The sequence below is a fragment of the Lentzea nigeriaca genome, assembly GCF_016907955.1.
Taxonomy (GTDB): domain Bacteria; phylum Actinomycetota; class Actinomycetes; order Mycobacteriales; family Pseudonocardiaceae; genus Lentzea; species Lentzea nigeriaca.
Genome location: NZ_JAFBCX010000005.1, coordinates 1 through 226,475 on the forward strand (window position 1 = coordinate 1; position 226,475 = coordinate 226,475).

229 protein-coding genes, 1 tRNA gene and 2 riboswitches (1 of these 232 running past the window's edge) are annotated in these 226,475 nt (G+C 69.1%); of the genes, 73 read left to right on the plus strand and 157 right to left on the minus strand.

Going from position 1 to position 226,475, the window contains the following annotated elements; genetic code table 11:
• Positions 1-118 precede the first annotated feature (118 nt).
• The 6 genes from JOD27_RS18005 to JOD27_RS18030 form a co-directional block, all read right to left on the minus strand.
• The gene (locus tag JOD27_RS18005) at positions 119-679 is read right to left on the minus strand and encodes a Uma2 family endonuclease (RefSeq protein ID WP_204763397.1); all 561 of its coding nucleotides are present in this window, start codon (positions 677-679) and stop codon (positions 119-121) included.
• Positions 680-912: 233 nt separating this feature from the next.
• The gene (gene trpA, locus JOD27_RS18010; protein WP_204763398.1) at positions 913-1,704 is read right to left on the minus strand and encodes a tryptophan synthase subunit alpha; all 792 of its coding nucleotides are present in this window, start codon (positions 1,702-1,704) and stop codon (positions 913-915) included.
• Positions 1,704-2,924 carry a tryptophan synthase subunit beta gene (gene trpB / locus JOD27_RS18015; protein WP_204763399.1) on the minus strand — a complete coding sequence of 407 codons (1,221 nt, stop codon included), beginning with the start codon at positions 2,922-2,924 and terminating at the stop codon, positions 1,704-1,706. The genes trpA and trpB overlap by 1 nt, the downstream gene beginning before the upstream one ends.
• 21 nt (positions 2,925-2,945) lie before the next feature.
• Positions 2,946-3,755 (minus strand): indole-3-glycerol phosphate synthase TrpC, encoded by an 810-nt coding sequence (gene trpC, locus JOD27_RS18020; protein WP_204763400.1) that lies wholly within the window; start codon positions 3,753-3,755, stop codon positions 2,946-2,948.
• A 131-nt stretch (positions 3,756-3,886) separates the two neighbouring features.
• Positions 3,887-4,288, minus strand: a complete 402-nt coding sequence (locus JOD27_RS18025; RefSeq protein ID WP_239567633.1) for a Trp biosynthesis-associated membrane protein — start codon at positions 4,286-4,288, stop codon at positions 3,887-3,889.
• Complete coding sequence (locus JOD27_RS18030; RefSeq protein ID WP_204763401.1) at positions 4,278-5,816, minus strand: anthranilate synthase component I; 1,539 nt, start codon at positions 5,814-5,816, stop codon at positions 4,278-4,280. Before JOD27_RS18030 ends, JOD27_RS18025 begins: the two co-directional genes overlap by 11 nt.
• Before the next feature lie 38 nt (positions 5,817-5,854).
• On the opposite strand from JOD27_RS18030, the gene JOD27_RS18035 reads away from it, so the two are divergent.
• Positions 5,855-6,466 (plus strand): TetR/AcrR family transcriptional regulator, encoded by a 612-nt coding sequence (locus JOD27_RS18035; RefSeq protein ID WP_204763402.1) that lies wholly within the window; start codon positions 5,855-5,857, stop codon positions 6,464-6,466.
• A 172-nt stretch (positions 6,467-6,638) separates the two neighbouring features.
• On the opposite strand, the gene hisI is transcribed toward JOD27_RS18035, so the two are convergent.
• The 3 genes from hisI to hisF are packed head-to-tail and all read right to left on the minus strand — an operon-like array spanning position 6,639 to position 8,100.
• The gene (gene hisI / locus JOD27_RS18040) at positions 6,639-6,989 is read right to left on the minus strand and encodes a phosphoribosyl-AMP cyclohydrolase (RefSeq protein ID WP_204763403.1); all 351 of its coding nucleotides are present in this window, start codon (positions 6,987-6,989) and stop codon (positions 6,639-6,641) included.
• Positions 6,986-7,345: a hypothetical protein gene (locus JOD27_RS18045; protein WP_204763404.1), complete on the minus strand. Its 360-nt coding sequence runs from the start codon at positions 7,343-7,345 to the stop codon at positions 6,986-6,988. Before JOD27_RS18045 ends, hisI begins: the two co-directional genes overlap by 4 nt.
• Positions 7,342-8,100 carry an imidazole glycerol phosphate synthase subunit HisF gene (gene hisF / locus JOD27_RS18050; RefSeq protein ID WP_204763405.1) on the minus strand — a complete coding sequence of 253 codons (759 nt, stop codon included), beginning with the start codon at positions 8,098-8,100 and terminating at the stop codon, positions 7,342-7,344. The genes JOD27_RS18045 and hisF overlap by 4 nt, the downstream gene beginning before the upstream one ends.
• 46 nt (positions 8,101-8,146) lie before the next feature.
• Between hisF and JOD27_RS18055 the strand changes: the two genes are divergently transcribed.
• Both JOD27_RS18055 and JOD27_RS18060 read left to right on the plus strand, forming a co-directional pair.
• Positions 8,147-8,530 (plus strand): PPOX class F420-dependent oxidoreductase, encoded by a 384-nt coding sequence (locus JOD27_RS18055; RefSeq protein ID WP_204763406.1) that lies wholly within the window; start codon positions 8,147-8,149, stop codon positions 8,528-8,530.
• Between the two features lie 38 nt (positions 8,531-8,568).
• Positions 8,569-9,270, plus strand: coding sequence for a Clp protease N-terminal domain-containing protein (locus JOD27_RS18060; RefSeq protein ID WP_307830190.1), 702 nt, complete (start codon positions 8,569-8,571; stop codon positions 9,268-9,270).
• On the opposite strand, the gene priA is transcribed toward JOD27_RS18060, so the two are convergent.
• From priA to JOD27_RS18090, 6 genes are all read right to left on the minus strand, one after another.
• Positions 9,236-9,967 (minus strand): bifunctional 1-(5-phosphoribosyl)-5-((5-phosphoribosylamino)methylideneamino)imidazole-4-carboxamide isomerase/phosphoribosylanthranilate isomerase PriA, encoded by a 732-nt coding sequence (gene priA, locus JOD27_RS18065; RefSeq protein WP_204763407.1) that lies wholly within the window; start codon positions 9,965-9,967, stop codon positions 9,236-9,238. The two genes, JOD27_RS18060 and priA, sit on opposite strands and share 35 nt — an antisense overlap.
• Positions 9,964-10,221, minus strand: coding sequence for a hypothetical protein (locus JOD27_RS18070; protein ID WP_204763408.1), 258 nt, complete (start codon positions 10,219-10,221; stop codon positions 9,964-9,966). Before JOD27_RS18070 ends, priA begins: the two co-directional genes overlap by 4 nt.
• 386 nt (positions 10,222-10,607) lie before the next feature.
• Complete coding sequence (hisH, locus tag JOD27_RS18075; RefSeq protein ID WP_204763409.1) at positions 10,608-11,240, minus strand: imidazole glycerol phosphate synthase subunit HisH; 633 nt, start codon at positions 11,238-11,240, stop codon at positions 10,608-10,610.
• Positions 11,241-11,250: 10 nt separating this feature from the next.
• Complete coding sequence (locus tag JOD27_RS18080; RefSeq protein WP_204763410.1) at positions 11,251-12,063, minus strand: hypothetical protein; 813 nt, start codon at positions 12,061-12,063, stop codon at positions 11,251-11,253.
• 163 nt (positions 12,064-12,226) lie between these two features.
• Positions 12,227-13,120, minus strand: a complete 894-nt coding sequence (locus JOD27_RS18085; RefSeq protein ID WP_204763411.1) for a transketolase family protein — start codon at positions 13,118-13,120, stop codon at positions 12,227-12,229.
• The gene (locus JOD27_RS18090) at positions 13,120-13,782 is read right to left on the minus strand and encodes a thiamine pyrophosphate-binding protein (protein ID WP_239567635.1); all 663 of its coding nucleotides are present in this window, start codon (positions 13,780-13,782) and stop codon (positions 13,120-13,122) included. The genes JOD27_RS18085 and JOD27_RS18090 overlap by 1 nt, the downstream gene beginning before the upstream one ends.
• A 73-nt stretch (positions 13,783-13,855) precedes the next feature.
• Between JOD27_RS18090 and soxR the strand changes: the two genes are divergently transcribed.
• Positions 13,856-14,302 carry a redox-sensitive transcriptional activator SoxR gene (gene soxR / locus JOD27_RS18095; protein WP_204763978.1) on the plus strand — a complete coding sequence of 149 codons (447 nt, stop codon included), beginning with the start codon at positions 13,856-13,858 and terminating at the stop codon, positions 14,300-14,302.
• Here the strand turns inward: soxR and JOD27_RS18100 are convergent.
• Entirely contained in the window at positions 14,299-15,129 is an 831-nt protein-coding gene (locus JOD27_RS18100) for an alpha/beta fold hydrolase (RefSeq protein WP_204763412.1), read from the minus strand. The two genes, soxR and JOD27_RS18100, sit on opposite strands and share 4 nt — an antisense overlap.
• Positions 15,122-16,054, minus strand: coding sequence for a hypothetical protein (locus tag JOD27_RS18105; RefSeq protein WP_204763413.1), 933 nt, complete (start codon positions 16,052-16,054; stop codon positions 15,122-15,124). Before JOD27_RS18105 ends, JOD27_RS18100 begins: the two co-directional genes overlap by 8 nt.
• Positions 16,055-16,106: 52 nt before the next feature.
• Between JOD27_RS18105 and JOD27_RS18110 the strand changes: the two genes are divergently transcribed.
• Both JOD27_RS18110 and JOD27_RS18115 read left to right on the plus strand, forming a co-directional pair.
• Positions 16,107-16,631: an RNA 2'-phosphotransferase gene (locus tag JOD27_RS18110; RefSeq protein ID WP_204763414.1), complete on the plus strand. Its 525-nt coding sequence runs from the start codon at positions 16,107-16,109 to the stop codon at positions 16,629-16,631.
• Positions 16,628-17,275, plus strand: coding sequence for a class I SAM-dependent methyltransferase (locus JOD27_RS18115; RefSeq protein ID WP_204763415.1), 648 nt, complete (start codon positions 16,628-16,630; stop codon positions 17,273-17,275). The genes JOD27_RS18110 and JOD27_RS18115 overlap by 4 nt, the downstream gene beginning before the upstream one ends.
• On the opposite strand, the gene JOD27_RS18120 is transcribed toward JOD27_RS18115, so the two are convergent.
• Genes JOD27_RS18120 through hisD form a run of 4 tightly spaced genes read right to left on the minus strand, consistent with a single transcriptional unit; the run spans position 17,217 to position 20,387 of the window.
• Positions 17,217-17,372, minus strand: coding sequence for a CG2302 family histidine operon protein (locus JOD27_RS18120; RefSeq protein WP_204763416.1), 156 nt, complete (start codon positions 17,370-17,372; stop codon positions 17,217-17,219). The two genes, JOD27_RS18115 and JOD27_RS18120, sit on opposite strands and share 59 nt — an antisense overlap.
• A complete protein-coding gene (gene hisB, locus JOD27_RS18125) occupies positions 17,372-17,971 on the minus strand; it encodes an imidazoleglycerol-phosphate dehydratase HisB (protein ID WP_112273084.1) in 600 nt (199 codons plus the stop codon). The genes JOD27_RS18120 and hisB overlap by 1 nt, the downstream gene beginning before the upstream one ends.
• Positions 17,968-19,074 carry a histidinol-phosphate transaminase gene (locus JOD27_RS18130; RefSeq protein ID WP_204763417.1) on the minus strand — a complete coding sequence of 369 codons (1,107 nt, stop codon included), beginning with the start codon at positions 19,072-19,074 and terminating at the stop codon, positions 17,968-17,970. Before JOD27_RS18130 ends, hisB begins: the two co-directional genes overlap by 4 nt.
• Positions 19,071-20,387, minus strand: a complete 1,317-nt coding sequence (gene hisD / locus JOD27_RS18135) for a histidinol dehydrogenase (RefSeq protein ID WP_204763418.1) — start codon at positions 20,385-20,387, stop codon at positions 19,071-19,073. Before hisD ends, JOD27_RS18130 begins: the two co-directional genes overlap by 4 nt.
• 133 nt (positions 20,388-20,520) lie before the next feature.
• Here hisD and JOD27_RS18140 point away from each other — a divergent pair, with 133 nt between their 5' ends.
• Positions 20,521-21,819 carry a M14 family metallopeptidase gene (locus JOD27_RS18140; protein WP_204763419.1) on the plus strand — a complete coding sequence of 433 codons (1,299 nt, stop codon included), beginning with the start codon at positions 20,521-20,523 and terminating at the stop codon, positions 21,817-21,819.
• 157 nt (positions 21,820-21,976) lie between these two features.
• Here the strand turns inward: JOD27_RS18140 and JOD27_RS18145 are convergent, their stop codons facing one another.
• Positions 21,977-23,101 carry an aminotransferase class V-fold PLP-dependent enzyme gene (locus JOD27_RS18145; RefSeq protein ID WP_307830192.1) on the minus strand — a complete coding sequence of 375 codons (1,125 nt, stop codon included), beginning with the start codon at positions 23,099-23,101 and terminating at the stop codon, positions 21,977-21,979.
• 27 nt (positions 23,102-23,128) lie between these two features.
• Here JOD27_RS18145 and JOD27_RS45030 point away from each other — a divergent pair, with 27 nt between their 5' ends.
• On the plus strand, positions 23,129-23,617 hold the full coding sequence (locus tag JOD27_RS45030) for a hypothetical protein (RefSeq protein ID WP_239567637.1): 489 nt from the start codon (positions 23,129-23,131) through the stop codon (positions 23,615-23,617).
• Between the two features lie 10 nt (positions 23,618-23,627).
• The gene (locus tag JOD27_RS18150) at positions 23,628-24,119 is read left to right on the plus strand and encodes a hypothetical protein (RefSeq protein ID WP_204763421.1); all 492 of its coding nucleotides are present in this window, start codon (positions 23,628-23,630) and stop codon (positions 24,117-24,119) included.
• Here the strand turns inward: JOD27_RS18150 and JOD27_RS18155 are convergent.
• Complete coding sequence (locus JOD27_RS18155; RefSeq protein WP_307830193.1) at positions 24,112-25,611, minus strand: ABC transporter substrate-binding protein; 1,500 nt, start codon at positions 25,609-25,611, stop codon at positions 24,112-24,114. The two genes, JOD27_RS18150 and JOD27_RS18155, sit on opposite strands and share 8 nt — an antisense overlap.
• Before the next feature lie 25 nt (positions 25,612-25,636).
• On the opposite strand from JOD27_RS18155, the gene JOD27_RS18160 reads away from it, so the two are divergent.
• From JOD27_RS18160 to JOD27_RS18170, 3 genes are read left to right on the plus strand one after another with little or no spacing between them, the layout of a single operon-like run.
• Complete coding sequence (locus JOD27_RS18160) at positions 25,637-26,413, plus strand: carbon-nitrogen hydrolase family protein (protein ID WP_204763423.1); 777 nt, start codon at positions 25,637-25,639, stop codon at positions 26,411-26,413.
• A gap of 4 nt (positions 26,414-26,417) precedes the next feature.
• Positions 26,418-26,825 carry a cupin domain-containing protein gene (locus JOD27_RS18165; protein ID WP_204763424.1) on the plus strand — a complete coding sequence of 136 codons (408 nt, stop codon included), beginning with the start codon at positions 26,418-26,420 and terminating at the stop codon, positions 26,823-26,825.
• A gap of 40 nt (positions 26,826-26,865) precedes the next feature.
• Complete coding sequence (locus JOD27_RS18170; protein ID WP_204763425.1) at positions 26,866-27,357, plus strand: antibiotic biosynthesis monooxygenase; 492 nt, start codon at positions 26,866-26,868, stop codon at positions 27,355-27,357.
• Here JOD27_RS18170 and nadC read toward each other — a convergent pair.
• Genes nadC through nadA form a run of 3 tightly spaced genes read right to left on the minus strand, consistent with a single transcriptional unit; the run spans position 27,328 to position 30,808 of the window.
• Positions 27,328-28,179, minus strand: a complete 852-nt coding sequence (gene nadC, locus JOD27_RS18175) for a carboxylating nicotinate-nucleotide diphosphorylase (protein ID WP_204763426.1) — start codon at positions 28,177-28,179, stop codon at positions 27,328-27,330. The genes JOD27_RS18170 and nadC overlap by 30 nt on opposite strands.
• Positions 28,176-29,789: an L-aspartate oxidase gene (locus tag JOD27_RS18180; protein ID WP_204763427.1), complete on the minus strand. Its 1,614-nt coding sequence runs from the start codon at positions 29,787-29,789 to the stop codon at positions 28,176-28,178. The genes nadC and JOD27_RS18180 overlap by 4 nt, the downstream gene beginning before the upstream one ends.
• Positions 29,789-30,808, minus strand: a complete 1,020-nt coding sequence (gene nadA, locus JOD27_RS18185) for a quinolinate synthase NadA (protein WP_204763428.1) — start codon at positions 30,806-30,808, stop codon at positions 29,789-29,791. The genes JOD27_RS18180 and nadA overlap by 1 nt, the downstream gene beginning before the upstream one ends.
• A 99-nt stretch (positions 30,809-30,907) precedes the next feature.
• Between nadA and JOD27_RS18190 the strand changes: the two genes are divergently transcribed.
• The 4 genes from JOD27_RS18190 (at position 30,908) to JOD27_RS18205 (ending at position 34,535) form a co-directional block, all read left to right on the plus strand.
• Positions 30,908-31,576 (plus strand): NUDIX hydrolase, encoded by a 669-nt coding sequence (locus JOD27_RS18190; protein ID WP_204763979.1) that lies wholly within the window; start codon positions 30,908-30,910, stop codon positions 31,574-31,576.
• 9 nt (positions 31,577-31,585) lie between these two features.
• Complete coding sequence (locus tag JOD27_RS18195; RefSeq protein WP_204763429.1) at positions 31,586-32,266, plus strand: LON peptidase substrate-binding domain-containing protein; 681 nt, start codon at positions 31,586-31,588, stop codon at positions 32,264-32,266.
• Positions 32,267-32,571: 305 nt separating this feature from the next.
• On the plus strand, positions 32,572-33,816 hold the full coding sequence (locus tag JOD27_RS18200; RefSeq protein WP_204763430.1) for an MFS transporter: 1,245 nt from the start codon (positions 32,572-32,574) through the stop codon (positions 33,814-33,816).
• Positions 33,813-34,535: a putative hydro-lyase gene (locus JOD27_RS18205; RefSeq protein WP_204763431.1), complete on the plus strand. Its 723-nt coding sequence runs from the start codon at positions 33,813-33,815 to the stop codon at positions 34,533-34,535. Before JOD27_RS18200 ends, JOD27_RS18205 begins: the two co-directional genes overlap by 4 nt.
• 60 nt (positions 34,536-34,595) lie before the next feature.
• Here the strand turns inward: JOD27_RS18205 and JOD27_RS18210 are convergent, their stop codons facing one another.
• From JOD27_RS18210 to bioD, 4 genes are all read right to left on the minus strand, one after another.
• Complete coding sequence (locus JOD27_RS18210) at positions 34,596-35,186, minus strand: DUF2567 domain-containing protein (protein ID WP_204763432.1); 591 nt, start codon at positions 35,184-35,186, stop codon at positions 34,596-34,598.
• A gap of 13 nt (positions 35,187-35,199) precedes the next feature.
• Positions 35,200-35,388 (minus strand): biotin synthase auxiliary protein BsaP, encoded by a 189-nt coding sequence (bsaP, locus tag JOD27_RS18215; protein ID WP_204763433.1) that lies wholly within the window; start codon positions 35,386-35,388, stop codon positions 35,200-35,202.
• Positions 35,388-36,404, minus strand: a complete 1,017-nt coding sequence (gene bioB, locus JOD27_RS18220; protein ID WP_204763434.1) for a biotin synthase BioB — start codon at positions 36,402-36,404, stop codon at positions 35,388-35,390. The genes bsaP and bioB overlap by 1 nt, the downstream gene beginning before the upstream one ends.
• Before the next feature lie 70 nt (positions 36,405-36,474).
• Positions 36,475-37,194 carry a dethiobiotin synthase gene (gene bioD, locus JOD27_RS18225; protein ID WP_204763435.1) on the minus strand — a complete coding sequence of 240 codons (720 nt, stop codon included), beginning with the start codon at positions 37,192-37,194 and terminating at the stop codon, positions 36,475-36,477.
• A gap of 36 nt (positions 37,195-37,230) precedes the next feature.
• Here bioD and JOD27_RS18230 point away from each other — a divergent pair, with 36 nt between their 5' ends.
• A complete protein-coding gene (locus tag JOD27_RS18230) occupies positions 37,231-37,479 on the plus strand; it encodes a glutaredoxin family protein (protein WP_204763436.1) in 249 nt (82 codons plus the stop codon).
• Here the strand turns inward: JOD27_RS18230 and JOD27_RS18235 are convergent.
• Genes JOD27_RS18235 through dnaE form a run of 5 tightly spaced genes read right to left on the minus strand, consistent with a single transcriptional unit; the run spans position 37,463 to position 44,582 of the window.
• Entirely contained in the window at positions 37,463-37,993 is a 531-nt protein-coding gene (locus JOD27_RS18235; RefSeq protein WP_204763437.1) for an RICIN domain-containing protein, read from the minus strand. The two genes, JOD27_RS18230 and JOD27_RS18235, sit on opposite strands and share 17 nt — an antisense overlap.
• Positions 37,990-38,493, minus strand: a complete 504-nt coding sequence (locus JOD27_RS18240) for an RICIN domain-containing protein (RefSeq protein ID WP_204763438.1) — start codon at positions 38,491-38,493, stop codon at positions 37,990-37,992. Before JOD27_RS18240 ends, JOD27_RS18235 begins: the two co-directional genes overlap by 4 nt.
• Before the next feature lie 11 nt (positions 38,494-38,504).
• Entirely contained in the window at positions 38,505-39,761 is a 1,257-nt protein-coding gene (locus tag JOD27_RS18245) for an adenosylmethionine--8-amino-7-oxononanoate transaminase (RefSeq protein WP_204763439.1), read from the minus strand.
• A 10-nt stretch (positions 39,762-39,771) separates the two neighbouring features.
• Entirely contained in the window at positions 39,772-40,977 is a 1,206-nt protein-coding gene (locus tag JOD27_RS18250; protein WP_307830194.1) for a cytochrome P450 family protein, read from the minus strand.
• Between the two features lie 59 nt (positions 40,978-41,036).
• A complete protein-coding gene (dnaE, locus tag JOD27_RS18255; RefSeq protein ID WP_204763440.1) occupies positions 41,037-44,582 on the minus strand; it encodes a DNA polymerase III subunit alpha in 3,546 nt (1,181 codons plus the stop codon).
• A gap of 288 nt (positions 44,583-44,870) precedes the next feature.
• On the opposite strand from dnaE, the gene JOD27_RS18260 reads away from it, so the two are divergent.
• Entirely contained in the window at positions 44,871-45,779 is a 909-nt protein-coding gene (locus tag JOD27_RS18260) for a DUF559 domain-containing protein (RefSeq protein ID WP_204763441.1), read from the plus strand.
• Between the two features lie 116 nt (positions 45,780-45,895).
• On the plus strand, positions 45,896-46,747 hold the full coding sequence (locus tag JOD27_RS18265) for an Lrp/AsnC family transcriptional regulator (RefSeq protein WP_204763442.1): 852 nt from the start codon (positions 45,896-45,898) through the stop codon (positions 46,745-46,747).
• A 166-nt stretch (positions 46,748-46,913) separates the two neighbouring features.
• Here JOD27_RS18265 and JOD27_RS18270 read toward each other — a convergent pair whose 3' ends face one another.
• From JOD27_RS18270 to JOD27_RS18285, 4 genes are all read right to left on the minus strand, one after another.
• Positions 46,914-47,798, minus strand: a complete 885-nt coding sequence (locus JOD27_RS18270; protein ID WP_204763981.1) for an RluA family pseudouridine synthase — start codon at positions 47,796-47,798, stop codon at positions 46,914-46,916.
• A 101-nt stretch (positions 47,799-47,899) separates the two neighbouring features.
• The gene (gene lspA / locus JOD27_RS18275) at positions 47,900-48,577 is read right to left on the minus strand and encodes a signal peptidase II (protein WP_307830195.1); all 678 of its coding nucleotides are present in this window, start codon (positions 48,575-48,577) and stop codon (positions 47,900-47,902) included.
• Between the two features lie 23 nt (positions 48,578-48,600).
• Entirely contained in the window at positions 48,601-49,953 is a 1,353-nt protein-coding gene (locus JOD27_RS18280) for an aminotransferase class V-fold PLP-dependent enzyme (protein ID WP_204763444.1), read from the minus strand.
• 37 nt (positions 49,954-49,990) lie between these two features.
• A riboswitch (SAM riboswitch) is annotated at positions 49,991-50,105 on the minus strand.
• A gap of 73 nt (positions 50,106-50,178) precedes the next feature.
• Positions 50,179-51,657, minus strand: coding sequence for a potassium/proton antiporter (locus tag JOD27_RS18285; protein WP_204763445.1), 1,479 nt, complete (start codon positions 51,655-51,657; stop codon positions 50,179-50,181).
• A gap of 139 nt (positions 51,658-51,796) precedes the next feature.
• Here JOD27_RS18285 and JOD27_RS18290 point away from each other — a divergent pair, with 139 nt between their 5' ends.
• Positions 51,797-52,735, plus strand: a complete 939-nt coding sequence (locus JOD27_RS18290; protein WP_204763446.1) for a M28 family metallopeptidase — start codon at positions 51,797-51,799, stop codon at positions 52,733-52,735.
• On the opposite strand, the gene JOD27_RS18295 is transcribed toward JOD27_RS18290, so the two are convergent.
• The gene (locus JOD27_RS18295; protein WP_307830196.1) at positions 52,732-53,271 is read right to left on the minus strand and encodes a TetR/AcrR family transcriptional regulator; all 540 of its coding nucleotides are present in this window, start codon (positions 53,269-53,271) and stop codon (positions 52,732-52,734) included. The two genes, JOD27_RS18290 and JOD27_RS18295, sit on opposite strands and share 4 nt — an antisense overlap.
• 59 nt (positions 53,272-53,330) lie before the next feature.
• On the opposite strand from JOD27_RS18295, the gene JOD27_RS18300 reads away from it, so the two are divergent.
• Complete coding sequence (locus JOD27_RS18300) at positions 53,331-53,789, plus strand: SRPBCC family protein (RefSeq protein WP_204763448.1); 459 nt, start codon at positions 53,331-53,333, stop codon at positions 53,787-53,789.
• Here JOD27_RS18300 and JOD27_RS18305 read toward each other — a convergent pair whose 3' ends face one another.
• Together JOD27_RS18305 and ileS are read right to left on the minus strand one after the other, a co-directional pair.
• Complete coding sequence (locus tag JOD27_RS18305) at positions 53,790-54,416, minus strand: class I SAM-dependent methyltransferase (RefSeq protein ID WP_204763449.1); 627 nt, start codon at positions 54,414-54,416, stop codon at positions 53,790-53,792.
• 74 nt (positions 54,417-54,490) lie between these two features.
• Entirely contained in the window at positions 54,491-57,595 is a 3,105-nt protein-coding gene (gene ileS / locus JOD27_RS18310) for an isoleucine--tRNA ligase (protein ID WP_204763450.1), read from the minus strand.
• 260 nt (positions 57,596-57,855) lie between these two features.
• On the opposite strand from ileS, the gene JOD27_RS18315 reads away from it, so the two are divergent.
• Complete coding sequence (locus tag JOD27_RS18315) at positions 57,856-58,200, plus strand: DoxX family protein (protein ID WP_204763451.1); 345 nt, start codon at positions 57,856-57,858, stop codon at positions 58,198-58,200.
• Positions 58,197-59,378, plus strand: a complete 1,182-nt coding sequence (locus JOD27_RS18320) for an AfsR/SARP family transcriptional regulator (RefSeq protein WP_204763452.1) — start codon at positions 58,197-58,199, stop codon at positions 59,376-59,378. Before JOD27_RS18315 ends, JOD27_RS18320 begins: the two co-directional genes overlap by 4 nt.
• A 110-nt stretch (positions 59,379-59,488) precedes the next feature.
• Here JOD27_RS18320 and JOD27_RS18325 read toward each other — a convergent pair whose 3' ends face one another.
• From JOD27_RS18325 to crtI, 9 genes are all read right to left on the minus strand, one after another.
• A complete protein-coding gene (locus tag JOD27_RS18325; RefSeq protein ID WP_204763453.1) occupies positions 59,489-59,917 on the minus strand; it encodes an ester cyclase in 429 nt (142 codons plus the stop codon).
• Entirely contained in the window at positions 59,904-60,416 is a 513-nt protein-coding gene (locus JOD27_RS18330) for a hypothetical protein (RefSeq protein ID WP_204763454.1), read from the minus strand. The genes JOD27_RS18325 and JOD27_RS18330 overlap by 14 nt, the downstream gene beginning before the upstream one ends.
• 15 nt (positions 60,417-60,431) lie before the next feature.
• On the minus strand, positions 60,432-61,247 hold the full coding sequence (gene wag31 / locus JOD27_RS18335; protein WP_204763455.1) for a DivIVA-like cell division protein Wag31: 816 nt from the start codon (positions 61,245-61,247) through the stop codon (positions 60,432-60,434).
• A 47-nt stretch (positions 61,248-61,294) separates the two neighbouring features.
• Positions 61,295-61,570, minus strand: coding sequence for a YggT family protein (locus JOD27_RS18340; RefSeq protein WP_372441712.1), 276 nt, complete (start codon positions 61,568-61,570; stop codon positions 61,295-61,297).
• Positions 61,571-61,589: 19 nt separating this feature from the next.
• Positions 61,590-62,243, minus strand: a complete 654-nt coding sequence (locus JOD27_RS18345) for a cell division protein SepF (protein WP_204763457.1) — start codon at positions 62,241-62,243, stop codon at positions 61,590-61,592.
• A 67-nt stretch (positions 62,244-62,310) separates the two neighbouring features.
• Positions 62,311-63,009, minus strand: a complete 699-nt coding sequence (locus JOD27_RS18350) for a YggS family pyridoxal phosphate-dependent enzyme (RefSeq protein ID WP_204763458.1) — start codon at positions 63,007-63,009, stop codon at positions 62,311-62,313.
• The gene (gene pgeF / locus JOD27_RS18355) at positions 63,006-63,710 is read right to left on the minus strand and encodes a peptidoglycan editing factor PgeF (RefSeq protein WP_204763459.1); all 705 of its coding nucleotides are present in this window, start codon (positions 63,708-63,710) and stop codon (positions 63,006-63,008) included. Before pgeF ends, JOD27_RS18350 begins: the two co-directional genes overlap by 4 nt.
• Positions 63,711-63,781: 71 nt before the next feature.
• Positions 63,782-65,089: a cell division protein FtsZ gene (gene ftsZ, locus JOD27_RS18360; protein ID WP_204763460.1), complete on the minus strand. Its 1,308-nt coding sequence runs from the start codon at positions 65,087-65,089 to the stop codon at positions 63,782-63,784.
• Between the two features lie 1,245 nt (positions 65,090-66,334).
• The gene (crtI, locus tag JOD27_RS18365; protein WP_204763461.1) at positions 66,335-67,750 is read right to left on the minus strand and encodes a phytoene desaturase family protein; all 1,416 of its coding nucleotides are present in this window, start codon (positions 67,748-67,750) and stop codon (positions 66,335-66,337) included.
• Positions 67,751-67,844: 94 nt separating this feature from the next.
• Here crtI and JOD27_RS46085 point away from each other — a divergent pair, with 94 nt between their 5' ends.
• Positions 67,845-67,967 carry a hypothetical protein gene (locus tag JOD27_RS46085; protein ID WP_275591726.1) on the plus strand — a complete coding sequence of 41 codons (123 nt, stop codon included), beginning with the start codon at positions 67,845-67,847 and terminating at the stop codon, positions 67,965-67,967.
• A 408-nt stretch (positions 67,968-68,375) separates the two neighbouring features.
• Here JOD27_RS46085 and JOD27_RS18370 read toward each other — a convergent pair whose 3' ends face one another.
• From JOD27_RS18370 to JOD27_RS18405, 8 genes are read right to left on the minus strand one after another with little or no spacing between them, the layout of a single operon-like run.
• Positions 68,376-69,128: a cell division protein FtsQ/DivIB gene (locus JOD27_RS18370; protein WP_204763462.1), complete on the minus strand. Its 753-nt coding sequence runs from the start codon at positions 69,126-69,128 to the stop codon at positions 68,376-68,378.
• On the minus strand, positions 69,125-70,507 hold the full coding sequence (murC, locus tag JOD27_RS18375; protein ID WP_307830198.1) for a UDP-N-acetylmuramate--L-alanine ligase: 1,383 nt from the start codon (positions 70,505-70,507) through the stop codon (positions 69,125-69,127). The genes JOD27_RS18370 and murC overlap by 4 nt, the downstream gene beginning before the upstream one ends.
• Complete coding sequence (gene murG, locus JOD27_RS18380; protein ID WP_204763983.1) at positions 70,504-71,622, minus strand: undecaprenyldiphospho-muramoylpentapeptide beta-N-acetylglucosaminyltransferase; 1,119 nt, start codon at positions 71,620-71,622, stop codon at positions 70,504-70,506. The genes murC and murG overlap by 4 nt, the downstream gene beginning before the upstream one ends.
• A gap of 20 nt (positions 71,623-71,642) precedes the next feature.
• Positions 71,643-73,109 (minus strand): putative lipid II flippase FtsW, encoded by a 1,467-nt coding sequence (gene ftsW / locus JOD27_RS18385; protein WP_204763463.1) that lies wholly within the window; start codon positions 73,107-73,109, stop codon positions 71,643-71,645.
• On the minus strand, positions 73,106-74,473 hold the full coding sequence (gene murD, locus JOD27_RS18390; RefSeq protein ID WP_204763464.1) for a UDP-N-acetylmuramoyl-L-alanine--D-glutamate ligase: 1,368 nt from the start codon (positions 74,471-74,473) through the stop codon (positions 73,106-73,108). The genes ftsW and murD overlap by 4 nt, the downstream gene beginning before the upstream one ends.
• 4 nt (positions 74,474-74,477) lie before the next feature.
• Positions 74,478-75,563 (minus strand): phospho-N-acetylmuramoyl-pentapeptide-transferase, encoded by a 1,086-nt coding sequence (gene mraY, locus JOD27_RS18395; RefSeq protein ID WP_204763465.1) that lies wholly within the window; start codon positions 75,561-75,563, stop codon positions 74,478-74,480.
• Positions 75,560-77,020 (minus strand): UDP-N-acetylmuramoyl-tripeptide--D-alanyl-D-alanine ligase, encoded by a 1,461-nt coding sequence (locus JOD27_RS18400; RefSeq protein WP_204763466.1) that lies wholly within the window; start codon positions 77,018-77,020, stop codon positions 75,560-75,562. The genes mraY and JOD27_RS18400 overlap by 4 nt, the downstream gene beginning before the upstream one ends.
• Positions 77,017-78,543: a UDP-N-acetylmuramoyl-L-alanyl-D-glutamate--2,6-diaminopimelate ligase gene (locus JOD27_RS18405; RefSeq protein WP_204763467.1), complete on the minus strand. Its 1,527-nt coding sequence runs from the start codon at positions 78,541-78,543 to the stop codon at positions 77,017-77,019. Before JOD27_RS18405 ends, JOD27_RS18400 begins: the two co-directional genes overlap by 4 nt.
• 365 nt (positions 78,544-78,908) lie before the next feature.
• Here JOD27_RS18405 and JOD27_RS18410 point away from each other — a divergent pair, with 365 nt between their 5' ends.
• Positions 78,909-79,568, plus strand: coding sequence for a universal stress protein (locus JOD27_RS18410; RefSeq protein WP_204763468.1), 660 nt, complete (start codon positions 78,909-78,911; stop codon positions 79,566-79,568).
• A gap of 27 nt (positions 79,569-79,595) precedes the next feature.
• Here the strand turns inward: JOD27_RS18410 and JOD27_RS18415 are convergent, their stop codons facing one another.
• The 5 genes from JOD27_RS18415 to mraZ all read right to left on the minus strand — a co-directional run bounded on the left by JOD27_RS18415 (position 79,596) and on the right by mraZ (position 85,030).
• Positions 79,596-80,852, minus strand: a complete 1,257-nt coding sequence (locus JOD27_RS18415) for a putative glycoside hydrolase (protein WP_204763469.1) — start codon at positions 80,850-80,852, stop codon at positions 79,596-79,598.
• Between the two features lie 144 nt (positions 80,853-80,996).
• Complete coding sequence (locus tag JOD27_RS18420; protein ID WP_204763470.1) at positions 80,997-82,907, minus strand: peptidoglycan D,D-transpeptidase FtsI family protein; 1,911 nt, start codon at positions 82,905-82,907, stop codon at positions 80,997-80,999.
• Complete coding sequence (gene ftsL, locus JOD27_RS18425) at positions 82,907-83,482, minus strand: cell division protein FtsL (protein ID WP_204763471.1); 576 nt, start codon at positions 83,480-83,482, stop codon at positions 82,907-82,909. The genes JOD27_RS18420 and ftsL overlap by 1 nt, the downstream gene beginning before the upstream one ends.
• Positions 83,479-84,432 carry a 16S rRNA (cytosine(1402)-N(4))-methyltransferase RsmH gene (gene rsmH, locus JOD27_RS18430; RefSeq protein WP_204763472.1) on the minus strand — a complete coding sequence of 318 codons (954 nt, stop codon included), beginning with the start codon at positions 84,430-84,432 and terminating at the stop codon, positions 83,479-83,481. Before rsmH ends, ftsL begins: the two co-directional genes overlap by 4 nt.
• A gap of 166 nt (positions 84,433-84,598) precedes the next feature.
• Complete coding sequence (mraZ, locus tag JOD27_RS18435; protein WP_204763473.1) at positions 84,599-85,030, minus strand: division/cell wall cluster transcriptional repressor MraZ; 432 nt, start codon at positions 85,028-85,030, stop codon at positions 84,599-84,601.
• Between the two features lie 371 nt (positions 85,031-85,401).
• Between mraZ and JOD27_RS18440 the strand changes: the two genes are divergently transcribed.
• The 4 genes from JOD27_RS18440 to JOD27_RS18455 all read left to right on the plus strand — a co-directional run bounded on the left by JOD27_RS18440 (position 85,402) and on the right by JOD27_RS18455 (position 91,048).
• Positions 85,402-86,139, plus strand: a complete 738-nt coding sequence (locus JOD27_RS18440; RefSeq protein ID WP_204763474.1) for an RNA-guided endonuclease TnpB family protein — start codon at positions 85,402-85,404, stop codon at positions 86,137-86,139.
• 112 nt (positions 86,140-86,251) lie between these two features.
• Positions 86,252-87,304, plus strand: coding sequence for an AAA family ATPase (locus JOD27_RS18445; protein WP_372441707.1), 1,053 nt, complete (start codon positions 86,252-86,254; stop codon positions 87,302-87,304).
• A 2-nt stretch (positions 87,305-87,306) separates the two neighbouring features.
• Complete coding sequence (locus tag JOD27_RS18450; protein WP_204763476.1) at positions 87,307-88,572, plus strand: DUF58 domain-containing protein; 1,266 nt, start codon at positions 87,307-87,309, stop codon at positions 88,570-88,572.
• Position 88,573: 1 nt separating this feature from the next.
• Positions 88,574-91,048 (plus strand): transglutaminase TgpA family protein, encoded by a 2,475-nt coding sequence (locus tag JOD27_RS18455; protein WP_204763477.1) that lies wholly within the window; start codon positions 88,574-88,576, stop codon positions 91,046-91,048.
• 63 nt (positions 91,049-91,111) lie between these two features.
• Here the strand turns inward: JOD27_RS18455 and JOD27_RS18460 are convergent, their stop codons facing one another.
• Both JOD27_RS18460 and JOD27_RS18465 read right to left on the minus strand, forming a co-directional pair.
• Positions 91,112-91,507, minus strand: coding sequence for an SCO2097 family morphological protein (locus JOD27_RS18460; RefSeq protein WP_204763478.1), 396 nt, complete (start codon positions 91,505-91,507; stop codon positions 91,112-91,114).
• Between the two features lie 395 nt (positions 91,508-91,902).
• On the minus strand, positions 91,903-95,055 hold the full coding sequence (locus JOD27_RS18465) for a S8 family serine peptidase (protein ID WP_204763479.1): 3,153 nt from the start codon (positions 95,053-95,055) through the stop codon (positions 91,903-91,905).
• Between the two features lie 242 nt (positions 95,056-95,297).
• Between JOD27_RS18465 and JOD27_RS18470 the strand changes: the two genes are divergently transcribed.
• The gene (locus tag JOD27_RS18470; protein WP_204763480.1) at positions 95,298-96,803 is read left to right on the plus strand and encodes a M48 family metalloprotease; all 1,506 of its coding nucleotides are present in this window, start codon (positions 95,298-95,300) and stop codon (positions 96,801-96,803) included.
• A gap of 31 nt (positions 96,804-96,834) precedes the next feature.
• Positions 96,835-97,932: a DUF4034 domain-containing protein gene (locus tag JOD27_RS18475; RefSeq protein ID WP_204763481.1), complete on the plus strand. Its 1,098-nt coding sequence runs from the start codon at positions 96,835-96,837 to the stop codon at positions 97,930-97,932.
• 542 nt (positions 97,933-98,474) lie between these two features.
• Here the strand turns inward: JOD27_RS18475 and JOD27_RS18480 are convergent.
• The 3 genes from JOD27_RS18480 to JOD27_RS18490 all read right to left on the minus strand — a co-directional run bounded on the left by JOD27_RS18480 (position 98,475) and on the right by JOD27_RS18490 (position 101,636).
• Entirely contained in the window at positions 98,475-99,134 is a 660-nt protein-coding gene (locus JOD27_RS18480) for a hypothetical protein (RefSeq protein ID WP_204763482.1), read from the minus strand.
• Between the two features lie 85 nt (positions 99,135-99,219).
• Entirely contained in the window at positions 99,220-100,494 is a 1,275-nt protein-coding gene (locus JOD27_RS18485; RefSeq protein ID WP_204763483.1) for a DNA polymerase IV, read from the minus strand.
• Between the two features lie 35 nt (positions 100,495-100,529).
• Positions 100,530-101,636 carry an amidohydrolase family protein gene (locus JOD27_RS18490; protein WP_204763484.1) on the minus strand — a complete coding sequence of 369 codons (1,107 nt, stop codon included), beginning with the start codon at positions 101,634-101,636 and terminating at the stop codon, positions 100,530-100,532.
• A gap of 12 nt (positions 101,637-101,648) precedes the next feature.
• Between JOD27_RS18490 and JOD27_RS18495 the strand changes: the two genes are divergently transcribed.
• Positions 101,649-102,959: a type I glutamate--ammonia ligase gene (locus JOD27_RS18495; RefSeq protein WP_307830199.1), complete on the plus strand. Its 1,311-nt coding sequence runs from the start codon at positions 101,649-101,651 to the stop codon at positions 102,957-102,959.
• Here JOD27_RS18495 and JOD27_RS18500 read toward each other — a convergent pair.
• From JOD27_RS18500 to JOD27_RS18525, 6 genes are all read right to left on the minus strand, one after another.
• Positions 102,940-103,452, minus strand: a complete 513-nt coding sequence (locus JOD27_RS18500) for a sigma-70 family RNA polymerase sigma factor (RefSeq protein WP_307830241.1) — start codon at positions 103,450-103,452, stop codon at positions 102,940-102,942. The two genes, JOD27_RS18495 and JOD27_RS18500, sit on opposite strands and share 20 nt — an antisense overlap.
• Before the next feature lie 215 nt (positions 103,453-103,667).
• Positions 103,668-104,345 carry an RNA polymerase sigma factor gene (locus JOD27_RS18505; RefSeq protein ID WP_204763486.1) on the minus strand — a complete coding sequence of 226 codons (678 nt, stop codon included), beginning with the start codon at positions 104,343-104,345 and terminating at the stop codon, positions 103,668-103,670.
• Positions 104,346-104,397: 52 nt separating this feature from the next.
• On the minus strand, positions 104,398-104,964 hold the full coding sequence (locus JOD27_RS18510; RefSeq protein WP_239567653.1) for a sigma-70 family RNA polymerase sigma factor: 567 nt from the start codon (positions 104,962-104,964) through the stop codon (positions 104,398-104,400).
• 83 nt (positions 104,965-105,047) lie between these two features.
• A complete protein-coding gene (locus JOD27_RS18515) occupies positions 105,048-105,764 on the minus strand; it encodes a class I SAM-dependent methyltransferase (RefSeq protein ID WP_204763488.1) in 717 nt (238 codons plus the stop codon).
• A complete protein-coding gene (locus JOD27_RS18520) occupies positions 105,761-106,330 on the minus strand; it encodes a sigma-70 family RNA polymerase sigma factor (RefSeq protein ID WP_204763489.1) in 570 nt (189 codons plus the stop codon). The genes JOD27_RS18515 and JOD27_RS18520 overlap by 4 nt, the downstream gene beginning before the upstream one ends.
• Before the next feature lie 99 nt (positions 106,331-106,429).
• Positions 106,430-107,149 carry a class I SAM-dependent methyltransferase gene (locus JOD27_RS18525; RefSeq protein WP_204763490.1) on the minus strand — a complete coding sequence of 240 codons (720 nt, stop codon included), beginning with the start codon at positions 107,147-107,149 and terminating at the stop codon, positions 106,430-106,432.
• Positions 107,150-107,182: 33 nt separating this feature from the next.
• On the opposite strand from JOD27_RS18525, the gene JOD27_RS18530 reads away from it, so the two are divergent.
• From JOD27_RS18530 to JOD27_RS18555, 6 genes are read left to right on the plus strand one after another with little or no spacing between them, the layout of a single operon-like run.
• Complete coding sequence (locus tag JOD27_RS18530; protein WP_204763491.1) at positions 107,183-108,028, plus strand: ParA family protein; 846 nt, start codon at positions 107,183-107,185, stop codon at positions 108,026-108,028.
• Entirely contained in the window at positions 108,021-108,782 is a 762-nt protein-coding gene (locus JOD27_RS18535) for an Fpg/Nei family DNA glycosylase (RefSeq protein WP_204763492.1), read from the plus strand. The genes JOD27_RS18530 and JOD27_RS18535 overlap by 8 nt, the downstream gene beginning before the upstream one ends.
• On the plus strand, positions 108,767-110,053 hold the full coding sequence (locus JOD27_RS18540) for a cytochrome P450 family protein (protein WP_204763493.1): 1,287 nt from the start codon (positions 108,767-108,769) through the stop codon (positions 110,051-110,053). Before JOD27_RS18535 ends, JOD27_RS18540 begins: the two co-directional genes overlap by 16 nt.
• Before the next feature lie 42 nt (positions 110,054-110,095).
• A complete protein-coding gene (locus JOD27_RS18545) occupies positions 110,096-110,629 on the plus strand; it encodes an RNA polymerase sigma factor (protein ID WP_204763494.1) in 534 nt (177 codons plus the stop codon).
• A complete protein-coding gene (locus JOD27_RS18550) occupies positions 110,626-111,150 on the plus strand; it encodes a hypothetical protein (protein ID WP_204763495.1) in 525 nt (174 codons plus the stop codon). Before JOD27_RS18545 ends, JOD27_RS18550 begins: the two co-directional genes overlap by 4 nt.
• Before the next feature lie 42 nt (positions 111,151-111,192).
• Positions 111,193-112,170, plus strand: a complete 978-nt coding sequence (locus JOD27_RS18555; protein ID WP_204763496.1) for a quinone-dependent dihydroorotate dehydrogenase — start codon at positions 111,193-111,195, stop codon at positions 112,168-112,170.
• Here JOD27_RS18555 and JOD27_RS18560 read toward each other — a convergent pair whose 3' ends face one another.
• The 9 genes from JOD27_RS18560 to JOD27_RS18600 form a co-directional block, all read right to left on the minus strand.
• A complete protein-coding gene (locus JOD27_RS18560; RefSeq protein ID WP_307830200.1) occupies positions 112,171-113,355 on the minus strand; it encodes a uracil-xanthine permease family protein in 1,185 nt (394 codons plus the stop codon).
• Positions 113,356-113,590: 235 nt separating this feature from the next.
• Positions 113,591-114,412, minus strand: a complete 822-nt coding sequence (gene pspM / locus JOD27_RS18565; protein WP_204763498.1) for a phage shock envelope stress response protein PspM — start codon at positions 114,410-114,412, stop codon at positions 113,591-113,593.
• A gap of 37 nt (positions 114,413-114,449) precedes the next feature.
• Positions 114,450-115,301, minus strand: coding sequence for a PspA/IM30 family protein (locus JOD27_RS18570; RefSeq protein ID WP_204763499.1), 852 nt, complete (start codon positions 115,299-115,301; stop codon positions 114,450-114,452).
• Between the two features lie 406 nt (positions 115,302-115,707).
• Positions 115,708-116,130, minus strand: a complete 423-nt coding sequence (locus JOD27_RS18575; RefSeq protein WP_204763500.1) for a helix-turn-helix domain-containing protein — start codon at positions 116,128-116,130, stop codon at positions 115,708-115,710.
• A 102-nt stretch (positions 116,131-116,232) separates the two neighbouring features.
• On the minus strand, positions 116,233-116,712 hold the full coding sequence (locus JOD27_RS18580) for a CinA family protein (protein WP_204763501.1): 480 nt from the start codon (positions 116,710-116,712) through the stop codon (positions 116,233-116,235).
• Positions 116,709-117,287: a CDP-diacylglycerol--glycerol-3-phosphate 3-phosphatidyltransferase gene (pgsA, locus tag JOD27_RS18585; RefSeq protein WP_204763502.1), complete on the minus strand. Its 579-nt coding sequence runs from the start codon at positions 117,285-117,287 to the stop codon at positions 116,709-116,711. Before pgsA ends, JOD27_RS18580 begins: the two co-directional genes overlap by 4 nt.
• Positions 117,284-118,708, minus strand: coding sequence for a 30S ribosomal protein S12 methylthiotransferase RimO (gene rimO / locus JOD27_RS18590; RefSeq protein ID WP_204763503.1), 1,425 nt, complete (start codon positions 118,706-118,708; stop codon positions 117,284-117,286). The genes pgsA and rimO overlap by 4 nt, the downstream gene beginning before the upstream one ends.
• Before the next feature lie 39 nt (positions 118,709-118,747).
• On the minus strand, positions 118,748-119,302 hold the full coding sequence (locus JOD27_RS18595) for an RloB family protein (protein WP_204763504.1): 555 nt from the start codon (positions 119,300-119,302) through the stop codon (positions 118,748-118,750).
• Positions 119,289-120,512, minus strand: a complete 1,224-nt coding sequence (locus tag JOD27_RS18600) for an AAA family ATPase (protein ID WP_239567655.1) — start codon at positions 120,510-120,512, stop codon at positions 119,289-119,291. The genes JOD27_RS18595 and JOD27_RS18600 overlap by 14 nt, the downstream gene beginning before the upstream one ends.
• Positions 120,513-120,721: 209 nt before the next feature.
• Between JOD27_RS18600 and JOD27_RS18605 the strand changes: the two genes are divergently transcribed.
• The 8 genes from JOD27_RS18605 to JOD27_RS18640 all read left to right on the plus strand — a co-directional run bounded on the left by JOD27_RS18605 (position 120,722) and on the right by JOD27_RS18640 (position 126,431).
• On the plus strand, positions 120,722-121,222 hold the full coding sequence (locus JOD27_RS18605) for an amino-acid N-acetyltransferase (protein ID WP_307830201.1): 501 nt from the start codon (positions 120,722-120,724) through the stop codon (positions 121,220-121,222).
• A 61-nt stretch (positions 121,223-121,283) separates the two neighbouring features.
• Entirely contained in the window at positions 121,284-122,135 is an 852-nt protein-coding gene (locus JOD27_RS18610; protein WP_204763507.1) for a MerR family transcriptional regulator, read from the plus strand.
• Positions 122,119-122,907 (plus strand): hypothetical protein, encoded by a 789-nt coding sequence (locus JOD27_RS18615; RefSeq protein WP_204763508.1) that lies wholly within the window; start codon positions 122,119-122,121, stop codon positions 122,905-122,907. Before JOD27_RS18610 ends, JOD27_RS18615 begins: the two co-directional genes overlap by 17 nt.
• Positions 122,908-123,001: 94 nt before the next feature.
• Entirely contained in the window at positions 123,002-123,406 is a 405-nt protein-coding gene (locus JOD27_RS46665; protein ID WP_204763509.1) for a hypothetical protein, read from the plus strand.
• Positions 123,403-124,557, plus strand: coding sequence for a YcaO-like family protein (locus tag JOD27_RS46090; protein WP_204763510.1), 1,155 nt, complete (start codon positions 123,403-123,405; stop codon positions 124,555-124,557). Before JOD27_RS46665 ends, JOD27_RS46090 begins: the two co-directional genes overlap by 4 nt.
• Before the next feature lie 4 nt (positions 124,558-124,561).
• A complete protein-coding gene (locus JOD27_RS18630) occupies positions 124,562-125,215 on the plus strand; it encodes a nitroreductase family protein (protein ID WP_204763511.1) in 654 nt (217 codons plus the stop codon).
• Between the two features lie 84 nt (positions 125,216-125,299).
• Positions 125,300-125,767 carry a phospholipase gene (locus JOD27_RS18635; RefSeq protein ID WP_204763512.1) on the plus strand — a complete coding sequence of 156 codons (468 nt, stop codon included), beginning with the start codon at positions 125,300-125,302 and terminating at the stop codon, positions 125,765-125,767.
• Positions 125,768-125,858: 91 nt separating this feature from the next.
• Positions 125,859-126,431 (plus strand): GNAT family N-acetyltransferase, encoded by a 573-nt coding sequence (locus JOD27_RS18640; RefSeq protein ID WP_204763513.1) that lies wholly within the window; start codon positions 125,859-125,861, stop codon positions 126,429-126,431.
• On the opposite strand, the gene JOD27_RS18645 is transcribed toward JOD27_RS18640, so the two are convergent.
• Positions 126,389-128,761 (minus strand): FtsK/SpoIIIE family DNA translocase, encoded by a 2,373-nt coding sequence (locus JOD27_RS18645; RefSeq protein WP_204763514.1) that lies wholly within the window; start codon positions 128,759-128,761, stop codon positions 126,389-126,391. The two genes, JOD27_RS18640 and JOD27_RS18645, sit on opposite strands and share 43 nt — an antisense overlap.
• Before the next feature lie 148 nt (positions 128,762-128,909).
• Here JOD27_RS18645 and JOD27_RS18650 point away from each other — a divergent pair, with 148 nt between their 5' ends.
• Positions 128,910-129,653 (plus strand): lysophospholipid acyltransferase family protein, encoded by a 744-nt coding sequence (locus JOD27_RS18650; RefSeq protein WP_239567806.1) that lies wholly within the window; start codon positions 128,910-128,912, stop codon positions 129,651-129,653.
• On the opposite strand, the gene JOD27_RS18655 is transcribed toward JOD27_RS18650, so the two are convergent.
• Genes JOD27_RS18655 through JOD27_RS18665 form a run of 3 tightly spaced genes read right to left on the minus strand, consistent with a single transcriptional unit; the run spans position 129,550 to position 133,831 of the window.
• Positions 129,550-130,230: a hypothetical protein gene (locus JOD27_RS18655; protein ID WP_204763515.1), complete on the minus strand. Its 681-nt coding sequence runs from the start codon at positions 130,228-130,230 to the stop codon at positions 129,550-129,552. The two genes, JOD27_RS18650 and JOD27_RS18655, sit on opposite strands and share 104 nt — an antisense overlap.
• Before the next feature lie 49 nt (positions 130,231-130,279).
• On the minus strand, positions 130,280-131,050 hold the full coding sequence (locus JOD27_RS18660; protein WP_204763516.1) for an alpha/beta fold hydrolase: 771 nt from the start codon (positions 131,048-131,050) through the stop codon (positions 130,280-130,282).
• Between the two features lie 9 nt (positions 131,051-131,059).
• Positions 131,060-133,831 (minus strand): AfsR/SARP family transcriptional regulator, encoded by a 2,772-nt coding sequence (locus JOD27_RS18665; RefSeq protein WP_204763517.1) that lies wholly within the window; start codon positions 133,829-133,831, stop codon positions 131,060-131,062.
• A 134-nt stretch (positions 133,832-133,965) separates the two neighbouring features.
• Between JOD27_RS18665 and JOD27_RS18670 the strand changes: the two genes are divergently transcribed.
• Complete coding sequence (locus JOD27_RS18670) at positions 133,966-134,580, plus strand: class I SAM-dependent methyltransferase (protein WP_204763518.1); 615 nt, start codon at positions 133,966-133,968, stop codon at positions 134,578-134,580.
• 150 nt (positions 134,581-134,730) lie between these two features.
• On the opposite strand, the gene JOD27_RS18675 is transcribed toward JOD27_RS18670, so the two are convergent.
• The 8 genes from JOD27_RS18675 to thyX form a co-directional block, all read right to left on the minus strand.
• Complete coding sequence (locus tag JOD27_RS18675; protein WP_204763519.1) at positions 134,731-135,531, minus strand: F0F1 ATP synthase subunit A; 801 nt, start codon at positions 135,529-135,531, stop codon at positions 134,731-134,733.
• Positions 135,532-135,607: 76 nt separating this feature from the next.
• Positions 135,608-137,287 carry a ribonuclease J gene (locus JOD27_RS18680; RefSeq protein WP_204763520.1) on the minus strand — a complete coding sequence of 560 codons (1,680 nt, stop codon included), beginning with the start codon at positions 137,285-137,287 and terminating at the stop codon, positions 135,608-135,610.
• Positions 137,284-138,180 (minus strand): 4-hydroxy-tetrahydrodipicolinate synthase, encoded by an 897-nt coding sequence (gene dapA, locus JOD27_RS18685; protein WP_204763521.1) that lies wholly within the window; start codon positions 138,178-138,180, stop codon positions 137,284-137,286. Before dapA ends, JOD27_RS18680 begins: the two co-directional genes overlap by 4 nt.
• Positions 138,181-138,199: 19 nt before the next feature.
• Positions 138,200-138,811 (minus strand): TIGR03085 family metal-binding protein, encoded by a 612-nt coding sequence (locus tag JOD27_RS18690; RefSeq protein ID WP_204763522.1) that lies wholly within the window; start codon positions 138,809-138,811, stop codon positions 138,200-138,202.
• Between the two features lie 8 nt (positions 138,812-138,819).
• Positions 138,820-139,233, minus strand: a complete 414-nt coding sequence (locus JOD27_RS18695; protein ID WP_204763523.1) for a hypothetical protein — start codon at positions 139,231-139,233, stop codon at positions 138,820-138,822.
• Positions 139,234-139,235: 2 nt separating this feature from the next.
• Positions 139,236-140,678, minus strand: coding sequence for a serine/threonine-protein kinase (locus tag JOD27_RS18700; RefSeq protein WP_204763524.1), 1,443 nt, complete (start codon positions 140,676-140,678; stop codon positions 139,236-139,238).
• Between the two features lie 69 nt (positions 140,679-140,747).
• Positions 140,748-141,167, minus strand: a complete 420-nt coding sequence (locus JOD27_RS18705) for an ACT domain-containing protein (RefSeq protein ID WP_204763525.1) — start codon at positions 141,165-141,167, stop codon at positions 140,748-140,750.
• 4 nt (positions 141,168-141,171) lie between these two features.
• Positions 141,172-141,891, minus strand: coding sequence for an FAD-dependent thymidylate synthase (thyX, locus tag JOD27_RS18710; protein WP_372441713.1), 720 nt, complete (start codon positions 141,889-141,891; stop codon positions 141,172-141,174).
• A gap of 42 nt (positions 141,892-141,933) precedes the next feature.
• Here thyX and JOD27_RS18715 point away from each other — a divergent pair, with 42 nt between their 5' ends.
• Positions 141,934-142,437: a toxin-antitoxin system HicB family antitoxin gene (locus tag JOD27_RS18715; RefSeq protein ID WP_204763527.1), complete on the plus strand. Its 504-nt coding sequence runs from the start codon at positions 141,934-141,936 to the stop codon at positions 142,435-142,437.
• 5 nt (positions 142,438-142,442) lie between these two features.
• Entirely contained in the window at positions 142,443-143,342 is a 900-nt protein-coding gene (locus JOD27_RS18720) for a DUF4097 family beta strand repeat-containing protein (RefSeq protein WP_307830202.1), read from the plus strand.
• Positions 143,343-143,429: 87 nt separating this feature from the next.
• Here the strand turns inward: JOD27_RS18720 and JOD27_RS18725 are convergent, their stop codons facing one another.
• The 3 genes from JOD27_RS18725 to JOD27_RS18735 are packed head-to-tail and all read right to left on the minus strand — an operon-like array spanning position 143,430 to position 145,539.
• On the minus strand, positions 143,430-143,924 hold the full coding sequence (locus JOD27_RS18725) for a hypothetical protein (protein WP_204763529.1): 495 nt from the start codon (positions 143,922-143,924) through the stop codon (positions 143,430-143,432).
• A gap of 18 nt (positions 143,925-143,942) precedes the next feature.
• A complete protein-coding gene (locus tag JOD27_RS18730; protein ID WP_204763530.1) occupies positions 143,943-144,551 on the minus strand; it encodes a TetR/AcrR family transcriptional regulator in 609 nt (202 codons plus the stop codon).
• A 4-nt stretch (positions 144,552-144,555) separates the two neighbouring features.
• Positions 144,556-145,539, minus strand: a complete 984-nt coding sequence (locus JOD27_RS18735; protein WP_204763531.1) for an aldo/keto reductase — start codon at positions 145,537-145,539, stop codon at positions 144,556-144,558.
• A 127-nt stretch (positions 145,540-145,666) separates the two neighbouring features.
• Between JOD27_RS18735 and JOD27_RS18740 the strand changes: the two genes are divergently transcribed.
• Positions 145,667-146,209, plus strand: coding sequence for an ArsR/SmtB family transcription factor (locus JOD27_RS18740; RefSeq protein ID WP_204763532.1), 543 nt, complete (start codon positions 145,667-145,669; stop codon positions 146,207-146,209).
• Positions 146,206-147,072, plus strand: coding sequence for an SRPBCC family protein (locus JOD27_RS18745; RefSeq protein WP_204763533.1), 867 nt, complete (start codon positions 146,206-146,208; stop codon positions 147,070-147,072). The genes JOD27_RS18740 and JOD27_RS18745 overlap by 4 nt, the downstream gene beginning before the upstream one ends.
• Positions 147,073-147,142: 70 nt before the next feature.
• On the opposite strand, the gene JOD27_RS18750 is transcribed toward JOD27_RS18745, so the two are convergent.
• Together JOD27_RS18750 and JOD27_RS18755 are read right to left on the minus strand one after the other, a co-directional pair.
• On the minus strand, positions 147,143-147,649 hold the full coding sequence (locus JOD27_RS18750; protein WP_372441708.1) for a hypothetical protein: 507 nt from the start codon (positions 147,647-147,649) through the stop codon (positions 147,143-147,145).
• A 21-nt stretch (positions 147,650-147,670) separates the two neighbouring features.
• Positions 147,671-148,213, minus strand: a complete 543-nt coding sequence (locus JOD27_RS18755) for a GNAT family N-acetyltransferase (RefSeq protein WP_204763534.1) — start codon at positions 148,211-148,213, stop codon at positions 147,671-147,673.
• A 70-nt stretch (positions 148,214-148,283) separates the two neighbouring features.
• Between JOD27_RS18755 and JOD27_RS18760 the strand changes: the two genes are divergently transcribed.
• Positions 148,284-149,489, plus strand: coding sequence for a winged helix-turn-helix domain-containing protein (locus JOD27_RS18760; protein ID WP_204763987.1), 1,206 nt, complete (start codon positions 148,284-148,286; stop codon positions 149,487-149,489).
• A 4-nt stretch (positions 149,490-149,493) separates the two neighbouring features.
• On the opposite strand, the gene JOD27_RS18765 is transcribed toward JOD27_RS18760, so the two are convergent.
• From JOD27_RS18765 to rimP, 21 genes are all read right to left on the minus strand, one after another.
• Entirely contained in the window at positions 149,494-150,039 is a 546-nt protein-coding gene (locus JOD27_RS18765) for a GrpB family protein (protein ID WP_204763535.1), read from the minus strand.
• The gene (locus JOD27_RS18770) at positions 150,036-150,473 is read right to left on the minus strand and encodes a tetratricopeptide repeat protein (protein ID WP_204763536.1); all 438 of its coding nucleotides are present in this window, start codon (positions 150,471-150,473) and stop codon (positions 150,036-150,038) included. Before JOD27_RS18770 ends, JOD27_RS18765 begins: the two co-directional genes overlap by 4 nt.
• Positions 150,470-151,207 carry a 4-hydroxy-tetrahydrodipicolinate reductase gene (gene dapB, locus JOD27_RS18775; RefSeq protein ID WP_204763537.1) on the minus strand — a complete coding sequence of 246 codons (738 nt, stop codon included), beginning with the start codon at positions 151,205-151,207 and terminating at the stop codon, positions 150,470-150,472. The genes JOD27_RS18770 and dapB overlap by 4 nt, the downstream gene beginning before the upstream one ends.
• Entirely contained in the window at positions 151,204-152,496 is a 1,293-nt protein-coding gene (locus JOD27_RS18780) for a M16 family metallopeptidase (protein WP_204763988.1), read from the minus strand. Before JOD27_RS18780 ends, dapB begins: the two co-directional genes overlap by 4 nt.
• 104 nt (positions 152,497-152,600) lie before the next feature.
• Positions 152,601-154,850 (minus strand): polyribonucleotide nucleotidyltransferase, encoded by a 2,250-nt coding sequence (locus JOD27_RS18785; RefSeq protein ID WP_204763538.1) that lies wholly within the window; start codon positions 154,848-154,850, stop codon positions 152,601-152,603.
• Positions 154,851-155,098: 248 nt separating this feature from the next.
• A complete protein-coding gene (gene rpsO / locus JOD27_RS18790; protein WP_204763539.1) occupies positions 155,099-155,368 on the minus strand; it encodes a 30S ribosomal protein S15 in 270 nt (89 codons plus the stop codon).
• 127 nt (positions 155,369-155,495) lie between these two features.
• Entirely contained in the window at positions 155,496-155,942 is a 447-nt protein-coding gene (locus JOD27_RS18795) for a 2'-5' RNA ligase family protein (protein ID WP_204763540.1), read from the minus strand.
• A 109-nt stretch (positions 155,943-156,051) separates the two neighbouring features.
• Positions 156,052-156,531 carry a helix-turn-helix domain-containing protein gene (locus tag JOD27_RS18800; RefSeq protein ID WP_189254465.1) on the minus strand — a complete coding sequence of 160 codons (480 nt, stop codon included), beginning with the start codon at positions 156,529-156,531 and terminating at the stop codon, positions 156,052-156,054.
• A gap of 86 nt (positions 156,532-156,617) precedes the next feature.
• Positions 156,618-157,550, minus strand: coding sequence for a bifunctional riboflavin kinase/FAD synthetase (locus tag JOD27_RS18805; RefSeq protein ID WP_204763541.1), 933 nt, complete (start codon positions 157,548-157,550; stop codon positions 156,618-156,620).
• A gap of 43 nt (positions 157,551-157,593) precedes the next feature.
• A complete protein-coding gene (locus JOD27_RS18810) occupies positions 157,594-157,926 on the minus strand; it encodes a hypothetical protein (protein WP_204763542.1) in 333 nt (110 codons plus the stop codon).
• A gap of 19 nt (positions 157,927-157,945) precedes the next feature.
• The gene (truB, locus tag JOD27_RS18815; RefSeq protein WP_307830203.1) at positions 157,946-158,833 is read right to left on the minus strand and encodes a tRNA pseudouridine(55) synthase TruB; all 888 of its coding nucleotides are present in this window, start codon (positions 158,831-158,833) and stop codon (positions 157,946-157,948) included.
• A gap of 11 nt (positions 158,834-158,844) precedes the next feature.
• Positions 158,845-160,170 (minus strand): MFS transporter, encoded by a 1,326-nt coding sequence (locus JOD27_RS18820; protein ID WP_239567657.1) that lies wholly within the window; start codon positions 160,168-160,170, stop codon positions 158,845-158,847.
• Positions 160,171-160,358: 188 nt separating this feature from the next.
• Positions 160,359-161,660 (minus strand): MATE family efflux transporter, encoded by a 1,302-nt coding sequence (locus JOD27_RS18825; protein WP_204763544.1) that lies wholly within the window; start codon positions 161,658-161,660, stop codon positions 160,359-160,361.
• A gap of 254 nt (positions 161,661-161,914) precedes the next feature.
• A complete protein-coding gene (locus JOD27_RS18830; RefSeq protein WP_204763545.1) occupies positions 161,915-163,048 on the minus strand; it encodes an ROK family transcriptional regulator in 1,134 nt (377 codons plus the stop codon).
• Positions 163,045-164,031, minus strand: coding sequence for a DHH family phosphoesterase (locus tag JOD27_RS18835; RefSeq protein ID WP_204763546.1), 987 nt, complete (start codon positions 164,029-164,031; stop codon positions 163,045-163,047). The genes JOD27_RS18830 and JOD27_RS18835 overlap by 4 nt, the downstream gene beginning before the upstream one ends.
• Positions 164,032-164,133: 102 nt before the next feature.
• A complete protein-coding gene (gene rbfA / locus JOD27_RS18840; RefSeq protein WP_204763547.1) occupies positions 164,134-164,583 on the minus strand; it encodes a 30S ribosome-binding factor RbfA in 450 nt (149 codons plus the stop codon).
• Between the two features lie 13 nt (positions 164,584-164,596).
• Positions 164,597-164,893 carry a DUF503 domain-containing protein gene (locus JOD27_RS18845; protein WP_109633814.1) on the minus strand — a complete coding sequence of 99 codons (297 nt, stop codon included), beginning with the start codon at positions 164,891-164,893 and terminating at the stop codon, positions 164,597-164,599.
• Positions 164,894-164,963: 70 nt separating this feature from the next.
• Positions 164,964-168,137: a translation initiation factor IF-2 gene (infB, locus tag JOD27_RS18850; protein WP_204763548.1), complete on the minus strand. Its 3,174-nt coding sequence runs from the start codon at positions 168,135-168,137 to the stop codon at positions 164,964-164,966.
• Between the two features lie 87 nt (positions 168,138-168,224).
• The gene (locus JOD27_RS18855; protein ID WP_204763990.1) at positions 168,225-168,572 is read right to left on the minus strand and encodes a YlxR family protein; all 348 of its coding nucleotides are present in this window, start codon (positions 168,570-168,572) and stop codon (positions 168,225-168,227) included.
• Positions 168,573-168,590: 18 nt separating this feature from the next.
• Positions 168,591-169,604, minus strand: coding sequence for a transcription termination factor NusA (gene nusA, locus JOD27_RS18860; protein ID WP_204763549.1), 1,014 nt, complete (start codon positions 169,602-169,604; stop codon positions 168,591-168,593).
• Complete coding sequence (gene rimP / locus JOD27_RS18865; protein WP_189254477.1) at positions 169,601-170,125, minus strand: ribosome maturation factor RimP; 525 nt, start codon at positions 170,123-170,125, stop codon at positions 169,601-169,603. The genes nusA and rimP overlap by 4 nt, the downstream gene beginning before the upstream one ends.
• Positions 170,126-170,253: 128 nt before the next feature.
• On the opposite strand from rimP, the gene JOD27_RS18870 reads away from it, so the two are divergent.
• On the plus strand, positions 170,254-170,697 hold the full coding sequence (locus JOD27_RS18870) for a hypothetical protein (protein ID WP_307830204.1): 444 nt from the start codon (positions 170,254-170,256) through the stop codon (positions 170,695-170,697).
• Entirely contained in the window at positions 170,694-171,122 is a 429-nt protein-coding gene (locus JOD27_RS18875) for a ferritin-like domain-containing protein (RefSeq protein WP_204763550.1), read from the plus strand. Before JOD27_RS18870 ends, JOD27_RS18875 begins: the two co-directional genes overlap by 4 nt.
• A gap of 77 nt (positions 171,123-171,199) precedes the next feature.
• Here the strand turns inward: JOD27_RS18875 and JOD27_RS18880 are convergent, their stop codons facing one another.
• The 4 genes from JOD27_RS18880 to JOD27_RS18895 are packed head-to-tail and all read right to left on the minus strand — an operon-like array spanning position 171,200 to position 174,311.
• The gene (locus tag JOD27_RS18880) at positions 171,200-171,925 is read right to left on the minus strand and encodes a hypothetical protein (RefSeq protein WP_204763551.1); all 726 of its coding nucleotides are present in this window, start codon (positions 171,923-171,925) and stop codon (positions 171,200-171,202) included.
• Between the two features lie 55 nt (positions 171,926-171,980).
• Entirely contained in the window at positions 171,981-172,934 is a 954-nt protein-coding gene (locus JOD27_RS18885) for an aminotransferase class V-fold PLP-dependent enzyme (RefSeq protein WP_204763552.1), read from the minus strand.
• Positions 172,927-173,391 carry a DUF4442 domain-containing protein gene (locus JOD27_RS18890; protein WP_204763553.1) on the minus strand — a complete coding sequence of 155 codons (465 nt, stop codon included), beginning with the start codon at positions 173,389-173,391 and terminating at the stop codon, positions 172,927-172,929. Before JOD27_RS18890 ends, JOD27_RS18885 begins: the two co-directional genes overlap by 8 nt.
• Before the next feature lie 11 nt (positions 173,392-173,402).
• A complete protein-coding gene (locus JOD27_RS18895; RefSeq protein WP_204763554.1) occupies positions 173,403-174,311 on the minus strand; it encodes a glycosyltransferase in 909 nt (302 codons plus the stop codon).
• A gap of 37 nt (positions 174,312-174,348) precedes the next feature.
• Here JOD27_RS18895 and JOD27_RS18900 point away from each other — a divergent pair, with 37 nt between their 5' ends.
• Complete coding sequence (locus JOD27_RS18900; protein ID WP_204763555.1) at positions 174,349-174,756, plus strand: YjbQ family protein; 408 nt, start codon at positions 174,349-174,351, stop codon at positions 174,754-174,756.
• Here the strand turns inward: JOD27_RS18900 and JOD27_RS18905 are convergent.
• Positions 174,652-175,611: a YhgE/Pip domain-containing protein gene (locus JOD27_RS18905; RefSeq protein ID WP_239567661.1), complete on the minus strand. Its 960-nt coding sequence runs from the start codon at positions 175,609-175,611 to the stop codon at positions 174,652-174,654. The two genes, JOD27_RS18900 and JOD27_RS18905, sit on opposite strands and share 105 nt — an antisense overlap.
• A gap of 118 nt (positions 175,612-175,729) precedes the next feature.
• Here JOD27_RS18905 and JOD27_RS18910 point away from each other — a divergent pair, with 118 nt between their 5' ends.
• Positions 175,730-176,644 carry a DUF8017 domain-containing protein gene (locus tag JOD27_RS18910; RefSeq protein WP_204763556.1) on the plus strand — a complete coding sequence of 305 codons (915 nt, stop codon included), beginning with the start codon at positions 175,730-175,732 and terminating at the stop codon, positions 176,642-176,644.
• 3 nt (positions 176,645-176,647) lie between these two features.
• Here JOD27_RS18910 and JOD27_RS18915 read toward each other — a convergent pair whose 3' ends face one another.
• The gene (locus JOD27_RS18915) at positions 176,648-179,635 is read right to left on the minus strand and encodes an AfsR/SARP family transcriptional regulator (protein ID WP_239567669.1); all 2,988 of its coding nucleotides are present in this window, start codon (positions 179,633-179,635) and stop codon (positions 176,648-176,650) included.
• A 763-nt stretch (positions 179,636-180,398) separates the two neighbouring features.
• On the opposite strand from JOD27_RS18915, the gene JOD27_RS18920 reads away from it, so the two are divergent.
• Together JOD27_RS18920 and JOD27_RS18925 are read left to right on the plus strand one after the other, a co-directional pair.
• Positions 180,399-180,644 carry a hypothetical protein gene (locus tag JOD27_RS18920; protein WP_204763557.1) on the plus strand — a complete coding sequence of 82 codons (246 nt, stop codon included), beginning with the start codon at positions 180,399-180,401 and terminating at the stop codon, positions 180,642-180,644.
• 43 nt (positions 180,645-180,687) lie between these two features.
• Positions 180,688-183,225 (plus strand): ATP-binding protein, encoded by a 2,538-nt coding sequence (locus JOD27_RS18925; protein ID WP_204763558.1) that lies wholly within the window; start codon positions 180,688-180,690, stop codon positions 183,223-183,225.
• Positions 183,226-183,296: 71 nt separating this feature from the next.
• Here JOD27_RS18925 and JOD27_RS18930 read toward each other — a convergent pair whose 3' ends face one another.
• The 3 genes from JOD27_RS18930 to yaaA form a co-directional block, all read right to left on the minus strand.
• The gene (locus JOD27_RS18930) at positions 183,297-184,832 is read right to left on the minus strand and encodes a DEAD/DEAH box helicase (RefSeq protein ID WP_204763559.1); all 1,536 of its coding nucleotides are present in this window, start codon (positions 184,830-184,832) and stop codon (positions 183,297-183,299) included.
• Positions 184,833-185,065: 233 nt separating this feature from the next.
• Positions 185,066-186,031 (minus strand): serine protein kinase RIO, encoded by a 966-nt coding sequence (locus JOD27_RS18935; RefSeq protein ID WP_372441709.1) that lies wholly within the window; start codon positions 186,029-186,031, stop codon positions 185,066-185,068.
• A gap of 203 nt (positions 186,032-186,234) precedes the next feature.
• Positions 186,235-186,963 (minus strand): peroxide stress protein YaaA, encoded by a 729-nt coding sequence (gene yaaA / locus JOD27_RS18940; RefSeq protein ID WP_204763560.1) that lies wholly within the window; start codon positions 186,961-186,963, stop codon positions 186,235-186,237.
• 205 nt (positions 186,964-187,168) lie between these two features.
• Here yaaA and JOD27_RS18945 point away from each other — a divergent pair.
• Positions 187,169-187,245, plus strand: a tRNA-OTHER gene (locus JOD27_RS18945).
• 194 nt (positions 187,246-187,439) lie between these two features.
• Here the strand turns inward: JOD27_RS18945 and JOD27_RS18950 are convergent.
• Together JOD27_RS18950 and JOD27_RS18955 are read right to left on the minus strand one after the other, a co-directional pair.
• A complete protein-coding gene (locus JOD27_RS18950; protein WP_204763561.1) occupies positions 187,440-187,586 on the minus strand; it encodes a hypothetical protein in 147 nt (48 codons plus the stop codon).
• Positions 187,587-187,608: 22 nt separating this feature from the next.
• Positions 187,609-188,364: an SAM-dependent methyltransferase gene (locus JOD27_RS18955; RefSeq protein WP_204763562.1), complete on the minus strand. Its 756-nt coding sequence runs from the start codon at positions 188,362-188,364 to the stop codon at positions 187,609-187,611.
• 87 nt (positions 188,365-188,451) lie between these two features.
• On the opposite strand from JOD27_RS18955, the gene JOD27_RS18960 reads away from it, so the two are divergent.
• Positions 188,452-189,423 (plus strand): GNAT family N-acetyltransferase, encoded by a 972-nt coding sequence (locus JOD27_RS18960; RefSeq protein WP_204763563.1) that lies wholly within the window; start codon positions 188,452-188,454, stop codon positions 189,421-189,423.
• Here the strand turns inward: JOD27_RS18960 and JOD27_RS18965 are convergent.
• Positions 189,384-189,761, minus strand: a complete 378-nt coding sequence (locus JOD27_RS18965) for a VOC family protein (protein ID WP_204763564.1) — start codon at positions 189,759-189,761, stop codon at positions 189,384-189,386. The two genes, JOD27_RS18960 and JOD27_RS18965, sit on opposite strands and share 40 nt — an antisense overlap.
• A 135-nt stretch (positions 189,762-189,896) precedes the next feature.
• Between JOD27_RS18965 and JOD27_RS18970 the strand changes: the two genes are divergently transcribed.
• Positions 189,897-191,639: a proline--tRNA ligase gene (locus JOD27_RS18970; RefSeq protein ID WP_204763565.1), complete on the plus strand. Its 1,743-nt coding sequence runs from the start codon at positions 189,897-189,899 to the stop codon at positions 191,637-191,639.
• A 56-nt stretch (positions 191,640-191,695) separates the two neighbouring features.
• Here the strand turns inward: JOD27_RS18970 and JOD27_RS18975 are convergent, their stop codons facing one another.
• The 13 genes from JOD27_RS18975 to JOD27_RS19035 all read right to left on the minus strand — a co-directional run bounded on the left by JOD27_RS18975 (position 191,696) and on the right by JOD27_RS19035 (position 205,816).
• Positions 191,696-192,601, minus strand: a complete 906-nt coding sequence (locus JOD27_RS18975) for a ricin-type beta-trefoil lectin domain protein (protein WP_204763566.1) — start codon at positions 192,599-192,601, stop codon at positions 191,696-191,698.
• An 82-nt stretch (positions 192,602-192,683) separates the two neighbouring features.
• Entirely contained in the window at positions 192,684-193,892 is a 1,209-nt protein-coding gene (gene cobA, locus JOD27_RS18980) for a uroporphyrinogen-III C-methyltransferase (protein WP_204763567.1), read from the minus strand.
• Positions 193,893-193,943: 51 nt separating this feature from the next.
• Complete coding sequence (locus tag JOD27_RS18985; RefSeq protein ID WP_204763568.1) at positions 193,944-194,657, minus strand: PIG-L deacetylase family protein; 714 nt, start codon at positions 194,655-194,657, stop codon at positions 193,944-193,946.
• Between the two features lie 61 nt (positions 194,658-194,718).
• Complete coding sequence (locus JOD27_RS18990) at positions 194,719-195,495, minus strand: S1 family peptidase (RefSeq protein ID WP_204763569.1); 777 nt, start codon at positions 195,493-195,495, stop codon at positions 194,719-194,721.
• A gap of 122 nt (positions 195,496-195,617) precedes the next feature.
• Positions 195,618-196,991 (minus strand): M4 family metallopeptidase, encoded by a 1,374-nt coding sequence (locus tag JOD27_RS18995; RefSeq protein WP_204763570.1) that lies wholly within the window; start codon positions 196,989-196,991, stop codon positions 195,618-195,620.
• A 98-nt stretch (positions 196,992-197,089) separates the two neighbouring features.
• Positions 197,090-198,346, minus strand: a complete 1,257-nt coding sequence (locus JOD27_RS19000; protein ID WP_204763571.1) for a cobalamin biosynthesis protein — start codon at positions 198,344-198,346, stop codon at positions 197,090-197,092.
• Positions 198,343-199,158: a hypothetical protein gene (locus JOD27_RS19005; RefSeq protein WP_204763572.1), complete on the minus strand. Its 816-nt coding sequence runs from the start codon at positions 199,156-199,158 to the stop codon at positions 198,343-198,345. The genes JOD27_RS19000 and JOD27_RS19005 overlap by 4 nt, the downstream gene beginning before the upstream one ends.
• A gap of 5 nt (positions 199,159-199,163) precedes the next feature.
• On the minus strand, positions 199,164-200,198 hold the full coding sequence (locus JOD27_RS19010) for a cobalt-precorrin-4/precorrin-4 C(11)-methyltransferase (RefSeq protein WP_204763573.1): 1,035 nt from the start codon (positions 200,196-200,198) through the stop codon (positions 199,164-199,166).
• 29 nt (positions 200,199-200,227) lie between these two features.
• Entirely contained in the window at positions 200,228-201,604 is a 1,377-nt protein-coding gene (locus tag JOD27_RS19015) for a cobyrinic acid a,c-diamide synthase CobB (RefSeq protein ID WP_204763574.1), read from the minus strand.
• Positions 201,601-202,215 carry a cob(I)yrinic acid a,c-diamide adenosyltransferase gene (gene cobO / locus JOD27_RS19020; protein ID WP_204763575.1) on the minus strand — a complete coding sequence of 205 codons (615 nt, stop codon included), beginning with the start codon at positions 202,213-202,215 and terminating at the stop codon, positions 201,601-201,603. Before cobO ends, JOD27_RS19015 begins: the two co-directional genes overlap by 4 nt.
• 12 nt (positions 202,216-202,227) lie before the next feature.
• Positions 202,228-204,138 carry a putative cobaltochelatase gene (locus JOD27_RS19025; protein WP_204763576.1) on the minus strand — a complete coding sequence of 637 codons (1,911 nt, stop codon included), beginning with the start codon at positions 204,136-204,138 and terminating at the stop codon, positions 202,228-202,230.
• Positions 204,139-204,177: 39 nt separating this feature from the next.
• Positions 204,178-204,310, minus strand: a riboswitch (cobalamin riboswitch).
• A gap of 29 nt (positions 204,311-204,339) precedes the next feature.
• Positions 204,340-205,302, minus strand: a complete 963-nt coding sequence (locus JOD27_RS19030) for a threonine aldolase family protein (RefSeq protein WP_204763577.1) — start codon at positions 205,300-205,302, stop codon at positions 204,340-204,342.
• Positions 205,303-205,309: 7 nt separating this feature from the next.
• The gene (locus tag JOD27_RS19035) at positions 205,310-205,816 is read right to left on the minus strand and encodes a TetR/AcrR family transcriptional regulator (RefSeq protein WP_307830205.1); all 507 of its coding nucleotides are present in this window, start codon (positions 205,814-205,816) and stop codon (positions 205,310-205,312) included.
• A gap of 79 nt (positions 205,817-205,895) precedes the next feature.
• Here JOD27_RS19035 and JOD27_RS19040 point away from each other — a divergent pair, with 79 nt between their 5' ends.
• The gene (locus JOD27_RS19040) at positions 205,896-206,729 is read left to right on the plus strand and encodes a quinone oxidoreductase family protein (RefSeq protein ID WP_204763579.1); all 834 of its coding nucleotides are present in this window, start codon (positions 205,896-205,898) and stop codon (positions 206,727-206,729) included.
• Here the strand turns inward: JOD27_RS19040 and JOD27_RS19045 are convergent.
• Positions 206,713-207,786 (minus strand): cytochrome P450 family protein, encoded by a 1,074-nt coding sequence (locus JOD27_RS19045; protein ID WP_204763580.1) that lies wholly within the window; start codon positions 207,784-207,786, stop codon positions 206,713-206,715. The genes JOD27_RS19040 and JOD27_RS19045 overlap by 17 nt on opposite strands.
• 61 nt (positions 207,787-207,847) lie before the next feature.
• Between JOD27_RS19045 and JOD27_RS19050 the strand changes: the two genes are divergently transcribed.
• Positions 207,848-209,020 (plus strand): 8-amino-7-oxononanoate synthase, encoded by a 1,173-nt coding sequence (locus JOD27_RS19050; protein WP_204763995.1) that lies wholly within the window; start codon positions 207,848-207,850, stop codon positions 209,018-209,020.
• Here the strand turns inward: JOD27_RS19050 and JOD27_RS19055 are convergent.
• Both JOD27_RS19055 and JOD27_RS19060 read right to left on the minus strand, forming a co-directional pair.
• Positions 208,974-209,432 (minus strand): GNAT family N-acetyltransferase, encoded by a 459-nt coding sequence (locus JOD27_RS19055; protein WP_307830206.1) that lies wholly within the window; start codon positions 209,430-209,432, stop codon positions 208,974-208,976. The two genes, JOD27_RS19050 and JOD27_RS19055, sit on opposite strands and share 47 nt — an antisense overlap.
• Before the next feature lie 13 nt (positions 209,433-209,445).
• Positions 209,446-210,180, minus strand: a complete 735-nt coding sequence (locus JOD27_RS19060) for a serine protease (RefSeq protein WP_204763582.1) — start codon at positions 210,178-210,180, stop codon at positions 209,446-209,448.
• A gap of 121 nt (positions 210,181-210,301) precedes the next feature.
• Here JOD27_RS19060 and JOD27_RS19065 point away from each other — a divergent pair, with 121 nt between their 5' ends.
• Complete coding sequence (locus JOD27_RS19065) at positions 210,302-210,937, plus strand: LysE family translocator (RefSeq protein WP_307830207.1); 636 nt, start codon at positions 210,302-210,304, stop codon at positions 210,935-210,937.
• A 23-nt stretch (positions 210,938-210,960) separates the two neighbouring features.
• Here the strand turns inward: JOD27_RS19065 and JOD27_RS19070 are convergent, their stop codons facing one another.
• Positions 210,961-212,265: a serine hydrolase domain-containing protein gene (locus JOD27_RS19070; protein WP_204763583.1), complete on the minus strand. Its 1,305-nt coding sequence runs from the start codon at positions 212,263-212,265 to the stop codon at positions 210,961-210,963.
• 53 nt (positions 212,266-212,318) lie between these two features.
• Between JOD27_RS19070 and JOD27_RS19075 the strand changes: the two genes are divergently transcribed.
• Positions 212,319-212,933, plus strand: a complete 615-nt coding sequence (locus JOD27_RS19075) for a TetR/AcrR family transcriptional regulator (protein WP_204763584.1) — start codon at positions 212,319-212,321, stop codon at positions 212,931-212,933.
• Here the strand turns inward: JOD27_RS19075 and JOD27_RS19080 are convergent.
• Positions 212,920-213,375 (minus strand): GNAT family N-acetyltransferase, encoded by a 456-nt coding sequence (locus tag JOD27_RS19080; RefSeq protein WP_204763586.1) that lies wholly within the window; start codon positions 213,373-213,375, stop codon positions 212,920-212,922. The genes JOD27_RS19075 and JOD27_RS19080 overlap by 14 nt on opposite strands.
• A 43-nt stretch (positions 213,376-213,418) precedes the next feature.
• Here JOD27_RS19080 and JOD27_RS46670 point away from each other — a divergent pair, with 43 nt between their 5' ends.
• A complete protein-coding gene (locus tag JOD27_RS46670; RefSeq protein WP_204763588.1) occupies positions 213,419-215,614 on the plus strand; it encodes a tetratricopeptide repeat protein in 2,196 nt (731 codons plus the stop codon).
• Here the strand turns inward: JOD27_RS46670 and JOD27_RS47175 are convergent.
• From JOD27_RS47175 to JOD27_RS19100, 3 genes are read right to left on the minus strand one after another with little or no spacing between them, the layout of a single operon-like run.
• Entirely contained in the window at positions 215,595-215,849 is a 255-nt protein-coding gene (locus JOD27_RS47175) for a trypsin-like serine protease (protein WP_204763997.1), read from the minus strand. The genes JOD27_RS46670 and JOD27_RS47175 overlap by 20 nt on opposite strands.
• Entirely contained in the window at positions 215,732-216,508 is a 777-nt protein-coding gene (locus tag JOD27_RS19095) for a S1 family peptidase (protein WP_204763589.1), read from the minus strand. Before JOD27_RS19095 ends, JOD27_RS47175 begins: the two co-directional genes overlap by 118 nt.
• A 15-nt stretch (positions 216,509-216,523) precedes the next feature.
• Positions 216,524-217,546: a M48 family metallopeptidase gene (locus JOD27_RS19100; RefSeq protein ID WP_204763590.1), complete on the minus strand. Its 1,023-nt coding sequence runs from the start codon at positions 217,544-217,546 to the stop codon at positions 216,524-216,526.
• Between the two features lie 69 nt (positions 217,547-217,615).
• Here JOD27_RS19100 and JOD27_RS19105 point away from each other — a divergent pair, with 69 nt between their 5' ends.
• The 4 genes from JOD27_RS19105 to JOD27_RS19120 are packed head-to-tail and all read left to right on the plus strand — an operon-like array spanning position 217,616 to position 221,340.
• The gene (locus tag JOD27_RS19105; protein WP_307830208.1) at positions 217,616-218,509 is read left to right on the plus strand and encodes an alpha/beta hydrolase; all 894 of its coding nucleotides are present in this window, start codon (positions 217,616-217,618) and stop codon (positions 218,507-218,509) included.
• 34 nt (positions 218,510-218,543) lie between these two features.
• Positions 218,544-220,418, plus strand: coding sequence for an ABC transporter ATP-binding protein (locus JOD27_RS19110; protein ID WP_204763591.1), 1,875 nt, complete (start codon positions 218,544-218,546; stop codon positions 220,416-220,418).
• Positions 220,415-221,050, plus strand: coding sequence for a CatB-related O-acetyltransferase (locus tag JOD27_RS19115; protein WP_204763592.1), 636 nt, complete (start codon positions 220,415-220,417; stop codon positions 221,048-221,050). The genes JOD27_RS19110 and JOD27_RS19115 overlap by 4 nt, the downstream gene beginning before the upstream one ends.
• Entirely contained in the window at positions 221,047-221,340 is a 294-nt protein-coding gene (locus JOD27_RS19120; RefSeq protein WP_204763593.1) for a DUF397 domain-containing protein, read from the plus strand. The genes JOD27_RS19115 and JOD27_RS19120 overlap by 4 nt, the downstream gene beginning before the upstream one ends.
• Positions 221,341-221,518: 178 nt before the next feature.
• On the opposite strand, the gene JOD27_RS19125 is transcribed toward JOD27_RS19120, so the two are convergent.
• Entirely contained in the window at positions 221,519-222,007 is a 489-nt protein-coding gene (locus JOD27_RS19125) for an NUDIX hydrolase (protein WP_204763594.1), read from the minus strand.
• 806 nt (positions 222,008-222,813) lie between these two features.
• Positions 222,814-223,929, minus strand: coding sequence for an MFS transporter (locus JOD27_RS19130; protein WP_204763595.1), 1,116 nt, complete (start codon positions 223,927-223,929; stop codon positions 222,814-222,816).
• 102 nt (positions 223,930-224,031) lie between these two features.
• On the opposite strand from JOD27_RS19130, the gene JOD27_RS46095 reads away from it, so the two are divergent.
• Positions 224,032-225,912 (plus strand): patatin-like phospholipase domain-containing protein, encoded by a 1,881-nt coding sequence (locus JOD27_RS46095; RefSeq protein ID WP_204763596.1) that lies wholly within the window; start codon positions 224,032-224,034, stop codon positions 225,910-225,912.
• A 126-nt stretch (positions 225,913-226,038) separates the two neighbouring features.
• Positions 226,039-226,475 carry the 5' end (the start) of a PheS-related mystery ligase SrmL gene (gene srmL, locus JOD27_RS19140; protein WP_239567673.1) on the plus strand. It continues 592 nt past the right edge of the window, so the window shows 437 of its 1,029 coding nt (coding positions 1-437); it begins with the start codon at positions 226,039-226,041; its stop codon lies beyond the right edge, outside the window.

Sequence of the window (226,475 nt, forward strand, 5' to 3'; positions counted from 1 at the left end):
GCAACGGAGTTCTCTGCAGAGCAACGATCTTGGTCGACGCTGTTCTAGCAGGAACTCCGTTGCCTGTTTCAGCCGGCCTTGACAGCCAGCCCACGTCGCTAACTACACGGCATTGCGGCTAGAACTTGATGGTGACCGGGAAGGGCTGCTCGATCTCCAGGACGCCGTCCACGCTCCGCGCGATCTCGACGTACTCCTTGTCCTGAAGTTCGAGCAAGGTCGCCTCGGTGACCTCCGGTTCGGGATCGACCATCAGGTAGTACTTCACGCCTGCCTCGGCGTACAGCTCGCGCTTCAGGCCCATGTCGTTCCGCCGCGTGGCCTTCGAGAGCACCTCGCCGACGAGGACCACGTTCGAGACCGGAAACATGACGCCCGCTTCTCGCGGCCTGACGACCGTGAAGTCCGGGATCAGGAGACGGCCGCTGGCCAGTAGGACGTTCAGTTCGACCGTTGCTTCGAGCTCATCCGGGCAGGCGATCGCCATGGCCTTGAACGCCCGTCCCACCAACTGCTGATGGGCGTAGGACCCCAGCGGACTCACGAGCAGCATCCCGTCGACGAGTTCGACGCGTTGACTGTTGTCCTCCGGCAAGGACAGGACGTCGTCGAGCGTCCACGGGCCCGCGTGCCTCGGCAGCAGGTAAGCGGCTGGTGCCGCTTCAGCTGGAGCCGCCACAGGGCATCACCTCCGAAAGCCGCCCGGCCAGTACCAGTGTGGCACGCCGGGCGGACAGCCGGCTTGTGCATGGCGCCACGATCGCAGGTCAGACCGACATCAAACCCGATTTTTGAACCCAATAGACACAACTTCACTCGATCAGGTGTTCGAGGCTGCGTAATCCCATTGGAGGGCCTCCAAGACAAAACCGCCCGGCCCAAAAACGACCGAGCGGTTCCACGAAGAAAATCTCAAACAGCAGCCGCAGCCGACCGCACACCCTGAGCCAGGTCAGCAGCCAACGCCCGCACAGCCGAATCCCCTTCGGCCACAGCGGACACGAACGCCGACCCCACGATCACACCGTCCGCGAACCCGGCGATCTCCGCGGCCTGCGCCCCTGACCGCACCCCGAGCCCGACCCCGACCGGAATCGAGGTGTGCTCCCGAACCCTGGCAACGAGCTCAGGCGCCGAAGACGACACCACGTCCCGGGCACCGGTAACACCCATGACCGCGGTCGCGTACAGGAACCCGGAAGAGGCGCGCGCGGTCATCGCGATGCGCTCCGACGTCGACGACGGCGCCACCAGGAAGACCCGGTCCAGCCCGTGCGACTCGGAAGCCGCCATCCAGTCGTCGGCCTCGTCCGGCACCAGGTCCGGCGTGATGAGCCCCAGGCCACCGGCAGCCGCGAGGTCACGTGCGAACGCGTCCACACCGTACTTCAGCACCGGATTCCAGTACGTCATCACGACCGCACGCCCACCGGCGTCGGCCACCGCCGACACCACGTCGAACACGTCCCGCACGCGGAAACCGGCGGACAACGCCTGCTCGGCCGCGGCCTGGATGGTCGGGCCGTCCATCACGGGGTCGGAGTACGGCAGGCCGACCTCGATCAGGTCGCAGCCCGCCTCGACCATCGACCGCAGGTACGCCTTGGAACCGGAAACCGTGGGGAACCCGGCAGGCAGGTAGCCGACCAGGGCGGCACGTGATTCGGCGCGCGCCGTGGCGAAAACGTCAGACACCAACGACATCAGGCCTGTCCCCCATCAGCGAGGCCGAAGTACTTCACGGCCGTGTCCATGTCCTTGTCGCCGCGGCCGGAGAGGTTCACGACCAGCAGGCCGTCCGGGCCGAGCGACGGGCCGAGCTTCAGCGCGCCCGCGAGGGCGTGGGAGGACTCGATCGCCGGAATGATGCCCTCGGTCCGCGACAGGAGCGCGAACGCCTCCATGGCCTCGGCGTCGGTGACCGGGAAGTACTCGGCGCGACCGATGTCCTTCAGGTGCGAGTGCTCGGGGCCGACGCCGGGGTAGTCGAGACCCGCGGAGATCGAGTGCGCCTCGGTGATCTGGCCGTCCTCGTCCTGCATCACGTACGACATCGCGCCGTGCAACGAACCCGGCGTGCCCGCGGTGAGCGTCGCGCCGTGACTGCCGGTCTCCACCCCGGCACCGCCGGGCTCGACGCCGACCAGGCGGACGTCGGGATCGTCGATGAAGCCGTGGAAGATGCCGATCGCGTTGGAACCGCCGCCGACGCACGCCACGACGGCGTCGGGGAGGCGGCCCGCCTTCTCCAGGATCTGCCCGCGCGCCTCGATGCCGATGATCCGGTGGAAGTCGCGGACCAGCAGCGGGAACGGGTGCGGGCCCGCGGCCGTGCCGAGCAGGTAGTGCGTGTCGTCGACGTTGGTGACCCAGTCGCGCAACGCCTCGTTGATCGCGTCCTTCAACGTCCGCGAGCCGGACTTCACCGGGATGACCTCGGCGCCCAGCAGGCGCATGCGGGCGACGTTCAGCGCCTGCCGCTCGGTGTCGACCTCGCCCATGTAGACGACGCAGTCGAGGCCCAGCAGCGCGCAGGCCGTCGCCGTCGCGACGCCGTGCTGGCCTGCTCCCGTCTCGGCGATCACGCGCTTCTTGCCCATGCGCTTGGTGAGCAGCGCCTGGCCGAGCACGTTGTTGATCTTGTGTGAACCGGTGTGGTTGAGGTCCTCGCGCTTGAGGAACACGCGCGTCCCGGCGTGCTCCGCGAACTTCGGCGCCTCCGTCAGCAACGACGGGCGGCCCGCGAAGTCCTTCAGCAGACGCTGGAACTCGTTCACGAAGTCGGGGTCGACGCGTGCCTTGTCGTACTCGGTGGCCAGCTCGTCCACCGCCGCGATCAGGGCCTCCGGGACGAACCGGCCACCCCACGGGCCGAAATGGCCACGTGCGTCGGGATCGTGCGGCGTGGGCGAGAACTGGCCCATCGGATAGCTCCTCTAGCGCTGTTATCGACTTGGGCGCGGACAGGCGGGATGCGAGCCGGCTGTCACGAGCTTGTTCACGGCGGCCTTGGGGTCGCCGCTGGTCACGAGGCTTTCGCCGACGAGCACCGCGTCAGCGCCCGCCCCCGCGTACGCCATCAGGTCGCCAGGCCCGGTCACACCAGACTCGGCGATCTTGATCGTCTCGAAGGGTAGTCCGGGAGCGATCCTGCCGAAAACGTCTTTGTCGACCTCCAACGTGTGGAGGTTGCGCGCGTTCACGCCGATGACCGCGGCACCGGCCTCCAGGGCGCGGTCGGCTTCTTCCGCGGTGTGCACCTCGACGAGCGCCGTCATCCCGAGGGATTCGACCCGGTCGAGCAGCGACACCAGCGCGTTCTGCTCCAGTGCCGCCACGATCAGCAGAACCAGGTCGGCGCCGTGCATGCGCGCCTCGTGCACCTGGTACGGCGAGACGATGAAGTCCTTGCGCAGCAACGGGATCTTCACCGCCCTGCGTACGGCGTCGAAGTCGGCGAGCGACCCGCCGAACCGGCGCTGTTCGGTCAGCACGCTGATGACCGACGCGCCACCCGCCTCGTAGGCGGAGGCGAGCTCGGCCGGCTCAGGGATCTCCGCCAGCGCGCCCTTCGAGGGGCTGCGGCGCTTGACCTCGGCGATGACACCCACGTTCGGCCCGCGCAGCACTGACATCACGTCGAGCGGCGGGGCTGCCTTGGCCGCGCGCTCCTTGACAACGTCGAAGGACAACTGAGCCTCGCGAGCGGCGAGATCCTCACGCACACCTTCGAGGATCGACTCGAGAACCGTCACAGTCTTGCTCCCCTTCCCGCTATGGGGATGCTAACCCCGGCGGAGTAACGCCCCAGCCACCGGGGTTCGGTGTCGATGCAGCTAGCCGTGGTTGTGCACGTGTCACATGCACGAATGCAGATGAATGATCTTCACTCGTTCGATGAAGGCCCGCCGGGCGCCTTATCGTCGGTCGGATCATCCCCCCGCTCCAGTGCGCGCCACATGTCCGTCTCCGGATCCCGCGTGCGGGTCTTCTGCCCGCCCACACCGATCTTCGGCATCCGGGCCCCGAGTGCTACCTGAAGCACGCCGGAGCCCGCCACGAGCACGCCACCGGCGATCGCGAGCCAATGACCGTTGAACGCCGCCGCGACACCGACGACGACCAGCAACCCACCGAGGACCCGGCGCGCCAGGCCGCTGAGCGCCACCACCGCGGCGACAGAGGCGAGGCTCAGCAGAGCCAGCGGCACGGAACCCGCGCCCCAGAAGGCACCCGCCCCGCCCACCAGCAGGAGCGCGGCGATCCACAGTGGACGGTTACCGGTCAACGGCAGGAGCCATCGTCTGCGCGGTGGCGACCGCGGCCAGCACCGCGCCCGCTTTGTTCAGGCACTCGTTGTCCTCCGCCAGCGGGTCGGAGTCCGCGACGATGCCGCCACCGGCCTGCACGTACGCCACCCCACCGCGCACGAGAGCGGTGCGGATGGCGATGGCGGTGTCCGCGTCCCCTGCGAAGTCGAAATAGCCCACAACGCCGCCGTAGAGGCCACGACGGGTCGGTTCCAGCTCCTCGATGAGCTCCATCGCACGCGGCTTGGGCGCACCGGACAGCGTGCCGGCCGGGAAGCAGGCCGCCACGGCGTCGTAGGCCGTCTTGCCCTCGGCCAGCTCACCGGTCACGGTCGACACGATGTGCATGACGTGGCTGTACCGCTCGACCTTGAAGAAGTCGACGACGTGCACCGAACCCGGCTTGCAGACGCGGCCCAGGTCGTTGCGGCCGAGGTCGACGAGCATCAGGTGCTCGGCGCGCTCCTTGTGGTCGGCGAGGAGGTCCTTCTCCAGCAGGGCGTCCTCCTCCGGGTCCTCACTGCGCCAGCGGGTACCCGCGATCGGGTGTGTGGTCGCCTTGCCGTCACGCACCGTGACCAGCGACTCGGGGCTGGAGCCCACGATGTCGAAGCCCTCGAGGCGCAGCAGGTACATGTACGGGCTCGGGTTGGTCGCGCGCAGCACCCGGTAGATGTCGAGCGCGTCGGCGTCCGTCTCGATCTCGAACCGCTGCGACACCACGACCTGGAACGCCTCGCCCGCGCGGATGGCCTCCTTGGCCTTCTCGACGGCCGCGAAGTGCTCGGCCTGCGAACGACGGCGCCGGAACTCGGGCTTCGGCCGCGAGAACACGGCGGCGGTCGGCGGCGCTGGCGTGTGCAGCTGCGTCGTCATCTCGTCGAGGCGGCGCACCGCATCGTCGTACGCCTCGTCGACGCGCTCGGGCGAGTCGTCCCAGTTGATCGCGTTCGCGATGAGCGTGACGGTGCCCTCGTGGTGGTCGAGCGCGGCCATGTCGGTCGCGAGCAGCATGACCAGCTCGGGGATCTTCAGGTCGTCCTCCGCGATGACCGGCAGCCGCTCCAGCCGCCGCACCGCGTCGTAGCCGATGTAGCCGACCATGCCGCCGGTCAGCGGGGGCAGCCCCGGCAACGGGTCGGTGCGCAGCACCTCGACGGTCTCGCGCAGTGCCTGCAGCGGGTCGCCGCCGTCGGGCAGGCCGACAGGCCGCGTGCCCGTCCAGTACGCCTCGCCACCGGTCGCCGTGAGCGCCGCGGACGACCGCACGCCGATGAACGACCATCGCGACCACGAACGGCCGTTCTCGGCCGACTCGAAGAGGAACGTGCCGGGCCGGTCGGCCGCGAGCTTGCGGTACAGACCGACAGGGGTCTCCGCGTCCGCCAGCAGCCTGCGCACCACCGGGATGACCCGGCGGTTGACCGCAAGCTCGCGGAACTCCTCACGCGTTGGGCTCACGGCCCCCAGACCAACGGCGGCCACAGCCCCGATGACGCTCACCATGCCGACAATTGTTGCATAAATTCAACATCTGTTGAACTATGACCCGTGTGGAGCAAGTCAACCAGAAACGGCGCGGCCGCCGCGCCGCGGGCGAGGACACCAGGGCAGCGCTGATCGCGGCGGCGCGGGAAGTGTTCGTCGAGAAGGGCTACGACGGCGCGACGGTCCGCGCGATCGCCGCCAAGGCCGGCGTCGACGCCGCCATGGTCAACCACTGGTTCGGCGGCAAGGAGGGCCTGTTCGCCCAGGCCGTGCTGCAGCTCCCGTTCGACCCGGCCGAGATCCTCAAACGCCTGGTCGACGGCCCGGTCGAGCAGGCGGGCGAGCGCATCATCCGCAACTTCGTGACCATCTGGGACGCGACCGGCGGCGGCACGTTCGCCGCGCTGATCCGCAGCGTCACGAGCCAGCAGGAAGTGGCGAACGCGCTGAAGTCGTTCTTCGTCAACGCGATCTTCAAGAACCTGCTGACGGAGATCGGGGCGGAACAACGGGAGCTGAGGGCGACCCTGTGCGCGACCCAGATGGTGGGACTCGGCATCGTCCGGTACGTCGTCCACTTCGAACCGCTGGCGTCGGTCGACGTCGACACCGTGGTCAAGGCGATCGCGCCGAACATGCAGCGCTACCTGACCGGCGACCTGGACTAGGAGAGCGTCGCGGCTTGGTTGTGTGGTCCGCGATCTTGAGTTGGTTGTAGTTGCGAGCCGAGGCAAACGTTTGCTGATCACGCCACCTACCGCCGACTCACGATCACATCGCCGACACGCCGCGCGACACGCGGACGACCGGCCCATAACAAAGGTTAGAGGCGACGGTCTACTAGGTGTCCGCGAGCAGGACCGTGGCGTCGAAGCACGTGCGGTCACCGGTGTGGCACGCGGCGCCCACCTGGTCGACGACCAGCAGCAGCGTGTCGCCGTCGCAGTCGAGCCGGACCTCGTGGACGTACTGGGTGTGGCCGGACGTCTCGCCCTTCACCCACAGCTGCTGACGGCTGCGCGAGTAGTAGGTGGCACGGCGTGTGGTCAGCGTGCGGTGCAACGCCTCGTCGTCCATCCACGCCACCATGAGCACCTCGCCGGTGCCGCGCTGCTGGGCGACCGCGCACACCAGGCCGTCCGGGGTGCGCTTGAGCTTGGCCGACAAAGCCGGATCGAGCGGGCTGCTCAACGGGGTCCTCCCAGGTGTTCGCGAGCGGGTCCGGTGTTGAGCAGGACCACTCCGTAGATGTGCACAGCGGACAGCACGCCGGATGCGACGCGGGCCCACACCGGTCCGTCGGCCAGCACGATCACCAGATGCAGCAGCGCGACGAGGATGAACAGCACCATCGCCGGGTAGTGCGCGAACCGCAGGCGCAACAACAACGCCGCCGCCACGGGCAGTTCGAGCAGCGCGACGAACGACGGCAGCTTCAGCACGTTCGCGTCGCCCGTCGAGCGCCACAGCACGAGGCCCACCACGAAGAACACCAGCGCCCCGCCGAACGCGACCGTCGAGGCCACCCGCACCTCGACCGGTGTCATCGCACCACGACGCCGGCCGCGCGCAGGCCGTCCTTGACCTCACCGATGCGCAGCTGTCCGAAGTGGAACACGCTGGCCGCCAGCACCGCGTCCGCACCGGCGGCGACGGCGGGCGGGAAGTGGTCGACCGCGCCGGCGCCACCGCTCGCGATCAGCGGCACGTCGACCTCGCGCCGCACCAGCTCGATCAGTTCGAGGTCGAACCCCGCCTTGGTGCCGTCGGCGTCCATCGAGTTCAGCAGGATCTCGCCGACGCCCAGCTCCTGCCCCTGCACGGCCCACGCCACGGCGTCGATGCCGGTGCCGTTGCGCCCGCCGTGCGTGGTGACCTCGAAGCCGGTGCCGCCCGGCACGCGCCTGGCGTCGACCGACAGCACGATGCACTGTGCGCCGTAGCGTTCCGAGCACTCGCGCAGCAGCTCCGGCCGGACGATCGCCGCGGTGTTGAGGCTGACCTTGTCCGCGCCCGCGCGCAGCAGCTTGTTCACGTCATCGGGGCTGCGCACGCCGCCACCGACCGTGAGCGGGATGAACACCTGCTCGGCCGTCCGCCGGACCACGTCGTACGTCGTTTCGCGGTCGCCGCTCGACGCCGTCACGTCGAGGAACGTCAGCTCGTCCGCGCCCTCGGCGTCGTACGCCCTGGCAAGCTCCACAGGGTCGCCCGCGTCGACGAGGTTGGTGAAGTTGACGCCCTTCACCACCCGGCCCCGGTCGACATCGAGGCACGGGATGACGCGAACAGCCACTGACATGCGCGAAAGCCTACAAGGGACACTTCTGGGACTACGCTGGGACACCATGATCACCGAGCTGGGCCGCGGCGACTACCTGCTGCTGACGACGTTCCGCAAGGACGGCACCCCGGTGCCCACGCCGGTCTGGGTCGCGCCCGGCCCGAGCGACGACATCATCTACGCCTGGAGCGCCAAGGAGACCGGCAAGGTCAAGCGGATCCGGCGCAGCGGGGACGTGGAGATCGGCGCGTGCGACTTCCGCGGCAACCCCAAGGGCGAGTCGGTGAAGGCCCGCGCGAGGCTGCTCGACGACAACGCCAGCGACGACGTCCGTGCGCGGATCGTGAAGAAATACGGCTTCATGGGCTGGCTGACGATGACGGGCAGCAAGCTGCGCCGCGGCCGGACGGGCACCGTCGGCATCGAGATCACCCCGGCGTCAACCTGAGGTTGACCCGCACAACCGCGTCAACCTAGAGTTGACGCGTGATCCAGTTGACCGACCTCATCGTCACGGTCGCTCAAGAAGCCGATGACCCCCTCCTGCGCCTCGCGAAGGCCGTGGAGATGAGCAGCCGGCTGAACGAGCTCGGCGACCACCTCATCGGTCACTTCGTCGACGAGGCGCGGCGCGGCGGCGCCAGCTGGGCGGAGATCGGCGAGAGCCTCGGCGTCACGAAGCAGGCCGCGCAGAAGCGGTTCGTGCCCAAGGAGTCACCGGAGCTGTCCAAGCCGTCGATGGAGCGCTACACCCAGCGGTCGCGGCGGGTCGTCGCGCTCGCGAGGCACCACGCGAGGTTCAGCGAACGCATCGGCACCGAGCACCTGTTGCTGGGGTTGCTCGACGAGTCGGGCGGGCTCGCCGCCAAGACCATCGCGAAGCTGGAGTCGGGTGAGGGCAGCACGCGCATCGCCGTGCTCCACCGGCTCGACGCCGAGGCGAGGCAACGCCCGGAGAAGCAGCCGTACACGACGCACTGCAAGAAGTCGCTCGAACTGGCCGTCCGCGAGGCGCTGCGGATGGGTCACATGTTCATCGGCACCGAGCACATCCTGCTCGGCGTGTTGCTCGAAGAAGAAGGGACCGCGGCCGGCGTGCTGCACTCCACCGGAGTCACGCACGCGGCCGCGGCCGCTCACATCGAGAGTGTCGTCAACGGACCGCAGCGAGTGCTTCCGGGAGCGTGAAAGCACCGGCGTACAAGGCTTTGCCGACGATCGAACCTTCCACGCCGTCACGCTCGAGCTTCGACAGCGCCACCAGGTCGTCCACAGTGGACACGCCACCGGACGCGATGACCGGGGCGTCGGTGCGGGCGCAGACCTCGGCCAGCAGCTCCAGGTTCGGGCCCGTCAGCGTGCCGTCCTTCGACACGTCGGTGACGACGTAACGCGCGCAGCCGTCGCGGTCGAGCCGCTCGAGGACCTCCCAGAGGTCGCCGCCGTCCGAGGTCCAGCCGCGGCCCTTGACCCGGTGGCCCTGCTCGGTGATGCGGACGTCGAGACCCACGGCGATCTTCTCGCCGTACGCCGCGATGACCTTCGCGCACCACTCCGGGTTCTCCAGCGCGGCCGTGCCCAGGCTCACGCGGGCGCATCCGGTGGCCAGCGCGGCCTCCAGCGAGGCGTCGTCGCGGATGCCGCCGGACAGCTCCACCTTGACGTCGAGCTCGCCGACGACGCGGGCCAGCAGCTCGCGGTTCGAGCCGCGGCCGAACGCCGCGTCGAGGTCGACGAGATGGATCCACTCCGCGCCGTCGCGCTGCCACTGCAACGCCGCGTCCAGCGGTTCGCCGTAGTTCGTCTCGGTACCGGCTTCGCCCTGCACGAGCCTGACGGCCTTGCCATCGGCCACGTCAACAGCGGGGAGGAGTGTGAACGTCACCCGCCCAGCCTAGCGTCCCCCAGCACGAGCGCTGCCACGCGCTCCTGGGCGTCGGTCGCTCGGGGGAACGTCGAGGGAACCGGGGTGCCGGGGCCCGTCGCGGCAGGTCCGACGCCGGTCCACGGCCCGAAGACCATCATCCCCACGAACCGCGGATGCTGCTTCACCAACGACAGGTACATGTACTGGGTGCGTTCAAGATCCGCGTCGGTCCTGTCGGCGCACCACGACTGCGGCGCCGCCTCCGGGAACACGAAGAGCCCCTTGCCGGCACGCGCTCCTCGAGCTTCTTCATGCGCTCCTCGGCCTTGCCGTAGCCGAGGCAGTACTCGTCGAAGCCGACCCAGTCGACGTCGGCGGGCACGGAGAAGCTGTCGTCGATCTTGGGGCCCCGCCTCGACGAGCATGACCTTCTTGGTGCCGAAGGTCTTCTTGATCTGCTTGGCCGAGAACTCGACGTCGGCGAAGCGCGCGCCGTGGTGGAACGGCTCGTCCTGCTCCCCAGCACGCTCCGTGACCGGCTGACACCGAGGTGCACAGCGGGGTCAGCGGCTCGCAGCACCTGCCAGTCGAGCTTGGCGCGGATCGACCCGTCCCCGAAGAGCGCGTGGAACTCCCCGATGTCGATCGGGCCCTCGGATCACAGGGACTTCAACCAGTTCTCCAGCAGGTGCGCCCCGGCATCACCGGACTTCTCGGGGTGGAACTGGGTCGCCCACAACGGCCCGTTCTCCACGGCGGCGACGAACTCGTCACCGGCGTGGTCGGCCCATGTGACGAGCGGCGGCTTGATGTGGTCGGCGGGTTCCAGCTCCCACTTGCGCACGCCGTAGGAGTGCACGAAGTAGAAGCGGGTGTCCTTGTCGAGGCCCGCGAAGAGCTGCGAGCCCTCCGGCGCGCGGACCGTGTTCCAGCCCATGTGCGGCACGATCGGCGCTTCGAGCCGCTCGACGGTGCCCGGCCACTCGCCGCAGCCCTCGGTCAGCACGCCGTGTTCGATGCCGCGCTCGAACAGGATCTGCATGCCCACGCAGATGCCGAGCACCGGGCGGCCACCGGCGAGGCGCTCGCCGATGATGCGGGCGCCGCGCACCGAGTTGAGGCCCTCCATGCACGCGGCGTAGGCGCCGACGCCGGGTACGACCAAGCCGTCGGCGTCGCGCGCGGCCTTCGGGTCCGCCGTCACCTCGACATGGGCGCCGACCCGCTGGAGCGCGCGCTCCGCCGAGCGCAGGTTGCCGGAGCCATAGTCAAGTACGACGACACGTGCCACAACGTCCAGATTAGTCGGTCGGAGCCGCACCCTGCGTCACCGGTATGACCGGCAACACCGTGTTGATCGGCTTCGTGCGCACGAGCTGGCGCCTCAGCACGACCAGGACGGCGGCCAGCGACACCACAAGGACGGCACCGACGCCGTAGTAGACGGCCGGCGGGATTCTGAACAGGACGGTGACCAACGCCGTCAGCACCATCAACGGCAGGAACGCCGCCAACGGCCACATCTGCGCGCGTGGCGGCTCCAGCGGCTGCAGCACGCCGTCCGCGCGGCCCTGTTCGGTGAGTTCCGCGACCTGCGCGACCTCCGGCAGGCCCGCCGCACGGAAGAAGTCCGGGATCGCACGTTCGGCGTTGTGGAAGTCACGGATGCGTTCGAGCGGTGCCTTGCGACTCGCCTTCGGGTACAGCGCGGTGAGCTTGTCGATGGCCTCGAGCTGCCACTTCTCCTTCTCCCGCAGGTCGACGAGGCCCGCGGTCGAGCGGTCGAGGAGCCTGCCGATCGGACCCGACTGCTTGGCCTCGGCCGACAGCGCCAGGACGGCCTCGCGCGAGCCCCACATCGAGGCGCGACCGATCGTCGTGGTGAAGAGGTAGAGGAGAGCGGCGGCGTCGTTCCACACGGCCAGCGCGGCCCCGCCCGCGATCTTGCGCACCCGGTTCGCCATGTAGGCGGCCTCGCTGAGCTTGGTGGCCGGCGGAGGCAACAGCACCGTGCCGGACTGCACCGGGACGAGCGCCGCGGGGCCCACGTTGCCGCCGTGCATGGCCTGCTGCAGCTCGGCGGCGTTCAACGGGGTCCAGATCAGCATTCTCACGCGCAACATCATTCCTGGTCCGTCGCCTGGCAGGAGGGCAGACATGCCAGAAGTTCACGTTCGTGCCGTGACCGCCGAGCCGGCGGTCACGGCACGACGTCACCTAAACGGCGCGGGAAGGCGCGCCGGTCCAGTCATCCCCCATGACTGCGAACATGTTTCTTCACCCCCTGAAGAAACTCCGCACAGCACTCCCCAGCCCGACCACGTCGAGATCGTGCGCGGCGTCGTGATCCTCGGCCGTGCCGTAGTTGCGGAGTTCTGCGTGTCGTTTGACACCCGCATAACGAACGCGGTGCGGGATTTGTTGCAGTGCCTCGGAAACCAGATGAGCTGAAGTTCCCTCGAGGTACGGCTCCACCACCATGACGTCGGCGTGATCCGTCTCCTGCACCGCCTTGCGCAGTCCGTCCGAGTCGAACGGTCGGACCGTGGCCGCGTAAAGCACCGTGACATCGGCGTTTTCCGAGTCGACCGCCTTCAGCACACGGTCGAGCATCGGCCCGACGGCCAGCACCACACCACGCTTTCCGTGACGCAGCGCGGTGAACCCCTCACCCACCGGATACGCCTGCGCGTTCTCGTGCAGCGAAAGCCTGACGTAGACCCGGTTGTCGTCCTTGAGGGCCTGCCGGAGCAGAGGCGTGACCTCGTCCGGGTGTCCAGGAACGTGCACGGTCCAGCCGGGCAACGTGTCGAACAAAGCGACGTCGCCCGGCGACTGGTGCGTGCGCCCCCACGCCGGGTCGTCATAGGACGCGCCGATGCTCACGAACACCGCGCCCACGTCCTGATGGCCGATGTCGAGCTTGATCTGCTCGTACGGCCGTTCAACGAGAAACGGCGCGTAGCTGTGCACGACCGGCCGCAGCCCGGCCAACGCCAGACCGCCCGCCACGCCGACCATGGTCTGCTCACGGATTCCGACGTCCACTACGCGTTCGCGGTCCTGCGGGAAGTTGCTGGCGGAGATCACCGCGGTGACCACGGCGATCCGCGGGTCGTTCTCCAGCTCCTCGTTGACCGTGTTGATGAAGGCTTCGCGCATCGTCGTCATCAGTAGCTCTTCTCGATCTTGGCGACCACCGCGTACGGGCGGTCGTGCGGCGCCGTCAGTGCGGTGAAGATCGCCTCGTGGTCGCGGCCGTCGACCTCGGCCGTCTGCCAGCCCTCGACGGCGAACCGGCCGGCGATGCCGCCCGGCCAGCCGTACATGGAGTTCTGGTTGTCGATCACGATCGCGGTGAGGTTCGCGACGTTCAGCCGTGCCGCCACGGCGATGGCCTCGTGGTTGCTGCCCTCGTCCAGCTCACCGTCGCCGACCAGCACGAACGTCCGTCCAGCGCTCCCCGCGATCCGCTGCCCGAGCGCCGTGCCCACCGCGATCGGCAGACCGTGACCGAGCGAGCCGCTGCTGATCTCGACGCCGTTGACGAGCGCGCGGTCGGGGTGCAGGCCGAGCGGGCTGTCCCACGACGTCCAATCGTCCAAAGTGGATTCACTGATGAACCCCTTCTCGGCCAGCACCGCGTAGTAGGCCATCGGCCCGTGCCCCTTGGAGAGCAGGAACCGGTCGCGGTCCGGGTCGTCGACGGTGGCCGGCGTGACGTCGAGGACGCGGTCGTAGAGGACCCAGAGCACGTCGATCGTGGATGCTGCAGCCCACTCGTGCTTCTCGTCCCCGGTCATCCTCGCGAAGAGCTCTGGTATCCGTTGCATGCCACCAACTGTTCAACCTCGACCATGCTGGAGGTCAAGCGGCTATCCTGATCTAGTGAGCAAGTTGCCGGAAATGCTGACCATCGGCCAGGTCGCGGAACGCAGCGGCGTTCCCCACACCGCCCTGCGCTTCTACGAGGACAGGGGCCTCATCGCCTCCGTCCGCACCGCGGGAAACCAGCGCCGCTACCAGCGCTCGGTGCTGCGCCGGCTGGCCTTCATCCGCACCGCGCAACGCGTGGGCCTGAGCCTCGAGGACGTCCGCGACGCCCTCGCCCAGCTCCCCGACAACCGCACGCCCACGAAGTCCGACTGGGAACGACTCTCCCGTGCGTGGAAGACCGAGCTCGACGCCCGCATCGACGCCCTGTTCCGGCTGCGCGACCGGCTGACCGGGTGCATCGGCTGCGGCTGCCTGTCGTTGCGCAGCTGCGCGTTGCAGAACATCGACGACGAGCAGGCCTCGCACGGACCGGGCGCGCCGAAGCTCAAGCCGGTGCTGGAGGGCGGCACGCTCTAGCCCAGGAACTCCCGCAGCGCGGCCAGGTATCCGTCGGGATCGTCGACGTGCAGCATGTGTCCCGCCTCCTCCAGCACGACGGCGCGGGCCTGCGGGATCAGCGCCAGCGTGGGCTCGACCAGGCTGACCGGGAACGTCATGTCCTGCCCGCCGTGCAGCAGGAGCACCGGGAGACCGAGCTCGGCGATCCGCTGTGCCGCATCGGGCAGCCGCGGCGAGACCAGGGTTCCGGCCAGGAACGGCCGGGCGTACTCGGCACCGAACCGGACCTCCTCGAGCCGCCGCAGGTAGCCGGGCACCGCCTCGGGACGCCGGACGTTGGCGGCGACGGCCGCGAACGCGTCGGCTCGCACGCACTCCTCCGGCGTCAGGTCGTGGCGCTGCCACGGATCTTCCTGGCGGGCCAGGATCTCGTCACGCTCCGTCCAGCCCGCGAACGCGTACGGCGGCACCGGCAGGACGCTGCTGCCGGACACGATCAGGCTGCGCACGCGGGACGGGTGGGTCAGGGCGAACCGCTGCGCGACCATGCCGCCGTACGAGTGGCCGAGCACGTCCGCGCGCTCGACGCCGAACTCGTCCAGCACACGCACCAGGTCACGCATCATGCCGTCGGGGTGGTACTCCTCCTCCGGCACGCGGCCCGACCGCCCGCAGCCGCGCAGGTCCGGCATCAGCAGGCGGCAGTCGAGGCGCTCCAGCGGGTCGCGCAGGTAGCTGTGGTCCCAGTCGGGGCCGCCGTGGATCGCGAGCAGTGTCCGATCGTCCGATCCCTCCTGCCAGGCCACGAAGATCTCCGGCTCTCCCGCCACCATCCGTTCACGCAACACGTTCCCCCCGAAGTTTCAGCACACACCAGAGCAGCAGCGCCAGCGCGACGCCGCTGAACACGACATCCCCCACCTCGGTGCCGCCCAGCTCGGGCTTCACCGGGAACGAGCACCACGCGTAGGTCAGCACGGCACCGGCGGCCAGCGCGAACCGGTGCCGCCGATCCCATCCCGCCCGCCGCGACCAGCGCGTCACCAGCACGATTCCGAGCGCCACGACCACGCACCAGATCGCCACGCCCACCCACTCGAACCAGTCGGCGCCGATCAGCGTGACCGAACCCCAGTACGCGCTGGTCGCCACCAGCGACGCCAGGCCGACCACCAGCGGCGGCGGCGCGGCACCGGGCAGCTCGCCTGCCACCCGGACCCGGAGCGCGAGCACGATCAGCAGCACGATGGCCGCGCCCGCGTACGCGAACTGCCACCACCGCGCCAGGAAGTGCTCCTCGGAGTAGTTGCCGAGGAACACGAACGCCGACCCGGCCAGGAACAGCAGGCCGAAGAAGATCAGCCCGCGCGTCCGCAGCCACGGGCCCCGCCGGGACAACGTCTCGACCAGCGCGATCGGGACGCAGATGCTCCAGATCGTGTGCAGCGCAAGGATCGACTGCACGGCCTCGACGCTCGTGCCCAGCAACGGCACGAAGGAAGGGCCGGTCAGGTAGTCGTGGCCCGCGTAGGAGTGGTTCCAGATCAGCTGGTCGACCGGGCCCTCCTCGATCAGCGCGTAGGCCGCTGCCAGCAGGAACATCGACGGCCACCCGCCCGCGCGCCTGCCCAGTTCGCGGACCAGCACGGCGCCGCCGCCGTAGAGCGGTGCGAGCAGCAGCCCGAGGCCCATGCCCGTGATCGGGACGTTGCCCAGCAGGAACTCACCGACGAACGGCGCGAGGAAGAACAACCCCAGTACCGGCCACACAGGACCCATCGAACCGCAAAAGAGGTGGACGCGCTGTGCTTTGCTGAAGGCCATGGAAGAAGACAGAATGATCCGCCTTTCCAAGCGGATGTCCAAGGCGCTGCGGCACAAACCCGACCGCGTGGGCCTCACCCTCGACCCGTCCGGCTGGGTGCCGGTCGAGGACCTTCTGAACGCCCTCGGCGTCACCGAGGACGACCTGCGCGAGGTCGTGGCGCGCAACGACAAGCAGCGCTTCACGATCGACGGCGACCGCATCCGGGCCAACCAGGGGCACAGCGTCGAGGTGGACCTCGGGCTGCCGACGGCGACGCCGCCGGACACGTTGTTCCACGGCACGGTCGCGCAGTTCCTCGACGACATCATGCGCGATGGTCTGCGCCCGATGTCGCGTCACGACGTGCACCTCTCCCCCGACCGCGAGACCGCGCGACGGGTCGGCGCGCGCCGCGGCCGACCGGTGATCCTAACGGTCGACGCCAAGGCGATGAGCGCCGCCGGTCACGAGTTCCGGCTCAGCGCCAACGGTGTCTGGCTGACCGCGCACGTTCCCGCCCGGTACCTGACGACGCCGTGAAAGAGATCGTCGAGCACGGCTACGACGCGATCGCGCGGACCTACCTCACGTGGTCGGCGCGGATCGCCGACGACCCGCGACTGCACTACCTCGAGCAGTTCGACAGCCGCCTCGCCACCGGCGCGAAGGTCCTCGAACTCGGCTGTGGCGCGGGCATCCCCGTCACGCGGACGCTCGCCGAACGCCACGACGTGCTCGGCATCGACCTGTCACAGCGACAACTCGACCTCGCGAGCGCCAACGTACCCGGCGCGCGGTTCGAGAAGGCCGACATGACCGCCCTCGACTTCCCGGACGGCACGTTCGACGGCATCGCCGCGTTCTACTCGATCCTGCACGTCCCGCGCGCCGAGCAGCCCGAGCTCATCGCGAAGATCGCGCGCTGGCTCAAGCCCGGCGGCCTGTTCCTGGCCTCGCTCGGCACCGGCACCCCGGACGTGACCGAGACCTGGCTCGGCGTCGAGATGTTCTTCGGCAGCAACACCCCGGAAGAGAACCGGGCCCTGCTCGCGCGGTACATGGAGATCGTCGTCGACGACCTCGTGACCATGCACGAGCCGGACCCGGCCACGTTCCACTGGGTGCTCACACGAGCCAGAGAACCGCGCCACCCACCGCGAGCAGGAGCAGCACCGACAGGATGATCGCCATGAACTTGGCGGTCTTCCACGTCGAGTAGACGCCACCGGCCAGGAAGCCCGCGAGGGCCAGCAGGCCGATGACGACGACCTCCTTCGGCATCAGAGCACGCCCTTGGTCGACGGGATGCCGCCGACGCGCGGGTCCGGCTCCACGGCCGCACGCAGGGCGCGCGCGATCGCCTTGTACTCGGCCTCGGCGATGTGGTGCGGGTCGCGGCCGTACTCCACGCGCACGTGCAGCGCGATCTGCGCGTGGAAGGCGAGCGACTCGAACACGTGCCGGTTCAGCACGAACGGGTAGTTCCCGCCGATCACGAACGAGTTGAACTGCTCCGGCTCACCGCGGTGCACGGTGTACGGGCGGCCCGAGACGTCCACCGCCGCGTGCGCGAGGGTCTCGTCCATCGGGATCCAGCAGTCGCCGAAGCGGCGGATGCCCTTCTTGTCCCCCAACGCTTCCCGCAACGCCTGGCCCAGCACGATCGCGATGTCCTCGACCGAGTGGTGGGCGTCGATCTCGACGTCACCGGTGGCGCGGACGATCAGGTCGAAGCAGCCGTGCACGCCGAACGCGGTCAGCATGTGGTCGTAGAACGGCACGCCGGTGCTGATCTCGACCTGACCGGTGCCGTCCAGGTCGATCTCCACGTAGACCGACGACTCCTTGGTGGTGCGTTCCACCTTGCCCACGCGACTCACCGGCTGACCTCCTTGCTGGCCGCGAGGAAAGCGTCGTTCTCCTCGGGCGTTCCGATGGTCACCCGCAGGTGACCCGCGATTCCGACGTCCCTGATGAGCACGCCGTGGTCCAAATAGGACTTCCAGGTCTCGCGCGCGTTCTCGAACCAGCCGAACAGCACGAAGTTCGCGTCCGACGGGACGACCTGGAAACCCATGTCCGTCAACGCGGCCACGACCCGGTCGCGCTCGGCGGCCAGCAGCGCGACCGAGCCCAGCGTCTCGGGCGCGTGCCGCAGCGACGCCCGCGCGGCCGCCTGCGTCAACGACGACAGGTGGTACGGCAGGCGCACCAGCTGCAGCGCGTCGACCACGGCGGGAGCGGCGGCGAGGTATCCGAGCCGCCCGCCGGCGAAGGCGAAGGCCTTCGACATCGTGCGCGAGACGATCAGCCGGGAGCCGTACTCGTCGAGCAGCTTGATCGCGCTCTCCTGCGACGAGAACTCCGCGTACGCCTCGTCCACCACGACCATGCCCGGCGACGAGGCGATCAGCAGCCTCAGGTCCTCCAGCGGGATCGACTGGCCAGTCGGGTTGTTCGGCGACGTCACGAACACGATGTCCGGCCGCGTCTCCGCGATGATCGTGGCGGCCTTCTCCACGTCCAGCGAGAAGTCCTCCCGCCGGGGCGTCGGCACCCACTCCGTGCGCGTGCCCGCCGCGATGATCGGGTGCATCGAGTACGACGGCTCGAAGCCCAGCGCCGTGCGGCCGGGACCGCCGAACGCCTGCATGATCTGCTGAAGGACCTCGTTCGACCCGTTGGCGGCCCAGACGTTCTCCGACGTCAGCGGCACCGACGTCGACTCGGCCAGGTACGCGGCCAGGTCCTCGCGCAACGCCACCGCGTCGCGGTCCGGGTACCGGTGCAGCTCACCCGCGATCTCCGCCACCGCCGCGACGACGTCAGCGGCGAGCGCATCGGTCGGCGCGTACGGGTTCTCGTTGGTGTTCAGGCGGTACGGCACGTCGAGCTGCGGCGCACCGTAGGGCGTGCGGCCGCGCAGATCCTCGCGCAGGGGCAGGTCCGACAGCTCCACCCGCGCGCCGACAACTGGCTTCATCGTGAGAACCTCGCTGTGACGGCCTGCCCGTGCGCGGGCAGGTCTTCTGCGTTGGCCAGCACGACGACCTTGTCCGCGACGTCGCGCAGTGCTTCCTCCGAGTAGTCGATCACGTGGATGCCGCGCAGGAACGTCTGCACGGACAGTCCGGACGAGTGCCGCGCGCAGCCACCCGTGGGCAGCACGTGGTTCGAGCCCGCGCAGTAGTCGCCGAGCGACACCGGCGAGTACGCGCCCACGAAGATCGCACCGGCGGACCGGATCCGCGCCGCCACCTCACGCGAGTCGCGCGTCTGGATCTCCAGGTGCTCGGCGGCGTAGGCGTTCACCACCCGGACACCTTCGTCCACAGAGGACACCAGCACGGTGCCCGACTGCTCACCGCTCAGCGCCGTGCGGATCCGCTCCACGTGCTTCGTGGCATGGATCTGGCGCTCCAGCTCGACGTCCACGGCGTCAGCGAGTTCCACGGAGTCGGTCACCAGCACCGAGGCCGCGAGCGGGTCGTGCTCGGCCTGGCTGATCATGTCCGCGGCCACGTGCACCGGGTCCGCGGTCGAGTCGGCGAGGATCGCGATCTCCGTCGGACCGGCCTCCGCGTCGATGCCGATCAGCCCGCGCAGCAACCGCTTCGCCGCCGCCACGTAGATGTTGCCGGGACCGGTGACGACGTCGACCGGAGCCAGCTCACCGCCATCGGTGTCCACGCCGCCGTACGCCATCAGCGCCTGCGCCTGCGCGCCGCCCACGGCCCACACCTCGTCGACGCCGAGCAGCGCGGCGGCGGCCAGGATCGCCGGGTGCGGCAGGCCACCGAACTCGGCCTGCGGCGGCGAGCACACCACCAGCGACTCGACACCGGCGATCTGCGCGGGCACGACGTTCATGACCACGGTCGACGGGTACATGGCGAGACCGCCCGGCGCGTAGAGACCGACGCGCGCGACCGGCACCCACTTCTCCGTGACCGTGCCGCCGGGCACGACCTGCGTCGTCGTGTCGGTGCGGCGCTGGTCGGCGTGCACGCGGCGGGTCCGCGCGATCACCTCTTCCAGCGCCTCGCGCACGGCCGGGTCCAACGACGACAAAGCAGACGAGATCTCCGAAGCGGGCACTCGGACAGAAGCGGGACGAACGCCGTCGAACTTCTCCGTGTACTCGAGAACGGCCTCGACGCCACGAGCCGCGACCGCGTCCACGATGGGACGCACCTGATGCAGCGCCGCGTCCACGTCCATCTCGGCGCGCGGCAGTGCGACGCGCAGCTGAGCGGGAGTCGTGGTGCGACCTCGCAGGTCGGTGCGGTTGAGCATGCCCTACAGGGTAGTTCCTGCAGAATTCTGTCAACGGTCAGCCCGCTAACGGCGCTACCTCAGCGAGTGACACCAGAGCCACGCTCGGTTGCGCACCACTCCGTCGAAAACCCCTGCTGATGATGGAGGATCCATGTTCAACAAGCGCCGCGGCCTCATCGCCGCTGTGCTCGGTCTCAGCCTGCCGCTGCTGGTGGGCACGAGCGCGCCCACCCAGGCCGCGGGCTCCGGCCGCACGGTCTACGAGATCACCGTGAAGAACGTCGAGCAGCTCAGGCAGGTCGTCTACACGGGCACCGACCTGATCAGCGAGACCACGAACGGTCCGGTGACCGTCATCGCCAGCGCCGGGGAGGCCCGCGCACTGCGGCGGACCGGCCTGCCGATGAAGTACATCGGTGACGCCGAGGCCGAGTTCGCGAAGCTCGGCAAGGTCGACTTCAAGGACCCTGTACCCGGCCAGGTCGGCACCCAGGACTTCCCGTCCGGCTACACCGGCTACCACAACTTCGCGGAGATGAAGGCCGAGCTCGACAAGACGGTCGCCAGCTACCCGAACCTCGCGAAGCTGTCCAGCATCGGCAAGTCGTACGAGGGCCGCGACCTGTGGATGCTGAAGATCAGCAACAACCCGGCGGTCGACCAGGCCAAGCCCGAGGTGATCGTCACGTGCAACCAGCACGCGCGTGAGCACCTGACCGTCGAGATGTGCCTGCACTTCATCCAGCGCCTCACGAGCAGCTACTCGTCGAACGCCTCCATCAAGGCGCTCGTCGACTCCCGCGAGATCTGGGTCATCCCCAGCGTCAACCCGGACGGCTCCGAGTACGACATCGCGACCGGCTCGTTCCGCGGCTGGCGCAAGAACCGCCAGGGCAGCGGCACCGACCTCAACCGCAACTGGGGCTACAAGTGGGGCTGCTGCGGCGGCTCGAGCGGCAGCACGTCGTCCGACACCTACCGGGGCACGGCGGCCTTCTCGGCACCGGAGACCGCCCGCATCCGCGACTTCGTGAACTCCCGCGTGGTCGGCGGCGTGCAGCAGATCAAGACGAACCTCGACTTCCACACGTTCTCCGAGCTGGTGCTGTGGCCGTTCGGCTGGACCCAGAACAACACCGCGCCCGGCCTGGACGCGAACGAGGAGCGGGCTTTCCGCACCCTCGGCCAGCAGATGGCCGCCACCAACGGCTACACGCCGGAGCAGTCGAGCGACCTCTACATCACCGACGGCACCATCGACGACTGGATGTGGGGCCAGTACAAGATCTGGTCCTACACCTTCGAGATGTACCCGAGCAGCGGTGGGCTGAACGGCTTCTACCCACGCGACAACGTGATCGCCGCGCAGACCTCCCGCAACGACCAGGCGACCGACCTGTTCCTGAAGTACTCGGACTGCGTGAAGCGGGTCATCGGACAGACCTGCTGATCCTGTCCTGCGCCTGATCGATCTCCACCGGAGTGGCGAGGTGGTGTGGAAACCCGCACCACCTCGTCCAGGCCTGGGGTCAGCAGCCCCGTTGTCCAGGGCGTGGCGCGACAGCGACCACGCTCACCGGTCACCGACGCCGCACTCCCAGGACAGGTCACCGAACACACCGGCTGATCCGCTCCAGCGCCTGATCGATCTCCTCGGGAGTGACGAAGTAGTGCGGGGAGGCCCGCACTACTTCGTCCAGGCCCCGCCTCGTCATGTCGATCATCGTCGACCCGCGCTGCGAGACCGTGACAGCCACGTTCCGGGCCCAGAGCCGGTCCTTCAGCTCCATCGCCGGCACCCTCTCCGACGTGAAGGTGACGATGCCCGACTGGCGTTCACCGAGGTCCTGCACGGTGATGCCGTCGATCGCCCGCAGACCCTCACGCATGCGCTTGGCGCGGTCGGCGACCTCCGCCTCGATCACGTCCAGCCCCTTGTCCAGGGCGTAGCGCGCGGCAGCGATCATCCCGAGCCGGTCGGCGACGCTGCACTCCCACAGCTCGAACACCCGAGCGTCGTCACGCAGGCGGTACTCCATCGGCCCGGTCCACACGCCGCTGTGCAGGTCCACCAGACGCGGGTGGAGCCTTTCCCGCACCTCGTCGCGCACGACCAGCGCCCCCGTACCGCGCGGTCCGCGCAGCCACTTACGACCTGTACACGCCAACATGTCGTAATCGAGGCCGCGCAGATCGAGCTGCCCTGTCGACTGACAGGCGTCGAGCAACACCAGCGCACCGACCTCGTGCGCCGCCGCGGTCACTTCATTCACGGGGTTGACCAAGCCGCCGTTCGTCGGGACGTGGACGAGCGAGATCAACTTGACCCGGTTGTCAAGGTTCAGAGCGTCGAGATCGACCTGTCCGTGGATGTCGGAAGGGATGACCTCGACGACCGCCCCGGTCTCCGCCGCACGGCGCAGAAGCGGGATCGCGTTGCCACCGTATTCGACCTCGGTGACAAGAATCCGGTCGCCGGCCTCCAGGGGCACCGCGTCGAGCGCCACCAAATAAGATCGAGTTGCACTGTCCGTGAAAGCAACCTCTGACGGGTGACACCCGAAGAACTCAGCGAGGACGCCGTAGCCCGCCTCCAGGTCATCGCGGCGTTCGGCGGCGGCGCGGTAGCCGCCGATCTCCGTTTCCCGCCTCAGATGCCCGATGACCTCGTCCACGACGGGGGCCGGCGGGATCGACGAACCGGCGCTGTCCAAGAAGATCAGATCGCTCACTCGCCCCACTGTGCCACCATCAGGTGCATGGGGGATCGCTCGTTCGGGTACAGCGCTCAGGTACGGCCGTTCTTGTGGGTTTTCCTCGTGCTCACACCAGTGGAAATCCTGCTCGTGGACTTCCTGGTGCCGTGGTTCTGGCTGCGGGCCGTGCTGCTGGTGTTCGGGTTGCTGAGCGGGCTGCTGCTCGCGTGGCTGCTCTGGATGCTCCACAAGTTCCAGCACGAGATCGACGACGAGTACCTGTGGCTGCGGTACGCGCGCGAGTTCGAGTACCGGATCCCGTTGGCGGCCATCGAGAAAGTCGCGCAGGGCATGACCAGCCGGTCGCTGAACAAGACGCGGTCCGTTGTGGACGGAACGCTCGTGCTGGAGATCTCCAACTCCACCAACGTTTCCGTGTGGCTGAACGAACCGCAGGAGGTCGATCTCGGGCGGCGCGGCGTGCACGAGGTGACGAAGGTCGAGTTCTGGACCGACAGCCCCGGCGAGATGGTGCGCGCGCTGCGGAAATAGGCTCCGCCACATGGTGGAGATCCCCTACGGCAAGCGCATGCGGCCGCGGTACTGGCGGTTCCTAATCATCACGGCGGTCGGGATCGCGTTGGTCGCGTTTGCCCTGGACATCCCGTGGCTGCTCATCACGCTGATCGTGCTCGGCGTGCTGAACACCATCGTGTGTGTGGGCGCTCTGTACGTGCTGCACCGCCAGCCGCACACCATCACCGACGACGAGCTGCGGCTGCGTCAGCTGGGGTTCTTCGACTGGCGCATCCCGACCGCCGACCTCGGCGCCGCGCAGGTCGCCGAGCGCAGCCACAAGGGGCAGCGCAGCGTTGAAGTGATCGGCGACGCGCTCGTCATCCAGTCGCTGACCAGGACGAACGTGTCGGTGCCGTTCCGCGAGCCGCAGCTCGTGGACCTCGGCAAGACCGGCGCGCAGCGGGTCAAGCGCGTCGAGTTCTGGGCGGACGACCCGGAGCAGGCCGTCCGCGAGATCAACGCCCGGACTACTTAGGCTCCCACTTCTCCAGGTTCCACCACGGGCCCCAGGCGAGCACGCCGTAGGAGTTCGGGTCGACCACGGCCTGATAGCCGTTCCACGAGTCGCGCATCACGTACGCGTGCTCGGGAAAGACCAGCACGGCCATCGACGGCGCGGCGACGAACGCCTGCTGGAAGAGCTTGTACGCCACCGCCCGCTGCGCCGGGTCGATGAGCTTGCGGCCGTTCTCCAGCGCCGTGTCGGCGGCCGCGCTGCCCTGACCGCGCAGGTCGTAGAGCATGAGGTCAGGGTCGAACGGCGAGCCCTCGCCGTAGAGCAGCGCGTCCTGGCCCATGCGCGGCCGGATCGCCTCCCACGACAGCCCGGCGAGCTGCACGTCCACGCCGACGGCCTTGGCGTCCGCCGCGAACGCCGTGGCGAGGTCGGCGCGCAGGTCGTCGCCGAGCGGGTACATCAGTGTGAAGCGCGCCGGCACGCCTTCCCTGACGCGGATGCCGTCCGCACCGGCGACCCAGCCCGCCGCGTCGAGCTGACGGGCTGCCTCGGTCTTGTCGAAGCGGAACTTCGCGGTCGGGTCGAAGTCCTCGGCCAGCGCGTCGGGCACCGGCGTGTACGCGATGGTGCCCTTGCCGTCGAGCAGGCTGTCGATCATGCCCTGACGGTTCGTGGCGTAGTTGAGCGCGAGGCGGATGGCGGCGTTGCCGGTGACGGGGTTCGCCGCGGGCAGCCGCACGGCGCGGTAGTCGGCGCTGCGGTGGTACTGGACGAGCAGGCCGGACTTGCCGGTGAACTGCGTCGCCATCTTGGGCGGCAGCACCGTGCCGTCGAACTCGCCGTCCTGCATGCGGCGCGCGCGCTGGTTGTCGTCCGTCACGAAGACGACGGTCAGCTTCTTGATCTTGGGCGCGCCGTTGAAGTACGTCTCGTTGGCGTCCAGCTGCAGCCGGTCGCCCTTCTTCCACTCGGCGACCTTGTACGGCCCGGTCCCGATCGGCTTGCCGTTCGGGTTCGCCTGCTCGCTGGGCAGGATGCCGAGCGTGAGCAGGTGCGGGAAGGCGGCGTGCTGCTGGTTGAGGGTGAACCTGACCGTCGACGGGTCGAGCTGCTCGACGCTCTTGAGCGTGGTGAACCTGTCCTTGACGGGGTTCTGCAGCGCCGCGGTGTAGGTCGCGACGACGTCCTCCGCGCCGAACGTGCTGCCGTCGGTGAACTTCACGTCACCGCGCAGCTTCACCGTCCAGCTCAACCCGTCCGCGGCCGGTTCCGGCAGGTCGGCGGCGAGCTGAGGCCCGAGCGACCCGTCCTGGCGGTGCTCGACGAGCCCGTCGTAGATCTTCGACACGCCCTGCGCGCCGTAGCCGAGCAGCGGGTTCAGCGTGGCCGGCTCGTCGCGGTCGGCGAGCACGATCGACGTGCCGTTCGTGCCACCGTCGGGGCGGGGCGGCGCGGTCTCGGTGCAGCCCGCGGCGGCCAGCAACACGACGAGGAGCAGTGGGAAACGCACAGTGCCGGACCCTACAGTGATCCTCATGCGCATCGCTGTGAGCCAGATCAGCTCGACGACCGACCCCCGGTCCAACCTGGAGCTCGTCCGCGACGCGGTGCGCCGGGCGGAGGGCGCGCGGGTCGTCCTGCTGCCGGAGGCGACCATGTGCCGCTTCGGAGTGCCGCTCGGTCCCGTCGCCGAGCCGCTGGACGGACCGTGGGCCTCCGCGGTGCACGAGATCGCCGCGTTGCACGACGTCGTGGTGGTGGCGGGCATGTTCACGCCGTCCGGCGACCGCGTGACGAACACGATGCTGGTGACCGGGCGCGACATCCACGTCGGCTACGACAAGATCCACCTGTTCGACGCGTTCGGGTTCCAGGAGTCGCGCACCGTCGCCCCCGGTTCGTCGCCGCTCGTCTTCGAACTGGACGGCGTCACGCTGGGCGTGGCGACCTGCTACGACATCCGTTTCCCCGAACTGTTCCGCGCGCTGGCGGACCAGGGCGCGGCCGCGGTGCTGGTCGGGGCGTCGTGGGGCGCGGGACCGGGCAAGAAGGAGCAGTGGGAGCTGCTGGTGCGGGCGCGCGCGCTGGACTGCACGTCGTGGGTCGTGGCGTGCGGGCAGGCCTATCCGGGCGACCTGGGCTCGTCCGCGCCGACCGGGATCGGGTACTCGACGGTCGCGGACCCGTTCGGGAACGTGACCCTGCAGCTGGACGACAAGCCCGCCGTCTCGGTCGTCGAGATCGACACCGAGGGGACGGTGGACCAGGCCCGCACCGTCCTCCCCGTGCTCGCGAACCGACGGCTACGTTGATCTCATGCGCATCGTTTCGGCCGTAGTGGCCGCTTTGCTGTTGTTCTCCGGCGTCGCCTCCGCGACGCCTTCGCGCGGGGTGACCGCGCGCGAGATCGCCAAGTGGTCCGTCGGCGACAAGGACTACGTCATCCGCGAGATCACCGTCGCCGCCGGTGGCACCACCGGCTGGCACCGCCACGACGGCACGCTCTACGCCGTGGTGAAGCAGGGCGTGCTGACCAGGACCATGTCCGACTGCACGACGAACTTCGTGCACCACCGCGGTGACACGGTGATCGAGGAGCCCGCGCACGTGCACATCGGACGCAATCTCGGCGCCGAGCCGATGGTGTTGCAGGTGCTGTACGTGAACCCGGCCGGCACGCCGCTGTCGCGCGACGAGCCGAATCCCGGTTGTTCGTTCGAGTGAGCTTGACCTCCAGTTAGGTCGAGCTCACAAGATCGGGGGCATGACTCTTCCTGAACTGCCCTCGTTCGTCCGCAGCCGCACCGATCTCGACGGCTACACGCTCTACCGCTCCAGCAGCCCACGCCGCGACCGCGCCGTGGGCTGCGTCGTGCTCGTCACCGTCGACACCGACAGCGAGGCCACCGCGAAGGCGTGGGTCGACTCGGTGTTCGTGGCGCTCGCCAGCGAGCCGAACCCGCACCCCGGCGGGCTTTCCGCCGCGTTCCACATCCGCGACGACGGCAAGCGCGTCGTCAACGTCGCGGAGTGGGTCAGCGCCCAGGACCACGTCGACGCGGTGTCGGACGGCAACGGGGTCGGCTCACGCACCGCGGACTGGCGCCGGGTGCAGAACTTTCCCGGCGTCCGGCACGTGAGTGTGGACCGCTACCAGCCCGCTGCTCGACCGCACGCGGGGCCCTCCCGTACTCCAGGAGAGTACGAAAGCTCCCCGCGTACTGTTTCAGCGAAGATCCAGGCCGAGGTCGAGTGATGGGCTGGAGTGCGTGAGACCACCCACCGCGAGGTAGTCCACGCCCGTCTCGGCGTACTGGCGGGCCACCTCCAAGGTCAGCCCGCCGGACGCCTCCAGCTTCACGTTCTCCGGCCTCCTGGCAACGGCCTCGGCGCACTGCTCCGGCGTGAAGTTGTCCAGCAGCACCAGTTCCGCGCCCTCGGCGATCGCCTCGTCGAGCTGCTCCAGGCTGTCGACCTCGACCTCCATCGGCAGCTCCGGCGCGTGCGCACGGGCCGCGCGGATCGCCGCCCCCACCGAACCGGCCGCCGCGACGTGGTTGTCCTTGATCAGGATCGCGTCGCCGAGACCCATGCGGTGGTTCACGCCGCCGCCGCACCGGACCGCGTACTTCTGCAGCAAGCGCAAGCCCGGCAACGTCTTGCGGGAGTCGCGGACAAAAGCGCCGGTGCCCTCGATGGCGTCCACCCAGAGCGCGGTCTGGGTGGCGATGCCGGACAGGTGGCAGATCAGGTTCAACGCCGTGCGTTCGACGGTGAGCAGGCCGCGGGTCGGGCCGGTCAGCACCAGCGCGGGCTCGCCGGGCACGGCCTTGTCGCCGTCGGCTGCCTCGGACAGCACCTCGACCTCGGGCAGATAGCGCTGGAACGCCGCGCGCGCAACGGAAACGCCGCACAGCACACCGGGCGAACGAGGAGTGATCTCGGCTGTCGCGACAGCCTTCTCCGGCACCGTCGCCAGCGTGGTGGCGTCCAGGCCGTAGCGGAGATCCTCTTCGAGCGCGAGCTGGATGACCCGGTTCGCGTCGTCCCAATCGATTTTGGCCAAGTCGACGGTCATGCGACACCCTCCGCGAGAACGGGATCGGCCAGCACGGGCTGACCGGTCGGGGTGAGCCGGACGAGCTGACTGCGTTGCCACGCTTCGGAACGCTCGGTGTAGTCCGTGCGGACGTGGCAGCCGCGCGACTCCGTGCGCTCGGCAGCGGCGGCGATCAGGGCGCGGGCCGCCATGGTCAGCGCCGCGTCCTCGACGAGCTCGCGCGACTCCAGTTGCTTGTCCACAGTGGACACGTCCAGCACCGAGCCCACGACGGCGAGACCCTCGGCGTCGCGGCCGATCGCGGCGTAGCGGGACATCACGCGCTGCAGCATGTCGCGGTCGGCAACAGGAGCAGTGGGCAGCACGGGGTCCACCGCGCGAGCGGGGGCGATCAGGCCGACGGCCAGGTCGGCGGCCACGGCCTCGGCGGCGCGGGTGCCGCAGACCAGGCCCTCGAGCAAGCTGTTGGACGCCAGGCGGTTCGCACCGTGCAGACCCGTGCGGGCGACCTCGCCGACGGCGTACAGGCCGGTGACGCCGGTGCGGCCGTCGACGGTGGAAACCACGCCACCGCAGGCGAAGTGGGCGGCCGGGGCCACCGGAATCGGGTCCACGGCCGGGTCGACGCCCACGGAAACACACGCGGCGTAAACGGTCGGGAAGCGGGAAGCCATGTCGTGCAACGACGTCGCGTCCAGGAAGACGTGGTCGTCGACACCACCGGGCTCCAGCGCCATGTGCCGGGTGATCGCGGCCGCCACGACGTCGCGGGGGGCCAGGTCCTCCAGCGGGTGCACGCCCTTCATCACACGGGCGCCGGTCGCGTCGACCAGCACGGCACCCTCGCCGCGCACCGCCTCCGTGACGAGCGGGCAACGGCCACGTGCGCCGCGACCCGTGTACAGCACGGTCGGGTGGAACTGGATGAACTCGACGTCCGCGGCCAGCGCACCGGCGCGCAACGCCAGCGCCAGGCCGTCGCCGGTCGCGACGGACGGGTTCGAGGTCGCCTGGTACATCTGGCCGAGGCCACCGGTCGCGAGCAGCACGGCCGGCGCGGTCAGCACGCCGGGCACGCCGTTGCCGTCGAGCACCAGCAGACCGGCGACGGCACCGAGCGGCGTCTTCACCGTGTCGACGGCGACGTGGTTCTCCAGCAGGGGAACCCGTCCGTCCACTGTGGCTCTCAACAGCGCCCGTTCGACCTCGGCACCGGTCGCGTCACCACCGGCGTGCACGACGCGGAACGCGCTGTGCCCACCTTCGCGGGTGCGCTCCAGCAGACCGTCCGGCCGGGCGTCGAACACCGCGCCGCGCTCCCGCAGCCTGGCCACCGCGGCCGGGCCGTCCGAGATGATCGCCGCGACCGCCGCGTCGTCGCAGAGGCCCGCGCCCGCCGTCAGCGTGTCCTCGATGTGCCGCGCGACCGAGTCGCCGGGGTCGTGCTGGTCCTCCATGACCACCGCGACACCGCCCTGAGCCCAGCGGGTGTTGCCGTCGTCGCCCGCCGCCTTCGTGACGACGAGGACGCGCAGCCCCAGCTCACGGGCTCGCAGCGCGGCGGTCAGGCCCGCCACGCCCGTGCCGGCCACGATCAGGTCGGCCCGCGCCTCCCAGCGCGCGGCCATCACTCACCGCCGCCGGGCTGGCCGATCTCGATCATGCGCTGCACGGCACCCTGCGCCCTGCGAGCGGTCTCCAGGTCCACGTGCACCTCGTCCAGGCCGTCACGCACGCACCGCAACAACGCGGCCGGGGTGATCATCTTCATGTAGGTGCAGGACGCGCGGTCGTTGACGGCGCGGAAGTCGATCTCCGGGGCGGCCTTGCGCAGCTGGTGCAGCATGCCGACCTCGGTCGCGACGAGCACCTTGCGGGCGTTCGTCGAACGCGCGGCGGTGATCATGTCGCCGGTCGAGAGGATCTTGACCTTCTCCGACGGCACGATGCCCTCGCCCGACAGGTACAGCGCCGACGTCGCGCAGCCGCACTCCGGGTGGATGAACAGGTCGGCGTCGGGGTTCGCGGCGGCGCGCTCGGCCAGCTCAGGGCCGTTGATGCCGGCGTGGACGTGGCACTCGCCCGCCCAGATGTGCAGGTTCTCGCGGCCCGTCTCGCGCTTGACGTGCGCACCCAGGAACTGGTCCGGGCAGAACAGCACCTCGCGGTCGGCCGGGATCGAGCGCACCACGTCGACGGCGTTCGACGACGTGCAGCAGATGTCCGTCTCCGCCTTCACCTCGGCCGTGGTGTTCACATAGGACACGACGACCGCGCCGGGCTGCTGCGCCTTCCACTCGCGCAGCTGCGCGCCGGTGATCGAGTCGGCGAGCGAGCAGCCCGCGCGCTCGTCCGGGATCAGCACGGTCTTCTCCGGCGACAGGATCTTCGCCGTCTCGGCCATGAAGTGCACACCGCAGAAGATGATGGTCTGCGCGTCGGACTGGGCGGCGATCCTGCTGAGAGCGAGGGAGTCGCCGGTGTGGTGGGCGATGTCCTGGATCTCGGGCAGCTGGTAGTTGTGCGCCAGGATGACGGCGTCACGTTCCTTCGCGAGCCGCAACACCTCGTCCCGCCACGCCGCGTCCGGCTCGACCCCGCCGTACACACCCGACGCGGTTCGCTCCACGGTTGCGGTAGCGACCATCACTGCCTCCTCGGTCCAGGTTTTCGCCTACTGGTCGAAAACGTCGCCGATAGTATCAGCCGAGTGGCGGGCGTGGGACATGAAGTTCTGGCAGCTGTGCTGCGGGTGAGAGGTGCGTCACTCCAGGTCATGCTGTGGGAGCGCGCACGGGAACCGCACGCTCACCGCTGGTCGCTGCCGGGTGGCGGCCTGCGGGTGGACGAGGACGTGGAGACCTCCATCCGCCGTCAGCTCGCCGAAAAAGTCGATGTGCGACAACTGTCACACGTCGAGCAGCTGGCCGTCTTCAGCGCCCCGGACCGGGTCCCGCCGCCTCGTGTGGTCGCCACCGCGTTCCTCGGACTGGTCCCTTCCGACGTCGATCCGGAGGTCCCCGAGGACACCCGGTGGCACTGCGTGGACACGCTCCCGTCGATGGCCTTCGACCACGCCTCGATTGTGGACCGAGCACGGCACCGGCTCGCCTCCAAGCTGTCGTACACCAACCTCGGCTTCGCGTTGGCGCCACCGGAGTTCACGATCTCGCTGCTGCGCGACCACTACTCCGCGGCACTGGGCTACCGGGTGTCCGCGACGAACCTCCAGCGGGTCCTGTCCCGCCGGTTGCTGCTGGAACCGACCGGCGGCACCGCTCCCCCCGGCCCGTCCGGCGGCCGGCCCGCCGCCCTGTTCCGGTTCAGCGCCAAGGGAATCAAGGTGACCGATCCGTTCGCCGTGTTGAGGCCGCCGGGATCCGGCCGTCCGGCGGGCGGGGGTGGCACCCCGTAACGTGGACGCGTGGCCGAGACGCTCCCGCTCTTCCCCCTGGGCACAGTGCTGCTCCCAGGGGCGTCTTTGCCGCTGCACATCTTCGAGCCGCGCTACCGCCAGCTCGTCGTGGACCTGATGACCGGCTCGCTGTTCGGCCGCACGTTCGGCGTCGTGTGCATCAAGCAGGGCTGGGAGGTCGGCGCCGACAACGTCCACTCGCTGCAGGACATCGGCTGCTCGGCCGACCTGCTCGACGCCAGGCCGCTGCCGGAGGGCCGGTTCGACATCGTCACGCGCGGGGTCCGCCGCTTCCGTCTGGTGGACGTCGACTCCACGACCGCCCCGTACCTGCTCGCCCACGTCGACTACCTCGACGACTCCCCCGTGCCGGAGGCGGCGCTGGAGGTCGTGCCGATCCTCGAACGCGGGGCGCGTGCGGCCCACGAGCGGTACTGCGGGGCTGCCTGGCACCGGGAGGACTGGTCCTCGCCCGCGGAGGACGTCGACCTGGGCGCGCTGTCGTACCTGCTGGCCGCGGACTGCCTGCTGCCGGTGGAGGACCGGCAGCGGCTGCTCGAGGAACGCTCGCCGGCGCGGCGGCTGCGGCTCGTCCGGAAGATGCTGCACCGCGAGACCGGGATTCTCAGCGCTCTGAAGGCCGTGCCGGTGCCGCTCACCGAGTACGGGCACGTGCCGAACCCGAACTGAGGAACTTCCCGAGCTCAGGGACGAGCTGCGGGCCGAGAGTCGTGGCGCACGGTCGGCAGCCGGGCAGTCAGGTCGTTCTCGTCGTTCTGGAACTGGCCGACGACTGGTCGAGTGCGTTGGCCGAGGCGTGGCCGAAGTTCGGTCTCACGGTCGCCAGGAGGCCCACCGAGGTCCGCACTTCGGCTGGATATGTGACCAGCGTTGCTGGATCGTTGAATTGTGGGCTTGTGGGATTGTTGAACAATCCATACTCTGAGGGACACATCACACCCCAAGCACTCCTCCACCACGCTGCGAGGTGTCCCATGAGCACGACCACGACCGAGGACACAGGCCGTTTCGCCTGGTTCCGCAGTCTCGGCCAGAAAGGCAGGCGCGCTTTCGTCGGCGCGTTCGGCGGCTACGGGCTGGACTCGTACGACTACTGGGTCCTGCCACTGAGCCTGGTCGCGATCACCGGCTACTTCCACCTCACCAAGGCGCAGGCGGGCCTCGTCGGCACGTCCACCCTGCTGATGAGCGCCATCGGCGGCGCGGTCGCGGGTGTGATGGCCGACCGGTTCGGCCGGTCCAGAACCCTGATCATCACGGTCGCGGCCTACGCGTTCTTCACCGTGCTGTGCGGCTTCGCGACGAGCTACGAGTCGCTGCTGGTCTTCCGCGCCCTGCAGGGACTCGGGTTCGGCGGCGAGTGGGCGGCGGGGGCGATCCTCGTGGCCGAGTACTGCAAGCCGAAGTACCGCGGCCGCACGGTCGCGTTCATCCAGAGCGCGTGGGCGGTCGGCTGGGGTCTCGCCGTCATCGTCAACACGCTGGTCGCCTCGCTGGCGGAACCGGCGTGGTCGTGGCGGATCATGTTCTGGACCGGTGCGCTGCCCGCGATCCTCATCTTCTACGTGCGCCGCAACGTCGACGACGCGCCCGAGGCGAAGGCCCACACCAACCAGAAGGGCACCTTCCCGAAGATCTTCCAGGGCGGCATCCTCAAGACCACGCTGTTCGCGGCCCTGCTCGCGACCGGCGTCCAGGGCGGTTACTACACGCTCGCGACGTGGCTGCCCGCGTTCCTGCAGACCGGCCGAGGCCTCACGATCATCGGCACCGGCGGCTACCTCGCGTTCCTCATCACCGGCGCCTGGATCGGGTACGTCAGCGGCGGCTACCTCACGGATTACCTGGGACGCAAGAAGACCTTCACGCTGTTCGCGATCGCGAGCGCGCTGCTGATCGTGGCTTACACGCAGATTCCCAACGGTGCCAACACGTTGGTGATGTTCCTCGGCTTCCCGCTCGGGTTCTGCATGAGCGCGATCTTCAGCGGGTTCGGCAGCTACCTGTCCGAGCTCTACCCCACCGCGCTGCGGGGCACCGGGCAGGGCTTCACCTACAACTTCGGCCGCGCGTTCGGCGCGCTGTTCCCCGGCGCGGTCGGGTTCATGGCCGACAAGCTGGGCATCGGCGGTGCGATGCTGTTCGGAGCGGCGGCCTACGGGATCGCGGTCATCGCACTGCTCTGGCTGCCCGAGACGGTCAACAAGGAGCTGGAATGACGACAGCGGGCAAGGCACCTGGCCAGGCTCAGGCCAACCTGATCGCCATCCCCAAGGACTGGGCGTACGACTTCCTGCTCTTCACCCACCGCAACCCCAAGCCCTGTCCGGTGCTCGACGTGCTGGACGCCGGTGAGACCGTCAGCGCGCTCAAGCCGGACGCGGACGTGCGCACCCACGCGCCGCGCTACCGGATCTGGGACCACGGTGAGCTGGTCGCCGAACCCGAGAACGCCACGGAGTTCTGGCGCGACGATCTGGTGACGTTCCTGATCGGCTGCAGCTTCACGTTCGAGACCGCGCTCGAGAGCGCGGGAGTGCCGCTGCGGCACGTGGATCAGGGCAAGAACGTCTCCATGTTCGTCACGGACGTCCAGTGCCGCCCCGCGGGACGGCTGCACGGCCCGATGGTCGTGTCGATGCGCTGGATCCCGGAGTCCCTTGTGGACATCGCCCACAAGGTGACGGCGCTGATGCCGTCGGTGCACGGGGCTCCGGTCGGCGCGGGAGATCCGCGGATGCTCGGCATCTCCGACATCCACCGGCCCGACTTCGGCGACTCCGTCGAGCCGGAATCCGGTGACGTGCCGGTGTTCTGGGCGTGCGGCGTGACTCCGCAGGCGGTGCTGATGAAGTCCAGGCCGCCGTTCGCGATCACGCACGCGCCGGGTCAGATGTTCGTGACCGACATGCCGGACTTCGCCTACCGCGTCGGCTGACGAGGAAGGGAACCTTCCTCCACACTCCACGTGAGGTGGAGAAAGGTTCCCTTCCTCGAGCTAGCCGAGGCGGCGGCCCAGGTCGTCCAGGCCGTTCCACGCGGCGCAGCAGCCGTAGGCGAGGGCAGCGGCCAAAGGCCACGCGAGAACTCCCCACCATGTCTCCAAAGCAGGCGCGACGAGCAGGGTGTCGTTCGGCTTGATCGTCGCCGGCATCGGGTACGCGCCCGCGGCCAGGTTGCCGCCCAGGTACTGCGCGAACCACGCCGCGGCGAACGACCCCGCCGTCATGCCGAGCATCACGATCGGGCCGCGCCGTTGCCGCAGCAGCCACACCGCGATGCCGGTGATCGCGCCCGCGCCGAGACCGATCAGCACGAACACCATCAGCGCGTCGAGCCGGTGGTAGCTCTCCACTCCGATCGGGTAGAGCTTGCCGTCCTGCGCCGACACGATCTTGAGCTGGCCGGGGGCGAGCCACGACCACACGTACCCGGCAGGCAGCCCGAACGCGAACGTCGTCAGCAGCACCACCAGGCCCGGCAACAGATCCCGCTTCACCACGACCTTCGGCCGCGGCCGGATGTAGTGGTAGACGTACGGCGGCTCCGGCACGGGTTCGACGCGCACCGGCGCTGCTTCCTCGTCCATTCGCGAGAGGTTACTACCGACCAGAAGTGATCTCGCCGTGACGGCTGCAGCGGGCGGCCCAGCCGTCTGGGGTCACCTGGACGACCATGCGGCGCGCGCACTCCGAGCAGTAGCGCGGCGGGTCGATCATGGACAGGCGCTGACGGCAGAACGCGTGGTCACCGTCAGCGTCGTCCTTGCCGCAGAAGGAGCAGTACGTCATCACAGGGTCTGGCTCAGCGCCTTGATCGGCATGGACAGTTCTTCCAGCATCTCGAGGTCCTGCTGGGCGGGACGGCCGAGGTTCGTCAGGTAGTTGCCGACGATGATCGCGTTGATGCCGCCGAGCATGCCCTGCTTCGCGCCCAGGTCGCCGAACGTCAGCTCACGACCGCCGGCGAACCGCAGGATCGTGCGAGGCAGGGCCAGCCGGAACGCGCCGACCGTCCGCAGCGCCTCGGCACCCTCGACGACCGGGTAGTTCTCGTACGGCGTGCCGGGGTTCGGGATGAGGAAGTTGAGCGGCACCTCGTCCGGCTCCAGCTCGGCCAGCTGCACGGCGAACTCGGCGCGCTGCGCCAGCGACTCGCCCATGCCGATGATGCCGCCGCAGCAGACCTCCATGCCCGCGTCGCGGATCATCTTCAACGTGTCCCAGCGCTCCTCCCAGGAGTGCGTGGTGACGACGTTCGGGAAGTGCGAGCGGGCCGTCTCGAGGTTGTGGTTGTAGCGGTGGACGCCCATCGCGACGAGCTCGTCGACCTGCTCCTGCGTGAGCATGCCGAGCGAGCAGGCGATCTGGATGTCGTTGCCGTCCTCGCGGATGGCCTTGATGCCGTCACGGACCTGCGAGAGCAGCCGCTTGTCCGGCCCGCGCACGGCCGCGACGATGCAGAACTCGGTCGCGCCGGTCTCCCGCGTCTGCCTGGCCGCGCGGACGAGGCCGGGGACGTCCAGCCACGCGCTGCGCACCGGCGACGGGAACTGGCCGGACTGCGAGCAGAAGTGGCAGTCCTCGGGACAGCCACCGGTCTTCAGCGAGACGATGCCCTCGACCTCGACCTCGGGACCGCACCAGCGCTCACGCACCTCGTGGGCGAGCGCGAGGAGCTCCGGGATCCGGTCGTCAGGCAGCTCGAGCACCTTCAGGACCTGGGCTTCGGAGAGCCCGACGCCTCGTTCGAGTACCTGCTCACGAGCCTCGTCGAGCACGTCGATCTGTTCCGGAGCTGCGGTCACGGTCTCTCCTCCTCCTGTGGCCTGGCGTGCAGTCTGCCTGACTGAATCGTTCATCGTGGAGCGACATAGGTCACTGGACGGCGAACTGGGCCGCGAACGTCTCCGGGTCGAACTCACCGCCGAACCACGGTGAAAACGATCTCTTGGCGACCGCCAGGAAATCCACAGAACCGAGCTTCGTCACACCTTGCGGCAGCGCGCCGAGCAACGGGCCACCGGCCGCCTCCGGCAGATCGGTCAGGTTCGTGAGCGAGGCGAGGTCGGGGTGCAACGGCCAGCTGCCCACCACGACACCGATCGACTCGATGCCACGCCGCTGCAGCGCCTCGGCCGTCAGCGCGGTCGCGTTCAACGTGCCCAGCCCGGCCTGCGCCACGATCAGCACGGGCGCGTTCACCGCCCACGCGATGTCGGCCAGGGTCGACCCGCTCTCGTCGAACCGGACGAGCAGCCCGCCCGCGCCCTCGACCAGCACCAGGTCGTGGGTCTCGTCGAGCTCCGTCACGACAGCGGCGACGTCCTTGGGGTGCACGGTGGCCATGCCGGCCCGGCGCGCCGCCGTGTCCGGCGCCAGCGGGTCGGGGTATCTGGCCAGCTCACGGGTGGTCACGTCGCCCGCGAGGCGGGCCACCTCCGCCACGTCGCCAGGCTCGCCCGGCAGCAGACCGGTCTGCGCGGGCTTCAGCACCGCGACCCGTCTGCCCTCTGCCCTGGCCAGCGCCGCGATGCCCGCGGTGACGGCGGTCTTGCCGACCTCGGTCCCGGTTCCGGTGATCACCAGCACGCTCACGAGCAATCACCCTAAGCCGTCACCTACCGTGAGGGCATGCGTGAACAACCGATCGTGATGTACGGCGCCGAATGGTGTGGCGACTGCCGCCGCGCCAAGTCGTGGCTGACCCGCAACAACGTGCCGTTCACCTACATCGACGTCGAGCACGACGACGAGGCGCGGGACAAGGCGATCGAGCTCTCCGGACGCAAGAACATCCCCGTCCTGGTGCTGCCGGACGGGGATGTCCTGGTCGAACCGACCGACATTCAGCTGTCGGCCGCGATCAAGCCGGCGGGGTGACGCTGACCGAGTGGAGGCTGACCGGCGCTCCGTCGTACACGCCAGGAGCGCCGAACACCGAACGCCACTTGGTGCCGCTGGAAATCAGCAGGTCACCCGTGTGGTAACCGCCCTGCCACAGCTGTTCCACACCGCCGGTGCACGGCCACAGGCTCAGCCGCGTGACCTCCTGCTCCAGCTCTTCCAGCGCCGCGTCGAGGCACTTGCCGTTCGCGACGTTGACGATCTGGAACCCCCCACCCGTCGGGTGCGGTTCGAGGTTCCACTTCTGCTCGTCACCACCGAACCCGCAGGTCCACAGCTGGACCTTGCCGCCGTCGCGGTCGATCTCCTCGAGCGCCGCGTCGAGGCACATGCCGGAGGCGGGGCTGCGGAACATGATCGGTGTGGCGACGTGCCCGTAGCCGGAGAACGGCCACTTGAACAGGACCGGTTCGTCGGCGGCCTGCGCCGGTGCGACGAGAGCCGCTACCCCCAGAACGGCCGCGCCCACCGCGGCCAAGACCTTCCTCATGAGCTCTTCCCGTAGAGGCCGACAGGGGCGCCGTCGTACACGCTCGGCACACCGAGCAGGCCCTTGGTCGCCTTGCTGCTGATCAGGACGTCGCCCTGGTGCGGGCTGATGTTCCAGCGCTGCTCGACGCCGCCGGTGCACTGGTACATCTGCAGACGGCCGCCCTCCTGGTCGATCTCCTCCAGCGCGACGTCGAGGCACTTGCCGTTCGCCACGTTGACGATGAGCGAGCCCTCGCCGATGTCCCCAGGCTCGAACCGCCACTGCTGCTCGTCACCGCCGAACCCGCACGTCCACATCTGGACCTTGCCGCCGTCGCGGTCGATCTCCTCGAGCGCCGCGTCCAGGCACTTGTCCGTGCCGGGGAAGTAGAGCATCCCGCCGGTACCTGATCCGTACAGCTTGACGAACGTCGCAGGTTCGTCCCCGGCCTGCGCCGGAGCGGCGAGACCTGCCACCCCCAGGATGGCCGCGCACACGGCGGCCGAAATTTTCCCCATGAGGCGTCACGCTAGCGAGCGGCAGCGACCACCGCACCCGCGAGCTGCCCGATTTCCTGATCGGTCGAGATGAACGGCGGCATGGTGTAGATCAGGTCGCGGAACGGCCGCAGCCACACCCCCGCATCGACCGCGGCCTTGGTGGCCCGCGCCATGTCCACGGGTTCGTTGAGCTGCACGACCCCGATCGCGCCGAGCACCCGCACGTCCTTCACGGTGGGCAGCTCACGGGCAGGAGCGAGGCCCTCGCGGAGCCCGTTCTCGATGCGCGTGACCTCGCGCTTCCAGTCCTGGGACAGCAGCAGGTCGATCGACGCGAGCGACACCGCCGACGCGAGCGGGTTGCCCATGAACGTCGGCCCGTGGGCGAGGACCGGCACCTCGCCCTTGCTGATCCCGTCCGCCACCCGTGGCGTGCACAGGGTGGCGGCCATCGTCATGTACCCGCCGGTCAGCGACTTGCCCAGGCACATCACGTCCGGGCTGACGTTCGCGTGGTCGGCGGCGAACAGCTCGCCGGTTCGCCCGAAGCCGGTGGCGATCTCGTCGAACACCAGCAGCACGTCGTGGGTGTACGCGAGCTCGCGCAGCACGTGCAGGTAGCGCGGATCGTGGAACCGCATACCGCCGGCGCCCTGCACGACGGGCTCGACGATGATCGCGGCCAGCTCGTGCGCGTGCGATTCGACCAGGTCGGCGAGGTGCTGGACGTACGCGGTGTCCAGCTCGGCCGGCGGCGCGTCGGCGAAGACCTGCTCGGGCAGGATTCCGCGCCACAGCGAATGCATGCCGCCGTCCGGATCGCACACGGACATCGGGTTGAACGTGTCCCCGTGGTAGCCGCCGCGCCACGTCAGCAGGCGACGCTTCTCCGGCCTGTTCCGCGACCGCCAGTACTGCAGGCACATCTTGATCGCGACCTCGACCGACACCGAGCCCGAGTCGCACAGGAAGACGTGCTGCAGCTCGTCAGGCGTGATCTCGACGAGTTTCGCGCAGAGCCGGATGGCGGGCTCGTGCGTGAGCCCGCCGAACATCACGTGGCTCATCCGGCCGAGCTGCGAGGTGACGGCGGCGTCGAGCACCGGGTGCCGGTAGCCGTGGATCGCCGCCCACCAGGACGACATGCCGTCGACCAGCTCCCTGCCGTCCGCGAGCGTGAGCCGGACACCCGAAGCCTCGGTGACGAGCAACGGCTCCTGGGTGCCCGGCATCGGGCCGTAGGGGTGCCAGACGTGCGCCTGGTCGAGCTTCAGCAGGTCGTCCACGCGCCGAACACTAAGCGAGCTTGACCGGAAGCGTGTGCAGACCGCGGATGAGCGTGCTGTCCCGCCACACCAGCGTCTCCGGCTCGGCGGCGAGCTGCAGGTTCGGGAACCGCGCCAGCAGCTGCGTGAGCGCCACGTCGAACTCCAGCCGGGCGAGCGGGGCGCCGAGGCAGAAGTGGATGCCGTGGCCGAACGCGACGTGCCCCTGCGCCGACCGCGTGACGTCGAGCTGGTCTGCGTTCTCGTACTTCGCCGGGTCCCGGTTCGCCGCGATCAGCGACACCATCACGAGCTCGTCGGCGGGGATCGTGACGCCGCCCAGCTCCACCGGCTCGGCGGTGTAGCGGAACGTCGCGATGTTCACCGGCCCCTCCAGCCGCAGGAACTCCTCCGTGCTCGCCGGGATCAGCTCCGGGCGGTCCTTGAGGATCTGCAGCTGGTCCGGGTTGCGCAGCAGCGCCAGGACGGCGTTGCCGATGAGGTTGACCGTCGTCTCGTGGCCTGCCACGAGCAGAAGGAACGCCATCGACACCAGTTCGGCGTGGTTGAGCCGGTCACCCGACTCGTCCGCGTGCACCAGCGCGGAGAAGAACGTGTCGTCCGGCGCCTCGTTCGCGACGCGGTCGACGTGCCCGATCAGGAACTGCGCCATCTTCCCGGACGCCTCGGCGATCTGCTCCTGCGTGCCGTAGGACAGCAGCGTGTTCGACCACTCGCGGAACTCGTCGCGGTTGTCGATCGGGATACCGAGCAGCTCGCAGATCACCGTGATCGGCAACGGGAACGCGAAGGCCTCCAGCAGGTCGACCTCGTCGCCGTCGTTCAGCTTGGCGATGAGCTCGGCGGCGATCTCCTGCACGCGCGGGCGCATCAGCTCGATCCGCCGTGCGGTGAACGCCTTGGTCACGAACTTGCGCAGCCGCGTGTGGTGCGGCGGGTCCATGTTCAGCATGTTCGCCGAGAAACTGCGGTCCGGCTGGCGGCGGTCCCCGTCCGGCGGCGAGTGCAGCTCGAACACGTGCCCCCCGGCCGTCAGGTCCTTGCTGATCCGCGGATCGGTGAGGGCGATCCTGGCTTCCTCGTAACGAGTCACGAGCCAGACCTTGAGTCCACGCGGCAGGTGGACCTCTTGCACGGGCCCCTCGGCACGCAACATGTCGTGCACGTCGTGCGGGTTCTGGACGTAGTCGGCGGGCAACTGGGTGAGTGTCGTCACCTCACCCAGTTAACCCCGTTAACTCATCTCCCGCCACTATTTCTCGAGCGGGCCTCAGGTCAGCCGAGGCAGCCGGGACCGAGCAGCGCCTTCAGGTCGCCCATCAACGACGGAGTGGGCGCCACCCGCAGCGCGTCGTCCAGCTTCAGCACGGTGTTGCGCGACGCGTTGATGATCAGGTTGAGGTGCACCTCGGTCGAGCCGGGGTGTGCCCGCAGCACTTCCTTCAGCTGCGTGACGATCTCCGGCCGGCACTTGGTGGCCGGCATCTTCAACCGCATCGCGCGGTTGCCGATCTCGCTCAGGTCCGGCACCACCAGGTCGTTCGCGATCAGCGAGATGCGGTCGTCGCGCTTGGCCACACGAGCCTTGACCAGCACGATCGCGTCCTCGACCACGGACATGCCGTGGACCATGAAGCTCTTCGGGAAGAACAGCACCTCGATGCCACCGGCGAGGTCCTCGAGCTGGGCCGACGCCCACGACTCGCCGTTCTTGTTCACCCGGCGCATCACCGAGGCGAGGATGCCGCCGATGGTGACCTGGGTGCCGTCCGGGACGTCGCCTTCCAGGATGCGCGCGATCGAGGCGTCGGAGTACGACTCCAGCACGTGCTCGACGCCGTTCAGCGGGTGGCCGGAGACGTAGAGGCCGAGCATCTCGCGTTCCAGGGCGAGCTGGTGCTTGGACTCCCAGTGCTCGTCCGGGATCTTGACGTCGAACACGCCACCCAGGTCCTCGCCGGAGTCGTCACCGCCGCCGAAGAGGTCGAACTGGCCCTTGGCCTCTTCCTTCTTCGTGATCATCACGGCGTCGACGGCGTCCACGTGGACCATGTGCAGGCCCTTGCGCGGGTGGCCGAGCGAGTCGAAGGCGCCCGCCTTGATCAGCGACTCGACGACCTTCTTGTTGCAGGCCGTGGCGTCGATCTTGCGGAGGAAGTCGGAGAAGTCGACGAACTTCCCCTTCTCCTTGCGCGCCTTGATGATCGCGTCGACGACGTTCGCGCCGACGTTGCGGATCGCGCCGAGGCCGAAGCGGATGTCGGTGCCGACCGGGGCGAACTCGCGCTCGGACTCGTTGACGTCCGGCGGGAGCACCGTGATGCCCATGCGGCGGCACTCGGCGAGGTAGATCGCCGACTTGTCCTTGTTGTCGGAGTTCGTGGTGAGCAGCGCGGCCATGTACTCGGCCGGGTAGTTCGCCTTGAGGTACGCGGTCCAGTACGCGATGACGCCGTAGGTGGCGGAGTGCGCCTTGTTGAACGCGTAGTCGGCGAACGGGACCAGGATGTCCCAGAGGGTCTTGATCGCCTCTTTCGAGTACCCCTGGTCGAGCATGCCCTTCTCGAAGCCCTCGAACTCCTTGTCGAGGATCTCCTTCTTCTTCTTGCCCATCGCGCGGCGGAGCAGGTCTGCTTGGGCCAGCGAGTAGCCGGCCACCTTCCGCGCGATCGCCATGACCTGCTCCTGATAGACGATCAGGCCGTAGGTCGTGTCCAGGATCTCCGCGAGCGACTCCTTGAGCTCGGGGTGGATCGGCGTGATCTCCTGGAGCTTGTTCTTGCGCAGCGCGTAGTTCGTGTGCGAGTTCGCACCCATCGGACCCGGCCGGTACAGGGCGATGACGGCCGAGACGTCTTCGAAGTTGTCCGGCTTCATCAGCCGCAGCAGGTCGCGCAGTGCCGAACCGTCGAGCTGGAACACACCCAGCGTGTCACCGCGGCCGAGCAGCTCGTACGTCTTCTTGTCGTCGAGCGGCACCTGGTTGCCGTCGGTGATGTCGATCTTGCCCTTGCCGTTGAGCTCGATGTTGCGCAGGGCGTCGTCGATCGTGGTGAGGTTCGACAGACCGAGGAAGTCCATCTTCAGCAGGCCGAGCGTCTCGCAGGTCGGGTAGTCGAACTGCGTGATGATCGACCCGTCCTGCGGGCGCATCCAGACCGGGATGTGGTCGGTCAGCGGCTCCGCGGACATGATGACCGCACAGGCGTGCACACCGGCGTTGCGGATCAGGCCCTCGAGCCCGCGCCCGGTGTCGATGATCTCCTTGACCTGCGGGTCGGTGTCGTAGAGCCCGCGCACCTCGGCGGCCTCGGCGTACCGCTTGTGCGCCGGGTCGAAGATGCCCGACAGCGGGATGTCCTTGCCCATGACGGCGGGCGGCATCGCCTTCGAGATCCGGTCGGCGACCGCGTAACCCGGCTGCCCGTACAGGACTCGTGCGGAGTCCTTGATGGCCGCCTTGGCCTTGATGGTGCCGAACGTGATGACCTGGGCGACGTTCTCCTTGCCCCACTTCTCCGTCACGTACCGGATGACGTCACCGCGCCGACGCTCGTCGAAGTCGATGTCGATGTCGGGCGGCGAGACGCGGTCGGGGTTCAGGAACCGCTCGAAGATCAGGCCGTGCGGCAGCGGGTCGAGGTCGGTGATGCCCAGCGCGTACGCGATCAGCGCACCCGCGGCCGAACCACGGCCGGGACCCACGCGGATGCCGTTGGCCTTGGCCCAGTTGATGAAGTCCGCGACGACGAGGAAGTACGACGGGAACCCCATCTGCAGGATGACGCCGATCTCGAACTCGACCTGCCGGGTGTGCTCCTCGTCCACACCGTCGGGGAACCGCCGGTGCATGCCGCGCCAGACCTCGTCACGGAAGTACTGGTCCTCGGTCAGCCCGTCGGGCACCGGATACCGCGGCATGAGGTTCTTGAACTCGAACATGCCGGTCGTGTCGACCTTCTCCGCGATCAGCAGGGTGTTGCGGCACCCCTCCTGCCACGCGTCGCTCGAGTCGACCGCCCGCATCTCGTCCGGCGACTTCAGGTAGTAACCCGTGCCGTCGAACTTGAACCGCGTCGGGTCCTGCAGCGTCTTGCCCGTCTGGATGCAGAGCAGCGCCTCGTGCGTGTCCTTGTCCGTCGGGTACGTGTAGTGCGAGTCGTTCGTCACGACGAACGGGATGTCGAGCTTCTTCTGGATCTCCAGCAGCCCGCCACGGACCCGGCTCTCGATCTCGATGCCGTGGTCCATGATCTCCATGTAGAAGTTCTCTTTGCCGTAGATCTCCTGCCACTTGGCAGCAGCCTCGAGAGCTTCCTTCTCATGCCCCAGCCGCAGCCGGGTCTGCACCTCACCCGACGGGCACCCCGTCGTCGCCATCAGCCCGGCCGAGTGCTCGGCGATGAGCTCCGCGTCCATCCGGGGCCACTTGCCCAGCTGCCCCTCGGTGGAGGCCAGGCTGGACAGCTTCATGAGGTTGTGCAGCCCCTCGGCGTTGCGCGCCCAGATCGTCTGGTGCGTGTAGGCACCCGACGCCGACACGTCGTCGGCCTTCTGCCCGGGATCACCCCACAACACGCGCTTCTTGTTGAACCGCGAGTCCGGCGCCATGTAGGCCTCGATGCCGATGATCGGCTTGATCCCGGCCGACGTCGCCTGCTTGAAGAAGTCGTAGGCGCCGTACATGTTGCCGTGGTCGGTGATGGCCGCCGCGGGCATGCCCATGCGCTCGCACTCGGCGAACATGTCCTTGAGCTTCGCCGCACCGTCGAGCATCGAGTACTCGGTGTGCACGTGCAGGTGCACAAACGAGTCCGCCACGGGCAACCCCCTTGTGTAGCAAGCGTTTTCGCGCGACCAAGGGACGATCACGTCCTCGCGCCGGTCGAGCCTACAGGGAGTACGAGCTCCAGGAGGTCAGTGACCCGCGGTCATCGACAAACCACCTGGTCAAGCGAGCCGACGGGTGACGCAACTCGCCTCCACAGGCGTCTGCAAGTACTACCAACTCATGATCGACGAGCACGTTTCTACTACCAACTTCTTGAGTTATCCACAGAAGTTGGTTGAAGGCCCAAACGGGTCAACGCGATCGGCACTCTGAGCTGCATGGATGAGTGGATCGAGCAGGTGATCGAGCGAGACGGGTTGATCTTGCGTGAGCGGGCCCTACGTGAGGGTGTCGACCCGGACCAGATCATGAAGGCGTTGCGCACCGGAAGGATCCGGCGGATTCAACGCTGTGTCTACGTGCGACGGAGCGACGACATCTCGGCCTTGGCCGTGGCCAGGGCCGCGGTGCTCAGCAGTGGCGTCAGCGATGCGGTGGCCAGTCACCAGACAGCTGCCCGCGTGCACGGCATCGCCGTGCCCGATGGTCGTGGGCCAGAGCATGTCACTGTCGCGCGCAACCAACGGCGCATACGGCGACGTGACCTGGTTTGTCACGGACGGGCTCTCTCGCAGGGTGATGTGCAGCTGACGGGGCAAGTGCCCATGACAACCGCCGTGCGCTCGTTGCTTGACATGGCGTGCGAGGTGCCCCGACTCAACGCGGTGTGGGCGATCGACGACGCGGTTCGCAGAAAGATCGTCTCGCCCCAGCAGATCGCGGTGTCACTGAGGTCGCGGCCGGGAGGGCGAGGTGACGCCGTGATCAGGGCTCTTGTAGCCGAATCCGATGGTCGAGCGGAGTCAATACTCGAAACCGCGGGTCGGCTTGCCCTGTCGGACAACGAGGTACGCGTGCCCGAGGCTCAGCACGAGGTGTTCGACGGGGACGAACTCGTCGCTCGCCTGGACGGCGCGTACCCGGACCTCAGGCTGGGGCTGGAGTTCGACGGTGCATCCGTGCACGACAGTCCACGAGCGGTCTACAAGGACAGTCGGCGGCAGAATCGGTTGCTTCATCTTGGCTGGACGCTCTTGCGGTTCACGTGGTGGGACGTCATGCACGACCCCCAAGGGTTCGTTGCGTCGGTTCGGCGCGCGTTGGAGCGACAGGCCAGTCGGGTGTAGTTAGCGACGATTTGATCATGAGTTGGTAGTACTTGCAGACGCCGACCGAAGGAGAGTTGATCTCGATCCGGTAGGCGGTGACGCGAAGATCGGGAGCGCGGGGTAGCGTTCGATTCGTGGTGGCCCCTGATCCCGTTGATGCCCGACTCCTGGCGATGCTCGCCGACTCGGGCCGCGCAGCCGTGCACGAGATCGCCCAGCGTCTCGGCATGGACCCGCGCGAGGCCGCCATGCGCCTGATCACCCTGTCCGGCAGCGGCCTCCCCCTGCTGGTGGGCGTCGAATGCGACCCGAACGGCATCCGCAGGGCCCTGGCCAACGCCGCCGCCTACGGCAACTACATGGGCCCGCCCGCCTCCGGCTCCTACGCGGTGCACCAGAGCGGCCCCCACCACGTGAGCAGCCCGCACCAGGTCCCCTACGGCCCCCAGGGCCCGGCCAGCCAGCCGTTCCCGGCCCAACCACAACCCCAGCCCCAGGCCACCTGGGGCCCGCCGCAGTCGGCCGGTTGGGTCCGCGCCGACCAGCCGCAGCCCAGGCCCGTCTCGCGGACCGGCAAAATCGGCTCGGCCCTGGAGGCGGACAGCCTCGAAGGCGCGCGCCTCTCGATCCAGCTGGTCGAGTTCGTCGACCCGGCGGACTTCCTCTTCACCGCAGCGGGCTACAAGCTGGCCGAGGGCGAACGGGCAGTGGTCGTGCACACCGAGGTCACCAACACCTCGCAGGTGCCGTACACCTCCCTGCCGGACATGTACCTGGTGCTGGTCACCAAGACCGGCGAGACGGTGACGAAGGCTCCCGTGTCGCTTTCCTCGCGCCCGGCGCACAAACTGGGCGTGCAGCCCGGCGAAACGGCGGGCGGGCACACCGTCTTCGTTCTGCCGGATACGACCGAGGTCATCCAGGTCCGCTGGAGCGTGCGCCCCGAGGTCGACCTGAACACGCTCGTGTGGACCGTCGAGGACTAGCTGCTGCAGCAGCCCCAGCCCCAGATTCTCTCGCGAAGGCGGAGCCGAGCCCAAGCGATGGCGAAGCCGAGCAGTCCTTCGCCTACCGGGCGTGGTGGGGTGGGTCCCGTCACGGAACCGCAGCCACCGACACAACCGCAAGCCGCCCAACGCAACAGGCGTGCGGTCAACCCTCTTCGCGCAACTTCTCCAATGCCGCAGCCAAATCCGCCGGATACTCGGAAGTGAACGTAACCCGCTCCCCAGTCCCAGGATGGTGGAACCCAAGCTGCCGAGCATGCAACCACTGCCGAGAAACCCCAAGCCGCTTGGCCAACGTAGGATCCGCCCCGTAGGTCAAATCCCCAACACAGGGGTGATGCAACGCCGAAAAGTGCACCCGAATCTGATGCGTCCGCCCAGTCTCGAGATGCACCTCGACAAACGACGCAGCCCGAAAAGCCTCAATAACCTCATAATGGGTGACCGACGGCTTCCCGGAATTCATGACAGCAAACTTGTAGTCATGCTTGGGATGCCGATCAATAGGAGCATCAATAGTCCCCTTGATCGGATCCGGATGGCCCTGCACGATAGCGTGATAAACCTTGTCGACGGTCCGCTCCTTGAAGGCGTGCTTCAACGCCGAATAAGCAGACTCCGACTTGGCCACCACCATCACACCGGTGGTCCCCACATCCAGCCGATGCACGACCCCTTGCCGCTCAGCAGCCCCGGACGTGGCAATCCGGTGCCCAGCAGCAGCAAGCCCACCCACAACGGTGGGGCCGGTCCACCCTGGCGACGGATGCACCGCGACCCCGACGGGTTTGTCGACCACGATGATGTCGTCGTCCTCATGGATCACGACGAGCCCCTCGACCGGGATGGCCTGAACGGTGACGGGCTGCGGCGGCGCAGGCAGGGTGATCTCCAGCATCGCTCCGGCCGTGAGCCGGTCGGACTTGCCGACGACACGCCCGTCGATCAGCACGTCGTCAGCGTCGGCGATCGCGGCGACGGCGGTGCGCGACAGGCCGAGCAGCTTCGCGAGGCCGGCGTCGACGCGCATGCCGTCCAGACCGTCGGGAATCGGCAGCGTTCGGTATCCGCTCACGCGCGGGGCCTCGACCTTCTTCTCCTTGCAGAACCCGCTGAACCTACCAGGAGCAGCTACTTCGGTTCCGGCTGGCTCTCCGCCACCACCGGGGCGGGAGGCGTCTTGTGGATCGTCCCGTCGTAGTCGTGCTGCATCAGCGCGAGCACGATGATCGTCGCGCCACCGCCGACGATCGCCATGTCGGCGACGTTGAACACGGGCCACACGCGGCCGTACGCGTCGAAGAGCGACAGGAAGTCGACGACGTGGCCGCGCATCGGGCCCGGTTCGCGGAACAGGCGGTCGGCGAGGTTGCCGACGGCGCCGCCGAGCACCAGGCCCAGGCCGACGGCCCAGGACTGGGAGCGGAGGTTGCGTGAGATCCAGAGGATGAACCCGGCAACGCCCAGCGCGATGAGCGCGAGGATCCACGTCATGCCCTCGGCCACGCCGAACGCGGCGCCGGGGTTGCGGACGAACGTCAGGTAGAGCACGCCGCCGAACAGCTTGAGCGGGTCGGCACCCTCGAGGAACGCCACCGCCAGGACCTTGGTGAGCACGTCCAGCGCCAGCACGGAACCCGCCAGGATGGCGAGGGCCCTGGTCCGCGGCTCCGGCAGCGAACCGGTGATCGAGAACTCCGGCTCGACCACGTCGTCGGCAGAGACGGCCTCGGCTGGTTCCTCGACCGGCTTCGACTCGCCTGCCTGCTCCTCGGCAGACGTCTCCTCGGTCTTGGACTCGTCACTCACCAGGTCATTGTCCACGACAGGGACTACGCGAGGAACGGCGGCAGGGTTCGGCTGTCGTCCTCCGGAACCCAGCGTCCGTCGCGCTGCGTGTACGTCCACTTAGGACCCTCGGTGACGAGAGTGCGCAGTGCGGCGATCAACCGGTCCACGTGCTCGGCCGTCGTACCCAGGCCGATCGAGGCGCGGACGGCGCGGTCCTCGTGCGCTCCGGCCTGCTTGACGAGCCGGCCGACGATCACGTGGGCGCAGAACGCTCCGTCACGCACGCCGATGCCGTACTCGGCGGACAGCGCCGCCGCGAGGAAGCCCGCGTCGAAGCCGGAGATCGTGAAGCTCACGACGCCCACCTTGTCGGCGTCGGTCAGGATCGACAGCTCGCGGAAGCCGGGCACCCCGCGAAGCCCCTCGCGCAGACGCGCCAGCAGCTCCTGCTCGTGCGCGACGGTCTGCTCCCAGTGCCGCGACAGGATCTCGCACGCGGCGGCCAGCGCGTGCACGCCGACGACGTTCGGGCTGCCGGCCTCGTGCCGCTCGGGCACCGCGGACCAGGCGACGCCGAGGCGGTCGCCGTGGTCGGTCACCTTCGCCGTCGCACCGCCGCCGACCAGGTACGGCTGGGCCTGCTGCAGCCAGTCCGCGCGGCCCACCAGCACACCGGCACCGAACGGCGCGTAGATCTTGTGGCCGGAGAACGCGACGTAGTCGACGCCCAGCTCACGCACGTTGATCGGGCGGTGCGGGGCGAGCTGCGCGGCGTCGAGCGCGATCCGCGCGCCGTGCGAGCGGGCCACCCGAGCCAGCTCCGCGACCGGCCACAGCTCACCCGTGACGTTGGACGCCCCGGTGACGATCACGAGCCGAGGGCCGACCGGGGCGGCGGCCAACGCCCGGTCCAGCGCGACAACAGCAGAGGCAGCGCCGAACGCAGAGTTTGGTTCTTTGGCGAGTGCGGGGATGCGCTGAACGTTGGGGCCACGCCACGGCAGCAGCGCCGCGTGGTGCTCGCTGTCGAACAGGATCACGGCGGTGCCGCGAGGAACGCTGCGCGCCAACAGGTTCAGCGAATCGGTGGTGTTGCGGGTGAAGACGACGGTGTCGGAGGCGTGCGCCCCGACGAACCGGCGGATGCGGTCACGCGCCTGCTCGTAGACGCGGGTCGAGACCTGGGAGGCGAACCCGGCGCCGCGGTGGACGCTCGCGTACCAGGGCAGCAGCTCGTCGACGGCGTCGCGCACCTCCTGCAGACACGGCGCGGACGCCGCGTGGTCGAGGTTGGCGTACGTGACGCGCTCCCCGGTGACGAGCGGAACCCGCAGGTCGGAACCGACGACAGCGGGAACCGTGGTGACCGTGCCAGGGGTGATCGCGAGCGTCATCGAGCTGCCTCCGAGGCCAGGGGCCCCGTGTCGCGAAGGCCCGCGCTTGACCGGCGCCCCACGCGCCGGACCAGGTCCTCACCAAGGGCACCCCACCGCGGTTGGAGGGTTGCCGGCCAGCAAGCTTGGGCTTGACGCTGGCTCTCATGACCTGCCGACGACGTTAGCGGAGGCTGCTACCGGCCGTCGACAACCGATCACATCGTGAGAAGCCTCGGAGACCGACTAATCGCCGGTCTCGCCCTTCCACCGTGCGTAGCGACCGGCCCTGTCGACGGCACGTATGCGCCGCTCAGCGGCATCACGCGCCTCCTCGGTGGTGACGATGAGCAACTGGTCGTCGGTCTGCAGCCGGGTCGTCGGTTGTGGCGTGAAACTCTTCCCGCCGCGCACCACGAGGCTGACCGAGGCACCTGTCGGCAGCCGCAGTTCGGACATGTAGACGCCGTGCAGCTTCGACCCGCGCTGGATGCGCACCTGCAGCAGCTCGGCGCTCAGCTCGTCCAACGGCGAGGAGTCGACCTGCACCTCCTGCGGCTCGCTCGCGCGCACCAGCCCGAGGCGCCGCGCGAGGAACGGCAGCGTCGTGCCCTGCACCACCGTCAGCACGACGACCAGCACGAACACCGCGTCGACCAGGTGACTCGCCCCCTCGACGCCCTTGATGAGCGGGATGAGCGCGAACACGATCGGCACCGCACCGCGCAGTCCCGACCAGGAGAGGAACGCCTGTTCCCGCCACGGCACCTTGAACGGCAGCGAGGCGAGCACCACCGACACCGGCCGCGCGACGAACGTCAGCACCACACCCGCGATCAGCGCGGGGACCAGCACGTCGAGCAGCCGCGCAGGCGACGCGTAGAGGCCGAGCAGGACGAAGAGCCCGATCTGAGCGAGCCAGCCGAGACCCTCGGCGAAGGAGAGGGTGTCCGCGCGGTGCGGCAGGCGGGCGTTGCCCAGCACCAGAGCCGCGACGTAGGTGGCGAGGAAACCGGAGGCGTGCACGAGGTCGCCCGCCGTGTAGGCGATCACGCACACCGCCACGGTGGCGAGCGGGTACAGACCGGTGGCGGGCAGCGCCGCGCGTCTCAGCCCCGCCCCGCCGAGAATGCCCAGGGCGATGCCGATGAGCGCGCCCGCGCCCAGTTCGTAGACCACGAGCAGCGGCGCGGTCCAGGTGATCGGGCCCGACGAGGCCAGCAGCACGACGGCGATGTAGACGGGCGCGTCGTTGAGGCCCGATTCGAGTTCGAGCGCGCCGGTGAGCCGCGCTCCCACGCCTAACGACCGCAGAACGCTGAACACGGCCGCCGCGTCCGTGGACGACAGCACCGCGCCCCACAGCAGCGCCATCCGCCAGTCGAGGCCGAGCAGGAAGTGCAACGCCGTGCCCGTCACGGCGACGCTCACCGCAACGGCCACTGTGGACAGTGCCACGCCTAACCACAGCGAGGACTTCACGGCCTGCCAACGGGTCGTGAGCCCGCCCTCGGTCAGGATCAGCACGAGGGCCGCGATACCGAGCGACTGGGTGAGGCCCGCGTCGTCGAAGTGGATGCCGAGCACGGACTCGCCGAGGACCACGCCGATGCCCAGGTACAGCAGCAACGAAGGCAGCCCGAGGCGGATCGACACGCGAACCGCGATCACGGAGACCAGCAGAACGGCGGCGCCGATGCCCAGCACGACGGTGACGTCACCCACCTGGACCATTCTGAGTGATCACCACCGAATTGGACGAATCCGCGGTCTCGGAACAACCCACCGTTCGCACCTACCGGTCACATGCACACAGGGGCATGTTGATCAGTGGCTCAATCCCAACCCTGCACGGAGTTGAACCATGAAGATCCTGATCGCGCTGGCGGCCGCCCTGACCGTGGCCGCGGCAACCCCTGCGCAGGCGGCCGCTCCCGCGGCCCTGGCGGCACCGGACATCAGCGTCGCGAACGTGAAAGCCCATCTCGCCCAGTTCCAGTCGATCGCGAACGCCAACGGCGGCAACCGCGCACACGGACGTCCGGGGTACCGGGCCTCGGTGAACTGGGTCAAGAGCAAGCTCGACGAGGCCGGCTTCACCACGCGGGTGCACTCGTTCACCTACGGCGGCGCCACCGGCTACAACCTGATCGCGGACTACCCCGGTGGCGACGCGAACAACGTCGTCATGCTGGGCGGCCACCTCGACAGCGTCCCCGGAGGTCCCGGCATCAACGACAACGGCACGGGCTCCGCGTCGATCCTGGAGGTCGCCCTCCAGATGAAGGCCACCGGTTTCCGGCCGACCAAGCACGTGCGGTTCGGCTGGTGGGGCGCGGAGGAGCGCGGCCTGATCGGCTCGTCCGCCTACGTGAACTCCCTGACCCGCACGGAGAAGTCGAAGATCAAGACGTACCTGAACTTCGACATGACCGGCTCGCCGAACCCCGGTTACTTCGTCTACGACGCCGTCGAGGGCGACTTCCCCGCCGGTTCGCTGGCACTGCAGCAGCGCCTGGAGGCGGACTTCGCGGCGCGGAACATCCCGACGGAGCTGATCAACGTCGGCAACCGCTCCGACCACAGGGCGTTCATGGCCGCGGGCATCCCCGTCGGCGGCACCTTCACCGGCGCCGAGAAGATCAAAACCGCGGCCCAGGCTGCCAAGTGGGGCGGCACGGCCGGCCAGGCCTTCGACCGCTGCTACCACAACTCCTGCGACACCACGAGCAACATCAACGACACGGCGCTCGACCGCAACGCGGACGTGATCGCCTCCACGTTGTGGGCGGTCGCCGCCTAGTTCCGCCTGGTCAGCACCTGCACGGCCTCGTCGACCACCGACTCGACGAGGCCGGGCAGGGTCGCGAACATCTGCACCTGCCCCAGGTAGAGGCTGAACGCGATCAACGCCCGCTTCCGCGCGTGCTCCCGGTCGAACCCGAGCTGCCCGAACAGCTCGACCAGGTAGCCCAGCCGTCGCTCGGTGACGCGTTTCAGGACGGGCGCGATCAGCTCGTTCTCCGCACCCGCCTGCAACGCCATCTCCACCGACCCCTTGCGGGTGCGGTCGAGCACCGTCTCGAACAACGTCCTGAGCCTGTCCTGCGGCGACTTCTCGGCCTCGACGAGCTCGATGACCTTCTCGGTGTGCTCCCGCTCCCACCGCTCGACCGTCGCCTTCAGCAACGCCTCACGGTTCGGGAAGTGGTGGTAGACGCTCCCCTTCGTCGCACCGGCCCTGGCCGCGAGCGGCTCGATCGCCACGGCGCCCAGCCCGCCTTCCGCGAGGGCTCTCAGCGCTATCTCAGTCCAGTCGTCGCGAGTTCTCCGCACCACGCTTCCATACGCTACCGTATGGTTCACGAACATACGGCAGCGTATGGAAGGGGAAATCCATGATCAAGAACGTCCACGTCCGAGACCTGGGCGTGCCGGCAGGCCCGTTCGTCGACCGCGTCCAGGAACTCTGGCCGCCTGCCTGGGGCAGGCAGGAGTTCGACCGGCCGCTGGGCGTCGGCGCCGACGGCGGACACGGCCCGATCCGGTACCGCTGCACGGAGTTCAAGCCCGGCGAGTCGATCACGTTCGCCTTCAGCAGCGGCGAGGGCACGCACACCCTGTCGGCATCAGGCGCCGTGCTGACGCACGAACTGATCGGCGACTTCACCCTCAAGTCGCGACTGCGCTGGGCCTTCGTGATCCGCTGGCTGCACGACGCGTGCATCGAGGACCTCTTCGACAACATCGAGCGCGCGGCGGGCAGGGAACCCGCCGCACCGGCGCGATGGTCGCTCTGGGTCCGGCTCGTGCGGCGGACGTTCGGACTGGTCAGCCGACAGCCGGCCGGCGTCTGATCACGCCTGCCTGCGCATCAGCAGCTGTCCCTGCGGGCCTCGCTCACCCTCGTTCGCGGCCCGCACCAGCCGCGCGACCTCGACGAAACCGGCCTGGCCCACCAGGTTCGCGAGGCTTTCGGGCGACCACCAGTAGGCGGGCGCGACCTTGTGGTCGAACTCCAGCGGCTCGGGATCATCGCCGGCGAAGAACCCGAGCAGCAGATGACCGCCCGGCGCCAGCACCCGCGCGAACTCGGCGAACACGGCAGGCAGCTGCGCCGGTGGCGTGTGGATGAAGGAGTAGTTCGCCAGCACGCCGCCGAGAACGCCGTCGGCGAGGTCCAGCGCGGTCATCGAACCCACGTCGAACCGCAGGTCCGGGTGCGCCCGGCGGGCGATGGCGATCATCTCGGGCGACAGGTCTGTGCCGAAGACGTCCAGCCCGAGACCGCGCAGGTGTGCCGTCACGTGGCCGGGACCGCACCCGACGTCGGCGACCTGCCCGTTGCCACCAGCCCGCACGAGATCGGCGAACGCGGCCAGCAACGCGCGTTCCAGCGGCAGCGTGTCGAGCACGTTGCCGAACAGCTCGGCGTAGAGGGAGGCGACGGAGTCGTAGGCGGCTCTGGTGCTCGGTTCGGTCACGCCGGAGATCTTATGAACGGCGCATTTGTTCACCTCAGCAGAAGTGGACAAATGCGCCGTTCATCGTGCGCTGTTCAGACCTTCGTGACGGCGACCTTGACCTTCAGGCCGTCACCCACGGCGCCCTCGGAGGATCCCTCGCCGAAGACCACCGACGACGTCAGCGTCTCCGACTTCACGAACTCCAGGTGCGGCTCGACAGCGGACCGCACGGCGTCCGGGAGCTCCAGCGTCAGCGTGATCCGGTCGGACACGTCGAGCTTGGCGTCCTTGCGCGCCTGCTGCACCACGCGCACCAGGTCACGCGCGACACCCTCGGCCTCCAGCTCCGGCGTCACCGCCGTGTCGAGCACAACCACGCCCGCACCGCCCGGCAGGGCCGCTGTGGCAGCCGGATCCGTTGCCACCAAACGCTGTTCGTACTCACCCTCGAACAGCTCGACACCGGCGGCGACCACCCGACCGTCCACTTCGGACCAGTCACCGGCCTTCACGGCCTTGATGACCTTCTGCACGTTCGGCCCGAGCCGCGGACCGGCGGCGCGCGCGTTCACGACGAGCTGGAACTGCCCGTAGGCGTCGACGTCCGTGGACAGCGACACCTCCTTGACGTTGACCTCGTCGCGCACGATCTCGGCGAAGTCCTCCAGCGACGCCGCCACCGGGGACGCGACCGTCAAGCGCGCCAACGGAAGCCGCACGCGCAGCTTGTTCGCCTTGCGCAACGACAACGCCGTCGAGCAGACGTCGCGCACCTCGTCCATCGCCGCCACGAGAGCGTCGTCGGCGGGCAGGTCGGACACCGACGGGAAGTCCGTCAGGTGCACCGAACGGCCACCGGTCAGCCCGCGCCACACGACCTCCGTCGTGTAGGGCAGCAACGGTGCCGCCACGCGTGTGACGACCTCCAGCACGGTGTGCAGGGTGTCGATCGCGTCCTGCTCACCGTCCCAGAACCGCTGCCGCGACCGCCGCACGTACCAGTTCGTCAGCACCTCCAGGTACTCGCGAACCAGCTGGCACGCACCGGAGATGTCGTAGACGTCCATCGCCGCCTGGACGTCACGCACCAGGTCGTGCGTCTTCGCCAGCGCGTACCGGTCGAGCACGTTCTTCGAGTCGACGCGCCACGTGCCCTCCTTCCCGGAAGCGTTGGCGTACAACGCCAGGAAGTACCAGGAGTTCCACAACGGCAGCACCGCCTGGCGCACCGCGTCCCTGATACCGCGCTCGGTCACCACCAGGTCGCCACCGCGCAGGATCGGCGACGCCATGAGGAACCACCTCATCGCGTCCGAGCCGTCGCGGTCGAAGACCTCGTTGACGTCCGGGTAGTTCTTCAGCGACTTGGACATCTTCTGGCCGTCGTCACCGAGAACGATGCCGTGCGCCACGCAGTCGCGGAACGCGGGCCGGTCGAACAGCGCCGTCGCGAGCACGTGCAGCGTGTAGAACCAGCCGCGCGTCTGCCCGTTGTACTCGACGATGAAGTCGCCGGGGTAGTGGTTCTCAAACCACTCCGCGTTCTCGAACGGGTAGTGCACCTGCGCGAACGACATCGAGCCCGACTCGAACCAGCAGTCGAGCACGTCCGGGATCCGGCGCATGGTCGAGCGGCCGCTCGGGTCGTCCGGGTTCGGCCGCGTCAGCTCGTCGATGAACGGCCGGTGCAGGTTGTCCGGGCGCACGCCGAAGTCGCGCTCCAGCTCGTCCAGCGACCCGTACACGTCCGTACGCGGGAACTCCGGGTTGTCCGACACCCACACGGGCAGCGGCGAACCCCAGTACCGGTTGCGCGAGATGTTCCAGTCGCGCGCGTTCTCGAGCCACTTGCCGAACTGGCCGTCCTTGATGTGCGCCGGCACCCAGTTGATCTGCTGGTTGAGCTCGACCATCCGGTCCTTGAACTGCGTGACCGCGACGAACCACGCCGACAGCGCGCGCTGGATCAGCGGGTTCGCACACCGCCAGCAGTGCGGGTACGGGTGGTCGTAGGTCTCGTGGCGCAGCAGCAGGCCCGCTTCCTTGAGGTCGCGGATGATCAGCTTGTTCGCCTCGAAGACGTGCACGCCCTGGTACGGCGCCACTTCCGCGGTGAACTTGCCGTCCGGCCCGACCGGCACGACGACCTCGATGCCCGCCGCGTCCGTCACGACCTTGTCGTCCTCACCGAACGCCGGTGCGATGTGGACGATGCCCGTGCCGTCGTCGGTGGTCACGTAGTCGGCCGTCAGCACCTGGTGCGCGTTCTCGCGGCCCACGAAGAAGTCGAACGGCGGCAGGTACTTCTTGCCGACCAGGTCCGAACCCTTGTAGTGGGCGACGACCTCGGGCTCCTCGCCCAGCTCACGCGCGTACGCGGCAACACGAGCCTCGGCGAGCAGGTACTTGTCGCCGTCTGCGCCCACGACCGTCACGTAGTCGACGTCCGGGTGCACGGCGGCGGCGAGGTTGCTCGGCAGCGTCCACGGCGTGGTCGTCCAGACCAGGGCCTTCTCTCCGGACTCGAGGCGCAGCGCCACCGTGACGGCCGGGTCCTGCCGGTCGCGGTAGGCGTCGTCCATCTTGGTCTCGGTGTTGGACAGCGGCGTCTGGCAACGCCAGCAGTACCAGAGCACCCGGAAGCCCTCATAGATCAAGCCCTTGTCCCACAAGGCCTTGAACGCCCACATGACGCTTTCCATGTAGTCGAGGTCGAGCGTCTTGTAGTCGTTGTCGAAGTCGACCCACCGAGCCTGCCGCGTCACGTACTCACGCCACTGGTCCGTGTACTGCAACACCGACGTGCGGCACGCCTCGTTGAACTTCTCGATGCCGAGCTCGTCGATCTCGTGCTTCTGCGTGATGCCGAGCTGCTTCTCGGCCTCGTACTCCGCGGGCATGCCGTGCGTGTCCCAGCCGAACCGGCGCTCGACGTGTTTGCCGCGCATGGTCTGGTAGCGCGGCACGACGTCCTTGACGTAGCCGGTCAGCAGGTGCCCGTAGTGCGGCAGGCCGTTGGCGAAGGGCGGACCGTCGTAGAAGACGAACTCGTTCGCGCCGTTGTCGCCGGCCGGGTTGCGGTCGATGCTCGCCTGGAAGGTCTCGTCGTCCTTCCAGTACCCGAGCACGTCCTGCTCGAGGTTCGGAAAGGACGGCTGCGCCGGGACCTCGTTCTGTCCGGCCCTGGGGTAGGCCATCTCCACTGCTCCTCGCGGTCATGAAGGACACGCGAGGACGACACGCCGGACGTTGCCCGGCAGGCCGCGGTACCACCCCGCTTGCTCACCCTCTGCTTGTCGAACGCAGCGGCGAGCCTCTCGTTCTTCGGCTGTGACGGGCCGGTCCCGTCCGGTTCTACTGAGGCTCGCGCCCGTTCTTCCGGAGGCTCCCCGGTGATGGCCGGATCGGTGCCTGTAGCTACAGGGTAACTGGTGGGTGCAAACCGTATGCTCGCGCGATGACGTTGACCATCGCGTTGTCGATCGTGCTGGCCCTGCTGTTCATCGCCACGGGTGCGGGGAAGCTGTTCGGGGCGAAGACGTCGCTCGAGGCCCGCGACCAGTTCCGGATGAGCGGCGCGCTCTGGCGGACCATCGGCGCGCTGGAGTGGGCGGGCGCGGCGGGACTGATCGTCGGGCTGGTCACGTGGGAGTGGGTGGCGCATGCGGCCACCGTCGGGCTCGGGCTGCTGATGGTCGGCGCCACGATCACCCGGTTGAGGTACGACTCGAAGCCGGCCGGTGTGGTCGTGGACCTGGTGCTGCTCGCGTTGCTGATCACCCTGCTGTTCCTGGACCGGTGACCGTCGAGTTCTTCGTCCTCGGCACGCCCGAGGTCCGGCGCGACGCGGCGCTCGTCGAGGTCGGGCACGCGCGGCAGCTGAGCGTGCTGGCGGTGCTGCTGGTGGACGTGAACCAGGTGGTCAGCGTCGACAAGCTGCTCGCACGGGTGTGGGGTGACGCGCCGCCGCGGCAGGCGAAGTCCGCGCTCTACAGCTACATCTCCCGGCTGCGGGCGGCGTTGCACGGCGTGCCGATCGTGCGGCGCTCCGGTGGTTACGTGCTGGAGGCCGATCCGCTGCACGTCGACCTGCACCGCTTCCGGGCACTCGTCGGCGAAGGCCGGCCCGGTGAGGCAATGGCGCTCGTGCGCGGAGAACCGTTCGAGGGCCTGCGGGGTGCGTGGTTCGCCGGTCTGCGTGAGACGGTGGCGGGCGAGATCACCGCCGCCGAACTGGATCACACCGACGCGCGGCTGGCGGCGGGCGAACACCGGGCCATGGTCGCCGAACTGACCACGCGCACAGCCGAGCGTCCGCTCGACGAACGGCTCGCGGGGCAGTTGATGCGCGCGTTGACCGGCGCCGACCGACGGTCCGACGCGCTGGCCCACTACTCGCGCCTGCGGGACCGGCTCGCGGACGAGCTGGGCCTCGACCCCAGCCCCGCGCTGCGCGACCTGGCCACGTCGATCCAGCGTCCACAGTGGAGCCCGCGGCAGCTTCCGGCGCCCCCGCAGGGTTTCACGGGCCGGGAAGCCGAACTCGAAGCGCTCGGCGACGGGCCGATCGTCACGATCACCGGACCCGCGGGCACCGGCAAGACGTGGCTCGCACTGCACTGGGCGCACGAGCACGCCGCCGACTACCCGGACGGCCAGCTCTTCGTGGACCTGAACGGCCGCGACCCGGCCGACGTCGTCCGCGCGTTCATCACCGCGTTGGGCACCGCACCGGACGGCATACCGCCGGAACCGCACGCACAGACGGCGCTCTACCGCACGTTGCTGGCGAACCGGCGGATGCTGATCGTTCTCGACGACGCCGCCGACACCGCGCAGGTCGTCCCGCTGCTACCGGGCACAGCCCTGTGCCGGGTCGTCGTGACCAGCCGAGAACGCCTGCCCGGCCTCGTCACCGCTCACGGCGCCAGGCCCGTTGTTCTCCAGCCGGCGCCGGAACACGAGCAACGACCCGAGTAGGCGGAAGGTGCTGGTCGTGTACGGCGGCTTCGGGTGGGTCGGCGACGGCGGCGACTTCGCCGTCGAGCACCACGACCGGGACCAGCCGGACACCACATTCCGCGCGAAGATCAGCTACCGGCGCTGATCGCACCCAGCTGCTGCAGCATGCCGAGGTCGTCGCGCACCGCCCAGTGCTCGACGATCTTGGCGTCACGCAGCCGGAACATGTGGGCGAGCTCGACCGACACCTCGCCGCTCTCCGGAGTGGGCACGCCGCGGAATCCCGGCGCCTGCCACGTGCCTACACGGCGGCCGTAGACGACCACGAGATCGCCGTCGGCGATGAAGTGCCGCTCGACCCAGCGCTGGTCCGGCTGGGCACCGAGGGAGAAGCCGAGAACCGCCTTGATGTTCTCGACACCGTGCCGACGTTCGGGCGCGGCGGCGTGGTTGACCACGTCCGGTGCGCAGAGCTCGGTCAAGAGCTCGAACCGGCCCTCGGCCACGACCTCGTCGAGGAACCTCCGGACAACTGCCCTGTTGTCAGCCGGCGTCATCGGAACCCTCACGGTGGGCGACGCGATGGCGTGCCACCAGGGTCGCGTCGGGCCTGCACACGGCGCACGGGGTGAAGTGCAGCTGTCGTGCCTCCTGCACCGGGAGGCCCAGCGTGGGCCTCCCGGCGAGCCAGGAACACGAGCTCAGGTGATACCGGGGCCGCTCGTCCAGCACCCGCACCTCGTCCACCAGATCGGCCACCGCGAGCAGGTCTGCCGCGTCGGTGTCCTCTTCCGGTGGCTCTTCGTCAGCGGGCGGCGTCTCGCCTTCAGGCGACACCACAACCCGTTGATCATCAGTTACTGCGTGTTGATCTACATTCTGCGCCGCAGCTGCGGGGTCCCCCGGACGTCGTCGCCACCAGTCCCAGATCAGAACCAGGGCGGCGAGCAGACTCGCGCCCACGGACGACCACGCCCAGATGGTGTTGGACGTGGTCAGCGCAGGAACGAGCAACCCGAGGGCAGCCAGCACCAGAAGTAGAACTACGAAGAGCACCTAGCGAACAGTAGTTCAGCCCGCTTCGGCGCGTGCGCCGAAGGAGTAGCCCTGGGAACGGCCCTCGGACGGAGCGGCCGGGCCGCGGTCCTGGAGGTCGCGCAGGGACGACTCGAGCATGGTCTTCAGTCGCGTGCGGTACTCGCGCTCGAACGTCTGCAGCTTGTCGATCTGCTTCTCGAGCGTGTTCTTCTCCTGGGTGATGTTGCCCATCACCTCGGCGTGCTTGCGCTGCGCGTCGCGGTCGAGCGCGGTGGCCTTCTCACGGGCCTGCCGCTCGAGCGTCTCGGCGCGGGTGCGCGCGTCGTTCAGCATGGTCTCGGCACGCGTGCGCGCTTCGTTGACCATCGTGTCGGCCTTGGCACGGGCCTCGGACAGCAACTGCTCCGACTTCGTGCGGGCCTCGGACAGCATGCCGTCGGCTTCGGCCTTGGCCTCGCCGGTCAGCCTGTCCGCCATCTCCTGGGCGAGACCCAGGACCTTCGCGGCCTGCACGTGGTGGTCACCACCACCACCGGGGGACGTCTGCTCCATCACCGTGGGCGGCGGAACCGGCGCCAGGCGGCGCGGCTCCTCCACCGGCATACGGCTCGTCATGGGGCCGGAAGAAGCCTTTGCGCGCGCGTCGTCGAGGTCGGCACGTGCGGTCTCGAGCTGCTGGTCGAGCTGCTCGACCTGCTGACGGAGGTCGTTGTTCTCCTCGATCAAGCGGGCCAGTTCGCCCTCAACCAGGTCGAGGAACGCGTCCACCTCGTCCTCGTTGTAGCCCCGCTTGCCAATCGGCGGCTTGCTGAACGCGACGTTGTGCACGTCAGCGGGGGTCAACGGCATCGGATCACCTCTCGCACTCCTGGGCTGCGGTCATCCCCGGTTCCCCGTCACCTGGGATCTGCGAATCGCATCAGAATGATAACGACCAGCCACAGCACAATAATCGATAGGTCCAGCCCGACGCCCCCGATCCGCACAGTCGGGATCAACCGACGGACAAAACGGACCGGTGGGTCGGTCACGGAGTAAACGGTCTCCAGCGTCACGGCCACGCCGCCGGCGGGGCGCCACTCCCTCGCGAAGGTCCTCACCATCTCGACCACGACACGCGCGGTCAGGAACAGGGAGAACGCAAAGAGGACGTAGAAGATGACGAGACGGATCGGGTCCACGGGCTCAACTCTAACCGTGGTTGCCGAACCCGCCCTCCGCCAGCTTCCGCCGGTCCTCCGCCGTCACGTCAACGTTGGGCGGTGAGAGAAGGAACACCCTGCTGGTGATCTTGTCCATGGACCCGCGCAGAGCGAACGCGAGACCGGCCGAGAAGTCGACGAGACGCTTGGCGTCCGCGTCGTCCATGTCGGTCAGGTTCAAGATCACCGGAGTGCCGTCGCGGTAGTGCTCCCCGATCGTGCGCGCCTCGCTGTAGTTACGGGGGTGAAGCGTGGTGATGCGCGCCAACGGGTTGCCTGCCGGCTCGGCGACCGGACGCAGCCTGCTCACGGGCTCGCGCTGCGGCTCGACGGCGAGCGCGCCGTGCACGGGTGCATCGGCGCTCCAGCGTCGCGCGCTCGAGGGGCTGCCCCCGCGCCGCGACTCCGGCTCGTAGTCGTCCGACTCGTCGATGTCGGCCCGGTAACCGGAGCCGGAGAGCTCCGACCGGCCCGGCGTGAACACGCGGCTGCGCCGCGGATAAGGGTCGTAGTCGTCGGCCTCGGCCGCGTACTCGGACCGGTAGTCGCCGTAGCGGCCGCGGTCGTCGTCGTAGCCGGGGTCGTCTGCGTACTCGGCGGGGACCATCCCGAAGTAGGCCTTCAGCTTGTGCAAAGCGCTCATTCCAGCCCCTCCTCGGCGGTGCCCCACTCTTAGGGACGGTGCGGACGGTCCCGAGGTTCCCGACAACCTAAGGCAACGTTAGCCGCCGACTGCCGAGCAACGCCGTTCCGACACGCACACAGGTCGATCCGTGCGAGATGGCATCTTCCAGGTCCCCGCTCATTCCCGCTGACACCTCAGTGGCAGTGGGATGATCATCACGTAGGCCTGTTACCACTGACGCCAACGCCTCAAACGCCTGCGATGGCTTCATCGTCAACGGCGCGACAGTCATCGCACCGCGAAGAATAAGATCACCCGAACGAGTGATCGCGCCAGCCAGTTCCCCGACATCGGGAATCGCACAGCCGCCGCGTGACGTGTCGCCGTCGATGCTGACCTGCAACAACACGTCGAGCTTCGTGCCTTTCGCGTGCGCTGCCTTCGCGAGGGCCTCGGCCAATCTCACGCTGTCGACCGAGTCCACCTGATCGGCCCACTCGACGACGGATTTGGACTTGTTCCGCTGCAATCGGCCGACCATGTGCCATCTCGCGCCGTCGAGATGTCTCAATTGGCTGACCTTCGCGCCCGCCTCCTGATCGCGGTTTTCCGCGAAGTTACGGAGCCCGAGTTCGTAGAGCAGTTCGACATCGCTCGCCGGCCAGGTTTTCGTCACCGCGAGCAACATCACTTCGGAACGATCACGCCCCGCAGCCTCGCACGCCTTCGCGATGCGTTCCTCGACCTCGGCGAGGTTCGCGGCGAGCTCCTCTCGGCGACTCACGGCTCCATCCAAACGACCGAGGCGAGCCGCCCGGTCGGGGCCTGCCTGCGGTGGCTGAAGAGGTCCTTCTCCTCGAACGTGCAGCGCGGGTCGACGCCGATCTTGCCCACGCCGGCGCTCGCCAGCTGGTTCCACAGCCCGGCCCGCAGGTCGAGCGCCGGGGTGCCCTTGCGCGACTTGGAGGCGCTGCCCGGCAGGTGCTTCTCGACGTCGGCCTGCATGGCGGCGGGCACCTCGTAGCACTCACCGCACACCGCCGGCCCGAGCAGGACCTCGATGCGTTCGAGCTCGGCGCCCTGCGCCATCATCGCCTTCAACGCCTCGACGACGACCCCGACACGCGCGCCGACACGCCCGGCGTGGACCGCGCCGATCACGCCGGCCTCGGAGTCGCCGAGCAACACCGGAACGCAGTCGGCCGTGAGCACCACGAGCCCGAGACCAGGCTGTTTCGTCACAACGGCGTCGGTCGCCTCCAGCGGCTGCGGCTGCGGCCCGTCGACCACGCCGACCGTCCGGCCGTGCACCTGTTCCATCCACACCAAACGGTCCGGCGTGAGCCCGATGCCCTCGGCGAGACGAGCACGGTTGGCCTCGACCGCCTTCTCGTCGTCCCCCACGTGGTCGCCGAGGTTGAACGAGTCGTACGGAGCCTTGGACACGCCACCAGCGCGAGTGGTGACAACACGACGAATGCGCACACCCACACCCTAAAACGCTGAAGGGAACCTTCCTCCACCTGAGGTGGACGAAGGTTCCCTTCAGCGAGCTCTCAGCGCCGCATGAACGGCGGCACGTCCACCTCGTCGTCCGGGTCGTCGGTGACGGGCACCGGACGCGACGGCAGCGAGCCGGTCTGCGCCAGCGACCGTGGCACCGCGGGCACGTACCCGTTGCCCTGCACCGGCGACGGCTGCGAGGTGGGCGGCGGCGTCACGGGCGGAGCGGGCTGCGGGGCGGGCTGGGCGACCGGCTGCGGCGCCGGCGCCTGCACGACGGGCGGAGGCGGGGCCTGAGTGACAGGCTGCGGCGCCGGTGCGTGCGTCGGCGTGGCCGTCGCCGCGGCGATCGGGCCGGACGCCGTGCGCGGCGGTGAGGACAGCGCCGTCGGCTCCAGCTTCTTGTGCGTCGGGCCGCCGCCGTCGAACCCGGCGGCGATCACCGTGACCCTGACCTCGTCGCCGAGCGAGTCGTCGATGACCGTACCGAAGATGATGTTCGCGTCCGGGTGCGCGGCCTCCTGGACCAGCGACGCGGACTCGTTGATCTCGAACAGGCCCAGGTCGGAGCCACCGGCGATCGAGAGCAGCACGCCGTGCGCACCCTCCATCGACGCCTCGAGCAGCGGCGAGTTGATCGCCTTCTGCGCTGCCTGGACCGCGCGGCCCTCACCGCGCGCGGAACCGATGCCCATCAATGCCGAGCCCGCACCGGACATGACCGACTTGACGTCGGCGAAGTCCAGGTTGATCAGACCGGGGGTCGTGATCAGGTCGGTGATGCCCTGGACACCGGAGAGGAGCACCTCGTCGGCCGAACGGAACGCGTCCATCAGGCTGACACCGATGTCACCCAGCTGGAGCAGCCGGTCGTTCGGGATGACGATCAGCGTGTCGCACTCGTTGCGCAGGGCCTGGATGCCGTCCTCGGCCTGCTTGGCGCGGCGCTTGCCCTCGAAGGAGAACGGGCGCGTGACCACACCGATGGTGAGTGCGCCGAGCTTGCGGGCGATCGAGGCCACCACCGGCGCGCCGCCGGTGCCCGTGCCGCCACCCTCGCCGGCGGTCACGAAGACCATGTCGGCCCCCTTGAGGACCTCCTCGATCTCCTCGCGGTGGTCTTCGGCGGCCTTGTGCCCGACCTCGGGGTTCGCGCCTGCGCCGAGGCCGCGCGTGAGTTCCCGGCCGATGTCGAGCTTGACGTCGGCATCAGACATCAGCAAGGCCTGTGCGTCGGTGTTCACCGCGATGAACTCGACGCCCTTGAGCCCGACCTCGATCATGCGGTTGACGGCGTTGACGCCGCCACCACCGATGCCGACGACCTTGATCACCGCGAGGTAGTTGTGCGGGGGCGTCATCGGATCCGCCTTCCTGATCGTGGTCCGTGCTGTGGTGCTGGGTGGTGATGCACCCGGATTGAAACTCTCAACCTCTCCTCGAGGTCCAGAGTTATGTCAACCCCATATGTTCCTGCTGGACGGTAAGCACCGGCGGTGCGTCGGTCCAGCAGGCGCGCCGTAGGGTCCCAACACTGTGCGCTACTACTCCCCGGTCGTGCCGTCAAGTAGTGCGCACGGTGCAGAGCACGACGCACCACAAGCGTAGTCGGAGCTCGAATCGGAGATCGTCTCGCCCACACCTTCGCCACTTCCACCTCTTTTCCCGGTGATCTTTCGTTACCGTCCGTGGATCGGGATGAAGATGCTGAGCATCGCGCTGGCCGCGATCGCTCTGGGGGCAGTGACGGTCGCACCCGCGAGTGCGGCACCGGAAGGCAACGAGATCGTCGAGATCAAGAACGTGCTCGAGGGCCTGTGCCTCGACTTCAACGAGCCCGCGACCACGAGACCTGCGCTGACCGCCTGCACGGGCAGCGCGACGCAGCAGTTCGAGCGGATCCCGGCGGCGGACGGCAGAGGGGAGTTCCTGCGCAGCGTCGGCGGCAGGTGGTGCCTCGACGGAACGTTCTCCTACTGGATCGCGCTGCGGGGCAACTGCGACACGGACAAGGCCGGCCACCGGTTCGAGCTGGAGCCGCAGCCCTCGGGCAGCGTCAAGCTGAAGAACCAGGGCGAGTTCATCGACGCGTGGTCCTGGCGCGGCCGGGGTGAGCTGACCATGGAGACCCCGAACTCGACCGGGTACCAGGACTGGCAGATCCGCCGGGTCGGCGTGGCGCCGAAGCCCGAGCTCGCCGCCGTCGTGCGTCCGAAGAGCGCAGGCTGGGGCAAGTGCGTGGCCGAGGACGGGCCCGTCGCCAGGATCACCGCCTGCGGCACGACGCAACGCGAGACGTACCAGCGCCTCGACGCCGGTGACGGCAAGGTGGCGCTGCGCAACTCGTCGAGCGGCAGGTGCCTGAGCACCGATGAGTACTACGAGGTGGACCTCGTGAACTGCGCGACCGGCGCACGGGACCAGCAGTGGACTCTCGTCGCCGACGAGCTCGGCCGCCACCGGGTCAGGAGCGAGCTGACCGGCAACTACCTGGAGGAGACCGACGGTCTGGCGAAGGCGTACCCGTACTACCAGGGCCTCTGGCAGAAGTGGGAGCTGACGGCGGCTTGGTCGCCGGGTGACCGGGCGGCCTCCCGGCCGTCCGGTCACCGCCCCGCGGTCACCCGCTGGGCCGCGAGCCTTCCGGAGATGAGCACCGGCGGCACTCCGACACCAGGAGTCGTTCCCGCGCCGGCCAACGCCACGTTCTCGACGCCCCTGACGACGTTGCGCGGCCGGAACGGGCCGGTCTGCGCGAAGGTGTGCGCCAGCCCGAACGGCGTGCCCTCCGCGTTGCCCCAGTCCCGCGGCGTGACGAGGTGCTCGTCCCGGATCGCCGCCCCGAACCCGTCCAGGCCGCGCTTCTCCAGCGTGGCGACGAGCTCGTCGCGGTACCGAGGTGCGACGCGCTGCCAGTCGATCGGGCCGGTCCGCAGGTTCGGGCACGGCGCCAGCACGTAGTGCAGACCGTCCTGGGCATGCGTGACGAGCAACGACGGGTCCGACATCAACCGCCCTTTGTGGACGATCTCGGTGAACGTCTCGCGCCAGGCCGCGCCGAACAGGATGTTGTGGTGCCCGAGGTCCCACGTGCGATCCGTCGCGGCGTGCAACACCACGGCCGATGGCGACCAACGGTGTCGCAGCAGCCGTTGCGGACGCTTCCCCAGCAACCGATATGCGTCCGGCAACTCACACGCCAGCACGACCGCGTCCGCGGTGATCCGCTCATCCGCCGTATGGACGGCGGTGACTCGCGACCCGCTCCACTCCAGCCGTGTGACCGTTGCGCCGTAACGGAACTCCGTGCCGTGCTTCGTCGCGGCATCGGCAAGCGCTTGCGGCACCGCATGCATCCCGCCACGTGGGTGGTAGACGCCCGCAATGGTGTCCATGTACGCGATGACCGCATACGCCGCGAGAGCTTGCTGCGGCGGCACACCCGCGTACAGCGCTTGGAAGGAGAACAGCCGGATCAAGCGTTCATCACTGATGAACCGCCGCAACTGGGGTTCCAGCCGGCCGAACCCGCCGAGGCCCGCTAGCCGCACGAGTTCCGGCCGGAGCAGATCGAGCGGCGAGTCGAAGTTCGCGCCGATGAAGTGCTCGCGCTGCACCGCGTACAGCTCGCCCAGCCACCGCCGCAGCCTCCGGTACCCGGTCGCTTCCCTTGCGCCGCAGACGTTGCGGATCTCGTCTTCCATCCGGGACGCATCGGTGTGCACCGCGATCCGCGATCCGTCCGCGAACCTCGCGTGGTAGGCCGGATCGACCCGGTCGAGCGTGAGCCAGTCCGCGGTCCGCTCCCCCACCGCCCCGAACGCCTCGTCGAGGTACTCGGGCATCGTGAGGACGGTCGGCCCGCTGTCCGCCGTGAACCCGCCAACCCCGACGGTCCCGGCGCGACCGCCTGGGGCGTCAGCCTTTTCGAGCACGGTGACCCGGCGACCGGCGCCCTGCAGGTGCAACGCGGCCGACAGTCCGGCAAGACCGGCGCCCACAACAACGACGTGTCCTGCCATGCGTACTTCCTTCGGGTGACAACGACCAATACGGCTAATGCCGCGAGAACCAGTCCGATGAGCACGGTAGTCGTTCACTTCGAGGAGGCCCGTCTTGGCACACGCACCCGCGTCCGTGCGTTCGCTCGTCATCGAGGCGATCGTGTTGGAACTCGTGACGAGCAGGTTGGGCAGCCTGTTCGTGCGGGTCGCGACTGCGTTGAAGCCGAGCGACTGAAAGCAGGAGATTCCCGTGTGCTCGCAACCGACTCCCCGCTCGCCGCACCGGCGTCCTCGCCGCTACCCGACGCCGTCGCGGCCGCCGGCACCGCGGCCGTGATCCGGGCTCGCCGACACCAGGGTCGTCGGCACGCCACCAGTAGCGTGTCGCAGCTATCTCCTGGGATGTGACAGTGAGAGTGATGCCGGCGGGCAGCCGCGCTTCGATCATGAAGATCGCGCTCTCATGGCTGCGAACTGCACAGTTGGCAGCAGTTGGGGTGATCAGACGTTTGCGCCAGCACTCTTCTACCGCCAACTCGGCGGCGACGTGCATGAGCGCGACCATCCGGGCTTTCGGTAACGAGCACCAGACCGCAAACCCCCTGCCCGACTCAACGGAGCACAACCAAGCCGCGACGCTCTACTAGGACACGGTGGCCAGTTCCGGCGCCGACACGTCGTACGTCGTGCCCGGCCGCGTGAGCAGCACCTGCAGCACCGCGGCCTTGCGCGGGGTGTCGTCGGCGCTTCCCCATTTCACGACGCGGTTGCCGGCCAGCGTCAGCTTCACGTCGGCGCCGGACGTCGCCGCCACCTGCAGCACCTCGGGCCGCAGCTTCTCCGGCAGGTTGTTCACGACCCCGACCACGGCGCGGGTGGCCGGGTCCTCAGGCGACGGCGCGGCGAGGAACAGTTCGGGTGCGCCCGGCGCCGCCGTCGCCAGGACCGCGTAGTCCTTGCCGGTGGCGTCGATCAGGTGGTAGCCGTCGGACAGCTTCACCGAGCCGACCGGGACGCGTTCGGTGATCAGCAACCGGACGGTGCCGGGAAGCTGGCGTTCGACCTCCACCGCGGCGACGCGCGGCATGGCGGCGACGCGGTCGTGGATGCCGCGGAGGTCCAGCCGCACCAACGGGGAGCCGGGTTCGATCGCCGCGGTCGCGCGGACCTCGTCCTCGGTCAGCACCACGGAGCCGCGGACGTCGACCTGGTGCACGCCCAGCAACGGCGTGAAGAACACGCTGTAGGTCAAGCCCACGACGGTGAGCAACGTCAGCAGGGCGACCAGGCGGCGGCGCAGGATGATCCTGCGCCGCGCCCGGTACTCGGCACTCTTGGGCCGCCGGTTCGAGGCGGGGCGAACTCGCGTGGACCTGCCGCGAACCGGCGCGCTCATGCCTGCTCTTCGTGTGACAGTGCGCTGACGATCTCGGGGCCGAGCATCGTCACGTCGCCCGCGCCCATGGTCACCACGAGGTCGCCCTCGCGGACCAGCGACGCCACCAAGGCGGGCACGCGGTCGAACGACGGCTCGTAGTGCACCGAAGCCGTGACCTGGTCGGCGATCAGCGCGCCGGACACACCGGGCTCCGGCTCCTCGCGAGCGCCGTAGACGTCGAGCACGACGACCTCGTCGGCCAGCGACAGGGCCGTGGCGAATTCGGCGGCGAACGTGCGCGTGCGTGAGTACAGGTGCGGTTGGAACACCACGACGACACGACCCGCGCCCGCGACCGGACGTGCCGCACGCAGCTGTGCGTCGACCTCGGTCGGGTGGTGCGCGTAGTCGTCGTAGACGGACACGCCACCGGCGCGGCCCTTGAACTCGAACCGCCGCCGCACGCCACCGAACGCCGCGAGACCCTCGAGCAACCCGGTCTGGTCGGCACCGAGCTCAAGGCCGGCCAGCAGAGCCGCGACTGCGTTCAACGCCATGTGCTCGCCGGGCACGGCGACACGAACCTCGACCGCGACGCCGTCGATCTCCACCGACGCCAGGCCACCGGACTCGAAGGGCTTGTAGTCGATGATCCGCGCGTCGGAGGCGGTGCGGCCGTACTCGCGCACCCGGATGCCCCGCGCACGCGCCTCGGCGATCAGCCGAGCAGCACCGGGATCGTCCACACAGGACACCAGCACGCCACCGGGCGTGATCCGCTCCAGGAACGAGTCGAACACCGCCGTGTAGGCCTCGACGGTGCCGTGGTGGTCGAGGTGGTCCGCCTCGACGTTCGTCACAACGGCGACCGACGGCGAGAAGAACAGGAACGAGCCGTCGGACTCGTCCGCCTCCGCCACGAACACGCCACCGGTGCCCTGGTGTGCGTTGGCACCGGACTCGTTCAGGTCGCCACCGATGGCGAACGACGGATCCAACCGGCAGTGTTGCAACGCGACCGTCAGCATCGAGGTGGTCGACGTCTTGCCGTGCGTGCCGGCGACACACACGACGCGGTGGTCTTCCATCAGCGCGGCCAGCGCCTCGGCGCGGCGCAGCACCGTGATGCCGCGCTCGCGGGCCGTCGCGTACTCCGGGTTGGAGTCCTTGATCGCGGTCGACACCACGACCTCGGTCGGGCCGCCGACGAGCTGGTCGATGTTCGCGGCGTCGTGGCCGACGGCGATGCGCGCGCCCTGGGCACGCAGCGCCAGCACCGTCCGCGAGTCCTTGGCGTCCGAACCGGACACCTGCGCACCACGCGCGAGCAGGATGCGGGCGATGCCGCTCATGCCGGCACCACCGATGCCGACGAGGTGAACGCGTTCGAGGCTCACTTCTTGATCACATCCAGGACTGTGCGGGCCAGGATCTCGTCCGCCTCACGACGGCCGGTGCCGAGCGTCGCGGCGGACATCTGTGCCAGCCGGTTGCGGTCGGCGACCAGCGGCACGACCAGGGAGGCGACCCTCTCCGGCGTCAGCTCCTCGTCCGGCACCAGGATGCCGCCACCGGCGGAGACGACCGGACCCGCGTTGAGGGCCTGCTCGCCGTTGCCGATCGGCAGCGGCACGAACACCGCCGGCAGTCCGACGGCCGACACCTCGGCGACGGTCATCGCGCCCGAACGGCACAGCACCGCGTCCGCGGCGGCGTACGCGAGGTCCATGCGCTCCAGGTACGGCACCGGCACGTACGCGGGCGCTCCCGGAACCTGTTGCACGGCGACGCTGTTCTTCGGACCGTAGGCGTGCAGGACACCAACGCCGGCACGGGCGAACTCCGCCGCGACGGGTGCCACGGCCTCGTTGATCGAGCGCGCGCCCTGCGAACCACCGAACACCAGCAGTGTCGGCGCGTGCGGGTCCAGGCCGAAGAACCGGCGGGCCTCGTCGCGCAGCGCCGCGCGGTCCAGCGTCGTGATCGACTGGCGCAGCGGGATGCCGATGATCTGGGCGTCGGTCAGGCCGGAGTCCGGCACGGCCGCCGCGACGTGCTCGGCGAACTTGGCACCGACCTTGTTCGCGAGGCCGGCCTTCGCGTTCGCCTCGTGCACCACGATCGGCACGCGGCCACGCGCGGCCAGGTAGGCGGGCAGCGCCACGTAGCCGCCGAAGCCGACGACGACGTCCGCGCCGACGCGCTCCAGCACCTCGCGGGTCTGCTTCACCGCGCCGCGCACGTTCAGCGGCAGCTTGAGCAGGTCGAGCGTGGGCTTGCGCGGCATCGGCACCGGCGGGATCAGCTCCAGCGGGTATCCGCGGGCCGGCACGATCTTGGTCTCCAGGCCGCGCTCGGTGCCGAGCGCGACGACACGTGCGTCCGGCCGCAGTCGCATGACCGCGTCGGCCAGCGCCAGTGCCGGCTCGATGTGGCCGGCGGTGCCACCACCTGCGACCACGACGCACGGACCACTGGGGGCAGGGTGCCCGGTCAAGACTTGCCTCCGGATATTGGTTTCGACTTCAGCGATCAGTTGTATCGCCCGCGACCGCGGGTCGACCGGCCTTGCTCCGCGCGGCCCTGGTTCACCCGCCGCGTTTCGCGGCGACGGTACTCCGAGGGAGGAGCGGATCGTCCAGCCATACGACGTTCGTCGACGACCGGGAGTTGCGCGGTGCGCCTGCCCGGTGCGCGCGGAGGCGTGGACGGCCGGACCGGCTTGCGCTTGGGCGGCGGCTTGTAGGCCTCCGGCGCCGGCAGCTTGAGCAGGCTGCCGACGCGGCCGGGACCGAGCGAGCGCAGCGCCGACACGGCTTCCGGCTCGTGCCGGGCGCAGTTCGCGAGGATGCCGAACACGATCATGGTCATGACGACCGACGTGCCACCGGAGGAGATCATCGGCAGCGTGATGCCGGTGACGGGCAGCAGCCGCACGACGTAGCCGATGTTGATCGCGGCCTGCGCGACCAGCCACACGGTCAGCGTCGCGGCCACGATCCGGATCCACGGGTCGGTGTTGCGCCACGCCACCCGCAGCCCGACCCACGCGAGGCCACCGAACAGCGCCAGCACCAGCGCGCACCCGATGAACCCGAGCTCCTCGCCGATGACGGCGAAGATGAAGTCCGACTCGACGTTGGGCAGGTAGCGCCACTGCGAGCTGCCCTGCGCGAGACCCTTGCCGAACCAGCCGCCCTCGGCGAGCGCGTACATTGCCTGGCGAGCCTGCAGACCCGCGCCCTGCGGATCGGAGTCGGGGTCGAGGAACGACGTCACGCGCTGCAGCCGGTACGCGGCGCCGATCGCGAGCACGACGGCACCCGCGATCGCGCCACCGGCGATCACACCGAACAACCGCATCGGGGCGCCCACGAACCACAGCAGGCTGATCAGCACCACGCCGAGCGTGATCGTGCCGCCGAGGTCGGGCTGCAGCATCACCAGCGCGAACACCAGCATCGCGACCGGCACGACGGGTACCAGCAGGTGCCGGTACTGCGACAGCAACGCCCGCTTGGTGACCAGGACGTGCGCACCCCACAACGCCAGCGCGAGCTTCACGGCCTCGATCGGCTGGAACGAGATCGGCCCGACGGTGAACCACGACCGGGCGCCACCGCGCACGTCGCCGAGCGGCGTCAGCACCAGCGCCAGCAGCAGGACACCGATGCCCATCGCGGCGGTCGACATGTGCCGCAGCCGCCGCAACGGGAACCTCAGCACCAGCCAGAACAGCACTGCGCCGACGCAGACGTAGATCAGCTGCTTCTGGAACACGCTGTACGCCGACACACCCGACGCGACCTGGCCCGGCGCCGACGCCGACAGCACCATCACCAGGCCGAGCACGGTGAGCATGCCGAAGATCGCGAGCAGCAGGTGGAAGTCGGCGAGCGGGCGGCTCAGCCACGCGGTCAGACCGCCGCGCAACGACCCGATGCGGCCCGAGGGACGCACCTTGCGCTTCGGTCTCGTCTTCTCCGCGACGACGCTCATCGGCCGATGAGCTCCTGCACTGCTGCCGTGAAAGCCTGCCCGCGATGGGCGTAGTCGGTGAACATGTCCATGGAAGCCGCCGCCGGCGCGAGCAGCACGGTGTCCCCCGGCCTCGCAAGTTCCTGAGCAGCCCGCACCGCGACGGTCATGGGCTCATCGTCCCCCGTGTCAAGCACACGAACGGGGACATCCGGCGCGTGTCGCGCCAGCGCGTCCGCGATGATCTGCCGATCCTGGCCGATCAGCACCACACCGCGCAGCCGATGCGCCTCGGTGCGCACCATCTCGTCGACCGACGCGCCCTTCAGCAACCCGCCGGCGATCCAGACGACGCTGTCGAACGCCCGCAGAGACGCCACCGCGGCATGCGGGTTCGTCGCTTTCGAGTCGTTGATATATTGGATATCAGTCGCGTCCACCGCGACCAGCACAGCGCGGTGAGCAGCCGGTTCGAACGCTTCCAGGCCCTCGCGTACAGCCTCCGACGGCACTCCGTACGCGCGCGCCAACGCCGTGGCGGCCAGAGCGTCGGCGATTCCGGGAGGCCCGGCCGGGCGGATCTTCGAGACCTCGACCAACGGTTCGTCGTCGGCGAACGCCCTGTCGACCAGCCAGCCGTCGCGCACCCCGAGCTGGCCGTCCGACGGCTCGTCGAGGGTGAAGCCGACGCGGTCGCGGGCCGGCGCGTCCTCCAGCAGGTCGACGACGAGGTCGTCGTCGAGCCAGCCGATCGCGACGTCACCGGTGAGGATCCTGGCCTTGGCCCGCGCGTAGGCGTCCATGCCACCGTGCCAGTCGAGGTGGTCCTCCGCGAGGTTGAGCAGCGCGCCCGCCTGCGGCCGCACCGAGGGCGCCCAGTGCAGCTGGAAGCTCGACAGCTCGACGGCGAGCACCCGGCGTCCGGCCAGCAGCGCGTCGACGACCGGCAGCCCGACGTTGCCGCACGCCACGGCGTCGGCGCCGGCCGCGTGCAGGATCGACTCCAGCATGCCGACCGTCGTGGTCTTGCCGTTCGTGCCCGTGACCGCGAGCCACACCGGCGGGTCGGCCAGCTCGGACGCCATCCGCCAGGCCAGCTCGACCTCGCCGATCACCTCGATGCCCGCCGACGCCGCGGCCGCGAGCAACGGGCTCGACGGCTGCCAGCCGGGCGAGGTGACGACCAAGGACGTCCCGGCGGGCGGCTCGGTGAGACCCGGCACCAGGGCGACGCCCTCGAGCAGGCTTTCCAGCGCCATCAGCCGTTCCGGCGACGAGTCCGTCACCACGACCTCGGCACCCGCCGCGAGCAACGCCTCCGCGGCGGACCGGCCGGTCACTCCAGCACCGGCGACCAGCACCTTTGTTCCGGCCAGTTTGGTCATCGCCCTAGAACCCGCCCGTCAGCCACTCGCTGTAGAACACGCCAAGCCCGAACATGCAGCAGATGCCGCCCATCAGCCAGAACCGGATGATGACCGTGGTTTCCGCCCAGCCCGCCAGTTCGAAGTGGTGGTGGAAGGGGGCCATGCGGAACAGGCGCCGTCGTGAGGTGCGGAAGACCGCGACCTGCAGCGCCACCGACAGGGCCTCGACCACGAACAGACCACCGATGACGATCATCAGCAGCTCGGTGCGGGTCGCGATCGCCAGACCGGCGACCAGACCGCCGAGCGCGAGCGAACCGGTGTCACCCATGAAGATCTTGGCGGGGGCGGCGTTCCACCAGAGGAAGCCGATGCAGCCGGCCATCGCGGCCGCGGCGATCACCGCGAGGTCCAGCGGGTCGCGCACGTCGTAGCACCCGGCCACGGCGTAGCTGGAGCAGTTGTAGCGGAACTGCCAGAACGAGATCACCACGTAGGTGCCGAACACCATCGCCGACGAGCCACCGGCGAGACCGTCGAGACCGTCGGTGAGGTTCACCGCGTTCGACCACGCGGCGACCATGCCGTAGCAGAAGACAACGAACCCGATGATGCCGAACGAGACCACGGTGATGTCGCGGACGAACGACAGGTTGACCGACGCGGGCGTCAGGCCGTCCTTGTTCGGGAACTGCATCACCAGGATCGCGAACGTGATCGTGGCGATGAACTGGCCGACCAGCTTCGCCGTCTTGTTCAGGCCCAGGTTGCGGGCCTTGCGGATCTTGATGAAGTCGTCGAGGAAGCCGACGAGGCCGAGCGACGTCGTCAGCATCAGCACGAGCAGACCGGACGCCGAGGGCGTCTGCCCTGACGCCGAGGCCGACATCGAGTTCACGAGGTGCGTGCCGAGGTACCCGGCCCACATCGCGACCAGGATGGCGAGACCACCCATGGTCGGCGTGCCGCGCTTGGTCTTGTGGTGCTGCGGACCGTCCTCGCGGATCTCCTGGCCGAAGCCCTGACGGGAGAAGATCTTGATCAGGTAGGGCGTCAGCAGGATCGACACCGCGAGTGCGATCGCTGCCGCGATCAGGATGCTCTTCACTTGGTTCCTGCCTCCAGCAGGGCCTCGGCGATGCGCCACAGGCGGTAGGCGTTGGATGCCTTGACCAGAACGACGTCACCGGGCCGGATCTCCGCGCGCAGCAACGCGATCGCCGCGTCCGCGTCCGGCACGAGGACGGATTCCTCTCCCCAAGATCCTTCCAGGTGCGCACCCTGGTGCATCGCGCGGGCCGCGTCACCGATGACGACGAGCTTGCTGATGTCGAGCCGCACCACGAGCCGGCCGATCTCGTCGTGTTCGCGGACGGCGTCGTCGCCCAGTTCCGCCATCGGGCCGAGCACGGCCCAGCTGCGGCGAGCGGGCGTGGTGGCGCGCGAGATCGTCGCGAGCGACTTCAACGCCGCGCGCACCGAGTCCGGGTTCGCGTTGTACGCGTCGTCGATGACCGTCACACCGTCGGCGCGATCGGTGATGACCATGCGGTGCGACGAAACCCGTTGCGCGGCACCGAGCCGCTGCGCGACCTCGTCCGGCGTGGCACCCAGCTCGAGGGCGATCGCGGCGGCGACCAGCGCGTTGCCCACCTGGTGCGGGCCGTTCAGCGCGAGCTTGACCCGCGCGTCGCCCTTGGCGGTCTTCAGCGTGAAGCTCGCGCGGGCCTGCTCGTCCAGCTCGACATCCTCCGCGCGGACGTCCGCGTTCTGGTTCTCGCCGACCAGGACGACCTTGGCCTTCGTGCGGCTCGCCATGCCCGCGACCAGCGGGTCGTCGGCGTTGAGGATCGCGACGCCGTCCTCGGGCAGTGCCTCGATCAGCTCGCCCTTGCCCTGCGCGATCCCCTCGCGGGAACCGAACTCGCCGAGGTGGGCGGTGCCGACGTTGAGCACGGCACCGAAGCGCGGCGGGGCGATCTCGCAGAGGTTCGCGATGTGGCCGATGCCGCGGGCGGACAGCTCCAGCACGAGGAACCTGGTGTCCTCGCCTGCCCGCAGCGCGGTCCACGGGTGGCCGAGCTCGTTGTTGAACGACTCCGGCGGCGCGATGACGTCGCCGACCGGGCGCAGCACCTGGGCGATGAGGTCCTTTGTGGACGTCTTCCCCGCGGAACCGGTGACGCCGACGATCGTGAGCTCTTTGAGCTGGTCGGTGACGTACCGGGCGAGCTTGGCCAGCGCCTCGAGCACCGCGGCGCCCTCGCCGGTCTTGTCGCCCGCCAGCACGTACGCGCCCGCGTGCCTGGTCTCCACCGGCGGCGCGATCACCGCGGGGGCGTCGACCTCGCGGCCGGCCAGCACCCCGACGGCCCCGGCCGCGACGGCCTGGGCGGCGAAGTCGTGGCCGTCCACGCGTTCACCGGGCAGCGCCAGGAAGAGGCCGCCCTCGGTGACCTTGCGGGTGTCGAACTCGATGGAACCCGTGACCACCGGGCTGCCATCGGTTGCGTGCAACCGTCCGCCGACGATCTCTGCGATCTCGGCGAGCGTCAGTGCGATCAACGGTGAGCCTTTCTGATCGCGGCGGTCAGCGTCTCCACGTCCGAGAACGGGTGGATCACGCCGGCGATCTCCTGTCCCGTCTCGTGTCCCTTGCCCGCCACGACGACGACATCGCCCGGATGTGCCAGCTCGACGGCCTTGAAGATCGCGAGCTTCCGGTCGCCGATCTCCAGCACCTCGCCCCTGTTCTCGGTGGCGAGGGCCCCTTCGAGCATGGCGGCCCGAATAGAGGACGCGTCTTCGCTCCTCGGGTTGTCATCGGTGATGATCAACACGTCGGCCCGTTGCGCGGCGGCCTCGCCCATCAGCGGCCGCTTCGCGCGATCGCGGTCACCGCCGCAGCCCAGCACGATGATCACGCGGCCGTCGGTCTTGGCGCGCACGGCGTCCAGCGCGAGCGCGACGGCGGCCGGCTTGTGCGAGTAGTCGACGACCGCCGTGAACGCCTGGCCCTCGTCGACGCGCTGCATGCGGCCGGGAACCCCGACGTCACGCAGGCCCTCCGCGATGGCTTGCGGCGGAATGCCTTCCGCGTGCAGGCAGGCGATCGCGAGCAGGGCGTTCGCGATGTTGAAGCTGCCGGCGAGCGGGAGGTGGATCTCGATGTCGCAGTCGGGGCCGTTCGCGGTGAACGTCTGCTCACCGGTCGGGCTCACCACGACGTTGCTCGCGGTCCACGTCGCGGGCTTGGTGGTGGCGACGGTGATGGTGGAGTCCTTGACCAGCCTGGGCCCCCACTCGCCGTCCACGCAGACCACTTCCCGGCGCGCGCGGCCGTCGAACAGCTGCGCCTTGACCTGGAAGTACTCCTCCATGTCCGCGTGGTAGTCGAGGTGGTCCTGGCTCAGGTTGGTGAACGCGCCGATCTCGAACTCGGTGGCGGCGACACGGCCCATGTGCAGCGCGTGGCTCGACACCTCCATCGCCACGTCGGTGACACCGCGCTCGGCCATCACCGCGAACAGCGCCTGCAGGTCCGGCGCCTCCGGCGTGGTGTGCGAGCTGCCGAGCTGCTCGTCGCCGATGCGCGTACCGACCGTGCCGATGAGACCGGTCTTCCTGCCCGCGGCCTTGAGCACGGACTCGATCATGTACGTCGTGGTGGTCTTGCCCGACGTGCCGGTGACACCCCAGAGCTTCACCTTCGTCGACGGCTGACCGTAGACATGCGCGGCGAGCAGCCCCACGACCTCGCGCGGGCGCGGGTGGACCAGCACGGGCACGTCCTTGAGCGCGTCACGCGCGGCACCGGCCTCGTCCGTCAGCACCGCGACGGCACCGTTCGCGAGAGCCGTCTCGGCGAAGTCGGCGCCGTGCACGTGGGCACCCGGCAGTGCGGCGTACAGGTCTCCGGGGACCACGTGCTGTGCACGCAGAGTCACCCCCGTCACCTGGACGTCGGCATGCGCTGGCCTCGTCAGGTGCACGTCGGCGACCGCGGCGAGAGCAGCCACGGAAGCAGGTCGGATGCGGGTGGGGCGGGGCGGGGCGGTCGCGACCTTGCCCTCGAGCTTGGCAGGCACGGGCAAGAGGCTACCGGCGTGCGCGGAGTGGCCGATCGCCGCGTTGGCAATCGGGTGATGATCTGCCGTGATGGGCCGTTCGAGTGGCCTTGCCCGTTGCGCCTGGAGAGTGAGCCCGACCAGCCGAACAAGTTCCTGCCCGGTTTGGGACTTTGGCCCCTGTGACCAGCGGTCCGAGCGCGGTGAGGTAGGGCAGGCAGGAGGCGGCGATGAAGACGAGCACAACGGTGCAACCCAGGAGGTTCGCTTTCTGGGCACCGGATTTCAGTCGTTCCGTGACGGTAGGGGTCGACACTTCCGAGACCGCGTATCACGCTTTCGAGTGGGCAGCGCGGCACGCCTGGTCACTCAGGACGGACCTCCAGGTGTACCTCGCAGACCCGGGCGACACGACGGTCCAGCGCGTCCTGGAACGACTTCCCATGCTCACCGCCCACTTCCGGCCGAGCGGTGACGACCCGGTGGCCGCACTGGCGAGGGCGTCGGACTCGAGCGCGACCTTGGTCTTGGGGTGCAAGGGCGAACAGCACCGCAGCCTGGGTCTGGGTTCGCTCGTCCTCCCGGTGTTGCGCCGCGCGCGGTGCGGAGTCGTAGTGGTGCGCGGACGACCCCCGGCGATCCGTGGCGAATACGGCTGGATCACCGCCGCCGTCGGCGGGTGCGAGGACCCGGTCGTGCTGCGGCGCGCGGTCGAGCTCTGCCGCACCCGCCGAGCGTCGTTGCGCCTGCTCCACGTCCACCCACCGGCCCAGCACGGTGTGGCCGTCCCCCGCGACGAGGCCGCGGTCCGCCGCGCCGTGTTGTTCTTGCGCACCACGGCACCCGAGCTCACGCCCGAGGTTCTGGTGGAGTCGCGGCACCCGCACGAGGCCCTGGCCTCTTTGGACTCGGACATGGTGGTCGTTGGTCGCGGCGGGCAGAACGACGGCGTCGGGCTGATCACGCGGGCAGCGCTCTATCACGCCTCTTGTCCCGTCTTGGTGGCTCGGCCCGAACCCCTTCACGACGATCGGGTGGTGCTGTAACCGGAAACTCGTTCGGCCGCGCTTGAGCTATCTGGCACGTGCTGATGCCGCGTGCCGCTGATCTGGGGCATCACCGGGCAGTTCACCCCGGCGGCCCTGGCAGGTCTTGCGCAGCACGGCTCCCGCGGTGCCCGGCAGCGAGACCGAGCGGACCCTGGAGCCCTTCTCGTCGACATGCGACGAGGAGAGCCGCACGGTGACCGCGGAGCTGCCGGTCTTGTTCGCGTTGACGATCACGGTGCCGCACGCGAAGTCACGCTGGAACACGTTCGAGGCCACGGCGAAGTACGTACCGGCCGGAGCGCCCAGGTCCCAGTCGTACTCGGCGCGCCACTGCGAGGGGTTGCCGTAGCGGTCGGTCTCCTCGATCTCGGAGATCGCCGCGTTCGAACCGGCCGCCAGCAGGTAGCTCGCGTAGGCGTAGCGGAACGGCTGCTCGGCGCCGCTGTGGTGCGGCTGCACCCAGGTGATCTTTCCCTTGGCCTCGTTGGCGGCGATCTCGGCCACCTGGCGGCTCCAGCCTTCTGGGTACTCGGCGAGCAGGTCGTTGTCGTTGAAGGTCAGCCACCACTCGTCGAAGCCGCCGTCGAGGTTCTCGACGTAGCTGCCCCAGGCGCCCTCGTGGAGGCGGGCGTTGGACATGTTCGCGACGGTTTTGAGGCCCGCGTCCACGAACTTCTGCCGGGTGTTGGCGAACATCGAGCGGTAGGCCTCGCGCATGGACTCGTCGGTCGGGTACGCGGCCGGGCAGACACCCTCGTGGTAGGTGTCGCAGGCGAAGAGCGCGTTGTCCATGAAAACGCCGTCGAACGATCCCTTCGACGACGCGATCACGTTGTCGGCCCAGGCGTTCTGGTAGTCGGTGTTGCCGACGTCCATCTGCCAATGGCCCTCGTAACCGTCGTACTCGAAGCGCTTGCCGTCCGGGTCGAGCAGAAACCAGGAGAGGTCGGCCGCGCAGTAACCGACACCGGTGGGCAGAGCGGAATCGTCGACGCCCGCCGTGCACGCATGACCACGCGTTGACGAAAGGTCCTTGTAGACGAACGTCCGAATCTTCGGGTTGGCCGCCTTGAACTTCGCGGCAAGATCACTTTCCCAGGCGTTGAGCACGACGTACGAACGGCGCGCGGCCTCCGTGGTGATCATTTCATCAGACGTCGGCGTGCTGGTCATGTGCAGCCAGTACGACTTGGCAGTCCAGGCGTCCTCCCCTGCCCGAGCTGCGAGAACCAGCGCCACCGTCAACGCGGCGACCAAGATCGAATATCCGAGGAAACGCACACCAAACTCCATCTCGCCTTGCACTCCGGTTTCGGAGTAGCAGACCTGATGGAATGCGTCTCATTACGAGTGGTTCACATGACGATTTTCACTGTTGATCAGGAAAGGGGCGCGTCACAAGAGTGCACACTCCCACGAAACGATCTACATCTGCAGCTGCACGAACGGCGTCTGCTCCGCCGACATCGGTACCTTGAACCGCTGGGTCAGGTAGGTGGCGATGTCGTGGAACAACGGCGCCGCCGAGGCGCTGAACTGGGTGCCGTGCGGCGCGTCGAGCATGATGCCGACGACATAGCGCGGGTTGTCGGCCGGGAGGATGCCGGCGAACGTGATCCAGTACTGCGACTGCGAGTAGCACTTGCAGGTCGGGTCGATCTGCTGGGCCGTGCCCGTCTTGCCCGCGATCTGGTAGCCGGGCAACGCGGCCTGTTTGCCGGTGCCGTTCTGGTTCGCGTCACGTGGATCGGACTGCGTGACCGACCGGAACATGTCGCGGACCGTCTTCGCGGTCTGCGGCGAGACGACCCGGACGCCTTCCGGGCGCTGCTTCTCCGACCGCGCGCCCTCCTCGCCGATCTCGGCGCGGATCAGCCGGGGCGGGATGCGCACGCCGTCGTTGGCGATGGCCTGGTACATGCCGGTCATCTGCAGCAACGTCATCGAGAGACCCTGGCCGATCGGCAGGTTGCCGAAGGTCGAGCCGGACCACTGGTTGAGCGGCGGCACGACACCGGCCTCCTCGCCGGGGACACCGGAGTTGGTGCGGCGGCCGAGACCGAACTTCTGCAGCATCTCGGCGTAGCGCTCCTTGCCGACCTCCTGGGCGGCGAGCAGCGTGCCCACGTTGGACGACTTGGCGAACACGCCGGTGAACGACATGGGCACCGTCGAGTGGGTCCACGCGTCCCTGATCGTGCGGTCGGCGACCTTCAGCGAGCCCGGCACCTGCAGCACGTCGTCCGGCTTGAAGAGGCCGTACTCGACGGCCGCGGCGGCCGTGACGATCTTGTTCACCGAACCCGGTTCGAAGCTCGACGAGACCGCGGCGTTGCGGAGCTGGTCCTCGGAAGCCTTGCCGAAGTCGGTCGGGTCGTAGGTCTTGTCGTTGGCCATCGCGACGATCTCGCCGGTGCGGCTGTCCAGCACGACGGCGGAGGCCGTCTTGGCGCCCGACTTCTTCGCGTAATCGGTGACCATCCTCTGCACCGCGTACTGGGTGTCGATGTCGATGGTCAGCTCGAGGCTCTTGCCCGGCATCGGCTTCACGAGCTCGCGCTCGGTGTTCGGGATGACGAGCGTGTCGTCACCGGACATCGTGTCGACCACGCGGCGCCCCATGCGGCCGGCCAGCGTGTTGTCCTGCGAGCTCTCCAGGCCGAGGATGCCCTGCGTGGTCGGCGGCTTCTCCTCCTGGCGCCAGTTCGCGGCGCCGATGATGTTCGACGCCACCTCGCCGTTGGGGTAGATGCGCTTCGAGCGGTACTCCGAGCCGATCTCCGACGGGTACTTCGCGACGATCTTCGCCGCCTTGGCCGGCTCGGCCTCGCTGACCAGGACCTCGTAGCTGATGTCCTTCACGAGCTGCCGGTAGACGGTTTCCTCGTCGGTCTTCTCGCCGTTGACCTCGGGGCCGAGGGTCGACGAGATGAACTTCGCGACCTCGCGCATGTGGTCGTCGTAGGTGAGCGGGTACTTCTCGGGTTCCTTCGCGCGTGCCTCGTCCCACGTCTTGCGGGCCCGCTGCGGGAGGATGTAGAGCGCGCGCACCTCGATCGAGAACGCGAGCTGGTTGCCGTTGCGGTCGAGGATCGAGCCGCGCTCGGCGGGGATGTCCAGACGCGTGGTGCGCTGCTTCTGCGCCTGCTGCGCCAGTTCGGCCGCCTGGATGCCCTGCACCTGCACGAGCTTCACGCCCGCGATCAGCAGCGCGCCGATCAGCAGGATCCGGCCGACGGCGATGCGCACCCTGCTGTTGCCGCCCAGCCGCGCGGTGGGACGAGGGCCGCGCACCGACAGCGGGCGGCGCGGCCCCCTCTGTTGCGGACCCGGCATCAGCCACCCGCCGGAGGAGGCTGGTTGCCCACAGGCGGTGTCTGACCGGCAGGCGGCGCCGGCGGCTCGGAGGACGGCGGTGGCGGAGGCGTCGACTTGGTCGGCGCGCTCGGCTTGCCGAACTCCTCGATCGAGCCGTCCGGGTTCTGCCGCAGCCGCGCCGGGTTCGACGGCTCGACGAGACCCATCTCGGTGGCCCGGCGCGCGAGGTCGGTGGGCGACTCGAGCAGCGCGACCTCACGGCGCAGCTGCTCCATCCGCAACGTCAGCTTCTCCGCCTCGGCCTTCGCCTCCTGCAGTCGGTAGGTGTCGGCGGCGGCCTGGGTCGAGAAGTACATGATCCCGGCGATGCCCGCGCCCAGCACGAGCATCACCAGCACGACGAACGGAGCCTTCGACGCCGGCTTCTGCTGCGGCGCCGCGGCACCGCCCCGCAGGTTCTGGGCGCGCTGGGCCCGGCGGGCGTAGGCGCGCTCCGCACCGGCGGTGCGCCGGCGTGCCCTGTCGTGTTCCTCGGTCTTCTTCTTGGAAGGGTCGCGGGGCGACGGCTCGCCGACCCGTGCGGGTGCCGTCATCTCGGTTCTCCGATCCGTTCCGCCGCCCTGAGCCGTACCGGGGCCGCGCGCGGGTTGTCCTCGATCTCCTGCTCCGACGCGAGCTCAGCGCCCTTCGTGAGCAACTTGAGCTCCGGCCCGTGGCCCGGCAGTTCGACCGGCAGGCCCGGCGGCGTCTTCGACTTCGCGAGCTCCGCGAACGCCTGCTTCACCATCCGGTCCTCGAGGGACTGGTAGGACTCCACGACGATCCGCCCGCCCATGCCCAGCACGCCCAGCGCGGCGGGAAGCGCCAGCCGCAACGACTCCAGCTCGCCGTTGACCTCGATCCGCAACGCCTGGAACGTCCGCTTCGCCGGATGCCCGCCCGTGCGCCTCGACGCCGCGGGGACGACGTTGTACAGGAGCTCGACGAGCCGTCCGGAGTTGGTGAACGGCTCCTTCTCGCGCTCCCTGAGCACCGCCGAGGCGATCTTGCCCGCGAACCGCTCCTCGCCGTAGGTGGAGAGGATCCGCGCGAGGTCGCCGTGCGAGTACGTGTTGAGCACGTCCGCCGCCGTCATCCCGGTGCCCTTGGACATCCGCATGTCGAGCGGCGCGTCCTTCGAGTACGCGAACCCGCGTTCCTCCTCGTCCAGCTGCAACGAGGACACGCCGAGGTCCATCAGCACACCGTCCACATGCGAGTAGCCGAGGTCGTGCACGGCTTCGTCGATGTGGTCGTAGGTGACGTTGACGAGCTTCACCCGATCGCCGTGGCGAGCGAGACGCGTCCCGGCCATCTCGATGGCCTGCGGGTCGCGGTCGAGCCCGATGAGCGTCAGCTCCGGGTGGGCGCTGAGCAGCGCGTCGGAGTGGCCACCCATGCCGAGCGTCGCGTCGACTACGACAGCGGGCTTGCCTTCGAGCGCCGGAGCGAAGAGTTCCAGGACGCGGTCCAGCAGCACCGGAACGTGCCGCGGCTGATCCATCGGTCCCTCTACTCCCCTGATGCGCGTTCGGGTGACGTCAGGTCCCCGCCCGCCCGTCGAACCTGGCGCCGGGGAAGGTGCGCCAGGGCCGATAGTCGAGCGGACCGAGGCCTCACGGCACCCGAATCGCGGTGGAACATCCGGCCTGTTGCTCGGCTGACCGCCATCAGAAGACGCCCGGTATGACCTCCTCGCGAGCCTCGGCGTAGCCGTCCTCGTGCTCCTCGAGGTAGGTCTGCCAGGCCACCGCGTCCCAGATCTCCAACCTGGTGAACGCGCCGACGACCACGCACTCCTTGGTCAGCCCGGCATACCGGCGCAGTTCCGGTGCGATCAGAACGCGGCCCTGACCGTCCGGACGCTGCTCGTCCGTACCTGCGAACAAATAACGCTGATAGGCGCGTACGGCGTCGTTGGTGAACGGCGCCTCGGCGACCTTCCTCGCCATCTGCTCGAACTCCGCTCGCGGGAACACGTACAGGCAGTGGTCCTGGCCCTTGGTGACCATGAGACCTCCCGCCAGTTCGTCCCGGAACTTCGCAGGCAGTGTCAGCCGACCCTTGTCGTCCAGGCGCGGGTAGTGAGTGCCGAGGAACATCGGCAGCCACCTCCCTCGCCGGGCGACGGACCGGCAGTGGAGCCCCCGTCTGCCCCACCGGCCGCCACAGTACCCCACTTTTCACCACAGTCAACGCTGAAACAGGTGTTTACGCACCAACTCGTAACCCGTTTGTGCAGGTAGATCGAGTGGGGAACGCGTGGGGGGACGGTGGGGGAGCTGGTCAGCCTCCACCTGCGCGGGTGAGGGTTCGAGGCCGATTTGCCACTCGAACGGCCTAGAAATTTCGGCCAAAACGTGGGGTTGGAACGCGATGGTGGGGGAAGGTGGAAAGCGGTGGTGCGAACCCGATGCGGCCCGCAGGTGTAGGGCTTGTCACATCGGGTCGACGTGAGCGGGAGCAGACGAGCATGGGTGTCGGTGAGCGGCTGGGGCTGTCGGTGTCGCTCGCTACCGTGGGGCAGAACGTTCCCAACCCGAGACACCTCGGTCTCGCGCAGCGGAAGCTGCGCCGTCTGCAGCGCCAGGCCGCTCGACGCGTCGGCCCCGACCGACGCAGCGGGCAGCGGCCCTCGCACCGATGGCGCAAGACCGCTGCCGGGATCGCGCTGCTGCACACCAAGATCGCGCACGCCCGCGGGGACGGCTTGCACAAGCTCACCAGCGGCCTGGTCCGCAGGTTCGGCACGATCGTGGTGGAAGACCTCAACGTCTCCGGCATGCTGCGCAACCGGCGCCTGGCTCGTCGTGTAGCCGATGCCGGTATGGGCGAGCTGCGACGGATGGTCGGTTACAAGACCGATTGGAGCGGCACTCGGCTGGTAGTGGCCGACCACTGGTATCCGTCCTCCAAGACCTGCTCGGGCTGCGGCGCGGTGAAAACCAAACTGCCGCTGCGTGTCCGGCTGTACCGCTGCGACGAGTGCGGTCTCGTCCTCGATCGCGACCTCAACGCCGCCCGCAACCTCGCCGCACTGGTCGGGGAGACTGCGAGCAGCACGTCCACGGCGAGTTGCGCCGGGACGTTAAGTGAGCCCGATGGAAACCCATGTCAGACCCACTCGGTGTGGGCAGCGGGTATCGCCACGGGAAGACCCGCACCACCAGGCGCGGGCCAACGTCGCCGCCGAAAGGCGACGACTGCCTGAAGACCGTGAACGCACCTAATTCACACTTCAGGTAACGGCACTTAGCCGTGGTTTGACACACTGCGTGAAACGCTCACACGTCCGTGTTCCGGACACGGCTGCTGGAGGTTTAGTGACACCGGGAAGCCCAAGCGCGAACAGTCACGCGCCGGTCGATCAGATCCTGGGAGAGTTGCACGGCGCCGTCCAGCGGATCGCCGCCAACGTCGAACGGGTGCTCGTCGGCAAACCCGACGTGGTCCGTCTCGCCCTCGTGACACTGCTCGCCGAAGGGCACCTGCTGGTGGAGGACGTGCCGGGTGTCGGCAAGACCTCCCTCGCGAAAGCGCTTGCCCGCTCCATCGACTGCACCGTGAGCCGCGTGCAGTTCACGCCCGACCTGTTGCCGAGCGACATCACCGGCTCGTCCATCTACAACCGGCAGGAGAACGACTTCGAGTTCCGGCCGGGACCGATCTTCGCGAACATCGTCGTCGGCGACGAGATCAACCGAGCCTCCCCCAAGACGCAGTCCGCGCTCCTGGAGTGCATGGAGGAGCATCAGGTCACGGTCGACGCGAACACGTACCCGCTGGGTTCGCCGTTCATGGTGATCGCGACGCAGAACCCGATCGAGATGGAGGGCACCTACGCCCTGCCGGAGGCACAGCGCGACAGGTTCACCGCGCGCGTGTCGATCGGCTACCCGGACCCGGCGGCCGAGCTCGCGATGGTCGACGAGCACGCGGGCCACAACCCGCTCGACGACCTGCGTCCCGTCTCGGACGCGGCCCAGGTGCTGCGGCTGATCGAGGCCGTGCGCCGGGTGCACCTCTCCCCCGAGGTGCGGCGTTACGCCGTCGAGCTGGTGTCGGCCACGCGCCGGCTGCCGGAGCTGCGGCTGGGTGCGTCGCCTCGGTCCACGTTGCACCTCGTGCGCGCGGCGCGGGCACAAGCCGCGCTGGCGGGCCGTGACTTCGTGGTGCCGGACGACATCCACTCGATCGCGATCCCCGTGCTCGCGCACCGGCTCGTGATGACCGCGGAGGCGCAGGCCGCCCGCCGGTCACCCGCCGAACTGATCAGGGCGTTGCTGCAGCGGGTGCCGGTGCCGACGGCGGCACTCGACCCGAGCGCGGCCTTCGTCCGCAGCATGAGCAACAACAACGCAGGGACGCCACGCTGACGATGCGAACCGCACTGTCCGGTCTGACCACACGCGGTCGATGTCTGCTGGCCGCGGGGTTCGCTGCCGGGGTGTGCGCCGCCGTGTTGAACGAGCGCGACCTGCTCAGGGTCGCCGCGTTCGTCATCGCGCTGCCTCTGCTGGCCGCGTGGCTCGCGACGAGGGCTCGGGTGGGGTTGCACGCCGCCCGGTTCCTCGCGCCGAGCCGCGTGCCCGTCGGTGCGGCGGCCGAGGTGAAGCTGGACCTGCGCAGCACCGGCCGGTTGCCGACGGGCGGGTTGATGCTCGAGGACACGGTGCCGTACGCGCTGGGGGCGCGGCCGCGGTTCCTGGTGGAACGGTTGCCGCGCAACACGCCCACGTCGTTGCGCTACCCGCTGAAGCCGGTCATGCGCGGCATCCAGCAGGTCGGTCCGCTCATGGCGAGGATCACCGACCCGTTCGGGCTCGCCGAGTTCGACCGCGAGCTCGCGGGCCGGTCGCGGCTGGTCGTGGTGCCGCGGGTCGTGCGGCTGTCGGGTCTGCCCGGCGGTTCCGGCATGGGTGCGGGCGACGACGGCTCGGTGCGGCTGCGGGCCGGGCAGGGCGAGGACGACGCGGTGGTGCGGCCGTACCGGCACGGTGACGACCTGCGGAAGGTCCACTGGCGGTCGACGGCCCGGCGCGACGAGCTGATGGTCCGGGTCGAGGAGCGTCCGTGGCGCGGCGGCACGACGGTGCTGCTCGACCACCGGGTGTACGCGCACCGCGGCAGCGGACCGACGGCGTCGCTGGAGTGGGCGATCTCGTTCGTGGCGTCGATCTGCCTGCACCTGCACCACTTCGGGCACCAGGTGCGCCTGGTCTCCGAGGACGGGCGGGTGCTCGCGGGCGGGTCGTCCGACGGCGGGCACAGCGACCACGTGGTGCTGGACTCGCTGGCCGCGTTGCAGGGCTCGCACCGCCGTGAGCTGAGCTCCGGCATCGACCCCGGCGCCGGTCAGGAGGTCATCGCGGTGCTGGGCGGCGTGTCGCCCGCGTCCGTGGAAGAGCTGATCAGGTACCGGCCACGTGGCATGCGCAGCCTGGCCGTGCTGCTCGACGTGAACGCCTGGGCCGGTGGCTCGGACGCCACCGCGCCCGATCCCGAGGACGCGCGGCGGTTGCTGACCGGCGCCGGCTGGGGTGTGGCGATCGCGCGGCCGTCGGCGTCGATGCAGCAGGTGTGGCAGGAGTTGTGCGCCTCGGCCGGCAACCGGGGGCCGTCGGTTCGCTCGGAGGTGGGCTGAGATGGGGTCCCGTTCCGCTCCCGCGAAGGCCACCGAGCCCGAGTGGTTCACCTCGGCCACGCCGTGGATCGCGGCGCTCGCGGTGCTGTGCGCGTCGACGGCGCTCTCCGGCGTCATCGAGGGTGATCTCTGGCTGGTGCGCATCGGCGTGGTGATCGTGGCGATCACCGTGACCGGCGCGTTCCTGCGGGCCACCAGGCTGACCCCGCCGCTGGTCGCGATCGCCCAGGTCTTCGTGCTGTTGTGCCTGCTCACGGCGTTGCACACGCGGTCGGGCATCTTCCTGTTCATCCCCGGCCCCGACGCTCTGGGCGAGCTCGGCGACGTGCTCGCGGAGTCCGTCGCGCAGGTGCAGACCGGGGTGCCGCCGGTGCACGCGACACCACCGATCCAGGCGCTCGTGGTGCTGGCGATCGGCCTGGTCGCGGTGCTGGTGGACACGCTGGCCGTGGCCGCTGCGGCACCGGCGGCGTCCGGGCTCGTGTTGCTGTGTGTGTTCGCGGTGCCCGCGTCGCTGGCCGACGAGATGCTGCCGTTCTGGACGTTCATCCTGGGCGCGGCGGCGTTCGCGATGCTGCTCGCGGTCGACGGCCAGCACCGGCACGAGGCGTGGCGCGGCAGGCTCGGGTCCGGGTCGGCGAGCGGGTCAGGTGGTTCCGCGACCACGGTGGCTTCGATCGCCATGGTGATCGCGCTGATCGTCGGGGCGGGCTTCACGTTCGTCGGCACCGTCGGCCGGTTGCCGATGAGCGGCAGCGGTGGCGGCGGCAAGGGCGGCATCGGGCTGAGCGAGATGACGTCGTTGCGCGGCATGCTGAACCGCGGCAAGACCGCCGAGGTGTTCTACGTGCGCGGCCTGCCGGAGCAGACCTACATGCGGGCGACGACGCTGGCCAGGTACGTGCCGGACAAGGGCTGGGAGCGCGGCACCGACCCCGGCGGCCAGCCGGCGCGCGGCGAGCTGCCGCCCCAGGCCGGTGACCGCGGTGAGGGCAAGACGACGCGGATCGAGATCGAGCCGCGCGACTGGCGGAGCTTCTGGCTGCCGACCTACGGCGCCGTCCGCCGCATCGACACCCCGGACGACGACTACCGCTTCGACGTGAAGAAGGGCGTGATCTTCAGCCAGCGCGAGCGCGAGCCGGAGCCGTACGTGATCGACACGGTGCTCTCGACGCCCACGAAGCAGGCACTGCGCATGACGCCGGACTCGAAGAACGTGGTCGACGCCGAGTACTACAAGTTCGAGGGCGTCGAGCAGCAGGTGGTCGACCTGGCGAACAAGATCGTCGAGGGCTCCACCAACAACTTCGACAAGGCCGCCGCGCTGACCGCGTTCTTCAACAGCCCGACCAGCGGCTTCAAGTACGACCTGAAGACCAAGGGCGACGCCAGCAAGGACGCGCTGACCGACTTCGTGACGCGCAGCAAGGTCGGCTACTGCGAGCAGTTCGCCTCCGCGATGGCAGTGATGGCCCGCGTCGTCGGCCTGCCGTCGCGCGTCGCGATCGGCTTCACCGCCGGTGTGCCGTCCGCTGACAACTCCTACCGCGTGGTCAGCACCGACGACGCGCACGCGTGGGTCGAGATCTTCTTCCCGAACCACGGCTGGATGACCTTCGACCCGACGCCGGTCGACGACGGCCGCGGCGTCGTGCCGCCGTACCTGCGCGAGACCTCGCCGGGTGCGGAGGAACAGCCGACCGCCGAGACGAAGACCGAGACGGTGAAGCCGTCCACCAGCGGGTCGGCCCAGCCGTCCACCTCGGCCGACGGCACCGACAACACCCAGAACCAGCAGCAGGCCGGCGAGTCCGGACCGCAGCCGTGGCACCTGTGGGCGCTCGGTGTGGTGCTGGTGCTGGCGGCCCTGCTGACGGTGTTCCTGGTGCTCGCGCTCCTCGGTGTGGTCAGCGCGGGCCTGATGGGCGTGGCGTGGGCGCGCAAGCTGCTGATCCCCTCCGCTGCCGGGTTGTGGCTGATCGGTGTCGGCCTGGCGGCTGCGCTGCTCTCGTGGCTGCTCGCGATCGTGCTGGTCGCCGCAGGGCTCTTCCTGACGCCGCTGCTGGTGCGTGCGGTGCGCCGCCACAACCGCCTGCACACGGTCGCGGCACTCGGTCCCGGTGCGGCCTCCGCGGCCTGGAGCGAGCTCATGGCGGAGTCGATCGACCGCGGCGCACCCGTTCCGGCGGCGGAGACGATCAGGACGGCTGCCCGGCGGCTGGCGCGCGAGCACAACCTCGACGAGGCGGGCAAGGACGGCCTGCGCGTGGTGATCGGGGCCATCGAGCGGTCCTGGTACAGCGCCAACCCCGCGGCCGATCCGGCGCTGCCCGGAGCCCTGGCCGCAGTGCGACAGTCGTTGCGACAGAACGCTCCGCTGTCGTTGCGGGCGAAGCTCTTCCCGAAGTCGGTGCTCAAGCCGACGCCCGCGCCGGTGGCCGAGACGCCGGAGCGGGAAGCCGTTCCGGTCTGAGGTTCCGAGCAAAGCAAAAGGCCCGCTCCCTCTCGGGGCGGGCCTTTGCTTGTGGCTTGAGTTCTACTGCTCCTCGTCGAAGCGACGACGGAAGCGCTCCTCCATCCGTTCGGAGAACGAGCTGCGGCTGCGTGAGGGCTTGCCGTCTTCCTGCGTCCCCTCGGCGACCTGGTCGCCGCGACGCAGCGTCGTCAGGGTGATGAGCACACCGAAGAACATCAGCAGGAAGCCGAAGACGCTCACGACGGGAATCCCGACGATCGCGAGCTTCGGGAACATCACACCAGCGACGAGCGCCGCCACACCTGCCACGAACAACACGATGCCCTGTACGCGGCGTCGCTTGGACGGCCGCCGCAACTTGGCGCCTCGTACGGTGGATGCGAACTTCGGGTCTTCGGCGTAGAGCGCGCGCTCGATCTGGTCGAGCAGTCGCTGCTCGTGCTCGGAGAGTGGCATCGTTCCTCCTCCGGCACAGCGGTCGCGGGCGCCGGGTGTTCTCGGTTTCCGCCGAACCCGGCGGACGACCCACCCTGGGGACGTCACCCCCCAGGATACGATCCACACGCCCCGGCGACTACCCAGTCGGCCTTCTCATACGGTCGGTTCGGTCACCATCATCCTCCTGGGGCAGTGGTGAGGCCGTCGTGAGGGCCTTCCGACCCGCGTTCACACCCCATTCGGCTCTTCTATCCGTCCCGGTACGGGCGCGGTGGCGGCCCGCGGAGGGCACGACGGGACCCATTCGAGCGTTCTGGACGGAGCGTGACGCCGCCGCGCGAGGTCGTCTCAGTTCGCGCTCACGGCGAGGACGCGCGGACGGGGCACGGCTCCCGCCCGCGCGTCGCGGTTGATCAGCCCGCGATCTTGTAGGCGCGGATGATCGTCACCTCGCCGGTGTTGCCCGCCGCGTCCGCCGTCTTGGCGCGCAGCGACGCGAACTTCGCACCGTTCGGGTGCTTCACGATCGCCCGGTCACCGGCGACCGGGACCTGCTGCCAGGTCGCGCCGTCGTCGAAGGAGACCTCGACGGTGACGCGCCTGACCTTCGGCGTGTTCTGCTGCTGCTCGACCTTCAGCGGGACGACGAGCACACGGCCGTGGGCGGTGTCCTGGTCGTCGAGCCTGGGCAGGAAGCGGACCACCGAGAGCGGCAGGTGCGTCACGTCGGTCGTGTGCTTGGCCTTGAACGTCCAGGCACCGCTCACCTTCGTGGACACCTCGGCGGTGCGGCTGTGCTCGATCTCCGCCCGGTAGGAGCCTTCGGCGGCCGGCACGTCGAAGACCGCGCCCTGCTCGGGCTGCTCGCCGAGCTTGGTGCCGTTGTGGAACAACGTGGTCGTCGCCGTACCGGTGCCGGACCGGCCCTCACCGCCGTTGCCGTCGGTGAAGAGCGGGACCCTGACCGCGATCTGGTCCTCCAACCGCGCGAGACCGAAGCCGGGAGCTTCCGGGACGGACGGGCCGAGGACGGCCCTGCCGAACGCCTGCGCGTACTTCTTGCCGCCCTTGAAGGACTTCGCCGGGGTCTCCGTCGAGTACTCGCGGATGTCCTCAGGAGCGATGCGGTCGTACATCCAGCTCCACTTGCCACCGGTGGTGTTGACGAAGTCGACGGCGCGGCCGTTGTCGGGTACCGGGGCGTACCAGGCCAAGCCGCCGCTGCCGTCGATCGGGTGCGGCACCACCGCGACGCCGTGGCGGTAGCCCGCGCCTGCCGGGCGGAAGGTGCTCGTCATCTCGGCGAGCTCGTTCGGCTTGGCGGTGCGCTCGAACCCGGTGGGCATGCCGCTCCGGGTCCACATCAGGCGATAGCTCACCGGCGTCTTCTCGTCCCGGGGCGTGCCCTGCAACTGCTCGGCGATCGTGACCGAGAAGCCTGGTGCGTCCGGTCCGAGCTGCGCGGTGAGCACGTTGCCCGCCAGGCCGCCGAAGAACGCCCAACCCGAGCCGGACGGCTGGCCCGCCACCTTCGTGGTGTACGAGATCGTGCCGACCATGCCCTTGGCGGCGGCGTCCGGCGTCTTGATCGCGACGGGCTTGGCCTTGCGCCCGTCGACCGTGATCGCGGCCTTCCCGTTCACCACGAACTGGGGCTGCACCAGGAAGAGAACCTTCTTGTCCTGTGTGAAGATCGCACTGTCCACGATGTACTCGCCCTTGGGCAGGCGGACGTTCTTGGCCAGTCCCGAGTAGAACTTGCCGGTTCTGGTGTTGATGAACACCGTGCCGTGCTCGGCCGCCGGGTTGCCGTCGAGGCCCAGCGCCGAGACGCCGACGTCGTAGCTCTCGACCTCACGGTTGACGCTGATCAGCGTGCGCTGGCCGTTCGACGCGACAACCGCGCCGCTGTAGGCACCGTCGGCCGCGTTCACCTTGGTGTCAGCGGTGATCGTGGCCTTGGCCTCGCCTCCAGCAGGAACAGTGAGCTTCGCCGGGGACACCGCGAACAGACCGGCGGGCGAGGGCTTGCCGTCCGGTCCGGTGACGTCGACGGTCAGGTCGAGCGTGAGCGGGTCCTTGCCGCCGTTGCGGTAGGTGACCTCGCGGACGACCTTCTGGTCGTCGTCGTGCGGCCACTGCTGCAGCCCGAAGTTGATGTTGGCGGGCTCGGAGACCACCTGCTGCGCCAGCATCTTCGGCACGTCCACCCGTCCGGCGCCCTGGTCGAACGGCTTCAGCGCGGGATTGGCCTTCGCCGACGCCATGATCGTCGCCTTGAGCCGCGTGCCGGTCCAGTCCGGGTGCTGCTGCTTGAGCAGCGCGACGACACCCGCGACGTGCGGAGTGGCCATCGACGTGCCGGACATCGCGACGTGGCCCTGTTTTCCGGCCTCGGCCGCCACGATGTCGACGCCGGGCGCGGTGACGTCCGGCTTGACCGCACCGTCCGCGGCGGGACCACGGCTGGAGAACGGCGCGATGCCGTCGGCGCGGTCAACGGCACCCACGGTCAGCGCGGACTCGGCGCTGCCGGGCGACCCGATCGTCTCCGGCCGGCCCGAGTTGCCCGCCGCGATCACGAACAGCGCGCCGGTCTGCGCGGAGATCCGGTTGACGGCCTCCTCGAGCGGATCGATCTCCGGCGTGTCACCTCCTCCCAGGCTCATGTTGATGACGTGCGCACCCTGCTCGGCCGCCCACTGCATGCCGGCGAGGATCGCCGACTCGGTGCAGCCGCCCGGCTCGCAGACCTTGCCGTCGAGGATCTCCGCATCCGGCGCGACACCGCGGTACTTCTCGCCCTTGCTGGCGATCGTCGACGCGACGTGCGTGCCGTGCCCGACCTCGTCGGTGTTGTCCGGCGAGGTGGTGAAGTTCTTCTCGGCGACCTGCTTGCCCTGCAGGTCCGGGTGCTTCTCGTCGACGCCCGTGTCGAGCACGGCGACCTTCACGCCCTTGCCGGTGACACCGGCCTGCCACGCCTCAGGCGCCCCGATCTGCTTGGTGCTGCGGTCGAGCGCCACCTTGCGGACGCCGTCGAGCCACACCTTCTCGGCCGCGCCGCCGCGCAGCGACTCCCAGGCACTGCCCGACTTCTCGGCCGTGCCGGTTACCAGGTCGGCCACGGACTCCTTGGCGCCCAACACGTTGATGCCCGATCGTGCGCCCGCCGCCGGCCGCACGATCACGGGAACGTTGTCGCGGCGCGCGTCGTCGTAGCCGAACTCCACCAACGACGTCACGTCGAACAGCCGCTGGTCGAGCTTTCCGCCCGCCACCAACGCCACTGCGTCCGCCGGCACGACGTGCTGGTGCCCGGCCTGCGTGAAGGTGCGCACGGCGAGCTTCTCCCGGCCCGGCCCCGGCACGTACCGCACGACCCGGTCGCCGGCCAGCTCCACCCGGTCACCGGTGATCAGCGTGACGCTCTGGTTGCTCTGGCCGCTGTGTCCCGGTGCGGGCGCCTCCGCGTGTGCGACAGCCGCCGTCACCGAAGTGACGAGACCCGCCGACAACGCGAGCGCGGCGATCCCCCGACGGGCACCTCTCTGTCCTGCTCTCACTGGCTACCTCCAGTGTTCGATGAGGTGTTGCCCGAGTGACCGTAGGGACACCGAGTGTCACCTCACCTCCTTCTGTGGACCGGAGGTGTGGTCGCGGAACTCATCCCGCAGACGTAGGCGGAGTGACCGATCGACCGGTTGACAGACCTGCCGTTCATTCGGCGTTGAGTCGTGATCGTCCATCATGCACACTGCGTCCTGCCGCCATCTGCACGCGGCACTGGGGGAAGGTCGCTCTGCTCATGCGTGTTTCGATCCGTGCTGCCATCGCGGTCGCGCTGCTCGTCGGTTTCTACGTCCTCGCCGTCGGCCTGATCGGCGGACTCCTCGCGCTGGAGACGTTCGCCCTGATCAACCGGCCGTTCGTCGGCCTGAAGCTGGCACTGCTCGTCGTCCCGGTGGTGTTCGCACTGGTCAAGGGCCTGGTCTCGCTGGAGCGCCGGGAGACCGAGGAGGTGCCCGGCACCCTCGTCACCCCCGCGGACCAGCCCGCGCTCTGGGACCTCGTCCGCCGCCTGGCCGCCGACCTCGGAACCCGCCCGCCGGACGAGATCCGGATCCTCGCCGCGGTGAACGCCGGCGTCGCCGAGGACACCCGGTTCCTGGGTCTGCGCGTGCTGAAGCGCAGGATGTTCATCGGTGCTCCCCTGCTCACCTCCCTGACCGAAAAGCAGCTCATCGCCGTGCTCGCGCACGAGCTCGGGCACTACGCCAACAAGGACACGCGCCTGGCCGGCGTCGTCGTCTCCGGGCGCGCCGCCATGCTGCGCGCCGGCTCCCACATGAACGCCGAACACTGGTTCCAGCGCCTGATCGCCAAGCTGTTCCAGGGCTACGCCAAGCTGTACCTCCGCGTCTCCCAGGCCATCAGCCGCCGCCAGGAGTTCGCCGCCGACCGCTTCTCTGCGCAGCTGGCCGGTTCGTCGGCCGCCTCGTCCGCACTGCGCGAACTGCCGGTGATCGACGCCGCGTGGGACCTCTTCACCGACCGCCATCTGACCGTCGCCTGGGACCTCGGCTACCTCCCCACGACGTTCTTCGAAGGCTTCGCCCGCCTGCGCACCTCCCCGGAACTCCACGAGGAGCTGGAGGAGATCCGCCAGCACCCGTCCGACCCGGATCGCGGCCCGTACGATTCGCACCCGCCGCTGAAGGAGCGCATCGCCGCCATCGACGCCCTGGCCCTGGAGCCAGAGTCGGGCTGGGGCGACCGCCCCGCCGTCGAGCTGCTCACCGACCCGATGCCGTTGCTGGACTCCGCCGTGCTCAACTCGCTGAAGTCCGACGCCCACGCCAAGCAACGCGTCGACTGGGCCACACTCAGCCACATCGGTGCCCGAGCCCGTGTCGTGCACGGCACCGAACGCCTCCTGAACGCGGCCGCCGCGGCGATGAACCAGCCGCCGTCGCTGACGACCGTCCTCAACGCCCTCGACGCGGGCCGGCTGGCCGACCTCGGCTCCTACACCCCTGGCAACAAGAACGCCGGCGTGCGAGCCCGCCGCGAAATGGCCCGCGGCGAGGTCCTGCCCGAGCTGTCGGCGTTGGTGGCGCTCGCCTTCTCCGACGCGGGCCTGGCCCGCTGGGAGCTCGACTGGCTGGGACGAACGACATTCGTCACCTCCTCCGACGACTTCGACATGGCCACCCACCTGGACACCGCGGTCTCCGACCACGGCAGCACCGAAGGCCTGCGCACCGCACTGGCCATGGCCGGCGTAGCCCCCGACTACCGCCCCGCGCACTGACTTCACGTGCTCTGACTGGAGGTATCTCGTGGTGCTCTCCCTTCTCTTCAAGCCCAAGGAACTCATCGCCGTCATCCGCCTGATGCGCGAGGCCAAGCGCCTGGGCATGGAGATCGACGAACTCCCGCCCGAGGTGGTCGCGGCCCACGTGCTGCCCAAAACCCACCCCGAGCGCTACGGCCTGGTCCCCGACGCCGACGTGACCTCCACGTCCCCGATCGAGGACCTGGCCCTGGCCGCCGTGAAGGACGACGTCCGCGCCGGCAACTGGGAGAACGCCGCCGACCTCGTCACCGCCACCCTCGGCGACTGGGACCGCCGAGAACGCGTCGTGTGGGCTCTGGCCGACCTCGCCGCCAAGGACGACACGTGGATGTCCGCCTGGCAGGCCGCCCGCCCCGGCGACCCGCACTGGATCGTGGTGCACGCGAAGGCGCTGGTAGCCCTCGCCTGGGACATCCGCGGCAACGCCGCCGCCTCCGAAACCACGCGCGAGCAGTTCGAGGGCTTCCACCGCGTGCTGTTCGAGGCCCGCGAGGCCGCCACGGTGGCAGCCTCCGTCCTGCCGGACGACCCGACCCCGTGGAACACGATGCTGACCCTCGCGCGCGGCCTGCAGATGCCGCACGACGAGTTCCGCGCCGTGTGGGCCGAGCTGATGGCCCGGGACCCGTTGCACCACAACGGACACCTGCAGGCCCTGCAGTACTGGTGCCGCAAGTGGCACGGGTCGAACGAGCTGGCGCTGGAGTTCGCCCTGGAGGCCGCCGCCAAGTCGCCGAAGTTCCTGGCTTGGCCTCTGCAGGCCGCGTACGAGGCTGACAGCACTGATCCGGAGATGTGGAAGTCGCCTGCTGTGGTTGCCTCCTTGGATGCTTTGTTGGATCGGTTGGCGGATGAGGGGGCGGACACGTACGCGCTTCGTGATGACCGCGGGTACGCGGCGTTCGCTTTGATGCAGCTGCAGCGGTTCGAGGAGGCGGTGGGACAGTTCCGGGCTCTCGGGGCCTTGGCGGATGCTGGACCTTGGGACTACTACGAGGTACCTCGGCTCACGTTCCTCGCGCAGCGCGGGGTCGCGGTCCAGAAGATGGCCAAGGGCAAGGGAATCAAGGCTCCGGTCCGGTAGGGGTGTGGGCTCCTTTCTCGGGGGTGCGGGGCCGGGGGGTGGGGGCCGCCCTCGGGTGCGAGGGGCGGGCCGCGAGCTCGGTGTTGCCGGCTGCGGGGTGCCCTCGCGCGCGGGCAGCTGCCTCGGGTGCAGGCTGCGCGCCTGCCTGGGGTGCGGGGGCGGGCTGAGGGATTGGTGTTGCCGGGCTGCGGGTTCAGCGTCGGCGGCTATCGGGTTGGTGCTGGCGAGCTGCGGGCTTGGTGTCGGCGGGCTACGGGGTTGGTGTGGCGGGGCTGTCGGGCGGCGGTGGCTCGCGAACGGCAGGCTGAAGCGCTGCGTTGGCGCCTGCCGGGCGTTGCGCCGAACCGAGATCGCCTCGGGCAGGGCGGGACGTGCTCGTACGTCACGCGCAGGTTGAGTGCGTGACTGCCGGAACCGAGCTCGCACCGGCAGCCGCGCACATGGCCAGCAGGGCAGGCGCCCTCACACGTGACCGGCTACGCGGACGCTGACGCACAGCAGGGATGCGCGCCAGGCCGGTTTTCGGGGTGGGACAGACGGGTCTAGCCCACCGCCATCGGCACGCGGGCCGAGGGCACGGACAGCGGGCGGCGTTCCATCACCGCGCGTTCAAGTTGGCGGGCCGGCGATTCGCCCAGGAGTTTGCGAGCCAGGGCGGTGCCGCGGGTCGGGGCCAGGGCCAGTTCCGTGCGGAGGGCCTGGGCGCCTACGAAGTGGCTCACCTCCTCCAGGATGGCCTTGGTGTCCGGGATGGACTTGGTGCGGCGGACCGCGTCGATCGCCGCTCGTTCCAGCGGGGCCACGTGGAAGCCTCTGCGGACCACGGGGCGGGGGAGGCGGTCGGTGCGTTCCACGCGCAGGGCGCCGTAGCCCAGGGCTCGGGAGCGGCGTGGGGCCAGGACGTGGATCGCGCCCAGCAGTGGGATCGCGGACTTCATACCGTGCAGGCAGAGTGCGTCGAAGGCGGTGAGCATGGCGCCTTCGCCCGCGTACATGAGGGACGCGTGGACCAGCTGGGTGCGGCTGGGGCCTGCCCGGCTCAGCAGCAGGATGCCGGGTAGCAGGCGTTGCCAGGGGCCGCCGGGGCGGCAGCGGGACTCCACCAGGGGTGCGGTCAGGCCCACGTGGAGGAGGGCGGCTGTCGGGGCTACTCGGTGGTCGAAGAGGGTGCCCAGGGCTTCGAGGTCGATGGGGTGGCGCATGGGTTCATGGTGGGGTGGGTGGGGGTGGGGTGGACCTCGGGGCGGGGAAGTTGTGGATAACTCGCGGGTTGTGGACAAGTCGCGATCACTCGGGCTTGGGATCGAACTCTGCTGTCCTTTCTGGACTGTTGCCGAGCAGTGAGGCCGGACGAACCGCCAGCGAGCCGAAGCGGGAACGGGCCTGGTCCGCGGCTTGTTCTGCTTCGCGCCAGCCGCGCTCCGGGGCGTCGAAGATCAGTTGCTGGGCGGAGTCGGCGTTGTCAAGTCCCTCTATTCGGACGCCGATCAGGCGGACCGCGCCGGGTGGTACCTGGGTGTCGAGGAGCTCGGCCGCGATGCGGTAGATCTCCTGGGTCACGTCCGTCGCCACGGGCAGGGTGCGCGAGCGGGTGATCGTCGTGAAGTCGGAGAAGCGGACCTTGATGGACACCGTTCGGCCGTGCAAACCCTTGGCGCGCAACGAACCCGCGGAGCGTTCGGAGAGACGGAGCAGCTCGCGGCGCAACAACGCGCGGTCGTAGTGGTCGACCTCGAACGTTTCCTCGGCGCCGATCGACTTCTCCCGCGTCACCGGCACCACGGCGCGTTCGTCGACGCCGGCCGCCAGAGCGTGGAGGTGCTCGGCAAGCGCCACACCGATCAGGCGACGCAGCCGAGGCAGAGGGGTGGCCGCGACGTCGGCGACGGTCTCCAGGCCCAGTTCCTCAAGGCGTGCAGCGGTTTTCGCGCCAACACCCCACAACGCCGAGACCGGCAGGGGATGCAGGAAGTCCAGCGAGGCAGAAGCGGGCACGACCATCATGCCGTCGGGCTTGCACATGCCGGAGGCGAGCTTGGCGAGGAACTTCGTCGACGACACCCCGACCGAACAGGTGACTCCGTGATCGGCGAACACCCGCGACCTGATCAGCTCCCCCACCCCACCCGGCGTCAGGCCGAGCCGCCGCAGAGCCCCGCCGACGTCGAGGAAAGCCTCGTCGAGCGACAACGGTTCCACCAACGGCGTGATGTCGCGGAAGATCGCCATGACACCGCGCGAGACCTCCTGGTACAGGTCGAACTGCGGCGGCAGGTACACGGCGTGCGGCGCCAGGCGACGGGCATGAGCGGTCGGCATCGCGGAGCGCACGCCGTACTCACGGGCCAGGTAGTTGGCGGAGCAGACGACGCCACGCCCCCCGATGCCACCGACGACGACGGGCACCGAAGCAAGCTCGGGGCGTTCGCGGATCTCCACCGACGCGTAGAAGGCGTCCATGTCGACGTGCAGCATCCGGCAGCCCGTGTCGTCGGGCCAGACACCATCACGAGCACGGAACCGATCGCGCAGGCCGCGTGGCAGGTTCGCACTGCGACCCATGAACACCCCTCTCGAACGTGAGTTCGAGAGGGATCCTACAGTTTGTACACACGCGCTGCGTTCTCCGACGCGATGAGTCGCGCGATCCGGTGTGCGTCGTCCTCGAGGAACGCGTCACGGTGCAGACCATCGGCCAAGAAGTCGGACAACGCGCGCCGGAACAGCAACGCGCCGAGGTAGTACAACTCGGGCAGTGCGAACGCGTCCGACGAGAACAGGAACTTGCCGTACGGCACGATCTCCAGCGCCTCCGCGAACACGCGCGACGCCTGATGCCCCAGACCGTGTGTCGCCAGCCCGAGGTCGCAGAACACGTGCGGGAACACCTGCGCGAGATACCCGGCCTGCCGGTGGAACGGGTAGTTGTGCAGCAACAGGATCGGCACGCCCAAGCCCGAAGTCGCGCGCAGGAACGGCGTCAACAACGACGGATCGCAACGGTGCAGATCGATGTCCGAGTCGCCATAGCCCACGTGGAACTGCAACGGCAACCCCGCGTCCAACGCCTCCCACGCCAGCCACGAGATGACCACCGGATCCTTCAACGGCCCGGGATTCCGCGCCCGCCAGACGTTCATCGCCCGCAACGCCTCGCTCTCGGACGGCCGCTCACCGCTCAGCGCCAGCCCCATCCGGTACGCCGCAACGGACTTCGCCCCCACCACGGACGGCGCCCGCAGCCGCTGACGCAGCTGGTGCAGAAACTCGGTCTCCGTCGCAGCCGCGGACAGCTCCTCCGCCAGATGCTCCAGCCGCACGATGTCGTGCGACACCGCGCCGGCCAGCGACGCCAGCTCCCCCGCCGCGAGCAACCGCTCCGGCTGGAACCCTCCGTCCACGAGGAACGTGTGGATCCCGGAGGCCATGAGGAACGTCCGCGACACCTCGGTGATGTGCAGAGAATTCCTCCGTTCGAGGTACTCCTCCGCGGACGCGTGCCGGGGCAGGTCCAGCAGCGGAGCGCACCACCGCCGCACCGCGAACCCGATGGCCGAGTCGAAGAAGGACCCGCCGAGTGGCGCCACCCCGTCGGCCTCCAGGAGCAGCGACTCGAACTCCTCACGCGTGCTGTCGGCGCGCAACACGCCGTGGCAATGGTGATCTATCAGCCCGAGTTCGGCGACGAACGGCAAGATGGCCATAACCTTAGGATCGTGGACTCTGCGGAACGGGACCAGCGGTTCGACCGGGCGACGGAACTCTTCGACGGTCTGAACGCCAGGGACGTGCGCGTCGTCGCGCTCACCTGGGTGGACAACAGCGGCATCACCCGGACGAAATCCGTTCCGCTGCGCAGACTGGCCCACGCGGCAGCGCACGGCGTGGGCGCGTCACCGGTGTTCGACGTGTTCCTGTTCGACGACTGGATCATCCAGGGGCGCTTCGCCGGCGGCCCTGTCGGCGACCTGCGCCTGCACCCGGACCTCGACCGCATCACCGTGCTCGCGGGCCAGCCCGGCTGGGCCTGGGCGCCCGCCGATCGTCACTTCCAGAACGGCGTCCCGTACCCGATGGACCAGCGCCTGCAGGCCCGCAAGGCGCAGCGGAACCTCGCCGACCGGGGCTTCAGCGCCAAGGCGGGCTTCGAGATCGAGTGGTGCGTGGGCAAGCCGGACACCGACGACTGGGTGCCCGCGACGAGCGGCGCCGCCTATGGCCACGCACGGCAGGTGGAGCTGTCCGACTACTGCGTGGACGTCCTCAACGCGTTGGACCAGCAGGACGTGGAGGTCCTCCAGTTCCACCCCGAGTACGCCGCCGGCCAGTTCGAGGTCTCCACCGCACCGGAAGACCCGCTCGCGGCAGCGGACACCGCGGTGCTCGTGAAAGAGACCATCCGCGCCGTCACGTTCCGCCACGGCCTGCGGCCGTCGTTCTCCCCGAAGGTGGTCAACGGCGGCGTCGGCAACGGCGGCCACCTCCACTTCAGCCTCTGGCGCGACGGCACGAACCTCTTCGAGGGCTTCCACGACGAGGCCAAGCAGTTCACCGCCGGCGTCCTCCACCACATCCGTGCGTTGTGCGCCATCGGCAGTCCCTCTCTCGCGAGCTACCTACGGCTCGTGCCGCACACGTGGTCGGCACCGTTCGTGGCGTGGGGCGAGGAGAACCGCGAAACGGCGCTGCGCCTGATCCGGGACAACCTCGAGATCAAGTGCTTCGACCTGACCGCGAACCCGTACCTCGTGGTCGCGGGCGTCATAGCGGCCGGTCTGGACGGCATCGCGACCCAGGCGAGCCTCCCCGAGGGCCTCAACGTCGACCCGGCGCTGCTCGACGACATCCCGCGCCTGCCCACCTCGCTCAAAGAAGCCGTCGAGGAGTTCGAGAAGGACGCCGTGCTCACCGAGGCGTTCGGCAAGGAGCTGGCGGGCACGATCGCCGACGTGCGGCGCGGCGAGATGGAGCGGTACAAGGACGCGAGCCCTCAGGGCATCGCCAACGTCACTCGCTGGCGCCACTGATCTCCTTGCGCAGCCGCGTCAACGCCCGGTGCTGAGCCACCCGCACGGCACCGGGCGTGGAACCGACCGCCTCCGCCGTCTCCTCCGCGGACAACCCCACCACCACACGCAGCACAACAATCTCGCGCTGCTTCTCGGGCAACACGCGCAGAAGAGCAGCCATCTGCTCGGACAACTCCCCCTGCATCGCGCGCTGCTCGGGTCCAGCTTCGGTGTCGGTCGACTCCGGCACCTCCGCCACGGCCTCCGCGCGGTTCCTCGCGAAGCTCCGGTACGAGTCGGCGACCTTGTGCGCCGCGATCCCGTAGACGAAGGCCAGGAACGGACGCCCCTGATCGCGATACGACGGCAACGACGTCAGCACGGCGAGGCACACGTCCTGCGCGACGTCATCTGCCGACGCGAACGATCCAACGCGCGCACGGCAGTACCGGACGACCAACGGCCTGATGGTCCCTAGCAGCCGGTTGATGGCCGCACGATCCCCGGCCACAGCGCGCGCGACGTGGTCGTCGGCCGCCTCGGGCTTGCGCGAGTAGTACGAGGGCGCGGGTGGATCGACCGGCTCCTGACCGCCAACGCCCGCAGTCCGCTCGACCAACGCGTCGAGGGTCCCCTTCGAGACGTCGACGGGCCCACCGACCGACGACCGTTCAACGGCCCCCGCGGGAACCCTGCGATGCAGAGCGGGTGTGAACTCCACGCAGATCACCGATCCTCTTCTGAGCGCTGACGTGCGGTGAGCCGGGCGCGCCGGATTCGCCCTTCGACAGCGCGTGGGGTGAGACGCGTGATCTCCGCGATCTCCGCGTGCGAGTAGCCCTGGTCGTGCAGGATCAGCAACCTGCGGCTGTCCTCGCTCAGGGCCTCGAACACCGCGTTCACGGCCTGTTGCTCCACGACGGCGTCCTCGGGGGTCCCCTCGGTCACGACCTGTTCGAGTGAGGCGAAAGAGTCCAGCAGGTCCACGTCCCGCCAGCTGTTCATCCGCGTCTGCCAGCGCCGGTAGACGTTCGGGAACGCCAGCACGCACGCGTTGACGAAGTACTCGTTCAACGGCTGACCGTGCTCGACGGACCACTGCCTGCCGAGCAGCCCGCGATCGCAGAAGTAGACGAACCCCTCGAAGACCGCGTCGCTCGCCAGCTCCTCGGCTTCCTGCGGCGGAATGACCTGCTGCTGCAGGTGCCGGCCGTGACGGCCGCACCGGGAGAACATGGCCCCCGACCGCACGAGCTTTGTAACGATCGCGAGTCCGTGCCCGAGAAGCCGGCGGTGGAACTGGTCCCAGCGCGGCCCCGTCAGTCCTGACTCGCGGAAGTGCTGCACCAGCACCCCGTCGAAGCGCAGCCGTTCGGCCGCCTGCGCCGCGTCAGAACCCCTCATGCCCATAGGTATGTCGTTTGGACGCATTCACCCCACGCAGACCAAACGAGATTCACCCGATCGGTATAACCGCTGCGGCTATTTCCTTGCGCAGCCGCCCGAGCGCACGGTGCTGAGCGACGCGAACGGCGCCCGGCGTCGACCCCACGGCCTCCGCCGTCTCCTCAGCCGAAAGACCCACCACGACGCGCAGCACGAGGATTTCGCGCTGCTTCTCCGGCAGCAGGCGCAACAGGTCGCCCATGGTCCCGTTCAGCTCGGCCTGGAGGGCGAAGTCCTCCGGCCCGGCACTCCGCGAAGCCTGGTCGGGCACCTCCGCCATCGGCTCCGCACGGTTACGAGCCAGCGCCCGATGCGCGTCGGCCACCTTGTGCGCCGCGATGCCGTAGACGAACGCCAGGAAGGGCCTGCCCTGCTCCCGGTAGGTCGGAAGCGCCGTCAACACGGCCAGACACACGTCCTGCCCGACGTCGTCCGCGGTTGTCGCCGAACGCCCCACTCGCGCGCGGCAGTACTTCACGACCAGCGGACGCAGGTAGCGAAGTAGCTGGTCAATGGCCCTGCGCTCACCCTGCACAGCCTGGTTGACCAGTTCCGCGGATAACGCCGAACTCTCCATCCGAAGTCCCCTCTTCGACATCCCGCAGGAGAGACGTGCGACACGTCGGTCCTTATGCGGAAAGTAGGGAGAAACTTCAAACGTCACCCGTTCGTAGCAATCATCAGGGGTTGGTAATAGGCGTGGAGCAACCACTCCGCGTTACCAAAGCCCGCACGCTCGGCCAATTCGGTGATTTCGTCACGAGTAATCGCCCAATATCGTGCTTTCCCAACGACGACGCGCCACTGCTCGGATTCGGCCAGCTGGAACATCTCCAGCTCGTACTGGTCGCCGTCCCAATGCCACAGCTGGAACGACACGGTTCGACCAGGTCCAACGGAAGGTGGTGTCGACAACGGCCGTTCACGCCGGATCTCGTCGTAGTCGCGCGTCGAGATGATGAGCCGACCACCCGGCCGCAGCACACGGCGCATCCCACGCAACGCCGCCAGCATGTCGTCCGAGGTCAACAGGTGCGGCAGAGCGTTGTCCGCTGCGAGCACGACGTCGAACGAGGCATCGGCGAACGGCAGCGACCGCATGTCCGCGACCAACGCGGGCAACGACACCCCACGCGCAGAGGCCTCCACAACGGCCCGAGACGCCGCCACAGGACTCAGGTCGGCCCCTACGACGTCGTAGCCACGCATAGCCAGCCCGATGGCCTGTGTGCCGATGCCGCACGCACAGTCCAGAACGTGCGCGTCGGCGGGAATGAACTCCGAGAGCTGTGACGCCTGGCGGGCCATCGACGCGTCCCAGTCCGGGAACATCAGGTCGTACGTCCCGGCCAGCCCGTCGTAGAACGCCCCGGTCAAATCAGCTCCTCGACCCCCACGGACGTACGCAGCTTCGCCAGCGCCCGGTGCTGGGACACGCGCACCGCACCCGGCGTCGAACCGACCGCCTCGGCCGTCTCCTCCGCCGACAGGCCGACCACCACGCGCAGCAGCAGGATCTCGCGCTGCTTGTCCGGCAGCTCCTCCAGCAACTGGCCCAGCCGCACCGACAGCGACCCGAGCAGCGCGCTCTCCTCGGGGTCGATGGCCAGTGACGGCCCGTCCGGCACCTCGGCGACCGGTTCGGACCGGTTGCGCGCCGACACCCGGTGCGCGTCCGCGACCTTGTGCGCGGCGATGCCGTAGACGAACGCCAGAAACGGCCGGCCCTGCTCGCGGTAGGTGGGCAGCGCCGTCAGGACCGCCAGGCAGACCTCCTGCGCCACGTCGTCCGCCGACGCGTACGCGCGCTCGGTGCGGCCGACGCGCGCGCGGCAGTACCGCGACACGAGCGGTCGCACGGACGCCAGCAGCTGTTCGACGGCACGCCGGTCACCCGCAACAGCCTCGTTGACCAATGAGGCCAGCAGGTCGGAGCTCTCCATGTCGGTCGGTCCCTACGTCGGCAGCGGAGCCACTATTTTTCGCCGCGAAATCGTTTGGGACCACTCATCAGGACCATAAAAGTCTCTAATGCAAACGATTCAGGCGGTACGGCGGGCGAGCACGTGCAGGCGGGCGGCGACGTCTCTGAGCGGGGACCGCGTGGCAGCGGCCAGCTCCAGCTCGGCGAGCGCGTCGGCGGCACCCGGATTCGCGTCCAGCACGACGCCGGGCACGAGGTCGGAAACGATGCCGTGACCTTGCAGGAGCTCGACAGAAAGCCCCGCCTCGAGAACCAGCTTCTCAAGACCTGGGACGTCGAACCGGCGCTGCAACGGGTCACGCGTACCCGCGAGCTGGCCGGCGTCGTCGTCCAGCAACCTCCGGGCGTCGACGATACGGCCGGCGATCGCGCGATGCAGGATCGCCGCGAACCTGTTCGCGACCAGCACCGACACCGCTCCTCCCGGCGCGACGGCCGCGGCCAGCGAGGACAGCGCGGACGCCGCGTCGTCGACCACCTCCAGCAGGCCGTGCGCGAGCACAAGATCGGCCTCACCAGCGGGAACGCCGAGCGAGTCGGTATCGCCCTGGACCGCGTTGATCGTCACGCCGGCCTCCCGCGCACGGGTGTGCAGCGTGGCCAGCGCGTTCGGCGAGGGCTCCACGACCGTGACCGCGCAGCCCGCCGCGGCGAGGGGCACGGCCCAGACACCGCTGCCACCGCCCACGTCGAGAACGCGCGGGGGTTCCCCACCCCTGCGCGTGCGTGCGGCGGCCAATTCGGCGTCGAGCACCCTGTGTACGGCGTCCGGTCGCATGGCAGTAAGAGTAGGAGACCCTAGAGTGGGCCTGTGCATACGGTGTCCGTGCTCAGCCTCAAGGGAGGCGTCGGCAAGACGACGGTGGTGCTCGGCCTCGCCTCGGCCGCTCTCCGTCGCGGCGTCCGCACCCTGGTGATCGATCTTGATCCGCAGTGCAACGCCACGTCGACGCTGGAGCCAGAGGAATCCAAGGCGAGCATCTACGACGTCCTGCAGGACCCGTCCGAGGAGAACCTCGAGCAGGCGATCCGCCCGAGCAGGTGGGGCGACGGCATCGACGTGCTGTCCGGGTCGGAGGACGCCGAGCTGCTCAACCACCCGGATCCGAACGAGTCGCGGCTGCACCGGCTGAAAGACGCGTTGCGCACGTTGCGGGACATGTACGACGAGTTCCCGTACCACCTCGTGCTGCTCGACTGCCCGCCGTCGCTGGGCCAGCTGACCCGCTCGGCGCTGGTGGCGGCCGACCGCGCGCTGCTGGTCACCGAGCCGACGATGTTCGCGGTGGCGGGCGTGCAGCGGGCGTTCGAGGCGGTGCAGAACGAGCGCGAGCAGAACAACGCCGACCTGCAGCCGCTGGGCGTCGTGGTGAACCGGGTGCGGCCGCGGTCGCACGAGCACCAGTTCCGCATCGACGAGCTGCGCGACATCTTCGGCCCGCTGGTGATGCCGGTGGCGTTGCCGGACCGGCTCGCCGTCCAGCAGGCCCAGGGCGCGTGCATGCCGATCCACGAGTGGGGCACGCCGGGAGCGCGTGAGGTGGCGCTGGCGTTCAACCTGCTGCTCGCCCGCATCCAGCGCATCTCGCGGAGCAGACGCAGGGCCGTGCACAGCGACTTCGACGACGACGAGATCCAAGAGGCGGTGGATGCCTGAGGGCGACACGGTCTTCCTGGCCGGCCACCGGATGCACGAGGCGTTGGCCGGGAAGACGCTGCGGCGCGGCGAACTGCGCCACCCTCGACTGTCCACACTGGACCTCGCAGGGCTCGACGTCGTTGCCGTCCGAACGTACGGCAAGCACATGTTCACGAGGTTCTCCGACGGCAACAGCCTGCGCAGCCACTTCCGGATGGACGGCGCCTGGCACCTCTACCGGCCGGGCGAGCGCTGGCGCCGCCCCGCACACCAGGCCCGCGCGGTGCTGGAGGTGGACGACCGGCAGGCCATCGGGTTCGCGTTGCACGACATGGAGTTCGTGCCGACCTCCCGCGAAGATGAGCTGATCTCTCATTTGGGACCGGATCTACTCGCGCCGGATTTCGACGCCGCTGAGGCCGTTCGGCGGTTGACCGAAAACCTTTCGCGGCCTATCGGCCTCGCATTGCTGGACCAGCGGGTGATGGCCGGAGTCGGCAATCTCTATCGCGCGGAGGTCTGTTTCCTCCTGGGCGTTCTGCCGACGGCACCGGTGTCGTCCGTCGACCCGGCACGCGCGGTTGCGTTGTCGCGCAAGCTGTTGCAGGCGAACCAGTGGCGGCCGGAACAGATCACCACCGGCGACCGGCGCATCCAGCACTACGTTTTCGAGCGCACCGGCAAACCGTGTTTGCGTTGCGGCACAAGGGTCCGATCGGGCGAGTTCGAGACGAGAATCGTGTACTTCTGCCCAAAATGCCAGTCAGGTTGAACCGGGACGCTCTCCTGGCCGTGTCCTCCGACATGGCGGTAAATCTGGATGCGCTGCGCCCCGGCTTCACCGACGACCCGTACTCGGTGCTGAAGAGCCTGCGCGAAGCCGGTCCCGTGCACCGGGTCGAGGCCTCCGGCGTGCCGATGTGGCTCGTGACCCGCTACCCCGACGTGCGTGCGGCGTTGGACAACCCGCTGCTGTCCTCGCACGGCTCCGCGCTCGCCGAGCCCCTGCGCGGCCACCCGCACTTCGCGTCGTGGTGGTTCGGCGACCTGTCGGACCACATGATGAACAGCGACGCGCCCGACCACACCCGCCTGCGCCGCGCGGTGTCGAGCGAGCTCACGACGCGCCGCATCGCCGCGCTGCGCCCCCAGGTCGAGGCGCTGGCGGCCTCCCTGGCCGACGCCTTCGCCGACGCGGGCCGCTGCGACCTGATCGCGGACTTCGCGGCACCGCTGCCGATCATCGTGCTGATGGAGCTGCTCGGCGTCCCGGCCGTGGACCAGGAGAACTTCCGCTACTGGGCGGACGTGGTCACCGGCCTGGCCGACGGCGACGCGTCCTCTGCCCGTGAGGAGGCCTCCGGCTACCTGCAGGACCTGGTGGCGCACAAGCGCACGTCCGGCGACGACGACCTCATCGGGGCCCTGGCCCGCGCGACCGGCGAGGCCGCGCTGACCGACCGCGAACTCGCCTCTCTCGCGTTCCTGCTGCTCGTGGCCGGCTACACGACCGCCGTGGACCTCGTCGGCAACGGCACGCTGGCGTTGCTGCGCCACCCGGAGCAGTTGGAGCTTTTGCAGCGCTCGTCGTCACTGCTGCCAGGAGCCATCGAGGAGTTCCTGCGCTTCGACGGCCCGACCTCGCACCTGATCCGCTTCGCCGCCCGACCGGTGACGATCGGCGGCGTGCAGATCCCGGCGGGCGACGTCGTGCTGCTGTCCCTGGCCTCCGCCGAGCACGACAGCGCGCGTTACCCCCGAGCCGACCAGCTCAACATCGAACGGGCGGACCGCCAGCACCTGGCGTTCGGCCACGGCATCCACTTCTGCCTGGGCGCGCCGCTGGCCCGGCTGGAGGGCGAGGTGGCGTTCCGGACGCTGCTGTCTCGGTGCGCTGGGCTGACGCTGGACGTGACGCAGCCGCTGGGGTGGCGGGTGTCGCTGGGCAGCCGCGGGTTGCGGACGCTGCCGGTGACGTTCCGGACCAAGCCGGCCATGCCGCTGGACGAGCAGATGACGGTGAAGGTCCAGAAGCCGATGTAACGGCCTGGCTGGAAGTCGGCAATCATTGGCGTGAGTCAGCCGATGACAGTTCCAGTCCACCCACCGCCGGTCACGGCCGCGGCACGCACGTTCGAAGCCATCTACCAGGCCGAGTTCGACGTCGTGACGGCGTACTTCGCGCGGCGCACCGCGGACCCGCAGACCGCCGCCGACCTCACCGCGGACACGTTCGTCGCCGCCATCACCTCGTTCGCGACCTTCGACCGCACCAAGGGCACCGCCCGATCCTGGCTGCTGGGCATCGGCCGCCGGATCTTCGCGCAGCACTGCGAGGCCGTCACGCGTGGCCGGGACGTGGTCGTGCGCATGAACGGCCGCCGTGCGCTGTCCGGTGACGAGATCGACGACCTCGTGGGCCGCATCGACGCCGAACGCGAAGGTCGCGAGCTGGTCGCGGCGATGGCCGCGTTGCCGGCGCTCGACCGCGAGGTCGTCGAGCTCGTCGACCTGGTCGGCATGACACCGAAGGAAGCCGCGGCCGTGCTGGGCGTCTCGTCCGGCGCGGTGCGGATCAGGCTCTTCCGAGCACGCGGCAAGTTGAGGGGGCAGGCATGACTTTCAAGGAGAACCTTCTGGACGACCTGATGCGTGAGCACGGGCCGGCGGTGGCCGAACCTGAGCCGTCGAAGCGATCGACCAGGCCGCTGCTGGTGGCGGCCGGGACGTTGGCGGTTGCCGGCGTGGCCACCGTGGCGATCACCACGAGCGGCAGCGCTCCGGAGGCGTACGCGGTCACCAAGAACGCGGACGGCAGCGTCACGGTGACCATCAAGGACATCAAAGGGGTCGCCCCTGCGAATGCGAAGCTGCGCGAGTACGGGATCCACGCCAAAGCGGTACCGATGTCGCGTGAGTGTCCTCCGCTCGACGAGAGCAAGATGAAGATCGCTGAGGACTACAAGCTGCCGCGCCAGAACGAGGCGGACGGGTCGGTCACGATGAGCCCTGGCGACGTCCCGGACGGGTGGACGATCCTGCTGGGTGTCTCGAACCTGCCGAACCGCGGCACCGGACTGGGCTACACCGGTCCGCACCGCGACCCGGCGCCGGACTGCTTGGACGAGGTCGGCGACTAGGGAGCGCGCGCCCACCCTGAACTGGCGTTATAGGGTGGGCGCGTGGTCTACAAGCAGGTGGTTCGCAGGGCGTTGTTCGGAATGCACGGCGGCGACGCGGAGCGGGTCCACGAGACCACGCTCGCCGTCATGGCCCGGCTGAGCCCGCTGGCGAGGTTCGCGCGCAACCAGAACAACCCGCGCACCGTCTTCGGCGTCCGGTTCCCCAATCCGGTCGGCCTCGCGGCGGGCCTCGACAAGGACGGGCGTGCGCTGCCGGCGTGGGCCGCGCTCGGGTTCGGGTTCGTCGAGGTCGGCACCGTCACCTGGCACGCCCAGCCGGGCAACCCGAAGCCGCGGCTGTTCCGGCTCCGCGAGGACGAGGCGATCATCAACCGGATGGGTTTCAACAACGCCGGAGCCCAGGCGCTCGCCGACCGGCTAGACCGGATCACCCTCAGGGCGCCGCTGGGAATCAGCCTCGGCAAGTCCAAGATCACGCCGGTCGAGGACGCCGTCCAGGACTACCTCAACTCGCTCGAAGCGCTGAAGAACCACGGCGACTACTACGCCATCAACGTCAGCTCGCCGAACACGCCGGGACTACGCAGCCTGCAGGACAAGGGCGCGCTCACCGAGCTCGTCCAGGCGCTCACCGCGGCCACGGACAAGCCGATGCTGGTCAAGATCGCGCCCGACCTCACCGACGACGCCATCGAGGAGGTCATCCAGGTGTGCGTGGACAACGGCGTCAAGGGCCTCATCGCCACGAACACCACCCTCAGCCGTGAGGGCCTCCAGAGCCCCCACAGGACCGAGACCGGCGGCCTCAGCGGCAAGCCGCTCACCCAGCGCGCGAACGACGTCGTCCGGTTCATCACCAAGAACAGCGAGCTGCCGGTCATCGGGGTCGGTGGCATCGCGAGCGCGGACGACGCCAAGCGCATGATCGACGCCGGGGCGAGCCTCGTGCAGATCTACACCGGGTTCATCTACGAGGGGCCGGGGCTGGTGTCGAGGATCAACCGCGCGCTGCGGTGATCAGGTGCGGCGGGCGGCTCGCAGCCAGCGCATCACCGGGTGCAGGATCACGACGAGCAGCGAGCCCCACACCATGCCGCCCATCGACAGGTCGCCGATCTCGATGGTCAGGTCGCCGACACCGGCCACCAGCGCGGCGCCGCCGACCATCGCGTTGACCGGGCTCGTGAGGTCGACGCCGCGGTCCATCCAGATCCGCACGCCGATGAGCACGATCAGGCCGTAGAGCACCAACGTGCAGCCGCCCAGCACACCCGCCGGGATGGTGCCGAACAGCGCGATGGCCTTCGGGGAGAACGCGAGCGCCGCGGCGATCACACCGGCGAACGCGAACGCCGCCGTGGAGTACACGCGTGTCACGGCCATGACGCCGATGTTCTCGGAGTACGTCGTCGTCCCGACACCACCGCCCAGACCGGACAGCGCCGTCGACAGCCCGTTCGCGATGATCGCGTCGCCCGCGCTGCCGTCGAGGTTGCGGCCGGTCAGCGCCGCGACGGCCTTCACGTGGCCCACGACCTCGGCCACCAGGACGATCACGACCGGCAGCATCAGCAGCACGACGGACGGCCGCAGCTCCGGCTGGTACACCTGCGGCAGGCCCACCCACGCGGCGTCGCGCAGGGCCGTGAACTTCTCCGCGGGGACCGCGCCGAACGCGAGCCCGCCCAGCCAGGCCGCCACGAAGCCCAGCAGGACCGCGAACCGGTTCAGCAAGCCCCTGCCCAGCACGCCGGCCAGCAGGATCACCACGGTCGTCAGAGCGGCCAGCAACGGCTGCCTGGCGAAGTGCGAGGTGGCCTGGTGCGAGAGGTTCAGGCCGATGATGATCACGACGGCGCCGGAGACGACCGGCGGCATGACCGACTCCAGCAGCCGCACGCCGAGTGCCTTGACCGCGATGCCGACGACGATCACGAGCAGACCGGCGGCGACGACACCGCCGAGCTGAGCCGCGATGCCCTGTTCGCGGGCGGCGACGAGAGGCGCGACGAACGCGAAGGACGAGCCCAGGTAGCTCGGGACGCGGTTCTTGGTGATCACCAGGAACAGCAGCGTGCCCAGGCCGGAGAACAGCAGCGTGGTGGCGACGGGGAGGCCGGTGGCGGTGGGGACGAGCACGGTCGCGCCGAACATCGCGACCAGGTGCTGCACCCCGAACCCGATGGTGAGCGGCCAGCTCACCCGCTCCTGCGGTGCGACGGTTTCACTGTCGGTGATCCGACCGTCCCCGTGCACGGTCCACAACGCCAACGCACTGCCTCCCGGCAACCCAGCCGGACTTCCCGCTGCCCGGCCCCGGAATCCTGCCACGCCATGTAGTGGCTACGGCTAGATAACGGTCTGATAATCACACGATCGCCGTAAAGATCTCCAGGGGGGACCGTCGAATAGGCGCATGCGACTACAAAGCGTCACATCAGTGCGCTGAATAGCCTGACACGTCCCGCATCGCCGACGCGAGACCAGCCATGTGGTCGGTGGCGTCGTCCAGCACCTGGCGCGGATCCTGGAACGCCGTGCTCGCCGCCAGCGCCTGACCGGCGGCCGCCACCAGCGAACAGTAGCGGTCCACGCCGTCCGCCAGTTGGATTCTGAGCACGCGCACGCCCTCGACGAGCGGTGCGCGCTCCAGCGGCGGCGCGGTGTTCCTGGCGCGTTCCACGGCCTGGAGCTGGGCTGACACCGACCGGATGGCCGCGGAGGCCTCCTGTGCGGTCTGCCGGGCGTGCTGGACGGATTCCGTCGGCATCGACGTGAGCATCGGCGAGTCGAGCTGGCGCAGCAGCTCGGTCATCGCGTCCTCCGCCTCGTGGAGCTTCTCCATCGGGATGCGCGCGGCGGAGATGTGGGCGGGCAGCGGTGGCCGCGGAGCGGGCGGCGGGGACAGCTCCAGCCGCTGCTTCGCGGATTTGAGCTCCCGCAGCTTGAACCCGCTGCGGACGGCGAGCAGGCCGGGCAGGGCGGCACCGATCGTGCCGGTGACGGTCGCCCACGTGCCGAGCACGCCGGTGAAACCGAAGACGGCCAGCGTGCCGAAGATCGTGATCAACGCGAGCCAGAACGTCAGCACGGCGTTGGTGCGCTTGCGCTTGCGCTCGAGCTTCGCGCGGGGGTCGTTCCACTTGTGCAGGCGGTAGCGCGCCTGCTCGGCCAGCGGGTGGCCCTGGAGCGACGCACCCAACTCGTTGACGACCTTGCGGACGATCTCGTTGTTGGGACGGTTTCTCCAGGGCTCCATGATCACCTGCTGACCCCTCCTGCCCCCTCGTCAGAACTCAGTTCTGAGCCGGCGGGACCTGCTGCTGCGTGGTCTTCTGCTCCTGCTGGACGCGCTGCGCGATCTCGGCCTGGATCTGCGCCGCGGCGCTGTTGCCCGCGGTGACCTGCGGCGGCGTGCTGCTCTGGCCACCGTGCATGGACGCGCGGATCTGCTCGAGACGCGAGGCGCCGGCGAGCTGCGTGGTCGAGGCCTGGACCTCGAGCATGCGGCCCTGCACCGAGTTCTGGGCCAGCTCGGCGGACCCGATCGCGGTGGCGTAGCGCTTCTCGATCTTGTCGCGGACCTCTTCCAGCGACGGCACGTTGCCCGGCGCGGCGAGCTCGCTCATCTGGGTCAGCGACGCGGAGACCTGCTCCTGCATCTTCGCCTGCTCCAGCTGGCTGAGGAGCTTCGTGCGCTCGGCGAGCTTCTGCTGCAGCATCATCGAGTTGCGTTCGACAGCCTGCTTGGCCTGTGCGGCGGCCTGCAGCGACTGGTCGTGCAGCGTCTTCAGGTCCTCGATGCCCTGCTCGGCGGTGACGAGCTGGGTGGCGAAGCCCTGGGCGGCGTTCTCGAACTGCTGGGCCTTCTGCTCGTCACCCTTCGAGCGCGCCTCGTCGGCGAGCACGAGCGCCTGACGCGCGGAGGACTGCAGCTTCTCGACCTCGCCGAGCTGCCGGTTCAGCTTCATCTCCAGCTGCCGCTGGTTTCCGATCACGGCCGCCGCCTGCTGAGAAAGCGCCTGGTGCTGACGCTGCGCCTCCTCGATGGCCTGCTGGATCTGCACCTTCGGGTCAGCGTGCTCGTCGATCTTGGACGAGAACGATGCCATCAGGTACTTCCAGAACTTCACGAACGGACTGGCCATCTCCTACGCCTGCCTTCTCGGTGCCGGTGTTGGATCCATCGTCTCAATTGTGCGTCGGCGGTTCCACCAACCTGGGGAGATATCCGGGAAGACCCCGACCCACCCCGGGACTTTGGATTGAACGCCCGACGGCGCCCAATCCTGCCCGCACCCGCGCCCCGAGACGCGGTGACCCAGCGTGCTGTGGCCAAGCCGTTGCCTGCCGATCAGCACGCTGCCGTCGTTGCCAGTTGAACGTGCGAGCGGCCACCGTTGTTGCAGACCGTCACGTGTTCGGGGCCACAGCGGTACGCGGGGAGCTTTCGTACTCTCCTGCCGTACGAAAGCTCCCCGCGTACCGTCCCGAACGGGCGAATGCGAGCGACCCCGTCCGCATTCGTGGCGAACGGGGTCGAGGACGACATGATCAAGCTGCGACGACGGCCTTCGGCGGCTCGCCGATCTTGCTCGTGAGCCGATGACTGAGCATCGGCTGCAGGCGCAGGTCGGACAGGTCGTCCGAGAGCGTGGTCGGCAGCACGCGGCCACCTTCGAGCTTGCCGTGCTCCGAACGGCCGTCGGGGACGGTGTCCGGCACCGTGTCGGGCGTCTGCGAGACGGCGCCGATGTCGGAGGCGACGTGGTGCAGCAGCTCGGACAGCGGCAGCTCTAACGCTTCACAGATGGCCGCGAGGAGCTCGCTGGACGCCTCTTTGCGGCCGCGCTCCACCTCGGACAGGTACCCCAGGCTCACGCGGGCGGTCCGAGAGACCTCGCGCAGCGTGCGGCGTTGGTTGGTGCGGGCATGGCGAAGCCGATCACCGATCGCCTCGCGTAGCAGCACGGTCATCGCGCGCCTCCTTCCGGCCGGCCGTGTCCCTACGTTACCGATCGACACCGACAACGGGCAGTGACTTCCGAACACGTCCGCCAAGGGCGAACGAACGCGAAGTCATCGTTTGTTCCCGTCTGCGGTCATCAGCAGGTATTCCGACAGCAGGACCAGCGCTTTCTCCACGGCTGTGGAACGCACCGCTTTCCGGTCGCCACTCACCGTGATTGTCCGCACTGTGGACACTCCAGGCCCGCTCAAGCCGATGTGGACCGTTCCTGGAGCGACTCCGTCCTGCGGGTCAGGTCCGGCGACGCCGGTCAGCCCGATTCCCCAGTCCGATTTGCACCGGTTCCGGGCGCCCTGCGCCAGTTGGATCGCAACGTCGGGATGCACGGCGCCGTGCTCGTCGAGCAACTGCTGATCCACGCCGGCGAGCTCTTGTTTGAGCTCGGTGGCGTAGACGATCAACCCACCGCGGACCACGGCACTCGCCCCCGGTGTGTCGACGATCGTCGCGCACAGCAGACCCGCGGTCAGCGACTCGGCAGTGGCTACGGTCTGCCCACGCGCCTTCAGCAGGTCGACGACGTTCGTCACGCCACCGCCCTACCCGCGCGGGCTTTCAACTTAAACGCGCGGATGACGTAATCGATTCCCGTGACGACCGTGAGGATCAGTGCCGCGGCCATGATCACCCAGGCGATGACCGCGATGACGTCGTTCTGCGGCAGCAGGAACAACCCGATGGCGATGATCTGCAGCAACGTCTTGGCCTTGCCACCGCGGCTGGCCGGGATCACGCCGTAGCGGATCACCCAGAACCGCAGCAGCGTCACGCCCACCTCGCGTACGGCGATGACGATCGTGATCCACCACGGCAGCACGTCGAGGATGCTCAGGCCCACCAGCGCGGACCCGGTCAGCGCCTTGTCCGCGATCGGGTCGGCGATCTTGCCGAAGTCGGTGATCAGCCCGTGCTTGCGGGCGAGCGTGCCGTCGATGTGGTCGGTGAAGCTCGCGACGGCGAAGATCCCGAACGCGATGAGCCGCCACGTCGTGTCGAAGCCGCCCGCCGCGAACAGTGAGAGCAGGAAGACCGGGACCAGTGCCATCCGCGCCATCGTGAGGACGTTGGCGACGTTGAGCAGCGGGACCTTCCTGGCCTCCGTCATGTCGGCAACACCTCGATTGGCTCGACGACCAGGTCGACGCCCTCGGAGTCGACCACGCGGCACCGCACGAGGTCACCGCGCTTGAGGTCCTCGCCTTCGAGCACGATGCACTCACCGTCGACCTCGGGCGCCTGGTGCTCGGCCCGGCCGACGCAGTCCTCCTCGGCAGCGTCGTCGGCCTCGTGCTCGATCAGCACGACGACCTCCGAGCCGACCCGGTCCTCCGCCCGCTGGCTGGTGAGCTCCTCGACGAGGTTGCCGATGCGATGCACCCGTTCGGCGATGGTGTCCGCGTCGAGCTTGCCGTCGAGGTTCTCGGCCTCGGTGCCATCCTCGTCCGAGTACCCGAAAATGCCAACCGCGTCGAGCCTGGCCTCGGTCAGGAAGCGCTCCAGCTCCTGCAGGTCCTCCTCGGTCTCGCCGGGGAAGCCGACGATGAAGTTGCTGCGGATGCCCGCCTCGGGCGCGTGCTCGCGGATCTGCCACACGAGCTTGAGGAAGCTGTCGGTGTCGCCGAACCGGCGCATGCGCCGCAGCACGTTCTCGCTGGAGTGCTGGAACGACATGTCGAAGTAGTTCGCGACCTTCTCGGTCTTCGCGATGGCCGCGACGAGACTGGGCTTGGTCTCGGCGGGCTGCAGGTAGCTGATCCTGACCCGCTCGACGCCGGGGACGGACGCGAGACGTGGGAGGAGCTGTTCGAGGGCGCCCTGCTCACGCGGCAGGTCCTTGCCGTAGCTGGTGCTGTTCTCGCTGACGAGGAACAGCTCCTTGACGCCGTTCTCGGCGAGCCACATGGCCTCGGCCACGACCTCGTCGGGGTGCCGCGACACGAACGCGCCGCGGAAGCTCGGGATGGCGCAGAACGAGCACCGCCGGTCACAGCCGCTGGCGATCTTCAGCGGGGCCACGGGGGCGTCGTCGAGGCGCTTGCGGGGTGTTTTGGTCGGGCCCCAGCCGTGGCCGGGCACCTGGACGTTGTCCTTGGCGTCCTGGCGCTCGACCGGCGTGATCGGGAGCAACGTGCGGCGGTCGACCGGCACGTGCGACTCGATGGGCTTGCCGTGCAACACGTCGTTGAGGCGCTCGGCCAGGTCGTTGTACTGGTCGAACCCGAGCACCGCCGCCGCCTCGGGCAGGCTGTCCGCGAGCTCCTTGCCGTACCGCTCGGCCATGCACCCGACCGCGACGACCTTGGCGCCCGTGTCGGAGGCCGCCAGCAGCGTGTCGACCGAGTCCTTCTTGGCCTGCTCGACGAAGCCGCACGTGTTGACGACGACGACGTCGGCTTCGGAGCCCTCGTCCACCAGCTCCCAGCCGCCTTCGCCGAGGCGTCCGGCGAGTTCCTCGGAGTCGACCTCGTTGCGGGCGCAACCCAGGGTCAGCAGCGACACGCGTCGCGGAGTGGTGGGAGAAGACACGGTGCTCAGCGTAACCGGCCGCAGTGTCAGACCTTGAATTCAGTGCTTCCGAACGACCTCGACCAGCCGCCACATGTCACTCGAAGGGTTGCCTGGCCCCAACGCCTTGGCCCGCGCGACCGCCTTGTCGACACGCTCGGCGAACAGAGCGAAGTCGAGCACGCCCTTCGAATAGCGAGGCAGATGCCTGCGCAACTTCTCGGCGGCTGCCATCGGACTGGCGATGCCGGCGGTGCAGTCCGCGAAGTGGAGGATCAACCACACCTCGAAGCACGGATTCGACACAGCCAACGAGATGCCTGTCGCAACGGCAACGGCAACGGCCTCGTCGATGTCGAAGTCGTCGACATCGACGACACACCAGTACTCGTCGAATCCATCGCGGTCCTTCTCACGCAGCTTCACCGCGTGCCTCACAAGTTGCGCAGGTGAGCCGACTTTGACGACCGATCTCAAGGTCACCGGCTTGGAGAGACGCTTCAACCCGTCCAGATACGCCCGCTCTGTCTGCCCGCAGCACACCGCAAGCACGCGACTGGCCGACGTCCGCGACGGCGTCCGACGACGACGTGGCGTGTTCTCACGCCGCGCCATCGACACCTCGGAGGACTGCGGACACGAACGTCTCGGTCTCGACGTCAGGGACGGCACCGTAGCTACCACCGAGATAGCGGCGCTCCAGGTTCTCGCCCTCCTTACGCGGCTTGAAATCGGTCAATGGGTACAGATCAGACGCACCCCCGGAGTTCTTGTCGACGAACCAGACGTCCTCACGGGTGAGCACCTCGTCACCGAGGACGGGGCTGAGCAGGCTAGCGTCGTGTGTGGTGAACACGAGCTGCGCGCCGCCCGCGTTCGCTTCAGTGCTCCGGAACAGTCCGACAAGCGCCGCGGTGAGACGAGGGTGCAGGCTCGCATCGATCTCGTCGACGACCAACGTTCCCCCGTGGCGGAGCATTGACAGCGTCATGGGCAACATCATCAGCCAGGAGAGCGTGCCCGCCGACTCCTCGGCGATGTCGAACGGTTCGTTCTGCGGTCCGTGTGTGAGCTGAATCCGCCGTCGTTTCCCGATCGCATCCCGTAGAAGCTGGCTGGCCCGGCCACGCGGCATGTCAGGATCCATCACGCGCTCGATGACCGACATCTCAGCTTCGTCAACTGGCCGGTTCTCTCCGTGCAGCACGCCGGTGATGCCGAGGTCAGCGACTCTCAGCAGATCCACGACCTGCCTGGTCAGGCTGTCGTTGGCGCCACGGAAGAAGTGCGTGATCAGCTCGTGGTCGAACCCGGCGTCCACCTGACGGTGGAACACCAGTTTGCTGGTGAACCACCGTTGAACAGGAAGCACAGCCTCGATTCCTGATTGTGCGGCAAGACTCAGGAACAGGGCGTTCGGCCGGAGGAGCCCGGTCAGCACATCGCCCTTGGCGGCCCCCTCGGCGACCGTGGTACCGAACTTGAGCTGACCTCCGACGCGTTCGAAGAGGACACGCTTGCGCTTCTCGGGGTAGCTGTACAGCCACTCCTCCAGCACGCGGTGATCGTCCACCTGGAAGCCGTACGTGTACCGGACACCGGCTTCGACCAGCTCGACCACGTACACCGAGGGCCGGTCAGGTAACCCGTCGAGCTTGAACGGCTGTCTCGGCACGCCGCCATCCGGCGCCCATACCGCGAACGAGTCGCGTACGGCCTGGACCATGAACCGCAGGCCGTCGACAAGGTTCGACTTCCCCGAGGCGTTCGCTCCGTAGATCGCAGCTACCGGCAGAACGTCGCGATCCTTCGAGTAGGCAGGCATGAGCAGCAACTCACGCTCGTCACGAAACGAGCGGTGGTTCCCGAGCCGGAAACTTCGAAGCACTGATCATCCACCTCCAGAAGCAGACTACAGGCTCCATGGTGCGAGTAAACCGCAGAAAGCACCCTGAAGCGGTCCAATTCAAGTGGCTTCACGATCGGCACCACTGCTCGCCACAAGTTCGGGAGGCCAGCTCATACTTGTTCCTCGTGACCAGTGGGGTAGTCGTGCGGCGCGCCCGCACCAGCGATGTGCGCGCCATGAAGGCGTTGATCGACGGGTACGCGGGCAAGGTCCTGCTGGCCAAACCCCTGGTCACGCTCTATGAGGCGGTCCAGGAGTTCTGGGTGGCCGAGGAGGACGGCGAGCTGCTCGGCTGCGGTGCCCTGCACGTGATGTGGGAGGACCTGGCCGAGATCCGCAGTGTCGCCGTGTCCCCCATGGCGCTCGGCCGGGGCGTGGGTCACCGGATCGTGGCCCAGCTCATCGCGACGGCCAAGGAGCTGCAGCTCGCGCGCATCTTCGTGTTGACGTTCGAGACCAAGTTCTTCGGCAAGCACGGGTTCGTGGAGATCGAGGGCACGCCGGTGAGCCCCGAGGTCTACGAGGAGATCATGCGATCGGTCGACGAGGGTGTCGCCGAGTTCCTCGACCTCAGCTACGTGAAGCCGAACACCCTCGGCAACAGCCGGATGCTCCTGGAGTTGTAACTCTTCGAGTGATTACTCGAAGAGTCTTGACTCAACGAACGGTGCGGACCATGATCGGTCCGTGACCGAATCGCTGACCATCGACGAGCTCGCTGCCCGGATCGGCCTGCCCAGCAGCACCATTCGCATGTACCAGACGAAGGGTGTGCTGCACGCGCCGAGAAGGCAGGGACGCGTGGCGTACTACGACGCCTCGCACGTCGAGCGGTTGACGCTGGTCCAGCGGTTGCAGCAGCGGGGGTTCTCGTTGCCGGCGATCGCGGAGCTGATCACGGCACGCGAAAAGGGCGAGTCGGTCGCCGCGGTGCTCGGCATGGGCGAGACCGAGGGGCCCGACGACTGGGTTCGGATCAAGGTGCGCGACATCAAGCACCTGATTCCGATGGGAGACGTCCAACCGCGACTCCTCCTCCGGGCTATGCGGTTGGGCTTGGTGCGGTGGAAGTACGGCTGGCCGCACGCGCGTCGCTGGGCGCTCGAGGCAGGCGGCAGGCTCGCCGGCCTGCGGGTGCCCAGCGATGACGTCATGGACAGCTTCACGCGCCTGCGCACGGCGACCGACGCGATCGCGGCGGACTTCGTGCGGTTGTTCGAGCAGCAGTTCTGGCCGGAGCTCGCCCGCAAGGCCGGTGACGAGAACCAGCTGGAGAACGTGCGGACGTTGCTCGTCGAGCTGACCTACACGGCGGAGACCGCGGTGGTGGGGACGCTGCGGGAGTCCATCCGGGACGCGGCGGAGGAGTTCGCGTCGCGCCACGGGTTGCTGCCCAGCGACGAGTTCCAGCCCGCGTGGGCGGAGCAGCCGCTGCCGCCGATCGCCGAGAAGATCGTCGATCCGGACGGCGAACTGCCGAGCGAGCAGGAGATCGAGAGATTCCTGGCGAGGGGGGACGAGGATGAGCCTGGTCGCTGATCCCGCGTGGCACGCCCAGCTGAGAGACGAAGGACTTGTCGTGTACGCGGGAGCGGATCTCGCGTACCTGATCCCAGACCTGCCCAGGGCGGTGGCCGTGGCGCTGGCAGGACTGTTCGAGCCGGTGTTGAGGGGAGTGGCTCGAACGGTCGACGAAAGCCGGTTGGGGGAACCGGTTCGCCGGCACGTGGCCCAGCTGAGGACCCTGGGCGCTCTCCGCCCGGCGCGGTTGCCCGCAGACGAGCACCAGCCGATGGGGGTCGGCACGCGGTTCGTCGGCGAGGCACCCGCCGGGCTGGTGGAGCGGTTGCCGCACAACGAGAATCCGGACCTCCTGCTCGTCGTGCGGACCACCGGCACGTTGGTCGACCTGGTCGAGGTGGCGCGCGAGACGAAGGTTCCGCACCTGTTGCTGGACCTCGCGTACCACCACACCGCCGCCATCGGCCCCTTCGTGGTGCCCGGTGCCGGCGCGTGCCTGGCGTGCCTCGCGGTGCGGGCCGGGCGGCGGTGGGGGGATCCGCCGCCTCCGCCGCAGCCTGCGGCCATGACGTTCGACTTCCCGATTTCTCTTGCGCTGCAAGCGGTTCAGAACATCCGCAACGGTTCGCTGGCGCTGCTGGACGCGGTCGTGACCGTCAACCTCGACGAGTTCACGACGACCCGCGAGAGCGTGCTGCCCGCCGCGGGCTGCGAGATCTGCCCCGCGCTACCAGTTGGGCGTGTGCCCTTGCCTTGGGGGAACCATGACGACAGCAGTTCGACTACCTGACCAGTTCTCACCCGGTGCCGCCGCCGCGAACGCCGCGACGCCCACCTGTTGCTGTTGTTGTTGCTGTTGCGCGGTTTCCTCGGTCGGCGCGGCCGTGCACATCCCGGCCGCACTGCACGAGGACACCAAACACCTGGAAAAGCCGCGCTGGGCCCTCGTTCTGCCGGCCGCTCTCTACCCGCTCCTCGTCGTCGCGCTGCCGGTCGTCACCTGGGGTGCGATCTTCGACCTGCACTGGGGCTGGTGGGTCGGCGGCTTCGGGCTCGCACTGGTCTGGGCGCTCGCGGTCGGCTCGATCGCGAAGTCGCCGAAGCCCTTCGGCAGCGCGCGCCGCCTGCTCGGCTGGGCCGTGCTGTGGTGCCTCGAACCCTTCGTCGTGCTGACCGTGCTGGGCCCCATCGCCTCGTACGTGCACATCTCGGTGGCGCTGGTGATCTACGGCGGCGCGGCGCTGGCGCTCGGGTACTCGCTCTGGAAGCACTACCGGGGCAAGCGGTGAAGACCGTCGCGGAGGCGCTGATCGAGCGCGCGGTCGGGTGGCGGCAGGGTGTGGTGTCACAGCTGCACCCCGTGCCGCACAGTCTGTCCGATGTGGACGTCGAGGGCTGGGCCGCGGTGCCGGAGCCGTTCGCCACCGGCGGTACTTCCGGTGGCACGTCGAAGGTTGCCGCGATAGCCGAGGCTTTGGAACGCCACGCGGCCGCGCGAGCTCCGCTGGAGATCGTGACGGACGGCGAGTGCTGGCCGTTGGAACACTTCAGCCTGCACACGGTCGAGCAGCGCGTGCGCGGCGATTACCGCTACCGCAAGGGATACGTCGACACCCGGTACACGCGGGTGTGGACGTTGCCGGACAACTCGCCGGTCCGCGTTCCCGTCGGCCTGGTCGGCCTGGACGCCTCCCACGGTCTGCCCACGACGTCGTCCGGACTGGCGGCGGGCCCGTCGACCACGAGCGCTTTGCTGAGGGCGACGCAGGAGCTGGTCGAGCGCGACGCGTTCACGACCACCTGGCTGCATTCCATCGCACCGCAGCGATTTTCGGCTGACCTTCCGCACGGCGTGCAGGCGTTCGACCTCACGCCCGACTACAGCCCGCACCCGGTGATCGCCGTCGCCGGATCGCTCCCGATCGCCGGGAAGCGGCGGCCGACGCTCGGGCTCGCCTGCCGCGCGACCGTGGCGGAGGCACTGCGGAAGGCCTACGAGGAGTGGGTGCAGGGCACGGTGTTCATCGAGGTGTGGTCGGCGCGCAACGGTGATCAGCCGATCGAGGAGGTCACCGACTTCGACAAGCACGCCGTCTACTACGCCACGCACCCGGACGAGTGGGACGTGCTGCCGTGGTTCGGCGGCATCGAGACGGACCCGCCGCCGGACGCCGCCCGCCGTGGCGCTGCCGGCGAACTGACCGAACTGGTGCACGCACTCGACGGCCGCGGCATCCGGCTCGCGTACCGGGAGCTCACCACGCCGGAACTGTCGGCCGTCGGGCTGCACTGCGTCCGCGTCCTCTCCCCCGACCTCGCGCCACTGCACTCCGACCACCGCTGGCCGCACCTCGGTGGCCGCGCCCGTGAACTGGAGTGGCGCTACCCGCACGCCTCGCCGGGCGTGTTCCCCAATCCAGCACCGCATCCGTTGGGGTGAGGCCATGTTCGACGACTTCTGGGCCGCCAGCCGGTTCTCGCCGCTGCACCAGCTGCGGCTCGGTGAACGGCTGCGCGACTTCCGCCCGCGGCCACCGTTGATCGACCCGCTGGAGCTGCCCACCGCACCCCGGCCGCTGCCCAAGCCTCACGACCGGCTGCAGAAGCTGTTCCAGGCCCGCAGAAGCACTCGGGAGTTCACGTCGAAACCGTTGACGGACAAGCAACTCGGCACGGTCCTCGGCGCGCTGGGAGACAACAGCTTCCCGTCGGCCGGCGGGTTGAACCCGATGCGTTGCTACGCGTTCGTGAACGACCGTGCGGTCCGTTACGACATCCGCCGGCACGCCCTGCAGGACATCGGCCCGGCTCCCGCGAACCTGGCCTCGATCCTCGGCACACCCGAGGTCCCGCCGCTCACGATCGTCCTGGTGCTCGCCGACGCGGAGTCGTTCGAGAAGTACGGCGAACGCGCGGGCAGGTTCGGCCTGATCGAGGTGGGCGCGGCGGCCCAGAGCATCTGCCTCCGTCTGGCGGAGCAGAAACTGGGCGGCTATCTGCTGGGCGGAGTAGCCGACAACGAAATGCTTCACTCTCTGGGGCTACCCCGAGACCTCCGCGTGGCCACAGCGATCGCGTGCGGTCACACGATCACCTGACGTTCATCAGATCGTGTCTACCGAGGACATTCGACCACCCGCTACAACAAGGCGAGACCCTGCTCACACTCCGAGGAGCTCGCCATGTCGAAGACCCTGCGCTCGGCATTCGTGGGTGCCACCGCCTCCCTGGCCCTGATCTTCACGGGTGCCCCGGCCCACGCCGTGGACATCGTCGCGGTGACCGACGACTACCTGTTCTCGAAATCCCTCACCCAGTTCACAACACTGCGCGCACAGCAGCCCTACGCCGGCCAGCTCGACTGGTCGTCCGACGGCTGCTCGTACTCGCCGGACAACCCCTTCGGCTTCAAGTTCCTGCCGACCTGCCACCGGCACGACTTCGGCTACCGCAACTACAAGCGCCAGGGGCGGTTCAACGAGACCACGCGTCTGCGCATCGACAACAACTTCAAGTCCGACATGTACAACCAGTGCGGCGGCAACTGGGCCTGCAAGCGGACGGCCGACATCTACTACAAGGCCGTGCGCGAGTTCGGCGGGACCGCTTCGTCGACCGCCACGAGCCTCCGGCAGGCAGGGCTGAAGTAAGGCGCCGCCGACTGTCAGACCAGCCGAGTACGTTGAGATGCAGGGGTTCCCAGCCAAAGGGGACCCCTGCGTCAGCTTGGGGGAACCGACCATGGGCACTCACCACGCCGTCACCTGGCCACCCGCGCCGATCAAGACAGAGCGGCTGGTGCTCCGCGAGTCGGTGCCCGAAGACCGCCCGGCGTTCATAGACCTGTTCGCCTCACCAGAGGTGGGCGTCTACATCGGCGGCGCACAAAGACGCGAAGACCTGGAGCGCTCGGCGCCCGAGGTGCCGGGACGCCGCTTCGGCTCCTTCGTGGTCGACCTCGGCGGAACGATGATCGGCATGATCACGTTCGACCGGCGTGACCCGCAGCGCCTGGGCCGGCTGCTGCCGGAGGGCGGCGAGGCCGAGCTCGGCTACCTGTTCCTGCCCGAGTCCTGGGGCCGCGGGTACGCCGCCGAGGCGTGCTCGGCGGCGCTCGACTGGTTCGCCGGCACCCATCCCGGTGAGCCGGTGGTGCTCACGACCCAGACCGCCAACCAAGCCTCGATGCGCCTCGTCACGAAGCTAGGGTTCACCGAGGTGGAGCGGTTCGAGGAGTTCGGCGCGGAGCAGTGGTTCGGCGTCTGGAACGCTCAGTCCTCGTCGCCGACGGGGCCTCCGCCGCGCATCAGGTAGACCACGGACTCGAGCTCGTCCGGCTTGATCAGCACCTCACGCGCCTTCGAGCCCTCGGACGGCCCGACGACGCCGCGGGTCTCCAGCAGGTCCATGAGGCGCCCCGCCTTCGCGAACCCGACGCGGAGCTTGCGCTGCAGCATCGACGTCGAGCCGAACTGCGACGTGACGATCAGCTCGGCCGCCTGCACCAGCAGTTCGAGGTCGTCGCCGATGTCGGCGTCGATCTCCTTCTTCTCGCCCGCCTTGGCCGCCGTGACGCCGTCGGTGTACTCGGGCTGCGCCTGGTTCTTGGTGAAGTCGACGATCTGGGAGATCTCCTCGTCGCCGACGAACGCACCCTGGATGCGCACCGGCTTCGACGCGCCCATCGGCAGGTACAGGCCGTCGCCCATGCCGATCAGCTTCTCGGCGCCCGGCTGGTCCAGGATGACCCGCGAGTCGGTCAGAGACGAGGTCGCGAACGCCAGGCGCGACGGCACGTTGGTCTTGATCAGACCGGTGACGACGTCCACGGACGGGCGCTGCGTCGCCAGCACCAGGTGGATGCCCGCCGCACGTGCCTTCTGGGTGATGCGCACGATCGCGTCCTCGACGTCGCGGGGCGCCGTCATCATCAGGTCGGCGAGCTCGTCGACGATCGCCATGATGTACGGGTACGGCCGGTAGACGCGCTCGGAGCCCGGTGGCGCGGTGATCTCGCCCGACTTGACCTTGCGGTTGAAGTCGTCGATGTGGCGCACCCGGTTGACCTGCATGTCCTGGTAGCGCTGTTCCATCTCCTCCACGAGCCACGCCAGCGCGGCCGCCGCCTTCTTCGGCTGCGTGATGATCGGCGTGATCAGGTGCGGGATGCCCTCGTACGGCGTCAGCTCGACCATCTTCGGGTCGATGAGGATCATGCGCACCTCCTCCGGCGTCGCGCGCGCCAGGAGGGAGACCAGCATCGAGTTGACGAACGACGACTTACCGGAACCCGTGGAGCCCGCGACCAGCAGGTGCGGCATCTTCGTCAGGTTCGCGGTGACCATGTGGCCCTCGATGTCCTTGCCGAGGCCGATCACCATCGGGTGCGTGTCCTTCAACGTCGACGACGCGCGCAGCACGTCGCCCAGGCGCACCATCTCGCGGTCGCTGTTGGGCACCTCGATGCCCACCGCGGACTTGCCGGGGATCGGCGCGAGCAGGCGGACGTTGTCGGTGGCGACCGCGTAGGCGATGTTCTTGGTCAGCGCGGTGATCTTCTCGACCTTCACGCCGGGGCCGAGCTCGACCTCGTAGCGCGTGACTGTCGGGCCGCGGGTGAAGCCGGTGACCTGGGCGTCGATCGAGAACTGGTCTAGGACGCCGGTGATGGCCTCGATCATCTGGTCGTTGGCCTTGCTGCGGGCCTTGGGCGCGTCGCCGTCCTTGAGGATGTTCGGCGGCGGCAGCTGGTAGTCGCCCTCGACGGCGCGCACGGCCATCGCCGGGGCCTTCTTCGGTTCCTTGGCGGGCTTCGCGGGCGCCGGTTCCGGCTCCTCCAGCGGCAGCTCGGCCTGCGGCTCGTCCTCGACGGGCGCGGCGGCCTGGCGACGCCTGCTGGGACGGCGCAGGCGGACCGGCTTCGGCTCCTCCTCCTGCTCCTCGTCCCCAGGCGCTTCTTCTCTACCGGCGCCGGGGTGCAGCAGCGAGCGGATGCGTTCGGGCGCCTGGCGGATCGGCGTGTGCGTCACGACCAGCAGGCCGTACGCGAAGATCAGCAACAGCAACGGCCCCGCGACCCACGGGGTGAGGCCCTGCGCGAGGAAGCCACCGGCCAGGTAGCCCAGGGCGCCACCGGCGCTGCGGCGTTCGACCGGGTCCATCGGCAGGCCGCCGATGAGGTGGAACATGCCGAGCACACCGATCATCATCAGCAACGAGCCGATGATCAGCCGCGGCCGCGCTTCAGGCTTCGGGTCGGTGCGCATCAGCGTGATGCCGATGCCGAGCAGCACGACGGGCACGATCACCGCGGGGAACCCGACGGAGCTGCGCACGGCGACGTCGACCCACTGCCCGACCGGTCCACCTGCCTGCCACCACACACCGGCGCCGGTGATGAACGCGAGCGCGATCAGCAGCAGCCCGAGCCCGTCACGGCGGTGCTCGGGATCCAGGTCCTTGGTACGGCTGACGGTGCGCACGAGGCTGCCGACACCACGGCCGATGCCACCCCACACGGCGCCGATGGCGCCGCTGCTCTTGCGCGGAGCGGGTTTTCTGGACGCGGTGGAGCGCGCCCGCGGCTTGGCTGGTGCTTTGCCGCGTGACGTGGTCTTGCGTGAAGTCCCTGTACGCCCGGCCATGTGTATAAGGTAGTCCCTCGCGTCTCACCAGCCCCGTTTGCAACTGGGACGCGTGCGAAACCTCATGGTTCCCCGGATCCCGCACGCTGTCGTTCCGACACGCCGTACGCTGCCCCGCGTGTCCACACCGCTCTTCTGGCGCGTGCTCATGGCGCTCGACCGTGGCTTCGTCGCGCTGACCGGCAAGCTCGAGGTCTCCGGCGACGTTCCACCGGAGCTGCTCGGCAAGCCGTTGCTGCTCGCTTCCAACCACATCGGCAACCTCGACCCGTTCGTGCTCATCGCGGCGTGCCGCAAGATCGGCATCAACCCGCGCTTCATGCTCGCGGGCGGGCTGCTCGACGCCCCGATCATGGGCCCGGCGCTCAAGGCGTGCGGTCACCTGCGCGTCGACCGCAGGTCGGCGAACGTGGGCGAGGCGATGCACCGCGCCGTCGAGGCCCTGCAGAAGGGCGGCGACCCGATCGCCGTCTACCCCGAGGGCAAGATCACGCTCGACCCCGGCATGTGGCCGGAGCGCGGCAAGACCGGCGTCGCCCGCATGGCGCTGGGCGGCGGCATCCCGGTGATCCCGATCAGCCAGTGGGGCGCTCACGAGGCCGTGTACTGGGGCAACCTGCACGTCTCCGGCTGGAAGGACTTCCTGCCGTACCTGACGTCGTGGCTGTCCGCGATCCGCAGGCGCCCGACGTTCAAGGTCCACTTCGGCAAGCCGGTCGAGCTGTCCGATCTGAACGCCGAGACGATGGGCGACGCCCGCCGTGCCCACGAGCGGATCATGCTCGCGATCACCGAGGGCTTGGTGCCGCTGCGCCTCGACGAGCCGGATCTCCCGAAGTTCCACGACCCGACGCGGCCGACGACCGGTGCCTCCCCCTGGCGGCCCGTCTGATCGAGTAGGCGATCACCGTGACCAACATGAACAGCGGCATGGGATTGCCCATCCAGAGGTTGAGCGCGTAGTCGGCCGCGGGAACGACCAGTGCGAGTGCGAAGGCCTTCGCGGACGCCGTGGGCAGCTTGATCCTCGGATCGGCCCACGGCGTGCGGCCCCACGGTTTGGCGACGCTGAGCCACGTCTGGAACGCGATCGCGCCGACCATCAGCGCCGTGCCGACCGGCATCCACGCGGTGACGTGGCCCTCCGCGGCCTTCTCCAGGTTGCCGCTCAGGATGAAGATGCCGATGTAGAGCTGGCTGACGGTGATCGCGAACTTCGCGAGCACCCACCAGTGCCGGAAGTAGCCCCACGGCGTCGTGGCGCTGAGCATCATGCCGGTGAACGCGCTGACGTTGGCCATGATCGCGAGCACGTTGTGGTCGAGCACGCGCGCCATCCTGAAGGCGGTGGAATCACTCGTCTTCATGCCGTAGAGCAGCAACGCCAGCAGTGCCACGGCCTGACTGAGCCAGCCGACCGAGGTCACGACGTGCAGCCACACCACCAGAGTTCTCGCGCGCTTCGCCATGACATGTAGTGTGCCTACATATCATGGCGACGCGCATCAGGGATCACCCCTACCGAGCGACCCGATCCAGCCACTCCCCCACGAGCGCGTTGAACAACACGGGCTGCTCGATCTGCAGGTTGTGCCCCGCGGTGTCCAGCACGGCGAACGACGCGTACGGGTAGTGCGGCAGCAACGCGTACACGTCCTCGTATCCCGTGATGCTGTCCTGACGGCCGGTCAGGAACAGCGCGGGCCGTTCGTAAGTCCCCAGCTCCGGGCCTGCGGACAGCTCCCAGGCGCCCTGGATCCGTGACATCGCGCCCTGGTTCGCGACCTCGAGGCCCGGCAGGACCTCCTCGGCGAACCGGCGTGCCGTCTCCGCCGTCCGCACCACGGCCATGCCGTCGAACTGCGCGGCCAGTTCCGGATCCAGCACGACGCCGTCCGACCTGCGCACCTCGAACTGAGGCACGGTCCGGTCAGCCGCGAAGGCCTTCGTGCCGATCGGGCAGATCAGGGCCAGCCCGTGGACCTGGTCCGGTCGCCGATGCGCCAACGCCCGCGCGAGGTAGCCGCCGTACGACTCGCCGATCAGCAGGAACGGCTCCGCGCCGATCTCCGCGTCGACGAATTTCTCCAGCGCCGCAAGCATGTCGTCACTGGAGTTGACGCCGTCCGCTGGCGACTTCCCCATCGCCGGCAGGTCGGGGTACAGGCGCCGGTAACCGGGCCTGGTGGCGAAAAGCGGTTCCAGACAACCGAGCATCAGGCGATGGTCAGGTGTCCAGCCGTGGATGGCGAGCACCGGAGTGCCCGCACCGTGTTCTACGAAGTGCACGAGGCAGTTCTATGCCAACTCGTGCAGCCGTGCCCGCACTTCCGCTGTGAGCGGATGGTCGTAGTCCTCGTAGATCGCCAACGCCTCCAGCAGATGCGTCCGCGCCACGTCGGGCTGGCCCGCGCTCGTCTCCCCCAGGCCGTGCAACGCTTCGGCGAGGCTCTTGCGGTCACCGAGCCCTCGCAGGAACTCCAGCGCGTGCCGGAACGAGTCGCGCGCCTCGACGCGTTGCCCCAGCTTGAACTGCGCCCACCCGATGCTGACGAGGGCCATCGCCTTGCCGTGCACGGCGTCGTGCGTGTCCATCAGCTCGAACGCCATCCGGGCCGACGCCAGCGAAGCCTCGTGCTGGCCCGCCAAGCGCAGGATGTCGCTGAGGAACAGGCGCGTGCCGCCCTCGCCGAACCACGAGCCCACCTCGACGTGGCCGTTCAGGGCCTCGCTGAACCTGTCGACGGCCAGGTCGAACTGGCGCAGGCCGCCGTAGGCCATGCCCAGCCCGGTGAGGCTCCACGCGGCACCCACGCGGTCGCCGATGTCGCGGCGGATCGCCAGGGCGCGGTCGAACAGTTCGAGGGCATCGGCGAAACGCTGACCGCGGAAGGCCGCCAGGCCCTGGCCGTGCACCGCCCAGGAGCGCGCGGCCTGGTTGCCCTCGAGGGTCGCGGCACGTTCGGCGACGCGGTACGTGCGGGTCCACTCGTCCAGGGCGCTGGAGACGATGAAGTAGTTCCACAGCGCGACCGGTATCTGCCAGGCCGTCGGCGAGTGGTGGTCCTCGGCGAGCCGGGAGACAGCCAGCAGGTTCGAGGATTCCGTGCGGCACCAGGTGAAAGCCTCGTCGTGCGAGGTGAAGTCCTGAGTGGACAGTGGCGGGAGCAGGAACGACGGGTGGTCCGGCGGCGAGATCACCGTGCCGGCGGCGTTCGCGGTGTCGAAGTACCACCGCAGCAGGCGTTCCACGGCGTCGGAACGGCCCTCCGCGGACTCCTCGGTGGCGCTGAGCTCCGTGGCGTACAGGCGAAGCAGGTCGTGCAGCCGGTAGCGGCCGCGCGCGACCTCCTCCAGCATGTGCCCGCCCGCCAGCACATCCAGCAGCGTCCGCGCCCGTGACACCGGCACACCGGTCAGCGCGGCGACGGCGTTGAGGCTGATCTCGGCGCCCGGATGCAGGCCGATGAGCCGGAACGCCCTCGCCGCGTCGGGTTTCAGTGCCAGGTACGACCACGAGAAGGCCGCGCGCACAGCCGTGTCCTCGTCGTCGCCGGTGGCGAGGACGTTGAGCCGGTCGCGTTCGTCGGCGAGGTCACCGGCCAGGTCGGCCAGCGTCAGGTGCGGGCGGGCGACGACACGTTCGGCCGCGATCCGCACCGCCAACGGCAGGTGGCCGCACAGTTCGACGAGCTTGGCCGCGGCATCGGGCTCGGCGGCGACGCGGTCCGGCCCCACCGCGGAAGTCAGCAACGCCAAGGCTTCGTCGCGGGTCAACGTCGACAGCGTCACCGAGTGCGCACCGTCGCGGGCCACCAGGCCGCCGAGGTGGTTGCGCGAGGTCACCAGCACCATCGACGACGACCGGCCCGGCAGCAGCGGACGCACCTGTTCGGCGAGACGGGCGTTGTCGAGCAGCACCAGAAGCCGTTTGCCGGCCAGCACACTCCGGTACAGAGCGGACTTCGCGGGCAGGTCGTCCGGGATGCGTTCGGCGGGAACACCGAGGCTCTGCAGCAGCTGGTGCAGAGCGGCGGCGGGCTGCACCGGCGGTGACGAGGCGTCGAAGCCGCGCAGATCGACGTGCAGCTGACCGTCGGGGAACTCGGAGGCCACCTGATGGGCGAACCGGACGGCGAGAGCGGTCTTGCCGACACCGCCGGTGCCGGTGATGGCGACGAGGACCGGCGAGTGGTCGTGGGGAACGAGTTCGGTGAGCTTCGCGAGCTCCTTCGCGCGGCCGGTGAAGTCACGGATCTCGTGCGGCAGCTGTACCGGCACCAGGGCGGGGGTTGCGGGCTCGGGCTGCGGATCGTGGCGGCCGACGAGCAGTTGTTCGTGGACCTGACGGAGTTCAGGACCGGGCTCGATGCCGAGTTCCTCGATCAGCAGCCTGCGTAAGTCCGCGTAGACGGCGAGAGCCTCCGCCTGCCTGCCGCCGCGATACAACGCCGACATCAACAGGCCGTGCAGCCTCTCGCGCAACGGGTGCGCGCTGACCAACGTCGCGAGCTCCGCCGCCACCTCGGCCTCACGTCCGACGGACAGCATCAACGCGGCACGCTGCTCCACGGCCGTCAGCCGCAGTTCGGCGAGACGCGCGCGCTCCACAGCGGCGAACGGCCCTGGCACGCCCTCCAGAGCGATGCCACGCCACAAGCCCAGAGCGGCGTCGAACGCGCCGATGGCCTCCGCCGGTTGCGTGCGCAGACGCCCGGCCTCGTCCAGATGGGCGCGGAACATGGCGACGTCGGAACTCCCGGATGGGAGCCTCAGCAAGTATCCAGCGTCCGTGGAGAGCAGCACCGAGCTCGGCGCACGTGAGGCCCTGCCCGGTTCGAACAGGCGCCGCAGCCCGGCGACGTAGGTGTGGATGCCGTTGTCGGCGCTGGCAGGCGGCTCCTCGCCCCAGACCGCGTCGATCAGCTCGCTGCGCGACACGACGTGGTTGGCACGCAAGGCGAGCACCGCGAGCACAGCTCTCTGCCGCGGCGGCCCCAGGGTGAGCTCCTGCCCGTCCACCGTCGCCGCGAGCGCGCCCAGCATGCTGACGCGCAACTCGTTCTGCACTCTGCTCACTCCGTCGCTGTCCGCAGTCACCCCGCAACCTACCGTCAGTTTTCGTCCAGAAGCCATCCAGAGTCCGTGCAGAGGGCTTCTCCACACTTCACATCAGGTGGATTGGGCCGAAATGAGGGGCGGAGATGAACGCGGCCGAGGTCTTCGACACGCTCGGACTGGAATACCAACGCGCTTGGTCGCACCAGCCCGCACTGCACGGCACGCTCGCCTGGTTCGCCGCCACCCAGCCGTCGGGCTCGCGCGTGCTCGACATCGGCTGCGGCACCGGCGTCCCGGTCGCCCGCACGCTCGCCAAGGCTGGCATGAAGGTCACCGGCATCGACGTGTCCCCGGTGATGGTCGACATCGCCTCGGACCAGGTCCCCGACGCCACGTTCCACAAGATCGACGTCCGCGACTTCGAGTCGCCGGCCGGTTCGTGGGACGTCATCTGCGCCGTCTTCTCGCTTCTGCAGATGCCTCAGGCCGAGATCATCGACACCCTCGGCCGCGTCTCGGCGTGGCTGCGCCCCGGCGGCCACTTCTTCCTGGCCACCGTGGCGATCGACGTCGAACAGATCTCGCTGCCGTGGATGGGTCAGGAGATCGAGGTGTCGTCGTTCTCCGAGGAGAACTACGAGGAGCACCTCGGCAACGTCGGCCTGCGGGTCGTGCGCCGGAGCCGGCCGGTCTTCACCCCGTCCTTCCCCGGCGCGACGCCCGAGGAGTCGCTGCACCTGGTGTGCCAACGCCCTTAGCGCTGTCGAGGCCTGATCGCACGGTGCGCGGCAGATCCGGTACGCCCGGCGAGAGCGCCGAACCCGACCGCGAAGGTCCGCGCAACGCGTCGCCGCTCAAGTTCCCGGCATTGGTTGTACGGGGCGCGGCGGATGCCGGCGGCCACAGCACTAATGCTGGTCGGCGAGCGCTCGTCCGATGAAGTGCGCCGACAGCAAGGCGAAGATGTACGCCTGCAACACCTGCACCAGCGCCTCCAGGAAGATCAGCCCGATCGCGAGCGCGAAGCCCAGCACGGATGCGGGCTTCAGCCAGATCGGGCCGTGCAGCAGCAGGAACTCGCCGCCGAGCGTGAACACCAGCACCAGGAGGTGCCCGGCGAACATCGCCGCGAACACCCGGATCATGAGGTTCAGCGGGTCGAAGAAGAACTTCAGGATGATTTCGGTCGGGATCAGCAGACCCCACAACACGCCCTTCGGCACGTCCGGGATGATGAACTGGTTTCGCAGGTAGCCCCTGAGCCCGAACTTCCTGATGCCCACGATGTGGTAGAGCGGGTAGATGATCACCACCACGGCGAACGGGAACCCGCTGTGCGTGAAGGTCGGGAACTGCACGAACGGGATCAGCCCGTAGAGGTTGTTCACCAGCGCGAAGCAGAAGATGCTGACGATCAACGGCACGTACGGCGCGAACTCCTTGGCACCGATCTGCTCCCGCGCGATGGTGTTGCGGCCGAAGTCGTAGACCGACTCGGCGGCGAACTGCCAGCGCGACGGGACGAGCTTGAGGTTCCTCGTGGTGATCAGGAAGAACGCCAGGATGATCGCGATCGACAGGAACAGCAGGACCAGTGCCTTGTCCACCTCGAGGTCGTACGGAATTCCGAACGGCTCGTGCCAGGTGAAGATCGGTGGAAGAAAGATGTCTTCTTTGCCTGGTGGGCTGAAGACGTCGTTATCGGCCATGAGGCGACCCCCTCGTCCATGGTCTGGGACCAAACCTTAGCGGACGAGGGGGACGCAGATCACAGCAGGGTCACGTTCACACCGGAATGACCGTCGGGATGATCATCGGCCTGCGCCGGTACGTCTCGGCGACCCAGCGCCCCACGACGCGACGCACCGCCTGGGCGACCCGGTGCGTGTCGGTGATGCCCTCGGCCTCGGTGCGCGCCAGTTCCATCTCCACCAGCGGCACGACCTGGTCCAGCGCCTTGGGGTCGTCGGAGAACCCGCGGCCGGAGATCGTCGGCGGCGCCACGGCCCGGCCGGTCGCGGTGTCGATGCCGACGGTGATCGCGATGAACCCGCCCTCGCCCAGCACCAGTCGATCGGACAAAGTGGACTCACCGACGTCGCCGACGGACAGTCCGTCGACGTAGACGTGGCCCACCACAACGCGTCCGGAGATCGACGCCTTGCCGTCCACCAGGTCGACGACGACGCCGTCCTCGGCGATCACCACGTGGTCCTCGGCTACTCCGGTCGCCACGGCCAGTGCCGCGTTCGCACGCAGGTGCCGCCACTCGCCGTGCACCGGCATGACGTTGGACGGCCGGACGGCGTTGTAGAGGAACAACAACTCGCCTGCCGGTGAGTGGCCGGAGACGTGGACCTTGGCGTTGCCCTGGTGCACCACGGTCGCGCCGAGCTTCGCGAGGCCGTTGACGACGTTGAAGACCGCGTTCTCGTTGCCGGGGATCAGCGACGACGCGAGGATCACCGTGTCGCCCTCGCGGATCGAGATCTGCCGGTGGTCGCCGCGAGCCATGCGGGACAACGCCGACAGCGGCTCGCCCTGCGAACCGGTCGACACGAAGAGGACCTCGTCCTCCTCCATCCGCATGGCCTCGTCGAGGTCGACGAACAGGCCGTCCGGCACGTTCAGGAACCCGAGGTCGGACGCGATGCCCATGTTGCGGACCATCGAGCGGCCCACGAACGCGACCTTGCGCTTGTACTGCACGGCCACGTCCAGCACCTGCTGCACGCGGTGCACGTGCGAGGCGAAGCACGCGACGATGACCCGCTGACGGGCCTTGCGGATCACGTTCTCCAGCACGGGGCCGATCTCGCGCTCCGGCACCACGAAGCCGGGCACCTCGGCGTTGGTCGAGTCGACCAGGAACAGGTCCACGCCCTCGTCGCCCAGGCGCGAGAACCCGGCCAGGTCGGTCAGCCGGCCGTCCAGCGGCAGCTGGTCCAGCTTGATGTCACCGGTGTGCAGCACCAGACCAGCCGACGTGCGGATGGCGATGGCCAGCGCGTCCGGGATCGAGTGGTTGACCGCGAAGAACTCCAGCTCGAACGGCCCGAACGAGGACCGCTGACCTTCGCGGACCTCCACCAACTGCGGGTTCTGGCGGTGTTCGCGGCACTTGGCGGCGAGCAGCGCCAGCGTGAAGCGGGAGCCCACGACCGGCAGGTCGGGGCGCAGCTTCAGCAGGAACGGGACCGCGCCGATGTGGTCCTCGTGGCCGTGCGTCAGGACGATGGCGTCGATGTCGTCGAGCCGGTCCTCGATGGCGCGGAAGTCGGGCAGGATCAGGTCCACGCCCGGTTGGTCGTCTTCGGGGAAGAGAACGCCGCAGTCGACCACGAGCAGCCTGCCGGCGTGCTCGAAAACGGTCATGTTGCGGCCGACCTCGCCGATTCCGCCGAGTGCGACGACCCGCAGGCCGCCTTCCGGCAGAGCGGGAGGGATTTCGGTCGATCGGGTCACGCGTTGACTCCCAGTTCGGCCGCGATGGCCTCGATGTCTTCGGCCGCGGCGGGCACCAGCGGCAGACGCGGGTCGCCCACGTCCAGTCCGCGCAGGCGCAGTGCGGCCTTCGTGTAGGTCACGCCGGGGACCCGGCGGAAGGGTCGCAGCAGCGGCAGCAGCGACTCGTGGATTTCCTTTGCCCGGACCACGTGTCCGGCTTCGTACGCTTCGACGAGATCACGCAGGCGGTCCGCCGCGAGGTGACCGATGACGCTCACGAACCCGACGGCGCCGACGGACAGCCACGGCAGGTTCAGCGGGTCGTCACCCGAGTAGTAGGCGAGGTCGGTCGAAGCGATCACCCGGCTACCCGCGTGCAGGTCGCCCTTGGCGTCCTTCACGGCCAGGATCCGCGGGTGTTCCGCCAGGCGCAGCAGGGTGTCGACCTCGATCGGCACGACCGCGCGCGGCGGGATGTCGTAGAGCATCACCGGCAGGCCCGACGCGTCGGCGACGGCGGTGAAGTGCGCGAGCAGGCCCTCCTGCGGCGGCCGCGAGTAGTACGGCGTCACGACCAGCGCGCCGTGCGCGCCCGCCTTCTCGGCCTGCTGCACCAGGTGGATGCTGTGCGCGGTGTCATAGGTGCCCGCGCCCGCCACCACGGTCGCGCGGTCGCCCACGGCCTCGACGACGGCCGTGATCAGTGCGGCCTTCTCGCCGTCGGTCGTCGTCGGGCTCTCACCGGTCGTGCCGTTGACGACCAGGCCGTCGTTGCCCAGGTCCACCAGGTGTTTCGCCAGTTCCTGCGCCTTGGCGAAGTCAACCTCGCCACGGCTGTCGAACGGCGTGACCATGGCGGTGAGGACGCGGCCGAACGGGCGGTCCGGCCCTGCGTACGGGCTTGCAGGCATGCGCAGAAACTACCCGAGGTCAGACACTTCGGTTCAACGACCGCACGCGTTCGACCGCGTCGGCGTCGCCGCTGTATTCCACGCGAGCCTGGTCACGGCCGAACGCGAGCATCACGAGCTCGGGCACCTCACCCGTGATCATCACGCCGTTGGCACCCGGTTTGGCGACGATGTGCGCGCCGTCGGGCCGCACGAGCGTCACTCCCACGGGCGACGACTTGTACGTCATGCGCGCGGTGAACGGCAGCAGCTTCCACAGCACCTTCTCACGACGAGCGTCGTACGGCCGTGGCTCCCAGTCGGGCTGTGCGCGCCGCACGTCCTCGTGGTGCACGAAGTACTCACCCGTGTTGATGAGGTCGTCGACCGGCTGGATCCAGAACGGCGGCGTGCGCACGAGGTCGAGGAGCTCGCTCCACGCCTTGTGCGTGTAGTCCTCCTGGACCTTCTCCGTCCACTTCGCGAAGCCCGGCAGCACGATGCCCGGCGCGGTGTCCGGGCGCCGCTCGCGGATCGCGAGGTGGGCGGCAAGGTCCAAGGTCCGCCAAGTACCGCACAACGTCGGCGCGTCGGGGCCGAGCTCGGTCATCAGGTCGACGAGCGCCTTGCGTTCGTCGCGTGCGAGACCCACACCTGCTCCTAGGACTCGTTCGGCTTGTAGCAGCTGCTGAAGCCGTTCGGCTTGGCGGAGGAGTCCGCCAGCAGCTTGACCACCTGGTCGCGGTTCAGGTTCTCCGGATATCCGGGCCAGTCCGGTTCCTGTCCGTTGACGTGCAGTTCATCCAACCAGTATCCCGACTGACCGGAGGTCTTGGCGAACTCCAGGTCGCAGCCCTTCATCCGCACGATCACCTCGATGATGCGCTCCGAGGTCTTGACCGTGCGCTTGCCGATCTTCTTGGACTTCTTCGACTTCTCCGTGCTGGGGTCGCCGATGTTGGTGAAGCCGGCCGCCTTGAGCTCGGAGACGAACTTGTCCTCGCTGCTCGTGCACGCGGCCATGGTGGCCGCGCAGCCGAGGATCAGCAGGGCGGAGATGATCCGTCGCTTCACCCTCAGTTGTCCTTCTTCGCGCTGATGGTGGAGTTGAGCTGGCTGCCGTCCTTCTTGGCTGCCACGCAGTAGATACGGCGCTGCGCGCTGTCGTTCTTGTTCTTCTTCCACGCCGTGTCGGTGGGGATCAGCGTGGTGAGCTTGAGCTTCCCGCCGTCCTTGACCCACTGCGATTTCAGGGTCAGCTCGCAGCGGGCGACGCCGAGGTTCGTGAGCGCCTCGACACCGGGGTAGGTCGCGTCGGGCAGGCTCGAGGTCACCGGCAGCGTTTCGACCACGTCGAACACCTCGAAGTCGTGCGGCTTGTCGCAGTCCTCTCGCGTCTCCGAGTCGAGCTGCTTCGTCGGCGCCACCTGGCCGTTGCCGCACACGTTCTCGGAGAGACCGAAGACCGGGACCTCACCGCCCTCGCCGTAGGTCAGCGTGTTGCTGTTGCCGCCGCCCGGCGTCGTGAACCAGCTGTGCGCGTAGATGCCGCCGGTGAACGCCGCCGCGGCGATGGCGACGGCACCGACGATCGCGAGGATGCGGTTGCGCTTCCTCTTCGCCGGGTCGACGGCGCGAGTCTGCTGGTACTGCTGCGTGGCCTGCGGCGGAATCCCGGTGGGCGGCGTCGGCTGGTTGCCGATGCTCGACAGCATCGCGCGGGCCTGCGGGCCGGACAGCCGCGCGTTCGGGTCGGCGATCAGCAGGCCGGTGATGACGGCGCCCAGCACGCCCGTCGCACGGGTCAGCCGCGGGGTCTCGCTCATGATCGCGTGCAACGTCGAGGCCGTGGACGAGCGCTCGAACGGGCTCCAGCCCTCGACGGCGTAGCAGAGGGTCGCGCCCAGCGCCCACAGGTCGGACGGCGGACCGGCCTCGTGGCCGTGGATGCGCTCCGGCGCCATGTACGCGGGCGAGCCGATCAGGCTGCCGCTCGTCGTCAGGCGCGGGTCGTCGACGGCCTGGGCGATGCCGAAGTCGGTGAGCTTGAGCTTGCCGTCCGGGCGGACCATCAGGTTGCCGGGCTTGACGTCGCGGTGCACGATCCCGGCCGCGTGCGCGGTCTCCAGCGCCGACAACGCCTGCAGCGCGATCGACACGACCTGATTCGGCGGCATCGGGCCGTGCGTGCTGATCAACGCCGACAGCGTCGCCGCCTCGACCAGCTCCATGATGATGTACGTCGTGCCGTTCTCGTTGATCGCGTCGTAGACGGTCACGATGCCGGGGTCGTTGAGCTTGCCCGCGGTGCGTGCCTCACGCAGAGCGCGCTCTTCGAGCACACGGCGTTCCTCGTACGCGATGCCGTCGGGCAGGTGCAGTTCCTTGATCGCGACGAAACGCCCGATGTGGCGGTCCTGCGCACGCCACACGATGCCCATCCCGCCGCGGCCGAGCTCGGCCACCAGGGCGTACCTGCCGGCGATGACGCGCGGTTCGACTGCCTGTCCGTGCAACATGCGCTCCTACAAAGGAAGACCCAGGGGGCGTTGACGGTACTTCAGACCCGCCACACGCAGGATCGGTTCCTAGACTTCCGGCGCTACAACCAGTTCGTGACCTGCGGCACGCAGCGCCAGCACGGCCCGGCCGAGGTCGCCGTGCTTGACGAGCAGGTGGTCCGTGTCGTATGTGGACACCGCGAACAGCGAGACGCCCGCAGCCGCCAGCTCACCCGCCAGCGCGGCCATGATGCCGGTCAGCGTGAACTCCAGCGGGCCGCGGACGGTGAGCAGCCGCCAGCCCTTCTCTGTTTTGGATTGACTCCAAGCGGCTGGGCTCGGCATGGCGAACGACGACGGCGCGATGATCGACAACTCGTCCGGCGTCCTGGTCACGGAGACCAGCACGTCGGTCAGGTCCAGCAGCCCGGCGGGGAGCGGGGCGTCCGCTGCCAGGCGCGTGACCGTGTATTCGCCAGGGCGGACGTCCACGATGAGCCGCTTCATGGCGTCAGCCTTCAACCACCAGTGGGCTTGAAGCAACTTCTGTGCCGTCCGGGAGTGTCGAAATCACGAAGTCGGCGAACGCGTTCGGCGCGGCCTTGGTCAGTTCGCGCAGGCAGGCGACGGCGAGTTCGCGCAGTTCGACGTTGATGTGCTCGGTCGCGCGCATTGCGATGAAGTGCCGCCACGACCGGTAGTTGCCGGTCACGACGATCTCGGTGCCGGTGGCGTTGGGCAGCACGGACCTGGCGATCTGCCGCGCGCGCCTGCCGTTGACCGTCTTCTCCAGGCTCTGCACCAGGTCCTCGTACGCCTTGAGGCTCGCCTCGGTCGCGGCGACGAACCGCGCGTGCAGCTCCGGATCGTTCTTGATCAGCTCCGGCTCGACGACGTCGGTCGGGTCGGTGCGCTGGGAGAGCTGCGAGTACGAGAAGTGCCGGTGCCGGATCAGCTCGTGGGTGAGCGATCGGGGCAGTTCGGTCAGGTAGAGCGTCGCGCTGCCGTGCTCGAACGCGGCGAGGTGCCCCACGTCGAGCAGGTGGTGCAGGAAGGTCGCGTTGGTGTTCGTCATGGGGTTCGAGCGGTCCCACGACTGGTAGCAGGCCCGGCCGGCGAACTCGACGAGCGCCGCGCCACCGTCCGCGTCGGTCGTCCATGGCACGTCGTCCGGCGGGATGAACTCGGTTTTCGCCACCAAGCGCACTCTCGGCATAGCCCAGGACACTATCTGACGGTTGCGCGACACCAGATGTGACGTCATAGTGGTGTCATGGATCTGTCGCCGTACATCGCGTCACTGCGTGAGGACCTGGCGACGGCCGCATCAGCGGGGGACGAGAACACCCGTCGAACGGCCGCCGCGTTGTCCGCAGCGCTCGAGCCAGCCGCGCGACTGGCAATCATGAACGCACTGTCGGACCTGGCCGCGGAGGTCACCGCCTCCCTGGAAGGCCAGGTCGTGGAGGTTCGACTGGCAGGCCGGGACGTCCAGGTGGTCGTCACGGGATCAGCAGAACCGGAGCCGGAGCCCGCACCCGGCCAGGAGGTCCCGATGGGTGACGCCACGGGTGACATCAGCCGCATCACGCTGCGCATGATCAACGAGCTGAAGGCGAAGGCCGAGGCCGCCGCGGCCGCCCAGGGCGTGTCGCTGAACTCGTTCATCCAGCAGGCCGTCGGGGGCGCGGTGCACGGCAAGCACAAGCATCAGCACAAGGGGTGGAGCGGAAACGCGGGCCACGGCTCACGCGTCCGCGGATGGGTGCAGGGGTGAGCGAAGTGACCGAGCAGAGTGAACCAGCAGGCGTGGTGCGTCAGCAGAGCTTCGAGTTCGCGGGCATCGCCGAGATCGACATCTCGCTGCTCAGCGGCCGGGTGCAGGTGCACCTCTCCGACGAGCCGGGCGTGCACGTCGAAGTGCGGCACGACCCGACCGCGGCCAACTCGTGGACCGAGGGCCTGTCCAGCGTGCTGAGCTGGGTCAGCGGCCAGTTCGGCCCCGACAAGGGCACCCCTGCCGCCGGCCCGGAGGAGGCCGTCCGCGAAGCCCGCGTCGAACTGCTGGGCAACCGGTTGCGCATCGAGTCGTCGAAGGCGCTGCCGTTGCGCGCGGTGCCGCTGTCGGTGGTCGTCACGGCACCGGTGGGGTCACACGTGACGTCACGGACCGGCGCGGCTGACGTCATCGTGACCGGCGCCGCTGGACGGCTCGACCTGAACACCGGCACGGGCAGCGTGTCGGCGGACCGGGCGACCGGCGAGGTCAAGGTGAACTCGGGTGCCGGCACCGTCCGGCTGGGCACGATGCTCTCGGGACTGAAGACCAAGACCGGCAGCGGTGACGTCGAGGTCTCGTCGGTGGGCGGCAACGCCACGTTGATCACCGGAACCGGCGACGTGTGGCTGGGTGCGGTGCAGGCCAACGTCCAGGTCCGCACCGGCAGCGGCGAGCTGACCGTGGCCGACGCGGCCTCGGGTGACATCCACCTCGGCACGGGCTCGGGCAACATCCGCGTCGGCATCCGGCAGGGCACGCTCGCACGCATCGACCTGGTGTCCACGTCCGGCACGGCACGCAGCGACTTCGAAGTCTCGTCCGAACCGCTCGGCGACGCCGCGCTGAGGGTGACGGGCCGCACGGGCAGCGGCAACGCGCTGGTGACTGCCGCCTCAACCTGACCGGGGGGGTCGGAGGAGGTACGCGGGGCCCTTTCGTACTGCACAAGAGTACGAAAGCTCCCCGCGTACTCCGAAAACAGCGGGCGGTCAGGGTTCCTGGAACGGTTTGGAGCCGCCGGGGACGTCGTCCGGGAAGATCGGGCAGCGGATCTCGCCGGTCAGGAACTTCCTGATGAAGCTCGAGAAGTTGCCGTCGTACGACCAGCTCTGGCGCAGGTCCGTGATCACCACGGTCCACTCGTCCGGCTCGCCGCTGGTGAACCACAGGCAGTGGTCGCCGTTCAGGGTCGTGCCCCACGGCAGCAGGCCCGGCACGTCGGGGTGCACGCGCAGACCCGGTTGCCTGCGCAGCGCACGCAGGATCTTCGGCGCCTGCGCCATCCAGTTCATGAACCCGGCACGCGCAGTGGGATGCAGGATCCGGACGTAACCACCCACCACGAGTGGTGGATAGGCCTCCGCGAGGTGCACGTAGTCGCTCGGCAACGCGGTGCCCGCACGTGATTTGACCGCGTCCCAGTCAACCGGGTCCGGACGCCGTTCTGGCGCTCCCAGCAGATCGATCCACTCGTCAGGCGGCACCGCTCACCTCCGTGACCCTCAAGCATCGCCTGCGGCACTCGGGATTCGGTTGTACCGCAGTCCCGCGATGACCAGTGAGACCACGGCGTCGAACGCATCCTGAATGTGAGGATCGCCCCACTCCTGGGCGTGCGCCGGGTGGTGGAACCTGTCGGTCGCGTCCCACACCGCCTGCGCCGTCGCGTTCACGTCGTCCGTCACGAACTCGTGGGTTTCCACTCCCGCCGAAATGATGCGCGCGAGCTGACCCACCAGGTGCTCGACGTGGTACTCGGGAATGGCGCGACTCTCCCGGACCAGCACCAGGTACGTCGCGAACAGCTCGGGTTCGTCGACGTGCGAGAGCTTCTTGCGGTCGAAGAGCTTCTGCAGCCAGGCCCTGAGCATCTCGGCAGCGGTGAGCCCCTGGTCGAACGTCGGCTCCATCGCCACGTGCTGCGCGTCGAGCCAGCGCCGGGTCACGGCCTCCCGCAACGCGGCCTTGGTCGGGAAGTGGCGGTAGACGCTGCCGTGGCTGACCCCGAGCGCCTTGGCGACGTCGACCACCGTCGCCTTGGCAGGGCCGTACCTGCGCAGCACCTCTTCGGTCGCCACGAGGATCGCCTCGGACGTCAACGTCTCCGCCACGTACTCACCTCTCGCTGTCCAAGAAGGCCATCATCGCGGTCGGGTACCGAGTGCCCGCAGCGGCCCCAACAGGAACAACGGCCTCGATCTCCTGCAATTCCCGCTCGGTGAACGTCACGTCGACGGCCCCGATCGCCTCGTTCAGCCTCGCACGCTTGGTCGTGCCGACGAGAGGCACCACGTCCTCTCCGCGTGCCGCGACCCACGCGATGGCGAGCTGCGCGACCGTGACTCCCTTGTCCTGCGCGATCTCGTCGAGCTTCGCGACGAGGGCCTGGTTGCGGACCAGGTTGTCACCCTGGAACCGGGGCGTGTGGCCGCGGTAGTCGCCCTCGCCGATGGTGAGCGGCGTGGCCGAGATCAGACCGCGTGACAGCACCCCGTACGCGGTGATGCTGATGCCGAGCTCTCGCGTGGTCTGCAGGATCTCCCGCTCGACGCCGCGCTCCAGCAGCCCGTACTCGATCTGCAGATCGACGATCGGGTGCACGGCGTGGGCCCTGCGGATCGTCTCGGCGCCGACCTCGCTCAGGCCGATGTGCCGGACGCGCCCCTTCTCGACCTGCTCGGCGATGGCGCCGATGGTGTCCTCGATCGGCACGTCCGGGTCGAGCCTCGCCGGCCGGTAGATGTCGACGTGGTCCGTGCCGAGCCGCTGCAGCGAGTACGCGAGGAAGTTGGCCACCGCGGCGGGGCGGGTGTCGAAGCCGACGAACGTGCCGTCCGCGTCCCGCATGCCACCGAACTTGACGCTGAGCTGCACCTCGTCCCGGCGTCCCTTGATGGCCTCGCTGATGAGCAGCTCGTTGTGGCCCTGGCCGTAGAAGTCGCCGGTGTCGAGCAACGTGACGCCCGCGTCCATCGCCGCGTGGATGGTCGCGATGCTCTCGTCGCGGTCGGCCGGGCCATAGGCGTCGGACATGCCCATGCAGCCCAGCCCGATGGCGGACACGATCGGGCCGGTGGATCCGAGCTGACGCTTCTGCATTGCCGATCTCCTTCGTCTCTGTGACTTCCAGCCTGCCCGATGGACTGACAGATTTCAATATCTGTCAGCCGTCAGTTGTCCGCCCCCATTGACAAAAGAGTTTTGAACGTTCAAAGTTGTTTTTGCAATGAGAGACGTGATCTACCTGGACCGGATGGAGCAGGCCGAGACCCTGCTCAAGCCGCAGCGCGTGGAGGTGCTGCGGCAGCTCGCCGCGCCGCGTTCGTGCACCGAGATCGCCGAGGTGCTCGACCAGACGCCGCAACGCGTGCACTACCACGTGAAGCAGCTGGTCAAGGCCGGCCTCGCGGCCCAGGTCGCCGAGCGCAAGGTGCGCGGCGTCCAGGAAGGCCTCTACCAGGCGGTGGCGCGGTCGTACTGGCTGTCGCCGCGACTGGTCGGCCGGATCGGCTCGCGCGACGAACTCGCCTTGGGCCACCTCGTCGACCTCGCCGAGCAGATCCAGGTCGACGTGGCAGCGCTGGACCGCGACACCGAACTGCCGTCGGTCGGCGTGTCCGGCGAGATCCGCGTGCGGCCGGAGGACCGGCAGCGGTTCCTGGCCGAGCTGCAGACGACGTTGCAGGACCTCTTCACCCGATATGGCGGCGCTGAGGGGGATGCGTTCCGCATCGCGCTCGCCTGTTACCCGAAGGGAGACAACCGATGAGCACCGGAGTTGTCCGCGTTCGCACCACCGCGCCCGCCGCGCGGATCCACCAGGCCCTGACGACGACCGAAGGCCTGCGAACCTGGCTCGCCGAACACGCGTTCGTGGATCTCGGGCAAGGGATCTACGAGTTCTGGGGACGCTACACACCGGAAGGCGAACGGGGACGGCAGAAGCTGCTGAGCGTGGACGACACGTCCGTGAGCTTCTCCTGGTTCCTGAACGGCACGGACTACACGGTTTCGCTCGCCGTGGAGGAACGCGGCGGCGAGACGGTGATCGCCATGACGCAGTCCCCGTACCCGACCTGGGGTGACGGCAACGACTGGGCCGAGACCATCCAGACGTTCTGGCCGCTGGTGCTCGCGAACCTGGTCGAGCACGTCGAGGACCGGCCGGTGTTCGGGTTCTGCGATTTCACGACACCCGAGCAGCGGTTCGAGACCGACATCGCGGCGACGCCCGCGGCCATCATCGACGCTTTGACCGACCCGGACGTGTTCGCCCGGTGGTTCGGGGCGCGGATGGAGATCGAGCCGCACGTCGGCGGCCGCTGGACGATGGGGAGCCTCGAGTCCGACGAGACGCCGGCGAAGATCCTCGCTTTGGACTCCGAGCACTTCACGCTGGAGTTCCAGGAGGGGATGGTCGCGTCCTGGGAGCTGAAGGGCTCGGAGGGCAGGACACACCTGACGTTCGTGCAGAGCGGGTTCGACACGACCAACCCGCCGTACGGCCCGTGGATGGGCTGGCTCAGCGGGTTCGCGGACCTCAAGCGCATGCTGGAGGTGCCGGAGTGGCGTCCGATGTGGCATTCGATGGAAATGCCCGGTCTGCCCGATGGCGTTCTCACTCTTGAATGATCGGCCGAACCAGGCGGGTGAGAGCCAGGTCATTCGGCTCTCACCGTCTGACCGCGAATGCGCCACACCACTAGAACCAGGCCATGACCATGGCCGGCGAGGCCGCGAGGAAGCTGAACCTCGCGAAGCGGCCCACCATTCCCGTCACCACGAACATCACCGTCGACATGCCCGCCAGCCCGGCGAGAACGCTCGTCGCCATGAACGGCGGCACCCCGACCAGTGAGCTCACCGCGTGCGTGCCGGCCATCCAGTTCGGGTGCGCCCGGCACTTCGCGTGGATCCAGTCGCCCCAGCGGTGCATCCGCGTACCGGGCCCGAACCAGCGCTGAAGGCGTGACTGCTTGGCCTTTTCCTTGCGGTGCATGAACTTCGGCAGCTTGATGTCGCCGCGTGCCGCGTAGAAGTACAGCAGCTTGCCGAGCACCTGGGCGACGGCCACGACGAGGCCGACGAGAAAGCACGACACGCCGGGCCAGCGCGCGCCGACACCCACCACCCACATTTCGATGCTGATGAAGGGAACGAGCGCCGAGCCGAACGCGACCCCGAAGGTGAGGCCAACCAAGGCGAGCACCCGGCCGAGGCTACACAGATCTCAGTGGTCGAGTCGGACGGTCAAGGGGCCGGACACCCGGATTTCGCGCAACGGACGCCCGCCTGCGTCCAATGTGCGCACCGTGCCGTCACCCGACCAGCCCAGTCGTTCGTAGAAGTTGCGCGACGCCTTGTCGGCTTCCGGCACCCACGCGATCCCGCGCGTCGCACCTGCTTCCTTCAAGCGCCTGCACGCCTCCGCCACCAGCCGCGTGCCGTGGCCTCGCCTGCCCCAGCGCGGTTCGACGAGAACGCTGAGCAAAGCGGTCGTCTCCGCGTCCTCCGGCAGCGAACCGTCCGCCTTGGCCACCTCGTCGTCCGGAGCCTTGCTGGCCACGACGAAGCCGACGATCCACTCCCCTTCCGTCGCCTTGAGCACCGCTTCCTGCTGGACGGCCATCGCCCACGCCTCGTCGGTGTCGAGCGTGTCGAGGACCTCCCGCGGCAACAGCTGGGAGTACGCGAGCCTCCACGTCTCCCGATGGATGCGGACGATCTCCGAAAGGTCTGCAGCGGTGGCGATGTGGACGCCGGCGTCGGCCATAACCGCACCTTATCGACGCCGTGTCGCGGAATTGTCAGGGGTGCGTGGCAACATCGGCCTCGTGCAGAGGATGAGCGCGGACGTAGCCCGCCGAATCGCCCTGGGCTCCCAGGGCTTCACCGACTCCAGGCCCGCAGCGGCCACCCGCAGGCACCTGCAGCGCGTGCTCTCCCGCGTGCAACTGCTGCAGATCGACTCGGTGAACGTGGCGGTCCGCGCCCACTACATGCCGCTGTTCTCGCGGTTAGGTGCCTACGACCCCTCGCTGCTGGACGAGGCGGCCTGGACCCACTCCTCGCGCAAGCCCCGCATGCTCGTCGAGACCTGGGCCCACGAGGCCTCGCTGGTCCCGGTCCCGGACTGGCCGCTGTTCCACTCCGGCGCGAAGAAACGCGGCTGGTGGCAGCACTACCAGACCGTCCTCGAACGCTCCCCGCAGCTCGTCGACGAGGTTCTGTCCGCCATCAAGGAGCTGGGCCCGATCGGCGCGGGCGCCCTGGAGAAGGCTCTCGTGGGCGACTCCGGCCGGTCGAAGGGCCCGTGGTGGGACTGGTCCGAGGTCAAGCGCGTGTGCGAGGTCCTGTTCGGCGTCGGTGTCCTGACCACCGGCACCCGCCGCAGCTTCGAGCGCCTCTACGACCTGACCGAACGCGTGATCCCGCCGGACGTCCTCGCGCGGAAGCTGACCCCGGATGAGGGCGCCCGCGAGCTCGTCCGGCGTTCCGCGGTGGCCCTGGGCGTGGCGACAGAACCCGACCTGCGCGACTACTACCGCCTCGACCCGCGCCGCTCGCAGGCCGCCGTGGCCTCCCTGGTGGAGGAGGGCGTGCTGGAGCCGGTGGCGGTCGACGGCTGGCGCGGCGTCGGCTACCGCCACGTCGACGCGGAGGCGCCGCGGCGGGTGGAGGGCCGCGCGTTGCTGTGCCCGTTCGACCCGCTGATCTGGGAGCGGGCCCGCACCGAGCGGATCTTCGGGTTCCGGTACCGCATCGAGATCTACGTGCCCGAGCCGCGGCGGGTGCACGGCTACTACGTGTTCCCGTTCCTGCTGGACGGTCAGCTGGTCGGCCGCGTCGACCTGAAGGCCGACCGGGCGGCAGGAGTGCTGCGGGTGCAGTCGGCGTTCGCGGAGGAAGGTGTGGAGCGCGGCCGGGTTGCTGCCGAGCTGGCCGGGGAGCTTCAGCACATGGCCGAGTGGCTGGGGCTGGAGGATGTTCTCGTGGTGCGGAAGGGAGACCTGGCCGCGGAACTGGCGGCGGCCGTCGCGACCGGCTGACGGCTCACGCGGTTTCGGCGAGAACGCTCGCCACGAAGGCCGCCTTGCCTTCCGTGTACGCCTCGCGGTCGTTCCCGTTCTCGGCCGCCAGCCGTCGTTTCAGGTCCTCGTAGGCCTGGGCGAGGCGCGCGTTGTTGCGCAGCGCGTCCCTGAACCGGATTTGGTCGGTCCACCTCGGATGCCCCGCCAGGATCAGGTGCAGGTGCGCCTCGCGCCGCTGCCCCGACGCGTCCGGCTTCACGAAGAACCGGCGCCACGGCCGGCCATCCAGTTCTGGACGCACATAGGCCCAGCCGTCAGCCTCAAGAAGCTCGGACGCCTGCGCGACCACGGCGTCGAGGTCGGTCACCGAGACCATCAGATCCACGATCGGCTTGGCCGCAAGACCGGGCACCGCCGTGGACCCGACGTGTTCGACGCCGTCGACCACCCATGTCGCGAGCAGACCGGAAAGCCGCGAGCACTCGGCCTCGGCCCGGACGATCCAGCGGGGGTCGTGCGGACGCACCTCCGGCCGCTCGTACGCCCACGCCGGGGCGGCCTCGCTCACGAGTGCAGCTCGATGGCCTTGCGCATCGTCTCGCGCGCCCGCCCGCGGTCCCCCGCGATGTCGTAGGCGTACGCGAGCCGGAACCAGGCCCGCCAGTCCTCTGGCGACGCCTCGACCTCGGCCCGCCGTTCCTCGAACCACGCGTCCGCGGCGTCGCGGTCGACCCGGCCGGACGGGCGTCGTGGCAGGTGCGAGGCGTCCGGCAGCAGGCCGTCGGCGTCGAGCTCGCGGGCCATCTTCTCGGTCTCCCACCCGAAGCGCAGGTTCGAGTAGACGAGCCACACACCGAGCAGCGGCAGGATCAGCACGCCGACGCCGAGCAGGATTCCGACCAGCTCACCGGTCTGCAGCAGAGCGACCGCACGACCGGTGAGCAGGACGAAGTAGACCGCGAGGGCCGCGATCAGCAGCCCGACGGTGAGCCGGACCTTCACAGGTCCAGGTACTTGTCGAGACCCACGGCCAGACCGGGGCGCGACACGACCTCACGCACGCCCAGCACCACGCCCGGCATGAACGACGTGCGGTGCAGCGAGTCCTGGCGGATGGTCAGGGTCTCGCTCTCGCCGCCGAACACGACCTCCTGGTGCGCGATCATGCCGGAGATCCGCAGCGAGTGGACGCGCACGCCGTCGACGACGGCACCGCGAGCGCCCGGCTCCTCCTGCGTGGTCGCGTCGGGCATCGGGTCCATGCCCTCACGAGCCGCCGCGATCAGGCGTGCCGTGTGAGCGGCGGTGCCCGACGGGGCGTCGGCCTTGCGCGGGTGGTGCAGCTCGATGATCTCGGCCGACTCGTAGTAGCGGGCCGCGATCTCCGAGAAGCGCATCAGCAGCACGGCGCCGATGCCGAAGTTCGGCGCGATCAGCACACCGACGGACGGCTTGCCCGCCAGCAGGGCGGCGACCGCGTCCAAACGCGACTGGTCGAAGCCGGAAGTGCCGACCACGCAATGGATTCCGTTCGCGATGCAGAAAGAGAGGTTCTCCATCACGACGTCGGGGTGCGTGAAGTCGACGACGACCTCGACACCCGCGTCCACGAGCCCGGACAACGGGTCGTCGGCGTCGATCGCGGCCACGACCTCCATGTCCTTCGCGGCCTCGACCGCGCGGACCACCTCGGAACCCATGCGGCCCCGCGCGCCGAGAACTCCGACGCGAATCATGCAATCACCTCGTGTACCTGGTCCGGCAGATCGTCGGCGTGATCGTAGGGGCCGACGACCGCCGCGGCGACGGGACGGCGCAGCAGATCACGTGCGAGCGACGCCACTTCTTCGGCGGAGACCTCGTCGATCCTGGCGAGCGTCGCCTCCACGCTGAGGTGGTCGCCGTAGTTCAGTTCGGCCTTGCCGATGCGCGACATGCGCGAGCTGGTGTCCTCCAGCCCCAGGACGAGCGCACCGCGCAGCTGTCCCTTGCCGCGCGCCACCTCCGCGTCGGACAGGCCGCCGCGGGCGACGTCCACGAGCACCTCGCGGATCACGCCGGCGGTCTCGCCCAGCCGGTCGGGCTGGCAGCCCGCGTAGACGGAGAACGTGCCGGTGTCCGCGTAGAGGCCGACGGACGAGTACACCTGGTATGCCAGGCCCCGCCGCTCACGAACCTCCTGGAACAGCCGGGAGCTCATGCCGCCGCCGATGGCCGCGTTCAGCACGTTCAGCGCGAAGCGGCGCTCGTCGTGGCGGTCGAGGCCCTTCATGCCGAGCATCAGGTGCGCCTGCTCGGTGTCGTCGGTGTGCAGCACCAGCTTGCGGGCGTCGGCGATGCGCGCACGGCCGGTTCGCGGTGCGACCGCGGTGCCCACCCGCGACAGCCGGTCGCCGATCGCCTTGCGCACCAGGCGCATCACGTGCGTGTGCTCGATGTTGCCCGCGACGGCGAACACCATGCGCGGCAACGTGTAGTTCTTCTTGTAGAACGAGAAGAGGTTGTCCCTCTCCATGTCCTGAATGGACTTCTCGGTGCCGAGCACCGGACGCCCCAGCGCGTGCCCGCCGAACAACGCCTCGATGAAGGCGTCGTGCAACAGGTCTTCCGGGTCGTCGTCGCGCATCGCGATCTCCTCGAGCACGACACCGCGTTCGGTCTCGAAGTCACGCGGACCGCAGATCGCCTCGAACACCACGTCCGCGACCAGATCCACCGCCAGCGGCAGGTCCTCGTCCAGGACATGCGCGTAGTAGCAGGTGTGCTCCTTGGCGGTGAACGCGTTCAGCTCGCCGCCCACCGCGTCGATCTCCTCGGCGATGGCAGCGGCCGACCGGCGCGCGGTTCCCTTGAACAGCAGGTGTTCCAGGTAGTGCGCGGCACCCGCCACCTCTGGCCGCTCGTCACGGGACCCGACCTGCACCCACAGCCCGACCGACGCGGACCGCACGCTCGGGATGCGCTCGGTGATGACCCGCAGGCCCGAGGGCAGCATGCTGCGCCGCACCTCGGACCCCGCGGACATCTCGAGCACCCGCGTGCTGCCCGGCCGCTGGAGGTGCCCCAACCGTCCGGTACGCGGACGGCCGCGGGTGGATGCACCCGCGGCCGTCGCCTTGTCTGTCACGCTCACTGCGCGGGAGCCGCCTCAGCAGCAGCGTCCTCGGCCTGGGGAGCCTCGGCGCCCTCAGCCGGCTTCGCGGCGTCCTCGTCCGACACGACGATCAGGCTGATCTTGCCGCGCTGGTCGATGTCGGCGATCTCGACGCGGAGCTTGTCGCCGACCTTGACGACGTCCTCCACCTTCGCGATGCGCTTGCCGTTGCCCAGCTTCGAGATGTGGACGAGGCCGTCCTTGCCGGGCAGCAGCGAGACGAACGCGCCGAACGCCGCCGTCTTCACCACGGTGCCCAGGAAGCGCTCGCCGACCTTCGGCAGCTGCGGGTTCGCGATCGCGTTGATCATGCCGATCGCGGCCTCGGCCGAGGGGCCGTCCGCCGCACCGACGTAGATCGTGCCGTCGTCCTCGATCGAGATGTCGGCACCGGTCTGCTCGGTGATCGAGTTGATCATCTTGCCCTTCGGGCCGATGACCTCGCCGATCTTGTCGGTCGGGATCTTGACCGACGTGACGCGCGGAGCGAAGGCGCTCATCTCGTCCGGGTCGGCGATGGCCTCGGCCATGACCTCCAGGATCGTGTAGCGAGCGTCGCGCGCCTGGCCGAGGGCCTGCGCGAGGACCTCGGACGGGATGCCGTCGAGCTTCGTGTCGAGCTGCAGCGCCGTCACGAACTCCTTGGTGCCCGCCACCTTGAAGTCCATGTCGCCGAACGCGTCCTCGGCACCGAGGATGTCGGTCAGCGCCACGTAGCGGGTCTCGCCGTCGACCTCGTCGGACACGAGGCCCATCGCGATGCCGGAGACCGGGGCCTTCAGCGGGACACCGGCGTTGAGCAGCGACATCGTCGAGGCGCAGACCGAGCCCATCGAGGTGGAGCCGTTGGAGCCCAGCGCCTCGGAGACCTGGCGGATCGCGTACGGGAACTCGTCGCGCTTGGGCAGCACGGGCATGATCGCCCGCTCGGCCAGCGCGCCGTGGCCGATCTCGCGGCGCTTCGGCGAACCCACGCGGCCGGTCTCACCGGTCGAGTAGGGCGGGAAGTTGTAGTGGTGCAGGTAGCGCTTGTGCGTCTCGGGAGACAGCGAGTCGATCTGCTGCTCCATGCGCAGCATGTTCAGCGTGGTGACACCCAGGATCTGGGTCTCGCCGCGCTCGAACAGCGCCGAACCGTGCGTCCGCGGGATGATCGCGACCTCCGCGCTCAGGTCGCGGATGTCGGTGATGCCGCGGCCGTCGATGCGGACCTTGTCGCGCAGGATCCGCTGACGCACCAGCTTCTTGGTGAGCGAGCGGAACGCCGCGCCGATCTCCTTCTCGCGGCCCTCGAACTGCTCGGCCAGCTTGTCGAGCGTCGCGGCCTTGATCTCGTCGAGCTTGTCCTCGCGCTCGTGCTTGCCCGCGATGGTCAGCGCCTGCGCGAGCTCGCCGGAAGCGGCGGCCTCGACGGCCTCGAACGCGTCGGCCTGGTAGGCCGGGTACGTCGGGTACTCACCGGTCTCCTTGGCGGCGACCTGCGCGAGCTGCGCCTGCGCCTCGCAGAGGACCTTGATGAACGGCTTGGAAGCCTCGAGACCCGCGGCCACGACCTCCTCGGTGGGGGCGACGGCGCCCTCGCCGATCAGGTCGATCACGTTCTCGGTGGCCTCGGCCTCGACCATCATGATCGCGACGTCGCCCGACTCGACCACGCGGCCCGCGACGACCATGTCGAACACGGCCTTCTCGAGCTGCTCGTGGGTCGGGAACGCCACCCACTGGCCCTCGATCAGAGCGACGCGGACGCCACCGATCGGGCCGGAGAACGGCAGGCCGGCGAGCTGCGTGGACGCGGACGCGGCGTTGATCGCCACGACGTCGTACAGGTCGGCCGGGTTCAGGCTCATGACCGTGATGACGACCTGGATCTCGTTGCGCAGACCGTCCACGAAGGACGGGCGCAGCGGACGGTCGATCAGGCGGCAGGTCAGGATCGCGTCCGTGCTCGGACGGCCCTCACGCCGGAAGAACGAGCCCGGGATGCGGCCAGCGGCGTACATGCGCTCCTCGACGTCCACCGTGAGGGGGAAGAAGTCGAAGTGCTCCTTGGGCTGCTTCGACGCCGTGGTGGCGGAGAGCAGCATCGTGTCGTCGTCCAGGTACGCGACCACGCTTCCGGCGGCCTGACGCGCGAGGCGCCCGGTCTCGAAGCGGATGGTGCGCGAGCCGAACTTGCCGTTGTCGATAACGGCAGTCGCCTCGTGGACCTCGATGTCCGTCATTTACTTGTTACTCCTCGTCTTTCGGACACCGCTACGCGCGTTCTGACGAGGCCGGTCTTCGATCGAAGTCCCCTGGTTTCTGCTCTCCCAGACCGTTCTGGGGTGCCAGGGGGCCACTACCGAGGACCGGCGATACTTGCTCGCGCGCTGCGGGTCCTGTTTTTGTGCCTCTTTCAACCAGGGCTCTGTATACACCCGGTTGTACGCCGAGGGGGAGTGACCACGCGGTCACTCCCCCTCGGGACGTTTCACCTGCGCAGACCGAGGCGCTGGATCAGCGCGCGGTAGCGGTTGATGTCCACCTTGGTCAGGTAGTTCAGCAGACGGCGGCGACGGCCGACCATCAGCAGAAGACCACGGCGGGAGTGGTGGTCGTGCTTGTGCTGCTTCAGGTGCTCCGTGAGGTCAGCGATGCGCTTGCTCAGCAGGGCGACCTGGGCCTCGGTCGAGCCGGTGTCGCTGTCGTGCAGACCGTACTCGGCGAGGATGGACTTCTTCTGATCCGTGGACAGTGCCACTAGGTACTTCTCCTACTTGTTCAGGTCCGTGCGGCCCCATGCCCGCCGAATTGCTGGCCGGGGTAGCCGGTGCTGGCCGCCACGGACCGCAGCCAGACCCAACTGGGAAGGTTATCAGGCACGGCGCTCAGCGGCGCGCTGACGTGCGCAACCCCACCCGTGCGACGGGTGTGTAGACGCCATCGGCGCTGCTCACGAGCACTGCTTCTGACGGCTGCCACGGGCTGCTCTCGAAGGCCGGCATCGGCTGACCCCGGTACCCGTACGCCACCGTCAGGTGCGCCTGCCAATTGTCGTTCGCGCCCGCTGCCCGTGCCAACTGATTTAAGTCGCCCTCGACTCCGGCCCACAGGATCCTGCGACGGAAGTCGCCGAAGTTCCGGAGCCGGAGTTCCGGCACCTCGTGGCCCTCCAGCGCGTTGAAACGTTCCTCATCTGCGGTTTCGCCGTGGAAGCACAACGTGATGTGCCACTTCTCCGGCTTCGTCCACTCGACGCCCCGCACGCCGTCGAGCACGGCCGCCAATTCGTCGACCACATGTCGGGGTGGGAAGAGCGCGGTGAAGAACTTCATCGCGCTCGCGCGATCTCGGGGGTCTGGGGGTCGCTCCCCAGAGGACATCGCGCGCGACGTGGTCCGCGCTCTCCGCGGACACACCTCCCCTGAGCGAGCGTGAAGAACTTCATCTGGAGGCGGCACGGATGGCGCGCCGGAACAGCTCCGCGATCGCCGGGAAGTCGTCGGACAGCATGTCCGCGGCCTGCTGCAGCTCCGTGCGGTCGGCGACGCGGCGCAGCACCGGGTACGCGACGCTCTCGTCACCGTTGACCGGCAGCGAGTCGCGGGACACCGTCGGCTTGGACTCGCGCACGTCGTCGAGCGCCCGCTGCAACGCCTCCGGTGCCCCCGTGGCGACGTCCGGCGTGAGGACCTTGCGCTCGAGCATGATCATCCGGGCCAGCACGGCCGGGTTGCCGATCTTGGCGCGGCGGCCGCTCATCACCTGACTGAGCATCGGCGCGCTGATCCCCAGCACGTCCGCGAGCTGGGCCTGGGACACGTTGAAGGCCACGACCAACCGGCGCACTCGATCGCCCAGAGGCTCCCCGTACCACTCCCGCTGAAGCGCGAGGTTGCGCTGCACGATCTTGTGGTCCTCCACCTTGGCCTCTCCCGTAGCCCTCACACCCCGACCCGCATCCTGCCAGCCTGCGGACGCGCCCACGTCCGCTTCGCCCAATCCGACGGTCACGACTCGGCCAGCAGTTCCCTCGTTCGGTCCACGTCTCGATGCATCTGCTCGAGAAGCGCCTCGACGGAGTCGAACTTCACCATCTCGCGCAGCCGGTCGACGAAGTCCACGGCGACCCGCTGCCCGTAGTAGTCCTCGTCCACGTCCAGCACGAACGCCTCGACCCGCCGCTCCCGCCCGGAGAACGTCGGGTTCGTGCCCACGCTCACCGCGGCCTTGAGCTTCTTGCCCCTGGAGTCGGTGAACCAGCACGCGTAAATACCGTCGGCCGGAACAGCGGCGAACTTCGGCGTCGACAGGTTGGCCGTGGGGAACCCCAGGTCCTTCCCGCGCCCGTCGCCGCGCACGACGATGCCTTCGAGCCGGTGCGGCCGGCCCAGCGCCTCGGCCGCGGCTTTGACGTCCCCGGCGTCGATGCACGCACGGACGTAGGTCGACGAGTAGGTCACCTCGTCAGCGGACACCAGATCAGCCCCCTCGGTCACGAATCCGAACCGCTGCCCGAGCCGGCGCAGCAGTGCGACGTTACCCGCCGCCTTGTGCCCGAAGGTGAAGTTCTCACCGACGACGACAGCCGCCGCGTGCAGCTTCTCGACCAGCACCTCGTGCACGAACTCGTCCGCGGGCATCCTGCTGGTCTCCAGGCTGAACGGCACCACGACGAAGTGGTCGATGCCGAGCTCCTCGACCAGCTCCGCCCTGCGCCGCAACGTGGTGAGCTGCGCGGGGTGGCTGCCCGGCCGGACCACCTCCGACGGGTGCGGATCGAAGGTCATCAGCACGCTCGGCAGCCCGCGCTGCTCCGCGAGGGCCACCGCCCGCCCGATGAGGGCCTGATGGCCTTTGTGGACACCGTCGAACACACCAATCGTCACGACGCAGCGGCCCCAGCCGCCGGGAAGGTGATCTAGTCCGCGCCAGCGTTGCACGGTGATCAGCCTACGTCGGCGGCGAGCGCCGCCGCAGGTCCGGTCAGCCGTTGTCCGCGTGATACCGGTCGATCCTGCCGGGCTGGCTCAACACGTTCGACACCAGCAGACCGAGGTCGTGGTCCTCCGGATCCACGAACGCGGTGAAGTCGTGGCCGGGGTCGATCACGAGGTTCCAGAGGCTCGGCCAGTAGATGCACGACCACACCGCCTCACCGCCCGACAGGATCGTCAGCCGCCGCCTGACGCGACTGACGTCCGTCAGCTCCGCGGTCATGCCCGGTTCCAGCTCGAACCGCCGCCACCGATCCCGCACCCAAAGCCGTCCGTTGCGCCGATAGAGCGCGATGAACCACAACGCTCGCCCCGTCGTCATGGAAACCCCCAGAGAGAGGCTAGCCGGCGGGGCTCAGCACCACCACGGGTTTGCAGGCGTCGCCCTCGTCCTTCGCCAGCGCGATGACGTGCCCGTCCGGGCCGAAGACGCCGTAGGTGCCCTCGAACCCGCCCGCGCGCAGCCGTTGTCCGTGCGAGAGCGCCGAGGCCTCTCGCGGGTCGATCTCGCGGCGCGGGAACGCCGTCGCGACCGCGGCGTCCAGGTCCAGCGACAGGCCGGGCGTCTCCTCCAGCTGCTGGAGCGTCTTGGCCACGCGGAGGTCGAACGGGCCGACCCTGGTGCGCCGCAAGGCACCCAGGTGCCCGCCGACGCCCAGCGCCGCCCCGAGGTCGCGGGCCAACGCGCGCACGTACGTGCCGGAGGAGCACTCGACCATCACGTCGAGCAGGACGTTCTTGTCCTCACGGCGCGTGAACAGCACGTCGAACCGATGCACGGTCACGGGCCGTGCGGGGATCTCGACCTGCTCACCGGCACGCACCCGTGCGTAGGCGCGCTTGCCGTCGATCTTCACCGCGGACACCGCCGACGGCACCTGCTGGATCGGGCCGGTCAGCTTCGCCACCTCGGCGGCGATCGCGTCGTCCTCGACGTGCGAGGCGTCCACAGTGGACAGAACTTCGCCCTCGGCGTCGTCCGTGGTCGTGGCCGCGCCGAGCACGATCGTCGCGAGGTAGGCCTTGCTGTCGAGCGCGAGGTGGCCGAGGAGCTTCGTCGCGCGCTCGATGCCGAGCACCAGCACGCCGGTCGCCATCGGGTCCAACGTGCCGGCGTGCCCGACCTTGCGGGTGCCGAGAATCCTGCGCACACGCGCCACCACGTCGTGCGAGGTCATGCCGTCCGGCTTGTCGACGACGACCAGGCCCGGTGCAACAGAGGTTTTCACGGCGGGAAATCCTAGGCGACGCGCAGCGCGTCCCAACGACGACGCCGCAACTGCACCGGCACCGTCTCACCACGCTCCTCGGCCGCGAACACCGCCGCCCGCGCGCGCCGCCACCACACGAGCATCCGCCAGCCGCCGAACGCGAGCACGACAACACAGAAGCTCAGCGCGATGCGGAACGCCGCCTGCGGGCTCATGAGGTTGTCGAGCAGGTCCAACAACACACCGACACCGAGCGCCGCCACGGTCACAGCGAGGAAGCCGCCGACGTTGACCAGGCCACTGGCCGTGGACTGGCGGTGCGACGGGTTGTAGTCACGCGCGAGCGCGAACGCGACACCGGAGATGGGCCCGCCCACGGTCAGGATGAGGAACACGACAGCGATGACCGGCACCGGCACGTGGTCGCCCGGCCACAGCAACAGCACAGCCCACCCGGCAAGCGCGAACGCCAGGAACCCTCCCGCCATCGGCATGCGCCACTCGGGGTTGCGAGAGAACAACGCACCGACGATCGGACTGGACACGATCGCGCCGATGACCAGCAATCCGAGCGTGGACGACGCCGCCTTGGCCGACATTCCCTGCGCCTGCACGAGGTACGGGTAACCCCAGAGGAGCCCGATCACCGCAGGCGTCGACATGGTGCTGAAGTGCGCCCAGAACCCGAGCCGCGTGCCGGGCACGCCCCACGCCTGCCGCACCTTCGGCCAGATCTGCCCGAGCGCCACGGCTTCGGGCTTCGGCGCCGTGAAGCCGTCCGGAACGTCGCGGAGCCGGAGGAACGCGACGATCGAGTACGTGGCCGTCACCCCGCCCGCGATGAGGAACGCCCAAGTCCACCCGATCGAGCCGAGCATGAGCGTCAACGGCACGGTGGCGACGAGGTTGCCGACACCACCCAACGCGGCCGTGATCGCCACCACGAGCGAGTACTGCCGCGGCGGGAAGTGCGCCGCCACGATCCGGATCACGCTGATGAACGTCATCGCGTCACCCATGCCCAGCACCGCGCGCGCCGTCAGTCCCAACGCGTACGAGTCGGCGACGGCGAAGAGCAGCTGGCCGGTGCCCATGAGCAGCGCGGCGAGGGTGAGGATCTTGCGCGGACCGAACCGGTCCACGAGCAAACCGGTCGGAATCTGCATGAAGGCGTAGACCCCGACCTGCAGCACGGTGAACACACCGAGCTGCGCGGGCCCGAGCCCGAACCGCTCACTCGCCTCGAGTCCGGCCACGCCCAGCGTGGTGCGGTGGAAGACGGCGGCGAAGTAGACGAAGACGGCGGTGGTCCAGATCAGCCACGACGTACGGGTGGCGCGATCGACCGACGGCAAGACGACACTCTCCCCAGGTAGGAGGCAGGCAGACATTAGTTACATCGCCTAAACAACCTTCTTGGTAACGATTTCATGCCGTGAGGTCGGACACAGCGTGAGGCTTTGACGATGAACGGCGCTTTTGTCCGCCTCAGTGGACAAAAGCGCCGTTCATCGTTGGTCAGGCCGGGTGGGGCCGCCGTGCGTCAGCGGACCGCGCCCTCCACCGCCCACTCCCCCGACCGCGTGCGCCACAGCACCGCGACCAGCCGCAGCACCAAGAACGCCGACAGCCCGGTCCAGATCCCGGCCAACCCCCACCCGAACGCGTAGGAGGCCCACACCAGCGGCAGGAACCCGATCACCGCGGACCCGAGCGTCGCCGTGCGCATGAACTTCACGTCGCCCGCGCCCAGCAGCACACCGTCGAGCGCGAACACCACGCCCGCGATCGGTTGCAGCGCAACGAAGAACCACCAGGCGTTCGGGATTTCGGCCAGCACGCCCGCGTCCGAGGTGAACGCCTGCGGCAGAACCGTTGCCAGCGCGGCGAAGACCACGCCCAGGCCGATGCCGAAGACCAGGCCGTACCGGGCGACCTGCCACGCCAGCTTCTCGGCCTGCCTGCGGTTCGAGGCGCCCAGGGCCGCGCCGACCAGCGATTGCGCCGCGATGGCCAGCGAATCCAGGACCAGGGCGAGGAAAGTCCACAGCTGCAACACGACCTGGTGCGCGCCGACGGCCGCGACGGAGGTTCGCGCCGCGACCGATGCCGCGCTGACGAAGCACGCCTGGAACGCCAGGCTTCGCAGCACGAGATCGCGTCCCATGCCGAGTTGCGCGCGCATGGCGGACCAGTGCGGCGTGAGCGGCACGCGTTCGGCGAAGAGTGCCTTGATGAACAGGCCGGCCGCGAGGAGCTGGGCGACGACGTTGGCGATGGCGGAGCCCTCGAGGCCCCAGCCCGCGCCGTAGACGAGCGCCGGACAGAGGACCGCGCTGACGCCGTTGCCGATCAGGATGTACTTCAGCGGGCGGCGGGTGTCCTGGACGCCGCGCATCCAGCCGTTGCCGGCCATCGTGACGAGGATGAACGGCGCGCCGAACAACGCGATGCGCAGCCACTCCACGGCGGCGTCGGCCACGGCCCCGTTGCCGGCGAGCAACTCGGCCACTGGCCGCGCGAACAGCTGGCCGAGCAGCACCACCAGGACGCCAGCGGCGAGTGCCAGCCACGTCGCCTGGACGCCCTCCTCGACGGCGTCCGCGCGGCGGCCTGCACCGTGCAACCTGGCCGTGCGTGCCGTCGTGCCGTAGGACAGGAACGTCAGCTGCGTCGACACCTGCGTGAGCAGCACGCCGCCCAGCGCCAGCCCGGCCAGCGGCAGGGCCCCGAGGTGCCCGACCACCGCCGTGTCGACGAGCACGTACAACGGCTCGGCCGCCAGCACCCCCAGTGCGGGCACCGCCAGCCCGATCACCCGCCGCGCGGGAACCCGATCCTCCACAGCCCGAACCTAGTGCCGTGACCGCCGACCTTCACCGCGTTTTCGCTCTCACCTGGGCACCGGCCCCACGACCACCGCCAACCGGGACCACGATGCATGACCCCTGGACTCGGGGGCACGGCACCAAGGCGGCCGGGACGAGCACTCCATCCGTTCAGCGATGGAGTAGCACCTCCAACGCTCCCCCGCGCGCTTCCTCGTACGCGAGGCGCCCATAACAGCGTTTCAGGACACGCTTCACCCGTTCGAGCTACCTAGGCCCGCTGTGGGAGGCCGAACACCCGCTCCCGTGCCACCGCCAGAGCCGAGTGCAGGGCTCCCGAGCGCACGGGATTGGCCGTGATCTGCGCGAGCTGCACCGGAGTGCGCGGCACCACCAGCTTGCGCAGTTCCGCCGACACCAGCTCGCACAACGTCTCACCACCGGCCTGCGCCACCCCGCCCGAGAGCAGCACCAGTTCCGGATCGAGCACGCACACCACGTTCGCCAGACCCAGTGCGATCCTACGAGCGAGGTCTGACAGAAACTCGCGGCCTTCGGTCCCCGCGGTCAAGGCGTGCGCGACGGCCTCCAGCCCGGACTCGGCCGCGATGCCGTGGGTCGCGGCCAGCGCCACGATCGCGTCGCTGTCCACCTGGTCGCCGTAGCGCCCGCCGGGGATCTGCATCGAGTCGATCTCACCGGCGCCACCCGTGACGCCGCGCAGCAGCACACCGTTGACGACGACCGCCGAGCCGATCTCGTCGGCGGGCCAGAACAGCACGAAGTTGCGGACACCCGCGGCCTTGCCGGAGCTCATCTCCTCCAGCGCGGCGAGGTTGATGTCGTTCTCGATCGACACCGACGTTCCCAGGAGCTCGCGCAGGGTCGCGGGCAGGTCGACGTCCACCAGCCCCGGCAGGTGCGGCGCGAAGCCGAGGTGACCGGTCGCGGGATCCACCGCGCCCGGCGTGCCGACGACGACGTGGGACAGCGAGTCGAGGCGCAGTCCCGCCAGGGCGGCCGCCTTCTGCACGGTCTCGCGGAACGCCTGCAGCGTGTTCTCCTTGGGCATCGGCGCACTGTGCTCCGACAGCAGCGAGCCCGTGATGTCCGCGATGGCCACGTCGATCAGGTCCGGCGACAACGCCACCGCCGCCACGTGCCCGACGCCGCCGTTGACCGCCCACATCTGCGCGCGCGGACCGCGGCCGCCCCCGCGCAGGCCCGTGCGGACGACCATGCCGTCCTCTTCCAGGCGCGCCAGCAACTGGGCGGTCGCGGGCTTGGAGAGGCCGATGACCTCCTCCAGCTCGGCGCGCGTCATCGCCCCGCTGCGCAGCAACGTCTCGATGGCCGCCCGGTCGTTGATCTCCCGCAGCAGCCGCGGGCTCCCTGTCCGTGTCATGACTCCACCCGCTCCAACGCGCTCTTGAGCGCGGCGACGACCTGCTCCGCGGGCCCGTCGAACGTAAACCCGGCCGCCAGCCGGTGCCCACCACCGCCGAGCACCTGCGCCACCTCACGCACATCGACCTGGCCGACGGCCCGCAACGAGACCGACCAGAAACCAGGCCGCAACTCCTTCAGCACGGCCGCCACCTCAGCCTCGGAAGCGGAGCGCACGACGTCGATCACGCTCTCCACTTCCTCGCTGCGGACGTCCCGTGCGTCTTCCAGCCCCACCACCGCGTGCACGAGCCCGAGCCCGCCGGCGGCCCCCTCGTCCAACTCGGCCTTGGCCAGCACGCGCGACAGCATGCCCAGGTACGCGAACGGATGCGCGTCCATCAACGGCCGCGTCACGCTGTACGCGTCCACTCCGGTCTGGAGCAACCGGGCCGCCGTCTCGTGCGCAGCGGGACCAGCCTTGCGAAAGCCGCCGGTGTCCGTGACGAGTCCGGCATAGATGCAGCGCGCGATGGGTTCGTCGACCTCGACGCCCATCTCGTCGAGCACCTTGAGCGCGATGAGCGCCGTGGCCTCCGCGTGCTCGTCGATGCAGTGCAACGTCCCGTAGCGCGTGTTCGACACGTGGTGGTCGATGACGATGACGGGCCCCTTGGCCCGCTCGACCCGCGAAGCGAGCGGCCCCAGCCGCTGCAGGCTTCCGGTGTCCATCACCACGAGCAGCTCCGGCTCCTCGGGCACCTCGTCGCGGTGCACCAGCAGCCCTGCCGTGTCGAGCGCCTTCAACGACTCCGGCACGATCTCCGGCTCACCGAACGCCACGCGCACCGCGGCCCCGCGCCGATGCAGTGCGAGCCCCACCGCCAACGCGCTCCCGAGCGTGTCCGCGTCGGGGTTGATGTGACTCAGCAGGGTCACATCACGGACGTCGGCCAGTAACCGCGCGGCCTCGGCAATGGTGGTGCTCAGATCGTCTGCCACAGGGAGACGTTAGCTGTTCAAAGTCTCAATGCGCCGCAGGGCACCCACGGACAAGACCATTTCCACCCCTGGAAGGGACGCACGGTCGAGCCGCGGGTGCTCTCAGTCCTCGTCTTCGTCCTCACGAGGCGCCTTGTACGGATCCGCCTCGCCGGCGGGCTGAGCACCCGCCGCCAGTCGCGCCACCTCGGCGTCGGCCGCCTGAGCGCGAGCCAGCAGTTCGTCCATCTTCCTGGCCGCGTCCGGCACGGTGTCGGTCATGAACGTCAGCGTCGGCGTGAACCGGACACCGGTCTGCTGTCCGACCATGGACCGCAGCACGCCCTTCGCCTTCTCCAGAGCCGCGGCGGCCCCGGCGAAATCGGGCTCGGAATCCAAACGCTCACCAAGGACCGTGTAGTAAACGGTCGCGTCGTGCAGGTCTCCGGTCACCTTCGTGTCGGTGATGGTGACCCTGGCCAGACGCGGGTCTTTCACTTCGTGCTCCAGTGCGGAAGCGACGATCTGCGAGATCCGCTTGGCGAGCTTGCGGGCACGTGCCGTGTCGGCCACGAGCCTCCCCTTCCTAGTCGTCCTCCGGCCCGACGAGTCGCGTGCGGGCGGAGAGCAGTTCCAGTTCGGGACGTCCGGCGACCAGCCTTTCACAGCCGGCCAGGACCTCCCTGACATGCGCCGCGTCACCAGAAACCGCGGCGACACCGATCAACGCGCGCCGATGCAGGTCCTGATGACCGGCCTCGGAAGCGGCAACCTCGAAACGCTTGCGCAGCTCGGCCACGACGGGCCGGACCACCGAGCGCTTCTCCTTCAGCGAGTGGACGTCGCCCAAAAGCACGTCCAGTTCCAGAGCCCCCACATACATGGGAAAGATCCTCCAGAAGAAAAGGGTGCGGAGCCACCGGATAAATGGCTCCGCACCCCCATCAGACCGCTCAGGCGCGCGGCTTCTCGCGCATCTCGTAGGTCTCGATGATGTCCTCGAGCTTGAGGTCGCTGTAGTTGCCGAGCGTGAGACCACACTCGAAACCTTCGCGGACCTCGGTGGCATCGTCCTTGAACCGCTTGAGCGAGCTGATCGGGAGGTTCTCCGCGATCACCTTGCTGTCACGGATGAGGCGCGCCTTGGCGTTGCGGCGGATCTCGCCCGACAGGACCATGCAACCCGCGATCGTGCCGACCTTGGAGGACTTGAAGACGTCGCGGATCTCGGCGCGGCCGAGCTGGACCTCCTCGTACTCCGGCTTGAGGAGACCCTTGAGGGCCGCCTCGATCTCGTCGATCGCCTGGTAGATGACCGTGTAGTAGCGGACGTCGACGCCCTCGCGGTTCGCGAGCTCGGTCGCCTTGCCCTCGGCCCGGACGTTGAAGCCCAGGACGATGGCGGAACCGGCCACGGCGAGGTTGATGTCGCCTTCGGTGATGCCACCGACACCGCGGTGGATCACGCGCAGCTCGACGTCGTCGCCGACCTCGATCTTCATGAGCGCGTCCTCGAGGGCCTCGACGGTACCCGAGTTGTCACCCTTGATGATCAAGGTGAGCTGGCTGGTTTCCTTCAGCGCGGCGTCCAGGTCCTCGAGGCTGACGCGCTTGCGCTTGGCGGCGTTCTGCGCGTTGCGAGTGCGGGCCTGGCGACGCTCGGCGATCTGGCGAGCGACGCGGTCCTCCTCGACCACGAGGAACGTGTCACCTGCGCGCGGCACCGACGTCAGACCGATGACCTGCACCGGACGCGACGGGAGGGCGTCGTGGACGTCCTCGCCGTGCTCGTCCACCATGCGGCGGACGCGGCCGTAGGCGTCGCCCGCGACGATCGAGTCGCCGACGCGGAGCGTGCCTCGCTGGACCAGCACGGTGGCGACCGGACCGCGACCGCGGTCGAGGTGCGCCTCGATCGCGACACCCTGGGCCTCCATGTCCGGGTTGGCCCGGAGGTCCAGCGACGCGTCGGCGGTCAACAGGATGGCCTCGAGGAGACCGTCGATGTTGATGCCCTGCTTCGCGGAGATGTCGACGAACATCGTGTCGCCGCCGTACTCCTCGGCGACCAGGCCGTACTCGGTCAGCTGCTGGCGGATCTTGGAGGGGTTCGCACCCTCCTTGTCGATCTTGTTCACCGCGACCACGATCGGTGCCTCGGCGGCCTGCGCGTGGTTGATCGCCTCGACCGTCTGCGGCATCACGCCGTCGTCAGCGGCGACGACGATGACCGCGATGTCGGTCGAGTTCGCACCACGGGCACGCATGGCGGTGAACGCCTCGTGACCCGGGGTGTCGATGAAGGTGATCAGACGCGGGTTGCCCTCGAGCTCCGTGCGGACCTGGTAGGCACCGATGTGCTGGGTGATGCCACCGGCCTCGCCCTCGTGCACCTTCGCCTTGCGGATGGTGTCGAGCAGGCGGGTCTTACCGTGGTCGACGTGACCCATGACGGTCACGACCGGCGGGCGGACCTGCAGGTCGTCCTCGTCACCGGCGTCCTCGCCGTAGGTGATGTCGAACGTCTCGAGCAGCTCGCGGTCCTCCTCCTCGGGGGACACGACCTGCACGACGTAGTTCATCTCGGAGCCGAGCAGCTCCAGGATCTCGTCGGACACCGACTGGGTCGCCGTGACCATCTCGCCCAGGTGGAAGAGCACCTGCACGAGCGACGCCGGGTTGGCGTTGATCTTGTCGGCGAAGTCGGTCAGCGAGGCACCGCGCGGCAGGCGGATCGTCTCGCCCTGCCCCTTGGGCAGGCGGACGCCACCGACCGAAGGCGCCTGCATGTTGTCCATGTACTCCTGGCGCTTCTGCCGCTTCGACTTGCGGCCACGACGCGCCGGACCACCCGGACGACCGAAGGCACCTGCGGTTCCGCCGCGACCAGCGCCGCCACCGCCACCGGGACGACCGCGGAAACCGCCGCCACCACCGCCGGCCGGGGCGCCGCCACCGGCACCGCCACCACCGCCGGGACGGAAGCCGCCGCCTCCGCCACCGCCGCCACCGGGACGGAAGCCGCCACCGCCGCCTCCGCCGCCACCGCCGCGGAAGCCACCGCCACCGCCGCCGCCACCGCGGAAGCCGCCACCGCCGCCGCCCCCACCGGGACGACCGCCGCCGCCACCGCCACCGGGACGGCCACCGCCGCCACCAGGACCAGGACGGTTACCGGCCGGACGGCCCGGCATCATGCCGGGGTTCGGGCGCGGGGGCATGTTGCCCGGGTTGGGGCGAGGACCGCCCTGACCGGGGGCAGGACGAGGACCGCCCTGGCCGGGGCCGGGACGGGCACCGCCCTGTGCGGCGGCCGGACGCGGACCACCCTGGCCCGGCGCGCCACCCGGACGGGGGGAAGCCGGACGCGGGTCGCCGGGCTTGGGGCCACCGGCAGGACGGTCGCCGCCCTGCTCAGGCCGCGGGCCGGGACGAGGTCCAGGACGCGGCGCGGGAGCGTTGCCGCCACCGACGCCGAACGGGTTGTTGCCCGGACGCGGGGCACGCGGGCCGGCAGGCTTGGGAGACTGCGGGCGCGGCGGCACCACGGACGGGGACTGCCCACCAGCGGACGCGGCCGGGGCCTGCGGCTGCTGGGGTGCGGGCTGCTGCTGCGGAGCCGGGCGCGGGCCCGGACGCGGGCCACCCGGCTTGGGGCCGGGAGCCGAGGGAGCGGCCTTCGGAGCGGCAGCCGGAGCCGGAGCTGCGGCGGCCGGAGCCTGGGGCTGCTGGGCGGGCGCGGCCGGAGCCTGCGCAGCCGGAGCGGCGGGCGCGGGCTTGGGGGCCGGAGGACGCGGAGCCGCGGGCTTCGGGCCGGGCACGGCCTTCGGCGCGGACGGGGCCGCGGGCTTGCTGTCGGTTGCTGCCGGCTTCGGCTCCGCCGGGGCGGCGGGCGCCGCGGCAGCCGCGGGTGCGGGTGCCTTCGGCTTCGGAGCGGCCGGCTTGGGAGCCGACGGCTTCGAGGACTTGGCTTCGTAGGCGTCACGAAGCCGCCGGGCCACGGGGGCCTCGACGGTGGATGACGCGGACTTCACGTACTCGCCCTGCTCGGCGAGCTTGTTGAGAACTTCCTTGCTCGTAACACCGAGCTCTTTCGCGAGCTCGTGCACGCGGGCCTTGCCTGCCACTGCTCTCCTTGGTCGTGAGGCCGGCGGGCAAGTCCCATCGACCTCGTCTTAACGTCGCGCGTTCATGTCTTCAGCTTCACGGCTGACTCATGACGGGTCGACCTGCTTCCTTGTTTCCTGCTGACCCCGGGGCTGTCCCGAGGCCAAGTTCCCGTGCTGCTCCAAGTGCTCGCGCAACAGAGCGACGTCGAGTGCTCCCTGGACCCGGAGGGCCCGCGAGAACGCCCGTCGCCGCTCGGCGTTGCGCAGACATTCGAGATCGAAATGCAACCAAGCACCCCGACCAGGAAGTCGCCTGCGGAGGTCCGGAACCACCGAACCGTCCACCGCGACCACACGCAGCAGCTCAGAGGGCAACGTCCTGGTGCGGCATCCAATGCACGTGCGAACTGGGCCGATGTGTTGGGTGACCGAACCCGACGTTGAACCGTTGATAAGTCTATCCCCTGGAGCTCATTCGGCCGAACTGGATGTGACTGCTCCGGCAGCCGGGGACTCCGCATCGCTGCGGATGTCGATGCGCCAGCCGGTCAGGCGGGCGGCCAGGCGGGCGTTCTGCCCCTCCTTGCCGATCGCCAGCGACAGCTGGAAGTCCGGCACCACGACACGCGCCGTCTTGGCACGCTCGTCGAGCACTCGCACAGACACAACCTTCGCTGGTGACAAAGCATTCCCGACGAAAGTAGCCGGGTCGTCCGAGTAGTCGATGATGTCGATCTTCTCGCCGCCGAGCTCGTGCATCACGTTGCGCACGCGGGCGCCCATCGGGCCGATGCAGGCGCCCTTGGCGTTCACTCCGGCAACCGTTGATTTCACCGCGATCTTCGAACGGTGACCTGCCTCACGTGCCACCGCGGGGATCTCCACGGTGCCGTCCGCGATCTCCGGGACCTCGAGTGCGAACAGCCGCCGCACGAGGTTCGGGTGCGTGCGCGAGAGAGCGATCTGCGGTCCGCGCGCGCCGCGGGACACGCTCACGACGTAGCACTTGATGCGCTCGCCGTGGTTGTACTGCTCGCCGGGAACCTGCTCGGCCGGCGGCAGCACGCCCTCGGTGTCACCGACCTGGACGACGACCATGCCGCGGGCGTTCGCGCGGGCGTCGCGCTGCACGACACCGGCGATGATCTCGCCCTCCTTGGCGGCGAACTCGCCGAAGGTGCGCTCGTGCTCCGCGTCGCGCAGGCGCTGCAGGATGACCTGGCGCGCGGTGGTGGCGGCGATGCGGCCGAAGCCTTCCGGAGTGTCGTCCCACTCCTCCTGCACCGCGCCGTCCGGACCCAGGTCCTGCGCGAGCACGCGCACGACGCCGGTCTTGCGGTCGATCTCCACGCGCGAGTGCGCGTGATGCCCTTCGGTGTGCTTGTAGGCGGTCAGCAGTGCTGACTCGATCGCCTCGAGGACCGTCTCGAAGGGGATGTCCTTTTCACGTTCGATCGCCCTGAGGGCGGCGATGTCGACGTTCACCTCGGCTCCTCCTTCGGTGCTTTCCGAGTGAGCCGAGCCAGTTCTTCGACCGGCGGCTGCTTGAACTCGATCTCCATGACCGCGCGTTCGATGTGGCGGTACTCCACGCGCTTCAGCTCGCCCTGGTGCAGCAGCTCGACACCGGTCTCGTCGCACTCGCCGACCCGGCCGAACCACTCGACCTGCTCCGGCTGCTTGATCTTCACGAGACGCAGGTGCGCGCGCTTCCAGTGGCGCGGGCGGGTGAGGGGACGGTCGACACCCGGCGAGGTGACCTCGAGGGTGTACGGCCCGTTGATCAGGTGGTCGTGCGCGTCGAGCGCGGCGGAGACCACGCGGCTCGCCTCGGCGACCTCGTCGAGCCCGATGCCGTCCTCGCCATCCACGACGACCTTGACCAGACGGCGGCGCCCAGCCTGATTCACGTCGAGCGCGTCGAGGTCGAAGCCGACGGCTTCGAGCGCTTCCCGCACAACGGGTGCTAGCTGCGCGGCAAGCTCTCCGCGCGGCGGGCTGGACACGTGGTGTCTCCTTCAGTTCGAACGCATGAAAACCCCGGCCGACGCAGTTCCGGCGGCCGTGGTCGCCAAGACTATCTCTTTTGCCCGCGCCTCACCGACTCGCAGGGCGGCTGGCAATATGGGTTCGCGTGATCTCCGAATCGGTCAGCCGCCGCCGCGTGCTGTTCGCGGTGGCCGCCGCACCGCTCGCCGTTGCGTGCACCACAGAACCGCCCGCGCCACCACCACCGGACCCGTTGTCGGCGCTCGCGGCCCAGGCACGGGCGGATGCCGCGCTGGCCCAGACGCTGACGGCGGTGCCGGCGGCCGCGGAGATCGCCAAGGCCCGCGAGACGCACGCCAGGCTGCTGCAGGCCGAGGTCGACCGCGAACGGCCGCCGCTGTCCTCGACGGCCCCGCCCGCTCCCACCGCCCCGCCGACACCACCGGACCCGCTGGCGGCGTTGCGGACCGCTCTCGACGACGCCGTGCGCGACGCATCGGCCGTCGTCGCCAAGCTGCCTGCCTACCGCGCCGGCCTCGTCGGTTCGGTGGCCGCGGGCTGCGCTTCGCTGCGGGAGGTGCTCGCATGAGCGTGGACGCCGTTCAGACCGCGCTCGGCACCGAGCACGCGGCGCTGTGGACCTACGGCATGGTGTCGGCGTTCCTGGGCAACCAGGCCGCCGCCGTCGCGGAGGGCGCCAACGCGCACCGGGCGCGCCGCGACGCGACCGAGCGGTGGCTGCGGGACAAGAGCGCGACGCCGAACCCGCCCGCCGCCGCCTACCTGCCGCCCGCACCCGTGTCGGACGGGCCGTCGGCGCTGGCGGCGCTCGTCGCCGTCGAGCAGGACACCTGCGCGGCGTGGCGCGGCGTTCTGGAGCGCACCGACGACGCGGCGCTGCGGACTACGGCCCTGGAGGCGCTGACGACGGCCGCCGTGCGGGCGACACGGTGGCGCAAGGCCGCCGGCACCACCCCGGCGTCGATCACCCTGCCGGGTGTCGCCTCGGGCTAACCACCGTCTTCCCGCATTGCGAAAGCCACGCGGGGAGCTTTCGTACGCCAGGAGAGTACGAAAGCTCCCCGCGTACGCTAAGCGAAGGAGGACGCGAGCCTGATCGCATCCGCGGAGACCTTCTTCATCTCCTTGTTGTGCGTGAGCGCGTCGGGGTTCTTGACCGGCGAGTCCGACTCGACGATCACGACCACCTGGTCGCGTTGCTCGGAGGCGTACCCGCCGTTGGCCAGCGTGGTCAGCGGCGGCACGCTGATGGCCTTGTCCAGGACCAGGTCCTTGACGTTGCCGGTGCCGTCCTTCTGGGTCAGCTCGCGCAGCTGCTTCGCCTCGGCGGCCGACCGCATCTTCACCACGGACACCGACGAGTAGACGGTCCTGCCGTCGGGCAGCTTGGCCGTGTAGAACGCCCGCGTCAGCTGCAGGCACGGCGTGGTCTTGAAGAACGCCTGGGTCTGCCCGCTCGCGTGGGCCGCGCAGTCGCTGTCCTTCACCGGCTCCGGCAGCTGCGGCACGGTGCTGAACTCGAACTCCCCCGCGGTCTTCTGCGGCTGTGCCACGGGCTGGTCCACCGGGTCCGAGGGCTGCAACACCCACCACACGAACCCCGACACCACCGCGACGCCGACGAGCACCAGCGCCCTGCCCACCCACGTCGCCCTGCGCGTCGGCGGAGGCGGCTGCGGGGGCAGCTGCCCCTGGCGGTTTTCCATGATCGACTGGAGCTTCATCAGCTCGTCGGCCGGGTAGAGCGGCGCGGTGTCGGTCGGCCTCGGTGGGAAGCGAGGCAGGTTCTGGGTCACCTCTTCAGGTGACTGGCGTGGTTCCGACACAAGGACCCACGGTAACGGACGGCGGTCACCCCAGCGCCTTGAGCACCCGTTCCACGTCCTCGACCGTGTTGTAGAGGTGACAGGCGAACCGCGTCCTACCTGCACGAACCGACGACACGACGGTTGAAACGTGGGGTACGTCAACTGAGACGATGGCCGACCCGTTGGGGGCAAGACCCAGTCCGGTCATGAGGTGATCCGTCAGATTCACGCAATGCGCGCGCACGGCCTCCATGTCGAGCGTGGCGATCCACGGGAGTGCTACCGCCGCGCCGACGTGCGAGAACCACGTGGGCGAAAGGTCGAACCGCCGTGCGTCCGGCCGGAGCACCAGCTCGGTGCCGTAGTTCTCCTCGGTGCTGTACCAGTTCGGCGCCACCGGCCGGAGGAACTCCAGCCGGTCCGGCCGCACCGCCATCCAGGCCGCTCCGCGCGGCGCCATCAGCCACTTGTAGGCGACTCCGACGACAAAGTCGGCCCACGCCAACGACAACGGCATCCACCCGGCGGCCTGCGAGACGTCCAGCAGCACCGGTTTGCCGCTCGCCCGCAACGCTTCGAGGTCCGCGATCGCGCCGTCCGCCGACTGCACCACGCTCACCGCGACGAGATCCGCATCGTCCACTGTGGACACGATCTCGTGGCCGGCCGCGACGAACGGCAGCGTGACGCTGGTGAACTCGCCTTCGTGCAGGAAGACCTTCGACCCCGCGGGCAGCGCCTGCGCGACCAGTGACACGAACTGCGAGACCGTGGCGCCGCACACGACCGACGTCGCGGGCACCCCGATCAACCGGCCGAACGCCGCACGGGAGGTCTCGACGACCTCGTTGAACGACGACGACGTGTCCTGGCCGCGCCGCCACCGTTCGTGCGCGGCCGAGACCGCGTCGGCCACGTGCCGCGGAGGCACACCGATGGACGCCGTGTTGAGGTAACCGGGCTCGACGTCGAAGACCGCCCCGAACGCCTCACGCACGGGCGAGCTGCTTGCCGCGCTTGCGTCGCGCGTAGACCTGCTTCTTCACCTTGGCGATCACGGTTCCATCCTGCCCGACGACGTCCGTCTCGAACCAGACCAACGCCTTCTCGCCGGACGCGGTCTGGTCCAGCACCTGCTCGACGTGGTCGTCGGTCAGCCTGAACTCGGCGTACACGGTGCCGCGGCCCGGCGCGACGAACTCGATCTCGCCGGCCTGGTCCCACACCACGTGCTCACCGCCGAGCTGGTGGAACAGCAGCAACACCCAGAACGGGTCGGTCATCGCGAACAGCGAACCGCCGAAGTGGGTGCCGAAGAAGTTGCGGTTCCACGGGCGCAGACGCATCTTGACGCGCGCGTACCGGTAGTCCGGCGAGATCTCGACGACGCGGATCCCGGCGAACAGGAACGGCGGCCACAGGTTCATCCCCAGGCGCAGGCGGTTTGCCTTCATAAAAAACAGTGTTACACAACGTTCGCCAGACTGTCCGCAACTTCCCGCGGCGAGGGCATGTGACGTATCTCTTCCGCCACCCGACCTGCGGCTTCCCGGTAGTGATCGTCCACAAGCAACAGTCGCGCGCTCTCCGCGATCGCCTCGGCACCCACCGCGTCCGGCCACACCGCCGCTCCAGCCGCGACGAGCGCCGCCGCGTTGCCGAACTGGTCCGCGCCCTGCGGCAGCACGACCTGCGGGACACCCGAGGCCAGAGCGGCCAGCATCGTGCCGCTGCCGCCGTGGTGGACGACGACGTCCGCCTGCTTGATCACCTCGGCCTGCGGCAGCCACCTCCCCGGTGCCGCGACCACCACCTGGGCGTCGAGCCTGCCGAGCCCCCGCACCGCCGTCGCGAAGAGTTCCTCGCCGCCGAACACCGTCCCGAACGTGACGTAGATCAGCTTCTCGTGGGTGCGTGCCGGAACCTCGCCCGGCTGCGCGTGCGGCACAGGTCGCAGCAGGATCCGGTCGTCGAGGAAACCCTTGTCCTGCAACGAAGGCGGGCAGATGTCGAGGTGCCTGCCGCCGGCGGGCCGCGCCAGCCCGACGCCTTCGCCGAACATGCGGCCGAACCCGTGCCACAGCACCGGAAACGCCCGCCTGCGCGCCTCCTCGAACACCTCGGGCACGGCCCAGCCGCTGATCACCAGGTCGGGCAGGACGCGTTCGAGCTCCGGCGCGATGTCGTCGGCGTAGATCTCGCCGAACACCAGGCCGGGCCGGAACGGCCGCAGCCCCAGCCGGTTCAGCTCCGGGTGCATCTCGTCGCCGACCGCGAAGTGGACCTCGTGCCCGGCATCGCGCAGTGCGAGCGCCAACGGGATCAACGGATAGGTGTGGCCGACGGTGGCCATGCTGGCGAAGAGCACGCGCATGCTGCGAACTTACGGGTCGTTCGTAAGATCTGAAGGCATGCGCAGCGAGGAGATCCAGGTCCGCACCGGTTCGGAAGAGGTCGTCCACGACCTCACGCGCGAGTGCGAGCGGTTCCTCGACGGCGAGAACGGCGACGGCCTGCTGCACGTGTGGGTGCCGCACGCGACCGCCGGTGTCGCCATCATCGAGACCGGCGCGGGCAGCGACGACGACCTGCTGACCGCGCTGGAACGCATCCTGCCCCGCGACGTGAAGTGGCGGCACCGGCACGGCACCCCAGGCCACGGCCGTGACCACGTGATGCCCGCGCTGGTGCCGCCGTACGCGACGATCCCGGTGCTAGGCGGTGTGCTGGCGCTCGGGACGTGGCAGTCGGTCTGCCTGGTCGACACGAACGTCGACAACCCCGTCCGGACGGTCCGCCTGAGCTTTCTTGCCGGCTAGCAGCAGCACGATCCCGGCGAGAGCGATCCCACCGAACACCCACCACTCGGTGCTGATCGAGCCGTCGTACATCAGGGTGCGCAGACCCTCTGCGGAGAAGCGGAACGGCGTCCACGACCACAGGACCGCCCGGTAGACCGGGTTGAGCAGTTCAGGAACCTGACCGGCGACCGCGGGTGCCATCAGGTACAGCACACCGAGGATGCCCATCGCGCGGATGCCGAGGTGCTTGAACAACCCGGCCTGCAGCAGCGCGAACGACACCGCGACGGTGACCATGAAGGCGAGTGCGGTCGCGCTGACCGTGATGCCCCACCACGCCAGCAACCCCGTCACGGAACCGACGACCAGCACGGCCGCGGTGACCGAGGAGAGCAGTCGGAACCGGCGGCCCCTCAGCACCACGAACAGCAGCCCGGCGACCATGCCGCCGACCCACATCAGTGCCGACGCGGCCAGCGGCGCCGTGCGTTCGGCCGCGGACACGACCGGGGCCTCGACCTTGACCGGCAGCCCCGCGCCCTGCGCGACACCGGTCAGCACCTGCTGGGCGACCTGCGTGCCGGACGGGTTGATCGCGGGGTTGAGCCGGATCATCGCCTGACCGGGTGAGATCTCGAGAACGCCGTAGACCTCCTTGTCCGCCAACAGGGTCCGGGCTTCGGCCGCCTCCGCGACCCTGATGTCGACCTCGGCCGAGTCGGCGGCTCTGACGCGCTCCGCGATCGGCGGAGGCGCCACGACGGCGAGCGGGACGTCGTGCGGGTGCACGGTCGCCTGCACGCCGAAAGTGAGCAGTCCCAGGAGAAACGCCACCACCGCGCCTGCGACGGCGGTGACCAGCGCGGTGCGCATCACTGACCTCCGTTTGTTCATCACGTGTTGAATTCGATGGAACCGTACGCCCGACACGCCAGGGAAGTCAACGCCTGATGAATTAATCACCGTCGGCCCCACCAGGTACCGTTCCCCCGTGACTTACCCAGGCGGTGGACAGGGCGGCTGGAACAACCAGCAGGGCTGGGGCCAGCAGCAGGGGGACTACTCGGGCGGCTACCAGGTCGGCGGCCCTCCGCAGACAGGTGGTTTCCCGCAGCAGGGCTACGGCCAGTACGGCGGTCTGGGCGTCTACGGCGGGTTCGACAGCGAGCCCCCGAAGAAAAAGAAGACGCTCTGGCTGGTGATCAGCGCGGTCGTGCTGGTGCTGCTCGTCGGCGGCGGCGTGACGTGGCTCGTGGTGTCGCGCGACAAGGGCGACCCGAACGCGCAGAACAACCCGTCCACCCCGACCAGCGCCTCGCCCCAGCCCAACGCCGGGTGCAAGAACGACGACATGAAGTGCGTCGTGACGTCACTCGGCTACAACTACGAGGTCCCGAAGAGCTGGAACGTCATCAACGACGCGCGGATCCCGATCGAGAAGGTCTCCGGCGCCACGCTGTCCGGCGTCTCCGCGTACGGCGACTACGACTGCGAGGGCAAGTCGTACACCAAGGGCACGAACGGCGGCGCGCTGCTCCCCAAGGGCGACATCAACCAGACCGCGACCGACTTCGCCAAGGCCGTCGCGACGCAGTTCTACTCCTCCGGCGGCGACCCGCAGGTGGCGGTGGGGCAGCCCAAACCCGTGAAGATCCAGCACACCCAGAAGGACGGCCAGAAGGTCGTCATCGAGGGCGTGCAGGTCGACGCCACGGTCACCCAGTCCGCCAACAAGTGCCTGGCGAGCAAGGGCATCGTCAAGGTCGTCGTGCTGAACGGCAGCAGCAAGCTGCACGTGCTGGTCGTGAACGGCGACCTGGAGGGCGGTGGAGGTGGGGCGAACCCACCGCTGCCCAAGGAGGCCGAGCTCCAGAAGATGATCGACTCGCTGGTGCCGACCACGTAGTCCTCAGCGCGTGCCGCCGTTCGACGGGACGGCGGCGGGCAACGGGTTCTCGGTGGTGATCTGCTCCAGCACCGCCATCGCCTTGCGCTCCCACAACGCGAGCCGCAGTTCCTGGAACGTCATCATCGCCTGCTCGACGATGGCGATCGCGTGGAACGTCTCGCCCCGCTGCGACACCAGCTGCGCCAGGTCGAGCCGGATCCGCGCCGCTCCCACGCGGTCGAGGTTCTCCTCGCACAACCGGATCGCGCGCCGCAGCAACCGGCCGGCCTCGGCGAACATCCGCATGCGGCCGTGGATCAGGCCCAGCGAGTGCAGCGCGTAGCTCTCGCCGACCGTGTCGCCGGAGCGTTGCACCATGCCGAGCACCGACGTGATGAGGTGCTGCGCCTGTTCGTAGCGGCCCTGAACCAACATCGCGCCGCCGAGCCGGTACAGCACCTGGGCCTCGACGCGAGGGCTGGAGATCTCCCGGCACATGCCGAGCGCGCCGCGCAGCTGTCCCACCGCGAGCTCGTGTTCGCCGCGGTCCAGCGACAGCTGTGCGAGCTGGGACACGACGTACGCCTGACCCACGACGTCGCCGACGCGTTTGAAACCGGCCAGCGACTGCTCGAAGATCTGGGTCGCGAGTTCCGGACGGCCCTCGTTGTACTCGAGCAGGCCCAGGTTGCGGCGCACCAGGGCGAGGCCGTGGGAGTCGTCGAGCTCGGTGAAGAGTTCCAGAGCGGGTTCCAGTGCGGCGCGGGCCGTTTCCATGCGGCGCTGGCTGTGGTGCAACGATCCCAGCGAGCACAGCAGGGCGGCGGTGCCGCGCCTGTTGCCCGCCCTGCGGGTCGCGTCGAGGGCTCGCTCGTGGGTCTGCTGCCAGTCGTCGAGGTAGCTGCGGGTCTCGAACAACGTCACGAGGGTCATCGCGAGGTCCCAGCACAGTTCGTCCAGTCCCGCGTCGGCGGCCTGCAGCACGGCCGCGCAGATGTTCGGGCGCTCGCTTTCCAGCCACCCCAACGGGTCCTGCAGCACCTGGTCCAGGTACGGGGCGTTCGGCTGCCAGCGCCGGCCGTTGCCGTGCAGGACGGTGAAGTCGCCGCCGTAGAGGCGTTGGTGGGCCTGTTCCGCCATCGCGAGCCAGCCGCCTGCCACGCGTTCCACGGCGGCGAGCTGGGTGGCCGGGGACTCGTGGACGGCCAGCTGTTCCTTGGCGAACAAGCGGATCAGGTCGTGGAAGCGATACCGCGGCAGGCCCGTGACGTCGCTGCCGACCACGTCGAGGAGCTGGGCGTCGACGAGGCGCTCCACGAGGTCGAAGCCGCGGTGGCGGTCGTCGTCGGTGAGCGCGGAGGCGGTCCAGACCGGCAGGCTTTCCGCCTCCAGCAACGACATCAGCCGCATCACCCGGCACGTTTCGGGTTCGAGGCCGTCGTAGGTCATCGAAAGGCTGGCACGCACGACCATGTCGCCGTGCACCAGTTCGTCGAGACGGTGGCGTTCGTCGGCCAGACGTCCGACCATCGAGGCCAACGTCCAGTGCGGGCGAGCCGCAAGTCGTGCGCCGATGATGCGCAACGCCAGGGGCAGACCTCCGACGACATCCACCAACGCTGACGCCGCAACGGGTTCGCCCTCCAGGCGCTGCGTGCCGATGATGCGGCCAAGCAGTTCCATCGCGTCGTGGGAGTCCATGAAGTCGACATCGACCAAATGAGATCCGGCCAGACCTGTCAACCTGGTTCTGCTCGTGACGATGACACCGCAAGTTGGCGAGCCCGGAAGCAGTTGGTGCACCTGCGACTCGCTGGCAGCGTCGTCGAGAACGACCAGGACACGGCGGTTGGCGAGCATGCTGCGGTACATGTCCGCGCGTTCGTCCACGCCGTCGGGCAAAGTGGAACCCACGGCGCCCAACGCGGACAGGAACCGGCCGAGAATCTCGGCCGGTGTGGCCGGTTCGGCCTGGGTGCCGCGCAGGTCGCAGTAGAGCTGGCCGTCCGGGTAGGTCTCGGCGGCGACGCGGTGGGCGACGTGCACCGCGAGAGCGCTCTTACCGATGCCCGCCTTGCCCGCGATGTTCACCACGGGCATCGTCAGATGATCGCCTGACAGCACGCTTTCGGCGCGCGCCACGACGTCCTGGCGTCCGATGAAGTCCGAGATGGTGGCGGGAAGCTGGTGCGGTGACACGACGTTCTGCACGGTGACCGGGACGGACTTCTCGTGGTCGAGCCGCAGCATCTCGTCGTCGGTCAGGATCGCCGTCTCGAGTTTGCGGAGCTGGTCGCTCGGTTCGAGACCGAGGTGTTCGATGAAGAGGTCGCGGCCAGTGCGATAGACGTCGAGGGCTTCCGACTGCCGGCCGGAACGGTAGAGCGCGAGCATGAGCTGACCGCGCGGGCGTTCCCGCAACGGATGTTCCGTCACCATGCTCTGCAATTCGCCGATGAGAGTGTGATGCCTGCCGAGCAACAACTCGATGTCGATGCAGTTCTCCAGCACCGACAGGCGTTTCTCGTCCAGCCGCAGTGCTTTGTTCTGCAACGTGGCCGCGGCGCCGCCGAGTGCGGGCCCGCGCCACAACCCCAGTGCCTGCCGCAGGACCGCCGACGCCTCCTCCATGCGTCCCTGGCGGACGGCGGCGTCGGAGTCGGCCACGCGGCGTTCGAAGATGAAGGCGTCGATCTTGTCGCCGGCGACGCGCAGCAGGTAGCCGGGCTGCCGGGTCTCGATCTGGGCGTCGACGCCGACCCTCGCGAACTCCCGCCGGAGCGCGGAAACGCAGATCTGGATCTGTGCCCGTGCGGTCGACGGCGGGGTGTGCTCCCAGACGAGGTCGATCAGCTGGTCCATGCTGACCACGCGGTTTGCCTCGAGCAGCAGAGCGCCCAGGATCGTCTGCTGACGTCCTGGGGGCACCTGAACCTGTTCCTCGGGGCCGATGACCTCGATCGGGCCGAGCAACTTGAAAATCAGCTTCTCATCCGGGGCGGAGCTCATGACGGACGACCCCTCGCGCCTTTGTCTCTCGCAAAGCCCCAACACCTCACGCTCCGGACGACTACCGCTACGAATTCTCCGTGACGGAATTGCGTTTGCCGATGCTGCCGAAGACGCGGAAAAAGGCACTTCCAGGGCGTCACCTCAAGATCGGGTTAAAATGTGAAAGTATTTCACTTCCGCCTTTGACCTCCGTCGTCCACAACCACAGATTGCCACTCCGATGCGTGATGATCTCCAAAGTTAGCCTTGGCGGGTAAAACTGTCAAGATCCTTCTTGTGTATCAGTGAACGATCCACCATAATACGCCCGATCTCAATAGGTATCTCAGTTGGAGATACCAGGACCAGCACCATCGCGGCAGATCAAGCGCTACGTGTGCCCAAGAATTCACGAGCGCGGGTGGCGGTGTTCACAGCGATCGTACGGTACGACACCAAGCAGCCGGAACGCCTCATCGGCACTACTCCGAGCGGCACAAACCGTTCGTTCGGATCGCTAACCGCACCCAACCATTGCGGTACACCGCACCTAATTCCGCGGATAAGCCACCACCCAGCGTAGTAACAGCTGTTTGCCGCCTGACCCTTCAGGCGCAGAAGCGTCTCAATTGGCGACTTCGGCTGCGCCATCACGGCCGATTGATACGCGGTGGGTACGCGATAGAGCGGCGATGGGCGACGCTCCTAACTTCTGTTCGCGGGTACCGCTCGAAGGTGCCTGAAGCAGAACTCAAGCCGAGGTCCGAGCAAGGAGGCCGACATGATCCGCAAGACGACCGCCGCCGCCCTGGTTCTCTCCGCCGTTCCCGCGGCCCTGGCTGTTTCCCTCTTCTGCGGCACCGCACAGGCCGACAACGACACCCCCTGGGGTCGCGGCATCACCGTCCCCGGCGTCGTCACCGTCCCCGGCGACGACACGCCCTGGGGCAAAGGCAAGGACGCCTCCGATGACACGCCGTGGGGTCGTGGCGTCACCGTCGCCGACAACGACACCCCCTGGGGCTGATCTCTCCTCTCCCTCCGGATAACCACCAATGGAGGCCAGAACCATGCGATTCCACCTGCTGGGCTCACTCGAAGTCCTCGACGACGACATGCCAGTGCCACTGGGCGGCGTCAAGCAGCGCGCGGCTCTGGGTTTCCTCCTGCTGCACGCCAACCGCGTGGTGGCGACCAGCAAGCTGCTCCAGGCGCTGTGGTCGCGGGACGTTCCGCCAACCGCCCGCAAGATGCTCCAGAACGCGGTCTCCGGACTGCGTGGCGTTCTCACTCCACCCGGCAGCGGCGCAGAGGGGTCAGCAGTGCTGCTGACCCACGCGCCTGGCTACCTGCTCCGCGTGGATCCCGACTCTCTCGACCTGTCGCTCTTCCAGCAGCTGACCGAACAGGGCCGGGGCGAACTGGCCTCCGGCAACTGGCCCGCGGCCGCGACGGTGCTCCGCAGGGCGCTGAGCCTGTGGCGCGGACCCGTGCTCGCGGATCTCGCGGAAACCGGGATCAACTGGCCGGAGCTGACCGCCATCAAGGACTGGCGGCTGGCGACGCAGGAGGACTGCTTCGAAGCGGAGCTCGCCTGCGGACGGCACTACGAGATCATCGGCGAGCTGGAGTCGCTGATCGAGGCCGAGCCATATCGCGAACGGCTCAACGGGCAGCTGATGCTCGCCCTGTACCGGTGTGGCCGGCAGGTGGACGCGTTGAGCGTCTACCGCCGCACGAGGGCGGCGTTGGTCGAGGAGCTCGGCTTGGAGCCGGGCCGCGAGCTCCAGGAGCTGGAGCGCGCGATCCTCGACCACGCCCCCGCGCTGGACCTTCCGCCGTCGGTGCACCGCAGGCACCTGCTGGCGGTCGGCCAGTCCCCTGCCCCTGTTCCTGCTCCCGTGGTCATCACGCCGCCGGTCACCGACGCCCCGGCGATGGACGTGACGACCGTGGAGCGCAAGCTCGTCAGCGTCGCGATGGTGTCCGCCCAGCCCGGTCTCGCGGCCGGTGACGGCGACCCCGAGGACGTCGACGAGGTGCACCAGGAAGTCTCTGCCATCGTGCGTGCCGAAGTGACGCGTCTGGGTGGCGTCGTCAGCGGCAACGTCGGTTCTGTGTTCTTGGCTCTGTTCGGTGTGCCACGCACGGCGGAGGACGACGCCGACCGTGCCGTGCGTGCGGCGTTGGCGATTCGCGACCGGTTGGGCTCTGTCGCGGACGTGCAGATCGGTGTGGCCACGGGCGATGCTCTGGTTCGCTTGCCCGCATCAGGTGCGCCCTCTGCGTCCGGTGTGCTGCTCGACCAGTGCCGTCAGCTGATGACGCTCGCGCCGCTGGGCGCTGTGCGTGCCTGCACCGCGACCCGTGACGCGAGCTCGTGCGTGACGTGGGCGGCCGACCCCGCGCCGACCGGTGGCTGGCAGGCGGTCTCGTGCGTCTCCCCACGTGGCAAGACGCGACGTGTGCGAGCTTCGGTTCCGTTCGTTGAGCGCGAACGTGAGCTCTTTGTGCTGCAAGGACTTCTGGAGGAGGTGCGGGACCGCCGCCGTCCCCACTTCGTCACGGTTCTCGGCGAAGCCGGTGTGGGCAAGACCCGTCTCGTCGACGAACTCATGACGTCGTGCTCGACCGCTTTGCGCGGCACCGCAACGGCTTTCGGCGGCGATCACGGCTACGGCCCGCTGTCCGACGTCGTGCAGGGCTTCTCCTCCCCCGAGGCCCTGCACGACGCGCTCACCACGCTGGTCGGGGCCGGCGAGCTCGCGGACCGGCTGCACGCGAGCCTGGCGGGGCTGGCCACGCCCTCACCGGACGTGCCGGCCGATTTCGCGGCGTGGCGGCGGTTCTTGGAGGAGATCGCGGACTCGGGCCCGCTCGTCGTCTTCCTCGAGGACCTCCACTGGGCGAACGACGTGGTGCTCGACTTCGTGGAGGAGCTGAGCGAGCACGCGGGTTCCGTGCCTCTGCTGGTGGTCGTCACCGCGCGTCCCGAACTGCTGCAGCGCCGTCCCTCCTGGTTCGGCGGCAAGCGCAACGCGACCACGATCAGCCTGGAACCGTTGTCCCACAACGGAAGCCGGAGCTTGCTCAACTCGCTGCTGCCGGCCAGGGAACTGCCGTCCGAGCTGTGGCAGGCCTTGATCTCGTGCGTCGGTGGCAACCCGTTGTTCGCGACCGAGTACGCCCGGATGGTGTCCGATCCGCGCACGCCGTGCCTGCACAACGAAAACGGTCTGCCGGTGCCCTCGTCCGTGCGCGCAGTCCTGACCGCACAGGTCGACTCGTTGCCGTTCGAGGTGAAGGCGGTCCTGCAGGACGCCGCCATCGTGGGTGATCTGGTCTCACCCGGCGCGGTGGCCGCGACGGGCCGGCGCGACCCCGGTGACGTCGCCAAGGCGCTGGAGCTGCTGGAAAAGCGGGACTTCCTGCGCCGGCAGGGCCGCAACAGCGAGACCGGCGAGATCGAGTACGGGTTCCGGCACCAGCTCGTCCGCGACGTCGTGGCCGATCAGCTGCCTCGCGCGGTGCGCGCGGCGAAACAGCAACGCGCCCTCGCGTGGTTCGAGGAGCCGGCACTCGACCTCACCAACCGCCGAGCAGGCTGAACCCCTTGAAGTCGATGAAGGGCTCCTTCATCCACGTGGTGGACGAAGGAGCCCTTCATCGTCGATCTGGGTCAGTGCTGCGGAGCCCGGCGCGGACGGCCGGTGCGCTCGGTCCGGCCGAAACCACGGCCGCCCTCGGAGCGCTCCGAGCGGCGCGGACCGCCGCGGAACTCGCCGCCTTCCGAGCGACGGCCGGAGCCACCGCGGTACTCACCGCGGCCACCGGCCGACGGGGCACCGAAGCGACGACCGCCACCGCCACCACCGCGGCGGGCCGGCTTCTCGCGCTCGATCACCGGCTCACCGCTCGGGGTGCGGGCACCCGTGATGCGGATCAGGTCCTCGTCGCCGGGGCGCACCTTCGTGCTCTCCGGACGGATGCCCGCGCGCGCTGCCATACCCTGGACGGCGCGGCGCTGGTCGTGCGTGACCAGCGTGACGACCGTGCCGGACTGACCGGCGCGAGCCGTGCGGCCGGCGCGGTGCAGGTAGTCCTTCGGGTCGGCAGGCGGGTCGACGTGGACGACCAGCGAGACGTCGTCGACGTGGATGCCACGGGCCGCCACGTCCGTCGCGATCAGGACCGGCGTGGTGCCCTCGCGGAACTCGCCGAGCACGCGCGTGCGGGCGCTCTGGGCCTTGCCGCCGTGCAGGGCGCCCGCGTGGACGCCGACGGAGCGCAGCTTCTTCGCGAGGCGGTCGACGTGGTGCTTGGTGCGCACGAACATGATCGTGCGGCCCTCACGCGCGGCCACCTCGGTCACCACCGTCTGCTTGTCCTCCTGGGACACGAACAGCAGGTGGTGCTCCATCGTCGTGACGCTCGCGGTGGGCGGGGCCACCGAGTGCGTCACCGGGTCGTGCAGGTACTGGCGGACCAGCTTGTCCACGTCGCCGTCGAGCGTCGCGGAGAACAGCAGGCGCTGCCCGTCCTGCGGGGTCAGGTCGAGGATCGCGCGGACCTGGGGCATGAAGCCCATGTCCGCCATCTGGTCGGCCTCGTCCAGCGCGGTGATCTCGACCTGGGAGAGGTCGCAGGTCTGCTGGCGGACGTGGTCGGACAGGCGGCCCGGCGTGGCGATCAGCAGGTCGACGCCGCGGCGCAGGTGGTCGATCTGGCGCGGGAACGACGTGCCGCCCACGACGGTGCGGCACCACAGGCCCAGCGAACGGGCGTGCGGCATGAGCGCCGTCTCCACCTGCATCGCGAGCTCGCGGGTCGGGACGAGGATGAGGCCGCGCGGCTTGTGCGGCATCGAGCGGCCGCCCGCGAGGCGGGTCAGCATCGCCAGGCCGAACGCCAGCGTCTTGCCGGAGCCGGTCTGACCGCGGCCGAGGATGTCACGGCCGGACAGCGAGTCGGGAAGGGTGGCCGCCTGGATCGGGAACGGCTCGGTGATCTCGTTGGCGGCGAGGGAGCGGATCAGTGCGTCGCTGAGGCCGAGCTCGGCGAACGAGGGCAGCGGGCCTTCCGGCAGCGTGCTCTCGAAGTGCTCGGCGACGATCGGTTCCTCGACCCGCTGCTGCGGGCGCGAGGAGTTGCCCTGGCGGCCCGAGCGGCGCCGCGGCCTGCGGCTGAAAGAGCGCTCGGAACGACCTTCGGACATGGATGGCAAAACAAACCTCCGAGACATGGCACGTCTCAAGGCTGCCCCGCGCGCTACCGCGGTGCCGATCACGAGGACGGGCCCGGCGTGATGGTCACGCCGCTGATGAGTGGGTGGACGCACCGGTCAACGGCTGTCAGGCCTTCATCGGTGCACAGCACAGTCTAGCTGATCATTGACGGTGCGATGCGCGCCCGGCCGTGTCGTTGGACACGGCAGGGCGCGCGCGTGGCTCACATCATGCCCGCCACGTCCAGCAGCGTCGCCACCAGCGCGGACGGGTCGCCGATCTCCGGCTGGAGACCGCGCGAGGCGAACCAGCCGGCGATGTTGCGGACGTCGCGGTCGAGGAACTCCACGCCGCGCGGGTTCGCGACGAGGTCGACCACCTGCGGCAGGTCGATCATGATCAGCCTGCCTTCGTGGACCATCAGGTTGAACGCGGACAGGTCGCCGTGCGTGAGGCCCGCCTCCGCGAGCGTCATCAGCGTGGCCACCAGCTGACGCCACAGGTCGAGCAGTTCGTCCTCGTCCGGACGCGTCTGCGCGAGCCGTGGTGCCGCGGTGCCCTCGTCGTCACCGATGAACTCCAGCAGCAGTTCGGTGCCACTGCGCTGCACCGGATACGGTACGGGCGCGCCGATCTGCCACAGCCTGGCGAGCGCGGCGAACTCCGCGACCGCCCACTGCTCCGCGATCAGGTTGCGCCCGAACGCGGTGCGGTTCTGGACAGCCCGCAGCTCGCGGGACTTCTTCATCTTGCGACCCTCCAGATACCCCGCGTCGCGGTGGAACATCCGGTGGTCGTTGCTGCGGTAGCGCTTGGCGGCGAGCAGGCACGCCTTCTCGCCCATCGCGCGCTCCAGCAGGAAGACGTCCGCTTCCTTGCCGGTCTTCACGATGCCCAGCTCGCGGTCGACCGCGGCGAGCTCGGTGACGAGCCAGCTCGGGTACGGCTTCGGCCCCTGCTCGGCGTCACCCCACGTCGACCAGCGATCGCCGTCCTCGGGGGTGTCCGCCGTGCTGAGCTGGTCCTCGCGCAGTCGCGAAACCCGCAGCTTTTCCTCTTCTGTCATGCGGCCGCGACGCGTCGGTTCCGCGTCGTCGGCGGTGCGCTTGCCGCGCTTTCCCATGCGCTGCTTGGTGTCAGCGCCGTCGAAAGTGGACTCGTAACGGTCGTAAAGATCGTGCTCGCGCACGGTGGGGTCTCCCGAAAGATGAAGGTGACCGCCCCACTGGCGCTCTGCGATCAAACGATGCTGATCAGGCGCGAAGGGCGGAGGGACGGGTCCTGCGGCCACGTCCGAAGACAGGCTCTGACATGTCGCACCTCCTCGTTCCCACACGCCGCACTTCGGCTGCGGTGAAGCTTGCCCGGTCGTCTCCCAGGCGCGCAACCGAATTAATCGGTGATCAGGTCCGCGGTCTTCTCGCCGGTCTGCACGACCTTGAGCCCGGCCTTCTGCGCGAGCCTGACCAGGCCTTTCAGGTCGCTCGGCTCCGCGCTCGTGGTCACCAGGGCACGCGCGAGCAGACCCTTGTGCGCCTTGTTGAAGTGGCTGACGACCTTGCCCTCGCTCGTGATCACCCGGACGACGACGGCGTGCGGGATCTTCGCGAGGCTCGAGTACGCACCGGACCGAAGGTCGACGACGAACTCGTCGGCGCTTTTGAAGACCGGCTCCAGCACCGGCTTCCACAGCGTGCGCAGACTGCCGTGCGACGGGAGCGTGCAGCCGCCGGACAGCCGGTACGCGGGCACCGGATCGCCGCCACGGATCGCGCCGAACAACGCCGACGCGACCGCGAGCCGCCGGTAGGCGCGTTCCTTCTCGGCCTTCTTGAGGGTGCCGAAGTCCAGGTTGTCGTAGAGGACGCCGGTGTAGCGCAGCAGTGCGGGCGTGGTCGCCGACGTGCGCAAAGCCGCGTTGCGCTCGACCTCGTCGAGCTGACGCTCGGAGATGTCGAGCGCCTTGAGGCTCGCCGGCACGTCGTTCGCCAGGTCCTCCAGTGCGGACACCAGCTTGTCCCGCACGGGGTTGAGCTCAGGGAACGACAGCGCGTCGAGATCGAGCGGCGCACCCTCGCCGCCGATCGCCTTGGTCTCCGACGGGGGAAGCAGCACCAGCACGGTTGGAAAGAGTAGGGCAACGCCGGAAAACCGCTGGACCTGCGTGCTGGCCTGGGAGGTGGACGCGCTCGATCGCCTGTACCGCTCGCTCGACGCACGGATGCGTACCGAGGACACGGATGCGTCCCGAGGACGTCGTCGTTCTCGTACTGGAGGCCCAGCTCTCGTTGACGTCCGCCGGACACCGGGCGATCGGGGTGGCGGCCGGGCGGCTCTAGTTCAGCGGTGGAACGCCCGGCTCGATCCTCCGGGTGGACGCCGGTTCGAGCCCGGCCCGCCGGTCACCCGTGCGGCACACCCCGCGACGCGCCACGGCGCCTGCACCGTCAGGTACGCGAGGCCGAGCGTGCCGCGCCACCCGCGCAGGATGGGTGCGGTGCCGGTCCACCTTCGCCCCGATCTCCGCCGCGCGCACCCAGCCCGAACGGACGCCGGATCGAACCCGGCCGCACACCGATGCAGCACACCCCGACGCGCTACGGCGCCTGCAACGTCAGATACGCCAGACCGAGCGTGCCGCGCCACCCGCGCAGGCGATGGGTGCGGTGCCGGTCCGCCTTCGCCCCGATCTCCGCCGCGCGCACCCAGCCCGAACGGACGCCGGATCGAACCCGGCCGCACACCCCCGCAGCACACCCCGACGCGCTACGGCGCCTGCAACGTCAGATACGCCAGACCGAGCATGCCCCGCCAGCCACGTAGGCGGTAGGTGCGGTGCCGGTCCGCCTTCGTCCTGACCTCCGCCGCGTGTTCCGAGTCCGGGTGGTCGCGCAGCCAGCGTTCCCACGCCAGCGCGTGGCCGTTCTCGAACACGTCCCACTCGTCGAGGTTCGCCTGTTCCACCGCGAGCAGGCGGTAGCCGTGCGCGTGGGCGAGGTCGACGAGATCGGCCAGCGAGCCGTACTGGTCGCGTGGGATCGGCATGGCGGCGAGTTGCTCGGCGGTCGGCTCGCGTTCCCAGAAACCCTCGCCCAGCAACAGCTTTCCGCGCGGACTGAGCAGATTCTTCGCTGCGGTGAGCGCGTTCGCCGTGTGCTGCAACGGGTCTCCACCCCACACCTGGCTGGCGCCGTTGACGATGATCGCGTCGGCCGGCGTGCGCGGCTGCCACCGTGCGACGTCGGCCACCTCCAGGCTGACCCGCTCCTCCAGGCCGCGTGCCTCGGCGGTGGCCTGGGCGTGCGCGATGGCCGTGGCGTCCAGGTCGACGCCCGAGCCGGTGGCGGTGGGCGCGGATTCGAGGGTGCGCAGGAGGAACTCCGCCCAGCCGCAGCCCACGTCGACGACGTGTGCGCCGTCGAGCGGGTGCAGGCTGTGGATCAGGCGGGTGGCCCGTTCCTCGGACAACGGGCCGTGGAACGTGAGGTCCTCGTGCAGTGGCGCGATCTCCGGTGTCGTCATCGCGATGCAGGATCGCGCCGGCGGTCTGGTCCGCACAACGCGTTATTCAGTTGTTGGGGTCATCACCTCCCCGTAGCTTCGATCGGCGTGGAACTCGTGTGGCGCGCGCTCACGACAGCGGACACCCCAGCGGTGGCCGCGCTCCACCACGCGGCTGAGGCGGTCGACGGCACCGGTGAGTCATTGTCCGAAGAGGACTTCGCCCGGTCGTTCGCCGAGACCGACCTGCCTGGCGGGTCGCTGGCTGTGCTCGTGGACGACGCGCTCGTGGCGTACGGCCTGGTCATGCCGCGCGACAATCCCGTTGGCACGCACCGCATTCGCCTGGACGGAACGGTGCACCCCGACTTCCGCCGCCACGGCATCGGGCGCGACCTGATGCTGCGCCTCGTCGCGCTGGCGCGTGAGTTGCACACCGCCCGCCACCCGGCCCTGCCGCTGGTGGCGAAGACCATGGTCGAGAGCCGCTCGGCAGGGCACGTGGCACTGGCCGAGTCGCTCGGCTTCAGCGCGGACCGCCACTTTTGCGAACTGGAGGTGGCACTGGGCGAGTCACTCGCCCAGGCGCCGATCCCGCCTGCCTATGAGATCGTGCCGTTCTCCGCAGCCCGCGACGAAGAGGTCCGGCTGGTGTACAACGCGGCGTTCGCGCAGCACTGGGATTGGGTCGAGCGCAGCCCGCAGGACTGGGCGGCGTCGTTCACCGGCAGCAAGCGGTTCGTTCCCCAGACCTCCTTTCTGGCGCTGCGGGACGGCGCCGTGATCGGTTTCGTGCTCTCGAGGCACTACCCGGTCGTCGAGGAGAGGACGGGCGTGCGCGAACTGTGGATCGGCGACGTCGGCACCCTGCGGGAGCACCGCGGGCGTGGCGTCGCCTCCGCCTTGCTGAGCCGGACGCTGACTCAGGCGAAGGCGCAGGGCTACCAGCGCGCGGCACTGTCCGTGGACACGGCCAACTCGACCCGTGCGCTCGGCGTGTACGAGCGCGCCGGGTTCGAGGTGAGGCGGACCTGGATCGACTACGGGTTGCCGGTCGGCTGGAGCTCTTCGCCTGCCTGACCGACACAGAACTCGTTGCCGTCCGGGTCGGCCAGCACCGACCAGACGAGGCCGGGGATGCTGTGCACCGCGACCTCCGTGGCACCGAGTCCGACGAGCCGCGCGACCTCGGCCTTGCGGTCCGGCACGTGCGAGTCGAAGTGGACGCGGTTCTTGCCCGGCGTGGCGTCCGGCACCTGCTGGAGGCCTAATGCCACGCCGTGCTCGGAGTTCGGCGCGAGAACGATGAACTCACCCCAGTCGCCCTGGACAGTGGTGTTCAGAGCGGCTGTCCAGAACTCAGCGAGCTTGCGCGCGTCGCCGGTGTCGATCGTGATCATGGCAATGGTCAGGGACATGCGACGGACGCTACTCAGGAGGTCTGACAATTCCGGTTTGCGCTGGTCAATGCCCGCCAAACCCACCGCCCGCGATTTCGGCGGCAGCGCAACCAGTACGCTGCTCCAACAGCCCGTGAACGAGGAGTACCCACCGTGATCACCAGGATGTCGTCGCTGTTCCTGCGCACGCTTCGCGAGGACCCGGCCGACGCCGAAGTGCCCAGCCACAAGCTGCTGGTGCGCGCCGGCTACGTCCGCCGCGTCGCGCCGGGCGGGTACTCCTGGCTGCCGCTGGGTCTGCGGGTGCTGCGCAACATCGAGGCCGTCATCCGCGAGGAGATGGACGCGTTCGGCGCGCAGGAGATCCAGTTCCCCGCGCTGCTGCCCAAGGAGCCCTACGAGGCCACCAACCGGTGGACGGAGTACGGCCCCAACATCTTCCGGCTCAAGGACCGCAAGGGCGCCGACTACCTGCTCGGCCCCACCCACGAGGAGCTGTTCACGCTCACCGTGAAAGGCGAGTACAGCTCGTACAAGGACTACCCGGTCACGCTGTACCAGATCCAGACCAAGTACCGCGACGAGGCGCGTCCCCGTGCGGGCATCCTGCGCGGCCGCGAGTTCCTGATGAAGGACTCGTACTCGTTCGACCTGACCGACGAGGGCCTGAGCAAGTCCTACCAGGACCACCGCGACGCCTACATCCGCATCTTCGACCGCCTCGGCCTGGAGTACGTGGTCGTGTCGGCGACGTCCGGCGCGATGGGCGGCTCGGCGTCCGAGGAGTTCCTGGCCGTCGCCGAGACGGGTGAGGACACGTTCGTCCGCAGCACTGAGTCGAGCTACGCGGCCAACGTCGAGGCCGTCACCACTCCCGCGCCCGCGGAGCAGTCGATCGACGACAAGCCCGCCGCGCAGGTGCACCACACGCCGAACACGCCCACCATCGAGTCGCTGGTCGACTTCCTCAACGCCAACACCGACCGCAAGTTCACCGCGGCCGACACGTTGAAGAACGTCCTGGTGAAGGTCAAGCAGCCCGGCAAGGACTGGGAGCTGCTCGCCATCGCCGTCCCCGGTGACCGCGAGGTCGACTTCAAGCGCCTCGAGGCCGCGCTGGAGCCCGCCGAGGTCGCGATGCTGGAGGAGTCGGACTTCGCCAAGAACTCGTTCCTGGTCAAGGGCTACATCGGCCCGGGAGCGCTGCAGGCCAACGGCGTCCGCTTCCTCGCCGACCCCCGCGTGGTCAAGGGCACGGCCTGGGTCACCGGCGCCGACAAGGCCGACCACCACGTCGTCGATCTGGTCGCGGGCCGTGACTTCACCCCGGACGGCGTCATCGACGTGGCCGAGGTCCGCGAGGGCGACCCGTCGCCCGACGGCAAGGGCGTGCTCGTCGCCGCGCGCGGCATCGAGATCGGCCACATCTTCCAGCTGGGCCGCAAGTACGCCGACGCGTTCTCGCTCGACGCCCTGGGCCCGGACTCCAAGCCCGTCCGCATCACCATGGGCTCCTACGGCATCGGCGTCTCGCGCCTCGTCGCGGCCATCGCCGAGCAGTCGCACGACGAGCGCGGCCTGATCTGGCCCCGCAACGTCGCGCCCGCCGACGTCCACGTGGTCATCGCGGGCAAGGACGAGACGCTCGTGGCCGCGGGCGAGGACTTCGCCAAGCAGCTCAGCGCGCGCGGCGTGAAGGTGCTGCTGGACGACCGCAAGGCGAGCCCCGGCGTGAAGTTCGCGGACGCCGAGCTCGTCGGCATCCCGACCATCCTGGTGATCGGCCGTGGCCTCAAGGACGGCACCGTCGAGGTCAAGGACCGTCGTTCCGGTGACCGCGTCGAGGTCCCGGTCGCCGAGGCGGTCGACCACCTGGTCGGTGTCGTCAAGGGCTGACAAGCGAAAGGCCGCTTCCCTCATAGAGAGGGGGAAGCGGCCTTTTCACGCCCAGGTCACTTCTTGGCCGCTGCCTTGAAGTTCCACTTCGCCAGGTCGCCCGAGCACGACGCCGCCGTCACCTTGCCCGACGCGTCCCGGTAGCACTTGGTGTTGTACTGCATGTCCGAGATGGTCTTGTTCGGGTTGATGGACCACTGCTGGGCCGGGCCGCCGTCGCACTTCTTCAGCAGCACCTTGCCCGAGGACAACGTGGTGCACAGCTGGGGCGAGCCCTGCTCCATGAAGGCGCCGTGGAACTTGAACTGCTGAGCCGCGGAGCCGTTGCAGACAGCGGTCGTGAGCTGGATGCCGGACACGCCGCCCTGGAGGCACTTGCCGGTCGAGACGTTCTTGTACTCGCCGTTGGTGGTCTTGGGCTTGGCGCCGCCGTAGCACTCGCCGGTCTGCGTGTTGAAGATCGGCGTCGGGTCCACGGTGAGGTTGGACGGCGGGTTGAGGATGGTCTCCTCCATCACCGGCTTGCCGTCGTCGTGGTAGTTGGTCAGCGCGTCTTCGCAGTCGATGGCGTTCATGGCGTTGCCACCCTTGCCGCCGATCCACGCGTCGAAGTGCCACAGCTTGGGGCCGCCGTTGGGGCCGTTGCCGTTCCAGTCCTGCTCACAGGAGGAGCAGGAGTCCTCCATGATGAAGTACTTCTTCACACGCGGGAAATAGATCTTCGTGCCCGGCTTGGCTTCCTTGCTGGACGTCGCGAACGTGATCGGGTCCGACCAGGTGCCCTTGCCGCCGGCCGTGTCGTGGATCTGCGGGTAGGCGATGTCACCGCCGGGTGGCGTGTTGTCGTACCAGCCGTAGAAGGTCCAGAAGACCTGTTGTGGAGCCGCGGCGGCCGGGGATGAAGCGAACAAACCGGACATCATCAGCAAAATACCTGCCGCCACAGACAGGGCGCGTTTCATGCGTGCCTCCGCAGGAACCGGTGGACTGAGGCGGCGTGAATGCAGAGTCCACCGGCCTGACGGCTTTTGTAAAGAAACTTATCTAACTATTTGCGGAAGCAATACCGGCGACAGGACCGACGACGATGATCGCCGGAGGACGAACTTCCCACCGCTTCACGTCGTCCGCCAAAGAGTCCAAAGTAGACCGGAAGACGCGCTGGGCTGCCGTGCTGCCCTCCTGGATCACGGCGACGGGCGTCGAGCCGGGGCGGCCTTCCATCAACGCCGTGGCGAACGCACCGGCTCGCTCGACGGCCATCATCAGCACGACGGTGCCCTGCAGGCGTGCGATCGCCGACCAGTCGACCAGAGAACGCGGGTCATCGGGTGCGACGTGACCAGAGACGACGACCACCTCGTGCGCCACGCCTCGGTGCGTCACCGGCACACCGGCCAGAGCCGGCACACCGAATGCCGACGTCACGCCCGGCACGACGGTCACCGGGATGCCCGCCTCGGCGCACGCCAGCAGCTCCTCGAAGCCGCGGCCGAAGACGTACGGATCGCCGCCCTTCAGCCGGACGACGAACTTGCCCTCCTTGGCGCGGTCGATCAGCGTCTGGTTGATGAACTCCTGCGTGGCCGCACGGCCGTACGGAATCTTCGCCGCGTCGACGACCTCGACGTGTGCCGGCAGTTCCTCCAGCAGCTCGCGGGGTGCCAGGCGGTCGGCGACGACCACGTCCGCGTGGGCCAGCAAACGCTTGCCCTTCACGGTGATCAGCTCGGCGTCGCCGGGACCGCCGCCCACCAGGGCGACGCCGACGGGCGGCGAGGCCTGGTCCGCGATTCGACCATCGCGCAAGGCCGCCACGAGTCCGTCGCGGACGGAGGCCGACCGACGGTGCTCGCCGCCCGCCAGTACACCGAGTACAAGGCCGTCGTGCGTGCCCACGGCCGGTGTCACGGCCGTGCCCTCGACGGCGATGTCCGCGCGCACGCAGAACACACGCTGAGACAGCGCCTCCTCGCCGATCTGCGTGTTCACCTCGACGTTGGAGGTGCAGGCCACCACGTACCACGCGCCCTCGACGTCACCGGGCTGGAAGCGCCGCTGGTGCCACGTCAGCTCCCCCGCGTCGACCATGCCCTGCACGGCGGGCGTGACGGACGGCGACACGAGTTCGACGGCGGCGCCGCTGGCGATCAGGCGGGGCAGGCGGCGCTGGGCGACCGTGCCTCCGCCGACCACGAGGACGCGCCGGCCCCGCAGGTCGAGGCCGGCCAGGTAGTGCTGTTCAAAGGGCATGCGTAGAAGCATCCACACCGGATCGGCCGTGTCCAGCCGAAGGGAACATGGTCACAGGCTCAGCAACTCGAAAGAGGTCGCCAGCACGCCGCCGAACCGCTGCCCCACGGCCTCCGCGGCGCCCCGCAGGAACCCCTCGGGATCCGCCATGTTGCCGCTCAGCGCAGCCAGATAGGCCTTATGCGCGCGCAGCGATGCCACCGAAGCGTCGAACGAGTCGGTGATGTCCACGGCGTGCGTTGCCAACGGTGAGGACGCCGCCGCCACGTACCGAACGCCATTCCACGGCTCGAGTCCCAGGTCCTGGAAGATCCATCGGTTGCCCGCGTCCCGCACGGCGTCCACGGCCGCGCGACCGACCGCGACGTGGTCCGACTGGTTCCACGACCCACCCGGCCAGGTCTCACGGAAGTTGCTGACGATCACGAACTCGGGCCGGTGCCGCCGGATCGCCGCCGCGATGTCCCGTCGCAACGGCATCCCGTACTCGATGAGGCCGTCCCGATGATCCAGGAACTCGACGTCGGAAACCCCCACTGCCGCGCACGACGCGATCTGCTCCTCGACCCGCAACGGCCCGCACACCGACGGTTCCATCGTGTCGATGCCGGCTTCGCCACGGCAGGCGAGCAGGTACGCGATGTTCTTGCCCTGGGCGGTCCAACGGGCGACGGCGCCCGAACCGCCGTACTCCATGTCATCGGGGTGAGCGACGACGACCAGCGCGTTCGACCAGTCCTCCGGCATCGCTTCCAGATCAGCCATGGGTGCAGCATAAGACCGCGCACCGAGTCCATTGTGGACTCGGTGCGCGGCTGTACCGGAGCTAGAGCTGGGCGTTGATGACCGAGTAGTAGGGAGCGATCCGGCCGTACACGCCGGGGTATTTCGGCGCCGCGCAGCCCTGGCCCCACGACGTGTCGCCGATGAGCTTGCCGCCGAACACCAGTGGGCCACCGGAGTCGCCCTGGCAGGTGTCGGTGCCACCCTGCGGGAAGCCCGCGCACACCATCGAGGTGTTGCTGTACTGCGAGTACGCGGACTTGCAGGTCGCGTCCGAGGTCAGCGGCACGTTGGCCTTGAGCAGGTAACGAGAGGCCGAGCCACCGGAGGACGTGGTGCCCCAGCCGAGGATCAGCGCCGAGTTGCCCGCCGCGTACAGCGCGGTGTCTGCGGGGGTGGCGAGCGGCAGGGTGGTCGAGTTGATGGAGCGGTCGAGCGTCAGCACGGCGACGTCGTAGCCGGCGGTCGCGGTGGTGTAGCTCGGGTGCACCCAGATCTTGGTCACGCTCGCGACCGTGCCCGCGGTGCTCTGCTTGTCGTCACGGCCGTGCACGACGCGCGTGCTGGCGGCCGAGCGGCCCTTCACGCAGTGCGCGGCGGTGACGACCTTGTTGGCCTTCACCAGCGTTCCACCGCAGAACTGCGATCCGGCGGTCGTCGCCAGGTAGACGACCCACGGGTAGGTCGAGGTGCTGGCCCTCGTGCCACCGACGATCATCGGTGACACGTCGTCGGCGTTCGCTGCAGGTGCGGTGAAGAAGATGCTCGCGAGAGCGGACACCACGACGGACACGATCAGGCGATGCAGGGTTTTCGCCATGTTGCCAGTCCTTCCCGATGACGCTGTGTGTGCAGGGGGTCGAGCGGCGGCACACACAGCGTCACGGGCATGGATTCGAACGCACAACCGCCACTAGTCGTTACGGGCGGTTTGACAGTTGACTAGGCGATGATTTTGCGTGCCTTGAACGCGGCCGCAACCGTGGCGGCATCTGCGTCACCGTAGAGCGCCTTGGCGGTCGCAACGGTCGCGTTCGCGGCCGCGGCGAAGTCGGTCGACGGCGAGTAGTTGAACTGCGCCTCCAGCACGATCTTCGCCGACTTCTCCCGGCCGAACGCCTTGTAGATGTCGAACAGCGCACGCGACCAGATCTCGCCGTCGTCGTGCACCTCGCCGGTCTTGTTGTCGATCGTCTTGTTGGTGTCCGTGCGGCGAATGCAGTGCGGCGTCGTGCTCGTGTAGGACGTCGAGTCCCAGTCCATGATGCACGCCAACGGGGTCGTGGTCGTGTCCTGCGAGTCGCGGGAGGACATGATCAACGCCCACCAGTCGCCGAAGCCCTCGCCGATCGCGCCGCCCTCCTCGGTCGAGCCGAAGCCCGGCACCTGGGCGTCCTGGATGGCATGTCCGAGCTCGTGCCACACGACCTCGAGGTCCTCGGCGTCGTCCACGCCACCGGTGCCGAAGGTGATCTGGTCCTTCGACGGGTCGTAGTACGAGTTGTCGGCGGTCTCACCGAGCGTGGTGATCTTCTGCGACTGGTTGTTGATGTTCGTGAAACCGAGGCTCTGGATGTACTTCTGCGCCTCGGTGACTCCCCAGTAGGCGTTGACCTGCTCGAACCGGATGTCGCTGCGGGTGTAGCTGAAGTTGTTCGTGGCGCTGTACGCGAGCTTCCTCTTTGTACCGACGATCTGCGCGTACGTGCCGACGAGGTTGCCGGATCCGTTCAGATTGGACAGCGTGACCGTCTTGTACGCGGCCGCGGGAACGGCCGAGTCGGCGTCGTTGTTGTCCTTGAGGCTTTCGTTCTGCTGCGACACAACGGGGTTCGGGCTGAACACCTCGCCGGTGCCGTCGGCGTGCTTGACGAGGCTTTCGTGCTTCACGACGTCGCCGGTCTCCGCGTGCACCAGCGTGCGCTCGGATCCCTTGCCGTTGTCGGAGATCACCTCGTAGACGAGTCCGGTGCCGGGCAACACCTTCAGGTTCGCGCCTTCGGGCACGCCGGCGGACTTGGTCTTGGCGTCCTCGGCGGTGACGGCCGGCGTCACGTCGACCGTGCCGACAGCGATCCGGCCGTCGTCGACGGTCTTCACGCCGGTCGCCTTGTCGACGTGCTCGACGTAGTAGGCGCCCAGCACGGGCTTGCCGTCGTACGTCTGCTCGTACCAGGTGTGCGTCGCGAGCAGGGAGTCTCGGACGGCCAGCAGGCGCAGGCCTTCCTTGGGTGCGGCCGCTTGGGCGCTGAACGTGAGCAACGACAGGGCAACGCCCGCAGCGCAGGCTGCCGCGACGAGACGACGGGATCTCATGTCGGTCTCCAGGACTCGGGCCCGCAGGGTGGGCCGTGTGCCTGGCGACGGTAATTCGACAAATCCTGAACGAAGACCCTACGAAAGGAGGAAATCCGTCAGTGTTCCCACACTCCGGGAACAACAATTACGTCGGCTTCGACCGGATTGTCCAGCGTTGGCCCGGTTCCGAAAGCGACGAACGCGACGGCGGCGCCGCGCGCGGCCAGTTCGGAGGCGCCCTCGTAACGGACCTCGGTACCGGAACGCAACAGAGATGAGACCGCGTCGATCGCCTCTGGCGTGCCGACGACGAACGCCGCGCGCCTGATCTCCGCCTCCGCGCGTGGTGTGCGTTCATCGGCCGCACCCGGCCCCAGCCCTACCAACGCGAGCCTGCCGCGCGGCAGCACCCGTGCCGCGGCCACGGTCACGTTGTCCCGCTTGAACTTCTCCGCGGCCAGCTCGATCGGGGCGCCGTGCCCGAGGGTCTGCGCGCCGCGCAACGCCGCCGCTTCCGCCACGCTGGCGGTGCCCATCGAGTTGCGCACCACCGAACTCGGGTTCGGCACCCCGATCTCGGCGAGCTCCTCGGTCGGGAACGTCAGCAGCTCCGCGGTGTCACCGTGCCAGAAACCCCAGTCCTCCACGGCATCCACGATGCCGGGCTCGTCCGCCTTGGCGGCGGCGGTCGCGAACGCCTTGACGGCGCGGAGATCCAGCCCGCCCTGCGCGTCCAGTTCCGCCAGCGCGGCGCCGACGCTCGTGGCCGACGCACCGCGCGTCGAGCCCACGCCGACGATGAGCGTGCGCGGCACGATCCGCAGCACGTTGTCCTTGGAACCGGCCGCGCGGTCGTCGATGACGATGATCCAGGTCGCGTCCTCGCCCGCCGCCACGACGTTGGGAGGCAGGGCGGGCAGCGGGAAGCCCAAGGGGTTGCGCAGCACGACCTTCTCGCCGGCCTCGATGGCCGCCGCGCACGCCTCGACGTCGCCGTCGGCGGTGGCGTCGAGCTGCTCGACGAGCTCGTCCAGCACCGAGTCGATCGACGGGCCGCCGGTCACCACGGGTGTGCGGTCGAGCGCATCGGCGACGTGCACGGCGAGCGCGTCGGCGTCACCGGCCAGTGCCACGACGAAGTGCTTGTCCACGCAGACCACGGCGGGGTCGGATCGCTTGTCCCGCAACAGGGGCGCGATCAGGCGGACCGCGGAACCGGCGTCCAGGAACAGCACGGCGCCGCCCAGCCGGGGCCACAGCCGGTGGAGGGCGGGCTTGACCGGGCCGTCCGGGACGACCGCGTCGGCACCCAGGAGGCCGGCGAGGTCGGCGGCGTCACCGCGTTGTGCCGCGCCCGCGAACACACCGATCACTTCTTGGTTCCCCACAACACAGTCACCGGCACGGCCGGAGCGAATCCCGTGTCGAGCAGGCGGGAGGCGGTCCAGTGCACGCCCTCCACCTCGTACCCGGCGGCCCGCAACGCATCCCTGGCAGGAACGATCTCGTCCACGCTCTCGGTCACGACCACGACCCGCCGGGCGTTCACGGCGGCGGACGCCTTCACCTCGGCCAGCTGACCGCGGCCCACGAACACCGCGTCCGGGCGCGGCAACGACGCCGTGTCCAGCTCGGCTTCCTCGACGCGGACGTCGACGCCGTGCGCCGACGCGTTCGCGATGATCCTCACGCACTGCACGGGATCCGGCTCCACCGCGATCACCGCGGCGCCCAGGCGCGCGCACTCCACGGCGACCGCACCGGAACCGGCCAGCACGTCCCACACCAGGGCGCCCGGCCGCGGGGCGAGCCTCGCCAGCACGAACGCGCGGACCTCGGCGCCGAGGACGTGTGAGCGGCTCGCGAAGGAGTCGTCCGGCAACGCCCAGCCGTCGTACGAGGTGAGGAACTCGTTGTCCGCCAGGCACAACACCGCGTCCGGCGCCGTCCAGCGCCTGGTCACGGCGTCGCGCGGGTCCACAGTGGTCAGCTCGCCGGAGTCCGACACCGTCAGCGTGCGGCGCCAGCCCGCGAGACCCGCACCGATCTCGGCGGGGCCGATGCCCTCGGACAGCTTGACGAGCACGGCGGAACGGGCGCGGCACACGTTGAGCGCGGGGCGCAGGCCGTCTGCCGCGTCGACGATCTCGACGGGGCGACCCGCTGCCTCCAGCAGCTTCTCCACTGACATCAGCTAGTAGGCCTCTTGGGTTTGCGGGCGGCGGGCTTCTTCTTGGCGGGCGTGGCCGTGGACGCGCGCACCGTCGTCGGATTCTTCTTCTCGGCCGCGACGACCGTCAGCTTCGGCTTCGACGCGGGTTCCTCGGCCGGCTTGCGCACCGACTGCTGTATTTCCTCGACCGCGGTCCACGCCGGGTTCGGCTCGGCCACCGGGGCCGAGGCCGGGGCGGCGAGGACCGGTTCGTCGGTTCGCGTCGCGATGCGCGTGGCGGCACGGCGCGACCAGCGGGTCGGGCGGGCGGCGCGGATCGGCTCGTCGACCGACGCCGTCGCCGAGGTCGAGACACGACGCGTGGGCGCCTTCACCGCGGTACCGACCAGGAACAGCGTCGGGCGGTACAGCTTGTGCTGCTTCACCACCGACTCCAGCTCTCCGACGGTGGTGTGCACGACCACTTCGTCGGCCTGGCTCACCTTGTACGCGACGACGGCCGGGGTATCCACCGAGTAGCCGCCCGCCAGCAGTTTTTCGACGAACTGGCCCGTGCGCGCGCCCGAGACCGTGGCGGCCATCGTGGTCTGCAGCGCGGCGAACTCGGCGACCAGCTCGCTGCTCTCCGGCGAGATCAGCACGGTCGACGACGCCTCGGTCTGCGTGATCTCACGGCCGATCCTGGCGGCAGCGGCGGCGACGACGGACACGCCGGGCACGACGTCGACCTCGAGGCCGAGGCGCACGCACAGGTCGTGCTGGTCCTGCACACCACCGCCGGTCGCGGCGTCACCCGCGTGCAGCCGGACGACCGTCTGCCGCGACGCGGCGGCACGGCGGTACACGTCCGTGATCTCCTCCTGCGTGACGCGCGAGAAGTCGACCAGCTCGGCGTCGGCGCGGGCGTGCTCGCGCACGCACTCGGCGTCGATCGCGCTGGGAGCCCAGATGACGACGTCGGCTTCCGCGATGCGGCGCGCGCCTCGGAGAGTGATGAGGTCGGCGGCGCCCGGACCGGCGCCGACGAAAGAAACCCGACCGGTCGTCGTCACGACAGCTCCACAGGGGTTCAGGCGAAGGCTTAGGCGAAGACCGTACCGTCTGCCGCCCCCACCACGAACGGGTGGCAGGCCCGCACGAACCGGGCTACGGCTTCCGGGTCACCGGCGGGGTGCGTGTGGAGGTACGACGCGTGCACTCCCCCTGCCACGAACCCCTCGGCGACGGGCCGGGAGTCGACGCCGCGCCAGTGCCACGCCGGTGGCGTGGAGTGCGGTGTGGACAGCTGGGTCCGGTGGAACTCGTGGCCGGTCACGCGGCTGCCGGGCAGGTGCAGCGGCGAGCCGGTGGACGCGACAGCGTCTCGGTAACCCAAGGTCAGCTTGGGCGTCATGAACCCGTCGGCGTCCAGCACGCCGCACATCGGGTGCCCGTCGAGCGATCGCGCGAGGTACAGCAGCCCGCCGCACTCCGCGTGGACCGGAGCACCCGATCGAGCGAACCGCGCCACCGCCTCGCGCAACTTCGCGTTGCCGGACAACGCTTCCGCGTGCTGCTCCGGGAATCCGCCCGGCAACACGAGGCCCGCGGTGTCCTTCGGAAGATTTTCATCATTCAGCGGATCGACGACGGCCACGGCCGCGCCCGCCGCCTTGAGCACCTCGACGTGTTCCGCGTAGCCGAACGTGAAGGCCGCTCCACCCGCCACTGCGATCAACGGCTCGTCGGCCACCGGTTCGACCTGGGGCTCCCACGCGGCAACGGCCATCGACGGCACCGACGACGCGAGCGCCCGCACCGCGTCGAGATCGACGTGCTTGGCCACGGCGGCGGCGATCGCGTCCACGGCGGCGACGGCTTCCGGGCCGTGCTCCGCCGCCGTGACGAGCCCCAAATGCCGTGAGGGCAAGGAGAACTGCGGATCGCGCGGCAGCACGCCGAGCACGTCGAGTCCGACCTCGTCGCACGCAGACCTGAGCACCTGCTCGTGCCGTTCCGACCCGACCTGGTTGAGGATCACGCCGCCAAGCCGGACCGTCGGGTCGTAGCCGCGGAAGCCGTGCAGCATCGCCGCGAGCGACCGGCTCTGCCCCCTGGCGTCCACGACGAACAGCACGGGGGCGTTGATCAGCTTGGCGACGTGCGCGGTCGAGCCGACGCCCGCGGTGTCGACGCGGCCGTCGAACAGGCCCATGACGCCTTCGACCACGGCGATGTCGCAGCCCTTGGCGCCGTGCGCGAACAGGCCGGGGATCCGGTGCTCGCCGACGAGGACCGGGTCGAGGTTGCGGCCCGGTCTGCCCGTCGCGAGCGAGTGGTAGCCGGGGTCGATGTAGTCGGGGCCGACCTTGAACGGCGCGACCCGCGACCCGGCTCGGCGCAACGCGGCCATGAGACCCGTCGCGACGGTGGTCTTGCCGCTGCCCGACGCCGGGGCGGCGACGACCAGCCTGTTCACCACTCGATCCCCCGCTGGCCCTTCTGCCCGGCGTCCATCGGGTGCTTGACCTTGGTCATCTCCACCACCAGGTCGGCGGCGTCGATCAACTGCTGCGGCGCGTACCGGCCGGTGATCACGACGTGCTGGTGGCCGGGCCGGTTGACCAGCGTGTCCACCACCTCGTCCACGTCGATCCAGCCCCAGTGCAGCGGGTAGGTGAACTCGTCGAGCACGTAGAAGCCGTGGCGTTCGGACTCGAGCCTGCGGGCGATCTCCTGCCAGCCTTCGAGCGCGGCCGCGGCGTGATCCTCCTCGGTGCCCTGCTTGCGGGACCAGGACCAGCCCTCGCCCATCTTGTGCCACTCGACCGCGCCGCCCTCGCCGGTCTCGTCGTGCAGCCGGCCGAGCGCCTTGAACGCGGACTCCTCGCCGACCTTCCACTTGGCGGACTTCACGAACTGGAACACGCCGATGTCCCAGCCCTGGTTCCAGCCGCGCAACGCCATGCCGAACGCCGACGTCGACTTCCCCTTCATCTCACCGGTGTGCAGCATGAGCAACGGCCGGTTGCGACGCTGCCGCGTCGTCAGGCCGTCCTTGGGCACCTCGGTGGGCTGTCCCTGTGGCACTTGGGTTTCTCCTTACGCGGCGCGGACGACGCCCGCGAGGTGGTCGGCGCTGAGCTGGTCGAGACGGACGCACGTGCCCTTCAACGCCTCGGCGACCTTCTGCGCCAGGCCGAGGCGGATGTGGCCCTGTTCGCAGTCGACGATCACGACGGCGGTCTGTTCGAGCAGGTTCGCCGCCTTCAGCGCGTCCTTCGTCGGGTCGCCGCCGAGTCCTGACGACGTGGCCCTGCCGTCGGTGAGGAGGACGACGAGCGGGCGCTTCCGCGGGTCGCGCAGCCGTTCGATCTCCAGGATCTTGTGCGCCTTGAGGATGCCGTCCGCGAGCGGAGTCCTGCCGCCGGTGCGCATCTTCTTGAGGCGGGTCGCGGCCGCGTCGACGGAAGTGGTCGGCGGCAAAGCGACTTCGGCGGTCCGGCCGCGGAACGTGATCACGCCGACCTTGTCCCGGCGCTGGTAGGCGTCGCGCAGGAGCGACACGACCGCGCCGCTCACCGCCGACATGCGCTGGCGTGCGGCCATCGAGCCCGAGGCGTCGACGACGAACAGGATGAGGTTGGACTCCTTGCCTTCCCTCACCGCCTTGCGCAGGTCCGCGGCGGTCAGCAGGAGCCCGGGACCACTGCGGCCGCGGGACTGCTGGTGCGGTGCCGCGTTGGTGAGGGTGTCGACGAGGTGCAGGCCGGCTCCATCCACTTTGGACGACCGGACGATCCGGCCGGTGCGGGCGCGGGCCCTGGAACGCTTGCCGGGCGCGCCTTCGCCGACGCCGGGAACCTCCAGCAGCCGCGCCTTGAACGCCGGTGCGGGTTCCGGGGCAGGGCGGTCGTTGGGCGCGTTCCCGTTGCCCGCCGGGCCTTCCTGCGGTTCGGGCAGCTCGCCGCCGCCGGGTCCGTCGTCGTCGGGGCCGTCGGGGCCGTCGGGTTCGTCGGCGTGCTCTGCCGCCTGGCGCATGGCGTCCTCGAGCTGCTGCTCCTCGATGCCGGGCTCGTCGAACGGGTCGCGGCGGCGCCGGTGCGGCAGGGCGAGCCGGACCGCGGTCTCGACGTCCAGCTCCTCGACCTGGGTCGCACCCCGCCACGCCGCGTGGGCCGTGGCGGCACGGGCGACGACGAGGTCCGCGCGCATGCCGTCGACCTCGAAAGCCGCGCACACGGCGGCGATCCGGCGCAGCTCACTGTCCGGAAGGGACACTTGCTTCAGGTTTCCGCGCGCGGTCGTGATCTGCTTCTTGAGGTTGGCGTCCTCTGTCTTCCACTTCGCGGCGAACGCCACGGGGTCGGCCTCGTAGGCGAGCCGGCGCCGGATCACCTCGGTGCGGACACCGACGTCCCGCGCCGCCTTGACCGCGACCGTGAGCCCGAACCGGTCGAGCAGCTGCGGCCGCAGCTCACCTTCCTCCGGGTTCATGGTGCCGACCAGCAGGAACTGCGACGGGTGCGACACGGAGACGCCTTCGCGTTCCACGTGCGCCCGCCCCATCGCGGCGGCGTCCAGCAGCAGGTCGACGAGGTGGTCGTGCAGCAGGTTGACCTCGTCGACGTAGAGCACGCCCCGGTGCGCCGCCGCCAGCAGACCCGGCTGGAACGCCCGCACGCCCTCGGTCAGCGCCTTCTCCAGGTCGAGCGACCCGACCAGCCGATCCTCGGTGGCCCCGACGGGCAACTCGACGAGCCGCGCGGGCCTGCGCTCACTGCCGTCGTGCGGCGCGTCTGGACAGTCGGTGGTGCCGGGAACGCAGCCGAACCGGCAGTGCTTCGAGACGTCCAGCTCGGGGAGGAGTGCGGCCAGGGCACGCACGATCGTCGACTTCGCGGTCCCCTTCTCGCCGCGGACGAGAACACCGCCGATGCCGGGATGCACGGCGTTCAGCAGCAGGGCCAGGCGGAGGTCGTCATGTCCGACGACAGCCGAAAAGGGGAACATGCTCCAGCGAGTCCTTCCTCGGGTGTCCACGCCCGTGTCCGGTCGAGTAAGAGGGGGACGAGTTCCTGACTCCCGGACTCGGTCCGGTCACAGTCGCGGGCACGGCGCCGGATTCACACCGGCTTCCTCGCGCTCCCCTCACAGCCACGGCATCGTCGCATTTCGCACCTGCCGGTCCAACAGCCAGGTGAGCGATCTCGCTCAGAGCAGGCTCTGGAACTCCTCCCAAGCCTCCCGCACCTCGTCCGCCGTCCACTCCAGCGCGGGCTCCGCCACCGTGATCTCCGTCTTCGCGAGCTGCCCGTCCCGCCAGAACCCGCCCAGGAACTTCCCGCTCACCTCGGTCAGCCGAGCCGGATCACCGGGCAGGTGCAACGCGAACTGGTGAGTGTGCGGCTCCGGCAACCCCATCGCCGCGGCCACGACCTTCGCGTGCTCGACATACGCCCCGAGCCGCGGTAACACCGTGTCCAGCCCGTGCAGCGCCGACAACGCCGCAGGCCACTGCTGGAACAGCATGCCGCCGTACCGGTGCCGCCACACGCGGGCCTGGTCGACGAAGTCCTGCGTGCCGGCGAGCGCCGCGCCGGAGATGCCCTCCAGCGACTTGTAGAACGACACGTACACCGAGTCGAAGAGCCCGGCGATCTCCTCCAGCGGCTTGCCGAGGCCGTGGGTGCTCTCCCACAGCCGGGCGCCGTCCAGGTGCACCACCGCGTCGCGTTCGCGGGCCAGGTCGACAAGCGTTGTCAGCTCGTCCCACGTCGGCAGGACGAAGCCGGCCTCGCGGTCCGGCACCTCGACCAGCAGCGTGCCGAACGGCTCCGGGCAGGTGCCCACCTCCGCGTTGCGGACCTTGATCGGGCGGAGGCAGGACAGGACCGCCAGCGCGTCGTCCTCGTGGTTCAGCGGGTGGGCCAGGGGGTGCATCGCCACGATCGGGTTGTGGGTGCGGTCCGCCCAGCAGCGCAACGCGATCTGTTGCGCCATGGTTCCCGTCGGCACGAACAGCGCCGCCTCGGTGCCCAGCAGCTGCGCGACCCGTGACTCCAGCGCGGCTACCGGGCCGCCCTCGCCGTAGCGGTCGGGGTCGACGTCCGGCACCGGGCCGAGCATCTCCAGCAGCGACTTCTTTCGGACTCCGGAAAGCTGACGGTTCAACACCCCGGCATCAAACCCCAGCCGACAGCGTGTCCGCGAGTGAGATAACGCCCGCGCGGATCTCGTCGGCGGTCATGCCCTGGTCGAGCAGGAACGCGATCTGTTCGCCGCGCAGCACCGCCAGCAGCGCATGGGCGTTGAAGGTCGAGCCGACCACGCGGGCCAGGCGGTCGACGGTGAGCTGGAAGTTGCCCTCGCAGCTGCGCACCGAGGTCCGTTCCACGGCGATGACCAGCGGCAACGACGCCAGCACGTGGTCGAACAGCTGGCCTGCGAACTCGCCCGCGGTGCGGAACTCCAGCGAGGCGGCCTGGTGCCACGACGCCGCTGTCGAGTCCACGACGGCCTGGATCAGGCCCGCCTTGTCGCCGAACCTGCGGAACACCGTGCCCTTCCCGACACCGGCCGAAGCCGCCACGTCGTCGATCGAGACGGCGTCGATGCCGCGTTCGCGGATCAGGTCGGTGGCGGCCGCCAGGAGCGCGGCTCGGTTGCGGGCGGCGTCGGCGCGTTCCACGTCTCTCCTTGACATAAGCGGACTGATGGTCCGTATAGTAGCAACCGGACCGACGGTCCGCTTATTGGGGAGGAAGACGATGAAGGCAGTGCGGTTCCACGAGTTCGGCGGGCCCGAGGTGCTCCGGGTCGAGGAGGTGCCGGATCCGGTCGGCGACACGCTCGTCGACGTCACCGCGATCGGGCTCAACTACGGCGAGACGGTCATCCGGCGCGGCAAGGGGCGCGAGCTCTTCCCCTGGTATCCGGGGCCGAGCCTGCCCGCGGTGCTGGGGTCGGAGGTCGTCGGCGTCACGGAGGACGGACGCCGGGTCATGGGCGTGCCGCGCGACGGTGCCTACGCGACGAAGGCCGTCATCGAGAACCCGATCGACCTTCCCGACGACGTCAGCGACCACGAGGCGCTCGCGCTGCTGTTACAAGGGACCACCGCGGTCGCCGCCACCAAGGCGGTGCGCATCCAGCCCGGTGATCGTGTGCTGGTGGAGGCTGCGTCCGGCGGCGTCGGAAGCCTGCTCGTGCAGCTCGCGGAACGGGCGGGAGCGACGGTGCTGCAGGCGTCCAGCAAGGGCGGCATCGGCTACGACTGGGACGGCCTGGAGCCGGTGGACGTGGTGTTCGAGTCGATCGGCGGTGAGGTCGGGAAGCGCGCGTTCGAGCTGCTCAAGGACGGCGTGGGACGGATGGTCGTGTTCGGGTACGCCAGCGGTGAGCCGTTGGGCGTCACGGCGAGCGACATCTTCCGCAAGGGCGTGGCGGTCATGGGTCTGCCGCAGAACACCACGCCGGAGGAGGTGCTCGGGATGGGCCTGAAGCCGGTGCTCGGTGACGTCTACAAGCTCGACGAGATCGCGGAAGCACACAGTGCACTCGAAGCCCGCACCACGAAGGGCAAGCTCATCGCTCGACCATGACGGACTTCGGGGCACGGAACGAGAGCAACTGAAGCCACTCCGACGAGCCCACCAGCCGCAGCGAAGGCTCGTGGGCGGCAACGGTCCGCAGCACCACCGCCGCCTCCAGTCGCGCCAGCCCGGCGCCGAGGCAGAAATGCCGGCCGTAGCCGAAAGCCAGGTGCCGCGGGTCGCTTTCCTTGCCGCTCAACAACAACACGAGCTCGGCACCGGCAGGCACGCGCACCCCGGACAGCACCACCTCGCGGGCGGTCAACCGTCGCCACGTCACGACGGGCGTGTCGGTCCGCAGCACGTCCTCGACGAACGACCCGGCGACGCCGGGCTCGGGCAGCCGCGCCCACAACGCACGGTCCTGCAACGCTCGGCGCAGCGCCGTGGACAGCAGCTGGGTCGTCGTCTCCTGGCCCGCGATCAGCAGGAAGTAGCAGAGGCCCGCGGAGTCCTCAGCGGACACGCCGGCGTCGGCGAGCGCGCAGAACAGCTCGCCGTCCCGCGCGTGGTAGCGCTTGACCAGCCACTGGTGGAAGTCGCCGACGTCGTCGACCAGCTCCAGCTGTCGTTCGCGGGAGATGTCGCCCCAGAAGAACTCCAGAGACCCTGAGCTCCACCGCTTCAACGTCGGGATGTCGACGTTCTCCAGCCCGAGCAGCTCCATCAGCACGATCGCCGGCAGATCCCACGCCAACGAGCAAACAAGATCATTTTGGCTGAGATCTGAGCCACCCAACCGTTCCAGAACGAGGGCACGGATGCGAGGCTCCGCAGCGGCGACGCGGGCGGGTGTGAAGAACGACGCGACCAGCCGCCGCAGGCCCGCGTGCGATGCAGATCCGTTGTTCGCGAGCGTCGGCGGCAGGGAGAACCTGGCCCTCACCAGGGCGCGCAGAGCCGCGGGTGCGACCGGGGTGACGGCGGTCAGTGCGTTGTCGGGCAGATAGGTGACGGGATCTGCCAGCACCGCGCGGACGTCGTCGTAATCCGAGACCACCCAGCGGCCGTCGCAGAACTGCACCGGCGAGGTGAGTTCGGTACGCGTGAAGGTGAACAGGTCCACGGGCGGCACGCTAGTCGGCGGATGGGAGACTCAGGCGGTGACCGTGAGCACAACTGAGGCGATGACCAGTGGTGAGTCGACGTTCGACTGGATCGACGTCCGCTCCGAAGCGCGCGCCAAGGCCGGTCTGACCCGGCGGGTGCGGCCGCGCCAGGCGGACTCGACGGACCTCGACCTCGCCGGCAACGACTACCTGGGCCTCGCCAAGGACAAGCGCGTCGCGGGTGCCGCGGCCGCCGCCACGCTCAAGTGGGGCGCGGGCTCGACGGGCTCACGCCTGGTCACGGGTTCGACCGAGCTGCACGCCGAGCTGGAGTACGAGCTCGCGAACTTCTGCGGTGCGCAGTCGGCACTGGTGTTCAGCAGCGGGTACGCGGCGAACCTCGGCGCGGTCACGGCGCTCACCGGGCCCGGCACGGCGATCGTGGCGGACCAGCACATCCACGCCTCGCTGATCGACGGCACGCGGCTGTCCAAAGCGGACGTCGTCGTCGCGGACCACTGCGACGTCGGCAAGGTCCGGCACGCGCTCGAAACCCGCGGCAAGCGGCGCGCGATCGTGCTCACCGACTCGGTCTTCAGCGTCGACGGCGACATCGCGCCGCTCAACGAACTCCACGAGGCGTGCCGCGCGACCGGCGCCGCGCTCGTGGTCGACGACGCGCACGGCCTCGGCGTGGTCGGTCCCGGCGGCCGGGGTGCGGTCGCCGAAGCGGGCATCATCAAGGCGCCGGACGTGATCACGACGCTGACGCTGAGCAAGTCGCTCGGCGCGCAGGGCGGTGCGGTGCTCGGCCCGAGCCGGGTGATCAAGCATCTGATCGACACCGCGCGCACGTTCATCTTCGACACCGGCCTCGCGCCGAGCAGCGCGGCGGCGGCGCTGGCCGCCATCAAGATCCTGCGCGAGGAGCCGGATCGTCCCGAACGGGCGCTGACCGTGGCGCACGAGCTGAGCAACCGCTTGAAGGAAGCCGGGTTCCAGGTCAGCACGCCCGCGGCAGCCGTCGTGAGCGTCAGGGCACCTGGCCCGGAGCAGGCGTTCCGGTGGGCCGAGAGCTGCCGCGCCAACGGCGTGGTCGTCGGGTGCTTCCGCCCACCGTCGGTGCCGGATCAGATCAGCAGGCTGCGCCTCACCGCGCGTGCCGATCTGACCGAGGCCGACATCGAGCGCGCGGTGCGCGTGATCAGGGAGTGCGCCGCATCCGCAGGTGTGGAATCCCGTCCTCGATGAACTCTGCCCCTTCGGCCACGAAGCCGAACGACGCGTAGAAGTCCGCCACGTACGTCTGCGCGTCGAGCACGCACGGCGTGTTGCCGACGTCGACCAATGCGGCGTGCATGAGCCTGCGGCTGAACCCGCGGCCGCGGGCCATGCGTGCGGTGACGACGCGTCCGATGCGGAACGTGCCGTCGGGCTCCTCGAGCAGCCGCAGGTACGCGAGCGGGTCGGGCGATCCATCAGCTTCCAGCCAGAAGTGCCGGGTCCCCTGTTCGAGGTCGCGGCCGTCGACGTCGCAGTAGATGGAGTTCTGCTCCACCACGAACACGTCCTGACGCAGCCGCAGGATCGCGTAGAGCTGGGCGGGGCTCAGGTCGAGTCCCCACTGTCGCCGCAGGGTGGCGGGAAACGGTGTGGTTCGCACCGGACCTTGGATATCAGAAGCCCAGCATCGATCGGTAGTGAGCGAGACGGGTGTAGACACCAGGTTCATCTGCCCGTGCGCAGCCGCGGCCGAACGACACGATGCCCGCGAGCCTGCCGCGCACGACCAGCGGCCCGCCCGAGTCGCCAGTGCACGCGTCACGCCCGCCGCGGCCGGCGCAGAGCATCGCGCCCGGCCGGTAGTCCGGTTCCATCAGGACGCACTCGGAGTCGGACAAGATCGGCACCGTCACCTTGCGCAGCGTCATGGCGGGCGGGCTGGTCTCGGCAGTGCGGCCCCAGCCCAGCACCACGCCCTCGTCGCCGACCTCGCCGAGCGCGACCGTCCGGTACGGCAGCGCCCGGGCCAGCGTCAGCACCGCCACGTCGTCGCCCTGCGTGACCTCACGGTAGTCGGGGTGTCGCCACACGGCGGCGACGGCGGCCTCGATGCCGCCGCTGGAGTCCCGCAGGTCAGTGCGGCCGGCGATCACGCGCAGCTGCTCGGCCGGGCGCTGGTTCCTGCCGAGCACACCCTTCAGCGTGGCGCAGTGCGCGGCCGTCATGACCTTGTCCGGGGCGACGAGCGCGCCACCGCAGATCAGCTGGCCGTCCGTGGTGGTGATCGCCACAACCCACGGGGTGTCCGCCACCCGCGCGGGTGTCCCCCCGACGATCGCATCGGCCGTCGACGCACCGCTGACCAGCGCGATCACCGCCGCGATCACAGCGAACCGCTTACCCCTCACGGACCACTCCTCGTTGCGCCAGGTGGACGATCGGTCACCAACCGTAGCGATGCTGCTAGGACGGCGTCAAGACCGGATATTCTCGTGTTAGTGTCGCGTCCGGCCGAAGATTTTGCGGCCAGTGGCACAGATCACGGGGGTATGTACGGTGTTGTTCGACTTCGGCCAGGTTCCGGCCTTTCTGGTCGCGTGCGCGGTCGTCATCGTGACCCCCGGCGTTGACGCGTTCTTGTTGCTGCGCACGTCATTGCGGTCCGGCACCCGCTCCGGGCTGCTCGCGCTGGCGGGCATCCACTCGGCGGCGGCGGTCCAGGTCGCGCTGGTGATCTCGGGCCTCGGCGTGGTGCTCGCGCAGTACCCGATGGTGCTCACCGCGTTGCGCTGGATCGGTGCCGCCTACCTGCTCCACCTGGCGTTTTCCATCGCACGCGGGCTGCTGCGGCGCTCAGGCGAGGAGCCGGAGGAGGTCATGAGCGACCGGCCGTTCCGCCAGGGCTTCCTGACCAACATCACGAACCCGAAGATGATCCTGTTCTCGCTGGCATTCCTGCCGCAGTTCATCGGATCGGGTGAACCGGCACCGCAGCTCACAATGCTCGCCGTGCTCTTCCTCGCGCTCGCGGCGGTCTGGGAGCTGATGATCGTGCTGGCCGCCTCGCGCGTCGCCGGGCGGCTACGGCGGCCCGGTGTGACGACCGCGCTCGACGCGGTGTGCGCGGCGGTGTTCCTCACCATGTCGGTCGGGCTGATGGTCTGAGCCTCACGGATCCAGCGGGCCAGTCAGCTGATCTTGGGCGCGGCGCGCATTCCGATGTAGCAGTACCCGTTCGCGAACACGACCGGCATGAAGTCGTCCTGGAACGACGACCCGGCACCGGTGGCCGCGAAGACGTTGGGCGACACGGGAATCAGGTCCATGTCCATGGACGGGTAGATCGCCATGTCGTCCACGAACTCGTAGCGCGCCTTGCGGTCGTTGATCGTGATGACCACGCCTTCCCGTTTGTAGACACCGTTGTAGGGCGTCATGTCGACCTCGAAGGGCTCGGCGGGTGGCGCGAACGGCGGCGGCATCTCGACACCGAACTGCCCGAGCAGCGACCGCAGGATCGCCGACGACAACGGCCGCGCGCCGCCGCCGTTGGTCAGCAACGCGATGGCGATGCCCTGCTCCGGGATCACGCGAAGGTAGGCGTACTGGCCGGTGGCGGCGCCGTCGTGGCCGATGCCGGGCGTGCCGGTGAAGTCGTAGAGCGTCCAGCCGAGGCCCCATCCGTCCGCGCTCACGGTCCACTTGTCCGGTACGTCGACCTGGCGTTCCCGCATGAGGGCAACGGTTTCCGGCTTCAGCACCGTCGCGTCGAGGTGTGCTTTCACCAGCCGGATCACGTCACCGGCGCTGGCGCACACGGCGGCGGCGGGGCCGGCGGCGCGCGGCATCAGGTCCCAGACCGGCGTCGGTTCGCCGTTGAAGTGCCCGGTCGCGGCGCGGAACCGCAGCACCTCCTCCGGCAGCGTCATGGTGTGCGCCAGGCCGAGGGGCGTGAGCACGCGGTCGGCGAGCGCCCGGTTCCAGGTCGTGCCGGTGAGCACCTCGACGATCCGGCCGAGCACCACGTAGCCCGCGCCGCTGTAGGAGACGGTCGAGCCGGGCGGCACGTCCTGGCCGAGCTTCACGCAGGCCTCGACATAACGCTCGACGCAGTCGTCTCCCCGCCCGGTGTCGGGCTGGAAGTCGCCGCTCAGGCCACTCGTGTGGCTGAGCAGCTGCCGCACGGTGATCATGCTCGTCGCGTCCGGATCGGCGACCCGGAAATCCGGCAGCACGTCGATCACCCGTGCGTCGAGGTCGAGCAGGCCCTCCTGGACCAGCGACATCACCAGGGTCGCCGTGTAGATCTTCGCGATCGAACCGAGCTGGAAGACCGAGTCGGTGGTCGCCTCCACGCCCGTTCCGGTGTTCAGCACACCGCTGGCGAACTCGTGGATCTCGCCGTCGGCCAGCACGGCGAGCGTGGCGCCGGGAACGTCGTGCTCGGCGCGGAGGGTGTCGAGCAGGTCCTGTGCGTACAGTGTTCGCGTCATGCGAACACTGTACGCAGACCGCGAAGCTGTACGCAAGTGCGTACGGTGAACGCATGGTTTCCTCGGTGTGGACGCGGCAACGCCCGCGCGCAGGCCTCAGCCAGGACCGGATCGTGGCCGCGGCCGTGGAGCTGCTGGACGCGGACGGGCTGGAGGCGCTGTCCATGCGCACACTCGCCGCCCGCATGGACACGAAGGCCACGTCGCTCTACCGGCACGTGGCGAACAAGGACGAGCTGATCGAACTCGTCGTCGACGAGGTCTACGGCGAGATGGAGGTCCCGTCGGCCGGACCGTGGCGCACGTCCGTGGCGGAGGCGGCGAGAAGCTTGCGCGCCATGGTGTTGCGGCACCCGTGGGTGGCCTCGGTGCTCGGTCAGGTCGGGCTCGCGGAGCTGGGGCCGAACCTGTCGGACCGGTCGGCCCGGCTGCTGGAGTTGTTCAGCGGTGGCGGATTTCCCGGTGAGGAAGCCGATCTGGCGATGAAGACCGTGCTCGGTTACGTGGTCGGGATGACCGTGAGCGAAGCCGCGTACGTGCAGCTGCTCGCGCGCAGCGGTCAGGACGAGGAGGAGCTGACCGTGCGCGGGGTGACGTCGAAAGCGTTGCGTGACAAGACTTTCGAGTACGGACTGGAACGCGTTCTGCGAGGGCTCAGCTCGTCCTGACGCGCAGCTGCGGGAGCACCCGGCCGGGGATCGAGCCTGACGGCGTCTCGCCGATGCGTTCAGCGCCCATCCGCAGGTAGAAGCCCTCGGCGAACGGCTCCGCGTCGATGTCGAGGTGCTCGTACCCGGCCGCGGCCGCGTTGCTGATCAGGTGCTCCCACAGGACGCGGCCGAGGCCGGTGCCGATGCGGTCGGGGCGCAGCCACAGGTTGCCGAGCTCGCCGGACGGCGGTTCGCCGTCGACGCTGTAGAAGCCGATCACCGCGCCGTCCAGCTCGGCGACCACCATGTGCCGTCGTGCGACTTCGTCAGGGCTGTACGTCAGCTCTTCCCTGACGGCCTCCAGGAACGCTTCGTCGTACCCCCAGTGCGCCTTGGCGGCCTGCGCCACCTCGCTCAGCACGCCCGCCTCCTCCGGCCTCGCCCTGCGCAGTGTCACCATCTCGCCAGGCTCGCACTCTCGGAAGATCTCTACGATCGAATTTGTGGCGGACCGACTGCAGGCTCTACGCGATGCGCTGGCCGCGCGTCCCGGCGAGGCCGTGCCGTTCGACGCGCTGGCCGCGCAGGTGTGGCCGGACGAGCCGCCGATGCACCCGCGCGCGGCGTTGCGCACGCTGGTCAGCAGGCTGCGCGCGACCGACCAGGTGATCACCGAACCGGTCGGATACCGGCTCGTCCAGCGCCCGCCCGCGCCGTGCCAGCTGCCGGCCGACCTGCCGGACTTCGTTGGCAGGAAAGAGGAAATCGCCCGGTTGGAGCTGATCGACGCGCCGGTGCGGGCGATCACCGGGTTGCCCGGTGTCGGCAAGACCGTGCTGGCGATCAGGGAGGCCCACCGGCTGCGCGAGCGGTTCCCCGACGGACAGCTGTACGTGAACCTGCGCGGGTTCTCCACGGGGCCGTCGATGACGGTCGAGCAGGCGCTGGCGCGGTTCGTGAAGGCGCTCGGCGGCGGGCAGGAGGACGACTACCGCGAGCTGCTGAGGAACCGGCGGGTGCTGGTCGTGCTCGACAACGCGACCGCCGGCGTGATCGCGCCGCTGCTGCCCTCTACGCCCGGCTGTGCCGCGTTGATCACCTCCCGCCAGGACCTGCCGCAGTTCGCGCAGGTCAAACTCGGTGTGCTGTCCGAGCAGGAGGCGCACGAGCTGCTCAAGGGCATGCGGGTCGAGGGCGACACGAGCGAGCTGATCAACCTCTGCGCGCGGTTGCCACTGGCGTTGCGGATCGCGGGCGCGAACCTCGCCGGGCGCCATCTGCCGGACTACGTCGAGGAACTGCGCGAGCACCGGCTCAGGGCGTTGGGGATCGAGGAGGACGACACGGCCGTGCAGGCCGCGTTCGACCTCTCGTACCGGAAGCTGTCGCCGCGGGCGCGGCGGACGTTCGACTTCCTCGGCGCGGTGCCGGGCCCGGACATCCCGCGCGGCCTCGCGGGCGAAGGGATCGACGAGCTGGTCGCGGCCAATCTGGTGCAGCGCAACGGTGATCGCTACCAGCTGCACGACCTGCTGCGCCTGTATGCGAGGGCACGGGCGACGGACGAGGACCGCCGTGCCGTCTTCGAGTGGTACCTGGTCAGGGTCGACGGCGCCGACGCCCGGCTGAACATCGGCTTCACCCGCGTGCTGCCCGCCGTGCCGGATCCCGTGCCGTTCGCCGGCCGCGACGAGGCCGTGGCGTGGTTCGAAGCGGAGCGGGCGAACCTCGTCGCACTCGCCCAGGAACACCCGGACGCCGGGCTGGTCGCCGGACTGCGGGGCCACCTGCTCCTCACCGGGTTCTATGCCGACCTGCGGACGATCGCGCGCGCCGCCCTCGCCGTCGAGACGACCGGGCAACGGATGGCGGCGATGCGGGTGTGCCTCGGCTACCTCGACTGGCGCTTCGGCGAGCACAGGTCGGCGATCGCGCACTGCGAGAAGGCGATCAGCGAGTTCCACGCGGCAGGCCGGCAGGCCGAGGAGTCGGTGGCCCTCAACATCCTCGCCGGCGCCTACCACGACCTGGGCGAGCTCGACCTCGCCCGAGAGCACCTCACCGCCGCGATCGACCTGTACATGGCGAACGACCTGCGCACCCACCTGCCCGGCGGCCTCGGCAACCTGGGGTTGCTGGAGCTGGAGCTCGGCAGGCTCGAGTCCAGTGAGGACGCGTTGCGCCGCTCGGTCGACCTGGCGAGGGAGATCGACGACTGGCACCGCGTCGCCCACGGCCTCAACAACCTCGGTGTGGTGCTGGCGGCGCGGAAGAAGCACGCGGAGGCCGAGCAGGCGTTCCTGCAGGCACTGGACCTGGCCGGGCGGTACGGCTTCCGGCCGACCGAGATGTCCGCGCGGGTCGAGTACGCGGAGTTCCTCGCCGGAACCGGCAGAGCGGCCGAGGCGCGGGACAACGCCGAACGCGCTCTGGAGCTCGCCGGGGACGACGACCTGTTCACCAGGATCGACGCTCAGCTCGTGCTCGCCGAACTCAACCGGTCTGCCGACGAGTTCGACGAGGTCCTGCGGCGCGCCACCGAGGCCGAGTTCCGCATCATCGAGGTCCGCGCCCTGGCGGGCAAAGCCGCGTTGCTGCACGACAAAGCGTTGTGCGACAAGGCGATCGAACGAGCGGAGGCGGCAGGGCTGCGTTACCGCGCGAACCTCGTCCGCGAGCTCAGCTCAGGCATGTCCTGACGCGCGTGTGCACGCCGGGCTCGACCGTGATCAAGCTGGGCGAACGCCCGTAGACGCAGTGCGCCGCCGTGGCGACGAGACCCGGCCCGACCAGCGCGCCGCCGCAGAACTGAAGCCCTACCGCTCGACAGCTCCAGGCGGCGGAGCATCCACGACCGGGTGAAGATCCTTCGCGTATCGGGAGATCCGGACGTAGACGCCCGGCTTGCCCCTGCGCGCGCAGCCCTCGCCCCAGGACGTGACGCCGACGAGCTTGCCCTCCGCGACGATCGGGCCGCCCGAGTCGCCCTGGCAGGTGTCGATCTTGCCGTCCTCGTAGCCCGCACAGAACATGTCGGTCTTCACGAACTGCGAGTAGGCCTCGGCGCAGTAGGTGTCCGGCAGCACCGGCAGCGTGGCCTGCATGAGGTAGCGCGAGGTCTTGCCGTTCTCGCTGGTCCGCCCCCAGCCGAGGGCGCGCAGCTGCGTGCCGGCCAGGTAGAGCGCCCGATCGGTCGGTTCGGCGATGGGCAGCGGGGTGTACGGCAGCGCCTTCATCAGCGTCAGGACGGCCACGTCCTCGCCCTCGTCGGCCGACACGTACTGCTTGTGGACCCAGATGTCCGCGGGCGTGACCGACACCCCGCCGTCGCGGTCCTGCTTGTCCTCGCGACCGGCGATGACCCGCAGCTCACCCGGCGAGCGGCCGACCGTGCAGTGGGCCGCGGTGAGCACCTTCGTCGGCGCGACGATGGTGCCACCGCAGAACTGGAAGCCGTGGTCGTCGGTCAGGTAGACAACCCACGGATTGGCCTCGATCGAGGCACGCTCACCGCCGATGACCTGCTCACCGGCGGCAGCTGTGCCCGTCGAAGCCAGCAGAGCGCAGAGGACCAGCACCAGGAGTCGTCTCATGACTCCAGATAGTAGCTACTCCGATGCTCCGTTCGGAGCAACCCTGCTCCAGACCTTGCTCGCGGCACCCATGACGGTCTCGCCGATGTCGTTGATCGTCTTGATCAACGGGTCGGCAGAGTTGCTCATGGACTCCTTGTACGACCGGGCGGCGGACTTCACGTCGTCCGTGAGGTTGTTCGTCGGCCGGTCGTCCTCGCGGCGCGCGTACGTGCCGGTCAGGATCTCGCGGTACTCCTCCGTCGCCGACCAGCGCTGCAGCTCGGCGGCCCGCACGACGACCAGCGGGTGCGAGCGCTGCTCGGTGTGCAGGAGCTTGAGGAGGCTGTCGCGGATGTCCTCGACCTCCTCGTACTCCTTGGCCTGGGCGAGGAACGACGCGATGTCGACCTGGCCGCCCAAGTCACCGGCGAGCGCGAGGTGCGTGCGCAGCGCGGCCTGCGGGTCCTGACAGGCGAGCAGACCGGCCCGGTCGCAGGACAGCTCGGTCTTGCGCTGCCACTCGCGCAGCGCCGCGATGACCGCCCGCATGGCGATCGCTCCCGCCGGCACCCACGCGAACGACGTGGTCAGGTCGATGAGCCGGCGCAGCAGCGTGTTGTAGAGCGCGTGGCCCGACATCACGTGGCCCATCTCGTGGCCGACGAGGAACCTCAGCGACTCGTTGTCGAGCAGGTCGACCGCGCCGGTGCTGACCACGATGAACGGCTTGTCGATGCCGTAGGTGAAGGCGTAGGCCTGCGAGCTGCGCTCGACGTAGAGGTCGGGAATCTCGGCGAGGTCGAACGTCGCCGCCACCTCGTTGCGGATGCGGTCGAGCTGCGGGTACTGCTTCGTGCCGACCCTGACCGAGGACGCCACCTGAAGCAGGCGCTCACCACGCTCGGAGAAGGCTCCGGCGACCGCCTTGAGGACCGGTGCCACTGCGGGCACCGCCCTCAGCACCGCGAGGGCGCCTCGGTCGGCAGGATGCTCATAGGCGCGTGGGCTGATGCCCGGGAAACGCACCCTCGATGACTGTTCTATATCCCCCGTCACACCCCCAGGTTAGACACGATCCGGACAAGCCTGCACGGAATCAGCGCCGAGTGGTTGCAGACTGGCCCGGTGAGCGACGAAGACACCACCGTCCTGCCGCTGCGTGGCGGTGCCTCGGCGACCCTGGTCCGCAGGCGTGCCACTGCCAACGACCGCGGCGCGATCCTCTACGTGCACGGGTTCGCCGACTACTTCTTCCAGGAGCACGTGGCCGAGCACTACACGGCGCAGGGGTACGACTTCTACGCCGTCGACCTGCGCGGGTACGGCCGGTCACTGCGCGACGGCGAGTTGCCGAACTACACGACCGACATGGCCGTGTACTTCGAGGAGATCGACGCCGCCATCGCGAAGATCCGCGAAGAGCACTCTCGCGTGGTGCTCATGGGTCACTCGACCGGTGGCCTCACCACGTCGTTGTGGGCGCACGAACGGCGCTCCAGCGACCTCATCAACGCGTTGGTGCTCAACAGCCCGTGGCTGGACGTCGTCGAGCCGCCGTTCATGCGGCAGCTGGTGAAGCTGATCGGGCAGGTCGCGCCGAAGGTGAAGATCCGCGCGAACCTCGGCGAGGCGTACGGGTCGGCGATCCACAGCTCGCGCAACGGCGAATGGGACTTCGACCTGACGTGGAAACCGCTCGCGGGCTTCCCGGTGCTGGCCGGGTGGATCCGGGCGATCCTGATCGCGCAGGAGAAGGTCCACAAAGGTCTCGACGTGCGGGTGCCGGTGCTCGTGATGCACTCGGACAAGAGCATGCTGAACGCTCGGGAGTGGAGCGAGGACGTCTCGAAGGCCGACGCCGTGCTGGACGTCGAGGGCATGAGGAAGTGGGGTCCGAAGCTCGGACCATCCGTCAAGGTCGTCGAGATCAAGGCGGGCATGCACGACCTCTTCCTGTCGCCTGAGCCGGTGCGTGCGGCGGCCCTCGCGGAGGTCGACGAGTTCCTCAAAACAACTTGACCTCGTCATAGGTCGAGGTTCGAGACTGGGCGCCATGAACATCGACTTCAACGCCTGGTACGCGCTCGAAAGCGCGATGCAGGACGAGAAAAATCGTCGCGTCAGCCGGGCGACGTTGAAGCGCGTCGCCCGGTTCGCCCGGCCGCAGCGGGTGGCCGTGTACTGGTTGCTGGCCACCAGTTCGGTGGCGGCGGTGCTCGCGGTCGCCTCGCCTGTGCTGGCCGGACGCGTGGTCGACCAGATCGTCGGCGGCCGTGACATCGGGCTGGTCGTGTGGCTCGCGCTGGCGATCGCCGGCGTGGCGGTGCTGGAGGCCGGGTTCTCGCTGGCCGAGCGGTGGCAGTCGGCACGGGTCGGCGAGGACCTGATCCTGCGGCTGCGCCAGGCTGTTTTCGACCACGTACAACGGATGCCGATCGCCTTCTTCACCAGGACGCGCACCGGCGCGCTGGTCTCGCGGCTGAACAACGACGTGATCGCGGCGCAGCGGGCGTTCTCCGAGACGATCTCCGGTGTCGTCACGAACATCATCGCGCTCGTGCTGACCCTGGTCGTGATGCTGACGCTGTCGTGGCAGGTCACGGTACTGGCGATGGTGCTGCTGCCGGTCTTCCTGATCCCGGCGCGGCGCATGGGCAAGCGCTTGGCGTCGATGCACCGCGAGGCTGCGAACCTCGACTCGGCGATGACCACGCAGATGACCGAGCGGTTCTCCGCACCGGGCGCGACGTTGATCAAGCTGTTCGGCCGGCCGTCCCTGGAGAGCCTGGAGTTCGGGACGCGGGCGCGGCGGGTGCGCGACATCGGCGTGCGGACGGCGGTGGCGCAGTGGCTGTTCCTGGTGGCGTTGACTCTCGTGTCGTCGTTGGCGTTGGCGCTGGTCTACGGGCTGGGCGGCTACTTCGCGATCGCCGGGAAGCTGGCACCCGGCACGATCGTGACGCTCGCGCTGCTGCTGACGCGGTTGTACGCGCCGTTGACCGCACTGGCCGGCGCACGGGTGGACGTGATGACGGCGCTGGTGTCGTTCGAGCGCGTCTTCGAGGTGCTGGACCTGCCGCCGCTGATCAAGGAAAAACCTGACGCTGTAGCGGTCCCCGACGGGCCGGTGTCGGTGGAGTTCTCCGACGTGAAGTTCGCCTACCCGTCGGCGGACAAGGTGTCGCTGGCCTCGCTGGAGGAGGTCGCGGCCCTCGACACCCGCGGCGGTGAGGAGATTCTCGGTGGCGTGTCCTTCTCGGCCGCGCCCGGTTCGCTGATCGCGCTGGTCGGCGCGTCCGGAGCCGGCAAGTCGACGATCGCGTCGCTGGTGCCACGCCTGTACGACGCGGACTCCGGCTCGATCCGTCTGTCCGGTGTGGACGTTCGCGACCTGTCGTTCGACTCGATCCGCGAGACGGTAGGCATGGTGACGCAGGACGGTCACCTGTTCCACGAGTCGATCGGGGCCAACCTGCGGCTGGCTGCCCCCGACGCCACCGACGAGGAACTGTGGGACGCGCTGCGCCGCGCCCGGCTGGCCGACCTGGTGTCGTCGCTGCCCGACCAGCTCGACACCGTTGTGGGCGAACGGGGTTACCGCTTGTCCGGCGGCGAACGGCAACGGCTGACGATCGCCCGGCTGCTGCTGGCCAAACCGCGCGTGGTGATCCTGGACGAGGCCACGGCCCACCTCGACTCGCGGTCGGAGGCCGCGGTGCAGGAGGCGCTGGTCGAAGCCCTCGCGGGACGGACGTCGCTGGTGATCGCACACCGGCTGTCGACGATCCGCGCGGCGGACCAGATCCTCGTCGTGGATCGCGGGCAGATCGTGGAACGTGGCACGCACGAGGCGTTGCTGGCGCTGGACGGCCACTACGCCAAGTTGTACCGCACGCAGTTCAGTGAAGAGCCGATCGGAGCACCGTGACCATCCCCTCGCCGGACAACATCTACCCGTTACCGGACATCGCCCGCACGGTGCAGCTGCGGCCGTTGGTGAAGAACCCGCAGATCGAGATCGGCGAGTACACCTACTACGACGACCCTCATCACGCCGAACAGTTCGAGCAGCGCAACGTGCTCTACAACTTCGGCAACGAAAAGCTGGTCATCGGCCGTTACTGCGCATTGGCCGAGGGCGTGCGGTTCATCATGTCCGGCGCCAACCACAACATGGCGGGCGTGTCGACGTTCCCGTTCACGATCTTCGGTGGCGTGTGGGGCGAGAAGACCCTGGACATCGCACTGGGGGCACCTTCGCGCGGCGACACGGTGGTGGGCAACGACGTCTGGATCGGCTACCAGGCGTTGATCATGCCGGGGGTGCGGATCGGCAACGGGGCGATCATCGCGGCCGGGTCCGTGGTGGTGTCGGACGTGCCTGCGTACGGGATCGTGGGCGGCAACCCGGCCGGGCTTATCAGGAAGCGGTACAGCGACGCCGACATCGAACTGCTGGAACGGATCGCGTGGTGGGACTGGCCGGTGGAGAAGGTCACCGAGCACGTGCGGGTGATCATGGCGGGGACGCCGGCCGAGCTGGCGGCGGTCGCGGAGTGAGAGCTCTGCTCATCACCGGCCCGGTCGGGGTGGGCAAGACGACGGTGGCCGAGGCCGTGGGCGACGTGCTCGCAGCGGCCGAGGTCCCGCACGCCGTGATCGACCTCGACTGGCTCAGGTGTTTCCGGCCCAGCCCCGCGGACGAGATGAAAACGCCATCAGCAACGTCCGATATCAGATTCACGCCCTGGTTCAGGTCCTCCTACAGCCAGCCAAGCGAGAGCGCGTGCGTCGAGATCACGTTCGGAGCTGGCGAAGGCGGTGTTCGCGACTCCAAGGCGCCTGACTAAGGCCGCCTGGCTTTCCGTGGAGGCGCCTGGTCTCAGTTCAGGACCTGGTTGAACGACGGACTTCACTCCGACGCCATCGTGTCCTGACGAGTTGGGCGCGGCCCGGTGGTGACGGGTCGAGCCATTCGCCAGGCTCAGCCTCAGGTGTGCGAGTGCTCAACTGGCCGACAATGGAGGGTCAGTCGGACAGGTTGAGAGGCGTGGCGCTCAACGTGCCCGCCAAGAGGTCGCCCACCAAGCTGGGAAGACTGGCGGGGAGAAGCTTGTCGGTCGTCTGATGGAGTTCGGCAGCCGACCACCAGCGCCGTTCGATCAGTCCGGCTTTCTCGTTCTCGGTGGGCTTGAGCGCGACCTTCGGTGCTGTGTCGGTGATGCGTGCCAGGAAGACGTGATCGATGCGGTGATGGTCGCGTCCCTTGTAGTGGAACCGTGATTCCCGGATCCACAGCTTGCGTCCCAGCGCCGGAAGAACGATCCCGGTCTCCTCCGCTACTTCGCGGCGAGCGGCGTCGACCGGCTCCTCGCCCTCGTCCAAGCCACCGCCGGGCAGCTCCCACCAGTCGTGGCCGCGGTCGTGCGGGTCGCAGGCGTGAACGAGCAGCACACGGTCGTGGGTGTCGAGCAGCAGCACTCGAGCGCCGATGCGTGGGGTGAGGGTGGTGGACATCCGGCGGGCGTTCCTCGCGGTCGGCTGACTGGGCGGCAGCCTGCGCGAGTGGTGCCGGAGTTCAGAACAGAGTCGGCTCCGGCTCGTTGTGCGCGTCGACCGCCGTGGTGGGGTCCGACGTTAGCAGCGTCCTGTTTGCGCTCAGCGACAACCGGACGGCGAGTCCTGAATGATCGGTCAACCGCGATCCGTCCGGCGAGCCTGCACTGGAGATCGTCACGGGCATCTTCGCCCGGAAAGGCGAACGCGACCGCTACGCGGCCGACCACCCTCTCAACTTGCTCTGGAACGCATTCGCAGCCGCCAGCCCCACGAGATCCATTCCAGCCGCCCTGCCCGGATAGGAACTGTCGGCCACCATGACCCAGGTCGACGAGCCTGTCGACCGCCCAACAATGGAACGGCGCGATCTGCCTGATCGGCTCCCCCATTGCCTGTGACCAGACAGGAAGGCGCAGGTTGCCGGCAGGGGCGTCTCGCACGGGTGAATCGGTCTGTGCATCGGCGGTGCTCATTGCAGAGTGGCAGCGTGACGGGCACTGGCAGCAAGCCACTGACACCCACGCTGAATTCGGGCCCATCGCACGTTGGCTCGCGCTCGTCGTGCCGGTGCTCGCCGGGCGCCACTCCAGCACCACCTCGTCCTGGCGCACTTGACTCAGCCCCGCGAGCAGCGGGTCAGTCGGACAGGTTGAGGGGCGTGGTGATCAACGTGCCCGTCAAGAGGCCCAACCAACCTTGGAAGACCAGCCCGCCGCGAACGTTGCTCAGGCGTGGTCACGGGTTGGCCCGCCGCACAGCGAGTTTCAGTAGCGACGCCAAGAGATCAGCAGCGCCAGCCACACGATCGCCGCCCCGGCGAAGGCCAGCGCGCCCACACCGAGGGTCGCCAGCACCGCGCCACCAACGAGCCCGCCTCCCGCGACACCGAGCTGAACGGCAGAGGCGTTCAACGTCAGCACCATGGCGCCATTGCCGGGAAAGGTGTCGAGCAGCCGGTTCACCTGGGTCGGCGTGAAGGTCCACCCGAAAAGCCCCCACACGACCAGGCAGAGGAACAAGAACACGGCGTCGTGCGCGAACGGGATCACCAGCAGTGCCACCGCGATGACGAACGTGCTGGTGCGCAACATCTTCCGCCAGCCGAACCGGTCGACGACGAACCCGCCCGCGAGCGTGCCGGCGGTGGTGCCGATGCCGAAGACCATGAGCGCCGTCGCGATGGTTCCGCTGCCGGTACCGACGTTGTGGCCGACCACGACGGAGATGTAGGTGTAGACGATGAACTCGGCGGTGACGACCGCGAGTGTCAGCAGCAGGATCGACAGCAACCGCCGATCACCCAGAAACCTGAGCCGTTCCCGCGTGCTCATGACGCTCACGGGCTGGTCGGCCAATCGGCTGAACCACTGCGCGACCGCGACCACGACTGACGGCACCGCGATCCCGAGCAGCACCGAGCGCCAGCTGACGTACGAGGACGCCACGATGCCCAGCGGTGCGCCGACGAGCGTCGCGGCGGTGTGTCCGGACGCGACGATCGACAACGCCCGCCCACGTCGCTCCGGGCCGAGGCTGATCGCGCGGGCACCGGCGTTCGGGAGGTACGCGCACGCACCCAGCGCCGCGATCAACCGGCCGCCCGTCAGCACGACGATCGAGCCGCTCGACGCCGCCACGACGTTGCCGAGCGCGAACACCACGAGCCCGAGCGCGCACATCGTCCGCTGGGAAAGGCCGCCCGCCAGCACTGCCAGAGCCGGGGCGCCGAAGACGTAGGTGAGGGGGTAGATCGCGAGCGTGGCCCCAACAACACCGGGCTCCACCCGGAGGTCGTGGCTGAGCACGGGCAGCACACCGGTCAGGATCGTGCCCTCGACCGCCAGCACGAACGCGCCGAAGATCAGCGGAACCAGGCTCAACCATGTCGGATTCCTCACGCCGGATCAACGAGCGGAGATCGATTCGGTGGCGTCCGAGTGAACTTCCGCGACGAATGCTTCCGATCGCGCCACCATGAGCACATGGAGTACGACCGCTACTGCGACTTGACGATGCGCGGCGGCACGACCAGCGGTGTTGTCTATCCCCTGGCTGTCGCATCGCTGGCGCGCCATTACGAGTTCAAGCAGATCGGTGGCGCGTCGGCGGGTGCGATCGCCGCGGGCTTCACCGCGGCTGCCGAACGCGGTCGTGCCTCCGGGGGCTTCGAGAAGCTGGCCGCGCTGATCGACTGGTTCACGTCGGGCTCCGGTGCGGAGCGATGGCGGCTGGCGCAGTTGTTCCAGCCCACGGACAAGACGCGGGCGCTGTACCGGATCGTCGTGGCGACCATGCAGAAGCGGGAGACGACGGGGCGCAGTGTGATCTCGTGCCTGTTCTTCGCGTTGCTGGGCGCGGTGGGGATGCGGGCGAAGACCGTGCTGGCGCTGATGGCGTTGCTGTGGTTGGGCGGGCCGGTGCTGTGGTCGGCGTGGCTCGCGCCCAAGGTTTATCCGGCGTGGCTCACGACCGTGGTTCTGCTGCTCGCGTTGGCGTGCGTTGTGTTGGTGCTGTGGCCTTTGCGAGGCAGTTTGCCGTGGATCGGGTGGGTGTTCGTCGCGGTGCCGCTCGTGCTCGGGCTGGCGTTTTCGCGGCACTACGCGACGGCGGCGGTTGTGCTGCTGGTGTGGCTGGTGCTGACGTTGGCGGCCGTCAGCGCGCTCACGATCACCTACGGGTATGCCATGCAGCGGTATCTCAGGAACAACGCGCGGTCCATCCACTTCGGACTGATCCCTGGCACCGGGGACTTCACACCGTCGTGGCTCGACCGGCTGGCCGGGGTGCCGAAATCGACGGGTGTGCCGCCGCTGGCCGACTGGATCGCCGACCGGCTCGACGAGCTGGCCGGTACCGAGCACGCGTTGACGTTCGGCGATCTCGGCGACATCAATCTCGTGCTGATGACCACCGATCTGTCCGAGGGGCGGCCGCATCGGTTGCCGTTCAAGGAAAGCTGGCAGTACTGCGAGGAGTGCCTCGCGTACGTGCTGCCGCGCCGGGTCGTCGAGCAGATGAACGGCGCCGAATCCAGAGCCAACTGCCCTCTGCACGAGCACATGCCGTTGCGGGAACTGCCCTCGCGCGAACTGCTGCCGGTCGTGGTGGCGGTGCGGATGTCGTTGTCGTTCCCCGGGCTGATCGCCGCCGTGCCGCTGTGCCGGGACGGGCGCGTGCACTGGTTCTCCGACGGCGGCATCACCAGCAACTTCCCGATCCACTTCTTCGACTCGCTGCTGCCGCGCTGGCCCACGTTCGGCCTGAGCCTGCAGCCCTATCCGAACGGCGACACGGCCGAGGTGTGGCTGCCGGAGCAGGACGCGTCGACCAAGGGCACGCGCTACGCGTCGCTCACGTCGATGCCGCGCTTCCTTCTGTCCATTTTGGACACCTTCCTGGACTGGCGCGACACCATGCAGTCCGCGCTGCCCGGTTACCGCGGCCGCATCGCGCACGTCCGGCAGGCGGAAGACGAGGGCGGCACGAACCTGTTCATGCCGCCGGCCACGATCAGGCGCCTGGCGTTGCGCGGGCAGCGTGCGGGCGACCTGCTGCGGGAACGGTTCCAGCAGCAGCAGAACACCGACCGCTACCGCTGGATCCGGCTGCGCATGGCCGTGCGGGAGTACCAGGAGCTCGGTGTGCAGGCCGAGGACCGCGAGGCGATGTACTCCGAACTGCTCGAACGGTTCGAGATCCCCGAGGAGCTGCACGAGTGGTTCCGCACTCCCCCGGCCGACGGTGATCCGTATCGGGAGGAGATCGAGGTCGCGCTGGACCACGTCGGCAGGTTGAAGGACGACGGGCCGTTCGACGGCGTACCGCCGGTGGATCCGGATTTGCGGCTGACACCGCCGGAGTAGGCGGGTTAGCCTGGACTCGTGACGCGATTCAGCCACCCCCGACCTGCGGCGGTGGCGCGCGCCTAGAACCTTCCCGTCGGTCGGGGGACTCCGCATCCCAGCACACCGACCAGAACGGGAAAACCCATGTACCGCACCGATGAACTCGTGCACGCCCTGAACGTCCGCGACCTCACCGACCCCGCTCAGGGCCCGCACGCGATGCAGCTGCTGATCGCCGAGCTCAAGGCCGCGCTGGACGATCCCGAGGAAGTCCGCCACCACCCGCTCGTTCCCGTCGAGCACAACTACGAGCACCTCGGCTATCCCGCGGATGCGATCACCAGGGAAACCCGCTACACCAGGTACGTCAGCGAGACGTGCATGCTGCGCAGCCACACCACGGCGATGATCCCGCCCGCGCTCAGGCACGCCACCCCGGACGTGACGCTGATCTGCCCAGGCCTCGTGTACCGCAGGGACACGGTCGACCGCCTGCACACCGGCACGCCGCACCAGCTCGACGTCTGGCGGATCTCGCGCCGACCCGAACGGCTCGACGACCTCATCGACAAGGTCGTCAC

Bases quoted from the DNA above. Each gene is read 5' to 3' on its own strand.
- JOD27_RS18595 (WP_204763504.1), bottom strand. From the start codon at position 119,302: ATGGCGCGGCGTGAGAACACGCCACGTCGTCGTCGGACGCCGTCGCGG.
- JOD27_RS18965 (WP_204763564.1), bottom strand. From the start codon at position 189,761: ATGTCCCTGACCATTGCCATGATCACGATCGACACCGGCGACGCGCGC.
- JOD27_RS18755 (WP_204763534.1), bottom strand. From the start codon at position 148,213: ATGGCCGACGCCGGCGTCCACATCGCCACCGCTGCAGACCTTTCGGAG.
- JOD27_RS18300 (WP_204763448.1), top strand. From the start codon at position 53,331: ATGATCAAGAACGTCCACGTCCGAGACCTGGGCGTGCCGGCAGGCCCG.
- trpB (WP_204763399.1), bottom strand. From the start codon at position 2,924: ATGGGCCAGTTCTCGCCCACGCCGCACGATCCCGACGCACGTGGCCAT.
- JOD27_RS19025 (WP_204763576.1), bottom strand. From the start codon at position 204,138: ATGTTCCCCTTTTCGGCTGTCGTCGGACATGACGACCTCCGCCTGGCC.
- JOD27_RS18550 (WP_204763495.1), top strand. From the start codon at position 110,626: ATGACTTTCAAGGAGAACCTTCTGGACGACCTGATGCGTGAGCACGGG.
- JOD27_RS18470 (WP_204763480.1), top strand. From the start codon at position 95,298: ATGCGTGTTTCGATCCGTGCTGCCATCGCGGTCGCGCTGCTCGTCGGT.
- JOD27_RS19070 (WP_204763583.1), bottom strand. From the start codon at position 212,265: ATGACGCGAACACTGTACGCACAGGACCTGCTCGACACCCTCCGCGCC.
- pgsA (WP_204763502.1), bottom strand. From the start codon at position 117,287: ATGACGGAGGCCAGGAAGGTCCCGCTGCTCAACGTCGCCAACGTCCTC.
- JOD27_RS18920 (WP_204763557.1), top strand. From the start codon at position 180,399: ATGATCCGCAAGACGACCGCCGCCGCCCTGGTTCTCTCCGCCGTTCCC.
- JOD27_RS18570 (WP_204763499.1), bottom strand. From the start codon at position 115,301: ATGGCCAGTCCGTTCGTGAAGTTCTGGAAGTACCTGATGGCATCGTTC.
- JOD27_RS18270 (WP_204763981.1), bottom strand. From the start codon at position 47,798: ATGCGCGTCGACGCCGGCCTCGCGAAGCTGCTCGGCCTGTCGCGCACC.
- JOD27_RS18420 (WP_204763470.1), bottom strand. From the start codon at position 82,907: ATGCCGGGTCCGCAACAGAGGGGGCCGCGCCGCCCGCTGTCGGTGCGC.
- ftsZ (WP_204763460.1), bottom strand. From the start codon at position 65,089: ATGACGCCCCCGCACAACTACCTCGCGGTGATCAAGGTCGTCGGCATC.
- JOD27_RS18955 (WP_204763562.1), bottom strand. From the start codon at position 188,364: ATGACGACACCGGAGATCGCGCCACTGCACGAGGACCTCACGTTCCAC.
- nadA (WP_204763428.1), bottom strand. From the start codon at position 30,808: ATGGTCGCTACCGCAACCGTGGAGCGAACCGCGTCGGGTGTGTACGGC.
- JOD27_RS18235 (WP_204763437.1), bottom strand. From the start codon at position 37,993: ATGAGGAAGGTCTTGGCCGCGGTGGGCGCGGCCGTTCTGGGGGTAGCG.
- JOD27_RS18650 (WP_239567806.1), top strand. From the start codon at position 128,910: ATGGCGCTCGACCGTGGCTTCGTCGCGCTGACCGGCAAGCTCGAGGTC.
- JOD27_RS18795 (WP_204763540.1), bottom strand. From the start codon at position 155,942: ATGAAGTTCTTCACCGCGCTCTTCCCACCCCGACATGTGGTCGACGAA.
- hisD (WP_204763418.1), bottom strand. From the start codon at position 20,387: ATGCTCAACCGCACCGACCTGCGAGGTCGCACCACGACTCCCGCTCAG.
- soxR (WP_204763978.1), top strand. From the start codon at position 13,856: ATGCTGACCATCGGCCAGGTCGCGGAACGCAGCGGCGTTCCCCACACC.
- JOD27_RS18995 (WP_204763570.1), bottom strand. From the start codon at position 196,991: ATGAGATCCCGTCGTCTCGTCGCGGCAGCCTGCGCTGCGGGCGTTGCC.
- JOD27_RS18780 (WP_204763988.1), bottom strand. From the start codon at position 152,496: ATGTCCGCGGGGTCCGAGGTGCGGCGCAGCATGCTGCCCTCGGGCCTG.
- JOD27_RS18615 (WP_204763508.1), top strand. From the start codon at position 122,119: ATGAGCCTGGTCGCTGATCCCGCGTGGCACGCCCAGCTGAGAGACGAA.
- JOD27_RS18895 (WP_204763554.1), bottom strand. From the start codon at position 174,311: ATGCGCGTGCTCTTCGCCAGCATGGCCACCGTCGGCCACACCTATCCG.
- JOD27_RS18210 (WP_204763432.1), bottom strand. From the start codon at position 35,186: ATGGACGAGGAAGCAGCGCCGGTGCGCGTCGAACCCGTGCCGGAGCCG.
- JOD27_RS18290 (WP_204763446.1), top strand. From the start codon at position 51,797: ATGAAGATCCTGATCGCGCTGGCGGCCGCCCTGACCGTGGCCGCGGCA.
- JOD27_RS19095 (WP_204763589.1), bottom strand. From the start codon at position 216,508: ATGAGACGACTCCTGGTGCTGGTCCTCTGCGCTCTGCTGGCTTCGACG.
- JOD27_RS18985 (WP_204763568.1), bottom strand. From the start codon at position 194,657: ATGGCTGATCTGGAAGCGATGCCGGAGGACTGGTCGAACGCGCTGGTC.
- pspM (WP_204763498.1), bottom strand. From the start codon at position 114,412: ATGGAGCCCTGGAGAAACCGTCCCAACAACGAGATCGTCCGCAAGGTC.
- JOD27_RS19080 (WP_204763586.1), bottom strand. From the start codon at position 213,375: ATGGTGACACTGCGCAGGGCGAGGCCGGAGGAGGCGGGCGTGCTGAGC.
- JOD27_RS18635 (WP_204763512.1), top strand. From the start codon at position 125,300: ATGTCGAAGACCCTGCGCTCGGCATTCGTGGGTGCCACCGCCTCCCTG.
- JOD27_RS18345 (WP_204763457.1), bottom strand. From the start codon at position 62,243: ATGAGCGCTTTGCACAAGCTGAAGGCCTACTTCGGGATGGTCCCCGCC.
- JOD27_RS18545 (WP_204763494.1), top strand. From the start codon at position 110,096: ATGACAGTTCCAGTCCACCCACCGCCGGTCACGGCCGCGGCACGCACG.
- cobA (WP_204763567.1), bottom strand. From the start codon at position 193,892: ATGCCCTTTGAACAGCACTACCTGGCCGGCCTCGACCTGCGGGGCCGG.
- JOD27_RS18170 (WP_204763425.1), top strand. From the start codon at position 26,866: ATGACTCTTCCTGAACTGCCCTCGTTCGTCCGCAGCCGCACCGATCTC.
- JOD27_RS18090 (WP_239567635.1), bottom strand. From the start codon at position 13,782: ATGCAACGGATACCAGAGCTCTTCGCGAGGATGACCGGGGACGAGAAG.
- JOD27_RS18045 (WP_204763404.1), bottom strand. From the start codon at position 7,345: ATGACACCGGTCGAGGTGCGGGTGGCCTCGACGGTCGCGTTCGGCGGG.
- JOD27_RS18535 (WP_204763492.1), top strand. From the start codon at position 108,021: ATGCCTGAGGGCGACACGGTCTTCCTGGCCGGCCACCGGATGCACGAG.
- JOD27_RS18740 (WP_204763532.1), top strand. From the start codon at position 145,667: ATGAGAGACGTGATCTACCTGGACCGGATGGAGCAGGCCGAGACCCTG.
- JOD27_RS18655 (WP_204763515.1), bottom strand. From the start codon at position 130,230: ATGGCGAAGCGCGCGAGAACTCTGGTGGTGTGGCTGCACGTCGTGACC.
- JOD27_RS18140 (WP_204763419.1), top strand. From the start codon at position 20,521: ATGTTCAACAAGCGCCGCGGCCTCATCGCCGCTGTGCTCGGTCTCAGC.
- JOD27_RS18315 (WP_204763451.1), top strand. From the start codon at position 57,856: ATGACGTTGACCATCGCGTTGTCGATCGTGCTGGCCCTGCTGTTCATC.
- JOD27_RS18525 (WP_204763490.1), bottom strand. From the start codon at position 107,149: ATGCGACCGGACGCCGTACACAGGGTGCTCGACGCCGAATTGGCCGCC.
- JOD27_RS19040 (WP_204763579.1), top strand. From the start codon at position 205,896: ATGAAGGCAGTGCGGTTCCACGAGTTCGGCGGGCCCGAGGTGCTCCGG.
- JOD27_RS19075 (WP_204763584.1), top strand. From the start codon at position 212,319: ATGGTTTCCTCGGTGTGGACGCGGCAACGCCCGCGCGCAGGCCTCAGC.
- JOD27_RS18160 (WP_204763423.1), top strand. From the start codon at position 25,637: ATGCGCATCGCTGTGAGCCAGATCAGCTCGACGACCGACCCCCGGTCC.
- JOD27_RS18030 (WP_204763401.1), bottom strand. From the start codon at position 5,816: ATGGTGAGCGTCATCGGGGCTGTGGCCGCCGTTGGTCTGGGGGCCGTG.
- JOD27_RS18110 (WP_204763414.1), top strand. From the start codon at position 16,107: ATGGAAGAAGACAGAATGATCCGCCTTTCCAAGCGGATGTCCAAGGCG.
- JOD27_RS18915 (WP_239567669.1), bottom strand. From the start codon at position 179,635: ATGAGCTCCGCCCCGGATGAGAAGCTGATTTTCAAGTTGCTCGGCCCG.
- JOD27_RS18450 (WP_204763476.1), top strand. From the start codon at position 87,307: ATGCGAACCGCACTGTCCGGTCTGACCACACGCGGTCGATGTCTGCTG.
- JOD27_RS18975 (WP_204763566.1), bottom strand. From the start codon at position 192,601: ATGAAACGCGCCCTGTCTGTGGCGGCAGGTATTTTGCTGATGATGTCC.
- JOD27_RS18520 (WP_204763489.1), bottom strand. From the start codon at position 106,330: ATGGAGAGCTCCGACCTGCTGGCCTCATTGGTCAACGAGGCTGTTGCG.
- JOD27_RS18890 (WP_204763553.1), bottom strand. From the start codon at position 173,391: ATGAAGGCAAACCGCCTGCGCCTGGGGATGAACCTGTGGCCGCCGTTC.
- JOD27_RS18130 (WP_204763417.1), bottom strand. From the start codon at position 19,074: ATGAAGCCAGTTGTCGGCGCGCGGGTGGAGCTGTCGGACCTGCCCCTG.
- mraZ (WP_204763473.1), bottom strand. From the start codon at position 85,030: ATGTTCCTCGGCACTCACTACCCGCGCCTGGACGACAAGGGTCGGCTG.
- JOD27_RS18705 (WP_204763525.1), bottom strand. From the start codon at position 141,167: ATGAAGCGGCTCATCGTGGACGTCCGCCCTGGCGAATACACGGTCACG.
- JOD27_RS18480 (WP_204763482.1), bottom strand. From the start codon at position 99,134: ATGCGCCACCCCATCGACCTCGAAGCCCTGGGCACCCTCTTCGACCAC.
- JOD27_RS18735 (WP_204763531.1), bottom strand. From the start codon at position 145,539: ATGCAGAAGCGTCAGCTCGGATCCACCGGCCCGATCGTGTCCGCCATC.
- JOD27_RS18485 (WP_204763483.1), bottom strand. From the start codon at position 100,494: ATGGGTCGCAGTGCGAACCTGCCACGCGGCCTGCGCGATCGGTTCCGT.
- wag31 (WP_204763455.1), bottom strand. From the start codon at position 61,247: ATGCCGTTGACCCCCGCTGACGTGCACAACGTCGCGTTCAGCAAGCCG.
- JOD27_RS18280 (WP_204763444.1), bottom strand. From the start codon at position 49,953: ATGACGCTCGCGATCACCCCTGGCACGGTCACCACGGTTCCCGCTGTC.
- JOD27_RS18150 (WP_204763421.1), top strand. From the start codon at position 23,628: ATGGTGGAGATCCCCTACGGCAAGCGCATGCGGCCGCGGTACTGGCGG.
- JOD27_RS18905 (WP_239567661.1), bottom strand. From the start codon at position 175,611: ATGCGCACCGCGCTGGTCACCGCCGTCGCAGGCGCGGTGGTGGCGTTT.
- JOD27_RS18240 (WP_204763438.1), bottom strand. From the start codon at position 38,493: ATGGGGAAAATTTCGGCCGCCGTGTGCGCGGCCATCCTGGGGGTGGCA.
- JOD27_RS19125 (WP_204763594.1), bottom strand. From the start codon at position 222,007: ATGTCCACCACCCTCACCCCACGCATCGGCGCTCGAGTGCTGCTGCTC.
- trpA (WP_204763398.1), bottom strand. From the start codon at position 1,704: ATGTCGTTGGTGTCTGACGTTTTCGCCACGGCGCGCGCCGAATCACGT.
- JOD27_RS18230 (WP_204763436.1), top strand. From the start codon at position 37,231: ATGCGTGAACAACCGATCGTGATGTACGGCGCCGAATGGTGTGGCGAC.
- JOD27_RS18490 (WP_204763484.1), bottom strand. From the start codon at position 101,636: ATGGCCATCTTGCCGTTCGTCGCCGAACTCGGGCTGATAGATCACCAT.
- ftsL (WP_204763471.1), bottom strand. From the start codon at position 83,482: ATGACGGCACCCGCACGGGTCGGCGAGCCGTCGCCCCGCGACCCTTCC.
- ileS (WP_204763450.1), bottom strand. From the start codon at position 57,595: ATGGCCTACCCCAGGGCCGGACAGAACGAGGTCCCGGCGCAGCCGTCC.
- JOD27_RS18205 (WP_204763431.1), top strand. From the start codon at position 33,813: ATGACGACAGCGGGCAAGGCACCTGGCCAGGCTCAGGCCAACCTGATC.
- JOD27_RS18165 (WP_204763424.1), top strand. From the start codon at position 26,418: ATGCGCATCGTTTCGGCCGTAGTGGCCGCTTTGCTGTTGTTCTCCGGC.
- JOD27_RS18830 (WP_204763545.1), bottom strand. From the start codon at position 163,048: ATGACACGGACAGGGAGCCCGCGGCTGCTGCGGGAGATCAACGACCGG.
- JOD27_RS19050 (WP_204763995.1), top strand. From the start codon at position 207,848: ATGACCAGTGGTGAGTCGACGTTCGACTGGATCGACGTCCGCTCCGAA.
- hisF (WP_204763405.1), bottom strand. From the start codon at position 8,100: ATGTCAGTGGCTGTTCGCGTCATCCCGTGCCTCGATGTCGACCGGGGC.
- JOD27_RS18600 (WP_239567655.1), bottom strand. From the start codon at position 120,512: ATGCCTGCCTACTCGAAGGATCGCGACGTTCTGCCGGTAGCTGCGATC.
- JOD27_RS18035 (WP_204763402.1), top strand. From the start codon at position 5,855: ATGACCCGTGTGGAGCAAGTCAACCAGAAACGGCGCGGCCGCCGCGCC.
- JOD27_RS18540 (WP_204763493.1), top strand. From the start codon at position 108,767: ATGCCAGTCAGGTTGAACCGGGACGCTCTCCTGGCCGTGTCCTCCGAC.
- JOD27_RS18715 (WP_204763527.1), top strand. From the start codon at position 141,934: ATGGATCTGTCGCCGTACATCGCGTCACTGCGTGAGGACCTGGCGACG.
- JOD27_RS19110 (WP_204763591.1), top strand. From the start codon at position 218,544: ATGAACATCGACTTCAACGCCTGGTACGCGCTCGAAAGCGCGATGCAG.
- nadC (WP_204763426.1), bottom strand. From the start codon at position 28,179: ATGACCGTCGACTTGGCCAAAATCGATTGGGACGACGCGAACCGGGTC.
- JOD27_RS18325 (WP_204763453.1), bottom strand. From the start codon at position 59,917: ATGACGCCGGCTGACAACAGGGCAGTTGTCCGGAGGTTCCTCGACGAG.
- JOD27_RS18085 (WP_204763411.1), bottom strand. From the start codon at position 13,120: ATGACGACGATGCGCGAAGCCTTCATCAACACGGTCAACGAGGAGCTG.
- JOD27_RS18900 (WP_204763555.1), top strand. From the start codon at position 174,349: ATGCGCAGCGAGGAGATCCAGGTCCGCACCGGTTCGGAAGAGGTCGTC.
- JOD27_RS18925 (WP_204763558.1), top strand. From the start codon at position 180,688: ATGCGATTCCACCTGCTGGGCTCACTCGAAGTCCTCGACGACGACATG.
- JOD27_RS18505 (WP_204763486.1), bottom strand. From the start codon at position 104,345: ATGAGGGGTTCTGACGCGGCGCAGGCGGCCGAACGGCTGCGCTTCGAC.
- JOD27_RS18875 (WP_204763550.1), top strand. From the start codon at position 170,694: ATGAGCGTGGACGCCGTTCAGACCGCGCTCGGCACCGAGCACGCGGCG.
- dapA (WP_204763521.1), bottom strand. From the start codon at position 138,180: ATGCCTGCAAGCCCGTACGCAGGGCCGGACCGCCCGTTCGGCCGCGTC.
- JOD27_RS18745 (WP_204763533.1), top strand. From the start codon at position 146,206: ATGAGCACCGGAGTTGTCCGCGTTCGCACCACCGCGCCCGCCGCGCGG.
- ftsW (WP_204763463.1), bottom strand. From the start codon at position 73,109: ATGAGCGTCGTCGCGGAGAAGACGAGACCGAAGCGCAAGGTGCGTCCC.
- JOD27_RS45030 (WP_239567637.1), top strand. From the start codon at position 23,129: ATGGGGGATCGCTCGTTCGGGTACAGCGCTCAGGTACGGCCGTTCTTG.
- JOD27_RS18460 (WP_204763478.1), bottom strand. From the start codon at position 91,507: ATGCCACTCTCCGAGCACGAGCAGCGACTGCTCGACCAGATCGAGCGC.
- JOD27_RS18180 (WP_204763427.1), bottom strand. From the start codon at position 29,789: ATGGCCGCGCGCTGGGAGGCGCGGGCCGACCTGATCGTGGCCGGCACG.
- JOD27_RS18675 (WP_204763519.1), bottom strand. From the start codon at position 135,531: ATGGCCGATAACGACGTCTTCAGCCCACCAGGCAAAGAAGACATCTTT.
- murD (WP_204763464.1), bottom strand. From the start codon at position 74,473: ATGACCAAACTGGCCGGAACAAAGGTGCTGGTCGCCGGTGCTGGAGTG.
- dapB (WP_204763537.1), bottom strand. From the start codon at position 151,207: ATGATTCGCGTCGGAGTTCTCGGCGCGCGGGGCCGCATGGGTTCCGAG.
- JOD27_RS18455 (WP_204763477.1), top strand. From the start codon at position 88,574: ATGGGGTCCCGTTCCGCTCCCGCGAAGGCCACCGAGCCCGAGTGGTTC.
- JOD27_RS18510 (WP_239567653.1), bottom strand. From the start codon at position 104,964: ATGGAGAGTTCGGCGTTATCCGCGGAACTGGTCAACCAGGCTGTGCAG.
- JOD27_RS46095 (WP_204763596.1), top strand. From the start codon at position 224,032: ATGGAGTACGACCGCTACTGCGACTTGACGATGCGCGGCGGCACGACC.
- JOD27_RS18845 (WP_109633814.1), bottom strand. From the start codon at position 164,893: ATGTATGTGGGGGCTCTGGAACTGGACGTGCTTTTGGGCGACGTCCAC.
- JOD27_RS18700 (WP_204763524.1), bottom strand. From the start codon at position 140,678: ATGTTGCACGGACAGGCAGTCGAACCGCGCGTCATCGCCGGCAGGTAC.
- JOD27_RS18260 (WP_204763441.1), top strand. From the start codon at position 44,871: ATGGATGAGTGGATCGAGCAGGTGATCGAGCGAGACGGGTTGATCTTG.
- JOD27_RS18575 (WP_204763500.1), bottom strand. From the start codon at position 116,130: ATGACCGTGCTGCTACGCGAGGCGATCGGTGATCGGCTTCGCCATGCC.
- JOD27_RS18630 (WP_204763511.1), top strand. From the start codon at position 124,562: ATGTTCGACGACTTCTGGGCCGCCAGCCGGTTCTCGCCGCTGCACCAG.
- JOD27_RS18055 (WP_204763406.1), top strand. From the start codon at position 8,147: ATGATCACCGAGCTGGGCCGCGGCGACTACCTGCTGCTGACGACGTTC.
- JOD27_RS18810 (WP_204763542.1), bottom strand. From the start codon at position 157,926: ATGACGACGGGGCGAGCGTTGTGGTTCATCGCGCTCTATCGGCGCAAC.
- JOD27_RS18120 (WP_204763416.1), bottom strand. From the start codon at position 17,372: ATGCCGAAGGAGGTCGTCGTCATCGGCCTGCTGGCCCTCGCGGGCTTC.
- JOD27_RS18760 (WP_204763987.1), top strand. From the start codon at position 148,284: ATGAGCGCGGACGTAGCCCGCCGAATCGCCCTGGGCTCCCAGGGCTTC.
- JOD27_RS18640 (WP_204763513.1), top strand. From the start codon at position 125,859: ATGGGCACTCACCACGCCGTCACCTGGCCACCCGCGCCGATCAAGACA.
- JOD27_RS18645 (WP_204763514.1), bottom strand. From the start codon at position 128,761: ATGGCCGGGCGTACAGGGACTTCACGCAAGACCACGTCACGCGGCAAA.
- JOD27_RS18200 (WP_204763430.1), top strand. From the start codon at position 32,572: ATGAGCACGACCACGACCGAGGACACAGGCCGTTTCGCCTGGTTCCGC.
- crtI (WP_204763461.1), bottom strand. From the start codon at position 67,750: ATGGCAGGACACGTCGTTGTTGTGGGCGCCGGTCTTGCCGGACTGTCG.
- JOD27_RS18370 (WP_204763462.1), bottom strand. From the start codon at position 69,128: ATGAGCGCGCCGGTTCGCGGCAGGTCCACGCGAGTTCGCCCCGCCTCG.
- JOD27_RS18670 (WP_204763518.1), top strand. From the start codon at position 133,966: ATGAACGCGGCCGAGGTCTTCGACACGCTCGGACTGGAATACCAACGC.
- rsmH (WP_204763472.1), bottom strand. From the start codon at position 84,432: ATGGATCAGCCGCGGCACGTTCCGGTGCTGCTGGACCGCGTCCTGGAA.
- JOD27_RS18440 (WP_204763474.1), top strand. From the start codon at position 85,402: ATGGGTGTCGGTGAGCGGCTGGGGCTGTCGGTGTCGCTCGCTACCGTG.
- bsaP (WP_204763433.1), bottom strand. From the start codon at position 35,388: ATGACGTACTGCTCCTTCTGCGGCAAGGACGACGCTGACGGTGACCAC.
- JOD27_RS18930 (WP_204763559.1), bottom strand. From the start codon at position 184,832: ATGTCCGAAGGTCGTTCCGAGCGCTCTTTCAGCCGCAGGCCGCGGCGC.
- JOD27_RS18990 (WP_204763569.1), bottom strand. From the start codon at position 195,495: ATGGCGAAAACCCTGCATCGCCTGATCGTGTCCGTCGTGGTGTCCGCT.
- JOD27_RS18785 (WP_204763538.1), bottom strand. From the start codon at position 154,850: ATGACGGACATCGAGGTCCACGAGGCGACTGCCGTTATCGACAACGGC.